The 229736-nt window shown below is 55.8% G+C and carries 207 protein-coding genes and 4 pseudogenes (2 of these 211 running past the window's edge); 122 read left to right on the forward strand and 89 right to left on the reverse strand.

Translation table 11 applies throughout. The features are described 5' to 3' along the window. Positions 1-691: the 5' portion of a LysR family transcriptional regulator gene (locus ACOQH0_RS10325; protein WP_042714671.1), read on the reverse strand. 179 nt of this gene lie to the left of the window's left edge; the window shows 691 of its 870 coding nt (coding positions 1-691); the start codon lies at positions 689-691; the stop codon falls past the left edge of the window. A gap of 128 nt (positions 692-819) precedes the next feature. Between ACOQH0_RS10325 and ACOQH0_RS10330 the strand changes: the two genes are divergently transcribed. The 3 genes from ACOQH0_RS10330 (at position 820) to ACOQH0_RS10340 (ending at position 3498) form a co-directional block, all read left to right on the forward strand. Beyond that, a complete protein-coding gene (locus ACOQH0_RS10330) occupies positions 820-1566 on the forward strand; it encodes a glucose 1-dehydrogenase (RefSeq protein WP_421512172.1) in 747 nt (248 codons plus the stop codon). Positions 1567-1646: 80 nt separating this feature from the next. Continuing rightward, a complete protein-coding gene (locus ACOQH0_RS10335) occupies positions 1647-3101 on the forward strand; it encodes an MFS transporter (protein WP_421512173.1) in 1455 nt (484 codons plus the stop codon). A gap of 13 nt (positions 3102-3114) precedes the next feature. Next, complete coding sequence (locus tag ACOQH0_RS10340) at positions 3115-3498, forward strand: Rid family hydrolase (protein WP_108416940.1); 384 nt, start codon at positions 3115-3117, stop codon at positions 3496-3498. A 58-nt stretch (positions 3499-3556) separates the two neighbouring features. On the opposite strand, the gene dmsD is transcribed toward ACOQH0_RS10340, so the two are convergent. The 3 genes from dmsD to ACOQH0_RS10355 form a co-directional block, all read right to left on the reverse strand. Then, entirely contained in the window at positions 3557-4171 is a 615-nt protein-coding gene (gene dmsD, locus ACOQH0_RS10345) for a Tat proofreading chaperone DmsD (protein ID WP_421512174.1), read from the reverse strand. Between the two features lie 94 nt (positions 4172-4265). Next, positions 4266-6704, reverse strand: coding sequence for a selenate/tellurate reductase subunit YnfE (gene ynfE / locus ACOQH0_RS10350; RefSeq protein WP_421512175.1), 2439 nt, complete (start codon positions 6702-6704; stop codon positions 4266-4268). Positions 6705-6837: 133 nt separating this feature from the next. Beyond that, on the reverse strand, positions 6838-7131 hold the full coding sequence (locus ACOQH0_RS10355; RefSeq protein WP_100166774.1) for a DUF1161 domain-containing protein: 294 nt from the start codon (positions 7129-7131) through the stop codon (positions 6838-6840). A 104-nt stretch (positions 7132-7235) separates the two neighbouring features. Here ACOQH0_RS10355 and ACOQH0_RS10360 point away from each other — a divergent pair, with 104 nt between their 5' ends. Further along, positions 7236-7946, forward strand: coding sequence for a YnfC family lipoprotein (locus tag ACOQH0_RS10360; protein WP_100167084.1), 711 nt, complete (start codon positions 7236-7238; stop codon positions 7944-7946). 167 nt (positions 7947-8113) lie between these two features. Here the strand turns inward: ACOQH0_RS10360 and speG are convergent, their stop codons facing one another. Then, complete coding sequence (gene speG, locus ACOQH0_RS10365; protein WP_411777022.1) at positions 8114-8674, reverse strand: spermidine N1-acetyltransferase; 561 nt, start codon at positions 8672-8674, stop codon at positions 8114-8116. Further along, on the reverse strand, positions 8674-9012 hold the full coding sequence (locus ACOQH0_RS10370; RefSeq protein WP_042714686.1) for a DUF1283 family protein: 339 nt from the start codon (positions 9010-9012) through the stop codon (positions 8674-8676). Before ACOQH0_RS10370 ends, speG begins: the two co-directional genes overlap by 1 nt. Before the next feature lie 130 nt (positions 9013-9142). On the opposite strand from ACOQH0_RS10370, the gene ACOQH0_RS10375 reads away from it, so the two are divergent. From ACOQH0_RS10375 to ACOQH0_RS10395, 5 genes are all read left to right on the forward strand, one after another. After that, a complete protein-coding gene (locus ACOQH0_RS10375) occupies positions 9143-9469 on the forward strand; it encodes a YnfA family protein (RefSeq protein WP_010430670.1) in 327 nt (108 codons plus the stop codon). Positions 9470-9580: 111 nt separating this feature from the next. Beyond that, the gene (gene manD, locus ACOQH0_RS10380; protein WP_421512176.1) at positions 9581-10795 is read left to right on the forward strand and encodes a D-mannonate dehydratase ManD; all 1215 of its coding nucleotides are present in this window, start codon (positions 9581-9583) and stop codon (positions 10793-10795) included. A 14-nt stretch (positions 10796-10809) separates the two neighbouring features. Beyond that, entirely contained in the window at positions 10810-11832 is a 1023-nt protein-coding gene (locus ACOQH0_RS10385) for a Zn-dependent oxidoreductase (RefSeq protein ID WP_421512177.1), read from the forward strand. Between the two features lie 70 nt (positions 11833-11902). Then, positions 11903-13282, forward strand: a complete 1380-nt coding sequence (locus ACOQH0_RS10390; RefSeq protein WP_421512178.1) for an MFS transporter — start codon at positions 11903-11905, stop codon at positions 13280-13282. A 223-nt stretch (positions 13283-13505) separates the two neighbouring features. Next, positions 13506-14969, forward strand: coding sequence for a mannitol dehydrogenase family protein (locus ACOQH0_RS10395; protein WP_421512179.1), 1464 nt, complete (start codon positions 13506-13508; stop codon positions 14967-14969). Positions 14970-15011: 42 nt separating this feature from the next. Here ACOQH0_RS10395 and ydfZ read toward each other — a convergent pair whose 3' ends face one another. Continuing rightward, complete coding sequence (ydfZ, locus tag ACOQH0_RS10400; RefSeq protein ID WP_010430680.1) at positions 15012-15215, reverse strand: putative selenium delivery protein YdfZ; 204 nt, start codon at positions 15213-15215, stop codon at positions 15012-15014. Between the two features lie 288 nt (positions 15216-15503). On the opposite strand from ydfZ, the gene ACOQH0_RS10405 reads away from it, so the two are divergent. Continuing rightward, positions 15504-15935, forward strand: a complete 432-nt coding sequence (locus ACOQH0_RS10405; protein WP_010430681.1) for a universal stress protein — start codon at positions 15504-15506, stop codon at positions 15933-15935. A 34-nt stretch (positions 15936-15969) separates the two neighbouring features. On the opposite strand, the gene ACOQH0_RS10410 is transcribed toward ACOQH0_RS10405, so the two are convergent. Then, positions 15970-16656 carry a GntR family transcriptional regulator gene (locus tag ACOQH0_RS10410; protein ID WP_421512180.1) on the reverse strand — a complete coding sequence of 229 codons (687 nt, stop codon included), beginning with the start codon at positions 16654-16656 and terminating at the stop codon, positions 15970-15972. Between the two features lie 91 nt (positions 16657-16747). Beyond that, on the reverse strand, positions 16748-17494 hold the full coding sequence (gene ydfG / locus ACOQH0_RS10415) for a bifunctional NADP-dependent 3-hydroxy acid dehydrogenase/3-hydroxypropionate dehydrogenase YdfG (RefSeq protein ID WP_421512181.1): 747 nt from the start codon (positions 17492-17494) through the stop codon (positions 16748-16750). 143 nt (positions 17495-17637) lie between these two features. Here ydfG and dcp point away from each other — a divergent pair, with 143 nt between their 5' ends. Beyond that, complete coding sequence (dcp, locus tag ACOQH0_RS10420; RefSeq protein ID WP_421512182.1) at positions 17638-19671, forward strand: peptidyl-dipeptidase Dcp; 2034 nt, start codon at positions 17638-17640, stop codon at positions 19669-19671. A gap of 139 nt (positions 19672-19810) precedes the next feature. Here dcp and ACOQH0_RS10425 read toward each other — a convergent pair whose 3' ends face one another. Then, complete coding sequence (locus tag ACOQH0_RS10425) at positions 19811-19963, reverse strand: hypothetical protein (RefSeq protein ID WP_421512183.1); 153 nt, start codon at positions 19961-19963, stop codon at positions 19811-19813. Between the two features lie 254 nt (positions 19964-20217). Between ACOQH0_RS10425 and ACOQH0_RS10430 the strand changes: the two genes are divergently transcribed. Both ACOQH0_RS10430 and ACOQH0_RS10435 read left to right on the forward strand, forming a co-directional pair. Further along, positions 20218-20439, forward strand: coding sequence for a hypothetical protein (locus tag ACOQH0_RS10430; RefSeq protein ID WP_421512184.1), 222 nt, complete (start codon positions 20218-20220; stop codon positions 20437-20439). Further along, positions 20436-21131: a replication protein P gene (locus tag ACOQH0_RS10435; RefSeq protein WP_421512185.1), complete on the forward strand. Its 696-nt coding sequence runs from the start codon at positions 20436-20438 to the stop codon at positions 21129-21131. Before ACOQH0_RS10430 ends, ACOQH0_RS10435 begins: the two co-directional genes overlap by 4 nt. A 13-nt stretch (positions 21132-21144) precedes the next feature. On the opposite strand, the gene ACOQH0_RS10440 is transcribed toward ACOQH0_RS10435, so the two are convergent. The 7 genes from ACOQH0_RS10440 to ACOQH0_RS10470 form a co-directional block, all read right to left on the reverse strand. Next, the gene (locus ACOQH0_RS10440; protein ID WP_421512186.1) at positions 21145-21996 is read right to left on the reverse strand and encodes a hypothetical protein; all 852 of its coding nucleotides are present in this window, start codon (positions 21994-21996) and stop codon (positions 21145-21147) included. Between the two features lie 72 nt (positions 21997-22068). Next, positions 22069-22605, reverse strand: a complete 537-nt coding sequence (locus ACOQH0_RS10445) for a fimbrial protein (RefSeq protein ID WP_421512187.1) — start codon at positions 22603-22605, stop codon at positions 22069-22071. A gap of 25 nt (positions 22606-22630) precedes the next feature. After that, positions 22631-25231 carry a fimbrial biogenesis usher protein gene (locus tag ACOQH0_RS10450; protein ID WP_421512188.1) on the reverse strand — a complete coding sequence of 867 codons (2601 nt, stop codon included), beginning with the start codon at positions 25229-25231 and terminating at the stop codon, positions 22631-22633. Between the two features lie 49 nt (positions 25232-25280). Beyond that, the gene (locus ACOQH0_RS10455; RefSeq protein WP_421512189.1) at positions 25281-25976 is read right to left on the reverse strand and encodes a fimbria/pilus periplasmic chaperone; all 696 of its coding nucleotides are present in this window, start codon (positions 25974-25976) and stop codon (positions 25281-25283) included. Positions 25977-26045: 69 nt separating this feature from the next. Then, positions 26046-26690, reverse strand: coding sequence for a fimbrial protein (locus tag ACOQH0_RS10460; protein ID WP_421512190.1), 645 nt, complete (start codon positions 26688-26690; stop codon positions 26046-26048). Positions 26691-26714: 24 nt separating this feature from the next. Beyond that, positions 26715-27242, reverse strand: coding sequence for a hypothetical protein (locus ACOQH0_RS10465; protein WP_421512191.1), 528 nt, complete (start codon positions 27240-27242; stop codon positions 26715-26717). Positions 27243-27302: 60 nt separating this feature from the next. Beyond that, positions 27303-28103, reverse strand: a complete 801-nt coding sequence (locus ACOQH0_RS10470; RefSeq protein WP_421512192.1) for an EAL domain-containing protein — start codon at positions 28101-28103, stop codon at positions 27303-27305. A gap of 342 nt (positions 28104-28445) precedes the next feature. On the opposite strand from ACOQH0_RS10470, the gene ACOQH0_RS10475 reads away from it, so the two are divergent. The 4 genes from ACOQH0_RS10475 to asd all read left to right on the forward strand — a co-directional run bounded on the left by ACOQH0_RS10475 (position 28446) and on the right by asd (position 31570). Then, entirely contained in the window at positions 28446-29255 is an 810-nt protein-coding gene (locus ACOQH0_RS10475) for a winged helix-turn-helix domain-containing protein (RefSeq protein ID WP_421512193.1), read from the forward strand. Continuing rightward, positions 29239-29730 carry a hypothetical protein gene (locus ACOQH0_RS10480; protein ID WP_421512194.1) on the forward strand — a complete coding sequence of 164 codons (492 nt, stop codon included), beginning with the start codon at positions 29239-29241 and terminating at the stop codon, positions 29728-29730. The genes ACOQH0_RS10475 and ACOQH0_RS10480 overlap by 17 nt, the downstream gene beginning before the upstream one ends. A gap of 255 nt (positions 29731-29985) precedes the next feature. Continuing rightward, positions 29986-30228, forward strand: a complete 243-nt coding sequence (locus ACOQH0_RS10485; protein WP_421512195.1) for a hypothetical protein — start codon at positions 29986-29988, stop codon at positions 30226-30228. A 223-nt stretch (positions 30229-30451) separates the two neighbouring features. Beyond that, positions 30452-31570 carry an aspartate-semialdehyde dehydrogenase gene (gene asd / locus ACOQH0_RS10490; RefSeq protein WP_421512196.1) on the forward strand — a complete coding sequence of 373 codons (1119 nt, stop codon included), beginning with the start codon at positions 30452-30454 and terminating at the stop codon, positions 31568-31570. 76 nt (positions 31571-31646) lie between these two features. On the opposite strand, the pseudogene ACOQH0_RS10495 reads toward asd, so the two are convergent. Then, positions 31647-32000: pseudogene (locus tag ACOQH0_RS10495) on the reverse strand (SOS response-associated peptidase family protein); the annotation flags it as partial. 211 nt (positions 32001-32211) lie between these two features. Here ACOQH0_RS10495 and ACOQH0_RS10500 point away from each other — a divergent pair. Both ACOQH0_RS10500 and ACOQH0_RS10505 read left to right on the forward strand, forming a co-directional pair. After that, complete coding sequence (locus ACOQH0_RS10500; RefSeq protein WP_421512197.1) at positions 32212-34794, forward strand: bifunctional diguanylate cyclase/phosphodiesterase; 2583 nt, start codon at positions 32212-32214, stop codon at positions 34792-34794. Between the two features lie 159 nt (positions 34795-34953). Continuing rightward, positions 34954-36162 (forward strand): MFS transporter, encoded by a 1209-nt coding sequence (locus ACOQH0_RS10505; RefSeq protein WP_421512198.1) that lies wholly within the window; start codon positions 34954-34956, stop codon positions 36160-36162. 19 nt (positions 36163-36181) lie between these two features. On the opposite strand, the gene ACOQH0_RS10510 is transcribed toward ACOQH0_RS10505, so the two are convergent. Further along, positions 36182-37171 (reverse strand): 2-hydroxyacid dehydrogenase, encoded by a 990-nt coding sequence (locus ACOQH0_RS10510; RefSeq protein ID WP_109080896.1) that lies wholly within the window; start codon positions 37169-37171, stop codon positions 36182-36184. Positions 37172-37381: 210 nt separating this feature from the next. Here ACOQH0_RS10510 and ACOQH0_RS10515 point away from each other — a divergent pair, with 210 nt between their 5' ends. The 3 genes from ACOQH0_RS10515 to ACOQH0_RS10525 are packed head-to-tail and all read left to right on the forward strand — an operon-like array spanning position 37382 to position 40531. After that, the gene (locus tag ACOQH0_RS10515; protein ID WP_421512199.1) at positions 37382-40021 is read left to right on the forward strand and encodes a YdbH family protein; all 2640 of its coding nucleotides are present in this window, start codon (positions 37382-37384) and stop codon (positions 40019-40021) included. After that, entirely contained in the window at positions 40018-40203 is a 186-nt protein-coding gene (locus tag ACOQH0_RS10520; protein ID WP_109080893.1) for a YnbE family lipoprotein, read from the forward strand. The genes ACOQH0_RS10515 and ACOQH0_RS10520 overlap by 4 nt, the downstream gene beginning before the upstream one ends. 7 nt (positions 40204-40210) lie before the next feature. Next, positions 40211-40531, forward strand: a complete 321-nt coding sequence (locus ACOQH0_RS10525; protein WP_010430707.1) for a YdbL family protein — start codon at positions 40211-40213, stop codon at positions 40529-40531. Here ACOQH0_RS10525 and feaR read toward each other — a convergent pair whose 3' ends face one another. Then, complete coding sequence (feaR, locus tag ACOQH0_RS10530; protein WP_089598779.1) at positions 40532-41440, reverse strand: transcriptional regulator FeaR; 909 nt, start codon at positions 41438-41440, stop codon at positions 40532-40534. It abuts the gene before it with no gap. Between the two features lie 241 nt (positions 41441-41681). Here feaR and ACOQH0_RS10535 point away from each other — a divergent pair, with 241 nt between their 5' ends. Continuing rightward, complete coding sequence (locus ACOQH0_RS10535; RefSeq protein WP_330751788.1) at positions 41682-43181, forward strand: aldehyde dehydrogenase family protein; 1500 nt, start codon at positions 41682-41684, stop codon at positions 43179-43181. Between the two features lie 100 nt (positions 43182-43281). Here the strand turns inward: ACOQH0_RS10535 and ACOQH0_RS10540 are convergent, their stop codons facing one another. From ACOQH0_RS10540 to paaZ, 4 genes are all read right to left on the reverse strand, one after another. After that, positions 43282-44388 carry a GGDEF domain-containing protein gene (locus ACOQH0_RS10540; RefSeq protein ID WP_421512200.1) on the reverse strand — a complete coding sequence of 369 codons (1107 nt, stop codon included), beginning with the start codon at positions 44386-44388 and terminating at the stop codon, positions 43282-43284. A gap of 72 nt (positions 44389-44460) precedes the next feature. Then, entirely contained in the window at positions 44461-46434 is a 1974-nt protein-coding gene (locus ACOQH0_RS10545) for an alkyl/aryl-sulfatase (protein WP_421512201.1), read from the reverse strand. 168 nt (positions 46435-46602) lie between these two features. After that, a complete protein-coding gene (tynA, locus tag ACOQH0_RS10550) occupies positions 46603-48879 on the reverse strand; it encodes a primary-amine oxidase (protein WP_421512202.1) in 2277 nt (758 codons plus the stop codon). 293 nt (positions 48880-49172) lie between these two features. Then, complete coding sequence (gene paaZ / locus ACOQH0_RS10555) at positions 49173-51215, reverse strand: phenylacetic acid degradation bifunctional protein PaaZ (RefSeq protein WP_348556209.1); 2043 nt, start codon at positions 51213-51215, stop codon at positions 49173-49175. Positions 51216-51500: 285 nt separating this feature from the next. On the opposite strand from paaZ, the gene paaA reads away from it, so the two are divergent. The 13 genes from paaA (at position 51501) to paaY (ending at position 62686) form a co-directional block, all read left to right on the forward strand. Further along, on the forward strand, positions 51501-52430 hold the full coding sequence (gene paaA / locus ACOQH0_RS10560) for a 1,2-phenylacetyl-CoA epoxidase subunit PaaA (protein WP_421512203.1): 930 nt from the start codon (positions 51501-51503) through the stop codon (positions 52428-52430). A gap of 12 nt (positions 52431-52442) precedes the next feature. Beyond that, positions 52443-52730 carry a 1,2-phenylacetyl-CoA epoxidase subunit PaaB gene (paaB, locus tag ACOQH0_RS10565; RefSeq protein WP_108416960.1) on the forward strand — a complete coding sequence of 96 codons (288 nt, stop codon included), beginning with the start codon at positions 52443-52445 and terminating at the stop codon, positions 52728-52730. A gap of 8 nt (positions 52731-52738) precedes the next feature. After that, entirely contained in the window at positions 52739-53485 is a 747-nt protein-coding gene (paaC, locus tag ACOQH0_RS10570) for a 1,2-phenylacetyl-CoA epoxidase subunit PaaC (protein WP_421512204.1), read from the forward strand. An 11-nt stretch (positions 53486-53496) separates the two neighbouring features. Then, positions 53497-53994: a 1,2-phenylacetyl-CoA epoxidase subunit PaaD gene (gene paaD / locus ACOQH0_RS10575; RefSeq protein ID WP_166711004.1), complete on the forward strand. Its 498-nt coding sequence runs from the start codon at positions 53497-53499 to the stop codon at positions 53992-53994. A gap of 7 nt (positions 53995-54001) precedes the next feature. Further along, positions 54002-55072 (forward strand): 1,2-phenylacetyl-CoA epoxidase subunit PaaE, encoded by a 1071-nt coding sequence (gene paaE, locus ACOQH0_RS10580; RefSeq protein WP_421512205.1) that lies wholly within the window; start codon positions 54002-54004, stop codon positions 55070-55072. After that, positions 55069-55836 (forward strand): 2,3-dehydroadipyl-CoA hydratase PaaF, encoded by a 768-nt coding sequence (gene paaF, locus ACOQH0_RS10585; protein WP_421512206.1) that lies wholly within the window; start codon positions 55069-55071, stop codon positions 55834-55836. The genes paaE and paaF overlap by 4 nt, the downstream gene beginning before the upstream one ends. Continuing rightward, positions 55836-56624 carry a 2-(1,2-epoxy-1,2-dihydrophenyl)acetyl-CoA isomerase PaaG gene (gene paaG, locus ACOQH0_RS10590; protein ID WP_421512343.1) on the forward strand — a complete coding sequence of 263 codons (789 nt, stop codon included), beginning with the start codon at positions 55836-55838 and terminating at the stop codon, positions 56622-56624. The genes paaF and paaG overlap by 1 nt, the downstream gene beginning before the upstream one ends. A 1-nt stretch (position 56625) precedes the next feature. After that, the gene (paaH, locus tag ACOQH0_RS10595) at positions 56626-58050 is read left to right on the forward strand and encodes a 3-hydroxyacyl-CoA dehydrogenase PaaH (protein WP_421512207.1); all 1425 of its coding nucleotides are present in this window, start codon (positions 56626-56628) and stop codon (positions 58048-58050) included. Further along, entirely contained in the window at positions 58040-58468 is a 429-nt protein-coding gene (gene paaI, locus ACOQH0_RS10600) for a hydroxyphenylacetyl-CoA thioesterase PaaI (RefSeq protein ID WP_108416967.1), read from the forward strand. The genes paaH and paaI overlap by 11 nt, the downstream gene beginning before the upstream one ends. After that, positions 58461-59666, forward strand: a complete 1206-nt coding sequence (gene pcaF / locus ACOQH0_RS10605; RefSeq protein WP_421512208.1) for a 3-oxoadipyl-CoA thiolase — start codon at positions 58461-58463, stop codon at positions 59664-59666. The genes paaI and pcaF overlap by 8 nt, the downstream gene beginning before the upstream one ends. 27 nt (positions 59667-59693) lie before the next feature. Continuing rightward, complete coding sequence (paaK, locus tag ACOQH0_RS10610) at positions 59694-61010, forward strand: phenylacetate--CoA ligase PaaK (RefSeq protein WP_421512209.1); 1317 nt, start codon at positions 59694-59696, stop codon at positions 61008-61010. A 134-nt stretch (positions 61011-61144) separates the two neighbouring features. Further along, positions 61145-62080 (forward strand): phenylacetic acid degradation operon negative regulatory protein PaaX, encoded by a 936-nt coding sequence (gene paaX, locus ACOQH0_RS10615; RefSeq protein ID WP_029485064.1) that lies wholly within the window; start codon positions 61145-61147, stop codon positions 62078-62080. Between the two features lie 9 nt (positions 62081-62089). Beyond that, a complete protein-coding gene (gene paaY, locus ACOQH0_RS10620) occupies positions 62090-62686 on the forward strand; it encodes a phenylacetic acid degradation protein PaaY (protein ID WP_421512210.1) in 597 nt (198 codons plus the stop codon). Positions 62687-62727: 41 nt separating this feature from the next. Here paaY and ACOQH0_RS10625 read toward each other — a convergent pair whose 3' ends face one another. After that, positions 62728-63348 carry a LysE family translocator gene (locus tag ACOQH0_RS10625; RefSeq protein WP_421512211.1) on the reverse strand — a complete coding sequence of 207 codons (621 nt, stop codon included), beginning with the start codon at positions 63346-63348 and terminating at the stop codon, positions 62728-62730. A 220-nt stretch (positions 63349-63568) separates the two neighbouring features. Here ACOQH0_RS10625 and ACOQH0_RS10630 point away from each other — a divergent pair, with 220 nt between their 5' ends. The 3 genes from ACOQH0_RS10630 to ACOQH0_RS10640 all read left to right on the forward strand — a co-directional run bounded on the left by ACOQH0_RS10630 (position 63569) and on the right by ACOQH0_RS10640 (position 65051). After that, positions 63569-64057: a DinB family protein gene (locus ACOQH0_RS10630; RefSeq protein WP_421512212.1), complete on the forward strand. Its 489-nt coding sequence runs from the start codon at positions 63569-63571 to the stop codon at positions 64055-64057. Positions 64058-64116: 59 nt separating this feature from the next. Beyond that, complete coding sequence (locus tag ACOQH0_RS10635) at positions 64117-64599, forward strand: glutathione peroxidase (protein ID WP_421512213.1); 483 nt, start codon at positions 64117-64119, stop codon at positions 64597-64599. Positions 64600-64733: 134 nt separating this feature from the next. Further along, positions 64734-65051 carry a cupin domain-containing protein gene (locus ACOQH0_RS10640; RefSeq protein ID WP_010430768.1) on the forward strand — a complete coding sequence of 106 codons (318 nt, stop codon included), beginning with the start codon at positions 64734-64736 and terminating at the stop codon, positions 65049-65051. A gap of 186 nt (positions 65052-65237) precedes the next feature. On the opposite strand, the gene ACOQH0_RS10645 is transcribed toward ACOQH0_RS10640, so the two are convergent. The 3 genes from ACOQH0_RS10645 to ACOQH0_RS10655 form a co-directional block, all read right to left on the reverse strand. Further along, the gene (locus ACOQH0_RS10645) at positions 65238-66176 is read right to left on the reverse strand and encodes an omptin family outer membrane protease (RefSeq protein ID WP_325827182.1); all 939 of its coding nucleotides are present in this window, start codon (positions 66174-66176) and stop codon (positions 65238-65240) included. A gap of 228 nt (positions 66177-66404) precedes the next feature. Beyond that, positions 66405-66842 (reverse strand): VOC family protein, encoded by a 438-nt coding sequence (locus tag ACOQH0_RS10650; protein ID WP_010430775.1) that lies wholly within the window; start codon positions 66840-66842, stop codon positions 66405-66407. A 64-nt stretch (positions 66843-66906) separates the two neighbouring features. Next, positions 66907-68064 carry an MFS transporter gene (locus ACOQH0_RS10655; protein ID WP_421512214.1) on the reverse strand — a complete coding sequence of 386 codons (1158 nt, stop codon included), beginning with the start codon at positions 68062-68064 and terminating at the stop codon, positions 66907-66909. A 133-nt stretch (positions 68065-68197) separates the two neighbouring features. On the opposite strand from ACOQH0_RS10655, the gene ACOQH0_RS10660 reads away from it, so the two are divergent. Together ACOQH0_RS10660 and ACOQH0_RS10665 are read left to right on the forward strand one after the other, a co-directional pair. Beyond that, positions 68198-68734 (forward strand): MarR family winged helix-turn-helix transcriptional regulator, encoded by a 537-nt coding sequence (locus ACOQH0_RS10660; protein ID WP_421512215.1) that lies wholly within the window; start codon positions 68198-68200, stop codon positions 68732-68734. A 24-nt stretch (positions 68735-68758) separates the two neighbouring features. Continuing rightward, the gene (locus tag ACOQH0_RS10665; RefSeq protein ID WP_100166741.1) at positions 68759-69685 is read left to right on the forward strand and encodes a LysR substrate-binding domain-containing protein; all 927 of its coding nucleotides are present in this window, start codon (positions 68759-68761) and stop codon (positions 69683-69685) included. A 46-nt stretch (positions 69686-69731) separates the two neighbouring features. Here ACOQH0_RS10665 and ACOQH0_RS10670 read toward each other — a convergent pair whose 3' ends face one another. Then, positions 69732-70202, reverse strand: a complete 471-nt coding sequence (locus ACOQH0_RS10670) for a hypothetical protein (RefSeq protein ID WP_421512216.1) — start codon at positions 70200-70202, stop codon at positions 69732-69734. Positions 70203-70390: 188 nt separating this feature from the next. Between ACOQH0_RS10670 and ACOQH0_RS10675 the strand changes: the two genes are divergently transcribed. Next, on the forward strand, positions 70391-71176 hold the full coding sequence (locus ACOQH0_RS10675; RefSeq protein ID WP_421512217.1) for a phosphotransferase family protein: 786 nt from the start codon (positions 70391-70393) through the stop codon (positions 71174-71176). Positions 71177-71440: 264 nt separating this feature from the next. On the opposite strand, the gene ACOQH0_RS10680 is transcribed toward ACOQH0_RS10675, so the two are convergent. The 7 genes from ACOQH0_RS10680 to ACOQH0_RS10710 form a co-directional block, all read right to left on the reverse strand. Further along, the gene (locus tag ACOQH0_RS10680; RefSeq protein WP_421512344.1) at positions 71441-71983 is read right to left on the reverse strand and encodes a cysteine hydrolase family protein; all 543 of its coding nucleotides are present in this window, start codon (positions 71981-71983) and stop codon (positions 71441-71443) included. Positions 71984-72309: 326 nt separating this feature from the next. Beyond that, positions 72310-72909, reverse strand: a complete 600-nt coding sequence (locus ACOQH0_RS10685) for an NAD(P)H-dependent oxidoreductase (RefSeq protein ID WP_420984373.1) — start codon at positions 72907-72909, stop codon at positions 72310-72312. 74 nt (positions 72910-72983) lie between these two features. Beyond that, positions 72984-73577 carry a TetR/AcrR family transcriptional regulator gene (locus ACOQH0_RS10690; RefSeq protein WP_042716852.1) on the reverse strand — a complete coding sequence of 198 codons (594 nt, stop codon included), beginning with the start codon at positions 73575-73577 and terminating at the stop codon, positions 72984-72986. 35 nt (positions 73578-73612) lie between these two features. Next, entirely contained in the window at positions 73613-76702 is a 3090-nt protein-coding gene (locus tag ACOQH0_RS10695; protein ID WP_421512218.1) for an efflux RND transporter permease subunit, read from the reverse strand. Next, positions 76699-77796, reverse strand: coding sequence for an efflux RND transporter periplasmic adaptor subunit (locus tag ACOQH0_RS10700; protein WP_421512219.1), 1098 nt, complete (start codon positions 77794-77796; stop codon positions 76699-76701). Before ACOQH0_RS10700 ends, ACOQH0_RS10695 begins: the two co-directional genes overlap by 4 nt. Before the next feature lie 75 nt (positions 77797-77871). Continuing rightward, positions 77872-78486: a TetR/AcrR family transcriptional regulator gene (locus ACOQH0_RS10705; RefSeq protein ID WP_421512220.1), complete on the reverse strand. Its 615-nt coding sequence runs from the start codon at positions 78484-78486 to the stop codon at positions 77872-77874. 210 nt (positions 78487-78696) lie between these two features. Further along, positions 78697-79491, reverse strand: coding sequence for an SDR family NAD(P)-dependent oxidoreductase (locus ACOQH0_RS10710; protein ID WP_421512221.1), 795 nt, complete (start codon positions 79489-79491; stop codon positions 78697-78699). Between the two features lie 96 nt (positions 79492-79587). On the opposite strand from ACOQH0_RS10710, the gene ACOQH0_RS10715 reads away from it, so the two are divergent. Next, positions 79588-79956 carry a MerR family transcriptional regulator gene (locus tag ACOQH0_RS10715; protein ID WP_420984378.1) on the forward strand — a complete coding sequence of 123 codons (369 nt, stop codon included), beginning with the start codon at positions 79588-79590 and terminating at the stop codon, positions 79954-79956. A gap of 42 nt (positions 79957-79998) precedes the next feature. Here the strand turns inward: ACOQH0_RS10715 and ACOQH0_RS10720 are convergent, their stop codons facing one another. Both ACOQH0_RS10720 and ACOQH0_RS10725 read right to left on the reverse strand, forming a co-directional pair. Next, the gene (locus ACOQH0_RS10720) at positions 79999-80313 is read right to left on the reverse strand and encodes a PTS sugar transporter subunit IIB (RefSeq protein ID WP_421512222.1); all 315 of its coding nucleotides are present in this window, start codon (positions 80311-80313) and stop codon (positions 79999-80001) included. A gap of 76 nt (positions 80314-80389) precedes the next feature. Beyond that, complete coding sequence (locus tag ACOQH0_RS10725; RefSeq protein ID WP_421512223.1) at positions 80390-80857, reverse strand: DUF1348 family protein; 468 nt, start codon at positions 80855-80857, stop codon at positions 80390-80392. 104 nt (positions 80858-80961) lie between these two features. Between ACOQH0_RS10725 and ACOQH0_RS10730 the strand changes: the two genes are divergently transcribed. Then, a complete protein-coding gene (locus ACOQH0_RS10730; RefSeq protein WP_421512224.1) occupies positions 80962-81540 on the forward strand; it encodes a TetR/AcrR family transcriptional regulator in 579 nt (192 codons plus the stop codon). A 51-nt stretch (positions 81541-81591) separates the two neighbouring features. On the opposite strand, the gene ACOQH0_RS10735 is transcribed toward ACOQH0_RS10730, so the two are convergent. Beyond that, a complete protein-coding gene (locus ACOQH0_RS10735; RefSeq protein WP_109080867.1) occupies positions 81592-82371 on the reverse strand; it encodes an SDR family oxidoreductase in 780 nt (259 codons plus the stop codon). 90 nt (positions 82372-82461) lie between these two features. Between ACOQH0_RS10735 and ACOQH0_RS10740 the strand changes: the two genes are divergently transcribed. Continuing rightward, positions 82462-82800, forward strand: a complete 339-nt coding sequence (locus ACOQH0_RS10740; protein WP_010430822.1) for a winged helix-turn-helix transcriptional regulator — start codon at positions 82462-82464, stop codon at positions 82798-82800. 62 nt (positions 82801-82862) lie between these two features. Here the strand turns inward: ACOQH0_RS10740 and ACOQH0_RS10745 are convergent, their stop codons facing one another. Both ACOQH0_RS10745 and ACOQH0_RS10750 read right to left on the reverse strand, forming a co-directional pair. After that, positions 82863-83633 (reverse strand): hypothetical protein, encoded by a 771-nt coding sequence (locus ACOQH0_RS10745; RefSeq protein WP_120158083.1) that lies wholly within the window; start codon positions 83631-83633, stop codon positions 82863-82865. A gap of 1 nt (position 83634) precedes the next feature. Next, complete coding sequence (locus ACOQH0_RS10750; protein ID WP_042715285.1) at positions 83635-83832, reverse strand: hypothetical protein; 198 nt, start codon at positions 83830-83832, stop codon at positions 83635-83637. Positions 83833-84089: 257 nt separating this feature from the next. Between ACOQH0_RS10750 and ACOQH0_RS10755 the strand changes: the two genes are divergently transcribed. The 8 genes from ACOQH0_RS10755 to ACOQH0_RS10790 are packed head-to-tail and all read left to right on the forward strand — an operon-like array spanning position 84090 to position 89964. After that, complete coding sequence (locus ACOQH0_RS10755) at positions 84090-84524, forward strand: nuclear transport factor 2 family protein (RefSeq protein WP_420984380.1); 435 nt, start codon at positions 84090-84092, stop codon at positions 84522-84524. Then, positions 84521-85240: an SDR family NAD(P)-dependent oxidoreductase gene (locus tag ACOQH0_RS10760; protein ID WP_421512225.1), complete on the forward strand. Its 720-nt coding sequence runs from the start codon at positions 84521-84523 to the stop codon at positions 85238-85240. The genes ACOQH0_RS10755 and ACOQH0_RS10760 overlap by 4 nt, the downstream gene beginning before the upstream one ends. After that, on the forward strand, positions 85237-86496 hold the full coding sequence (locus ACOQH0_RS10765) for an NAD(P)/FAD-dependent oxidoreductase (protein ID WP_421512226.1): 1260 nt from the start codon (positions 85237-85239) through the stop codon (positions 86494-86496). The genes ACOQH0_RS10760 and ACOQH0_RS10765 overlap by 4 nt, the downstream gene beginning before the upstream one ends. Before the next feature lies 1 nt (position 86497). Beyond that, on the forward strand, positions 86498-87220 hold the full coding sequence (locus ACOQH0_RS10770) for a DUF1365 domain-containing protein (RefSeq protein ID WP_421512227.1): 723 nt from the start codon (positions 86498-86500) through the stop codon (positions 87218-87220). Then, complete coding sequence (locus tag ACOQH0_RS10775; RefSeq protein WP_218308211.1) at positions 87217-88437, forward strand: SAM-dependent methyltransferase; 1221 nt, start codon at positions 87217-87219, stop codon at positions 88435-88437. Before ACOQH0_RS10770 ends, ACOQH0_RS10775 begins: the two co-directional genes overlap by 4 nt. After that, on the forward strand, positions 88434-88919 hold the full coding sequence (locus tag ACOQH0_RS10780; RefSeq protein WP_421512228.1) for a DUF2878 domain-containing protein: 486 nt from the start codon (positions 88434-88436) through the stop codon (positions 88917-88919). Before ACOQH0_RS10775 ends, ACOQH0_RS10780 begins: the two co-directional genes overlap by 4 nt. After that, positions 88916-89440 (forward strand): hypothetical protein, encoded by a 525-nt coding sequence (locus tag ACOQH0_RS10785; protein ID WP_010430847.1) that lies wholly within the window; start codon positions 88916-88918, stop codon positions 89438-89440. The genes ACOQH0_RS10780 and ACOQH0_RS10785 overlap by 4 nt, the downstream gene beginning before the upstream one ends. Further along, positions 89437-89964, forward strand: coding sequence for a DUF3833 domain-containing protein (locus ACOQH0_RS10790; RefSeq protein ID WP_421512229.1), 528 nt, complete (start codon positions 89437-89439; stop codon positions 89962-89964). The genes ACOQH0_RS10785 and ACOQH0_RS10790 overlap by 4 nt, the downstream gene beginning before the upstream one ends. 2 nt (positions 89965-89966) lie before the next feature. Here ACOQH0_RS10790 and ACOQH0_RS10795 read toward each other — a convergent pair whose 3' ends face one another. Together ACOQH0_RS10795 and ACOQH0_RS10800 are read right to left on the reverse strand one after the other, a co-directional pair. Beyond that, entirely contained in the window at positions 89967-90425 is a 459-nt protein-coding gene (locus tag ACOQH0_RS10795) for a DMT family transporter (protein WP_421512230.1), read from the reverse strand. 4 nt (positions 90426-90429) lie between these two features. Then, a complete protein-coding gene (locus tag ACOQH0_RS10800) occupies positions 90430-90864 on the reverse strand; it encodes a DMT family transporter (RefSeq protein WP_010430856.1) in 435 nt (144 codons plus the stop codon). 97 nt (positions 90865-90961) lie between these two features. Here ACOQH0_RS10800 and ACOQH0_RS10805 point away from each other — a divergent pair, with 97 nt between their 5' ends. Then, positions 90962-91894 (forward strand): LysR substrate-binding domain-containing protein, encoded by a 933-nt coding sequence (locus tag ACOQH0_RS10805; protein WP_421512231.1) that lies wholly within the window; start codon positions 90962-90964, stop codon positions 91892-91894. A 68-nt stretch (positions 91895-91962) separates the two neighbouring features. Beyond that, positions 91963-92907 carry a LysR family transcriptional regulator gene (locus ACOQH0_RS10810; protein ID WP_421512232.1) on the forward strand — a complete coding sequence of 315 codons (945 nt, stop codon included), beginning with the start codon at positions 91963-91965 and terminating at the stop codon, positions 92905-92907. On the opposite strand, the gene ACOQH0_RS10815 is transcribed toward ACOQH0_RS10810, so the two are convergent. Next, the gene (locus tag ACOQH0_RS10815; protein ID WP_182946878.1) at positions 92904-93962 is read right to left on the reverse strand and encodes an ABC transporter substrate-binding protein; all 1059 of its coding nucleotides are present in this window, start codon (positions 93960-93962) and stop codon (positions 92904-92906) included. The two genes, ACOQH0_RS10810 and ACOQH0_RS10815, sit on opposite strands and share 4 nt — an antisense overlap. 221 nt (positions 93963-94183) lie before the next feature. Between ACOQH0_RS10815 and ACOQH0_RS10820 the strand changes: the two genes are divergently transcribed. From ACOQH0_RS10820 to ACOQH0_RS10830, 3 genes are read left to right on the forward strand one after another with little or no spacing between them, the layout of a single operon-like run. Further along, positions 94184-95752, forward strand: a complete 1569-nt coding sequence (locus ACOQH0_RS10820; RefSeq protein ID WP_421512233.1) for an ABC transporter permease — start codon at positions 94184-94186, stop codon at positions 95750-95752. Then, a complete protein-coding gene (locus ACOQH0_RS10825) occupies positions 95749-96492 on the forward strand; it encodes an ABC transporter ATP-binding protein (protein ID WP_218308215.1) in 744 nt (247 codons plus the stop codon). The genes ACOQH0_RS10820 and ACOQH0_RS10825 overlap by 4 nt, the downstream gene beginning before the upstream one ends. A 23-nt stretch (positions 96493-96515) precedes the next feature. Continuing rightward, the gene (locus tag ACOQH0_RS10830; RefSeq protein WP_421512234.1) at positions 96516-98303 is read left to right on the forward strand and encodes an aryl-sulfate sulfotransferase; all 1788 of its coding nucleotides are present in this window, start codon (positions 96516-96518) and stop codon (positions 98301-98303) included. Positions 98304-98345: 42 nt separating this feature from the next. Here the strand turns inward: ACOQH0_RS10830 and ACOQH0_RS10835 are convergent, their stop codons facing one another. Together ACOQH0_RS10835 and ACOQH0_RS10840 are read right to left on the reverse strand one after the other, a co-directional pair. Continuing rightward, positions 98346-99377 carry a methionine synthase gene (locus tag ACOQH0_RS10835; protein WP_042718542.1) on the reverse strand — a complete coding sequence of 344 codons (1032 nt, stop codon included), beginning with the start codon at positions 99375-99377 and terminating at the stop codon, positions 98346-98348. A gap of 26 nt (positions 99378-99403) precedes the next feature. Continuing rightward, entirely contained in the window at positions 99404-100378 is a 975-nt protein-coding gene (locus ACOQH0_RS10840; RefSeq protein ID WP_174339505.1) for a DUF1852 domain-containing protein, read from the reverse strand. Between the two features lie 171 nt (positions 100379-100549). Between ACOQH0_RS10840 and ACOQH0_RS10845 the strand changes: the two genes are divergently transcribed. Next, positions 100550-101089 (forward strand): DUF2058 domain-containing protein, encoded by a 540-nt coding sequence (locus ACOQH0_RS10845; protein ID WP_010430875.1) that lies wholly within the window; start codon positions 100550-100552, stop codon positions 101087-101089. Between the two features lie 7 nt (positions 101090-101096). On the opposite strand, the gene ACOQH0_RS10850 is transcribed toward ACOQH0_RS10845, so the two are convergent. Together ACOQH0_RS10850 and azoR are read right to left on the reverse strand one after the other, a co-directional pair. Then, on the reverse strand, positions 101097-101783 hold the full coding sequence (locus tag ACOQH0_RS10850) for an RluA family pseudouridine synthase (protein ID WP_421512235.1): 687 nt from the start codon (positions 101781-101783) through the stop codon (positions 101097-101099). 90 nt (positions 101784-101873) lie between these two features. Continuing rightward, positions 101874-102479, reverse strand: coding sequence for an FMN-dependent NADH-azoreductase (azoR, locus tag ACOQH0_RS10855; RefSeq protein WP_421512236.1), 606 nt, complete (start codon positions 102477-102479; stop codon positions 101874-101876). A gap of 205 nt (positions 102480-102684) precedes the next feature. On the opposite strand from azoR, the gene hrpA reads away from it, so the two are divergent. Then, positions 102685-106587, forward strand: a complete 3903-nt coding sequence (hrpA, locus tag ACOQH0_RS10860) for an ATP-dependent RNA helicase HrpA (protein WP_421512237.1) — start codon at positions 102685-102687, stop codon at positions 106585-106587. 545 nt (positions 106588-107132) lie between these two features. Here the strand turns inward: hrpA and ACOQH0_RS10865 are convergent. From ACOQH0_RS10865 to ACOQH0_RS10885, 5 genes are all read right to left on the reverse strand, one after another. Continuing rightward, positions 107133-107792 carry an O-methyltransferase gene (locus ACOQH0_RS10865; protein WP_421512238.1) on the reverse strand — a complete coding sequence of 220 codons (660 nt, stop codon included), beginning with the start codon at positions 107790-107792 and terminating at the stop codon, positions 107133-107135. Between the two features lie 99 nt (positions 107793-107891). Further along, positions 107892-109271, reverse strand: coding sequence for an efflux transporter outer membrane subunit (locus tag ACOQH0_RS10870; protein ID WP_421512239.1), 1380 nt, complete (start codon positions 109269-109271; stop codon positions 107892-107894). Beyond that, the gene (locus ACOQH0_RS10875; RefSeq protein ID WP_421512240.1) at positions 109268-110350 is read right to left on the reverse strand and encodes an HlyD family secretion protein; all 1083 of its coding nucleotides are present in this window, start codon (positions 110348-110350) and stop codon (positions 109268-109270) included. Before ACOQH0_RS10875 ends, ACOQH0_RS10870 begins: the two co-directional genes overlap by 4 nt. A 22-nt stretch (positions 110351-110372) precedes the next feature. Continuing rightward, positions 110373-112025: an MFS transporter gene (locus ACOQH0_RS10880; RefSeq protein WP_010430896.1), complete on the reverse strand. Its 1653-nt coding sequence runs from the start codon at positions 112023-112025 to the stop codon at positions 110373-110375. A gap of 156 nt (positions 112026-112181) precedes the next feature. Further along, complete coding sequence (locus tag ACOQH0_RS10885) at positions 112182-113501, reverse strand: MFS transporter (protein WP_010430899.1); 1320 nt, start codon at positions 113499-113501, stop codon at positions 112182-112184. Positions 113502-113893: 392 nt separating this feature from the next. Between ACOQH0_RS10885 and ACOQH0_RS10890 the strand changes: the two genes are divergently transcribed. Both ACOQH0_RS10890 and aldA read left to right on the forward strand, forming a co-directional pair. Continuing rightward, positions 113894-114685, forward strand: a complete 792-nt coding sequence (locus ACOQH0_RS10890; RefSeq protein WP_421512241.1) for a YdcF family protein — start codon at positions 113894-113896, stop codon at positions 114683-114685. 197 nt (positions 114686-114882) lie between these two features. Continuing rightward, on the forward strand, positions 114883-116322 hold the full coding sequence (aldA, locus tag ACOQH0_RS10895) for an aldehyde dehydrogenase (protein WP_421512242.1): 1440 nt from the start codon (positions 114883-114885) through the stop codon (positions 116320-116322). Between the two features lie 38 nt (positions 116323-116360). Here aldA and gap read toward each other — a convergent pair whose 3' ends face one another. Continuing rightward, positions 116361-117362 carry a type I glyceraldehyde-3-phosphate dehydrogenase gene (gene gap / locus ACOQH0_RS10900; RefSeq protein WP_420984399.1) on the reverse strand — a complete coding sequence of 334 codons (1002 nt, stop codon included), beginning with the start codon at positions 117360-117362 and terminating at the stop codon, positions 116361-116363. A gap of 189 nt (positions 117363-117551) precedes the next feature. Between gap and cybB the strand changes: the two genes are divergently transcribed. Continuing rightward, a complete protein-coding gene (gene cybB / locus ACOQH0_RS10905; RefSeq protein ID WP_010430913.1) occupies positions 117552-118082 on the forward strand; it encodes a cytochrome b561 in 531 nt (176 codons plus the stop codon). A gap of 92 nt (positions 118083-118174) precedes the next feature. Here the strand turns inward: cybB and ACOQH0_RS10910 are convergent, their stop codons facing one another. Next, positions 118175-119242: an oxidoreductase gene (locus ACOQH0_RS10910; protein WP_421512243.1), complete on the reverse strand. Its 1068-nt coding sequence runs from the start codon at positions 119240-119242 to the stop codon at positions 118175-118177. Between the two features lie 13 nt (positions 119243-119255). Next, positions 119256-119999: a DeoR/GlpR family DNA-binding transcription regulator gene (locus ACOQH0_RS10915; RefSeq protein ID WP_421512244.1), complete on the reverse strand. Its 744-nt coding sequence runs from the start codon at positions 119997-119999 to the stop codon at positions 119256-119258. A 738-nt stretch (positions 120000-120737) separates the two neighbouring features. On the opposite strand from ACOQH0_RS10915, the gene ACOQH0_RS10920 reads away from it, so the two are divergent. From ACOQH0_RS10920 to ACOQH0_RS10935, 4 genes are all read left to right on the forward strand, one after another. Beyond that, the gene (locus ACOQH0_RS10920) at positions 120738-122075 is read left to right on the forward strand and encodes a TolC family outer membrane protein (RefSeq protein WP_421512245.1); all 1338 of its coding nucleotides are present in this window, start codon (positions 120738-120740) and stop codon (positions 122073-122075) included. Positions 122076-122196: 121 nt separating this feature from the next. Then, complete coding sequence (locus ACOQH0_RS10925; RefSeq protein ID WP_421512246.1) at positions 122197-140202, forward strand: Ig-like domain-containing protein; 18006 nt, start codon at positions 122197-122199, stop codon at positions 140200-140202. A 176-nt stretch (positions 140203-140378) separates the two neighbouring features. Continuing rightward, positions 140379-142544 (forward strand): type I secretion system permease/ATPase, encoded by a 2166-nt coding sequence (locus ACOQH0_RS10930; RefSeq protein WP_421512247.1) that lies wholly within the window; start codon positions 140379-140381, stop codon positions 142542-142544. Then, positions 142541-143716 (forward strand): HlyD family type I secretion periplasmic adaptor subunit, encoded by a 1176-nt coding sequence (locus ACOQH0_RS10935; protein WP_421512248.1) that lies wholly within the window; start codon positions 142541-142543, stop codon positions 143714-143716. Before ACOQH0_RS10930 ends, ACOQH0_RS10935 begins: the two co-directional genes overlap by 4 nt. Before the next feature lie 35 nt (positions 143717-143751). Here ACOQH0_RS10935 and ACOQH0_RS10940 read toward each other — a convergent pair whose 3' ends face one another. Next, positions 143752-144636 carry a MarR family transcriptional regulator gene (locus ACOQH0_RS10940; protein WP_421512249.1) on the reverse strand — a complete coding sequence of 295 codons (885 nt, stop codon included), beginning with the start codon at positions 144634-144636 and terminating at the stop codon, positions 143752-143754. A 288-nt stretch (positions 144637-144924) separates the two neighbouring features. Between ACOQH0_RS10940 and ACOQH0_RS10945 the strand changes: the two genes are divergently transcribed. Next, a complete protein-coding gene (locus tag ACOQH0_RS10945; protein ID WP_421512250.1) occupies positions 144925-146388 on the forward strand; it encodes an EAL domain-containing protein in 1464 nt (487 codons plus the stop codon). 25 nt (positions 146389-146413) lie between these two features. Here the strand turns inward: ACOQH0_RS10945 and ACOQH0_RS10950 are convergent, their stop codons facing one another. Both ACOQH0_RS10950 and ACOQH0_RS10955 read right to left on the reverse strand, forming a co-directional pair. Beyond that, positions 146414-146686: a DUF883 family protein gene (locus tag ACOQH0_RS10950; RefSeq protein WP_089601338.1), complete on the reverse strand. Its 273-nt coding sequence runs from the start codon at positions 146684-146686 to the stop codon at positions 146414-146416. A gap of 134 nt (positions 146687-146820) precedes the next feature. Continuing rightward, positions 146821-147297: a GNAT family N-acetyltransferase gene (locus tag ACOQH0_RS10955; RefSeq protein ID WP_089601340.1), complete on the reverse strand. Its 477-nt coding sequence runs from the start codon at positions 147295-147297 to the stop codon at positions 146821-146823. Between the two features lie 91 nt (positions 147298-147388). On the opposite strand from ACOQH0_RS10955, the gene ACOQH0_RS10960 reads away from it, so the two are divergent. Further along, positions 147389-148312 (forward strand): LysR family transcriptional regulator, encoded by a 924-nt coding sequence (locus ACOQH0_RS10960; RefSeq protein WP_421512251.1) that lies wholly within the window; start codon positions 147389-147391, stop codon positions 148310-148312. A 28-nt stretch (positions 148313-148340) separates the two neighbouring features. Here ACOQH0_RS10960 and ACOQH0_RS10965 read toward each other — a convergent pair whose 3' ends face one another. Further along, positions 148341-148844, reverse strand: coding sequence for a YbjP/YqhG family protein (locus tag ACOQH0_RS10965; protein WP_421512252.1), 504 nt, complete (start codon positions 148842-148844; stop codon positions 148341-148343). Then, complete coding sequence (locus ACOQH0_RS10970) at positions 148844-149212, reverse strand: hypothetical protein (protein WP_421512253.1); 369 nt, start codon at positions 149210-149212, stop codon at positions 148844-148846. The genes ACOQH0_RS10965 and ACOQH0_RS10970 overlap by 1 nt, the downstream gene beginning before the upstream one ends. Before the next feature lie 233 nt (positions 149213-149445). Between ACOQH0_RS10970 and ACOQH0_RS10975 the strand changes: the two genes are divergently transcribed. From ACOQH0_RS10975 to ACOQH0_RS10985, 3 genes are all read left to right on the forward strand, one after another. Then, complete coding sequence (locus tag ACOQH0_RS10975; RefSeq protein ID WP_003857256.1) at positions 149446-149721, forward strand: metal/formaldehyde-sensitive transcriptional repressor; 276 nt, start codon at positions 149446-149448, stop codon at positions 149719-149721. 30 nt (positions 149722-149751) lie between these two features. Beyond that, the gene (locus ACOQH0_RS10980; RefSeq protein ID WP_182402205.1) at positions 149752-150870 is read left to right on the forward strand and encodes an S-(hydroxymethyl)glutathione dehydrogenase/class III alcohol dehydrogenase; all 1119 of its coding nucleotides are present in this window, start codon (positions 149752-149754) and stop codon (positions 150868-150870) included. A 352-nt stretch (positions 150871-151222) separates the two neighbouring features. After that, complete coding sequence (locus ACOQH0_RS10985; RefSeq protein WP_029485074.1) at positions 151223-152914, forward strand: methyl-accepting chemotaxis protein; 1692 nt, start codon at positions 151223-151225, stop codon at positions 152912-152914. 88 nt (positions 152915-153002) lie between these two features. On the opposite strand, the gene ACOQH0_RS10990 is transcribed toward ACOQH0_RS10985, so the two are convergent. Beyond that, the gene (locus tag ACOQH0_RS10990; protein WP_421512254.1) at positions 153003-155387 is read right to left on the reverse strand and encodes a glucose/quinate/shikimate family membrane-bound PQQ-dependent dehydrogenase; all 2385 of its coding nucleotides are present in this window, start codon (positions 155385-155387) and stop codon (positions 153003-153005) included. Positions 155388-155648: 261 nt separating this feature from the next. Further along, positions 155649-156572 (reverse strand): LysR substrate-binding domain-containing protein, encoded by a 924-nt coding sequence (locus ACOQH0_RS10995; protein WP_421512255.1) that lies wholly within the window; start codon positions 156570-156572, stop codon positions 155649-155651. Positions 156573-156799: 227 nt separating this feature from the next. Here ACOQH0_RS10995 and hglS point away from each other — a divergent pair, with 227 nt between their 5' ends. Beyond that, positions 156800-158143, forward strand: coding sequence for a 2-oxoadipate dioxygenase/decarboxylase HglS (gene hglS / locus ACOQH0_RS11000; RefSeq protein WP_421512256.1), 1344 nt, complete (start codon positions 156800-156802; stop codon positions 158141-158143). 42 nt (positions 158144-158185) lie between these two features. Further along, positions 158186-159691, forward strand: a complete 1506-nt coding sequence (locus ACOQH0_RS11005; protein ID WP_421512257.1) for a carboxylesterase/lipase family protein — start codon at positions 158186-158188, stop codon at positions 159689-159691. Here ACOQH0_RS11005 and ACOQH0_RS11010 read toward each other — a convergent pair. After that, entirely contained in the window at positions 159678-160520 is an 843-nt protein-coding gene (locus ACOQH0_RS11010) for a LysR family transcriptional regulator (protein ID WP_010431009.1), read from the reverse strand. The two genes, ACOQH0_RS11005 and ACOQH0_RS11010, sit on opposite strands and share 14 nt — an antisense overlap. Before the next feature lie 113 nt (positions 160521-160633). Between ACOQH0_RS11010 and ACOQH0_RS11015 the strand changes: the two genes are divergently transcribed. The 4 genes from ACOQH0_RS11015 to rimL all read left to right on the forward strand — a co-directional run bounded on the left by ACOQH0_RS11015 (position 160634) and on the right by rimL (position 165142). Then, positions 160634-161803, forward strand: coding sequence for a pyridoxal phosphate-dependent aminotransferase (locus ACOQH0_RS11015; protein ID WP_010431010.1), 1170 nt, complete (start codon positions 160634-160636; stop codon positions 161801-161803). Positions 161804-161825: 22 nt separating this feature from the next. After that, positions 161826-162599 (forward strand): transporter substrate-binding domain-containing protein, encoded by a 774-nt coding sequence (locus ACOQH0_RS11020; RefSeq protein ID WP_010431012.1) that lies wholly within the window; start codon positions 161826-161828, stop codon positions 162597-162599. Positions 162600-162841: 242 nt separating this feature from the next. Next, on the forward strand, positions 162842-164497 hold the full coding sequence (locus tag ACOQH0_RS11025) for a glucan biosynthesis protein D (RefSeq protein WP_042715325.1): 1656 nt from the start codon (positions 162842-162844) through the stop codon (positions 164495-164497). Between the two features lie 105 nt (positions 164498-164602). Further along, complete coding sequence (rimL, locus tag ACOQH0_RS11030; protein WP_421512258.1) at positions 164603-165142, forward strand: 50S ribosomal protein L7/L12-serine acetyltransferase; 540 nt, start codon at positions 164603-164605, stop codon at positions 165140-165142. On the opposite strand, the gene ydcK is transcribed toward rimL, so the two are convergent. Continuing rightward, the gene (gene ydcK, locus ACOQH0_RS11035; protein ID WP_421512345.1) at positions 165137-166117 is read right to left on the reverse strand and encodes a YdcK family protein; all 981 of its coding nucleotides are present in this window, start codon (positions 166115-166117) and stop codon (positions 165137-165139) included. The genes rimL and ydcK overlap by 6 nt on opposite strands. Before the next feature lie 122 nt (positions 166118-166239). On the opposite strand from ydcK, the gene tehA reads away from it, so the two are divergent. Together tehA and tehB are read left to right on the forward strand one after the other, a co-directional pair. After that, positions 166240-167241: a dicarboxylate transporter/tellurite-resistance protein TehA gene (tehA, locus tag ACOQH0_RS11040; protein ID WP_120158119.1), complete on the forward strand. Its 1002-nt coding sequence runs from the start codon at positions 166240-166242 to the stop codon at positions 167239-167241. After that, positions 167241-167834, forward strand: a complete 594-nt coding sequence (gene tehB, locus ACOQH0_RS11045; protein WP_256459567.1) for a tellurite resistance methyltransferase TehB — start codon at positions 167241-167243, stop codon at positions 167832-167834. Before tehA ends, tehB begins: the two co-directional genes overlap by 1 nt. Here tehB and pepT read toward each other — a convergent pair. Next, entirely contained in the window at positions 167831-169060 is a 1230-nt protein-coding gene (gene pepT, locus ACOQH0_RS11050) for a peptidase T (protein WP_421512259.1), read from the reverse strand. The genes tehB and pepT overlap by 4 nt on opposite strands. Before the next feature lie 111 nt (positions 169061-169171). On the opposite strand from pepT, the gene ACOQH0_RS11055 reads away from it, so the two are divergent. Together ACOQH0_RS11055 and ACOQH0_RS11060 are read left to right on the forward strand one after the other, a co-directional pair. Beyond that, on the forward strand, positions 169172-170767 hold the full coding sequence (locus ACOQH0_RS11055) for an ABC transporter substrate-binding protein (protein WP_421512346.1): 1596 nt from the start codon (positions 169172-169174) through the stop codon (positions 170765-170767). A gap of 135 nt (positions 170768-170902) precedes the next feature. Continuing rightward, positions 170903-171577: a DUF3313 domain-containing protein gene (locus ACOQH0_RS11060; RefSeq protein WP_421512260.1), complete on the forward strand. Its 675-nt coding sequence runs from the start codon at positions 170903-170905 to the stop codon at positions 171575-171577. A gap of 33 nt (positions 171578-171610) precedes the next feature. Here the strand turns inward: ACOQH0_RS11060 and ACOQH0_RS11065 are convergent, their stop codons facing one another. Next, on the reverse strand, positions 171611-172507 hold the full coding sequence (locus ACOQH0_RS11065; protein ID WP_421512261.1) for a DMT family transporter: 897 nt from the start codon (positions 172505-172507) through the stop codon (positions 171611-171613). Between the two features lie 173 nt (positions 172508-172680). Between ACOQH0_RS11065 and ACOQH0_RS11070 the strand changes: the two genes are divergently transcribed. Then, the gene (locus tag ACOQH0_RS11070; protein ID WP_010431040.1) at positions 172681-173553 is read left to right on the forward strand and encodes an AraC family transcriptional regulator; all 873 of its coding nucleotides are present in this window, start codon (positions 172681-172683) and stop codon (positions 173551-173553) included. Here the strand turns inward: ACOQH0_RS11070 and ACOQH0_RS11075 are convergent. Next, positions 173533-174699: a benzoate/H(+) symporter BenE family transporter gene (locus ACOQH0_RS11075; RefSeq protein ID WP_421512262.1), complete on the reverse strand. Its 1167-nt coding sequence runs from the start codon at positions 174697-174699 to the stop codon at positions 173533-173535. The two genes, ACOQH0_RS11070 and ACOQH0_RS11075, sit on opposite strands and share 21 nt — an antisense overlap. Before the next feature lie 94 nt (positions 174700-174793). On the opposite strand from ACOQH0_RS11075, the gene ACOQH0_RS11080 reads away from it, so the two are divergent. After that, positions 174794-175321 carry a helix-turn-helix domain-containing protein gene (locus ACOQH0_RS11080; protein WP_100166686.1) on the forward strand — a complete coding sequence of 176 codons (528 nt, stop codon included), beginning with the start codon at positions 174794-174796 and terminating at the stop codon, positions 175319-175321. An 80-nt stretch (positions 175322-175401) separates the two neighbouring features. Then, the gene (locus ACOQH0_RS11085) at positions 175402-177366 is read left to right on the forward strand and encodes a peptidase U32 family protein (RefSeq protein ID WP_421512263.1); all 1965 of its coding nucleotides are present in this window, start codon (positions 175402-175404) and stop codon (positions 177364-177366) included. On the opposite strand, the gene ACOQH0_RS11090 is transcribed toward ACOQH0_RS11085, so the two are convergent. Then, positions 177367-177597: a DUF2554 family protein gene (locus ACOQH0_RS11090; RefSeq protein WP_421512264.1), complete on the reverse strand. Its 231-nt coding sequence runs from the start codon at positions 177595-177597 to the stop codon at positions 177367-177369. 274 nt (positions 177598-177871) lie between these two features. On the opposite strand from ACOQH0_RS11090, the gene ACOQH0_RS11095 reads away from it, so the two are divergent. Next, entirely contained in the window at positions 177872-178234 is a 363-nt protein-coding gene (locus ACOQH0_RS11095) for a hypothetical protein (protein ID WP_010431056.1), read from the forward strand. A gap of 151 nt (positions 178235-178385) precedes the next feature. Here ACOQH0_RS11095 and ftrA read toward each other — a convergent pair whose 3' ends face one another. After that, a complete protein-coding gene (ftrA, locus tag ACOQH0_RS11100; protein ID WP_421512265.1) occupies positions 178386-179384 on the reverse strand; it encodes a transcriptional regulator FtrA in 999 nt (332 codons plus the stop codon). Between the two features lie 73 nt (positions 179385-179457). On the opposite strand from ftrA, the gene ACOQH0_RS11105 reads away from it, so the two are divergent. The 8 genes from ACOQH0_RS11105 to zinT all read left to right on the forward strand — a co-directional run bounded on the left by ACOQH0_RS11105 (position 179458) and on the right by zinT (position 187470). Next, a complete protein-coding gene (locus ACOQH0_RS11105; RefSeq protein WP_421512266.1) occupies positions 179458-179871 on the forward strand; it encodes a rhodanese-like domain-containing protein in 414 nt (137 codons plus the stop codon). 156 nt (positions 179872-180027) lie between these two features. Beyond that, positions 180028-181131, forward strand: coding sequence for a cobalamin-independent methionine synthase II family protein (locus tag ACOQH0_RS11110; RefSeq protein ID WP_126544653.1), 1104 nt, complete (start codon positions 180028-180030; stop codon positions 181129-181131). A gap of 199 nt (positions 181132-181330) precedes the next feature. Beyond that, on the forward strand, positions 181331-182602 hold the full coding sequence (gene urtA / locus ACOQH0_RS11115) for an urea ABC transporter substrate-binding protein (protein WP_089598465.1): 1272 nt from the start codon (positions 181331-181333) through the stop codon (positions 182600-182602). Between the two features lie 24 nt (positions 182603-182626). Further along, on the forward strand, positions 182627-184201 hold the full coding sequence (gene urtB / locus ACOQH0_RS11120) for an urea ABC transporter permease subunit UrtB (RefSeq protein ID WP_421512267.1): 1575 nt from the start codon (positions 182627-182629) through the stop codon (positions 184199-184201). Next, complete coding sequence (urtC, locus tag ACOQH0_RS11125; protein WP_421512268.1) at positions 184201-185274, forward strand: urea ABC transporter permease subunit UrtC; 1074 nt, start codon at positions 184201-184203, stop codon at positions 185272-185274. The genes urtB and urtC overlap by 1 nt, the downstream gene beginning before the upstream one ends. Further along, on the forward strand, positions 185274-186071 hold the full coding sequence (gene urtD, locus ACOQH0_RS11130) for an urea ABC transporter ATP-binding protein UrtD (protein ID WP_421512269.1): 798 nt from the start codon (positions 185274-185276) through the stop codon (positions 186069-186071). The genes urtC and urtD overlap by 1 nt, the downstream gene beginning before the upstream one ends. 9 nt (positions 186072-186080) lie before the next feature. Beyond that, a complete protein-coding gene (gene urtE / locus ACOQH0_RS11135; RefSeq protein WP_421512270.1) occupies positions 186081-186779 on the forward strand; it encodes an urea ABC transporter ATP-binding subunit UrtE in 699 nt (232 codons plus the stop codon). Positions 186780-186831: 52 nt separating this feature from the next. Continuing rightward, positions 186832-187470: a metal-binding protein ZinT gene (gene zinT, locus ACOQH0_RS11140; protein WP_010431084.1), complete on the forward strand. Its 639-nt coding sequence runs from the start codon at positions 186832-186834 to the stop codon at positions 187468-187470. Between the two features lie 45 nt (positions 187471-187515). Here zinT and ydeE read toward each other — a convergent pair whose 3' ends face one another. Beyond that, positions 187516-188733: an efflux MFS transporter YdeE gene (gene ydeE, locus ACOQH0_RS11145; RefSeq protein WP_421512271.1), complete on the reverse strand. Its 1218-nt coding sequence runs from the start codon at positions 188731-188733 to the stop codon at positions 187516-187518. A 193-nt stretch (positions 188734-188926) separates the two neighbouring features. Between ydeE and eamA the strand changes: the two genes are divergently transcribed. Then, positions 188927-189826: an O-acetylserine/cysteine exporter gene (gene eamA, locus ACOQH0_RS11150; RefSeq protein WP_421512272.1), complete on the forward strand. Its 900-nt coding sequence runs from the start codon at positions 188927-188929 to the stop codon at positions 189824-189826. A 37-nt stretch (positions 189827-189863) separates the two neighbouring features. Here eamA and marB read toward each other — a convergent pair whose 3' ends face one another. The 3 genes from marB to marR are packed head-to-tail and all read right to left on the reverse strand — an operon-like array spanning position 189864 to position 190949. Further along, complete coding sequence (gene marB, locus ACOQH0_RS11155) at positions 189864-190082, reverse strand: multiple antibiotic resistance protein MarB (RefSeq protein ID WP_010431092.1); 219 nt, start codon at positions 190080-190082, stop codon at positions 189864-189866. A 31-nt stretch (positions 190083-190113) separates the two neighbouring features. Beyond that, a complete protein-coding gene (gene marA / locus ACOQH0_RS11160) occupies positions 190114-190494 on the reverse strand; it encodes an MDR efflux pump AcrAB transcriptional activator MarA (RefSeq protein WP_001303241.1) in 381 nt (126 codons plus the stop codon). A 20-nt stretch (positions 190495-190514) separates the two neighbouring features. Next, positions 190515-190949 carry a multiple antibiotic resistance transcriptional regulator MarR gene (gene marR, locus ACOQH0_RS11165; protein ID WP_010431103.1) on the reverse strand — a complete coding sequence of 145 codons (435 nt, stop codon included), beginning with the start codon at positions 190947-190949 and terminating at the stop codon, positions 190515-190517. Between the two features lie 256 nt (positions 190950-191205). Here marR and ACOQH0_RS11170 point away from each other — a divergent pair, with 256 nt between their 5' ends. Further along, positions 191206-191871, forward strand: a complete 666-nt coding sequence (locus tag ACOQH0_RS11170) for a MarC family NAAT transporter (RefSeq protein WP_100166675.1) — start codon at positions 191206-191208, stop codon at positions 191869-191871. 95 nt (positions 191872-191966) lie between these two features. On the opposite strand, the gene ACOQH0_RS11175 is transcribed toward ACOQH0_RS11170, so the two are convergent. After that, positions 191967-193163, reverse strand: a complete 1197-nt coding sequence (locus ACOQH0_RS11175; RefSeq protein WP_126816494.1) for a sugar transporter — start codon at positions 193161-193163, stop codon at positions 191967-191969. Between the two features lie 171 nt (positions 193164-193334). On the opposite strand from ACOQH0_RS11175, the gene ACOQH0_RS11180 reads away from it, so the two are divergent. Together ACOQH0_RS11180 and ACOQH0_RS11185 are read left to right on the forward strand one after the other, a co-directional pair. Continuing rightward, positions 193335-194123, forward strand: coding sequence for a PhzF family phenazine biosynthesis protein (locus tag ACOQH0_RS11180; protein ID WP_089598471.1), 789 nt, complete (start codon positions 193335-193337; stop codon positions 194121-194123). 19 nt (positions 194124-194142) lie between these two features. Further along, complete coding sequence (locus tag ACOQH0_RS11185) at positions 194143-194934, forward strand: PhzF family phenazine biosynthesis protein (RefSeq protein WP_421512273.1); 792 nt, start codon at positions 194143-194145, stop codon at positions 194932-194934. Here ACOQH0_RS11185 and ACOQH0_RS11190 read toward each other — a convergent pair. The 6 genes from ACOQH0_RS11190 to ACOQH0_RS11215 all read right to left on the reverse strand — a co-directional run bounded on the left by ACOQH0_RS11190 (position 194931) and on the right by ACOQH0_RS11215 (position 200781). Continuing rightward, the gene (locus ACOQH0_RS11190; RefSeq protein WP_421512274.1) at positions 194931-195608 is read right to left on the reverse strand and encodes an SDR family NAD(P)-dependent oxidoreductase; all 678 of its coding nucleotides are present in this window, start codon (positions 195606-195608) and stop codon (positions 194931-194933) included. The two genes, ACOQH0_RS11185 and ACOQH0_RS11190, sit on opposite strands and share 4 nt — an antisense overlap. Before the next feature lies 1 nt (position 195609). Further along, entirely contained in the window at positions 195610-196080 is a 471-nt protein-coding gene (locus ACOQH0_RS11195) for a YhcH/YjgK/YiaL family protein (RefSeq protein ID WP_089598474.1), read from the reverse strand. Further along, on the reverse strand, positions 196077-197243 hold the full coding sequence (locus tag ACOQH0_RS11200) for a sialidase family protein (RefSeq protein ID WP_421512275.1): 1167 nt from the start codon (positions 197241-197243) through the stop codon (positions 196077-196079). Before ACOQH0_RS11200 ends, ACOQH0_RS11195 begins: the two co-directional genes overlap by 4 nt. Before the next feature lies 1 nt (position 197244). Then, complete coding sequence (locus ACOQH0_RS11205) at positions 197245-198657, reverse strand: sodium:solute symporter family protein (protein ID WP_010431119.1); 1413 nt, start codon at positions 198655-198657, stop codon at positions 197245-197247. A 76-nt stretch (positions 198658-198733) separates the two neighbouring features. After that, entirely contained in the window at positions 198734-199618 is an 885-nt protein-coding gene (locus ACOQH0_RS11210) for a dihydrodipicolinate synthase family protein (protein WP_421512276.1), read from the reverse strand. A 17-nt stretch (positions 199619-199635) separates the two neighbouring features. Then, positions 199636-200781, reverse strand: a complete 1146-nt coding sequence (locus tag ACOQH0_RS11215) for an iron-containing alcohol dehydrogenase (protein ID WP_421512277.1) — start codon at positions 200779-200781, stop codon at positions 199636-199638. A gap of 173 nt (positions 200782-200954) precedes the next feature. Between ACOQH0_RS11215 and dtnK the strand changes: the two genes are divergently transcribed. The 4 genes from dtnK to ACOQH0_RS11235 all read left to right on the forward strand — a co-directional run bounded on the left by dtnK (position 200955) and on the right by ACOQH0_RS11235 (position 204468). Continuing rightward, on the forward strand, positions 200955-202172 hold the full coding sequence (dtnK, locus tag ACOQH0_RS11220) for a D-threonate kinase (protein ID WP_421512278.1): 1218 nt from the start codon (positions 200955-200957) through the stop codon (positions 202170-202172). After that, entirely contained in the window at positions 202165-203151 is a 987-nt protein-coding gene (locus ACOQH0_RS11225) for a D-threonate 4-phosphate dehydrogenase (protein ID WP_120158142.1), read from the forward strand. The genes dtnK and ACOQH0_RS11225 overlap by 8 nt, the downstream gene beginning before the upstream one ends. A 1-nt stretch (position 203152) precedes the next feature. Continuing rightward, positions 203153-203914, forward strand: a complete 762-nt coding sequence (locus ACOQH0_RS11230; RefSeq protein ID WP_174339545.1) for a DeoR/GlpR family DNA-binding transcription regulator — start codon at positions 203153-203155, stop codon at positions 203912-203914. Between the two features lie 71 nt (positions 203915-203985). Continuing rightward, positions 203986-204468, forward strand: coding sequence for a GNAT family N-acetyltransferase (locus ACOQH0_RS11235; protein WP_010431126.1), 483 nt, complete (start codon positions 203986-203988; stop codon positions 204466-204468). On the opposite strand, the gene ptrR is transcribed toward ACOQH0_RS11235, so the two are convergent. Continuing rightward, the gene (ptrR, locus tag ACOQH0_RS11240) at positions 204422-205300 is read right to left on the reverse strand and encodes a putrescine utilization regulator PtrR (protein WP_042718116.1); all 879 of its coding nucleotides are present in this window, start codon (positions 205298-205300) and stop codon (positions 204422-204424) included. The genes ACOQH0_RS11235 and ptrR overlap by 47 nt on opposite strands. Positions 205301-205399: 99 nt before the next feature. Here ptrR and sad point away from each other — a divergent pair, with 99 nt between their 5' ends. The 9 genes from sad to ACOQH0_RS11285 all read left to right on the forward strand — a co-directional run bounded on the left by sad (position 205400) and on the right by ACOQH0_RS11285 (position 215330). Further along, a complete protein-coding gene (gene sad, locus ACOQH0_RS11245; RefSeq protein ID WP_421512279.1) occupies positions 205400-206788 on the forward strand; it encodes a succinate-semialdehyde dehydrogenase in 1389 nt (462 codons plus the stop codon). 122 nt (positions 206789-206910) lie between these two features. Next, positions 206911-208500: a methyl-accepting chemotaxis protein gene (locus ACOQH0_RS11250; protein ID WP_421512280.1), complete on the forward strand. Its 1590-nt coding sequence runs from the start codon at positions 206911-206913 to the stop codon at positions 208498-208500. 86 nt (positions 208501-208586) lie between these two features. Continuing rightward, the gene (gene glsB / locus ACOQH0_RS11255) at positions 208587-209489 is read left to right on the forward strand and encodes a glutaminase B (RefSeq protein ID WP_217436349.1); all 903 of its coding nucleotides are present in this window, start codon (positions 208587-208589) and stop codon (positions 209487-209489) included. Then, positions 209489-209845, forward strand: a complete 357-nt coding sequence (locus ACOQH0_RS11260; RefSeq protein WP_256459545.1) for a DUF4186 domain-containing protein — start codon at positions 209489-209491, stop codon at positions 209843-209845. Before glsB ends, ACOQH0_RS11260 begins: the two co-directional genes overlap by 1 nt. Before the next feature lie 185 nt (positions 209846-210030). Further along, complete coding sequence (locus ACOQH0_RS11265; RefSeq protein ID WP_421512281.1) at positions 210031-211023, forward strand: diguanylate cyclase; 993 nt, start codon at positions 210031-210033, stop codon at positions 211021-211023. Between the two features lie 53 nt (positions 211024-211076). Continuing rightward, entirely contained in the window at positions 211077-212042 is a 966-nt protein-coding gene (locus ACOQH0_RS11270; RefSeq protein ID WP_316382915.1) for a sensor domain-containing diguanylate cyclase, read from the forward strand. A 77-nt stretch (positions 212043-212119) separates the two neighbouring features. Then, positions 212120-212647, forward strand: a complete 528-nt coding sequence (locus ACOQH0_RS11275; RefSeq protein ID WP_421512282.1) for a GNAT family N-acetyltransferase — start codon at positions 212120-212122, stop codon at positions 212645-212647. A gap of 116 nt (positions 212648-212763) precedes the next feature. Further along, positions 212764-214215, forward strand: coding sequence for a tagaturonate reductase (locus tag ACOQH0_RS11280; protein WP_421512283.1), 1452 nt, complete (start codon positions 212764-212766; stop codon positions 214213-214215). A gap of 200 nt (positions 214216-214415) precedes the next feature. After that, the gene (locus ACOQH0_RS11285; RefSeq protein ID WP_421512284.1) at positions 214416-215330 is read left to right on the forward strand and encodes a bestrophin family protein; all 915 of its coding nucleotides are present in this window, start codon (positions 214416-214418) and stop codon (positions 215328-215330) included. On the opposite strand, the gene ACOQH0_RS11290 is transcribed toward ACOQH0_RS11285, so the two are convergent. Continuing rightward, positions 215318-215866 (reverse strand): GNAT family N-acetyltransferase, encoded by a 549-nt coding sequence (locus tag ACOQH0_RS11290; RefSeq protein ID WP_108417467.1) that lies wholly within the window; start codon positions 215864-215866, stop codon positions 215318-215320. The two genes, ACOQH0_RS11285 and ACOQH0_RS11290, sit on opposite strands and share 13 nt — an antisense overlap. 100 nt (positions 215867-215966) lie before the next feature. Between ACOQH0_RS11290 and ACOQH0_RS11295 the strand changes: the two are divergent. The 7 genes and pseudogenes from ACOQH0_RS11295 to ACOQH0_RS11325 all read left to right on the forward strand — a co-directional run bounded on the left by ACOQH0_RS11295 (position 215967) and on the right by ACOQH0_RS11325 (position 222032). Next, positions 215967-216554, forward strand: a pseudogene (locus ACOQH0_RS11295) (hypothetical protein). Between the two features lie 8 nt (positions 216555-216562). Next, positions 216563-217033 (forward strand): GNAT family N-acetyltransferase, encoded by a 471-nt coding sequence (locus tag ACOQH0_RS11300; RefSeq protein ID WP_221550053.1) that lies wholly within the window; start codon positions 216563-216565, stop codon positions 217031-217033. Between the two features lie 12 nt (positions 217034-217045). After that, positions 217046-217486: a GNAT family N-acetyltransferase gene (locus ACOQH0_RS11305; RefSeq protein WP_421512285.1), complete on the forward strand. Its 441-nt coding sequence runs from the start codon at positions 217046-217048 to the stop codon at positions 217484-217486. A gap of 145 nt (positions 217487-217631) precedes the next feature. Continuing rightward, entirely contained in the window at positions 217632-218627 is a 996-nt protein-coding gene (locus ACOQH0_RS11310; RefSeq protein WP_042718096.1) for an alpha/beta fold hydrolase, read from the forward strand. A 44-nt stretch (positions 218628-218671) separates the two neighbouring features. Next, positions 218672-219412: a response regulator gene (locus tag ACOQH0_RS11315; RefSeq protein WP_042718094.1), complete on the forward strand. Its 741-nt coding sequence runs from the start codon at positions 218672-218674 to the stop codon at positions 219410-219412. Next, positions 219409-220704, forward strand: a complete 1296-nt coding sequence (locus ACOQH0_RS11320) for a sensor histidine kinase (protein ID WP_421512286.1) — start codon at positions 219409-219411, stop codon at positions 220702-220704. The genes ACOQH0_RS11315 and ACOQH0_RS11320 overlap by 4 nt, the downstream gene beginning before the upstream one ends. Before the next feature lie 137 nt (positions 220705-220841). Beyond that, positions 220842-222032, forward strand: coding sequence for a cytochrome c biogenesis protein/redoxin (locus tag ACOQH0_RS11325; RefSeq protein ID WP_421512287.1), 1191 nt, complete (start codon positions 220842-220844; stop codon positions 222030-222032). 8 nt (positions 222033-222040) lie between these two features. Here ACOQH0_RS11325 and tam read toward each other — a convergent pair whose 3' ends face one another. Next, positions 222041-222799, reverse strand: a complete 759-nt coding sequence (tam, locus tag ACOQH0_RS11330; protein WP_421512288.1) for a trans-aconitate 2-methyltransferase — start codon at positions 222797-222799, stop codon at positions 222041-222043. Between the two features lie 83 nt (positions 222800-222882). Continuing rightward, positions 222883-223467, reverse strand: coding sequence for an NUDIX domain-containing protein (locus tag ACOQH0_RS11335; protein WP_089598498.1), 585 nt, complete (start codon positions 223465-223467; stop codon positions 222883-222885). Between the two features lie 86 nt (positions 223468-223553). Here ACOQH0_RS11335 and ACOQH0_RS11340 point away from each other — a divergent pair, with 86 nt between their 5' ends. Beyond that, positions 223554-224327, forward strand: a complete 774-nt coding sequence (locus ACOQH0_RS11340; protein ID WP_421512289.1) for a DeoR/GlpR family DNA-binding transcription regulator — start codon at positions 223554-223556, stop codon at positions 224325-224327. A 100-nt stretch (positions 224328-224427) separates the two neighbouring features. Next, positions 224428-225720 carry a glycoside hydrolase family 28 protein gene (locus tag ACOQH0_RS11345; protein ID WP_421512290.1) on the forward strand — a complete coding sequence of 431 codons (1293 nt, stop codon included), beginning with the start codon at positions 224428-224430 and terminating at the stop codon, positions 225718-225720. 11 nt (positions 225721-225731) lie between these two features. Here the strand turns inward: ACOQH0_RS11345 and ACOQH0_RS11350 are convergent, their stop codons facing one another. From ACOQH0_RS11350 to ACOQH0_RS11365, 4 genes and pseudogenes are all read right to left on the reverse strand, one after another. Continuing rightward, complete coding sequence (locus ACOQH0_RS11350; protein WP_010431180.1) at positions 225732-226094, reverse strand: DUF4406 domain-containing protein; 363 nt, start codon at positions 226092-226094, stop codon at positions 225732-225734. A gap of 132 nt (positions 226095-226226) precedes the next feature. After that, positions 226227-226607: a VOC family protein gene (locus ACOQH0_RS11355; RefSeq protein ID WP_421512291.1), complete on the reverse strand. Its 381-nt coding sequence runs from the start codon at positions 226605-226607 to the stop codon at positions 226227-226229. 215 nt (positions 226608-226822) lie between these two features. Beyond that, the gene (locus tag ACOQH0_RS11360) at positions 226823-228220 is read right to left on the reverse strand and encodes an ISNCY family transposase (protein WP_421512292.1); all 1398 of its coding nucleotides are present in this window, start codon (positions 228218-228220) and stop codon (positions 226823-226825) included. A 236-nt stretch (positions 228221-228456) separates the two neighbouring features. After that, positions 228457-228666: pseudogene (locus tag ACOQH0_RS11365) on the reverse strand (alpha/beta hydrolase); the annotation flags it as partial. Here ACOQH0_RS11365 and ACOQH0_RS11370 point away from each other — a divergent pair. Together ACOQH0_RS11370 and ACOQH0_RS11375 are read left to right on the forward strand one after the other, a co-directional pair. Continuing rightward, a pseudogene (locus tag ACOQH0_RS11370) lies at positions 228655-229341 on the forward strand (AraC family transcriptional regulator N-terminal domain-containing protein); the annotation flags it as partial. The pseudogenes ACOQH0_RS11365 and ACOQH0_RS11370 overlap by 12 nt on opposite strands. Positions 229342-229474: 133 nt before the next feature. Further along, positions 229475-229736, forward strand: partial view of a hypothetical protein gene (locus ACOQH0_RS11375; RefSeq protein WP_421512293.1) — the 5' portion only. The gene runs 221 nt beyond the window's last position; the window shows 262 of its 483 coding nt (coding positions 1-262); its start codon is at positions 229475-229477; its stop codon lies off the right edge, out of view.

Below are 229736 nucleotides of genomic sequence, written 5' to 3' on the forward strand. Positions count from 1 at the left end.
ATACGGCGATGCCCATCCCCCGACTGCACATCTGCGCCTGCACGGCCCGGCTGGTGCTGGTGAAGACGCGCGGGGAATGTGGGAACCTGTCCAGCAGCCAGGCCACGTCAGAAAAGTGGGATTGGGCCGTATTCATCAGAATCAGCCCCACTGCGGCCGGGTCGTGTCGGGCGATATCGGCGATGTCTGGCGTCCCGTAAAGCGCATAGGGAATGCGCATCAGGCGGCGCTGGACTATATCGGGTTCGGTAAAGGGCACGATTCGAAACGCAATGTCGGCATCACGTCGCGACAGATTGAGTAAGCGGTAGCTCGCGATAAGTTCAGGGACAATCGCCGGATGACGACGCGTCAGTTCGCTCAGGACAGGCGCCAGAACATAGTTCGCAAACCACTCTGCTGACGATATCCGTAAGAGGCCTTCAAGACGGTCGTGATTTCCTGCCAGGCGTCGTTCCATCGCCAGCGCGGAGTTTTCTACCGCTTCTGCCAGCTTCAGAACCCTGTCGCCCGCGTCGGTCAGGACCAGGCCCTCCTTGGTCCGGCGAAAGAGGGCTTGCTGCGCCTCATCCTCAAGCGCCTTTATGCGACGACCCACCGTAGGATGGCTCACGCCAAGGCTTCGGGCCGCTTCGCCGAAAGAGCGCTTACGCATAACTGCAAGAAATACCCGGACATCACCCCATTCCATGTCAGTCTCTCACCGTACAAAAATGAACATTGAATATACAAAAGTGGCAGTTCTAAAACAACTTTGTCGATATCAATATGACCTTCTCAACCACACCGCCACGGGCGGCAAATCAGGAAGCTGAAGACATGAACAAATTAAAAGACAAAGTTGCCATCGTCACCGGTGGCTCCAAAGGTATCGGAGCAGGTATTGCTCGTCAGCTGGCGGCTGACGGCGCGAAGGTCATTGTTAATTACGCCTCAAGCAGAAGCGATGCGGATAAGGTCGTTGCCGATATCGAAGCCGCGGGTGGAAAGGCCATGGCGGTTGCGGCGGACATCACCTGCCAGTCCGAGGCTGAGGCGCTGATCAACGCGGCTGTAAGCCATTACGGGCGGCTGGACATTGTGGTGAACAATGCAGGCGTTTATGCCTTCGCGAGGATTGAAGAGAGCACCGAGGCGTTGTTTCGCAGGCAGTTTGATATCAATGTGCTGGGCCCGTTGCTGGTGGCTGGGGCGGCTGCGCCGCATCTGACAAAAGGCAGCAGCATCATCAATATCAGCTCATTCGTCACCCGCGTCTTTATTCCCGAGAGCGCCATCTACAGCGGCACCAAGGGCGCGATTGACGCCATTACCGGCGTGCTCTCACGCGAACTCGGCCCGCGCGGCATTCGCGTCAACGCGGTCAATCCCGGCCTTATCGAAACGGAAGGGAGTCATAGCTCGGGCGCGATGAACTCGGATTTCCAGACATGGAATGAAAGCCAGACGCCGCTTGGCCGCATCGGCCAGGTGCAGGATGTGGCCCCGATTGTTTCATTTCTCGCCTCAGACGACGCGGCCTGGGTGACCGGTGAGGTGATTCTGGCCTCTGGCGGCATGCGTTGAACTAAGCCACGCTGCGGCAGCCCACAATCCACAATAATGTCTCTTAACGGGGCACGGAACCGTTATCTATGGAGTGTTCTATGTCGACACATACCCTCACGCAAGCCGAGCCCCGTCGCTGGGCAATGTTTATTATCCTGCTGGTTGGCGCATTTTTGCCTCCGCTCGATTTTTTTATTGTCAATGTGGCACTGCCTGCAATTCAGGGCGAGCTGAGCGCCACGTCCTCAGCTGAACAGCTCGTCATTTCGTCCTATGCTGCCGTTTACTCGGTAACATTAATCACCGGCGGACGGTTGGGGGATATTTACGGTCGCGGGAAGATGTTTTTTCTGGGGCTCATCGGTTTTGCTGCGGCATCGCTGTTGTGCGGTTTAGCCTGGTCACCGTGGGTTCTGATAACCGGACGCATATTACAGGGCGCCACGGCCGCGATTATGGCTCCGCAGGCGCTGGCTTCCGTTCAGGCTATTTTTCCGGAGGCGGAAAAACCGCTCGCGCTGAGTATCTATGGCGCGGTGTTTGGTCTGGCTTCCGTTATCGGGCAGGTATTGGGCGGAGCCCTGCTTTCAGCGGATCTGTTTCACCTGGGATGGCGGGTTATTTTTCTGGTTAACCTGCCGGTGGCGATGTTGGTCATTCTTTTTGGACTGCCGCTGCTAAAAGAGACGCGCGCGCAATCTGCACAGCGTCTGGATCCCGTCGGTATGCTGCTGGCAACCGTCACGCTGAGTGCGCTGATTGTACCGTTAATTGAAGGCCGCGAGGCGGGATGGCCCTGGTGGACGTGGCTGTCATTTCTTGCTGTGCCTCTGCTGGCCTGGCTGCTGTGGCGTTATGAGCGGCATCTTAGCCAGAGCGGTGGTTCACCGCTACTCGATCCTTCCATGCTCCGCGCGCCGGGGCTGGGGCGGGGGCTCACAGTCGTTTTGCTGTTTTATTCGATTGGTGCCTTCTTTCTGTTATTTTCTGTTTATCTCCAGGATGCGTTGCATATAAACGCCCTGACGGCGGGACTGATTTTTCTGCCCTTTGGCATCGGCTTTCTGATCGGACCATTGCTGACGCCGTACATGAGGCGTTTTGTCGGAAATTACTTAAGCGCCATCGGGATGGGCTGCGAGACGGTGGGGCTGGCAGGCCTTGCGTGGCTGGTTGCCCACACGCTGACAGGGCGCCCGCCAGCCATGTTGCCGCTCGCGGCACTGCTTTTTGTTACCGGTCTTGGACAGGGGCTGGCGATGCCGACGCTGGTGCGCATGGTGACAGGCCGCGTGGCGCCAGCGTTCTCAGGCATGATCGCCGGCGTGACCAGCTCGACTCTGCAAATCAGCACCGCGCTGAGCGTTGCCATCATCGGCGGCATTTTTTACAGCATGTTAGACGCTGGAAAAAGTGAAGCCACTATCACGCATGCCTTTATCGTCTCCCTTTTGACAATGGCGGTATGCCTTGCCATAGGCGCAGGACTCAGCGTCCGGCTTATCAGGTATGCTTCGTGGGGACATTTTCCTGAGCATAAATCAACGTGTTAAAAGAGACATCATCATGAAAAAATCGATAGTTCCTGACGCATTCCAGCATTACTTCGATGACTGGCACTTTTCCCCCGTCATCGAAGCCGATGGCACTGTCTATCTCTCAGGAGTGACCGCAGCGCGCAGGGACAAACCCATAAGCAAGGAGCCGGAAGAACAGTTTCATGATGCTTTCTATAAGCTGGGTGTGTATCTGAAAGCCGCTGGCTTAGGCTATGAAAACATTCTGGAGATGACCACTTTTCATATTGATCTCAAGAAACATATCGCTGTTTTTTCTAAAGTGAAGGATGAGTATGTCAAGGCGCCATACCCGGCATGGTCTGCCATCGGTGTATCAGAGTTCATTCCGGAAAATGCCCTGGTGGAAATGCGGATCGTGGCAAAAAGATAGTTTCGGTCGTATGGGCTAAAAAGAAGGCTTGCTCGCCACCCGCGAGCAAGCCACTTCCTTAGCGGTACAGCGTCTTTTCCGCAACCGGAATAAGTAACGCAGAACGCCAGTCCGCGAGCGTCAGCTGCGCGAGCTGACCCAGTGCGGTATAAAACGGATGCCCTGCGTTGTCGACAAACACCGACAGGAAGCGGGTGCTCCACGGCAGCAGGTGCCACGCCAGAAGCCGATCGCACTCCGCTTCGCGGCCATTCTCGGCCAGCCACGCCGCCAGCAGCAGCAAGGTGCCGAAATGGTCTTCCGGTTCATTTTGCTGCATCTCAAAAGCGATATTATTCTCACGCATCCACTGGCGCAGCGAGAGCGTCGAGTCGCCAAACAGCACGGATTCGCGGTCAAGCCAGACGGAACCCCACGGCGGTGCGGGCAGGGCATAAGGGCCAATAAACAGCCGTTGCCACGCGTCCGTCAGCGTCTCATCGGAAGAGGAGGCAAAGGTATCGGCAACGGGCTGCAGCAATTCGGGAGGCAGGGGCCAGTCCTGAACCCAGTCGCCCGCGGTGAGGGCCCGCACCAGCGGCGCAGCCTGCTCGCTGTCGGGAGAAAAATAAAACAGTGCGCCCAATACCCGGGCACTAAACGCGAACGATTCACGTGGTGAGACATCTCTCATTACAACCTTCCTTTCTCGCGCGGAAGATGTCCGCGCGATTGTGTTAACCGATAATACTGACCATAGAATAACCCAGGGTCTTGCGTTTCACCCTCTACACCTTCTCGATCTGCACCAGATTGGTGTGCTGCGGGTTGCCTTTTGCCAACGGTGACGGGCGGTGCGTGGTCAGCGTGTTGATGCACGAACCGTGGTCGATACGATCGCCACTCATATCGGCATCGTGCCACGCCCCCTGGCCCATGGCGCTCACGCCGGGCATGATGCGTGGCGTCACTTTCGCTTCAATTCGCACCTCGCCGCGACGATTAAAGACGCGCACCGTATCGCCGTTCTTGATGCCGCGTTTTTCGGCATCGACAGGATTAAGCCAGACCTCCTGGCGGCAGGCCGCTTTCAGCACGTCGACGTTGCCGTAGCTCGAGTGGGTACGGGCTTTGAAGTGGAAGCCAAACAGCTGCAGCGGGAACTGCGCGCGCTCGGGGGCATCCCATCCGTCAAAGGTCGATGCGTAGACGGGAAGGGGGCTGATGGTCTCATCCTTTTCCAGCTCCCAGGTGGCGGCAATGTCTGCCAGCTTGCTGGAGTAGATTTCAATCTTGCCCGATGGCGTTTTCAGCGGATTGGCCTCCGGGTTCTCGCGGAATTTTTTATAGGCCACAAAGTGTCCGTTCGGATCGTTGCGCTTATAAATGCCCATTTTTTTCAGCTCGTCATAGGACGGAAGCTTGGGGTCTTTCTCAAGCATTTTGGCATACAGATACTGCAGCCACTGTTCCTGCGTGCGTCCTTCGGTGAATTTCTGATGGATGTCCGGCCCGAGGCGTTTTGCCACTTCGCTCATGATCCAGTAGATAGGCTTACGCTCAAACTTCGGCGCGGTCACGGGCTGGAGGAAAATCAGGTAGCCCATGTTGCCTGCATAATCGTTAGGAATAATGTCTTCCTGCTCGACGGTCATCAGGTCCGGCAACACGATATCGGCGTACTTCGCTGACGAGGTCATGAAGTTGTCGATGACGACAATCATTTCGCACTTGCTTTCGTCCTGCAGGATCTCGTGAGTTTTATTGATATCAGAGTGCTGGTTAATAATGGTGTTGCCCGCGTAGTTCCAGATGAACTTAATCGGCACGTCCAGCTTATCCTTACCGCGCACGCCGTCGCGCAGGGCGGTCATCTCCGGCCCACGGGCGATGGCGTCCGTCCAGCTGAAGCAGGAGATTTGCGTTTTGACCGGGTTTTCCGGGAGCGGCATACGTTCGATGGTGATGGTGTAGGTCGACTCACGCGCGCCGCTGTTACCGCCGTTAATCCCCACGTTTCCGGTGAGGATTGGCAGCATCGCGATGGCGCGGGACGTCAGCTCGCCGTTCGCCTGGCGCTGTGGTCCCCAGCCCTGACAGATATACGCCGGTTTTGCGGAGCCGATTTCGCGGGCAAGCTTAACGATGCGATCCGCTGGAACGCCGGTAATACGTGAAGCCCACTCAGGGGTTTTCACCGTGTGGTCATCACCCTGACCGAGAATATAGGCTTTGTAGTGACCGTTAGCAGGAGCGCCTTCCGGCAGCGTTTTTTCGTCATAGCCGACGCAGTATTTATCCAGGAACGGCTGGTCCACCAGGTTTTCGTCGATCAATACCCACGCGATGCCCGCAACCAGGGCGGCATCGGTACCCGGACGAATAGGGATCCACTCGTCTTCACGTCCGGCGGCGGTGTCCGTGTAGCGCGGATCGATGACGATCATGCGCGCGTTGGAGCGTTCGCGAGCCTGCTCCAGATACCAGGTAATCCCGCCGCCGCTCATGCGCGTTTCAGCCGGATTATTGCCGAACATCACCACTAGTTTGGTGTTTTCAATGTCAGAGGTGCTGTTCCCGTCGTTGCTGCCGTAGGTGTAAGGCATCGCGCAGGCGATTTGCGCCGTGCTGTAGGTGCCGTAGTGGCTCAGGAAACCGCCGTAGCAGTTCATCAGGCGCGCCACCAGCGAAGCGTAAGGGGAGGAGCGGGTGATGTTGCCGCCGACAATGCCGGAGGAGTAGTTAATGTAAACCGCTTCGTTGCCGTATTTGTCGACCACGTCTTTCAGGCTGGCGGTGATGGCGTTCAGCGCTTCGTCCCATGTGATGCGCTCAAACTTGCCTTCGCCGCGTTTGCCCACGCGTCTCATCGGGTAGTTCAGACGATCGGGGTGATTGATACGACGGCGAATAGAACGTCCGCGCAGGCAGGCACGCACCTGATGGTTACCGTAAATATCCTCGCCGGTGTTGTCCGTTTCGACCCAGTAGACTTCATCGTCGCGAACGTGCAGGCGCAGTGCGCAGCGGCTACCGCAGTTGACCGAACAGGCTCCCCACACCACTTTATCTTCCGCAGGCTGGACGGCGTTTTGCACTGCAGCAGCGGCAGTTTTCAAACCAAACGGTAATGTGAGTCCACCCGCGGCAAGCGCCAGTGAACCCATCGCTGTAGATTTAACAAGTGTTCGGCGGCTAATACCGCCGTGATGATCGACCTCAGACATGGCTCACCCCAACATTGAGATTACGTATTATTTTTACCCGTGATTACAACCGGGCTAATGATGGGGTGAGTGTTACTTATTTTGAGGTACTAAATGTTAATCCTTATCAAACCAATGGACATTGAGCGGGAAGTTACTGAGGTTCACTCGGTGCATTGTCCTGGCTGCCAGAGGCAGCGCCACTTCCTGTGCGGGTGTATAAAATTTTAAAGGTGTCGTTGGCGCAATGCCCAACCACCTGCGCATCCGGCTGATCTGCCTGATCGTTTGGCACGATGTTCAGCGTAAAGCCAGACTCAGGCACGCCGTTGTTGACGATCTTCTGCTGAATGTCGCTTTTCACGCGCTCGCAGGAATCCGGTGCCGCCAGCGCGGCCGTTGAAGCACTCATTAACAGCAGGGCGGTAATCCAGGGTAACCGTTTCATCTGTAGCTCCTTTCTCTGTGTATTGATTAATTTTAGCAGGGTTCGTGTAAACATCTGTATTTGCTAATATGATTGGGAATAATCTCTCTGAAACGGTAATAAATGTGAAGAAATACGCAGCGATAACGCTACTGGCAGCAACACTGGTGGGATGCGACAACAACTCCGCGCCGCTGTCGTATACGCCTGAGATGGCGAGCTTTTCTAATGAATTCGATTTCGACCCGCTGCGCGGTCCGGTGAAAGACTTTACCCAGACACTGTTTAACGACAAGGGCGAAGTGTCAAAGCGCGTGACCGGTACCCTGTCGACAGAAGGGTGCTTTGATACGCTGGAACTGCACGATCTTGAGAACAACACCGGCGTGGCACTGGTGCTGGATGCAAATTACTACCTGGATGCCGAAACCCAACAGCAGAAGGTGAAGCTGCAGGGGAAATGTCAGTTGGCGGAATTACCCTCAGCCGGGGTGACGTGGGAGACCGACGATAATGGATTCGTCGTCGCGGCGCACGGCAAAGAGATGGAAGTGAAGTACCGCTACGATGCGGATGGCTATCCGCTGGGCAAAACCACCGTTTCTGGGGACCAGCACTTATCCGTACAGTCGACACCGTCGAAGGATCTGCGCAAAAGAATGGACTTCTCGGCCGTGAGTTTGTTGAATGACAAGCCGCTCGGGAATGTGAAGCAGAGCTGCGACTACGATAGACATAATAACCCGGTGAGTTGCGATCTGACGATCACCGATGACAGCGTTAAGCCCGCCGTTGAGCGCAAGTACACCATTCAGAACAGCATCGACTACTACTGAGCGGCCAGAGCGCTGACAACATGCATTTTGAGCGTTTCGCCCAGCGGCGCTACGCTTGCACGGGCCGACAATGAAGCGTGCAACATATTGATATTCTTGCACCATGTAGGCCGGGTAAGCGCAGCGCCACCCGGCAAGAAAGAGAGCTCAATGGGGGAGCGTCACTCTCATTGCGCGGTAGGTTTCAGCAGGGTGGCGCCTGACGGCTTGTGTCCGGCCAGGTGCTGGTGCTGGAAGATGCACATGCGGATGGTGTTGCGGTATTCGCCATTGATAAAAAACTCATGAATCAGTTCACCTTCCACCATAAAGCCCAGCTTGCGGTAGATATGGATCGCTTTCTCGTTCTCTTTATCCACGATGAGATAAAGCTTGTAGAGGTTCAGGACGTTGAATCCGTAATCCATCGCCAGCTTTGCCGCCCGTGAGGCAAGACCTTTCCCCTGGTGCTCAGGCGAAATGATGATCTGAAACTCCGCCCGGCGGTGAACGTGGTTGATCTCCACCAGCTCGACCAGACCGGCTTTTTCACCTTCACACTCCACCACAAAACGGCGTTCGCTCTGATCGTGAATGTGCTTATCGTAAAGATCCGACAGCTCGACGAAGGCCTCGTAAGGCTCTTCGAACCAGTAGCGCATCACGCTGGCATTGTTGTCGAGCTGGTGTACGAAACGGAGATCTTCACGCTCCAGCGGACGAAGCTTAATGTCATACAGTGCAGGCATCAGGGTGCAACCGTGCGGCCAGTGCGGCGATCCAGGCAGCGCAAGGTGTTTGGCTCCCAGTAGGCGTTGACGTTGGCGCTTTGCTGGCACTTATCACGCGCGTCGAAAGCGACATCTTCTTTGTCCCACTCTTTCTCGGCACGCGTGTTGACCTTCTGACGAAGGCTGCGAGTGTCATTCCATTGTTCTTTGTCCATCGCCGCGTTCTGACGGCTTTGTGCGCTATCGCCGGATTCAATAATCAGCTTGCTGGTTTCGGCTGTCGCCGTCGCGGTGAAAGCGAGCGTTGACAGCGCCAGCGCGGCGGTCAGACAAAGGCGTTTGCTTAATGTAGTCATAGCGTTTCCTTTTTAATGGGGGCAGATAATCACGTTACCCTGTTCAGATTCTACACCAAAGCGAGATAGCGTCATACCCGCGGTTATCATCGGGTAAGATGGTTAAATCAATCCTCACCAGAAGAGAATTATGTTCAAAACCACGCTGCTTTTTTTTGCCACCGCGCTCTGCGAAATCATCGGCTGCTTTTTGCCCTGGCTTTGGCTGAAGAAGGGGGCATCCGTGTTGCTGCTCATCCCCGCGGCTGTTGCGCTGGCGCTGTTCGTCTGGCTGTTAACACTGCATCCGGCCGCAAGTGGACGTGTCTACGCCGCGTACGGCGGTGTCTATGTCTGTACTGCGCTGCTGTGGCTACGCGTCGTGGATGGGGTCAAACTCAGCGTCTATGACTGGGCCGGTGCCCTGGTTGCGCTCTGCGGGATGCTGATCATCGTGGCGGGATGGGGGCGCACCTGAGCGCTCTGATTTTGTGATCTCTCGCTGATATTATGATCAATATACTTGTATGGTAGTTGCGTAATTGCGTAAATTTCCTGCATCACAACATGCGATGTAAGGAAATGGATTATGAAGATTGTCGGGGCTGAAGTCTTTGTCACCTGCCCAGGGCGTAACTTTGTCACCCTCAAAATCACCACTGATGAGGGGATCCTGGGTCTTGGCGACGCCACCCTGAACGGACGCGAACTCTCTGTAGCGTCCTATTTGAAAGATCACCTGTGTCCCCAGCTGATTGGCCGTGATGCCCACCGCATCGAAGACATCTGGCAGTTTTTCTATAAAGGGGCTTACTGGCGTCGCGGCCCGGTCACCATGTCGGCCATCTCCGCCGTTGATATGGCGCTCTGGGATATCAAAGCGAAAGCGGCCAACATGCCGCTCTATCAGCTGCTGGGCGGCGCATCCCGTGAAGGGGTAATGGTCTACTGCCACACCACCGGGCACACCATTGACGACGTGCTGGAAGATTACGCCCGTCATAAAGAGATGGGCTTTAAGGCGATCCGCGTGCAGTGCGGCGTGCCGGGCATGAAAACCACTTACGGCATGTCCAAAGGGAAAGGCCTTGCCTACGAACCTGCCACCAAAGGCGACTGGCCAGAAGAGCAGCTCTGGTCCACTGAGAAATACCTCGATTTCACACCAAAGCTGTTCGACGCGGTACGCAGTCAATTCGGTTTCAACGAACATCTCCTGCACGACATGCACCATCGCCTGACGCCAATCGAAGCGGCGCGCTTCGGCAAGAGCATTGAAGAGTTCCGCATGTTCTGGATGGAAGACCCAACGCCTGCGGAAAATCAGGAATGCTTCCGCCTGATCCGCCAGCATACCGTCACGCCAATTGCGGTGGGTGAGGTGTTCAACAGCATCTGGGACTGCAAGCAGCTGATTGAAGAGCAGCTTATCGACTATATCCGAACCACCATCACTCACGCGGGCGGGATCACCGGGATGCGCCGCATTGCAGACTTCGCCTCGCTCTACCAGGTGCGCACCGGCTCGCACGGACCGTCCGATCTGTCGCCAATATGTCACGCCGCCGCGCTGCATTTCGACCTGTGGGTGCCGAATTTCGGCGTGCAGGAATACATGGGCTACTCCGAACAGATGCTGGACGTCTTCCCCCACAGCTGGCGCTTTGATAATGGCTACATGCATCCGGGCGACAAACCGGGGCTGGGCATTGAGTTTGATGAAAAACTGGCCGCGAAATACCCCTATGACCCGGCCTATCTGCCGGTGGCCCGTCTTGAAGACGGCACGCTGTGGAACTGGTAACCGAGGAACGAACGATGAAAAGCGTAGTGATTCAACAGCCGAACCAGCTGGTGATTGAAGAGCGTCCACGCCCGGAGCCAGGCGCAGGGGAAGTCCGCGTCAAAATCATGCTGGCAGGGATTTGCGGTTCAGACAGCCATATCTACCGTGGACATAATCCGTTTGCGAAATATCCGCGCGTGATCGGCCACGAGTTCTTCGGCGTGATTGACGCCGTGGGCGAGGGCGTCGACAGCGCGCGACTGGGTCAGCGCGTCTCGGTTGATCCGGTGATCAGCTGCGGACACTGCTACCCGTGTTCCGTCGGGAAACCGAACGTCTGCACCTCACTGGTGGTACTGGGCGTCCACCGCGACGGCGGCTTCAGCGAATATGCGGCTGTGCCCGCTAAAAATGCCTGGCCCATCCCGGATGCGATCCCGGATAAACACGCCGTCATGGTTGAACCCTTTACCATTGCCGCCAACGTGACGGGGCAGGCGAAACCCACCGAACAGGATGTTGCGCTGATTTACGGCGCGGGCCCGATGGGGCTGGTCACCGTGCAGGCGCTGAAGGGCGTTTATAAGGTGAAGCAGGTTATCGTCGTCGACCGCATTGATGAGCGGCTGGCAATGGCTCAGCGCAGCGGCGCGGACTGGGTCTTTAACAACGGCGAGCAGTCGCTGCAGGCCGTACTGGAAGAAAGGGTCATCAAACCGACGTTAATCATTGATGCCGCCTGTCATCCATCGATTTTACAGGAAGCCATTACCCTGGCCTCCCCGGCGGCGCGCATCGTGCTGATGGGCTTCTCCAGCGAGCCGAGCCAGGTTGTGCAGCAGGGCATCACCGGCAAAGAACTGGCGATCTTCTCATCGCGTCTCAACGCCAACAAATTCCCGGTCGTGATTGACTGGCTGGAAAAGGGGCTGATCGACCCGGAAAAACTGATCACCCATACCTTTGACTATCACCACGTAACAGACGCCATCGAACTGTTTGAAAAAGACCAGCGGCAGTGCTGCAAAGTCTTGCTCACGTTCGGTCAATTATAAAACACACGGTTAAGAGCCTGCGCAGACAGGCTCTATGTGGTACGCATCTTACCCTTTAGAGATAGCCATTATGACGCAAGCACAACCTCAAAGAACCACCTCCGATCTGGTGAAAGCCGCGGTTTCCGGCTGGCTGGGCACCGCGCTGGAGTTTATGGATTTCCAGCTTTATTCGCTGGGCGCCGCCCTGGTATTCCACGAAATCTTCTTCCCGGAACAGTCTGCCGCGATGGCGCTGATTCTGGCGATGGGGACCTACGGCGCGGGCTATATCGCGCGTATCGTCGGGGCTTTCATCTTCGGCAGAATGGGTGACAGCATTGGCCGTAAAAAGGTGCTGTTCATTACCATCACCATGATGGGGATCTGCACCACGCTGATTGGCGTGCTGCCGACCTACGCACAGATTGGGATTTTCGCGCCGGTCCTGCTGGTGACGCTGCGCATTATTCAGGGGCTGGGCGCTGGCGCGGAGATATCTGGCGCTGGCACGATGCTCGCGGAATACGCCCCGAAGGGGAAACGCGGCATTATCTCCTCGCTGGTGGCGATGGGGACCAACTGCGGGACGCTGAGCGCAACGGCCATCTGGGCTGTTATGTTCTTTGCCCTCGACCGTGAAGAACTTGTCGCCTGGGGCTGGCGCGTACCCTTCCTCGCCAGCGTCGTGGTGATGATCTTTGCCATCTGGTTGCGAATGAATCTGAAAGAGAGCCCGGTCTTTGAGAAAGTGAACGACGCAGAAACTGTCGCGCCGGTGGCTGCCCAGGAAACCTCCCTGGGTGCGATGTTCAAAAGCAAATCCTTCTGGCTGGCAACCGGGCTGCGCTTCGGGCAGGCGGGTAACTCGGGTCTGATTCAGACGTTCCTGGCAGGCTATCTGGTACAGACGCTGCTGTTCGATAAGGCAATTCCCACCGATGCACTGATGATTAGCTCTGTCCTCGGGTTCATCACCATTCCTCTACTGGGCTGGCTGTCTGACAAGGTAGGGCGTCGGCTGCCGTACATCATCGTTAACACCTCCGCCATTCTTTTGGCTTACCCCATGCTGTCGATTATCGTCGATAAGAGCTACGCGCCGGGGACGATCATGCTCTCCATTATCGTCATTCATAACATTTCGGTACTGGGGCTGTTTGCGCTGGAAAACATCACCATGGCAGAGATGTTTGGCTCACGTAATCGCTTTACCCGCATGGCTATCTCCAAAGAGGCGGGCGGGCTGGTGGCGGTGGGCTTTGGTCCGGTACTGGCAGGGATCTTCTGCAACATGACCGGATCCTGGTGGCCGATTGTCGCCATGCTGATTGCTTACTCGGTGATTGGGCTGGTCTCGGCAATCTTGATGCCGGAAGTGCGTGACCGTGACTTGAGCGCGGCAGAAGATGCGGCGGAAGCGCCCCGGCGCGAATCAGTTGGCTATGGCGCACTCTCGTCACGACGGTAATGGTTTATATCCTGAGTGACTTGTCACATAACTTTTCGATCATGTCACACCACATGGACAAAAGTTAATATAAATCAATATCTGAAATTGAAGTATCAGTATGGTTGATGGCAGTTATTTTTTACCCCAACTGCCATTCTAGTTGGTGTAGTCAGCAGGCGCTGCCGCTTCGCAAGGAGAGCGGCAGCGGATCGCAGCTTTCATTAATTAACGAGTCTCAATCATGGAAAACCGGTTATTACAGGCGAAAGCGACGCTGCCTCAGTACGATCGCGGCAGCCTCAAAGCGCGCATTGTTCATTTAGGGTTTGGCGCATTTCACCGTGCGCATCAGGCAGTTTATACCGATATTCTTGCGGCTGAACACGGCAGCGACTGGGGATACTGCGAAGTGAATCTGATTGGTGGCGAACAGCAAATTGCCGATCTCAATGCGCAGGATAACCTCTACACCGTCGCGGAGATGTCTGCCGATGCATGGACTTCGCGCGTCGTCGGCGTGGTCAAAAAAGCATTGCACGCGCAGGTTGATGGGCTGGAAACCGTGCTGGCGGCGATGTGTGAACCTCAGGTCGCCATTGTCTCCCTGACCATCACCGAGAAAGGCTACTGCCACTCCCCGGCAACCGGACAACTGATGCTCGATCATCCGTTAATCGCCGCCGACCTGGAAAACCCGCTTCAGCCGAAATCTGCCCCTGGCGTCGTGGTTGAAGCGCTGGCGCGTCGTAAAGCGGCGGGTCTGCCTGCTTTCAGCGTAATGTCCTGCGACAACATGCCGGAGAATGGTCACGTCATGCGTAACGTAACTTGCGCCTACGCGCGCGCCGTAGACGGCGAACTGGCGGACTGGATAGAAGCCAACGTCACCTTCCCGTCAACGATGGTGGATCGCATTGTGCCTGCAGTCACCGCCGATACGTTGGATAAAATCGAGCAGTTGACCGGCGTACGCGATCCGGCGGGCGTGGCCTGTGAGCCGTTCCGCCAGTGGGTTATCGAAGACAACTTTGTTGCTGGCCGTCCGCAGTGGGAAAAAGCAGGTGCCGAGCTGGTTGCAGATGTCATCCCGTTCGAAGAGATGAAGCTGCGTATGCTCAACGGCAGCCACTCGTTCCTGGCCTATCTCGGCTATCTGGCGGGGTATCAGCACATCAACGACTGCATGGAAGATGAAAACTACCGTGTAGCCGCGCACGCGCTGATGCTAAAAGAGCAGGCTCCCACGCTGAAAGTGAAAGGCGTTGATTTAGGCCATTATGCTGACCTGCTGATTGCGCGCTACAGCAACCCGGCACTGCGTCACCGCACCTGGCAGATCGCGATGGACGGCAGCCAGAAGCTCCCGCAGCGTATGCTGGACTCCGTGCGCTGGCATCGGGTGCACCAGAAGCCTTTTCCGCTGCTGGCGCTGGGCGTGGCCGGCTGGATGCGTTACGTCGGCGGTGTGGACGAGCAGGGTAATGCCATTGAGGTGAGCGACCCGCAGCTGGCGGTGATTCAGGCGGCAGTAAAGGCAAGCGCAGAGGGGCAAAGTCGCGTTAAGGCGCTGTTGGGCATTGAAGCCATTTTTGGAAACGAACTGCCGCAGGATGCCGTGTTTGTGAATGCGGTGATGGAGGCCTATCAGACGCTGCTGGATAAAGGCGCGAAAGCCACAGTGGCGCAGTACGCGGTACAACCGTAATTTATTTCATGCCGCCGCTGGCGGCGGCATGAATCTGCACGCTTAGTGCATTCCCAGACGAATCAGTTCGATCGGTTCGTACCTACCTTCACTTCCTTCCACTTCAACCGTTTTGCTGCGGCGCACCTGCGCGGCGTCCAGCCCCTCGCTGTGAATCGCTTTAATCACGCCGGTGCGGCCGGTGCCGCTAATCATGACCCGGCTGCCGGTGGTTATGGCGTTACGGTTACGGTCGTATGTCATCATGGTATTTTCTCCTCACTTACTCTTCGCTACGGCGCTATTTTACCTTCTGCCGTTCACGGGCATTATTAATACGCCTCTCGCCGCCTAAATTATTTGTTTTTGATCAAGGTCACACTTTTTTTATCCTCAGTGCAGCCCGCTGACGGTTCCGGACGGTAATTTACAAAGCCGACAATTATTTTCCTTAATGGATAATTTCACCCTGCAAGCGTTGAGGGTTTGTTTATATTGCCAATGGCACTCTTGAGTCAGGAAATAATCCTCTCATCGGAATAAGGAGTCAGGCTTATGTACAAGAAAATATTGATGCCTGTAGACGTGTTTGAAATGGACTTGAGCGATAAAGCGGTACGCCACGCGGCCAATCTGGCAAAAGCCGAAGGCGCGTCGATTACCCTGGTCAACATTCTGCCTAACAGCAGCCGCTCGCTGCTGCGCGGATTCAACGCGGACATAAAGAAGTTTGAAGAGTATATGACCGCGGAGTCTGAGAAAAAAATGACGGCGTTAAAGCGGCTCTTCGATATTTCGCCGAATGATATTCACTGCAAAGTATGCTTTGGCAACGTGCGTGATGAAATTATCAAGCTCAGCAAAGAAGGGGAGTATGACGTTATTGTCATCGGGTCGAAAAACCCGAGCATCACCACCCATCTGCTGGGGTCAAACGCGGAATCTATTCTGCGCTACGCCACGATTCCGGTATTAGTCGTTCGTTAATCACATCGCCGCACCCGAAAGGTGGCGGCGAATATTACTCTTCGCTAAACCACTCGCTATTTTCCTGGCGGATTAGCTGGACTGATTCGCTAATTTCCTGCAGATGCAGCGTCATCGCATTTTCCACGCCGTCCGCGTTGCGTTTTTCCAGCGCGCTGAAAATATCATGGTGTTGGCGGAGCAGCATTTCCGGTGGGGAAACATGGTCAAGGCTCATGTAGCGCACGCGGTCGATGGTGGCTTTGATGTTTTCGATGGTATCCCACGCCAGTTGGCAATCTGCAATTTGCGCCAGTTTCTGGTGGAATTCATCATCAAGCTGGAAGAAGTCGTTGAGCTGCTTACGGTCTATTGCAATACGTTGCTGATGCAGGTTTTGCTCCAGCAGGTAACACTGGTTGTCATCGATAAGCGATGCGGCGCGACGTGCCACTGCGCATTCAATGGCCTGGCGGACGAAACAGCCATTACGGACTTGCGAAAGGGAAATCTTATTTACATAGCTGCCGCGCTGGGGGCGGATCTGAATCAGGCCATTTTCAGCAAGTTTGATAAACGCCTCACGCACCGGCTGACGGGACACGTCAAAACGCACCGAGACCTCTTTTTCAGAGAGCGGCGTTCCCGGCGGGATCAGGCAGTGGACGATATCGCGTCGTAAAATACGATAGATTTGCTGGTTAACGGGCTGGGTAGGATTGAGTTGTGATTCAGCGGCCATGGGTTGCGATTTCTCAGAGAGTTAACCTGAACATACTACCATTCTTTTGCCTGCCATCACATACCCGGCCCGCAGGCCGGGAAGGGCGTAATTAGCCTCTATGGACGCTAAGTCCGGCAAAGCTCTGGCTGACTGGCATCATCTCAACGGTGTTGATGTTGACGTGTTTTGGCAGCGTCGCCACCCACCAGACTGTTTCAGTAATGTCTTCTGGCGTCAGGGCATTGGCGTTTTCGTAGGTTTTGTCCGCTTTCGCGTCATCGCCTTTAAAACGCACGTTCGAGAACTCGGTCCCACCCACCAGGCCTGGCTCGATATCGGTGACGCGAATGGCGGTGCCGTGCAGGTCGGTGCGCAGGTTAAGGCTGAACTGACGCACAAACGCTTTCGTTGCGCCATAGACGTTGCCGCCCGCGTAAGGCCAGCTCCCGGCAGTCGAGCCGATGTTGATGATGTGACCGCGGTTGCGCTCGACCATACCCGGCAGCACGGCGCGGGTCATATACACCAGCCCTTTGTTGTTGGTGTCGATCATGTTTTCCCAGTCTTCAACGCTGGCTTTGTGGGCGGGCTCCATGCCCAGCGCCAGACCGGCATTGTTAACCAGCACGTCGATGGCGCGCCATTCTGCTGGCAGATTAGCAATCATCTCTTCAATAGCCGCGCGGTTACGCACGTCCAGCTGCGCGGTCAGGATGCTGTCACCTAACGCCTCTCTCAGCTCCTGCAGGCGCTCCTGACGGCGACCGGTCGCAATCACCTTGTGTCCGTTGGCGACGAAGCGACGCGTGATGCTTTCACCAAAACCCGCTGTCGCCCCGGTAACTAAAATAATCATCTCACTGTTCCTCAACGCTTTTTGTGTTGTATTAACATAGCACGCTCTCAGGCGCGCCGTTAAGGCAACATTTGTATGACGCCATTGCAGGCCAGGGCTGCCTGTCCTACTCTGGGGAGATATACCGTTCTCAGGAGTGAAAGATGTCGGCCAATAACCCTTTTTTTGACATTAGCCTGTTGCCTTATCAGGCGCCGCGTTTTGATGAGATTAACGATAGCCACTATCGCCCGGCCTTCGATGAAGCGCTTCGCCAGAAGCGGGCGGATATTGCTGCCATTGTCGCTCAGGCCGCTGCGCCAGACTTCACCAACACCGTGCTGGCGCTGGAGAAAAGCGGCGCCATGCTTTCCCGCGTAAACAGCGTATTCTTTGCCATGGCCTCCGCACACACCAATGCGTACCTGCAGGAGCTGGAGGAGCAGTTCTCTACCGAACTTGCCGCGCTGGCGAACGATATCTGGCTGAATGATACCCTTTTCGCCCGCGTGGAGAGCGTCTGGCAGGATCGTGCTGCACTGGACGCTGAATCTCGTCGGCTGGTCGAGGAGACATTCCAGCGGTTTATTCTGGCCGGTGCGCGTCTGAATGAAACGGAAAAGGCCGAGCTGAAGGCGCTGAATACCGAGGCGGCTTCCCTGACCAGTCAATTTAATCAGCGTCTGCTGGCTGCCAATAAGGTGGGTGGGCTGGTAGTGGATTATGCGCATCAGCTTGAGGGGCTTAGCGCAGATGAGATCGCGACTGCCGCGCAGGCTGCTGCGGAGAAGGGGCTAAACGATCGCTGGGTGATCCCGCTTCTGAACACCACCCAGCAGCCCGCGCTATCGGCGCTGCGTAATCGTCAGACGCGCGAAAACCTGTTCAACGCAGGCTGGACGCGTACCCAGAAAGGGAATGAAAACGACACTCGCGAGCTGATCCTCCGTCTGACGGCGCTGCGCGCGCGGCAGGCCCGGCTGCTCGGATTTGACGATTACGCCAGCTGGAGCACTGCCGACCAGATGGCGAAAACGCCCGATGCCGCGCTGGCCTTTATGCGCGGCATAGTGCCAGCCGCCCGTGCGCGTGCGGAACGCGAGCAGGCCGATATTCAGAAGGTCATTAATGACGAGCAGGATGGTTTCACCGTGCAGGCCTGGGACTGGGCTTTTTACGCGGAGCGCGTGCGCCAGGCAAAATATGCCCTCGATGAGTCTCAAATCCGGCCCTATTTCGCGCTCAACACCGTGCTGCAGGATGGCGTATTTTGGGCGGCAAGCCAGCTGTTTGGCATCCGCTTTGTCGAGCGCTTCGATATTCCGGTTTATCACCCGGACGTCCGCGTATGGGAGATTTTCGACCACACGGGTGAAGGTATGGCGCTGTTTTACGGCGACTTCTTTGCGCGCGATTCCAAGCAGGGCGGGGCGTGGATGGGGAATTTCGTCGAGCAATCCTTCGAGTTTGCTGCCCGTCCGGTGATCTACAACGTCTGTAACTACCAAAAGCCGGCTAACGGCGGCGTTGCGCTTCTTTCCTGGGACGACGTGATAACCCTCTTCCACGAGTTTGGTCATACGCTGCACGGACTGTTTGCCAGCCAGCGTTTCGCCACGCTGTCCGGTACCAATACCCCGCGTGACTTCGTTGAATTCCCGTCGCAAATCAACGAGCACTGGGCCAGCCATCCGCAGGTATTTACCCACTACGCCCGCCATTACGAAACCGGCGAACCGATGCCGGACGCGCTGCGGGAAAGCATGCTCAACGCGACGCATTTCAACAAGGGCTATGACATGACGGAACTGCTGGGGGCCGCGCTGCTGGATATGAACTGGCACGGCATCGGTGAAGCCGTTTCGAGCGTAGAAGATTTTGAAGCGGCAGCGTTGAAAAAAGAGGGGCTGGATCTGCCCGCCGTGCCGCCGCGCTATCGCAGCAGTTACTTTGCCCATATCTTCGGCGGCGGCTACGCGGCGGGCTATTACGCCTATCTCTGGACGCAGATGCTGGCCGACGATGGCTATCAGTGGTTTGTCGAGCAGGGTGGTTTGACTCGCGAAAATGGACAGAAATTCCGCGAGGCGATTTTGTCGCGCGGCAATAGTACTGATTTAGCTGAACTTTACAGGAACTGGCGCGGCCACGATCCGAAGATCGAACCGATGCTGGATAACCGCGGGTTGAGTTCGTAAGGGCTTTTTCAGGCTGGAAGCAGAACCGGGCGCGGTGCCCGGTTTTTGCCCGATTTTTTCTTCCCCAAAACTCCTCCTCAAAATCAATGCTTAAATTCTGCGAAATTAACAGGGGGATACGGTCCAATTATTCACGTAGCTACACCTTCACTTTCGCCCATTCGAGACCGCGATCGTTATGATACTGCGCTGTCATCCTGTCTGATGAGTGACCCGGTAGCTGCTGGGTATTGATGCCTTGCCCCTCATACAGACGCTCCGATAGAGAACGCTGCTCGTGAAAAGTCGGCATTGTTTTCCCATCCTCTACGGAATTGCCAGTACTATCGATCGCGAGTTTGAAGGAGACGCTAAGGCTGTTCTCGCCAACCTGTTCGCCTGCTTTCACATTACGGCTTGAGGTCACGTGATGGAGAAGCCAGGGACTTACGCCCCGATCCCTGCATCGCTTGATCACCTGCGCCAGTGTAATATTCAACATCTCGCAGCGTAGCGAGAGCGGTATCCGAACCAAACTGGGCTGAATGGGCAAACACCATCAGGCTGATGCGTGTCCAGGACAAGCGTAATCACTACGAAATCTGTGATCTGTTCCAGTGGGCCAACCGGGACGAATTCTGGAAAGACAACATCCTGAGCCCCTCAAGTCTGCGCAAACAGTGGGATCAGCTCACTACCAAACGGCTGCGTGCAACCGGAACGGCAAAACCTTACCGGGGCGGCATTGACCTGCACAACACCGACTGGATTGATGGGGTGCTGGAATGAAAAACCTTGCCGAGAGCATTCGCAATTTTGACCGGGAACAGGCTCGCCGCGTGGCGCATAACTTGCCAGAGAAGTACACCGAACGCGAACAAACGCAGCAGGTGGTGCAGATTATCAACGGGCTGTTTGTGCAACTGGCCGCCGCGTTCCCTGCAAGCTTGGTTAATCGCAGCCAGGAGGATGTGAACGAGAGCCGCCGGCAGTGGGTGCTGGCGTTCAAAGAAAACGGGATAAACACCATGGATCAGGTTGAGGCCGGTATGCGCATGGTACGTCGCCAAGAGCGCCCGTTACTGCCTTCGCCAGGCCAGTTCATCAATTGGTGCAGGGAAGGGCAATGCGTGCTGGGGATCACCACTGCTGACGTGATGGCTGAATACTGGAAGTGGCGCAAGCTGGTGTTCCGGTACCCGAGCAGTGAACAGTATCCGTGGCCTAAGCCGGTTTACTACCACATGTGCCTTGAACTGCGGCGCCGCGGAACTGAAGGCCAGTTGAGCCACAAAGAACTAGAGCGCGAAGCCAGCGACATTCTGGATGTGTGGGAAAAGCGGGTGCTGGCCGGGAAGCAGATTCCGCCTGTTCGTCGAGCATTGGCGGCACCAGCAGCTCCGAAGGGGCCAACCCCTGCGGAGTTACTAGAAGCAAAGTATGAGCGAATGAGGGCTGAGAGATATGACTTTGAGCGATAATATTTGAATACTATTAGGGGCATGTCCACGACAAGCCAACTGTGGCTGATTTTTCACCTGGCTGTGATGATGGTAATAAGTTTAATCCAAATATGAGCGGTGGTGTGAACAGCGTGGCTGTATTGACTATCTCATCATTTACAGTCAGGTTTGTCGATTCTGTAATAGAACGTCTTTGTATTTGGATAGGTATGTTGCTTGTGTTTTTTGTATAGGTTATCGTTGCATCGATATTGTTATTTTGCCCAAGGGATAATGGCCCTAGATTAATCGTGTTAGGTATAGTGATAGAATCTTCAATCCAGCTTGTTGCTGAAAGTGTTCTTGTGGCAGTCAGTGTCATATCCGATATTTGTATGTTATTTGATGTAATGAGCGCAGATACATTAATTATATTCTGTGCTGAAGGCATTGTAATGCTTGTGTCGATTTTTGCATCCTTGGATGAATAGTATTCTGATGTTAGCACAATATTGGTAGTTGAGTTTTTTATATCACACTTGCCTTTTACGGTTTCATTGCATGGAATGGTAACACTAAAAGTATTAACACCTGCAGGAATAGGCGTGGTGGAGTAAGAATAGGCATCCCCATCTGAAAAAGAATGGTGTATGCGAATATAATTTCCAGCTAACGCCGTGCTTGTTAATGAATTTGGAAAGTCAAGCGTTATGTGATAATTTTTGAATTTTGGAGACCCTAATGCGATCCCGCTAGGGGTTATACCCACCAAAAGGCTTGATGATTGACCATCAGGTAAAATGTAGCCCTCAACCATAGACCAGGCTTTTAGTTGCTCACATTGTAAAACCCCAGCTTCAGTCGCGGTAGTAAAAAGAATCAATGCTAAGAGTATTTTTTTCATTTAATTTTCCTTAACGATCGGTTATGTATGTCTATTGCTTTTTGAAAAAGATAGTAAGGACATTTTGAGTTTTTAGCTATAATCTATCGAAAATGTAACTAACGCCTGAAACGAGCCTCCACTTACACGTCCTGAACCTGTTGCAGCATATCCTGCTGAGAATTTATATGTGCCATTGGTTTGTTCATAGTTAATGGTTACCTTCTTTTGACCATTCGGCATTAGTACATTTCCGTTATTATCCAAAAGCCTAAGGCCCACATTTCTTGCTGAGGCTGTATTCAGGAAAAGTGTATTGTCGCCATTAGTTACGGCCGTACCAGAAGGAATGATGTTGATGGATGTAACACCACCGCTACAATTCATTGATAATGGGAATTCAGTTTTTCCTTGTATAGTATTACTGTTGTTTAAAGAGCGAGTATCCACTTCCGGCAGGTCGACCGTAAGTGCAGTTTCATTAAAAGAACAGGTCTTCGCCTCAAGAAATCCAGTAATAGTTAATTGCGTAGATGTTATGTTGGCTGCATATAAATGTGAATTCAGAACGGGCATTCCAATAGCAGTCAGACCGAAAATAACTCTTTGCAGCGCGTTATTAAGCTTCATATTTATTTCCTTGTTCGCAGTTTTATCAAAGGCAGGCTGCTTTGATTTGGGCAATAGTGGCAACCTGATCTTTTTCACTGATACGGTAGGTAATCACGCATTGTTGATGCTGCTGTTCACCCCATTTTGCTTTTAAGGAGCCTTCATTCTGAAGACCAGACAAATATACTTGTCCACCGTCTCCTACGATTCCACTTACCTTATCGCTGCTTACCATGGCACCAAATGGAAGTGGTTTACCGTTGCGAGTAATGTTCATGATGGCGCGGTGACCACGCTGAACATCAAAACTTGCTCGAACAATTGCGCCTTTAGTCGGCACAACACGAGCTACACCGCTGTCAATTTCTGTTTTGTCATCGAGCGTACTGGTATCCAAAGAAATGCTATTTTCACGATAGGCAGTGGCATAAGGCTTGATGGCATATCCGCGCCAGTCAGTTGTGACACCAGTTGCACCTTTAACGTCTGCACCGCTGGCACCCGGTGCAGCAATTAGCACTGCACTTTCCATCACTTGCTGTCCCTGAGTCAGACCATTTCGGTGCGCTATAAGGGCACCACTCAAGCCGTAGTTCACTCGCTGGTAATCATCGCTGTAGCTGTATCCTAGTGACGAGTTGCCATAACCGCCGCGATGATTTAATCCTGCGTTTCCGGTACCGCCGCGGCTGCCACCATTCCCGCTGTGACTATATCCTTGTGAAACATTCCAGTTAAGGTTATTGCCTTCCAAGGCAGTACCGCTTAGTCCTGCTTGCTGACTCAGATTGCCGTGATTATCCCGGCTGCCATAAAACGTAGCGTGGACAGATCGTGATTCCTTTTTCCATGAAAATAGCTGGTCTAATGGGACCGACAGTGAAAGGTTAAAAACCTTATCCGTCCAGGACGGATTTCCTTCATTCTTCTGCTTATTAAAGCTGTAAGAAAGCGAGTAGTTAACAGGCCCCAAGGTACTGCTATAGCCACTTTGTAACGATGTATTAGAGCTTCTGGAATTCCAGTAGGTCTGCTTAACACCGGTGATGTAAAGAGAACCCGCAGTACCAAGACTCTGCGAGATATTCGCTTCCAATCTAGCTCGTTTGGTGTTGTACAGATTGTAGTAGTCGGAGTAGTAGTCCTTAACACGGTTACCATATTCATCATACTCATCGTGATCGTATAAGCGCCCACTCATGGTTTTCAGCGCTGTTTCATCAAGAGTATGGAATCCCTTCGTCGAATATCGATATCCTGTTAAACGGAGATTCGTACCAGTAGGATTAAATGAATGCGCATAGAGGAATCTGACCGATTGCCCTTTGTGGCTCGAACCATCTGCCAGAGTACTTTCCGCATGCGTTACGTCTGCAGATAATGCTCCGATTGCACCCATGTTGATGCCCAGCCCCAGTTGCTCCGCCAGGTATTTATCTGAATATTGTGCGCCACCATATAGGGTTACATTGTGTGGAAGTCCCCATAAGAGAGTTGCCTCACCAAAAGTAGGATCGTCGTAACGGTCGCTATTACCCGTAAAGCGGCCTGCAGTCATGCTGTATGTCATCCTGCCTTCACGCTGTAGTAACGGAACAGATGAATAGGGCACAGTAAACACGTGTGTATTACCGCTGGCTTCTTTTACACTCACTTCCAGATCGCCACTGCTATACATGGGGTAGAGATCAGTTATCTCGAATGCGCCAGGAGAAACGTTAGTCTGGTAAATGCTATAACCATTCTGGCGAACCAGTACCTGCGCGTTGCTTTCAGCTACGCCGCGGATCACCGGGGCGAATCCCCTCATAGTGTCCGGATACATGTTGTCATTTGTCGACAGACTGATGCCTTTGAAACCCAGTGAGTCAAAAATCTGATTCGATGTCGAACTCTCACCAATCACCAGATTGCTTCGCAGGGGGATGACAGAACGTTCGACATAAGTCTTTAAGCGTTGCCATGAATGCTGGGTTTGGTATTTGTTGCTGTAGTAACTCCAGGTTCGAAAATCACGCAGTCGCCAGGCTCCAAGATTGAGGCCGCTATTCAGATTAAGGAAGTAATTATCACTGTCCGATTTGCCAGCAAAGGTATTGCCGCCACTGAAGTTATAATTTAGTAAAGCGGCATTAATGCCTTCATCCCAGAGTGAAGGGTCAATATATCCGCGCGCTTGGTTATGTAGTGAAGCCTGCGGGATGCTAATAAAAAGCTGCATTGTAGTGAAATCAAAGCGAGTAAATGCATCCGGTATGACTTTCTCCGGCGTTACACATTCTGCCTCTTCAAGAGAATTGAGCTTCGGAAAAAGAGCGACTTTCACCCCCAATGAAGCCAGCATTTCCCGTGTTAGGCATACTGAGAGCCCTGTATTATCTCTACTGCGCTGCTGTTCAGTTTGTTCTTCTCGTTTTTTAAACGTTAAAGTTTGTTGACCCAGGCTTTTGTCATTCAAAAAGACCTCAACCAGATATTCTCCAGGCTGCTGCGAGCCAGAAGCCTGGAAAATACTCAGATCGGCAGCAGCATCAGCATCCGCCCCCAAAAATTCTGGTGGGAAATAGAGCCCTGAGGCACTAGCGGCGAAACCGGCTTGAATAAATAAACCTGTCAGGGCTATCGATAAAGTAGACTTCTTCATAATATTAACCAGAGGCAGACCCATTAGATGAACAAATGCGCTAAGCACCTTACAGATTTTGCTTTTGCTGAGCAGAAACCGCACCGTAGTCATTTATTGTGCTGAAGGTAAGCGTACGAGGACTTCCTGATGCCGACAGGGATTCAGTACTAAATGGTGCCACCATCGTGTCAGCAACCTTGCGACCATCCAGTGCGACCTGAACCATAGTTATGTGATAGGGAGAAGGATTGCTGATTTGCACCTGGTTCCCGCTGCGTTTAAAGGTCAGCATCGATGGTGCCTTTTCAACTGGAACCTCGAGACCAGAGGGACGTACAAACATTTTGATGCGAGTAACAGCTGCGAGCATAAGTGTGTTTTTCCCTTCCATCTTTGATTTGTCAACTGACGGAATTGCCTTAGCGTTGAAGTAGTACAACGTTTCTCTGTCTTGTGGCAGGGAAGGACCATTGAAAATTACACGTAGCATATTCTGATCGCCAGGGTTACTTACATATAGCGGAGGCGTAATAATAAAGTCAGTGGATTTGTTACCATGAGCATTCTCCGCCCAGGACTGAACAAGATAGCTTGTTTCTTTGGACGAATTACGAACAGACAACGTTGTTTGTTTGGCTTCCAAGGAATATACAAGTCGTGTTCCGCCCAGGACAATCCCCTCTGCTAAAGCGAGTTGAGGAATAAGAATTGTTGCGCTTAAGAATAAACCCTGCAGTGCATTGCGAAATAAATTATAAAACATCACTTTCTCCAGGTGGATAGTACTAATAGTTAACCACCCCCGGTTTTAGTATGGCCGGGGGCGATTTGATTACTCGTATTTCACTGTAAAACTAACAGTGCCGTTTGCTTCACCGGCTGTTATGTTATTGCTAAACGCGATGTATCGAGCAGCTAAATAGAATTCATCAAAACCACCTGCGCCGACTGTTTTAAGTGCCGATGGAGATGAACCGTCTATTTTTAACGGAGTGGCATTGTTATCTATATCTAAAATCTGAATCCCTACTCCGTCAGCCACTGTGCCGGTACCCGTGACCCGAAGTACGTCATCCTTTTCAGGAATTCCACTGAAGGTGATTGAGGCGCTAGCTAGATTGCATTGATCTAGTTTGATTGAGAATTTTTTTGCTTGTGATACAGACCCCTGCGTTGACAACACGCTGGACTCAACCTCTCCCAGAGGAACCACTTGTCCGACGGATGAACTATTGAGTACGCAGGTGTTTTCTTTTATTGAACCGGTAAATTCTACTGTGCCACGTTGCCCTTCTGATGCTGCATACGCGGACGCAGAAACCATAACAATGGAAGCAATAGATGCTATAGAGAAAATCTTTTTCATAGAGATATCCTTAGTTTCAAAAAATATTAATTCTGCATTCAGAATTAATAGGGTGGAATGCACTGCGGGCAATGAATGATACATACTGCTCGCAATGACTTTTATTTGCATAGTGAATTCGTGAGTACAAAATCACTATGAGTAATTAATTTCGCTAGCAACAAACGCTCTTACTTCATTCAAATGCCTCAAGTTTAATTTTCTGGCTATGATCGCTATGCGAGTGTAAATTGTTTTGTTATTGACATTGGCTAGTTTCGCAACGCTTGATACATCTGGATGTTGCGCTACTAACCAAGCGATTTCTTTATCTTTTCTGGATAGTACCGATAGTTCCGACATCATAATTAAGTGTTGCTTTAAATCTGACCAGTCAATAGGCTGTCCAGTTTTTAGCAAGTGTATAATGTCAATAAAGTTGTCATCACGCCCGAATGTTGCTAATGGACTTAACACTTTTGAATGAATATTAATTCCTTTTAATATATATATGTACTGGTTGTCTTTAAGTTCGATACCATCTATTTCATCCAGTAGTTCTGAAAGAGATGTATAGGAGTCAATGTCAACAATGCAAGCATCTGTTTTAGGAAAGATTTCCCTTAGCAAGTGAATGAATGCAATTTTGATATAGTTGTTCTTTGTAAAAATTCTGTGTCGCATTTAAAGGCTGAAACCTATTGATGAGAATCTAATTCGAATATTTCATATGCTCATTTTTTGTTAAAGATACTTAATGGCAAAGTGTTCAATGCATATTGGACGAGAGAATAAATATCCCTGACAAGTGAGAACACCTTTCTCTTTAAGCAGTTGATATTGTTCTTCGGTCTCAACTCCTTCAGCAATAAGCTGTATACCGAGACTCTTAGATAACATTAAGATCGCATCAAGCACTGTTGAGTAAACCAGAGAACCATTGCTGATGACGGTAAGACATCTGTCGATTTTTATTGTGGAAAACCCAGCATGCTCAATGTACTTGAGACATGAGCTTCCACTTCCAAAGTCATCAATAGCAAAACGCACACCTGACGCGGTCAATTGTTGCATAGATTCAAGAGCAAAATCATCGAAGTTCATGGTCCCGCGTTCAACAATTTCCAACACTACAGCTATACGGCCTTCAAATGTTTCATTAAATTCTGTGACCGCTTCAATTACTTTTGGTACGTTCAGTTGCTTTGCACAGATATTGAAAGAAAGATAGAAGTCGTTTGGTAAAGCTCCGACATATCCTTCAAAAAAGCTTTTAACCCCCGAAAGCAGAGAACATGTGACATCATTAATGACATCACAGGATTCCATGGCAGAAAGGTATTTTTCTGGGGTGTGAAGAACACCATCTTTTAGAACTCTCAGTAACACCTCTCCACCAACAATCACATCATCCTTGTACACCGGCTGAACATAAGGCACAAATTCAGCACCGGTCAGTTCCGCTGATAAGATTGTTTCTCTAATCAATGTACGAGCTTTGATGAAGAAACTTTCTGCCTTCATGAGCATTTTGGTGCTTATCATAATATCGCTCCTTATCTACTGGATTCGCTACCCGAGCTGTCTCTTCGTTCCCCGGTCTGTGAATGGCGGTAGGGCGGAAGACGGCTCCTGATGATTAAGTACCTGCTCATTCACTTCTGCGAATAATCCTATCAACCAAAAACGCCAAGTAGATAGATGTATTGTGGATTTGTTAAAATACAAATCAATATGCTGATGATGGGTGAGTTTACAAGCAATGAGACTGCGAGAGCTTTTGTCGCGCTTGGCTGTGCTAGGATGAAACGAAGAATCTGATGGGTTTCCGTAAGTTGGAGAAACGAGAGAAACCATTCAATTACCATCATGGATAAGGAGTCAGAGATGGTTTTCGTGATTGATAATAGGGTTTTCTATCGATCGGAAGATGGTGCTATATGGCCATCCGGAGACGAAGGCTCTACTGTCATTCTGACCCTGACAATGAACAGGCTTCTTGCATGTCTTCTGGAAAAGCATGGTCAGGTTCTGACGCGAAATGAACTTCTGGATAGCGTCTGGGATGCTCATGGTCTCCGTTCTTCTAGTCATACGCTAAACAAATACATCTCGGAGCTTAGAAAGCATTTCGTACAGTTTGGGATTGTCGAGGAGTGTATTACTACTGTGCCTCGCGTTGGTTTCATGTTTAATAGTGATGTCGAGGTAAGGGTTCTGACCCAACCCACTATTGAGGATGAGTCTCGGTTAGAAGATGAAAAAAATGATGCGCAAGTAGTAAAAGAACGCCCGCCCGTACGAGTTAAATATAGAAAAATACCTATCGCTCTTGTATTGGCAGTCGTTTTAATAAGCGGGATCTTGATTACGTTAGGGCTTAGGGTTCCATCAAAAGATTTGACTCAGGTAAGAGAATTGAAGACTTATTTTCTCTTTAACTATGGCTCGTGCCCTGTATACACTGTACAAAGAAACTCCGCATCGCTTTCTGAACAAAAAAAAGACTTGTTCATCGCGTTGGCAAAGGCCAATGGAATTGACTGTCTGGACGGAACCTCATTTTTGTATCAGGTTTCTGAGTCATATCTTTACGGCAACAAGGGACGAGCTTTCATCAGCCGATGTACGTCAAGAAACGATAAATACATTTCATGTCTGAATAACTATTGGAATGGTTATGAACGCACTCACTAAAAAAACAGGGTTTATTGCTTTATTTCTACTCGTTGTGTTGGCGTTATCTGTTTGGTTCTATGTACACAAACGGCAGAATCAAAATTTTCTAAAAGTTAACTGCTCAACGATTCTGCGCTATAACCATCAGGATCCTGATTTCGTTGCGGCGTTGGACCTGGTCTTTCGTTTAGACGAAAACCATGATGGCCAAGCCGTCTTGTCTGGAAATATACATTCTGATAAAGGGTCTAAAATTATTTCAAGAACAGTATTGTTCAGCTATGAGATGAACAGGCCAGGCGAGATTACCATCATGGATACACGATACCTTAAAAATCCACGCGATACGGCAGATGAAGAGAGCTTTAAAAGCAGTTTCTTTTATGTCCCCGATGGAACGGTTCGCCAGTTGAGAGTTGAGCCTTCCAATAACGGCTGGTTGCTAGGAAACTTACAGTCGCCGTTCGCTCTGTGCGTGAACAGGGAAGGTTAAAACAATCCATTTCTGCTGTGGGTAGATTGCCCCTCCCGCAGCAGAGCCACAAATCATTCTCATTTTTGCCCCGTTCTCCATTCCTCAAGAATCTTAGGCCTTCATTATGTCCACGGTATGAAGCTGTGTGTAGTTTGTCTGCAGTTTTCATCATCATGGTGTTTTGAATTGCGAGCTCATAAAGCTTTTTAAAATCAGTGAGATATGTTTATGAATAATTGTATATGCATACAGTTATTCATTGCGGAGGGAAAAATGAAAATTGAGTTAATCATTGATCGCATGAAGAAAGTTCCTGATGGAGCTATATCTCTAGCTGCTGGTTCAATTACTATCCCTAACATTGCATCCGCAACAACACCTTCTGGACCTGGTATACGTGGTATATATGCAGGCGCTGACCTGCTCCCCGTTGAGTATTCCCGATGTCCTGGTCCTCTTTGTGCAACAGGTGGACATCTAAAGGAAACGTATCCTCGTCATTGGCGTGAACTCTAAACTTAATTACTTATGCATGAAGCGCCTGCCCTGCATTATTTCTTTACTATCATAGTGATGTGACTTTTTTTTAAGGTTTAGCTATAAAAATCGCTGATGACCAATGAAACATTTTAATAATGAATAAATCTGATGCAGTTCGTAATGACCTTCATTTTGAGATGAGATATAACATGTCTCGAAAATAAATTAACATTCTCATAACGTCATTAAGGTAGAACAAATGAAGCAGGTTGGCATTGTTGGTTGGCGAGGAATGGTAGGTTCTGTTTTGTTACAGCGCATGGTCGAAGAGAACGACTTCGATGATATCTCTGCGCATTTTTACAGCACTTCAAGTGCAGGTGCCGCCGGTCCTGTTATTGGAGGCGTAAGCTACACGCTTAAAGATGCAAATTCCATAAATGCTCTGTCCGAAATGGATATCATCATTACCTGTCAGGGTGGTGATTATACCAAAGCAATATATCCGGCTTTAATTGATCATGGCTGGAAAGGTTACTGGATTGATGCGGCCTCAGCATTACGGATGGATGAGAAAGCATGCATTATTCTCGATCCCGTCAATCGCCCCAATATTGATCGTGCGGTAAATGAAGGGATTAAACTTTTTGTTGGGGGCAATTGTTCCATCACTCTGAGTCTAATGGGGCTTGCTGGACTGATAAAAGCTGATTTGATCGAATGGATGAGCGTGATGACCTATCAATCTGCATCAGGTGCAGGGGCTCAGTATGTTCGGGAATTAATCTCTCAAAGTGCATATATCAGCAAGCATTTGTGCTCAGATGAACTAAAGCCATCAGGATCGGTGCTTCCTTTAGTCAATAAAGTTAGTGAGCTTATTAACAGTGCTGACATGCCCATTCAGAATTTCGGCGCACCTCTAATGGGGAGCATCATTCCATGGATTGATAGCGATTTAGGAGATGGGAATAGCCGCGAAGAGTGGAAAGGTGAGGCAGAAACAAACAAAATTCTGGGGCTTTCTCCTGGTACAATTCCGGTAAACGGTTTGTGTATTCGTGTCGGCGTGATTCGGTGCCATAGTGCTGCCATCACCCTGAAGCTCAAGCGTGAAGTTAGCGAAGAAGAATTTGCAGAGTTAGTGAAGCATTCCCACCCTTGGGTTAGATTTGTGCCAAACAACAAAGTTGAAAGTGTCAGTAGATTGACCCCAGCTTATATTAGCGGTTCGTTGCAGGTTGGAGTTGGCCGTTACAAGAAAATGTCACTAAACAATGATCCTATTTACTCGGTTCTGACGGTTGGCGATCAGCTGTTATGGGGGGCGGCGGAACCATTACGTCGCATGTTGAATATTCTGCTAGGCAAAGTCTAAGACATATTATTTCGACAACAGCATCAGCTGAGTTTAAGCGGATGGCTATGCACATGAACGAGGCAAGGCATATCCGCTAGTAGTTCATTACGGACGTAGAAGGGCAAATTTGTTTTTGTTTTTCAACTCCCACGGCGCGCGTAACGGCGTGCCAGATAAACTTGTCTGCTGGCACTGCTCCATCGACAGCTATCTCTTCCGCTTCTTTCCCTCCTACATCCTGACGCATCCATTCGCGTGCAGCTTCCGGCGACAAAACCAGTGGTCGGCGGTCGTGAATATCGACCAGTCCTTTATCAGTTGCAGACGTCGCGATGAGAAAGCCTTCTGCTTCATCGCCGCGTTCGAATGGTGTGCTACCGATTGCCGCCATAAAAATCGTCTGACCGTCACCCCGGTGAATGAAATAAGGCTGTTTCTTATCACCTTGCTAATACCGGTGAGGTTAAAAGTGACGTCGGTCGGTATATTTAATTAATCGAGTGTAGGCTGTAAAAGAGTTAATGATTAATAATTTGATCTGGATTGGAAAATTCAAATATTCTTTAGTTTCAGAATTTCAGCTGTAAATTTTTATTATTTTGTGCCGATAAATGTGAGTGGCATAAAAATTGGCGTAATAGCAGTTAAGAAGGCAAACGATGACTCTACCTCTGAACAATCCGGGCTTTACGGATGCTGAGCCTTCTAAAGGCCTGATAAATAAAACCTTTACTTATATCGTAACGTTGTTGATAAGTATTTTTATTGCAGCAATAATTTCCCTCCTGGTAATAAAAGATAATGTTAATGAAATCAGCGACAAGCACGATGAATTTTTGTTAAGGAAAGCCCTGGATACCCGCCAGGAAAGCATGCGAAGTCATTTGAAAGACAATGCTGAGTGGGGAGATGCCTATAAACATCTTCATCTTAACACTGACGTTCACTGGGCATGGGATAAGCAAAACCTGGGTAAGTCCCTGTATGACAACTTTGGCTACGAAGGCGTGTTTGTTCTCTCCCCGGAAGGAAGCACGCGATACAGCGTGGTTGACGGGAAACTGAAGCAGCAGGATCTGGAGCGCTGGTTAGATAAATCAACCAAAGACCGTCTACTCCGTGAGATGAGTATAAAAAAAGGATTGCCGGTTTCTATGCTTACGCTTATTGATTCCGTCCCGGCCATTGTTTCTGCAGAATGGATTACGACGGGCGATGATACCAGCGTGCAATCCTTACCGGGGAAATCTTCGACAATGGTGTTCATAGATAAGTTAACGGCTAAAAAACTCCTCACGATTGGGCAGGATACTGGGATCGAAAATGTTCGTACTTCACCCGCTACAGCCACGTCTCAAATAAATAATCAGACAGAATTTACCTTAAGCACCCAGAATGGGGATGTGCAAATCATCTGGGATGGTGAAAATCCAGGCCAGGCGTTGATTGTTTATTTTTTACCCTTGCTCATCCTTTTAGTCATTCTGACGGTATCGATGACGGTTATTCTCATGCGTCATATTATGCTGAAGGCGAGAATGCTTGACGAAAATACCTTTCTGCTGGAACAGGCGCGGTTGAATCTGATTACGAGTGAAAAACGATTCCGGGACGTCAGTGAAACAACCAGCGACTGGTTCTGGGAAACAGATTTATCGTTAAAGATAACATGGCTATCAGGTCGTTTTTCTACCATAACGGGATATGAAAATAGCAAATGGATAGGCCGCCGGTTGGATGAACTCTTTCCGTCGACAAGTGGATTATCACAGAACTGTGCCAGGCTGCGGGACTTAACTGAACGCTTTGAATTTAAAAACTGTCCTTATATTCACGCGCTACAAAGCACGTCATATTGCACGCTTCTGGCCAAGTTTTCTGCTCAGCCTGATGGCACAGTGGTTTTGCGTGGCGCGGCAACCGATGTCTCTCAGGAGGTTGAAGCAACAAAGCGTGTGGAGTTCCTGTCACGCCATGATGAATTAACCGGTCTGCCGAACCGGTATCATATTAAGGAGTTTCTGGCAGGCCAGCTGGCGAAAGAAGACCTTAACCATTATCCCTTTGCCATGATTTGCCTTGATTTAGACAAGTTTAAACCCGTCAATGATATTTTTGGACACTCCACGGGGGATGCCCTGCTCGGTGAGGTCGCTTTACGTCTTAAAAATTGCGTTCGTCGGGAGGATTTTGTCGCACGGCAGGGTGGGGATGAGTTTATGCTGCTGCTCGGCAATACCCGCCAAAAAGACCAGATTGAGGAGGTGTGTCACCGTATCGTACAGGAACTTAACCGTCCTTTCTCCATTGAAGGCAATGATGTGGCAATAGGCGTAAGCATGGGTATTGCACTGGCTCCCCAGGATAGCAGCAGCGCAAACGATCTATTACGCTATGCGGATATTGCGCTTTACCAGGCTAAACAATCCGGCAGAAACAGATGGGACTATTATCGCCCGGATATGTCGGCAAAATTGACCGAACGGAGAAAGCTGGAAGTAGAACTGAAGACCGCGATTCGCGAAGAACAACTCTTCCTGGTTTACCAGCCGCGTTATAACCTCCAAAATTCTAAAATAGATGCCGTCGAAGCGCTGGTACGTTGGCAGCACCCGCTGCGGGGGATGATGATGCCCGATCGGTTCATCCCGCTGGCTGAAGAAACAGGTTTGATTATCAACCTCAGCAACTGGGTCATACGCAAAGCGTGTTCGGAGACAAAAGATAAATTGCCGGGGTTATCGGTATCCGTCAATATTTCTGCTATCGAATTTCAGGCAAGCGATCTCGCCGAGAGGATAAAGGAGATACTTCACGAAACCGGGCTTGAACCTGACCGGCTGGAAATAGAAGTGACTGAAAATGTCACGCTTTCCGATCCTGACAAAACCTTGCAGACCATGAAGTCTCTCAAAAAAATGGGCGTTCGCATTCTGATTGACGACTTCGGTACCGGCTATGCCTCCCTGAGCTATCTCCGGAAGTTTCAGTTTGATGGGCTCAAGCTCGACAAGAGCTTTATTTTTACCCTGGGCGACTCGCCACAGAACCAATCAGTCGTAGAGAAAATTATCGATCTGGGTAAAGCCTATTCGATGGCGGTAACGGCAGAAGGGGTGGAGACCGTCGAACAGCTGTCTTTTCTTAAAAAGAATAAATGTGACGAAGTTCAGGGCTACTTGCTTGGGAAACCGGCCGCCATTGCCGATCTCAATTTAAACGCAGACGTACTGAATGTTTAAACGCGTTTTTCCAGCCCTGACTCTGGGTCAGGTTTGTGGGAAGCGATGGAATAACAGTAAGAAAGTGGACTTTGGCCGTTTTGACATCATCTGCTTTTCAAAAAAGCCCGGTATACTACATCTCCTTTTTTACAGGCGATAACAGACAAGGCAGGAAGTATGTCTCTTCGTTCGCTGCGGGCGTTATGCCTGACAAGTTTTTTTATTGCCGATGTCCGAGATGGCCTCGGTCCTTTTCTCGGCATCTTTCTGACTGAACGCCACTGGACCCCCGATGGTATCGGCATCATGATGACGGCCGGTGGGCTGGCGGGATTACTGGCCACGCTTCCGGCTGGGTTTATCACCGATACCTCCCGGAACAAACGCTCCGTGCTGGCACTGGTCTGCATCCTCATCACCCTGAGCACCTTGCTGCTCTGGTTTAGCCAGCAAACTGGCGTTGTCGCCGCTTCGCAAATGATCACCGGCATCTGCGCGGCGTTTGTGGGGCCGCTGATTGCCGGGATTACGCTGGGCCTGACCGGTCAGGGCGGGTTCAGCGCGCAGATGGGGAAAAATGAGGCGTTTAATCACGCGGGCAATTTCATGACCGCACTGATAGCAGGCGGAATTGCCTGGTACTGGGGCGTCGGGGGGATTTTCCTGCTGATGACCTGTACGACGCTGCTCACGCTCTGCGCGATGCTTGCCATCCGCAACGAAGACATCGACAACGACGCGGCGCGTGGACTCTCCTCTTCAGCGAACCTGCCAGTGCCCGGCTTTGCAGTGCTGATTAAAAACCGCGCGCTATTTGTGACCGGACTAACGCTACTGCTGTTCCACCTTGCGAACGCTGCGCTTCTGCCGATGCTGAGCATGAGGGTTGCTGCGGCACCCGCCTCGATCAACCCCGGTTTGTATGCCGCAGGTACCGTCATCATCTCTCAGGCCGTGATGATCCCCGTCGCACTTTGGGTCGCAGGCCGGGTTGAACGCTACGGCTACTGGCGCTTAATTATGCTGGCGCTGCTGGTCATGCCGGTGCGCGCTGCGCTGGCGGCGTCTACGGACGCGCCTCTGATGATGATCCCGGTACAAATCCTCGACGGTCTGGCTGCCGGGATCCTGGGCGTCGTGGTACCGTCGTTTATTGTGGTGCTTTTGCGCGGGAGCGGGCATGTCAATGCCGGGCAGAGTGTGGTGATGCTGATGCAGGGGGTTGGGGCATCCATGAGCCCGGCGTTAACCGGGACGATCGCCGGTCATTACTCGTTTGCGACGGCATTCTGTGTACTGAGCGCGATTGCCCTTATTGCCGTCCTGCTCTGGTGGTGCTTTGCGCACCGGACCTGGGAAACAGACAGTACGCCGGGTGGGGCATAGCCGCCACCCGGCGAAAGGTTTAAACCAGCTCGTTAGGGCAGGCTTCACCTTTTTCCAGCTGCTTCAGATTCCCCAGCGTGGTTTCTGAAATACTGATCAACGCTTCGGCAGTCAGAAACGCCTGGTGTCCGGTGAACAGCACGTTATGACAGGCAGACAGGCGGCGGAACACGTCGTCCTGAATCACGTCGTTGGACTTGTCTTCAAAGAACAGGTCGCGTTCGTTCTCATACACGTCCATGCCCAGCGCGCCAATTTTCTGGGTCTTCAGCGCTTCGATAGCAGCCTGAGAGTCAACCAGTCCGCCGCGGCTGGTGTTGATGATCATCACGCCATCTTTCATCTGGTCAAACGCCGCCTGGTTAAGCAGGTGGTAGTTTTCCGGCGTCAGCGGGCAGTGCAGGGAGATCACGTCAGACTGGGAGAACAGCGTCGGCAGGTCAACATACTCCACGCCCAGATCCAGCGCGGCTGCGCTTGGGTACGGATCAAACGCCAGCAGGCGCATACCAAAGCCTTTCAGGATCCTCAGGGCAGCGACGCCAATTTTGCCGGTGCCGATAACGCCAGCGGTTTTACCGTACATGGTAAAGCCCGTCAGGCCTTCCAGCGAGAAGTTGGCATCACGGGTGCGCTGATAAGCGCGGTGAATACGTCGGTTCAGGGACATCATCATGCCGATGGCATGTTCCGCGACCGCTTCCGGGGAGTATGCCGGAACGCGTACTACCCTCAGACCCAGCTCCTTCGCCGCGTCGAGGTCCACGTTATTGAAGCCTGCACAGCGCAGGGCGATATACTTCACCCCATGTTTTTTCAGCTCTTCCAGCACCGGACGACTGCCATCATCGTTCACAAAAATGCAGACGCCTTCACAGCCGTGCGCCGTTTTGGCGGTTTTTTCGGACAGCAGAAAGTCGAAAAATTCAAGCTCAAACCCGTAAGCCTCGTTAACATGTTGCAGATACTTTTTGTCGTACTGCTTTGTGCTATATACCGCGAGTTTCATAAGACTTTCTCCAGTGATTTTGCATTCACGTTAGCATGATTAAAATAATCTTACAATTTCTAAAATATTATTGAATTCAATAAGTTCTATCAATTATTCTAGAGCATCTATCCTTAAAAAAGGCATTCACTTCAACTGACTGGCTAAACATGCGACAATGATCGGCAATGTCGGCTTAATTCTTTCGCTAAATCAGGATATTAACTGCCCATGAAGGGTAAATACAAAGCCGCGATTGCGCTTTTACTGCTGTTGATTTTGGTGCCGCTGACGCTGCTGATGACGCTCGCCCAGTGGGTGCCAACGCTCGCCGGGATCTGGCTCCCCGTCGGAACGCGTATCGCTTTCGAGGAAAGCCCAAAACTCACCCGTAACGCGCTGGTGATCCCCGATCTTCGTTATCTGGTGGATGAGTGTGAAATTGCGCGTATCGATAACGTGACGTTGTCACACCCAAGCCGCTGGAAGCTTGATGTAGGCACCCTTGAGCTTAACTCCGTCTGCCTCAGCAAACTCCCTCAATCTGCGCCGTCGACGGTGGCACCCAAAACGTTGGCCCAGTGGCAGGCGGTGTTACCGAATACCTGGCTGACGGTGCATCGTCTTTCTCTTGCCCCCTGGCAGCAGTGGGAGGGCGAACTTCATGCGTCACTCACTCCCGCCAGTCAGGAAATTACCTATAAAGGCGAGCAGGTCAGCATTAAAGGCCAGCTACGGGGACAAACTCTCTCTGTCAGTCAGTTCGATATTCGCCTTCCAGACCAGCCGCAGCCTGTCAAACTGGTCGGGAAATTTACCCTGCCGCTGGTGCCGGACGGTGTGCCGGTGAAAGGGCACGCCGTTGCCACCTTTAACGTGCCACAGTTGACCTCTCTGGTCGATGCCGATCTGGACTGGGAAGACAATCAGGGGCAACTGGTGGTGATGGCGCGGGACAATCCCGATCCGCTGCTCGACCTGCCGTGGCAGATTACAGCCGAACAGCTGAATATCAGCGACGGACGCTGGAACTGGGCGCTGCCCGGCCTGCCGCTGAGCGGGCGGGTTGGCCTGCGTATTGATAACTGGCAGCAGGGGCTGGAAAAAGCCACCGTTTCCGGGCGACTGAATGTGCTCACGCAGGGCGATGCGGGCAAAGGTAATGCGGTGCTGAATATCGGCCCGGGTTCGCTTAGCATGGAAAACAGCGATATGCCGCTGTATTTGAGCGGCGAGGCGAAACAAAACGATCTCATTCTCTACGCCAAACTCCCGGCCAAACTGACCGGAAGCCTCAACGATCCGCAGCTTTCCTTTGAACCTGGCGCGCTGCTGCGTTCGCGCGGTCGCATTATCGATTCGCTGGATATTGATGAAATCCGCTGGCCGCTGGCGGGCGTGAAGCTCACGCAAAAAGGCGTAGATGGCCGACTTCAGGCCATTCTGCGCGCGCATGAAAATGAAATGGGCGATTTTGAACTGCACCTGGACGGTCAGGCTAACGACTTTTTACCTGATAATGGCCTGTGGCAGTGGCGCTACTGGGGAAAAGGGAGCTTTACGCCCATGCGCGCGCGCTGGGATGTTGCCGGTAAAGGCGAGTGGCGCGACGCGCTTATTGAATTAACCGAACTCTCGACCGGATTTGACAAACTCCAGTACGGCACCATGACGGTAGGCGAGCCGCGCCTGGTACTGGATACCCCCGTTCGCTGGAACCGCGATCCGGCCAAACCCTCCTTTAGCGGCGCTCTGGCGCTGAATGCCGGACAAACGACGTTCTCCGGCGGAAGCGTACTGCCGCCTTCGGTACTGAGCTTCCGCGTTGATGGCACCGATCCGACACTCTTTCAGTTTAAGGGCGACCTCCACGCCGACAAAATTGGTCCGGTACAGGTCAATGGACGCTGGGACGGCGAACGCCTTCGTGGTCAGGCCTGGTGGCCGAAACAGTCGCTCACCGTGTTCCAGCCGCTGATCCCACCAGACTGGAAAATGACGCTGCACGATGGCGAACTGTATGCCCAGGTTGCTTTCTCGGCTGCGGCCGGTCAGGGCTTTGAGGCGGGCGGACACGGGGTGCTGAAATCCGGCAGCGTCTGGATGCCGGATAACCAGATTAACGGTATCGACTTTGTCCTGCCGTTCCGTTTCAGCGAAGGCACATGGTCGCTGGGTACGCGAGGGCCGGTCACATTGCGTATTGGCGAGGTGCAAAACCTGGTCACGGCGAGGAATATCACGGCGGATTTGCAGGGGGACTACCCCTGGAGCGAGGAGAACCCGCTGTTGCTCACCAACGTCAAGGTTGAGGTGTTGGGTGGGAAAATCACCATGCAGCAGTTGAGGATGCCGCAGCACGATCCGGCACTGCTGCGCGTGGACAATATCTCGTCCAGCGAGCTGGTAAGCGCTGTCAATCCGAAACAGTTTGCGATGTCCGGACCGGTCAGCGGCGCGCTACCGTTCTGGCTGGACAATGAAAAATGGATCATCAAAGATGGCTGGCTGACCAATCCGGGGCCGATGACGCTGCGTCTCGACAAAGACACGGCTGATGCCATTGTGAAAGACAATATGGTCGCAGGGGCGGCGATTAACTGGTTACGCTATATGGAAATTTCCCAATCGTGGACAAAACTCAATGTAGATAATCTGGGTGTATTAACGCTGCAGGCGACCATTAAAGGCACCAGCCGCGTTGATGGCAAAAGCAGCTCCGTTAACCTGAATTACACCCACGAAGAGAACGTATTTACCCTCTGGCGCAGCCTGCGCTTTGGGGACAACCTGCAAACATGGTTTGAGCAACATGCGGCGATACCGGGTCTCCGCAGTTCGACGGGCAAGGAAAGTGAGGAACAACAATGAAAAAGATGGCTGGTGTGCTCACCGTTGCCGCGCTGATGACAGGCTGTACGCCGCGCATTGAAGTCGCTGCGCCAAAGGAGCCGATTACCATCAACATGAACGTCAAAATCGAACACGAGATCCATATTAAGGTCGATAAAGATGTTGAAACCCTGCTGAAATCGCGCAGCGATCTGTTCTGAGGACGCCATGAAACGAACGTTAGCTCTCATTTTACTGGCGCTGGGAATGCACGTGCAGGCGGCAACGCTTACCCTGAATGACGCCCGTGAGCAGGGGCGTGTGGGGGAGACCCTGAGCGGCTATATCGCGCCGATCGCACACGATGCCGAAACGCTGGCGCTGGTTAGCCGCATTAACGCGGCGCGCACGGAAAGCTATCAGAAGCTGGCCGACAGCAATAACTTACCTGTAGATGAAGTGGCAAAAATGGCGGGGCAAAAGCTGGTTGCCCGCGCGCAGCCAGGGGAATATGTGAAGGGTATAAACGGTAAATGGCTGAAGAAGTGATCAGCGGAAGCGCTTGCGATACTCTCCCGGAGACACGCCAAAACGCTGCTTAAACGCCGTCGAAAAATGGCTGTGATCGGCAAAGCCCCAGCTGTAGCCGATCCCCGCCAGCTTTTCATCGTCGCTGGCGGAGCGCAACACCTGCGCGCAAAGGTCCAGGCGGCGGTTTTTGATGTACTGCGCCACGACCAGCCCTTTATCGGCAAACATGCGGTACAGGCTACGTACCGACATCCCGCTCTCTGTAGCAATCCACTCCGGTCGCAGGGCATCAGACTGAATATGATCGTCAATCAGCGAGAGGACGTGCTGGAACTGGCGTTCCTTTCGCGGCTGGACGACGTCACGTTGCTGAAAGGCCGGGCGGAGCAGGCAGACCATCGCTTCCAGCGCCGCTTCGCTCTCTCTATCGCTCAGCTCCGCATTTCCCATACTCTCCTGCAACAGGCGATGGCTCAGCTGTACGGTCGGCAGGCTACGCGAAAGCGTCAGCGCGCAGCTCACCTCCTGAAAACGACACTGCTGCTCAATGATTTGACGCGGCACGAGGAGTGAAATCTGGCGGGATTTATCTTGCCAGGAGATGGAGCAGGGGCGCGACGCGTCGATGAGCGTTATGTCGCCGGTATTGAGAATGGAACGTCGTTCATCCTGTTCAATCTCTGCACCGCCTTCAAGCTGAAACACGGCGTAGAACCAGGCATCGTTACTGTTTTTTATTTCCCGGCGGGTACGGAACAGGTTGACGTTGCCTGCGGTCACGGTGCTGAGCTTCAGGCTTCTTGCGTAGCTGGTTTCCAGTTCGCCAATGAATGTGCCCTCTAACGGGCGAGCGTCAAACCGTCCGCAAACCTGGTTAATTTGCGCCAGCCACTGCTGATACTTTTCCTGTTCGCTCGCACATGCCATCGTTTATCTCGCCGCACCGTCAATGTTTTTGCATTGTTGCATTTGTGTTGCAATTTGTCAGAGCCATGAGGCTGACTATAGGAAAGAACACTCACTGGTAACAGCGTTATAAGCGGTAATTATCAAGTTTTGCGGAGCCTGTCACAGGTGGCAAAGCGAATGTCACACAGACAAAAGCGGGAATGCGAAACGCCTCGTAGACTGCATTAACACCCTACGAAGAATAACGAAGGAGTACCCTATGTCTGAATCACAGGTAGCCGTCCTGTCCGAGGTCCAGCGTTTTATGGATCGCCACCACGGCTTGTGGATTGAAGGGCGTCAGGTTGCGTCCGATAGCGAAAAGCGCCTGAACGTCTACAACCCGGCGACGGGAGAGGTGATTGCCTCAACCGCCGATGCTAGCGTTGATGATGTAGATCGTGCGGTGATGTCCGGCTGGCGGGCCTTTGTCGCCCGCAGCTGGGCTGGAAAACTTCCGGCAGAGCGTGAACGCATCTTGCTGCGTTTTGCCGATCTGGTCGAACAGCACAGCGAGGAGCTGGCGCAGCTGGAAACGCTGGAGCAGGGGAAGTCGATCAACATTTCCCGCGCCTTCGAGGTGGGCTGTACCCTGAACTGGATGCGATACACCGCCGGGCTGACCACCAAGATTGCAGGGAAAACCCTCGATCTCTCCATTCCATTGCCTCAGGGCGCTCGCTATCAGGCGTGGACGCGCAAAGAGCCGGTTGGCGTCGTGGCCGGGATTGTGCCCTGGAACTTCCCGCTGATGATTGGCATGTGGAAAGTGATGCCTGCGCTGGCGGCGGGCTGTTCCATCGTGATTAAACCTTCAGAGACCACGCCGCTCACCTTGCTGCGCGTTGCGGAGTTAGCGAGTGAGGCGGGTATTCCGGATGGCGTGTTCAACGTGGTGACCGGGAGCGGCGCGGTATGTGGCGCCGCGTTAACCTCGCATCCGCATATTGCGAAAGTGAGTTTCACCGGCTCGACCGCGACGGGAAAACAGATTGCGCGCGCGGCGGCGGATACGTTGACGGGCGTTACCCTGGAGCTGGGCGGCAAAAACCCGGCAATCGTGTTGAAAGATGCGGACCCGGCGTGGGTGATCGAAGGCCTGATGACCGGCAGCTTCCTGAATCAGGGGCAGGTCTGCGCGGCAAGCTCGCGTATCTACATTGAAGCGCCGCTGTTCGACACGCTGGTGAGCGGCTTTGAGCAAGCGGTGAAATCCCTGAGCGTCGGCCCGGGCATGTCGCCTGAGGCATTTATTAACCCGTTGGTGTCGCGTGCGCACTGCGACAAGGTGCAGACCTTCCTGGATGAGGCGACAGCACGCAACGCAGAGCTTATTACCGGCAACCGCGGCCCGGATGACAAAGGGTATTACGTATCGCCGACGCTGGTGGTGAACCCGGATGCCGCGCTGCGGCTAACCCGCGAAGAGGTGTTTGGCCCGGTGGTCAACCTGGTACGCGTATCCGATGCAGAAGAGGCGCTCCAGCTGGCAAACGACACCGAATATGGCCTGACGGCCAGCGTCTGGACGCAGAACATCAGCAAAGCACTGGAATATACTGACAGGCTGCAGGCGGGCACCGTGTGGGTGAACAGCCATACGCTGATCGACGCCAACCTGCCATTCGGCGGCATGAAGCAGTCCGGTACCGGACGTGACTTCGGCCCGGACTGGCTGGACGGCTGGTGTGAAACCAAGTCGGTGTGCGTGCGCTATTAAAAAACAAGCCGGGTGGCGGCTACGCCTTACCCGGCCTACAAAACCAACATATTCCTGAGATCCCGTAGGCCGGGTAAGCGCAGCGCCACCCGGCTTCTATTTAAAGCGACCACCGATCCCGCCCGGCCTCTTTTGCCCGGTACAGCGCGGCATCGGCACGAGCGATGATCTCGGTGCCGGCCAGCCCCTCCGCCATGCTCGCAATCCCCATGCTTACGGTTACATGGTCGCTGACCGTAGAGGCGCCGTGCGGTATGGCTTCCGTACACAGGCCGTCCTGAATACGCAGGGCAACCTTTTCCGCGATGTTTGCCGGGCAGTTAAACAGGATCACCACAAACTCCTCGCCACCATAGCGTGACACCACATCGTCAGGGGTTCGCACCGATTTCTTAAGCATCTCAGCCACGCGTGTGAGGCATTCATCACCCGCCTGATGGCCATAAGTATCGTTGTAGAGCTTGAAGTAATCGATATCCAGCATAATCACCGAAAAGGTTTTTTTCTGCTCTACCGCGTTTTCCAGCACCACTTCCATTTTCCGGCGATTAGCAGTTTTGGTTAATGGATCCTGATGCGCCAGCGCATCCAGTCTGGAGATCAGCAGCTGGTTTTGCTGGTTACGTCGCCAGGCCTCGTCAAACCAGCTCAACAGGATGAAACGCCCGCAGATCAGGATCAGCGTAAAGACGGTCCAGATAATAATGAAGTGAAGGTTGAGGCCATCGTTTCGTACCCAGCTTGCTATCGGCAGAGTGATCCAGAGCGGCAGCACAAAGGCGAGCAACCCTTTAGGGTAAAAATAGAGCGCCGTTAAGCCGGAGAGTAATAAAATGACGCACAGCGGCCAGACGTGCGGGAGCAGCAGATGGGTGATAAACCAGAAACAGGAGACCGACCAGATGGCACTACAAATAAACAACACCACACTGATACCGGCGATGCGCCGCCAGGCCATGAGGATCAGCGCAGCTGAGAGGAGGGTTATGCCCAGCATGGAGGCATCGACTATTTTCGTCAGTTGCGGTGAGTGGGGGTAAAGGGGATCGCCGGCCTTAAGCAGAACGTGTCGCAGCAGAATCATCACCGCGAAGCTGATATTGACGAAGGCCAGCCATGGCAGGTTCATCGCCAGCCCATGCATAACCATGGCATGGCGCGTTGGCCAGGTTGCCCGTTCAAGTGTCGGTTTTTTTCTTTTTTCCATTAACGCTTTTTACCCTTTCTGGCGAACACGTGAAGCAGGAAAGGGCGGACGAGCCGCCCTTTTGCGTGACCGTTACGGTGTCACAATGTTAAACCAGAAATCAAATTTATCCATATATCCAAGCATTGAATCCAGTTTAGCGCCGTCACCGGTGAGTTTCACGTCGCCGCTCTGTTCGGCCTGTTTGAGCGTCACCTCTTTGAGGATAATTTTGTTCAGCGTGTCGCGGTTAAGGGTGATGGTGGCATCAGCGTCTTTAGCCTCCGCGTTTGCCGTGTGGTTCAGCACGCCGTTTTCCAGCTCGAGTTTGTATTTCCCGCCATCGCTGCCAAGATCGATGTTAAACACTGATTTGGCGTCACCTGCTTTTTGTCCGTTGATGTGAACGGCAAGGTAGTCAAAGAACATCTCCGGCGTCATCGCCCGCACCGTATCCGGGCTGGCGGTATTCGGCGTTGGACCTTTCACCACGCCGTTACGCAATTCCTGCGCGCCGGTCAGGTAGAAGTTACGCCACGGGCCGGATTCAGCCTGATAGCCAAGCTGTTCCAGCGCATCCGCTTCCAGGTTGCGCGCCGCCTGGTTGTTCGGATCGGCAAAGACCACTTTGCTCACTACCTGCGCCACCCAGCGGTAGTTACCCTGGTCGAAGTCGGTTTTCGCCTTGCTCAGGATGGCATCCGCGCCGCCCATATACTCCACGAATTTCTTCGCGCCTTCTTCTGGCGGCAGTTCATCCAGCGTCGCGGGGTTGCCGTCAAACCAGCCCAGATACAGCACATAGGTGGCTTTTACGTCATGGCTCACCGAACCGTAATAGCCGCGGTTAGCCCAGGTATGCGCCAGTGAATCCGGGAGCTTGAAGTTAGCGGCGATCTCGTCGCGCGTCAGCCCTTCATTCGCCATACGCAGCGTCTGGTCGTTGATGTAACGATAGAGGTCACGCTGGCTTTTCAGCAGCTTAACCACGTTTTCATTACCCCAGGTCGGCCAGTGGTGTTGTGCCATGATGATTTCGGCTTTGTCACCCCAGCGTACAATCGCCTGGTTGATGTATTTCGACCACGGCAGCGGCTCGCGGATTTTGGCCCCGCGCAGCGAGTAGGTGTTGTGCAGGGTATGGGTCACGTCCTCAGCGGATTCAATCAGTTTCTTCTCTTCGATATACCAGAGCATTTCGGATGGCGCTTCGGAGCCCGGCGCGAGCATAAAATCGTATGTCAGGCCGTCGATGACCTCTTTCTGCCCATCTTTTTCGATGATGTTGGTCGGGGCAATCAGCGTCACCGTTCCGGCGGAGGTGGTCGTGCCCAGGCCCGCGCCCACTTGACCTTTGGCATCTGGCTTCAGCAGGTTGCCATACATATAGCTGGCGCGGCGGCTCATTACGTTACCCGCCATGATGTTCTCGGCAACGGCCGCTTCCATAAACCCGGCAGGCGCGTAGATTTTCACCTTGCCGGACTTCACGTCGGCTTCATCCACCACGCCGCGCACGCCGCCATAGTGGTCAACGTGGCTGTGGGTATAAATAATGGCGACGACCGGTTTTTTGCCGCGATTTTTAAAATAGAGATCCATTCCGACCTTCGCCGTTTCTGCCGACACCAGCGGGTCAACCACGGTAATACCTTCTTTCCCTTCAATGATGGTCATATTCGACAGGTCAAGATTTCGTATCTGATATACGCCATCGGTCACTTCAAACAGGCCGCTAATATTAATCAGATGAGATTGACGCCATAAGCTGGGATTAACGGAGTCCGGTGCTTTATCGCCTTCTTTAATAAACGAATATTGCTGTGGATCCCAGATAACATTGCCTTGTTCCCCTTTGATAACGTCCTGAGGAAGAGGGGCAATAAAGCCTTTATGGGCGTCCGTGAAATCGGTGTTGTCGGAGAAGGGAAGCTGATTAAACAGGGCGTTATTGGCTTGTTGCGTGGCGGCCGTGGCATCCTTCGGCGCTTCTGCGGCATACGCGGAACTGACGGAAATAAAAAGTCCAGCCAGAGCTAGACTCCTGACGATCAAATTGAATTTCATCCTAAAACCTCTCAATGATGTATTACGTCGCTTGTGGAAAGTTCGCGTCCTGGCAGAAAGTGATTCAAAAAATGAAATGAAAAAAAGGAGGTAGAAATAACTATAATCGCGGAGATGTATTCAGCAAGTAAATAGATGAAAAACCGGGCATTGCGCCCGGTACGTTATTTATTTCTGTTCGTCTTTTTTCTTTCCGAGCGTTGGCGTCTCGTCGAAGAAGTTCCACGGTTTAAGTAGGGTATGCACCCATTCCGTCGGCATGATCGGCCACTCTTCCGCGCGGGCGACGTGGGTAGTCCCGGTGGTCATCCAGACCACGTCATCCTGGTCATTGAGCGACTCGTTATCCTTGCTGTACTTCCCCAGCCCCGTATCGTGGATGGAGCGGTTCGGGAATTTGCCTTCCGGGTAAAGTTCATCCGGATGGTAGCGCGTCACCCACAGCTGTTTGTCCATAAAGCTCAGGCGATGGTAGATCCACTCGTCCGGGGCAAATTTCGCACCGCTTGCCACCGGGTGCGTACCGCCCGCGTAAGGGATAATCTGATACGAAACCGGGTTGCCCATGCGATTCTCTTTACTTGTGTTGCTCAGCAGCCGAATGGTGCCGGGGTCGAACTTCTGCGCCGCCTGCTGTTCGGTGTCAATATCGTACTGATTCACCTGCATGGTGCTGGTGCGCGGGCCACCGGCGGTATTCGGCTTCACTTCCGGGTCCATCGCCACCAGTTTGTTATTGATGCCGTCCACATCCATATCCAGGCGGAAGTTGTAGATGTGCTGGTGGGTGGTGCCGACGATGTTATGGTCGATCAGCGTGCCGTATTTTGTGTCGTCTTTGGCGGTGGCATCATGCATGGTTTTCGCCTGAACGCCTTTTACCGCCTCGATACCCGTTGCACCGGCGTCAATGCCGATGGTGCCATTTTCATGGAACACCCAGTCGAAGATGTAATCGTAGTTGCCCACGGTACTTACCCAGCGCACCACCAGTTCACGACGTTCGGTGCTGACGTTCGGTTGGCCCATCTCCTGATGCTTATATTCCGGCCCCGCGTAGCGTTCGAAAATCGCAATCGCGCGCGGGATCTCCATCGGCGCGCCGGTATAATCCGGGATGGTTTCATTGAGCATCACGGCGTTAGACGGCACGTCTTTACCGCGCACCAGCGGTGAGGTCAGGGTGCCCATACCGTAGTCGCCGGAGTCGAGATAGGCTTTAAAGTACCAGCCCACGTCCGGATCGCCGTAAGGGACAATCATGCCGCCGAGCGAACCCTGATACATCACCTGGCGCTTTTTGCCGTTGTCGTTATACGTAACGGTTGAAATCATCGGGCCCACGCGGGAGTCCAGGCTCAGGTGGAAATCCCAGTTTTGCCAGTGCACCATATCGCCGGTAATGGTGTAGTTCTTGCCTTCCGGCTCGACGATCTCCAGGGGTTTTTTCACCGTTTCTACCCGGTCGCGGCCGTCATACGGGCGCGGGGTGAGCGGAACCGGGATGACCGGGCCTTCTTCGATCTTCTGAATTTTCTTCTGTTCAAGATCAACAACCGCGACCAGGTTCTCAATCGGGTGCGCCCAGTAGTTGCCGTCGCCCACGTCCAGATAGCTCACCACCTTCAGCAGGCGATCTTCCTGCTTCAGGCCGTCCTTGCCGTCGAAATAGCCGACGGTCAGCGGGGTGGTAATCACTTTCTTCGTATCGGTGATACCGCGCTTTTTCAGCACTTCGGCAAACTCGGTGCTCTCGTTGATGATCTGCTGTACCGTGGCGAAGTCATCCAGCAGAACCATGCCGTGCGCGTCTTTTACCGGTTCCCAGCGCAGAATTTTTTTATCCTTCAGGCCCACCACGCTTTCGATAACGTGCTTGCCATCGAGCATGACGATCTTCGCCAGGCGAGGGGCATCGACTGCCGTACCGTTGAGCACAAAGTCCCACACTTTGGCTTTCTCCGGCTCTGCAAGGGCGATCTGGGTAAAGCGGGTATTGGGTTTAAAATCCGCCGAGGTTTTCACAATCTCAACGGCTTGCTTAATTTCGTCCGCCGTTAACGCGTTTAACGGGTGAGGGCGTTTTTCAACCTGGAAGGTCTGATCGAGGCCCGACTGGAAAACATCGTTGATGAAGATCTCAGAGATAAAGGCTTTTTTGCCTTTCATCACTACCGGTACCTCAAGCTTGAGGTTTTTACCGTTGACGATGGCGGTTTTTGCGCCCGGTTTGACCTTCACAAAGGCACCGTCTTTCGCAATGGTGAACATCTGTGCGTAATCATCCCATTGAACGTCCGCGCCAAAGTCCTGCAGCGTTTTGTCCATTGGGACCATATGCGCCTCGCTGCCGTGGGCGAAAACAGGGGATTGCCAGGCGCAACACAGCGCAACGGCCATGGCCAGCGCCGTTCTACGGGCAGAAAAAGAAGAATTGCTTCCCATCGTAGACCTCATCTTGTTGTGTTTATTGTGTTGTGACAGCCTTATCCTGACAGGCCCATGAGAAAAGCGTTTGCCTGCATCTGCCAGGTTATTTGTTGGTCTTGCCAGGTTAAAAAAAGAGCGGGGATAAATCACATGCCGGGCCATTTCCTCTCCCCACAAATGATGTCAGCACAGGCGACTCCCTCTCCCTTGAGGGAGAGGGCTGGGGTGAGGGGGTACATACGGCTCTGGTGGTCATTCCGAATACTGGGATTCCTCTCCCTTTGGGGAGAGGGTCAGGGTGAGGGGCGTTAGCTGAAATCGCCCTGCTGGCGCGCCACCAGCGTCAGAATGGAGTAGAGCGCCACGGCCTGCTGGTGCTGGTTGAAGATCTCAACCGCCCATTCCACCACGCCGGTCGGTTTTTCCTCTGCGGTGCGCTGTTTCTTCAACGTTTTACGCTTGCAGGTCAGACGCACCTGAATGGTATCGCCCGGTTTAACCGGCTCGATAAAGCGCAGGTTTTCCATACCGTAGTTGGCAATCACCGGCCCGACGCCCGCGTCGACGAACAGCCCGGCCGCGGCGGAAATCAGGAAGTAACCGTGCACCACGCGCTCGCCAAAGATCGACTCTGCCGCACCGATCTTATCCATATGGGCGTAGAAGTGGTCGCCGCTCAGGCAGGCAAAGTTCACGATGTCCGCTTCGGTCAGGGTGCGGCGCGGCGTCAGCAGACTGTCGCCCGGCTGTAGCTCTTCAAAGTATTTGCGGAACGGATGCACGCGATCTTCCTGCACCGTTGCGCCACGCACCCACTGTTTGCCAATGGCGGCCAGCATCGACGGGCTGCCCTGAATCGCGGTGCGCTGCAGGTAGTGTTTCACCGCACGCAGGCCGCCCAGCTCTTCGCCACCGCCCGCGCGGCCCGGGCCGCCGTGCACCAGCTGTGGCAGCGGGGATCCGTGGCCGGTAGACTCTTTTGATGATTCCTCGTTGAGGATCTGAATACGCCCGTGGGCGCGCGCCGCACCGGCAATAAACTGGCGGGCAATGTCCAGGTCTGCGGTGACCAGCGTACCCGCCAGGCTGCCGCCGCCCGCGCGGGCAAGCTGCATCGCGTGGTGCGCGTTGCGATACGGCATCAGCGTCGCAACCGGGCCGAAGGCTTCCGTCGCATGGACGGCAGGGGTTTCATCCGGCTGCGGGCAGAACAGCAGGGTCGGTGGGAAGAACGCACCCGCGGCCTGCAAATCCGCATTGCCGCCCAGACGGATCTGGCAGCCTGCTGCGATCAGCTGCTCCACTTTCTCCTGCACGTCCGCACGCTGTTCGGCGTTGACCAGCGCGCCCATCTTCACCCCTTCCTGCGCAGGGTCGCCCACCACCACCTTTTCCAGGCGGGCAATCAGCGCCTGGCTCACGGCGTCAATCTGGTTTTGCGGGACGATAATCCGGCGGATAGCGGTACATTTCTGCCCGGCCTTGGCGGTCATCTCGCGCACCACTTCCCGGATGAACAGGGCAAATTCCGGCTGTTCCGGCGTGACGTCTTCCCCCAGCACGCAGCAGTTCAGGGAGTCCGCCTCCATGGTGAACGGAATGGAATTCGCCACAATATTCGGGTGCACGCGCAGGCTTTGCCCGGTGCTGGCGGAGCCGGTAAAGGTCACTACGTCCTGGCTGTCGAGCTGGTCGAGCAGGTCACCCGTGCCGCCGCAGATCAGGCTGATGGCGCCGTCCGGCACCAGTCCGCTCTCCACGATGGATTTCACCATCGCCTGCGTTACCTGTGCGGTAGCGGTAGCGGGTTTGATAATGGCGGGCATCCCGGCAAGCCAGGTCGGCGCCAGCTTTTCCAGCATCCCCCAGCAGGGGAAGTTAAAGGCGTTGATGTGCACCGCCACGCCGGATTTCGAGGTCAGGACGTGGCGCGCCGCAAAGCCGCCTTCTTTCGACAGCGGGATTAACTCATCTTCTGGCCACAGCGTGTCGTCCGGCAGCTCGCGGCTGCCCAGGCTTGCGTAGGTGAAGAGGGTGCCGATCCCCCCTTCAATATCAACCCAGCTGTCCGCCTTCGTCGCCCCCGTCTGGGCTGACAGGGCATAGAACGTCTCTTTCTCACCAAGCAGGTGCTTTGCCACCGCCTTCAGCATGGCGGCCCGTTCGATAAAGGTCATCTCGTGAAGCGCTTCACCGCCGCGCTCAATCGCATAGCGACGGGCGTGCGCCATATCCAACCCTTCGCTGGTCACGCTCCAAAGCGCTTCGCCACTGATGGCGTGATGAATAGTGCGTTCGCGGCCCCGGCCAGACTGCCAGGTACCGGACACGAAGCTGGCTAACTGCTGCATCGCTTATCTCCAAGTGTTTCGTTATTTCACTATTAATAGTTTGATCGTGAATCATAAAAATCAAGCTGTGTTTTTAATGAATTGTTAACGTTGTGATCTGACTGGATGAATCGCATCGCTAAAAGGCGCCTGGCGCAAGGCTGTCAGTAAAAGCCTTGCGAGCGGCATCACAAAACCGGGAAACAATTCTTGGAGTTATATTTAACCTTTGTGTAACTTTTAAAAAACAAAGTGATTCAACATTACGCTTTAATTTGCAAACTAACGAATCATAAAGGTGACGACGTGACGCAAGAACAACGGTTTGAGCAGCGCATAGCGCAGGAGACGGCGATTGAGCCTCAGGACTGGATGCCTGACGCCTACCGTAAGACGTTGATCCGCCAGATTGGTCAGCATGCGCACTCCGAAATTGTCGGCATGCTGCCCGAAGGGAACTGGATCACCCGCGCGCCGACGCTGCGCCGGAAAGCGATCCTGCTGGCGAAAGTGCAGGACGAAGCCGGGCACGGGCTCTACCTCTACAGCGCGGCGGAAACGCTGGGCTGCGCGCGGGAAGACATCTACCAGAAGATGCTCGACGGCAAGATGAAATACTCCTCCATCTTCAACTATCCGACCCTAAGCTGGGCCGACATCGGCGTGATCGGTTGGCTGGTGGACGGTGCCGCCATCGTCAACCAGGTGGCGCTGTGCCGGACCTCCTACGGTCCGTATGCCCGGGCGATGGTGAAAATCTGTAAAGAAGAGAGCTTCCACCAGCGTCAGGGTTTTGAGGCCTGCATGGCGCTGGCGCAGGGGAGCGAGGCCCAGCGCCAGATGCTGCAGGACGCCATCAACCGCTTCTGGTGGCCAGCGCTGATGATGTTCGGGCCGAACGACGACAACTCGCCGAACAGCGCCCGCAGCCTGGCCTGGAAAATCAAACGCTTCGGCAATGACGAACTTCGCCAGCGCTTTGTCGATAACACGGTGCCGCAGGTGGAGATGCTGGGCATGACGGTGCCGGATCCCGACCTGCGTTTGGATGAAGAGAGCGGCCACTACCGCTTCGGCGAGATCGACTGGCAGGAGTTTGAAGAGGTCATTAACGGGCGCGGCATCTGCAACTACGAACGCCTGACCGCGAAACGAAAAGCCTGGGAAGACGGGGCGTGGGTGCGCGAAGCCGCACTGGCGCACGCGGAAAAACAGCGCGCCCGTCAGGCCGCATAAGAGGAAATAACCATGAGCAATGTCTACTGGCCGCTGTACGAAGTATTCGTACGCAGCAAACAAGGGTTGTCCCACCGTCACGTGGGCAGCCTGCATGCCGCCGACGATCGCATGGCGCTGGAAAATGCGCGTGATGCCTACACTCGCCGCAGCGAAGGGTGTTCTATCTGGGTGGTCAGGGCGAGCGAGATTGTCGCCTCCCAGCCGGAAGAGAGCGGTGAGTTCTTCGACCCGGCGGAAAGCAAGGTCTATCGACATCCGACGTTCTACACCATCCCTGACGGCATCGAGCACATGTGAGGCAAAGAATGAATTCAGTGACTGCCTATGCCCTGCGTCTGGGCGACAACGGTTTGGTGCTTTCCCAGCGTCTGGGCGCCTGGTGCGGCCACGCCCCGGAGCTGGAAATTGACCTCGCGCTCGCCAATATCGGTCTCGACCTGCTGGGCCAGGCGCGCAATTTCCTGACCTATGCCGCGGAGCGGGAAGGCCAGGGCGATGAAGACACCCTGGCGTTTGGTCGCGACGAGCGCCAGTTCCGCAACGTGCTGCTGGTGGAGCAGCCGAACGGCAGCTTCGCCGACACCCTTGCCCGCCAGTACCTGATGGATGCCTGGAACGTGGCGCTGTACGAACGGCTAACCCAAAGCAGCGACGGTCAGCTTGCCGCCATTGCCGCTAAAGCCATCAAAGAGGCGCGCTACCACCTGCGCTTCAGCCGCGGCTGGCTGGTGCGTCTGGGCGACGGGACCGAAACCTCCGCGCAAAAAATGCAGCAGGCCATCGACAACCTGTGGCGTTTTACGGCGGAGCTGTTTGAGGCGGATGACGTTGAGCTGGAATTGATTGACTCCGGCGTGGCGGTTGACCCGCGCGGCCTGCGTCAGCCGTGGGAAAGCGAAGTCTTTGCCGGTCTGAATGAAGCCTGCCTGCAGGTGCCCGAAGAGATGGCGTACCGCACCGGGGGCAAGCAGGGGCTGCACACCGAACATCTGGGCCCGATGCTGGCGGAAATGCAGTATCTCCAGCGCGCGTACCCCGGCCAGCAGTGGTAAAGGAGAACGCTATGCAACGCCTCGTCGACATCGCGCCCGCGCAAATTCCGCAGATCTGGTCGCTGTTAAGCCAGATCCCGGACCCGGAAGTGCCGGTATTAACCATCACCGATTTAGGCATGGTGCGCAGCGTGAAGGCGCAGGGGGAAGGCTGGGTTATCGGCTTCACGCCCACCTACTCGGGCTGTCCGGCAACGGAACACCTGCTGGGGGCGATCCGCGACGCGATGACCGCCCACGGCTTTACCCCGGTGCACATTGTGCTCCAGCTTGAACCCGCCTGGACCACCGACTGGATGACCGCCGATGCGCGTGAGCGCCTGCGGGCGTACGGCATCAGTCCGCCCGTGGGGCATAGCTGTCACGCGCACGCACCTCTGGAGGTGAGCTGCCCGCGCTGCGCCAGCACCGACACCTCGCTTATCAGTGAATTTGGTTCGACGGCCTGCAAAGCGCTCTACCGCTGCAACACCTGCCGTGAGCCCTTCGACTATTTCAAATGTATTTGAGGCTGCCATGACAACGTTTCATTCATTAACAGTGGCAAAAGTGGAACCGGAAACCCGCGATGCGGTGACCATCACGTTCGCGGTGCCGCAGGCGCTGCAGGACGCCTACCGTTTCCGCCCCGGCCAGCACCTGACGTTAAAAACGAAGCTTGACGGGGACGAGCTGCGCCGCTGCTACTCCATCTGCCGGAGTACCGCCCCGGGCGAGATCAGCGTGGCGGTCAAAGCCATCGACGGCGGGCGTTTTTCCCGCTATGCCCGGGATGAGATCAAAGCGGGTATGGCGCTGGAGGTGATGGTTCCTCAGGGGCAGTTTGGCTACCAGCCGAGGGCCGAACGCGAAGGCCACTACCTGGCGATTGCAGCAGGCTCCGGGATCACCCCGATGCTGGCGATTATCTCCGCAACGCTGGCGACCGAACCCAACAGCCATTTCACCCTGATCTACGGTAACCGCAGCAGCCAGAGCATGATGTTCCGCCGGGCGCTGGCGGACCTGAAGGACAAATACCCGCAGCGGCTGCAGCTGGTCTCCATCTTTAGTCAGGAGCGGCTGGACAGCGATCTGCTCTACGGTCGCATCGACGGGGAAAAGCTGCAGGCGCTGGCGAAAACCCTGATCAACTTCCGCCAGTACGACGAGGCGTTTATCTGCGGCCCGTCGGCGATGATGGACGACGCCGAAGCCGCGCTGAAGGCGCTGGGGATGCCGGACAACGCGATTCACCTTGAGCGCTTTAACACTCCGGGGTTCTCCGCTAAACGCGCGGTGCACGTGCAGGCGGAAGGCCAGAAAGTGACCGTGCGCCAGGACGGACGCGACCGTGAAATCACCCTGACGGCGGACGATGAAAGCATCCTGGATGCGGCCCTGCGTCAGGGGGCGGATCTCCCGTATGCCTGCAAGGGCGGCGTGTGCGCCACCTGCAAGTGCAAAGTGCTGCGCGGGAAGGTGGACATGGCGACCAACTACAGCCTGGAGCCGGACGAGCTGGCAGCAGGATACGTGCTGAGCTGCCAGTCGCTGCCGTTAACCGCCGACGTGATTGTCGACTTCGACGCGAAGGGGATGGCATGAGCGAACTGATTGTTACCCGTCATGGCCGTGTGCTCCAGCTGACGCTCAACCGTCCGGCGGCGCGCAACGCCCTCAACAATGCGCTGCTTACGCAGATTGCTGAGCAGCTTGAGGCCGCGGCTTCTGACATCGAGATTTCCGTCTGCGTGATTTACGGCGGCGAACGCTGCTTTGCCGCCGGGGCCGATCTCAACGAAATGGCGGAGAAAGACCTGCCTGCCACCCTGAACGATATCCGCCCGCAGCTGTGGGCGCGCATTAACGCGTTCAACAAACCGCTGATTGCCGCCGTGAACGGCTTCGCGCTGGGCGCGGGCTGCGAGCTGGCGCTGCTATGCGACGTGGTTATCGCCGGCGACAACGCCCGCTTTGGCCTGCCGGAAATCACGCTGGGCATTATGCCCGGCGCGGGCGGCACCCAGCGTTTGATTCGCAGCGTCGGTAAATCGCTCGCCAGCAAAATGGTGCTGACCGGAGAGAGTATCTCTGCGCAGCAGGCGCTGAGTGCGGGGCTGGTGAGCGATGTGTTTCCAGCATCCCTAACGCTGGAGTATGCCCTGAAGCAGGCGGCGCTGATGGCGCGCCACTCTCCGCTGGCGCTGCAGGCGGCGAAACAGGCGCTGCGTCAGTCTCAGGAGGTGCCGCTGCAGGCCGGGCTGGCGCAGGAGCGTCAGCTTTTTACGCTGCTTTCTGCCACCGAAGACCGTCGGGAAGGCATCGACGCCTTCTTACAAAAACGCACCCCCGACTTTAAAGGACGCTAATTGTGGAATGTATTCTCAGTCATGTTGAGCAGGGCGTAATGACCATTACGCTGAACCGTCCGGAGCGTCTGAACAGCTTTAACGACGTGATGCACCAGCAGCTTGCCGAGTGCCTGAAACAGGCCGAGCGTGATGACACCATCCGCTGCCTGCTGATCACCGGGGCGGGACGCGGCTTTTGTGCCGGTCAGGATCTGAACGACCGCAACGTCGACCCCAACGGCCCGGCACCGGATCTGGGGATGTCCGTTGAAACCTTCTATAACCCGCTGGTGCGCCGCCTGGCAAAGCTGCCGAAGCCGGTCATTTGTGCCGTTAACGGCGTGGCTGCTGGCGCGGGGGCTACGCTGGCGCTCGGCTGCGACATGGTCATTGCCGCTCGTTCCGCCAACTTTGTGATGGCCTTCAGCAAGCTCGGCCTGGTGCCGGACTGCGGCGGCACCTGGCTGCTGCCGCGCGTGGCCGGACGCGCACGCGCCATGGGGCTGGCGCTGCTCGGCGACAAGCTCAGCGCCGAACAGGCGCAGGCGTGGGGGATGATCTGGCAGGTGGTGGATGACGACCAGCTCTCCGCTACCGCGCAGCAGATGGCGCTGCATTTTGCCTCGCAGCCGACCTTCGGGCTGGGGCTGATCAAGCAGGCGATCAATGCCGCAGAAACCAATACTCTGGACGCGCAGCTCGATCTGGAGCGCGACTATCAGCGCCTGGCCGGGCGCAGCGACGATTACCGCGAGGGCGTCAGCGCCTTCCTGGCGAAGCGCGCGCCGAACTTTACGGGGAAATAAGATGCTGAACATACGGACTGTCGCCGTGATTGGCAGCGGCACGATGGGCGCAGGCATTGCCGAAGTGGCGGCAAGCCACGGTCATCAGGTTCTGATTTACGACATTTCTGCCGACGCCATTTCCCGCGCGATTGACGGCATTCGTCAACGCCTCGCGTCTCGGGTAACGCGCGGAAAGCTTTCTGCGGACGCGAGCGGACAGATCCTGGCCCGACTGGTTCCGGTGACGGATATCGATGCGCTGGCATCGGCAGATTTGGTTATTGAGGCGGCCTCCGAACGCCTTGACGTCAAAAAAACGCTGTTTGCGAAACTGGCGGAAGTCTGCCCGCCGCAGACGCTGTTGACCAGTAACACCTCCTCTATCTCCGTCACGGCGATTGCGGCGGATATCCACCATCCGGAGCGCGTCGCAGGGCTGCATTTCTTTAACCCGGCGCCGGTGATGAAGCTGGTGGAAGTGGTTAGCGGGCTGGCGACCTCTCCGGAAGTGTCCGACGCGCTGTGCGAGCTGGCGCTGAACTGGGGCAAACAGCCCGTTCGCTGCCAGTCAACGCCGGGGTTCATCGTCAACCGCGTCGCGCGTCCGTTCTATTCCGAAGCCTGGCGCGCGCTGGAAGAGCAGGTCGCCCCACCGGAGGTGATTGATGCTGCCCTGCGCGAAGGCGGCGGTTTCCCGATGGGTCCGCTGGAGCTGACTGACATGATTGGTCAGGACGTGAACTTTGCGGTGACCTGCTCGGTATTTAACGCCTTCTGGCAGGAGCGTCGTTTTCTGCCTTCGCTGGTCCAGCAGGAGCTGGTGCTGGCAGGGCGGCTGGGCAAAAAGAGCGGGAAGGGCGTCTACAACTGGCAGGGTGACAAACCCGAGGTGCAATGGATGGCAGCCGTCAACGACAGCTACAGCCCGATGCGCGTTGAAAAAATACGTGACGGTGTCACCGAAATTGATGATGTGTATCTGATTGAAACGCAGGGGGAAACCGCTCAGGCGCTGGCGCTGCGGCTCAACGGCCCGGTGGTGGCGGTCGACCGCATTGAACGTGATGTGGCGGTGATAGCCGCGGCGGCAAGCAACCCGCATACCGCGACGCAAAAAGCCATCCGCTACCTGCAACAGCAGGGTAACCGGGTGGTGCAAATTGCCGATTATCCCGGCCTGCTGGTCTGGCGGACGCTGGCAATGATTGCCAACGAAGCGCTGGATGCCATGCAAAAAGGGGTCGCCAGCGAGAAGGACATCGATACCGCCATGCGCCTGGGCGTGAACTACCCGAGCGGGCCGATCGCCTGGGGCGAGCGTCTGGGCTGGCAGCGCCTGCTGACGCTGCTGGAGAACCTGCAGCGCCATTACGGCGAAGAGCGCTATCGCCCCTGTTCACTGCTGCGCCAGCGCGCGCTTCTGGAGAGTAGCTATGAGTCTTAACGCCTGGCATAACGCCCGAGCGATGTACGAACGGGACGCCTGCGCGCAGGCGATGGGGATGGACATTGTCGAGATGGATGAAGGCTACGCGGTGGTGACCATGACCATCACTCCGCAGATGCTTAACGGCCATAAAACCTGCCACGGTGGACAGCTTTTTTCGCTGGCAGATACCGCCTTTGCCTACGCCTGCAACAGCCAGGGGCTGGCAGCGGTGGCCTCAGGTTGTTCGATTGATTTTCTGCGTCCGGGCTTTGCCGGGGACACGCTCACCGCCACCGCGCGCGTGATGCATCAGGGCAAGCTGACCGGCGTGTATGACATTGAAATCCAGAACCAACAACAGAAAACCGTCGCCCTTTTTCGCGGAAAATCTCACCGCATCGGCGGCAGCGTGACAGGAGAGGCAGATGCGTGACGCATTTATTTGTGATGGTGTTCGAACCCCTGTGGGGCGCTACGGCGGCGCGCTTTCTGCGGTAAGAACCGACGATCTCGGTGCCGTGCCGCTGCGCGCGCTGCTGGCCCGCTATCCCCAGCTCGACCTCGAGCGGATCGATGATGTGATCTTCGGCTGCGCCAACCAGGCGGGGGAAGATAACCGCAACGTAGCGCGTATGTCGTCCCTGCTGGCCGGACTGCCGCAGACGGTGTCTGGAACCACCCTTAACCGCCTGTGCGGGTCGGGGCTGGACGCGATTGGTTTCGCCGCGCGCGCCATTAAGGCAGGCGATGGCGACCTGCTGATCGCGGGCGGCGTGGAGTCGATGTCCCGCGCACCGTTTGTGATGGGCAAAGCCACCGCCGCGTTTCAGCGTCAGGCGGAGATCTTTGATACCACCATCGGCTGGCGATTTGTGAATCCGCTCATGCATCAGCAATTCGGAACTGACAGTATGCCGGAAACGGCAGAGAATGTAGCTGAATTGTTAAATATCAGCCGTGCAGATCAGGACGCTTTCGCGCTGCGCAGCCAGCAGCGTACCGCTAAGGCGCAGCAGAACGGTATTCTGGCGCAGGAGATCGTGCCGGTGCAGGTGCCGGGCAAAAAAGGGGCGATCGCGGAATTTAGCGTGGATGAACACCCGCGCGCGGACACCACGCTCGAGCAGCTCGCCGGGCTAAAAACGCCGTTCCGTAAGAACGGGGTGGTTACGGCGGGAAATGCCTCCGGCGTCAACGACGGCGCGGCGGCACTGATTGTCGCCAGCGAGAAGATGGCGCTGGCGCAGGGGTTAGTCCCGCGCACGCGGATCGTGGCGATGGCGACGGCGGGCGTGGAGCCACGTCTGATGGGGCTCGGCCCGGTACCCGCCACCCGCAAGGTGCTGGAGCGCGCCGGGCTCAGTATTAACGATATGGACGTGATTGAGCTTAACGAAGCGTTCGCCTCGCAGGCGCTGGGCGTGCTGCGTCAGCTAGGCCTGCCGGATGATGCCGCGCACGTCAACCCGAACGGTGGCGCGATTGCGCTGGGCCACCCGCTGGGAATGAGCGGTGCCAGACTGGCGCTGGCCGCGAGCAATGAACTGCACCGACGCGGCGGGCGCTACGCGCTGTGTACGATGTGCATCGGTGTGGGTCAGGGCATTGCCATGATCCTTGAGCGTGTTTGAGCATAAAAACAATGTGAGTACCCTACAATGACAAATACAACAAAGCTTGATCCGATTGAAACGGCCTCCCTTGACGAGCTACAGGCGCTACAGACCGCGCGTCTGAAATGGACGCTGCACCACGCCTACAACAACGTGCCGATGTACAAACGCAAGTTTGACGCCGCGGGCGTTCACCCTGACGATTTCAACGAACTGGCGGATATCCGCAAATTCCCGTGCACCACCAAGCAGGACCTGCGGGATAACTATCCGTTCGATACCTTTGCCGTGCCGATGGAGCAGGTGGTGCGTATTCACGCATCATCCGGCACCACCGGCAAACCGACCGTCGTTGGCTATACGCAAAATGACATCGACAACTGGGCCAACCTGGTGGCCCGCTCCCTGCGCGCCGCGGGTGGCAGCGCGAAGGACAAAATTCACGTGGCGTATGGCTATGGCCTGTTTACCGGTGGGCTGGGGGCGCACTACGGCGCCGAGCGTTTAGGGGCGACGGTGATCCCGATGTCCGGCGGCCAGACGGAGAAACAGGCGCAGCTGATCCGTGATTTCCAGCCGGACATGATCATGGTGACGCCATCCTACTGCCTCAACCTGATTGAAGAGTTGGAGCGCCAGATGGGCGGCGATGCCAGCGGCTGTTCCCTGCGCGTGGGCGTCTTCGGTGCCGAGCCCTGGACGCAGGCCATGCGTCGCGAAATTGAAAAACGCTTAGGCATTACGGCGCTGGATATTTATGGCCTTTCCGAAGTGATGGGACCGGGCGTGGCGATGGAGTGTATCGAAACCGTCGACGGCCCAACCATCTGGGAAGATCACTTCTACCCGGAGATCGTCAACCCGAACGACGGCACGCCGCTGGATGACGGTCAGCAGGGCGAACTGCTGTTCACCACGCTGACCAAAGAGGCGCTGCCGGTGATCCGCTACCGCACCCGCGACCTGACGCGCCTGCTCCCGGCAACCGCGCGCAGCATGCGTCGTATGGACCGGATCAGCGGGCGCAGTGACGATATGCTGATCATCCGCGGCGTCAACGTCTTCCCGTCACAGCTGGAAGAGGAGATCGTGAAGTTCGAACACCTTTCACCGCACTACCAGCTGGAGGTGAACCGTCGCGGGCATCTTGATTCACTTTCGGTGAAGGTCGAGCTAAAAGAGAGCAGCTTAACCCTGACGCACGAGCAGCGCTGCCAGGTGTGCCACCAGCTTCGCCACCGCATTAAGTCGATGGTGGGGATTTCCACCGACGTGACGATCGTCAACTGCGGCAGTATCCCGCGCTCGGAGGGGAAAGCCTGCCGGGTGTTTGATTTGCGTAAAGTTGCGGCCAACGGTTAAGTTTCCCCTCACCCCAGCCCTCTCCCAAAGGGAGAGGGTGTATTACGTTCCCTCTCCCTTTGGGAGAGGGTTAGGGTGAGGGTATACACCAGATTCGTATGCTATGATTCATCCAGGACAAAAATAACAACAGAATGAATCACATGAATAAACTCGACGCCTTTATCCAGCACGCGGTTAGCTCCGTTCCCGTCAGCGGGACGTCGCTTATCTCTTCGTTATATGGTGACGCGCTTTCCCATCGCGGCGGTGAGATATGGCTCGGCAGCCTTGCCGCTCTGCTGGAAGGCATGGGGTTTGGCGAGCGCTTCGTGCGCACCGCGCTGTTTCGCCTCAACAAAGAGGGCTGGCTGGACGTTTCCCGCATCGGGCGTCGCAGCTTTTACCGCCTGAGCGATAAAGGGCTGCGTCTGACGCGTCGCGCGGAGAATAAGATCTACCGCGCGGAACTGCCCGCCTGGGACGGCAAATGGTTATTGCTGCTCTCAGAAGGGCTGGATAAAACCACCCTTGCCGACGTCAAAAAACAGCTGATCTGGCAGGGGTTTGGCACGCTGGCGCCGAGCCTGATGGCCTCGCCGTCACAGCATCTGGCGGATGTGCAGTCCCTGCTACACGATGCCGGGGTGGCGGAAAACGTGATTTTCTTTGAAGCCCACTCGCCGCTGGCGCTTTCGCGTGCGGCGCTGCGTTCGCGAGTGGAAGAGTGCTGGCAGCTCACTGAGCAAAACGCAATGTACGAGACGTTCATCGATTCATTCCGCCCGCTGCTGCCGCTGCTGAAAGAGGCCGCGCCGGAGGAGCTGACGCCAGAACGCTGCTTCCAGATCCAACTGCTGCTGATTCACTTTTATCGTCGTGTGGTGCTGAAAGACCCGCTGTTGCCGGAAGAGTTACTGCCCGCGCACTGGGCGGGACAAAGTGCCCGACAGCTTTGCATCAATATCTACCAGCGCGTCGCGCCGGGGGCGCTGGCGTTTGTCAGCGAAAAAGGCGAAACCTCGGTTGGGGAACTGCCCGTGCCCGGCACGCTTTATTATCAACGTTTTGGTGGTCTGAATACTGCGTAAGGAGAGGGTATGCCTGTTTATCAAATTGATGGTCTGACGCCAGTGGTACCTGACGAGAGCTACGTTCACCCAACAGCAGTGCTGATTGGCGACGTGATTCTGGGCAAAGGCGTTTATGTCGGCCCAAACGCCAGCCTGCGCGGCGATTTTGGCCGCATCGTAGTGAAAGACGGGGCGAACATTCAGGATAACTGCGTGATGCACGGCTTCCCGGAGCAGGACACGGTGGTGGAAGAGGACGGGCATATCGGCCACAGCGCCATTCTGCACGGCTGCATTATCCGCCGCAATGCGCTGGTGGGCATGAACGCGGTGGTAATGGACGGGGCCGTCATCGGTGAAAACAGCATCGTCGGCGCGGCGGCGTTCGTGAAGGCGAAAGCGGAGATGCCCGCCAACCATTTGATTATCGGCACCCCGGCAAAAGCGATTCGTGAACTGAGCGAGCAGGAGCTGGCATGGAAGCAGCAGGGCACGCGGGAGTATCAGGTGCTGGTGGAGCGCTGCAAGTTGACCATGCATCAGGTAGAGCCGCTGCGCGAGGTTGAGCCTGACCGGAAACGACTGTCGTTTGACGAGAATTTACGGCCAAAGTCGGCGGTGTAGGGTGGAAGGTCCGCTTCGCGGGAGAAGCGGACGTAGTGAGCTTATCTCGAACCCAGAGCAAGTTTAGCCGCGAAGCATAAAAACAATCCTCCTGTCACCCTGTCCATAGCGGTGACAACGCGCCTTTTTTTCAACATCGCCGACGCAAAATGCGTGGATAAGATGAGCGTGGCTGACCACATCGTCCCGATTGTTACGTGGATGCCGACGAGGAAAAACGTCCAGAGAAAAGGGGAATGTCCGGCAGGTATAAACTGAGGCAAAAAAGAGACATAGAAAATACCCATTTTGGGATTAAGCACATTCCCAAGCATCCCTCTGATAAACCAGTTTCCCCGGGAAGCGGCATTGCTATCGCTGTGACTGAAGGACGTCCGGGGGCGTATCAGCAGCTGCAAGCCCAGCCAGCTTAAGTAGGCGGCACCACAAACTTTCAGCACCGTGTAAGCCAGTTCTGAAACCGCCAGCAGAGCACCCAGACCCAACGCAACCAGCGCTCCCCATATAAAACAGCCAGCATCAATGCCAAGTGCAGCCTGAAAAGCTTTTTTGCCCCCTTCAGCACAGGCTGTTCGAAGAATGAGAGCCGTGTCCAGGCCAGGGGTGAGGGTGAGCAAGAGTGCAGCGAAGGAGAAAGCGAGAAGTGAATCGGTAACAGACATTTTTCTTTACCCGAAAGAGCGGATATTACTCACTTACTTTGTCTCAGGCAATCCATTGCAGAAATTTAACCGCTGGTTGAAGCGGGGTGGTGATTTCTTAACCGGTCTGACGTCGCAACGCTTTATTATTATCAAGGAGAGTGTCAGGCCCCAACCCGTGAAGTTCTGGAATATCAGGCCTGAACTGATATGATAATTTTGAATTAATCTGGAGGGATAAATGAACGCAGACACGTTTGTCACGTTATTTAAGTTCAAACGCTGGGCAGACGCAGAAACACTACGGGCAATGCAGAAGGTCGATATCCTGGAGAATGCTAAGAAGCACCATCTGATGCTTAGGCTTATGAACCATATATATGTTGTGGATATGATTTTCAGAGCAAATATTACCGGTCAAAAACACCAGTACACAGCGTTAAATACGCCAGAAACTCCATCTTCAGACGAACTTCTTTTAAAGATGTCTGAATGCGCTGACTGGTATATACAACACGCCGGCGCAATGAGTGCCGCTGATTTTCAGGAAACGATAAAATTTCGTTTTGTCGATGGCGGATACGGAGAGATGAAAGCGATGGATATGCTTAATCATGTCTTATTTCATGGCTCATATCATCGTGGTGCAGTGGGCTGGATGCTTTCAGAAACGGGAATTACCCCGCCAAAGGATGTACTCACTGTTTTTCTGAGGGATCATAATCATTAACAGGCCAACGTTAGAAACAATCGTCGAATTAGAACAGGTTCTGTTTTGAGGATGCCAGTATGACTCATTTTTACCAATTTACAGCGACCAGACTGGATGGCCGACCAATCTCTATGGCCGACTACGCGGGTAAAGTGGTTTTGGTCGTGAATACGGCAAGCCAGTGCGGCTTCACGCCTCAGTACGCCGGGCTTGAAGCGCTATACAAGAAATACGCGACTCAAGGGCTGGTGGTGCTTGGCTTCCCCTGCAACCAGTTTGGTAAGCAGGAACCCGGTGGTGCCGATGATATTTCAAAAACCTGTTACATCAACTACGGCGTCAGTTTCCCGATGTTTGAGAAAGTAGCGGTAAATGGAACTGCAGCGCACCCGCTGTTTCGTTATTTGAAAAACGAACTGCCCGGCGTGCTGGGCGGTCGGATCAAATGGAACTTTACTAAGTTTTTGATCGGACGCGACGGTAAACCACTCAAGCGTTTTGCACCGATGACTACGCCCGAGAAAATGGACGCTGCGATCCTTGCGGCGCTGGAAAGCTAAGCGTCTTTGATTGGCGCGGGCCAGAGGGCCTTTCTTTAGTCTGTTTTTCGACTTGTTTTCCCCGATTTGTTGTATAGCGAACGAGAATTTATATGGCATAAATGCTCCATACGAATATCAAAGGGAACGACCGTATGTCGCTTTATGACCTTAAGACTGAAGCAACTGCATTAAATGAGGCCTGGCGCTCTTACGTATTAGGCCGCGTTGGGGAAACAAATCTCAAAATTCTGCGAATGGATGAGCGCTCGGTCACTGAAGAGGTGCATGAGTATGACGAGGGGTTACTGGTTATTGACGGGCGTCTGGAACTGAGTGTTAACGGAAAAAAAATCTCTGTAAGCTCGGGCGAGCTTTATATAGCCAAAGCTGGTGTTCCTCATACTGTGGAAATCGGCAGCTTTGGCACACTGGTTATCATCGATCTACCCGAAACCGAAAAAGCCCTATAAGGGAACTCAGACCGCTGACAACGTGCGTTTCGCCCGGCGGCGCTACGCTTGCACGGGCCTACGTTGCGAAATGTAGGCCGGGTAAGCGCAGCGCCACCCGGCAAAAAAGACGGTTAAAATGTTGATGGCGGTGTTTGTCATCAATCCCAGGCCCCGTGAGGGGCCTGGTCTGTTTTAACGTCTGGATTAGAAGCGATATTGCAGACCCGCTGTAATGGTATAGTTGTGGTTAGAAATACCTGCTGCATCCCCGCCAATAGACCCGGATTCGCCAGTATTGGTATCAATAATCTGCGTACCGCCTTTACCTTCTTCGTAACTGCTATAAGTAAATTCAGCAAAAACTTTGGCATGCGGCGTCACGTAATATCCGGCATCAACGGATGCGCCATAATAACGGGAATCAGAAGTCTTCTCGCGGAAGGTCAGATCGCGCATATAGTGCTCGTCGTTATCATGCGCGCGAACCCAGTCACTGAATTTAAACAGGGCATTAAATTCAAAGTCATTAAAACGGTACTGTCCTGCTAGGCCAATATACGGCATAGAGAAGCGCTGGCTATAACCAATACCGCGTTCGCCTGCCGGGAAATTACCCTGATAAGCACCATTGTCGTAATTGTAAGAACCCCCGGTCGCCGTCCAGCTGAAGCGGGTTTCCTGATAACCTGCGGTGACGCCTGCTTTATAGTTATCGCCCTGGAAGATCCAGCCTTTTACGTTGAGATCGTATTCATTGGCATAGTTAACATTCGTCGAAGGATGGCTTGAATGATCTGTCCAGGAGGATTGTTTTGCATTCATCCAGTCATAGTCATCCATATGACCTGAGCCTGAAGCCATGGACGTCCAGCCGCGGGCGTTCAGTGTCAAAAATGAGTATGCATCCCAGGAGATATCGCCTTTCAGAATGGCAACATTTTTTATTTTCCAGTCCAGTTGGCTAATTTTTCTTCCGGTGACTTCGTCATAAACCATTTCGTGAGATTTTCCGCTCAGCATCCCGGCAGAGGCTGAAACCGTTAAACTTTCCGGTGAAAAATCCGGTGTGACTTGTGAGGTGCCTGCATATACTGCCCCTGAAAACGCCGCCATCATCATTCCCGCAACAATATTTCTTGTCATTTTTATTTCCCTAAAACAAATTAATCGATGAGTTGCAGGGGAATATTAAAAGTCATACAAATAAGAATCAACTGCCAGTTTTGGTAATTTTTTATAATTTGACGTAAGGCGCGATATTTAACTTTGGGCCGCCTGAAGGAGGCGGCCGCTAATATTTAAATCATTACTGGCTCGGTGCAAAATAGCAGTAACTTGATTCACTGTAACCGGCGCCACAATAAATTCCGTTTACCCACGCAGCCACGGCGTGATCGTGAGTCCTGTCAGCAGGCCCTCCGGGCTGAGCAGGCGAGTAACGGTCTGTCCCCACGGTTCGACGCGGTTGGCCACCAGCAGGCGATAGCCTTTTTCACTCAGAATGCGGGTAGCCGAATCCAGGTCCTGCACCTCGTATTCAATCCATCCCTGCGGTATGGGGTATTCAGAGGGCCACTGCGCTTCGCCAAAACAGGAGGTTGCCGCCTGTGAGAGCGGCCAGACGGCAAAATGCTTCGCGCCTGGCAACTGGCTCTCTTCAGTGAGCAGATAGTCGGCATTTCCTTCCATCAGCTTCAGCGGCAAACCGAGCGTCTGCACATAAAACGCGGTGCTGGCGTCGCTGCTCTGCGAAACAGGCCCGAAGCCGGCGATAAATAAGACATCAATTCCCGGTAACGTCTGCGGCATATCCACTCCTTAATCGGTTGAAACTCCAGAATTTATAGTATGGCTCTCAAAACGGGTACCGCATTCACTGCACCTGCGCTTTCACGACGGGTTTAAACTTCAGCGCGATGACGATCAGCAGAATAACACCCGCACTCATCACCAGCCATGCGCTGCTCAGCGAGACCGAACTGTCGCGAACGATCCCCGCAATTAACGGCATCAGCGCGGCAATCATATATCCACCTCCCTGAACGTAAGACAGTAACTTCCCGGCCTGCGCGGGCGTTCGGGCGTGATCGAAGGTGACGATGAGCGACAGCGGGAAGAGGGCGCCGATCCCTGTACCAAGCAGCAGTGTTGATAATACCGGCGTTGTACCCGGCGCAAAGACCAGACACAGTAATCCCGCCAGTAGCAGCAACAACACCGTAATCAGCGGAACGCGGCGGTCGGGGAATTTACCGATCAGCGCGGAGACGGCAAACCCAGCGATAACCTCGGTTAACGTCAGCCAGGCCAGCATATAGCCGCTGCTGCGTGCGGACCATCCCGCCTGAATATAGAGCGGAGGCAGCCAGGCCAATACCAGCGTATAGGCTCCTGTTCCCACGCCGAAAAAGAGCAACAGTAGCCCTGTGCGAGAGGACGAGAGCGTAACGGTTTCGTGTGCTGTTTTTTCCCCTTGAGGATGCTTAACCAGAGTCAACCACAGTATCAGCGCCAGCAGCGCTAACAGCCCGGCCATGGCCAGTGTGGGCTTCAGCGTGAGCCATGAAAACAGCGGCTCGGCGCTGGCGGCGGCGACTGCCGCACCGGCCATTATGCCCGTGCTGAATAGCGACATCACTGTGCTGGCCGTTTGCGTATATTCCTTTTTAATTAGAGCAGGCATTAACGCCTGGATCGTGCCTATGCTGGCCCCGCCCAGTAACGCGGTGCCCATAAGACTCGCTGGTGAGGCGCTAAAACCGCGCAATAAACAGGCCACAAGCAGGATGAGGAGCCCGAACATAATTCCCCGAACGGCGCCGATCATTGCTAAAAGCCAGGGCCCACATAAGGCGGCCAGTCCCATCATCGCGACAGGCAGGGTAGTCAGCAGGCTGAATTGCGTAGCCGTTAGCCCCGCTTCGCGCTGAAGTACGGAAAACAACGGTCCGACAGAAGCCAGAATAGGGCGCAGGTTCAGCCCGACGATAAAAGCGATAACGGCGAAGAGTAATGGCGACGTGCGTTTCAACAGGGAATCCTTTTCAGTTGTGAATGGCTCTGGCAAATTGCCGCGAGCATTTATCTTAACGTTAAGATAAAATATGTTTTTGCGTAAGATGTACCGCACAACAGGATAAATACCCACGCCATCAGGGGTGAAAATGAAAGATCATGTAGACTTCGTCGTCGACCAGTGGAGCCGTGCCATGCCGGAGCTGGACGCCTCGTCGATGAAAATTTTTGGCCGAATGCTCAGGCTAATGAAGCATCTGGGTAAAGAACGGGCGCAGGCCATGTCCCAGTTTGGTTTTCGCGAGGGCGAGTTTGATGTGCTCGCCACGCTGCGTCGCGCTGGAGAGCCGTACTGCCTTTCGCCTACGCAGCTGTATAAATCGCTGTTGATCACGTCAGGGGCGATGACGAACCGGCTCAGCCATCTCGAACAGCAAGGGCTTATCAGGCGTATTGCCGATCCGGACGATAAGCGCAGCACCCTCGTAAGCCTGACACCGCACGGGCAAGAGCTTATCGAGGAGGCGCTGATCGTGCATACACAAACGCAAAATGCGCTGCTGAGCAGCTTATCTGACGCGCAGCACGCGCAGCTTGAGTCCCTGCTCAGGGAGCTGCTGCTGACGTTTCCGCCCGAGGGTCTGGGTGACAAGTCTCAGAGTGCCGATAATATAAAAACTGCATAGCCAAACCTCACAGAAAGGGAACGTATGTCTTTACCACCACTGTATGCCTTGCGCGCCTTTGAAGTTGCCGCGCGGCTGAACTCCTTCAGCAAAGCGGCTGAGGCACTGAATATCACGCCGGGCGCGGTCAGCAGGCATGTCCGGACACTTGAAATGTGGTTCGACTGTGAGCTGTTTAAACGGCAAGGGCCGAGAGTTGAAGTCAGTGAGGCCGGGCGTATTCTGGCCGGACAGCTTAGCGAAAGCTTCTCTAACATCGAGTGGGCCTGCCGCGCGTTCAGAAGTGAAAATCACCTTCTGCGCCTCAAGGCTCCCAGCACCCTGACAATGAGATGGCTTCTTAACGTCCTGAAATCGTTTCGTGAAAACCATGCGAAACCGAAAGTAGAAATTGCCAGCGTCTGGATGGACTTCGACACCGTTGACTTCAGCCGTGAGCCCTACGATTGCGCGATCCTCCTCGGTAATGGCTATTTCGGCGAGTCAACAGAAAGCAGGCTGCTCTTCAGCGAATGGCTCATTCCGGTTTGTACCCCGTCTTTGCTTGAATCTGCCCGGCAACAGCTACCGCAGTGCGACCTTATTCACCCCTCTCCGGACAGACGGGACTGGCGACGCTGGCTGAAAAGAACGGGGCTATTTCCCGGTCTCGACATGAGCGGCGGGATTGTGTTTGACACCCTGGAGCAGGGAAGTCTCGCCGCCATGCACGGACACGGCGTGGCAATGGCCGATCTCCGTCTGACGCTGGAAGCGCTGAAAAGCGGCCTGCTCGCGCTGCCCTTCAGGGAGGCGATTGCAACAGGGGATGGCTACTACCTCGTCTGGCCGAAAAATTCGCTCAGAAGACAGAGTATTGAACGTTTGCTGGCCTGGCTAAACCTGAACTCGCCGGTAGTGCCTTCTCTGGATATCGTCTGTCTTGAGTACGATGAAAAACGGCTTTCTTAAAATAAGCAGGATATTCCTGACGGGATATCCCACATAGTTAATGCGTTTATGCGTAGGGGATATTTGCCATCTTCTTATATCTTTCCGGCAGGGCGCTATTCAGGTTGAGTAATTTATCCAGAATATAAAGCGCAGGTGTACCCTTTGCGCGCTCTGCATCGATCAGCGCAGCGCGTAATACATTGGCAGCCGCGGTCATTTTATAAAAGTACGCTTCTGATTCAGGCGTCTGCGCTTCGCCTGACGTGGCGTACCGCACCTGGGGCCACTCGGCGAAGTCAAGCAGGGGAAGCGTTCCATCTTCTTTTGGCAAATGGGCAGTGAGCAGCTCCTCGGCGTTACCCGGATTGCTTTGGGCGAAAGACAGGAGATGCAGTCTATGGATAAAAGGGGAAAGCGCATCGGTTCGATGGTTTTCTGACGAAAGTAACGTTATTAGCGCAGGTATGTTTTCATCCGCGGTGTTTTTTTCTGGTGAAAGAATTTCCATTAAATGAAATAAAACATCGAGTGTCATAGGTGCTCCATACATACTTGGTATTATTTATTTTTTTCTATCCCAGGGATGAGAGGATGGTATTTCAGGGCCGTCACTTTTGAAAAACGATAAATAGTGGCAATCAATGTGAGTTTTACTCATCATCGAATGTTGGTACATTACACTATACTTACTGCCTGAGACCAAACGAGTGGCATGAGGATGGTATGCCTGGTGAAAACTTATCCAGAATGGGCGCAGCAAAAGTCTGCTTGATCGCGGATCGCCATGGCAATCAGGTAATAGAAAAATGCCCTGTTAGCGATGTTGAATATGGCTTTTATATCCGTTCGGCGGAACCACTAAGTGGCGTTGTTGAATCCCCACGGCTGTTGCACGCCGACTCACACCGACGCAGCCTGATGCTCGAATACGTTCCTCATAAAATTTCCCAGGATGAGATTGCAGGGGACGAGATATTGAGACGACTTTCACGCCTGCATGATTATCCTGCCGACCCCGCATGGATTTATCACACCCACACCTGGACTGTGTCAGCGCTAGAAAAATCTTTGTCTCTTCTGGAATTACCCATCCGCGCTGAGCGGCAGATACGATGTTTTCAGCAAGCGGGCAGCGTTTTGTTTAGTCAGGAATGTTTAATTTCAGGTGATACCAATGCGGGTAACTGGGGCAGAAGAGAAAACGGTGATGCGATACTTTTCGACTGGGAAAGGTTCGGTACAGGTAGTCCGGCTATTGACCTTGCTCCGCTGGTAAAGGGGATGGGCTCAAGACAAGGTATTTTCCAGCTTGCCGAGCGCTACTGTTTTTTTGCCACACATTCGGTCGCAGGTAGGTTAGCCAGAGAAATTGCTCTCGCTAAAGCATGGATTGTCACTGAAGTCGTGTTACTTCTGCACGAAAGGAAAAACAGTGATTTTAATCTCTACCTGAGCTGGTACAGAGAACATCTCCCCGACTGGCTGGATGAGTCCATCTCACTTCTTTGAGCACGTTGTAACACAGCATACGAAACCCATGCAGCGTTTTGTTTCTCAAACGCCATAGCTCATCGGCCTTTCGGGATACTACAACGTCTTGCGGCAATTGGGTTGCCGTCCGCAGGCCCCATTAACATAGATGTACATGCAACAAATCGATCAGGATGCCAATTCTTTTCGCTTACGTGCGCATCGCAATTGACATCCTGAGCGGAGTGACCGGGTGCAGAGCCTGGCCATCGCGCCGGACAAGATAGACAAGATCCCGCCAACTCAACCGAGCGTATTAAAATGCCAGTCGCTGGCAGTGGACAGTGTCACGAACGGACCGGTCAGCGTGCTGTTATGATGACGAATAATGTCACTGGCGGGTAAATGTTCATTGTCCATTGTGGTATGTGCATCTGAAATCAATGCCGTCCTGAAGCCAAGATCCGGCGCAGCCCGGCAGGTGGTATCGACACAAAATTCTGTTTTCATCCCGGCAATGACCAGCTGTTTGATGCCCCTCAGATTAAGTTCACGCTGCAATTCGGTATCCCGAAAACAGCTGGGATAGCGCTTTGTGAAAACAACATCCTGCTTCTTCACGTCCAGCTCGGGTATCAGCTGTGTTAATGGGCCTTTCTCTGAGAAGGGAGAGTCGTCTGGCCCGATATGTCGGGCAAAAAAGACGGGCACCTCTGCTTGCCGCGCGTTGGCGATTAACAAACGGATATTTGCCAGCACGGCGTCCGCGGACCATGGGGAAACCGGGCCCCGGAAGAGGCCTTGCTGCATGTCGATAATTAAGAGAGCATTGTCAGATGACATCATTTCTTTCTCCATTCAGAGGGCGGTGAACGGAGAGCGATTTCCCCGTCCAGGCCGGCGGGGATTGAGGTTCTGTTAGTCAGTAGTTCGCTACAGATACGCTCACGCCGCCGAAGGTCTCGGTGGTGGTGAGGGTGGTTGTTGGCTTAACTGACTGATACATGGAATGACCTTTTTTTATTCAGCCCGCTCTATGCGGAACGATCACGTTAGTTATAGTGTTGCTTAACGCATTTCTTCAATCCACCAACTTGGGTAGGGCTCTGATGCAGCGGCAGGAAGCTTTCAGCAAAGGCTCGTACACGCCTTTGCTGACGGGATAGCCAGAATTATCTGAGGCTCTCGAGCTCCTGCAGGAAATCCTCCACCTGGGCAGGTGTTGCCGTGTCTGCCTGGTAAAGGATATCGAGCTTCACGTTCTTCAACCCGCAGAAGCCAAATACACCTTCGATTATCTGCGTCTGAATCGCCGTCGAATAGCCATGTTTGTCGAATCCGGTGAGATCGCTGCCGCCGGTGGCAATCAGGCGGACGGGAACATCGCGTAAATTGCCCACAATCCGGCCATCGTCGGCCACTTTATACGCCCAGTTCAGGGTCAACACCCGATCGAACCAGCCTTTTAACAGTGCGGGGACTGACCACCAGTACACCGGGAAGACAAATACCAGCATATCTGCGCGCTCAACGCGCTGCTGCTCGCGCAAAATATCCTCGGGAAGCGCAGTGGGATCGCCGTGATACAAATCAAGGTCGGGGCGTGACATCGTCGGATTAAAGCCTTCAGCATGAAGATCGGCAATTTCTACCTGCGTCCCTTGCTCGCGTAACGTCGCGGCAATGCGATCCGCCAGCGAATGGGATAATGAATGTTCGACAGGGTGAGCCGTCACGATCAGTGCATTATTGATGACATGTGTAACAGACATAGCAACCTCAGCAGGGGAGTGAATTGACACCTATATTACTATTGGTAACTTAGGTGTCAATCCGCCAACAACGATCATTTTGTGCTGTTGGCGTAGGTATCCAGAACGCCAGACATGGCGCCGCTGAGCATATCTTCTGCGACGTTGCGAGCGAGTATCCCGTTACCCGCGGCAGTACTGAGCGCGTCCGCGGCACCGATGATGGCTGTCAGTACCGCTTCACCCTGAACGCCTTTTAGCACGATAAACGGAGAAAGCGCCGTGCGAAGACAGTCGGCACATTCGGCAACGCACGCCTCGCGGAACGTCTGCAGCGCGCGGGAGCCGGACAGCGCTGCGGCTATCGGACCCGTTTCCGGGCCGGCGGTAATGGCGCAGTCGATATAGGCAGCGCTGAAAAAGCGGATCGTCTTCTCCAGCGTTTTGCTGTCGACTGCCAGCGTCTCGCGGAATTTTGCCAGCTGACTATCGCTATAATCCTGGTACAGTGCCATCAGCAAGCCTTCACGATCGCCAAAGTGGTCGTAGGGAATAGGCTTTGTCACGTTAGCCCGCTCGGCAAGATAGCCCAGGGTGAGCGCCTCGGTGCCTTGCTGGCGAACAATGCCGCGAGCAACCTCCAGCAACTGCACCCGGCGATCCTCTTTTCTTAAGCGCTTAACAACCATGATGTCCCTCGTATCGTTTATCTACTGATAGTAGTTTACACGCTTTCTGCCAGAGGCTGAACGCTTTGTGTCGCAGGACGGATCCTGAACCAGATCGCATACATCGCGGGCAGGAAGACCAGCGTAATGATGGTTCCCCCTAACGTTCCGCCGATCAGCGTCCAGGCGAGCGTTCCCCAGAATACGGAATGCGTCAGGGGAATAAAGGCCAGAACGGCGGCCAATGCCGTCAGTAAGACCGGTCTGGCACGCTGTACTGTCGCTTCGACAACCGCATGGAACGGATCGAGCCCCTCTTTCTGGTTATGATCGATTTGACCAATAAGAATCAGCGTATTGCGCATCAGAATGCCCGAAAGGGCGATCAATCCGACGAGGGCGTTGATGCCAAACGGCTGATTGAACAGCAGCAAGGTTGGCACCACGCCGATAAGCCCCAGCGGCGCGGTAAGAAAGACCATGACCATGGCCGACATGGAACGCACCTGCAGAATGATGATCAGTAGCGTCAGGGCAATCATAATGGGGAACAATGGCAACATTGCCCGGGTGGCTTTGCCTGATTCCTCAATCGATCCGGCCATTTCAATACGGTATCCTGGCGGCAGCGAATCCACGATCGGCTGGAGCTGTTTCATGATGGCTGTAGACACTTCCGGTGGCTGAAGCGTTTCGTCGATATCGCCCCGCACGGTGATGGTCGGCGTTCGATCGCGACGACGCAGCAGCGGATCTTCCATTCTCACCTCAACATCGCCAATTTGTGACAGAGGGATGCGCTGACCCGCATTGCCGACCAGGGTAAAGCCCGCTATTTTTGCCGGATCCAGGCGAATGTCACCTGCGGCGCGGCCAATCACCTGAACGGCGCGAATGTCCTCTCGCACAGACGTGATAGGAACACCGGACAGCAGGAACTGCAGCTGCTGAGCAACGGCATTCGAGGTTAAACCAGTGGCCTGCAGGCGGTCCTGATCGAGCGTGAAATGCAGTGTGGGTACGCGCGTTCCCCAGTCCGTGTTGACGGTCCGCATCATCGGGCTTGCCTCGAGCACGCCTTTCACTTTGTCAGCGATGCCGCGTAGCGTATCGACATCGGGTCCCGTGACTCGCCAGGCGACCGGGAAGGGAGAGTAGGGACCAAACACCAACTGCGTGACGCGCACGCGCGCTTCGGACGCAAGGCCATCGGCAACCGCTTTACGTAGTCGGAGCTTGAGTGCCTCACGTGATACCGGGCTATCCGTCAACACCACTATCTTCGCAAACGACGGATCGGGTAACTCAGGTGCCATGGCCAGATAAAAGCGCGGTGAACCCTGACCAATGTACGATGTGACGATGTTGGCTTCTGGCTGTTTCTTCAACCAGTCTTCTATTTTCGCTGCGGCGGCACTGGTCTGCTCGATTGACGTGCCGTAGGGCATCTGCACTTCAACCAGCACTTCGGGGCGATCCGACGTCGGGAAAAATTGTTTTTTCACCAGCCCCATGCCCAGGATCGCCAGGATAAAAATGGCGACAACCGACCCCGCCACAATCCATTTTCTGGCGATGACGCGGGTTAAGAGATGGCGAAAACGGTTATAGCGAGGCGTACCGTAGATGGCGGCATGGCCTCCTTCCACTTTGGGCATATCCGGCAGCATTTTCACGCCGAGATAGGGGGTGAAAACCACGGCGACGACCCACGACGCAATCAGCGCCAGGCCGACAATCCAGAACATATTGCTGGTGTATTCTCCCGCCGTTGACTGGGCGAAACCATTCGGCATAAAGCCAATGGCCGTTACCAGCGTACCGGCGAGCATCGGGGCCGCGGTATGGCTCCAGGCATAGGCGGAGGCTTTGATTCTGTCGTAGCCTTCCTCCATTTTTACCACCATCATTTCGATGGCGATGATGGCATCATCAACCAGCAAGCCCAGGGCAAGAATGAGAGAGCCGAGTGTGATGCGGTCAAAGTTAATGCCGCTGGCTTCCATTACCACAAAGACCACGGCCAACGTCAGAGGAACCGCCGCCGCGACGACGACGCCCACGCGCCAGCCCATACTGACAAAACAGACCACCATAACAACCAGCAGGGCGACGAAGAATTTGATCATGAACTCATCTACCGACGAGCTGATGTTCACGGACTGATCGGTGACTTTCGTCAGGGTCATCCCCAGAGGGAGATTGTCATTGATTCTCGTCGTTTCGGTATCCAGCGCTTTCCCCAGCGCCAGGCCGTTCCAGCCTTCGCGCATCACAATACCCAGCAGCAGGGCCGGTTCATGCTGGTTACGAATTTGCAGAACAGGCGGGTCTTCATAACCTCGTTCCACCGTGGCGACGTCGGAGAGTTTGAGCGTTTTGCCCTGCGCAATAAACGGCGTATCGCGAATTTTCCGCAGGGTATCGAAGGCCCCGTCGAGGCGGATAAAGATCTGCGCGCCGCGCGTCTCAATTGAACCCGCAGCCGTCAATACGTTCTGATTGTTCAGCGCATTGAAAATATCCTGAGGGGACAGGCCCAGCGTCGCGAGACGCTCGTGAGAGAAGGAGATATAAATCCGCTCTGCCTGCTCCCCGATAATATTGACTTTCTTCACGCCGGGGACGTGCAAGAGCTGCTGGCGCATGGTTTCGGCATCGCGCACGAGCAAACGCTGCGGCTCTCCTTTTGCTTTGAGCGCAAAGAGAGCAAACGTCACATCGGCGAACTCGTCATTGATCATCGGTCCCGTTACGCCTGCGGGAAGATTTCGGCTCTCATCCCCAAGCTTTTTTCTTGCCTGATAGAACTCTTCCTGCACCTCAGAAGGTGGGGTATTGTCCTGTAATGACAGCGTGATAAAGGCCATGCCGGGGCGGGTATAGGTTTCCGTACGGTCATACCATTTGAGCTCCTGCAGGCGTTTTTCCAGCGGTTCGGCCACCTGATCCTGGATCTCCTGCGCGGTCGCGCCGGGCCACACGGCGATTGCGGTCATCTGCTTCACCGTGAAAGGCGGATCTTCTGCACGCCCGAGCCCAAAAAACGAGAGAATACCGGCAATCGTCACCAGAATAATCAGAAACAGCGTGACCGAGCACTCGCGTACGGCAAGTGCTGACAGGTTAAAGCGTCCTTCGCTCATGGCTGACTCTCCGTGCGCTGTTGAGCGAGGCGGACCACTTCGCCTTCATGCAGAAGATGCACCCCTAACGCGACAATCTTTTCACCGGGCGTCACGCCCCCCGTTACCTGGGCGGCATCATCGCTCACGCTAAGCACCTTGACGGGTTGCCAGGTCACTTTGGCGGGTTGAGTCGAGATCCGCCAGACGCCAGGCCCTTTGCCCGCATCGTAGAGCGACGCAAGGGGAACCTGCATGACCTGGTTTTTCTCATTATGACTCCCTATGTTCAGCGTGACGGTCGCACCCAGCGGCGCGTCTGCCAGCGCGCCTGCCAGAACATACCGCGCCTCATAGGTGCGGGTGGTGGCATCGGCGGAATCGGAGAGCAGACGAAGCGTTGCGGTTACGGGCTGTTGTTCGTTGCCATAGCGAGTCGCCTGTGCTTCGCTCCCGACGACGGGACGCAGGGTCTCAGGAAGTTGCACCAGCGCCTCACGTTGTCCCGCGCGGGCAAGACGGATCACTGCCTGTCCGGCGCTCACGACCTGACCTGGCTCAGCGAAGGTCTCCATCACCACGCCGTCTGAATCGGCCAACAGTACGGCATAGCCCGTCGCGTTTTGCGCTACGCTGGCCTGCGCCCTGGCGGCACTAAGCTCCGCTCTGGCGGTATCAGCCGCCGCTTTAATTTGGTCGTACTCGGAGGCAGACACAGCGCCCGTAGCCACAAGGCCCCGATAGCGCGCTTCGTCAGCGATCGCTTTTCTTGCACGCGCCTGGGCGGCATCCACCGTCCGTTGCTGAGCCTGCGCCTGTAACGTCAGGTCAACGGGATCGAGGCGCATTAACGGCTGGCCTTTTTTTACGCTCTGGCCTGTATCAACGAGGCGCTCAAGGATTTTGCCCTGAACCCTGAAACCGAGATCGCTTTGCGTTCTGGCAACCACCACGCCGGTAAACGCGCGAGACGTCGCGTTCGCGCGTTCAACGGACGCGGATCTGACGAGCGGTGGGTGCGTGCGCGGATCGTCACTCGCCGCGTTATCGCCGCAGGCCACGAGGGCCAGCGGCAGGAGAGAAACGAGACAACGGGCTGAAGTAAGCCTGAGCATGGGTAACCCTTATTAAAATAACAGGACAGTTTCCGCATTCTCTGACTAGTGACCAATAATGTCAATGGTCACAAATCAGGGAGCCAGACTTCTTAAAATCAGTGAGGGGAGAAGGATCGCTGCGGTGGGGGCGGTTTCGAGATTGTATTGCAGTTGAATGGGGTTAATGAAAGGGCACATCACCAGATATATCGCGAGCGTAGCCTCATCGAGCGGGGTTTTCCTTTCGAACTCCCCGGCCTGCCTGCCTTCGACAATAATGCCTTCAATCAGTTTTAACAGGTGTTCTGAATACCTTTCTGCTGAAGGCCATTTCTCCCGCGCGGCAACGGCAGCGATGTCGTAGAGCTTACGATCGTGGAAAAACAGTTCGCTTCCTGCCTCGGTGAGCGCCCTGAAGAGACGACGTATTTTCTCGCTGGCAGATGGCGCATCGGCGAGTGCTGAATGCACTGCGGTCATGATCAGTTCCAGGCGGTTAGCACAGATCACCTCGCCGATAGCCTGTTTGGAGTCAAAAAATTTATAAATGTAGGCCTTTGAAAAACCGATGGATTTAGCAAGCTCTGCCACGGTGGTTTTTTCATAGCCGTAGTGACCGAAGTGCTCAAACGCCGCTTCGACGATCTGCTCTCGGACGGAGTGGTCAAGTGGACCACGTGTAACTGGGACGTTCAAATTTTTAGTCATTTTTTAAGCTTAGCGTGACGGGCTTCGAATGACAACGAGTGACCATTTCGTAATTTGGTTACATGCGTTTTCGTCATGAACCCTTCAGACGGGACGATAAATCAGATGGGGTAAGTGTATCACTGTTTTTCGCGCGCAATGGCATCTCTATGACAGTGATATGCGAGGGTTTCAGCGCAGTTCCTTTGCGCTGAAGTGCGAGGTGTTTGCTTAAGCCGAGCGTGGACGGAGTATTTGTTCTACGATAAGCACCAGACGTTGACGGGTCACGAACCGGTGTAGCTGCCCCAGTAGCCAGTTACCGCATCCGGTGATCAGGGTGTTGCGGTTAGTATCGACAGCCCGTAACGCCTGGGCGACCACTTTATCAGCAGGCATTCTTTTCCCCACCGAGGCTTCATCGGCATTCACCACATCAAAAAAGGCCGTATCCGTTGCGCCGGGGCAAAGCGCCAGGACGCGGATGCCCTTCGAGCGGTATTCACCCCACAGCGCATTTGAAAACGAGAGCAGGAAGGCCTTGGTTGCGCCATAAATCGCCATATAGGGATCCGGCTGCATCGCGGCGGTTGAGGCAACATTAATAATCACCCCGGCACCTTTCTGCAGCATTCCCGGCAGCATGGCGTGCGTCAGTTCCACGGGGGCCAGACAGTTCAGGTTAATTTCATCACGCTGCCGATCGATGGACAGCTTTTCGAAGGGTCCATAGGTGGCGAACCCGGCGCAATTGATCAAAACGTCGGGATAATGTCTTAAGGTTTCCAGCCGCGCCACAATATGGGGAATGGCTTCAGATTTCGCCAGGTCCTGCACGATGACGGTGACGGATACGCCATGCTTTCTGACTAACTCTGCTGCAAGCGCCTGCAGTTTTGCCTCGGAGCGGGCGATCAGGATCAATGCCGCGCCGCGGGCAGCGAGTTGCCTGGCGAACTCGCGCCCCATTCCGGAGGACGCCCCGGTAACGAGCGCTGTTTTTCCTGTATAATCAAAAGAATTCATATCTTTAATCCCGTTTTCCTCATGTATGCTGCACAGGATAAACCGTGCACTTAGGTACAGGGTCAAGCGTGATTTTTACAAGGTGAGGGCGACGCGATGCGAATTGGTGAGCTGTGTGCGAAAACAGGATTGTCGAAAGAGACGGTCCGATACTATGAGCGGCAGGGGCTGTTAGAGAATATCCCGCAACCCAATCGCAGCAATAACTACAAAGTCTATTCCGCCGTCGATTTACAGCGTTTAAACATGATCAAGCATGCCAAAATGCTGGGCTTTACCTTAGCCGAAATTTCAGAGGTTTTAGCTGTATGGGTTGACGATGAATTTACCGCTGAGCAAAAACAAGCTTCCCTGCGCCGCAAGTTGCAGCAGCTTGAAGAGAAAGAAGCGGCGTTAATTGAACTTAGAGCCAGGCTAAAAAATGCCATTAACAAGGTCGGCCAGCCTTGTGTCGATGCGTTTTAATCGGCGGGTGAGAGGAGGCCGCAAAAAATGCGGCCTTATATATCAGGCAGCCAGTTCAGGCATCTGTTCCTTCACGAAATTTAACACCTTACTCGCGTCCAGAGACGCATAGGGTAGACTCTCAATAATGGCGATCGAACGCGTATTACCCACCGTTTCTTTTATCTCATCGAGTTTGTACTGAATGTGCGGCGCGATGAGGAAAGCATCGAATGCGGGAGCAACGCTGGCGAAGTTATCCAGTCCTACAGCGCTAATCATCAGCGGATAGCCTTCGCGTTCTGCCAGAGACTGCATCTTTTTGGCGAGCGAGTTTGCGGTATTACCAAACAAACAACAGATCAGAAGCTTTTTCATATTTTCTACCTCCTGAAAACCGCTCACAGGGTAGTCCTGAGGCCACGCCTGAAATGTGCGCTATCTCTTAATAAAGCTATAAACCCAGATCGCTCAGCGAGGGGTGATCGTCCGGACGTCTTCCCAGCGGCCAGTGGAACAGTCGCTCTGATTCTTTTATCGGCATATCGTTTACGCAGGCAAAACGGCGCTTCATTAACCCGTCCGGCTCAAACTCCCAGTTTTCATTACCGTATGAACGGAACCAGTTGCCGGAATCATCATGCCATTCATAGGCATAGCGCACCGCGATTCGGTTATCCGTAAATGCCCAGAGCTCTTTAATCAGACGATACTCCAGCTCTTTTTTCCATTTCCGCGCCAGAAACGCCTCGGCTTCTTCACGGTTGGTCGCGAATTCTGCGCGGTTGCGCCATTGGGTATCGAGCGTATAGGCAAGCGCGACTTTCGCCGGGTCGCGACTGTTCCAGCCATCTTCTGCCAGTCTGACTTTTTCGATAGCGCTTTCACGGGTGAAGGGTGGTAAAGGAGGACGTGTGTTCATTGCGATTACCTCTGGGTTATATGATGTAGACAGATCTGTCTACTTGCGGTAATCTATGCCTGTAAAATAACGCTGTCAACCTCCGTTTTGAGGCTACTAAAAAAATGAAAACAGAACCCGCAGGCAACGATACTAAAATTAGCGTCAGAGATAAGATATTACTCACGGCGCACGATCTATTTTATTCCACAGGCTTCAGGGCGACGGGGGTGGATACGCTAATTAAAGCGTCAAAAGTGACCAAGGTGACTTTTTATCGTCATTTTCCGAGTAAAAGTTTACTTATTCTCGCCTATTTACACTATCGGCATGAAATATGGATTAGCTGGTTTGAGACTACGCTGCGTCGACATCTTGACGAAGGCGAAATACCTTCTGATGCGATATCTGCAACGCTTTACGAATGGTTTATTTCGCCCGAGTTCCACGGCTGCGCGTTTATTAATGCCAGCGCAGAGGCTAAATCGGAAGATATTGAAAGTGAAATAAAAGAGATATGCCGGGACCATAAATCAGAGACAAAGAAAGTAATCGTCACGCTCACCGGTATAAATGATGAAGAGACCGTCAATGACATGATGATGCTCATTGACGGCGCTATTATTCATGCGCAAATGGGTATGGATCCAGAAAGGGTGGTGAAAGCGTTAAAAACGGGCTTAGAGAAACTGACCGGTCAGTGATATTCCCCTGCGCTTAATCAGCTTTCGTACCGAGCCGATCACGCACCCGCGTTATACTGTCGGAATGGTGCCGCCATCAATCACGTATTCTGTCCCTGTGATACTTGAAGCATGAGATGACGCGAGGAAGACGATGAGGTTAGCCACCTCAATCGGTTTGGCAGGGCGTCCGAGCGGTATTCCACCTAACGCCTTCATAATGATCTGTTTGCCACCTTCGTAGTCTGTTCCTGCCTGCTCTGCCAGCCTCTCCGCCAGTGCAACCGCGGCTTCGGTTTCGATCCAGCCGGGTGCAACGCGCACGACCCGAACACCCTTCGGTGAGACTTCCTTTGACAGGCTCTTGCTGTAGGTCGAGAGGGCTGCTTTAGCCGCCGCGTAGCCCGTGGTTGATTCCGGTAACGGCAGTTCGCGCTGAATAGACGTCACGTGAATAATCACCCCGTTTCCCTGCGCAAGCATTCCGGGGAGCAGGGCGCGATCTAAGCGTACGGCGGGCAACAGGTTAAGATTTAGCTCCTGCTGCCACTCGTCTTCGCCAAGCGCAGCGAAACCGCCACCGGGTGCGGTTGAACCACCAGCGACATGGACAATCACGTCGACACCGCCCATCTGTTCCTGCACCGCCGATGCGACGGAGGCACATCCTGCAACTGTCGTCAGGTCAGCGGCTACGAATGTATCGGCGATATTTACCTCAGGCGCGTGGCGCGCCGTGGTTAATACCGTTGCACCGAGCTGTTTTAAAAGTCCGACTACTGCTTTTCCAAGCCCTTTTGTTCCAGCGGTAACAAGCACGCGCTTACCTGTGAAATGAATATCTAATGACATGACCTTTAACTCCCGTTATTTACAGTACAGGTATATTCAACATAGACTGATAAATTGACAAGTACGCACGAAAAAGTGAGTGACTGAATTATGAGTAAGTTATATAGCCCGGAATCTGCCGCAAGCGGCGTGGAGCAGGTATTACGGCTGCTGGAAGGCCGCTGGAAATTAATTATTCTTTTTCATCTGTTCGACGGAAAAGTGCAGCGCTACTCTGATTTCGAAAAACTGATCCCCGGTATTTCCCAGAAGATGCTGGCGCAGCAGCTTCGGCAACTGGAATCCGACGGAATTGTTTCGCGGATGGTCTACCCTCAGGTGCCACCGAAAGTAGAATATCGACTCACCGAATGGGGGCAGGCATTATGCCCGGCGCTCGATGCCATGCTGAAATGGGCAGAAAAACGCGAGGCTTACGCCGAGCTGTAAATCCTGTGCCCGGTAAGCCTCGGCTGGCTAATCGTGTCGATCTCTGCCAGAACGGAACGCGTTCACTCCGGTTTCTCTTCTGCCTGCGCCATCTCAAGCGCGCTGGCGCTGGCGGGATCGAACAGCGAGATGCTCTCAATCTGATTGAGTAAAATTACCTTCCGGAATGACATGGCGCTGCGGGGTTCAGAGTCGAGCGTAATGTCATGCTCCGCATACCACCTGCTGTAGTTATTCTCGATGCGCAGATTCATCGTCTTTGCATCTCTGTACCCGCTCAGCATCGGGATCAGCACGATATTGGCCGTTTTTTCGTACTCCAGCGTGGCGGTGTGGATCATGCCGACGTAGATCCGCCCCGACCGAAGCGACACCTGCGCCAGCTCTCCTTCCTCCATGCACTGATACAGCACCTGTTCAATACCGCTCGACTGCGCCAGACGTTTGTAGAGCTTTTTCCGGCTTTCACCGTCCAGCCTGGCGCTGCCTGCCCAGTTAGAGCGGTAGAGGCAAAACAGGATGGCAAACGCCAGCATCACGACCACCGGCGCCTGAATGCCTAAAAAACTCCAGTTCATAAAGTCGATTTGCCAGTCGGTATATTTCGGTGAGGCAAAGTGAAAAGCGTTGTTGGCCGCGGAAAGGGAGAGCAGGAGTAGCCAGAGCAAACCGGTGGCAATCACGCCCTGAAGAACAAAAATACAGCCGTAAAGCGCCACGAGAAAATAGACGTCCCAGCCAAAGGAACGCTTGATTTTAAAGCGGGTGGACAGGTCGCGGCTGGTATACCAATACCCGCACACCATCAGCACCATAAAGATTGCCGTTCCCATATCAGGCCCTCTTCAGCGCGTCGACGTGACGCAGAAAATCCTGCCGTACCTCATTGCTTTTGTAGTTCACCGAGGCGTTCCCGTCCTGGTCGATAATGATGCGATCGCCATCTTCTACGGCTTCAATGATTTCCTGCTGGCTCATTACCTGGAGCAATGACTCAGGGCTGGAGAAAAGGGAGAGAAAGAAGCGTTTCATGTCAGGCATCCTTATGAATAAAAAGGATAAGCCTGGAAGAAGGGCGGCGAGTTTGCCTTAAGGATATCCTGAAAGTTAAAGCCGGGTGGCGGCTACGCCTTACTCGGCCTACAAAACCCATTCTTCCTTATGGTTTTAAGTTATTGATATATAATAAAAATAAAAAATAGATCAATACAAACTTGGACAAATAACGATGATTGTGTAAGTTTTAATTATGCGATTACGCCACGTTATTTACAGCCAGGATGTGACCCATGAGCACGTTGCCGCCCGTTGTCAGTCGGTTTGTTGATTACTACGCCACGCTGGACGCTCAGCCGCCGTCGGCGCTGGTGGGGCTTTATCACCCGGATGCCACGCTTGTCGATCCGTTTGGCGAACACAACGGGCTTTTTGCGCTCCAGCGCTATTTCACCCATTTGCTGGCGAATGTCGAAAACTGCCGTTTTACCATTGATGCCCCACTTCTGAGCGAACGCCGCTTTGTCGTCACCTGGACAATGCACTGGTCGCACCCGCGGATTGCCGGGGGGGAGCCACTCGGCCTGCCGGGGTGCTCAGTGGTGGACACGGAAAACGATCTCATCACCCGTCAGCGCGACTACTACGACGCGGGGGAGATGATCTACGAACACCTTCCTCTGCTGGGCTGGGCGGTACGCGGCGTGAAGCGGAGGGTCAAATCATGAAAACGGTGCTCATTACCGGCGCCAGCTCGGGCATTGGGGCCGGGCTGGCGAAATCCTTTGCCGCTGACGGCTACCAGGTTATTGCCTGCGGGCGCGATGCGTCGCGTCTGGACGCCCTCCAGCTGCACAGTCCGAACATCACGGTGCGCCGCTTCGATATGACAGACAGGGACGCCTGTTGCCAGGCATTGAAGGACTGTAATGCTGAACTGGCGATCCTCTGCGCCGGGACGTGTGAATACCTCGATCGTGGCGTGGTGGATGCCGCGCTGGTGGAGCGGGTGATGAGGACCAATTTCCTCGGTCCGGTGAACTGCCTCGCCGCGCTTCAGCCGCAGCTGGCTGCAGGTCATCGCGTGGTATTGGTCAGTTCGATGGCGCACTGGCTTCATTTTCCGCGAGCCGAAGCCTACGGAGCGTCCAAAGCCGCGCTCACCTGGTTCGCCGACACGCTGCGTCTGGACTGGGAGCCGAAAGGGATTGGTGTAACCGTGGTTTCTCCGGGGTTTGTGGATACGCCGCTGACCCAAAAAAATGATTTTGCCATGCCGGGCAGAGTGACCGTTGACGAGGCCGTGAATGCAATACGCGCCGGGCTGGCGAAGAATAAAAACCATATCGTGTTTCCTTCCGGATTCGGCCTGATCCTGCGGCTGCTCTCATGGCTTCCGACCCTGATCCAGAACGCGCTGCTGCGCAGGATGGTGCGCTCATGAAGATCGCGATTATCGGCAGCGGTATTGCCGGGCTAACCTGCGCCTGGCGTCTGGCGGGCCATCATCAGGTCACCCTGTTTGAAGCGGGCGCAACGCCGGGCGGACACACCGCGACGGTAGACGTCTCCACGTCGCAGGGGAGCTGGGCCATCGACACCGGGTTTATCGTCTATAACGACCGTACTTATCCGCGCTTCATGGGCCTGCTTAGCGAGCTGGGCATCAGCGGCCAAAAAACGCAGATGAGCTTTTCTGTGCACAACCCGCAGTCCGGCCTGGAGTATAACGGGCACACGCTGACGTCGCTGTTTGCCCAGCGCCGAAACCTGGTGAATCCGGCATTCTGGCGGCTGCTTGGGGAGATCGTCCGCTTCAATCGTCTGGCAAAACAGGCGCTGGACGGGGAGGTGGACCCGAACGCCACGCTGGAGATGTTTCTTGAACAGCACGGTTTCACGCCGTTTTTTGCACGCCACTACATTCTGCCGATGGGGGCCGCGATCTGGTCCTCATCGCTGCAGGAGATGAGGCGCTTTCCGCTGCCGCTGTTCCTGCGCTTCTTTGAGCATCACGGCCTGCTGGATATTACCCATCGCCCGCAGTGGTACGTTGTCCCCGGCGGCTCGCGGGAGTACATCCGCGCCATGCTCGACAAGCTGGGCGACCGTCTGAACTTGCATCTCAATTCGCCGGTGCAGCGGGTGAGCCGCCACGAGCACGGGGTCACGCTTCAGCTTGAAAACGGCAGTTATACCTTCGATCAGGTGATTTTTGCCTGCCATTCCGGGCAGGCGCTGGCGATGCTGGACGAGCCGACGCCTGCCGAACGTGACGTGCTGGGCGATATCGGCTGGCAGCGCAACGAGGTGGTGTTACACAGCGACAGACGCTGGCTGCCGGTGCGCGAGCGCGCGTGGGCGAGCTGGAACTATCGCCTGAGTGAACGTGACCAGGCCAGCGCCTGCGTCACTTACAACATGAACATTTTGCAGGGGCTGCCCGATGGGAGTCCGCTGTTCTGCGTCACGCTGAATCCTGAAACGGCGGTTGATGAGCGTTTCGTTCTGAAGCGCTTTATTTATGAACACCCGCTGTTCAACCCTAAAAGCTGGCGCGCGCAGGCGCGTCGCGGGGAGATTAACGGTCATCACCGGAGCTGGTTCTGCGGGGCGTACTGGTATAACGGTTTTCATGAGGACGGGGTGCGCAGCGCGCTGGACGTGGTCAATGCGCTAGCCGCCGGGGAGGGGAACTGAGATGAACAGCTGCCTCTACCACGGCGTATTGCGCCACCGACGCCTCCAGCCGAAAACCCACACATTCAGCTACAGCGTTTTTATGGCCTGGCTGGATCTCGATGAGCTGGAAACATTGCCCTCGGTGGGCGTACGCCGTAACCGCGTGGCCGCCGCCTCGTTCCACGACGCGGACTATCCGCTGGGCACGCCGCTCAAAGAGAACGTGCTGAGCAGGCTGGAGAGCCTGACCGGGGAACGTCCTCAGGGGCGAGTCATGCTTCTGACGCAGCTGCGCTATTTCGGGTTCCATTTTAATCCGGTCAATTTTTACTACTGCTATGACCAGCACAATACGCTTCGCTGGGTGCTCGCCGAAGTGCGCAACACGCCGTGGAACGAGCGGCACTACTACGCGGTAGACGGGCAGAATGCCCGGCCCACGGAGAAAGCGTTTCACGTTTCGCCCTTCAACCCGATGGACATGGTCTACCACTGGCGCTTCAACAACCCGGACAATACGCTGCATATGCACATTGAAAATCATCAGGAAGCGAAGGTCTTTGACGCTACGCTGGCGCTGCGTCGGGAGCCGCTGACCCGCCCGGCGCTGCGTTCGCTGCTGCTGCGTATCCCGCTGATGACCCTGAAAACCGTTTTCGCCATTTACTGGCAGGCGCTGCGGCTGTGGCTCAAGCGCGTGCCGCTGTATAACCATCCCGTCAGCAGGAGTGAACGCTCATGACCGATCCCGTCTTTGCGCTTGAACCCGATATCCCGCGCAACGTCCGCATCGCGCGCTGGCTGCTTTTTCGGCTGTTAAGCGGCATTCGCGGCGGCTCGCTGACGCTACGTGAAGGGGCGCAGACCTTTCATTTTGGTGAGACATCAGCCGCGCTGCATGCCGACGTGCAGATCCTCACGCCAGGGCTTTACTGGCGCATCTTAACGGGCGGCAGCCTCGCGGCGGCAGAGGCCTGGATGGACGGCGAATGGGAGACCACGCACCTGACGCCGCTTCTGGAGCTGCTGGCGCTCAACGGCAAGGTGCTTGGCCGTCTGGAGAATGGTTTCCGCCTGCTCGGCAGGCCGCTGGAGCGGCTGCGCCACTGGACGCGGCGTAACTCCCGCGCGCAGGCGCGCGAAAATATTGCCGCCCATTACGATCTGGGCAACACCTTTTATGCCCACTTTCTGGATAAGGAGCTGCTCTATTCCAGCGCGCTGTTTACCGCTGACGAGCAGGATCTTACTGCAGCTCAGCAGGCTAAAATGGCGCGTCTGTGCGACCAGCTGGCGCTAAACCCGGGTGACCACCTGCTGGAAATTGGCACCGGCTGGGGAGCGATGGCGGAATACGCGGCCCGTCACTACGGCTGTCGGGTCACCACCACCACGCTGTCGCAGGAGCAATATATTTGGGCGACCGAGCGCATCGCCCGCGCCGGGTTGCAGGATCGCGTTGAGGTGCTGCTCTGCGACTATCGCGACCTTACCGGGCAGTACGACAAGCTGGTGTCGATAGAGATGATTGAAGCCGTCGGGCAACGCTATCTGCCCACGTTCTTCCGTACCTGCCAGGCGCGGCTGCGCCCGGGGGGACGGATGGCGATTCAGGCCATCACCATTCAGGACCAGCGCTACCGCGACTACAGCAAAAGCGTCGACTTTATTCAGCGCTACATTTTCCCCGGCGGCTTTTTGCCGAGCGTCACCGCCATGAACGAATTGATGACGCGCCACACCGATTTTGTGGTGCGCAACCTCTTCGACATGGGGCCGGACTACGCCCGCACGCTGGCTCACTGGCGGCAGCGCTTTGTCCACGCCTGGCAGGAGATTGAAACGCTCGGCTTTGACGAACGTTTCCGCCGGATGTGGCTCTACTACTTCGGCTACTGCGAAGCCGGGTTTAACGCCCGCACCATCAGCGTGGTGCAGCTGACAGCGGAACGGGTATGAGACGTTACGTGCAGGTGTTCCTGATGGCGATTGCGTTCGATCTCTACTGGACGCTGGTGGTGCTGTTTCGCGAGCGGGGGCTGGTTGTCTGGCTCGCGCTGGCGATCCTTGCCTGCCTGATGCTGTCGCCTGCACACCGTATTTACGCCATTTTGCTGGCGGCCGCAGGCAGCGTGCTGGACGCCCTCTGGGCGGTGACGGGGCTTATTGCCTTCACGGGCGACTCGCTGATGCCTCTGTGGATGGTGGCGCTGTGGCTGATGTTCGCCACCGTCTGGACCCGACTGACGTGCACAACTATCTTGCCGGGCTGGATCTTAACGCTGCTGGCGACCGTCGGCGGGCCCGTGGCCTACCTTATCGGCGAGCGGCTGGGGGCAATTACGTTCCTGGAACCTGGTTTTATCGTCGTCAGCTGGATGGTGCCGGGCTGGCTGGTATTAATGCTGTTTTTCCACCTGCTGATGGGGAGACAACAATGAAAACCCTGCTGATGTTAATCTGTCTGACCCTTACCGTACCGGTCGCGAACGCCGCTGACTGGCTAAGCTGGCGCAAAGTAGGCAGCGCCACGCTCACCTGGGGGCCCTTCACCGTCTACACCTCGCAACTGCTGACGCCCGATGGACGCTACACCGGCGAAAACAGGGATCAGGCGCTGGTCATTACCTATGCGCGCGACATCGACCGTAAGGATCTGGTTGAAGCGACGCGCGATCAGTGGCAGGCGCAGGGTATTTTGCAGCAGGAGCCGCTGAGCGAAGCATGGCTTCGCAGGCTGGAATCGCTCTGGCCGGACGTCAAGGCAGGCGCGCAGCTGGCGTTTGTGCTTAAAAATCAGCAGGGACAGTTCTGGTACCGCGCGCCTGACGCGCAGACAGGTTTCACTCCACTGGGGCCAGCGCAGCCAGCGGCGTTCAGTACGCGCTTTCTGGCCATCTGGCTCGATCCCCGCACGCAATACCCTGAACTGCGTCAGCAGTTAATCGGAGGCCAAAAATGAAACGTTTCCTGACCCTGGCGCTGGCGCTCACGATGCTGCTGGCAGGCTGCAGCACCGAGGTGACCGAGTATCGCCAGCAGCAGCCACAGCTTGATATCTTCCATTACTTCCAGGGCAAAGCCGAAGCGTGGGGCATGGTGCAGGATCGCAGCGGCAAGCAGATCCGTCGTTTCCACGTTGAGATCGCCGGGGATGTGATTGGCGATACGCTGACGCTCAACGAACACTTTGTTTACGACGATGGTGAAAAACAGCAGCGCGTCTGGCACATCCGCCGCGTGGGGAACGATCGCTACGAGGGAACGGCGGGGGATATTGAAGGGGTTGCCTCGGGGCAGGCCGCAGGCAACGCCTTTAACTGGCATTACAGCATGAACGTGAAGGCCAACGGCAAAACCTGGCTGCTGCATTTCGACGACTGGATGTACCTGCAGGATGAGACCCATCTGTTCAATAAAACCGAGATGACGAAATTTGGCGTCACCGTCGCCACGGTGACGCTGTTCTTTACCCGTAAGACCTAAGCCTAGTTGCGGACGCTGCCGGTTTTGCTGCTGGAGTAGATGAAGTACAGGGCAATCCCCAGGCAAACTACCGCACCCAGGCGACTCAGTGAAAACGGAATGGCGGGATTGCCCAGCCAGCCAAAGTTATCAATCAGCATGCTCATGGTGAGCTGGCCGAAGATCACTGCTACCGTGGCGACGGCGGTGCCGATCCGCTGTACGGCGAGCACCATTATCACGATATAGGGCACGCCAAACATCGCGCCGAGGAGCTGCCATTTTGGCACGTCCAGCAGCGTGATCGTCTGCTTAGGCTCAAAGAAGAAAATGAGCAGGGCGGTCACCAGTGCGCCGACGGAAAAGGTCAGAAACGCGCTTTTAAATACGCCCACGCTGCTGCCGAGCTGTCCGTTGATCGCGGCCTGAATGCTCAGCGTCGCGCCGCCGCAGACGGCCAGTAGAATCATCATCAGTGTCATACGTTTACCCCTGAGCCACCAGAACCAGTGCGGCAATAATAAAAACCAGCGCCACGATGCGTTTCGCGTTTATCTTCCTGTGTGGCGTACCCAGCAGACCAAAGTGATCGATGATCAGGCTCTTAAACACCTGACCGGCCAGAATGCCAATCATGGTCATCGCGATGCCGATAGCGGGTGTCGCAACGGTCAGAATGACCACGTACACGGGGCCGAGCACTCCGCCGAGCAGTTGCCAGGACGGCTGTGTAAAAAATGACGGGCTGTTGCGCGGGCTGAAAAACAGCATCAGCAGAAACGTCAGCGCGGCACCCACGCCGAAGATGCTGAACGTGGCCCATAAATCACCCACTTCGCCGCCCAGCGGTCCCAGCAGTCCCGCCTCTACGGACAGCCCCATCCCGCCAGCAATCACCAGGAAAATTAAAATAAGTTGCATAGCTCACTCTCTCGTTGTTCAGGCGACGAAGAATACGGGGTATCAGCAGTGAGAAAAATGCCATAATGCAGGAAACACCATTGCAGGAAATGCACTAATGATCGATGCCGGAAATATCAGCATTCGCGCGCTGCTGATCTTTATCGCGGTTTATGAATCGCAGAATTTCTCCGTGGTTGCGCGGCGGGAAGGGATCTCCGCCTCGCAGGTTTCACGCGTGATCCACCAGCTTGAGGACGCGCTCGGCCAGCAGCTTTTTTATCGCAATACGCGGGCCGTGATCCCGACTGAAAGCGGGCATCTCTTTATCCGCTACGCCCGGGCGATGGCAGGAAGTCTTGACGAGGCGCGCCGGGAGCTGGATGAGCGATCCATCGAGCCAACTGGGCTAATTCGCATTAACTGCCCGGTATTTTTTGGACAGCGGCACGTAGCCCCTGGCCTGGCGGGGCTGTCGGCGCGCTACCCCCGGCTCAATCTTGATTTGACCCTCACCGACGACTTTATCGACCCTCACCGGGACGCCGCCGACGTGTTGTTCCGCATTGGCACGCTGACGGACTCCTCTTTTCACGCGCGGGTGCTCGGGCAGCAGCTGTATCATCTGGCGGCATCGCCGTCCTATCTGCAGCGGCACGGTTCGCCGGATGCGCCGGAGGATCTGACGCATCACAGCTGCCTTGTCTATCGCGGATCGTCCGGGCCTAACCGCTGGCTCATTCGCCGTCCGAATGCGGCGTGGGTTCACTATCCCGTTGCGCCGCTGATGACCTCCAACAACGCCGAAACGCTGCTGATTGCCGCGCTGGGCGGAATGGGGATCGTGCTGTTCCCCGACTGGCTGGTGAGCGAAAGGCTAAACAGCGGCGAGCTGGTGTCGCTTCTGCCGGATCATGAATGTTCGATCAACACCGAGCCGCAAACCATTGCGGCGATCTACCCGAACGCGCGTCATCCGCCCCTTAACGTCAGGGCGGTGATTGATTATTACGTAGAGCGGTTCGGCACGCCGCCGTACTGGCAAAGATGAACCCGAGATTGCGCGACCTGGCCGCTATCCCGTACTGTAGCGAAAACGTAAAAGGATAATCCGGGCCTATGCATCTTGATTTTCGCCAACTGCGCAACTTCGTCGCGCTGGTTGAATACGGCAGTTTTAATCGCGCGGCAGAGGCGGTGTGCCTCTCGCAGTCGGCTTTTAGCCGCAGCATTCAGGCGCTGGAGCAGAGCGTCGGGCATCCCTTATTTGACCGGCAAAGCAAGCTGGCCACCCTGACGCTGCACGGCCAAACGCTGCTGCCCTACGCCCGACGGTTTCAGGAGCTGAACGTTGAGCTCAGCAGCCAGATGCGCGAAACGGAGGAGGCGCAGACCGGCGAAGTGACGTTCGGCTGCGGTCCGGCCCCGGCTGCCCGCCTGATCCCCGCCGCGGTGGGAGCGTTTCATCGCAGCATGCCGCAGGCGAAGGTACGCTTTCAGATCGATAACTGGTTTACGCTGCATCAGGCGCTGACCACGCAGCATTATCCATTTGTCGTGGCCGATAGCTGGCAGGCGGAGCTGGATCCCCAGCTGCGGGTGCAGCCGCTCAGCCCGCAACGCTGTTTTTTTATCTGCCATGCCGACCACCCGCTGGCGCAGCAGGGCACTGTATCCGTGCAGGCGCTGTTGCGTTACCCCTTTGCGGCCCCCTATTTACCGCCGGGCGTGCGCAAGGTGCTGGCTACCCTCAGCCAGCAGCAGGATTTTACCCCCGCGATCCAGTGCGATCACGTCTATGCGCTGCTCTCAACGCTCGCCTATACCCCCGCGATAAGCTTCGCCAGCGAGGATGGCTTTGCGCTGTGCCAGCACAGCCATCGGCTGGTAAAGCTGGAGATAAGCGACCTGCCGGAAGAGTGGCGGCTGATGCAGACCCGGTTTGCCATTATTTCTCCGGTCCATGCTACCCAGCCGCCGCTGGTGGAAAAGATGATTGAGACGATCCTCCATGCCGACCGCCAGCATCAGAATCAGCTGCTGGCGCAGGAGGAGGGGAGTTAAAGCGGCTGGCCCTGAGGCGAGTACTGCGGCCAGTGGTTTTCCAGCTTTTGCGCCTTGAGGGCCTGCTCGACGAAGGAGCCGTCAACCCACTCCTTGGCACTAAAGGCGCTGCGGATCAGGCGGCCCGAATGCGCCTGTTCAACGCTGTTGGTAAAGCTGTCGGTCAGGAAGGGATCGATGCGCGGTGAGGTGGTGAAGTTAAGATCCTGCGGCTGCAGTTCCTCCAGGAACAGCGCCCTGGGGATTTGGCTTTGCTGTGCCATTTCTGCCGACCAGGCTTCACGGTTGTTCGGATCGCTGATTTCTGCCGCGTTCTTCACCAGCACGTCGATAATCTGCTGCGTCGCCTGCGGCCAGGCGTCAATAAAGGTTTGTGTCCCCAGGAACCCCGCCTGCGTGGTGTTCTGGCGACCGGAATCGCCGCTCTTCACCACCACGTCGATCTTATCGCCCCGCAACGCCAGAAGAGACACGCCGCCCCAGACGGCATCCACGCGGCCCGCCGCCAGCGCCGCTTTTCCGGCATTCCAGTCGAGATTAATGACCTGCAGGTTTCTTTCCGTGAGCCCCGCGGTTTGCAGGGCGCGGTCGAACGCCAGCTGGTCCGCCGTACCGCGATAGACCGCGACCCGTTTACCCTTTAAATCCGCCAGGGTTTTAATGCCCGAGGCGCGGGTGACCGCCAGGTAAGACTCCGACCCGCGGCTGCCCAGCAGCAGGCGCGTGGGAAGGCCGTTCGCTTTGCCGATGATGGCCGCCAGATCGCCAAGGTAGACAAAATCAAGCTGTTGGTTTGCCAGCGCTTCATTCACCGCCGGACCCGCGCCCTTAAAGAACTGCCACTGGATTTCTACGCCCTGAGGTTTGAACACCGCCTCAAGCTGGTGGCGGATGTACGCCATGCCGACCGGGCCTTCAATAAAGGGCTTACTGCCCGCACTTTGATCCGGCACGCCGATGCGAATGGCGTGCAGCGCTTCGGCGCTGGCGTTCCCCATCAGGGCGAAGGCGGCCACCAGTGGCAGCAGAGCGCGACTAAAAAATGCTTTCATCATAACAAGTTACTCCGAGGTTTTTTTCTCACCCTAATGAGCCGCCCGGCCCGTTGTTAAATGCTTTTATTAGCAAAGAACAGGTGAAAATGAGCTAAATCAGCGCCAGCGAGTCCGGCAGGTTGAAATGCATTTGTTGCATCGGGATTATTCGCGTAACGCAATGACGGAGGGGAACGGGGCGGGGTTTTATAGCGGCATGACGGGTTTAAACGTGAAGCACTATGTCGCAGATAATTTTAAAAACGGGCTCATCCGGAAGGCAGAAAGTACGACTTAACGGCTGGCCGTGGATATTGCCCGCGCTACTGCTGCTGCTGTGGTCCATCGCCGTAGAGCGCCACTGGATGCCGGAACAAATTTTACCCGCGCCTTCGGTGGTCGCCGACACGGCGCTCTCGCTCCTGGCCGGAGACCTTCTCTCCCAGTGGGCGTTTAGCCTGCAGCATTTGCTGCTGGGCCTGCTGGCAGGCGCGTTCGCCGGCACGCTGTTAGGCGCGCTGTTCGGCCTGGTTCCCGGTGCGGCGCGTCGCGTGGAGCCGCTGTTTTACGCGCTGGCGCAAATCCCGACCCTGGGGTGGATCCCGCTGTTTATGGTGCTGTTCGGGATCGATAACGGCCTGAAGCTGGCGGTAATCATCAAAACCACCATCGTGCCGATGACGATCAACACGCAGCAGGCGGTAACCAGCGTGCCCCATACCCTGAGCGAGGCCGCCAGGGTGATGAATTTTTCCCGCTGGCAGCGTCTTCGCTGGCTGGTGATCCCCGCGAGCCTGCCGGGCTGGTTCACCGGCCTGCGGCTGGCGCTCTCTCAGGCCTGGGTGTCGCTGATCGTTGTTGAACTGCTCGCCTCGTCGGAGGGCATTGGCTACCTGATGGTCTGGGGACGTCAGCTTTTTCAGCTGGATATCGTTTTCGTCACCATTGCGGTGGTGGGCTTCAGCGGCATGCTGATGGAGTGGGCGGCGAATCGGGCCTTTTCCCGACTGGTGTTCTGGCCCCAGCCCGCCGTCGGGCGTCTTGCCTGGAAACCGCAGGCCAGCTGGCAGGCGCTGCAGCTGCCGGTTCTGCTGCTGGTGCTGTGGCAGCTGACTAGCCGATGGGGATGGATTGACGGGGCGCTGTTCTCTTCGCCGCTGGCGGTCGCCGGGCGCTTTATGCAGGGCGCGGCAAGCGGGGAGCTGGCGACGGCGATGCTGGCAAGCCTCGGGCGCGCCTTTACGGGCGGGGCGGCGGGTATTGCCGGTGGCCTGCTCTGCGGATTACTGCTGGCGCTGCGGCCGCGCGCCGGGCAGATCGTGACGCCATCGCTCAACGTGCTGCGCCATATTGCCCTTTTTGCGTGGCTACCGCTGCTGACCGCGTGGGTGGGCAACGATAACGTCGGTAAAATCGTCTTTATCGCCCTGGCCTCGTTCTTTCCGATGTTCTTTAGCACCCTTCAGGCCGTGCTGCAGCGTAACCCGCAGCTGGACGAAGTGGCGCGCGTGCTGCGTTTAGGCGGCCTGACGCGCCTGCGGATGCTGATCCTTCCCGGCGCGGCGCCCGGTATTTTCGCCGGGCTGCGGCTGGCGATGATCTACGCCTGGCTTGGCAACATTGGCGCGGAATACTTCATGTCCTCGGGCGCCGGGATCGGCAGCCTGATGATTAACGCCCAGCAGCTGCTGGATATGCCCACCATTCTCTGCGGCATGGTGCTGGTCGGTCTCACCGGCGCAGCGCTGGATAAAGCCGGACGTTTACTGGAACTTCGCGCCACCCGCTGGCGCCAACAGGAGCCATCATGACCGCTCAAACTCTGGTCTCATTTCAACATGTGCGTAAAACCTGGCAGCAGGTCACGGCGCTGCAAAATTTTAGTCTCGACATCGCTGCCGGTGAACTGGTGGTGCTGGTGGGCAGCAGCGGCTGCGGTAAGTCGACGCTTCTGCGCATGCTGGTCGGCCTTGAAGAGGCGACGCAGGGAGAAATTCGCATCAGCGGCGAGCGGGTCACCGGCGTGGGCAAAGAGCGCGGCATCGTGTTCCAGGAACCCCGGCTGTTCCCCTGGCTGAGTGTGATCGACAACGTCATGCTGGGGCTGGCGGATGAAAAACTGAGCCGTGCCGCCAAATGCCAGCGCGCGCGGGAGATGCTGGCGCGGGTGCAGCTCACCGAGTTCGAGGGCGCGCTACCCGCGCAGCTTTCCGGCGGGATGGCCCAGCGCGTCGCTATTGCTCGTGGCCTGGTTGCCCGCCCACAAATTCTGATGCTGGACGAGCCGTTCGGCGCGCTCGACGCCCTGACGCGGCACACCCTGCAGCAGGCGCTTTTGCAGATTCACAGAAGCGAGGGAACCACCACACTGCTGGTGACCCATGACGTCGAAGAGGCGGTCGCCCTGGCCGACCGGGTCGTGGTGCTTTCCCCACGTCCCGGCCGCATACGCGAAGTGGTGAGCCTTACGCTGCCGCACCCGCGACAGCGTGACGACGCCGCGTTCGCCGACGCCTGCCGCCATATTCGCACTCTTATTACCTCTGCCTGATAACCTTCACTAAGGAGCAATACATGGGACATCCTTCCGTTTTCCCCACCGGCGCGACGCTTTACGATCCTGCGCGCGCGTGGAGCGGCTATACCCTTTTCCAGGCCACCGAGCATGGCGCGGTGCTGGTCGACATGAACGGCACCGTGGTGCGCGAATGGCCTGAGCTTCACGGCTTCCCTAACAAAATTCTGCCCGGCGGGGCGATCCTCGGACACAGCGGCGAGCGCGACCCGCGCTACGGCATGCAGGATATGCTCGATTTGATCCAGGTGGACTGGGAAGGCAATGTGACATGGTCCTTCGATCGCTATGAGAACGTGAGCGACCCCGGCAATGAAACCCGCTGGATGGCGCGGGCGCACCACGACTATCAGCGCGCGGGCAACCCGGTTGGCTACTACGCGCCGGGGCTGGAGCCGCAGGTCGAAGGGGGGAATACCCTGATCCTCGCCCACACCAACCTGGTCAACGAGGCGATATCGGACAAGGTTCTGCTGGACGACACCATTATTGAGGTCGACTGGCAGGGAAACGTGGTGTGGGAATGGCGCTGCAGCGATCATTTTGAGGAGCTGGGCTTCGACGATGCGGCGCGCACCGCGCTTTACAATAACCCCAACATGCGCGCCAGCGGCGGCGGAATGGGCGACTGGATGCATATCAACTCGATGTCCACGCTGGGACCGAATAAATGGTATGACGCCGGAGACAGCCGCTTCCACCCTGACAACATCATCTGGGACGCCCGCGAGTCCAACATCATCGCCATCATCGATAAGCAGAGCGGCAACATCGTCTGGCAGCTTGGTCCGGATTACAGCACGCCAGCGCTAAAACACATCGGCTGGATCATCGGCCAGCACCACGCGCACATGATCCCGCAGGGACTGCCCGGCGCAGGCAATATCCTTATTTTCGATAACGGGGGCTGGGCCGGATACGGTGCGCCAAACCCGGCCTCGGCGGACGGGGTGAAAAACGCCTGGCGCGACTATTCGCGGATCCTCGAAATTAACCCTGTGACGCTGGATATCGAGTGGCGTTACTCGCCGTATGAAGCGGATCTGCCCCAGCCAACCGATTCATACCGTTTTTATAGCCCGTACATCAGTAATATGCAGCGCCTCGAAAATGGCAATACCCTGATTAATGAAGGCTCCAACGGGCGCATTTTTGAAGTGACCCGCAATCATGAAATCGTCTGGGAGTACGTGTCGCCGTTCTGGGGCAAGACGCTCAACAACAACATGGTTTACCGCGCGTACCGCATTCCTTATGCCTGGATCCCACAGCTTTCTCAGCCGCTGGAAACGCCAATAGTCCCGGTGGATGTTCGAACCTTACGCCTGCCGGGCGCGGCGCCGGCTGGCCCGGCGCAAAGCGTGGTGCGGGTCGCAGGCGTGAAGCCCTACAGTAAAAGCGCCGATGCGCTGTGCGTCGCGACGGATAACGACACCCTTCGCCGCAGTCCAAAACTGTTCCGCGTGGCAGAAAGCGCGTTTAAAACGGTGAGCGCGTCGGGCGAGCTGGAAAGCGATGGCCCAATACTGCTGTTTGTCGGGGCGGAGCGCTGCGTGCACTGCCGCAGGCTCTGGCAACTGCTGGCGAACGAGAAGTTGATTCCGCTGACGGCGCGGTTTGATACCCGCTATCTGGACGCCGATCTGAACACGGAACTGGCAAGCCAGCTTGGCGTGCGCGGTCTGCCCACGTTGCTGGTGCTCAGGCAGGGTCAGCCGGTCTCGCGTGCGCCTGCGCAGCAATCGGTAGAAAGCGTCGGTGAGTGGTTGCAAGGCGTGAGTGAATAATGCGATACCCGGGAGAGTGAGCCTCTCCCGGGAAGGACGAGATTATTTTGCCAAAATCTCACGGCGAACGATCTCTGCGCCCGCGCTCAGCGCCCTCAGCTTGCCGTTAGCAACCTGACGGGAAAGGGGCGCCATTCCGCAGTTGGTGGACGGGTAAAGCTTGTCTGCATCGACAAACTGCAGCGCTTTACGCAGCGTATCGGCGACTTCCTCCGGCGTTTCGATATGGTTCGTCGCCACGTCAATCGCGCCTACCATCACTTTTTTGCCGCGGATCAGCTCCAGCAGATCCATCGGCACGCGCGAGTTGTGGCACTCCAGCGAAATGATGTCGATGTTTGAGGTCTGCAGCTTAGGGAAAGCCTCTTCGTACTGGCGCCACTCAGAGCCGAGCGTCTTTTTCCAGTCGGTATTGGCCTTGATGCCGTATCCGTAGCAGATGTGTACCGCGGTTTCGCACTTCAGCCCTTCAACGGCGCGTTCCAGCGCAGCGATACCCCAGTCGTTGACCTCGTCGAAAAAGACGTTAAAGGCAGGTTCATCAAACTGGATGATATCGACGCCTGCGGCTTCCAGCTCGCGCGCTTCCTGATTGAGAATTTTGGCAAATTCCCAGGCCAGCTTTTCGCGGCTTTTGTAGTGGGCGTCGTAAAGCGTGTCGATCATGGTCATCGGGCCCGGCAGCGCCCATTTGATCGGCTTGTCCGTCAGCTGGCGCAGGTATTTCGCATCGTCCACGAATACCGGCTTTTGACGCGCAACGGCTGAAACCACGGTCGGCACGCTCGCGTCATAGCGGTTGCGAATGCGCACCGTCTGGCGGTTCTCAAAATCGACGCCGCTCAGGTGCTCAATAAAGGTGGTAACAAAGTGCTGACGGGTCTGCTCGCCGTCGCTGACGATATCAATGCCCGCGCGTAGCTGCTCGTCAAGGGATAAACGCAGCGCATCCTGCTTACCCGCCAGTAATTCATCATCCTGAAGTTTCCACGGGGACCACAGCGTTTCAGGTTGTGCTAGCCAGGTTGGTTTAGGTAAGCTGCCAGCCGTTGATGTCGGGAGCAATGTTTTCATAATAGAAGACCTTTATTATCGGTTAATTAAAGCGTGAAGTTATGAGACCACTGCTCAAGACGTTGTTTGTAAGGCTTAATAAACTGTTCTTCCGTAAATTTGCCCTGTTGAATCGCTAACTGGCTGCGCTCTTCACGGTCATAAACAATTTTCGTTAATGAATGATCCTGCTGATTCAGATCCGGCTGATAGCACTGTCCGGCGGTCGAGTTCGCATTATAAATTTCAGGACGGTAAATTTTCTGGAATGTTTCCATGGTGCTGATCGTTCCAATCAGTTCAAGATTCGTATAATCCGCCAGCAAATCACCGGAATAATAAAAGGCAAAAGGCGCAGCGCTGTTCTCAGGCATGAAATAACGCACCTTCAGGCCCATCTTGCCAAAGTATTGTTCAGTCAGGGATGTACCGTCCGGCTGGTACTCAATCCCCAATACAGGGTGCGTGTTGCCCGTACGATGGTAAGTATCTTTGCTGGAGACACTCAGGCAGATCACCGGCGGTTTTTTGAAGTTTTCTCTGTATTCAGCAGAGTGGGTGAAGTGCTTGAAGATGTTGCCGTGCAATTCACCAAAGTTCTCCGGGATGCTGAACGTTGAGCGATCTTTATTATGTTCGAGCAGCAATACGCTGAAGTCATAGTCACGCACGTAAGAAGAGAAGTTATTCCCGACAATGCCTTCGATGCGCTCATGGGTTTGCTTGTCGACAATGAACGTCTGCAATATTTCTATGGCCGGGAAGCTATTTTCTCCATCGATGTTCATATCAACGGAAATAATTTCAAGCTCAACCGCATAACGATCGGCTTTAGGGTTATCCCAGCGCGCTAAGGCGTTGAAGCGGTTGTTGATCATCACCAGCGTATTGCGCAGGTTTTCCTGACGCTTTTCGCCGCGCGCCAGGTTAGCAAAGTTGGTCGTGGTACGCGTATTTTCTGACGGGTTGTAATTTTCATCAAAGCAACTGCGCTTAAGGCTAAATGTAAAAGCTTTACTCATTGTGGTTATGCATCCTAAGTTCATGTTGCCAGGAAGTTATCAATGCATAATTTATGCCTGAGCCAGTGGCAGAGGGGAAGTGACTTAATTTCAATGCAACATGAGCGAACTTCATGAACGGCGCACTTCACGTTATACTGCCCAAAATATCCAACCGGTTTAGAAACAATCATGACAAAACTCACCTTACAAGAGCAGATGCTGAAAGCGGGCTTAGTCAGCAGCAAGAAAGTGGCGAAAGTGCAGCGCACGGCAAAGAAATCACGCGTTCAGGCGCGTGAGGCCCGTGAAGCGGTCGAAGAGAACAAGAAAGCGCAGCTTGAGCGCGACAAGCTGCTGAGCGAGCAGCAAAAGCAGGCCGTGCTGGCGAAAGAGTTTAAAGCCCAGGTGAAGCAGCTGATTGAGATGAACCGCATCACCGTTTCAAGGGGCAACATCACCTTCAACTTCACCGACGGCAATCTGATCAAAAAAATCGAGGTCGACAAGCAAACCCAGGCTCAGCTGATCAACGGCCGTCTGGCGATTGCCCGCCTGGTCATTAACGCAAGCGGCGACTGTGAATACGCGATTATCCCGGCGGTGGTGGCCGACAAAATAGCCCAGCGCGATGCCGACAGCATTGTGTTGAACAGCGCGCTGAGCCAGGAAGAGCAGGATGAAGACGATCCGTACGCGGACTTCAAAATCCCTGACGATTTGATGTGGTAAACCCTGTCTAAAACGGAGCAGCGTGTCGGGCGTTAATCGTCTCGCCGCTCACCGGATGCACAAAATCCAGCCCGCTGGCGTGCAGCATCAGCCGCGGCGTCGTTTCGGCGCCCGGCCATTCAAGGCCGCCATATAAATCGCAGCCCAAAATAGGGTGACCCAGCTGCTGGCAGTGAATGCGCAGCTGATGGGTTCGTCCCGTCTCTGGCGTGAGCGCAACCCGCGTCAACGGTAACCCCGTCGTCTGATAAAAACGTTCGATGACCCGGTAGCGGGAGCGCGCCGGTTTGCCCGTGACGGCGCAAATCGACATCAGCGGAAACAGCGCCGGGTCTTTGGCAATCGGCGCGTCAATCACCCCTTCGTCATTTTCAACATGCCCGCACAGCAGGGCGCTATACACCTTCTTCACGGCGCGCTGGCTGAACTGATGACAAAGCGCGGCGTTAATCGCTTTATTACGCGCAACCACCATTATCCCGGACGTCCCAAAATCAAGGCGATGCACCAGCGTGCAGCCCGGGAAGTTTTGCACCAGACGGTAATGAACGGAATCGAGGTTTTGCGGATTTTTGCCCGAGAGGCTGAGCAGGCCGGAAGGCTTATTGATGAGCAGCAGATGTTCATCCTGCCAGAGGATCTCAATGTCGTCGCGACACGGTGGGGCAATAAAAGAATCAATAATCGCAGACATCAGGCCGCCCGGCTGGAGAGTGGGAGCGGATGATAACGAAAAGCGGGGGAAAAGAAAAACCCTCCCACCTGGCGGTGAGAGGGGGAATTCTTAGGCTGCGACGAAGCCGTCGATGGCTGCTTTCGCATCGTTCTGCGCTTTGGTCGCCACTTCAGGACCGTAAGCGATACCTTCAGCGAACACGAAATTCACGTCGGTGATGCCGATGAAGCCCAGGAAGAGGGTCAGGTACGGCGCAACCAGATCGGTTGGGGTATCTTTGTGAATACCGCCACGGCTGGTCAGTACAACCGCACGCTTGCCTTTCACCAGACCTTCAGGGCCGTTTTCAGTGTAACGGAAGGTCACACCAGCACGCGCTACCAGGTCGAAGTAGTTCTTCAGCTGGGTAGGGATGTTGAAGTTGTACATTGGGGCGTTGATGACGATAACGTCATGCGCCTGCAGTTCTGCAATCAGTTCATCAGACAGCGCCAGGGCTTCCTGCTGACGCGGAGTCAGTGGTGCATCGCTTGGACGCAGCGCGCCAACCAGCTCGCCGTCCAGCACAGGAATCGGGTTTGCAGCCAGGTCACGCACGGTGATTTCGTCAGCAGAATGCTGTTCACGCCACTGTTCAACGAAGTAATCAGACAGCTGACCAGACTGAGAGTACCCTGCCAGAATACTGGATTTCAAAACTAATACTTTGCTCATGGGTGATTCCTGTTGTTGCATTTGATTGAAGGGGGTTGCCCCGTTGCTTGTTGACACTCTATTCACAATCCTGCCACAGAGATAGCGCAATATATCGAAGTCTATGTTCGAATTTTTTGAATAAGGCGCGAAAGGCGTCAATGTGGTACTCTATAGCAATCATTAAAAAGAGAGTTTATCAGGGCGTGTACAGCCCTTTAACGCTATGACAGAACAACAAAAATTAACCTTCCCGATGCTCCTGCAACAGCTTGATTCCCTGATGCTGCGCGATAAACAGCGCTTTGCCCGCCGTCTGCACGGGGTGAAGAAGGTTAAAAATCCTGATGCACAACAGGCCATTTACCAGGAGATGGCGAAAGAGATTGAACAGGCGGCAGGGAAAGTTGCGCTGCGTGAAGCCGCACGCCCGGCGATCACCTACCCGGAAAACCTGCCCGTCAGTCAGAAAAAACAGGACATCCTTGAGGCCGTCCGCGACCACCAGGTGGTCATTGTCGCGGGGGAAACCGGTTCGGGGAAAACCACCCAGCTGCCGAAAATCTGTATGGAGCTTGGGCGAGGGCTAAAAGGGCTGATTGGCCACACCCAGCCGCGTCGTCTGGCGGCGCGTACCGTGGCAAACCGTATTGCCGAAGAGCTGCAAACGGAGCCGGGCGGCTGCATCGGTTACAAGGTGCGATTCAGCGACCACGTTAGTGATAACACCATGGTCAAGCTGATGACCGACGGTATTCTGCTGGCGGAAATCCAGCAGGATCGCCTGCTGATGCAGTACGACACCATCATCATCGATGAGGCGCACGAACGCAGCCTGAACATTGACTTCCTGCTCGGCTATCTGAAGGAGCTGCTGCCGCGTCGCCCGGATCTGAAAATCATCATCACCTCCGCGACCATCGACCCGGAGCGCTTCTCGAAGCATTTCAACAACGCGCCGATTATTGAAGTCTCGGGCCGCACCTATCCGGTAGAGGTGCGCTATCGCCCAATTGTGGAAGAGGCGGATGATACCGAACGCGACCAGCTGCAGGCCATTTTTGATGCGGTTGACGAGCTGGGTAACGAAAGCGCTGGCGACATCCTGATCTTCATGAGCGGCGAGCGCGAAATCCGCGATACCGCCGATGCGCTTAGCAAGCGCGACCTGCGCCATACGGAGATCCTGCCGCTTTACGCGCGCCTGTCAAACAGCGAGCAGAACCGCGTGTTCCAGCCGCACGGCGGACGCCGCATCGTTCTGGCGACCAACGTGGCGGAAACCTCGCTGACCGTGCCGGGTATCAAATACGTGATTGATCCGGGCACGGCGCGCATCAGCCGCTACAGCTACCGCACCAAGGTCCAGCGTCTGCCGATTGAGCCGGTCTCTCAGGCATCCGCCAACCAGCGTAAAGGCCGCTGCGGCCGCGTGTCGGAAGGGATCTGTATTCGTCTCTATTCCGAAGACGATTTCCTGTCGCGCCCGGAATTTACCGACCCGGAAATTCTGCGTACCAACCTGGCGTCCGTTATCCTGCAGATGACCGCGCTGGGGCTGGGCGACATCGCGGCGTTCCCGTTCGTCGAAGCGCCGGACAAACGCAACATTCAGGACGGCGTACGTCTGCTGGAAGAGCTGGGCGTGATTACCACCGACGAACAGGTGACGGCCTATAAGCTGACGCCGCTGGGCCGCCAGCTCAGCCAGCTGCCGGTCGATCCGCGTCTGGCCCGTATGGTGCTGGAAGCGCAAAAGCACGGCTGCGTGCGCGAGGCGATGATCATCACCTCGGCGCTCTCCATTCAGGACCCGCGCGAGCGTCCGATGGACAAGCAGCAGGCGTCTGACGAAAAGCACCGTCGCTTCCACGACAAAGAGTCCGATTTCCTCGCTTTCGTAAACCTGTGGAACTATCTCGGCGAGCAGCAGAAAGCGCTCTCCTCGAACCAGTTCCGCCGCCAGTGCCGCGTGGATTTCCTTAACTACCTGCGCGTGCGCGAGTGGCAGGACATCTACACCCAGCTGCGCCAGGTGGTGAAAGAGCTGGGGATTCCGGTCAACAGCGAGCCTGCGGAGTACCGCGAGATTCATATCGCGTTGCTGACCGGCCTGTTGTCGCATATCGGGATGAAAGATGCGGACAAGCAGGAATTTACCGGCGCACGCAACGCGCGCTTCTCCATCTTCCCTGGCTCCGGCTTGTTCAAGAAACCGCCGAAGTGGACCATGGTTGCCGAGCTGGTAGAAACCAGCCGCCTGTGGGGGCGCATTGCCGCGCGTATCGATCCGGAATGGGTCGAGCCGGTGGCGCAGCACCTGCTGAAACGCTCGTACAGTGAACCTCACTGGGAGCGCGCGCAGGGCGCGGTAATGGCGACCGAGAAAGTGACCGTTTACGGCCTGCCGGTGGTTGCCGCGCGTAAGGTGAACTACAGCCAGATTGACCCGGCGCTCAGCCGCGAGCTGTTTATCCGCCACGCGCTGGTGGAGGGAGACTGGCAGACCCGCCACGCGTTCTTCCGCGAAAACCTGAAGCTGCGCGCCGAAGTGGAAGAGCTTGAGCATAAATCCCGCCGTCGCGATATTCTGGTGGACGACGAGGCGCTGTTTGAGTTTTACGACCAGCGCATCAGTCATGATGTTATCTCTGCCCGCCACTTCGACAGCTGGTGGAAAAAGGCCAGTAAAGAGACGCCGGACCTGCTCAACTTCGAAAAGAGCATGCTGATTAAAGAGGGGGCGGAATCGGTCAGCAAACTCGACTACCCGAACTTCTGGCATCAGGGCAACCTCAAGCTGCGGCTGACCTATCAGTTTGAACCGGGCACGGACGCGGACGGCGTGACCGTCCACATTCCGCTGCCGCTGCTGAACCAGGTGGATGAGAGCGGGTTTGAGTGGCAAATTCCAGGCCTACGTCGTGAGCTGGTGATTGCGCTGATCAAATCCTTGCCTAAGCCGGTGCGCCGTAACTTTGTGCCCGCGCCCAACTACGCGGAAGCGTTTTTAGGCCGCGTCACGCCGCTGGAAACGCCGCTGCTGGACGCGCTCGAGCGCGAGTTCCGCCGCATGACCGGCACCACCATCGACCGCGATGACTGGAACTGGGATCAGGTGCCCGATCACCTGAAAATCAGCTTCCGCGTGGTGGACGACAAAAACAGAAAGCTGCAGGAAGGGCGTTCCCTGAGCGAGCTGAAAGAAGCCCTGAAAGGCAAAGTCCAGGAGACGCTCTCTGCGGTGGCGGACGACGGCATCGAGCAGAGCGGGCTGCACATCTGGAGCTTTGGTCAGCTTCCGGAAAGCTACGAGCAGAAGCGCGGCAACTATAAAGTCAAAGCCTGGCCGGCGCTGGTGGACGAGCGCGACAGCGTGGCGATCAAGCTCTTTGATAACCCGCTGGAACAGCAGCAGATGATGTGGCGTGGGCTGCGTCGCCTGCTGCTGCTCAACATCCCGTCGCCGATCAAGTATCTGCACGAGAAGCTGCCGAACAAAGCCAAGCTGGGGCTGTACTTTAACCCGTACGGCAAGGTGCTGGATCTGATTGACGACTGTATCTCCTGCGGCGTGGACAAACTCATCCACGAGGCGGGCGGTCCGGTCTGGACGGAAGAAGCCTTTGCCACGCTGCATGAAAAGGTGCGCGCCGAGCTGAACGACACCGTGGTAGAGATTGCCAAACAGGTTGAGCAGATCCTCACCGCCGTGTTCAACATCAACAAACGCCTGAAAGGGCGCGTGGATATGACCATGGCGCTGGGGCTGTCGGACGTGAAGGCGCAGATGGCGGGGCTGGTATATCGCGGCTTTGTTACCGGCAACGGCTTTAAGCGTCTCGGCGATACCCTGCGCTATCTGCAGGCGATTGAAAAACGTCTGGAAAAAATGGCCATCGATCCACACCGCGACCGCGTTCAGATGCTGAAAGTGGAAAGCGTGCAGCAGGCATGGCAGCAGTGGCTCAACAAGCTACCGCCCGCGCGCCGCGATGATGAAGACGTGCAGGAGATCCGCTGGATGATCGAGGAGCTGCGCGTCAGCTTCTTTGCCCAGCAGCTCGGTACGCCGTATCCGATTTCGGATAAGCGTATTCTGCAGGCGATGGAGCTGATTTCCGCTTAAAACCCTTGCCCGGTTTTCTCCCTCTCCCTGTGGGTTGAGGGAGCCCCAGTCATTTTTTCCTGAAGCGATGAACGTTGCTTCAGCAAAATTAATGACTTATAGCGACGTCCTGGTCCGGCTGTAAATCGCCGAAGCGTTTCCGTAAGGCCGGGGCGAGGCGCAGGGAGCGCCGAGAGGGCGTGGCCTGCAGGGATGCAGGCTCATGCCCGACCCGATAGCCTGAAGGAATAAGCTGAGGACAAAATTGCCGGGAGCAATTTTGGACAGCGCCTGCGCTGGCCCTGAAAGGGTGAGCCCCAAGGATGGGGCGAGCAATCCGCGAAGCGGCGATTTACCGCCGGGAGCCCGGGTCGCCAGGGTGGTGGCGATTGAGCCACCTTGGCACGTTCACCGGTCATGTCGTTACAGAGTAGTAAGGAACATAAAGTGAACGGAATGACCACCACAGCCGTATGTTCCCCCTCACCCCAGCCCTCTCCCTCAAGGGAGAGGGGGTCGTCCGTGCAGGCATTATTATGTGGGGAGCCCTCAGCCCGCACATTTTTTCACCCGTTCACAATTGCCAGCGTAAACCCATCCCATCCCTTACCCCCCACCGTTTGCAGCGCGGTGGCGGTTAAACGCGGATTATCCCCAATCATCTCGATGAAACGGCGCACACCCAGCACGCGCGCGTCGTCGCTTTGCCCGTTAATGACCTCGCCGTCGCGCACCACGTTATCGCCAATGATTACCGTGCCGGGGCGGGAATAGTGCAGCGCCCACTCCAGATAGCCGGGATTGTTGGGCTTATCGGCATCAATAAAGATCAGGTCGAACGGTGTAACGTCACCTAAATTTTCGAGTGAGTTCAGCGCCGGGCCTTCAATTAATTGAATACGATCGGTTAGCCCCGCGAGGTGAATATTCTGGCGGGCAACCTCGGCATGCGTCGGGTCAGCCTCGAGCGTAATCAGCTTCCCATCTGGCGGCAGGGCGCGCGCCATCCAGATTGAGCTATAGGCACCCAGCGTACCGATCTCAAGAATGCGTCTTGCCTGCGTCATGCGTACGAACAGCGCCAGCAATTGCCCCTGATTGGCCGCTACGTCGTGTTCGGGTAGCCCGGCGCGCTTGTTGTTTTCCAGTACCTGACTCAGTACATCATCTTCAGGAATAAGCGAGGAAATCATGAAATTATCTACTGCAGACCACTGTTGTTGCATAGATTGACTCCTTGAGAGGGATTGCCGGGTGGCGCTTCGCTTACCCGGCCTACGGGGCGAAATGTAGGCCCGGTAAGCGCAGCGCCACCGGGCAGGTTTTCAGGCACTGACCCAGCCGCCACCCAGCGCTTTATACAAATCAATTTGCGCCAGCAGCAGGTTATTTTTCACCTGTACCACACTGGTCTGCACCGAGAACAATGTACGCTGCGCGTCCAGCACGTCCAGATAAGATGAATAACCGTTGCGATAGCGATTCTGTGCAATGCGCAGCGTCTCCTGCGCCACATCCTGCTGGGCAAGCAGCTCCGTCAGCTGTTCCTGATAGCGCGTAATGGCATCAAGGCTGTCATTCACCTCAGCAAACGCGTTACGCACGGTTTTTTCGTAGCTGTATAGCGCCTGATTACGCTGAGACTGGGAAATATCCACCTGCGCATTCAGCGCCTGACGGTTCAGCAGCGGCGCAAGAATACTGCCGCCAACGCTCCACAGCTGGAGTGGGTTATCCAGTAAACCTGACAGGGTGCGATCCTGTACCGATCCGGTTGCAGTCAGGTTGATCGACGGCAGCAGGCTGGCGCGTGACGCGGCAAGCGTCGCGTCTGCCGCCACCAGCTGACGTTCAGCCTGAACGATGTCCGGGCGGCGGTTTAACAGCGTGGATGGTAGCTGTGACGGCAGCTTCAGCGGCGTCAGTAGGTCGAAGTTTTCACTGCGGGCCACATCGCCTGGATTGCTCCCGAGCAGCAGGCTTAGCGCGTTTTCCTGTTGCGTAATTTGATGCTGCAAGAGTGGAACCTGCGCCCGTGTAGAACGCAGTTCTGAGTCAGACTGCATCAGCTCCAGACGCGAGCTGTAGCCCGTCTCAAACTGGCGTTTAGCGAGATTGAACGCCTCTTCGCGTGACTTGAGGGTGGACTCGGTGACGCGCAGCTGTTCATCCAGCGAGAGAAGGGTGACATACCCGGCAGCTACCGACGACGCAACGGTTAAATCCGCGGCGACGGCAGCGGCTTTTTGCGCCTCCAGCGAGGCCTCGGCGGCATTGGCGGTGCTGCGGTTGACGCCCCAGATATCAACGTCGTAGCTGGCGGTCAGACTCCCTTTGTACAACGTCCCGTAGATCGGCAGCCCGGTCGCGGCAGACTGTGAGCGGGCGCGCGCGCCCGTTACGCCCGCATCAAGGGACGGGAACAGGCTGCCGTCCGCAGCATAAACTCGCGCCTGATACTCATTAATCCGCTCGCGGGCAATGAGGACGTCGCTGTTGTTTTTCAGCGCCTGGTCCACGTAGCGGTTCAGGTTGCTGTCGTGGAAATTTCGCCACCAGAGCTGTTCCGCCGGGCTGTTCGGCCCCGACGCGGCGCGCCACTGGGCGGGGATCTGTAGTGACGATGTAGCAGGTTCAACGTCAACCGACTGGCATCCGGCAAGCATCGCCGCCAGCACCAGACCCGCTAATGGGCGAAGGGTCATTGCTTCGCCTCCCGCGTATCAATCGTCACCTGCACCGACATGCCGGGGCGCAGCAGCTTGTACTCTTCCGGTTTCCCGAGCACTTCAATGCGCACCGGAATACGCTGCGCGATTTTAACAAAGTTACCCGTGGCGTTATCCGGCGTGATGGCGCTGAACTCCACACCCGTCGCCGGTGAGATACTCTCCACGCGGCCCTGATACGCTTTGTCGTTCAGGGCATCGACGGTGAATTTTACCGGCTGTCCGACGCGTAGCTCCGCCAGCTGCGTCTCTTTGATATTAGCGATCACCCAGTGCTGCGGCGGAACCAGCGTGGTGAGGTGCGTCCCGGCGGTGACATAAGCGCCCAGACGTACGGCAATCTGGCCGAGCTGACCGTCGCGCGGGGCGATGATGCGGGTGTTTTGCAGGTCAATCTGCGCCAGCTCCAGCGCTGCTTTCGCGTTTTCAACATCCGCCTCCAGCGCACCGCGGTTGACGATGACCGTCTGCAGATCCTGACGCGACATCTCAAGCGTCGCTTTGGCCTGGTCGATATCCGCGCTGCCCTGAGCCGCGCTGGCGAGCGCCGCGTCGCGCTCGCGAATGGAAAGGGAACCGTCTGCCGTCAGATCTTTCACGCGCTTTAAATCTGCCTGCGTTTTCAGGCTCTGGGCGCGGGCATTTTTCAGCGCCGCGTCGTTTTTGGCGATCGTCGCTTCGGCGCTTTTACGCTGCTGCAGGTTGTTGTTCAGGGAGGCGATTTTCATCGCCAACTGCGCCTCGGCCTGATGGACGCGCTGTCGATAAATACGATCGTCGATCTGAAACAGCACCTCGCCTTTTTTAACCTGCACAAAGTCCTGAACGTTCACCTCGGTGATATAGCCATTCACCTGGGGGCTGATAAACGTCGTCTGGCCGCGCACGTAGGCGTTGTCGGTAAACTGTGCGTGGCGGGTGAACGGCGGCAACTGCCACGCGTACAGGATCACCAGCACGCCGACAATACCGATGGCGGCGGCGGTGAATACGGAAACAATGCGCACATTTTTGCGGGTGTTGGCCTGCTCTTTGGCGGCATCCTGCTGACTCATAAACTCTCCAGAAATAGTTCAATTATTTGTTGCCGGTGGCGTTCTTCAGCGCCATACGGGCAGTGATGCGCAGGCGCAACAGGCGCCATAAAATCCAGACCAGCGTGGCGGCAGCGATGCTGGCCGTCAGCAGGTAAGTATCGTTGTAAGCCAGAATATTCGCCTCCAGCGCGGTGACCGTTTGCAGCTGCGTTATCGCCTGCGTCCCCAAAAGCGCGCTGTCGCCGATCAGGCTCTGGTACATCTGGGTGTAAGCCTGAATGCGTTCATTCACCAGCGGGTTCAGCGTGGTGAGCTGGTCGGCCAGCAGGCTGGAGTGATACTTCTCGCGCCAGGTCTGAAAGGTGCCGAGAATAGCGGAACCCAGCAGGCCGCCAATGTTCTGGCTCATGCCAAACATCACCGAGAAGCTGACCAGATTGCGCGGGTCGGCGATGACCCCACCGATGGCCGCCAGCATCGCGGGCGCCAGGAAGAAGGCGCTGCCGAAGCCGAGCAGGAACTGGCTTAACATCAGCTGATCCGGCCGGGTCAGGCTGTTGGACTGGCTATCCAGCAGCGAGGCGATAATCATCAGCGCCAGAGAGGTGATGATTGGCCACGCCAGTTTTGTCGGCTTGATGGTAAGACAGCTGGTGACGATCCCGCAGACAATCCCGGCGAAAATGGACCACGCCAGGTGGGTCATCTGCTCGTTCTGTAACCCCACGTACTGCAGCCAGCCGATGACCCCGGTGTTTTGCTCGGCCAGCACGATGCGGATCAACAGCATGATCAGCCCTAAACGGACGATGCTGCCGCTCGAAAGCCAGCGGGTGTTCAGCAGCGGGTTGCTGCGGTTATGTTCGAACACAATGGCGGAGACAATCAGCACCAGCGAGAGCGCCAGCGACCAGCCGATCCAGGGGGCTTCGAACCACCAGTCCAGACGGCCCAGGGACAGAACTGCGCACAGCAGCGCCACGCCGGGCGCCAGCAAAAAGAAGGTGATGAAATCTTTTTTCTCGAACACTTTTCGCCTGTCACCCGGCGGCAGCTTCAGCGCCATCACGCAGGCAAGCGAGATCAGGGCCAGACCCAGTTCGAAGAAGTAAAGCCCGCGCCACTCGTCAAGCTGCAACAGTTCGGTAGAAAACAGGCGCGCCAGCGGGATTGCCAGTGACGAGCCGGTGATGCCAATCGTCAGCGCTTTCAGGCGATGCTTCGCGGGCCACGCCTGGATCTGGTAGTAAATACCCAGTGAGCTCAGCGCGGCAGCGACCATGCCGTGGGCGGCGCGCACCATCAGCGCGGAGCTGAGATCGTTCACGAACAGGTGGAAAAAGGTGACCAGCACATACAGCACCAGAAAACCTTCCGTAAAGGCGCGCAAACCGTACTGCTGACGGAATTTCACCAGCAGCAGATTGATGGAAACGTTGGTCATCACATAGACCGCAGGCAGCCAGGCGATTTCCGTCGACCAGGCCCCGAAGGTGCCCTGAAGATTTTGCAAATTGGCGGTGACGACCGCGTTGCCCAGCGCGCCCGTCAGGCAGACCAGCAGGCCGACAACGCCGTAAGCGATCCGCTTTGGCGTAGGGTGTTCCGGGGTGGAGGGGGAACCCAGCAGGGCGGGCTTCTCATGTGGCTGCCACTCGCGAGGAGCATAAGGATCGCGTTCGGGCAGGCGCATAACGTTGTTTACCTTAGAAAAAATGTAATGATTAGAGGGCTAATGATTCTACGTCTGACGCAAATCATAATTCAAGTGAATATGATTATCGCATGTTAATCAAATGTTGAGGGGACGCTTGAACAAAAAGAGCGGCCCGGGAGGGCCGCTAGACATTCAGATGTGGTCAGGTTGCGCCTGGACGGCGGGGGTTGGTTTGACCCGGCTGGCGCAGAAAATGGCGATCAGCGAGATAACGACCGTCACCGCCAGATACCAGGCTACCGGCACCCAGTCGCCGTCATATTTCGCCAGCAGACCGGTGGCGATCAGCGGGGCGGTTCCGCCTGCCAGCGCGGCACCTAACTGATACCCGAGGGTGATGCCGGTGTAGCGCACGTTGGCACTGAAAATTTCAGAGCACAGAGTGCCGAGCACCGCTGTTACCGGTGCCCAGAGCACGCCAAACGCGATGACGGTGGCGAGGACAATGCCCCAGGTCGTGCCGGTATTGAGCAGCATAAACCACGGCACGATAAACAAGCCGAGCACGAAGACGCTGACCGCATACATGCGCTGACGACCTATTTTATCGGAGAGCAGCCCCATCAACGGGATCATAATGGTGGCAACCAGCGCCCCCAGGGTCACGGCTTCCAGCGCCTGAGATTTTTGGTATGTCAGCGTGGTGGTGGCATAGCTCACCACAAACGTCGAGAAGATGTAGAACGGCGCGGTTTCTACCACCTTCAGACCGGCGGCAATTAACACTTCACGCCAGTGGTGTTTCAGGGTATCGCGCAGGGGCGCTTTCGCCACCTGGCCCGATTGTTTTACTTTCTGGAAATCAGGCGTCTCGTCGATGTCCTTACGGATCCACAGCCCGATCAAGACCAGGATTGAACTCAACAGGAACGGGATGCGCCATCCCCAGGAGAGGAAATCCTCCTCACTGAACAGCGTCATCAGCGAGACAATAAAGGTCGCCATCAGCATGCCGATGGTGACGCCCGCCTGCGGAATGCTGCCGAAAAAGCCTTTGCGTTTTTCGGGCGCGTATTCATACGCCAGCAGCAGTGCGCCGCCCCATTCACCGCCAATGCCCATGCCCTGAATGATGCGCATCAGGATCAGCAGGGCGGGTGCCCACATGCCAATCATGTCGTAGGTGGGGAGCAGGCCGATCGTGACGGTTGCACCTCCCATTAATGACAGCGTTAGCACCAGCGTTTTTTTGCGCCCGATACGATCCCCGATGTGGGCGAAGAGAACACCGCCAATGGGGCGGATAAAAAAGGTCAGCGAGAACGAAAGATAAGAGAGGATCAGCCCGATTACCGGGTCGACCATCGGAAAGAAAATCTTGTTAAACACCAGCGCGGCGGCGGTGCCATAGAGAAAATAGTCAAACCATTCAATGGAGCTGCCGGTAAGGCTGGCAATTAAAACCTTTTTGTTTTTGCGTAAAACCGTCGTTGTACTTTCATGTTGTGTCATTTTCTGAAGCTCCGCCACAGAGAGGATGAATGCGGTGTCACCTGGCGCGTTTCAGGTGCAACCCGCAGTAATAAAAAGGTTATGAAATTGTTAAGCAACTTAGGGTTGGATAGGGCGTTTGGCAAGCAAGGGGCGGGCTATACTGGTCAGATCACGGTGAAATTAGCAGCGACTGGTGCTTTAACATGCGGTTTGACTGGCATGATGTTTTGTATGCCGGATAATCAAAAGCATAACATGCAGGTGCAACCCAATTGTTTTTGGATGTTTCTGGTTATTTCAAAAAAATGCCAGAAAATGCAGAGTGACAGGCGTTTTGGCTTTAGGAGTGATCCCCTGTTCAGCCGTGACGCGTGCAGTACTCTGAACGTAAACGCTGTAAGGAGGTAACGATGACACTGGCACTTTTTCCTTCTCTACCCGGCTCGACGCTTAATGCCGTCAACACCGTCGGCTCATGGCTTGCGCAGGACGATCGCCGCAGTCAGCCTGTTGATGCCGTGATCCTTGCAGGGAATGCGGTCATCCCTACAATCGATGCCGCCTGTAAGATAGCGGCCGAACAGGCCATCCCCCTGCTGATCAGCGGTGGTATCGGGCACTCAACCACCTTCCTGTATGCTGCGGTGGCGAAACATCCGCGTTATAACACCCTTCCCACCACCGGACGGGCCGAGGCGGCAATCCTCGCCGATATCGCACGTGAATTCTGGAATATTCCGGCAGACAAAATCCTGATAGACGATCAGTCAACGAACTGCGGCGAGAACGCCCGGTTTAGCTGGCATATGATGAAGCAAAAGGGTCTGAACGCCGGGCGCGTCCTCGTGGTACAGGACCCGACTATGCAGCGCCGCACGATGGCGACCTTTGCTCGCGTTTGCCGGGACGAGGCCGTTTCGCCGGAGTGGATTAGCCATCCCGGCGTGACGCCGGTGCTGCAAAACAGTGAAGACGGCCTGGCGTTTAGCGGCGCTAGCGAAGGGCTCTGGCCGGTGGAACGCTATCTGTCGCTGGTGCTGGGGGAACTGCCGCGCCTGCGGGACGACATTAACGGCTACGGCCCTGCGGGGCGTGACTTCATTGCGCACGTGGACATTCCTGACGAGGTGGAGAACGCGTGGACCCTTCTGCGTACTGACGCCATCCTCACCGACGCGCTGGTCAGCCGTTCTCTGCTGTAGCCTCTGCCCGTTTGCGCCAGGTTTTACGCAAACGGGCATTTAATGTTGCCGGTTTGTGATTGTATTGATTCGCTGACCCGTTTCTTTTATGAGATATCTCACAAAAACAGCCTCATAGAGTAGGCAATCGCCCCTGAAATTATAGTTTTTAACAATGCGTTTACTTGTTAAAAACAGTGTAATTACAGGAGCAGGTCATGACGGTACCCGTACAACATCCTATGTATATTGATGGACAGTTTGTTGCCTGGCAGGGTGATGCCTGGATTGATGTGATCAACCCGGCCACAGAAGAGGTCATTTCCCGTATTCCCGATGGTCGTGCTGAAGATGCGCGCAAAGCCATCGACGCCGCCGAGCGTGCCCAGCCTGACTGGGAAGCTTTACCCGCCATCGAACGCGCCGGCTGGCTGCGCAAAATCTCTGCCGGGATCCGCGAACGCGTCAGTGAAATCAGCGCGCTGATTGTCGCCGAGGGCGGCAAAATCCAGCAACTGGCAGAAGTTGAAGTGAACTTTACCGCAGACTACATCGACTATATGGCCGAATGGGCGCGCCGCTACGAAGGCGAAATCGTCCAGAGCGACCGTCCGGGAGAGAATATCCTGGTCTTTAAACGCGCCCTGGGCGTGACCACCGGGATTTTGCCGTGGAACTTTCCGTTCTTCCTGATTGCCCGCAAGCTCGCTCCGGCACTGATTACCGGCAATACCATTGTGATAAAACCGAGCGAGTTCACGCCGAATAACGCCATCGCGTTCGCCAAAATCGTCGATGCGATCGGCCTGCCTAAAGGGGTCTTCAACCTGGTTCTGGGGCGCGGGGAAACCGTGGGCCAGGAGCTGGCGGGCAACCCGAAGGTGGCGATGGTCAGCATGACCGGCAGCGTCGGGGCGGGTGAAAAGATCATGGCCGCCGCGGCGAAAAACATCACCAAAGTGGCGCTGGAGCTGGGGGGGAAAGCGCCTGCTATCGTGATGGACGATGCGGATTTGGAACTGGCGGTGAAAGCGATAGTGGATTCCCGCGTGATCAACACCGGGCAGGTCTGCAACTGCGCCGAACGCGTCTACGTGCAAAAAGGCATTTACGACCGTTTCGTCAACCGTCTGGGCGAGGCGATGAAGGCCGTGCAGTTTGGTAACCCGGGCGAGCGCACTGATATTGCGATGGGGCCGTTGATTAATGCCGCCGCGTTTGAGCGCGTGGAGCAGAAGGTGGCACGGGCCGTGCAGGAGGGGGCGAGAGTGGTGCTCGGCGGTAAAGCGGTTGAAGGCAAAGGGTATTACTATCCACCAACCCTGTTGCTGGACGTGCGTCAGGAGATGACAATCATGCACGAAGAGACCTTTGGCCCGGTGTTGCCCGTCGTGGCGTTTGACACGCTGGAAGAGGCGCTGAAGATGGCCAACGACAGCGACTACGGGTTGACCTCTTCTCTTTATACGCAGGATTTGAATGTCGCCATGAAGGCCATCAAGGGGCTCAAATTTGGTGAAACCTACATCAACCGTGAGAACTTTGAAGCGATGCAGGGCTTCCATGCTGGCTGGCGCAAGTCAGGGATCGGTGGGGCAGACGGTAAGCATGGTCTGAATGAATATCTGCAAACGCAGGTGGTCTACCTGCAGTCTTAATCTGAACATCCCCTCTCCGGCGAGAGGGGATAGTAACGTTACAGCGAGGCGTATTTATCCAGCGTACGCACCAGCTGCGTCACGAAGCCATACTCGTTGTCGTACCAGGCAACGGCTTTCACCAGCTGCAGATTGCCAGCCTCGCTGACCTCCGTTTGCGTGGCGTCAAACACCGAACCATAGTGCGAGCCGATGACATCCGACGACACAATCTCTTCGTCGGTATAGCCGAAGGATTTATTGCCCTGGGTCGCTTTTTTCAACGCGGCATTGATCTCCTCAACGGTCACTTTCTTGCCCAGAATCGCCACCAGCTCGGTCACCGAACCCGTTTTCACCGGCACGCGCTGGGCGTGGCCCTTCAGCTTGCCGCTGAGTGCCGGGATCACCAGACCAATGGCTTTTGCGGCACCCGTAGTGTGGGGAATGATGTTCTCTGCCGCCGCGCGCGAGGCACGAAGATCTTTCCCGCGTGGGCCATCCACCAGCGCTTGCGTACCGGTATAGGCGTGAATGGTGGTCATGGTACCGACTTTTATTTCAAAGGCGTCGTGCAGGGCTTTTGCCAGCGGGGCGAGGCAGTTGGTGGTGCAGGAGGCGACGGAGATGATGGTATCACTGGCGTCAATGGTGTCGTCGTTCACGTTAAACACAATGGTTTTCATCTCTCCCGCAGGCGCGGAGATCAGCACTTTTTTGGCACCCGCGTCCAGATGCGCTCTGGATTTCTCTTCAGAGGTATAAAAACCGGTGCATTCCACGACGATATCCACGCCTGCCGTTTTCCACGGAATATGTTTGGCCTCTTTTTCGGCGTATACCGCGATTGTTTTGCCATCCACAATCAGCGCGTCTTCGGTGAAATCCACGCTCCACGGGAAGCCACCGTAGTTTGAGTCATGTCTGAGCAGATAGGCCAGCACTTTGGGCGAGGTGAGGTCGTTGATGGCGACGACGGTGTTGCTGTCCTGGGTTTCAAGAAGGCGACGAAGTACAAGGCGTCCGATGCGTCCAAATCCGTTAATGCCAATTTTACTCATGGTGTTCTCCTGTAAACGTGTCGATGCGACAGTTTGAACTCATCCAGGCTTAGACCATGACGGGCAGGGCGGCAATTGAAGATGCTTCATGCGCGGGGAAGTATTTGAAAATCCATACAGAAAACTTAATGAATTTTTAAGGAAAGCGGATTATGTTGGCGCTGTATTTGTCATTCATCAGGAAATCACATGCGCACTAAATATACAGGCCTGCAAATCGGTATTCACTGGCTGGTGTTTCTGTTAGTTATCGTGGCTTACTGCGCCATGGAATTCAGGGGCTTTTTTCCGCGTACCGATCGCCCACTGATTAACATGATTCACGTCTCCTGTGGGATCTCCATTCTCGTGCTGATGGTGGCGCGCCTGCTTATTCGTCTTAAATACCCGGCGCCGCCCATTCAGCCTAAGCCGAAACCGATGATCACCGGCATGTCGCATCTGGGGCATCTGATCGTTTACCTGCTGTTCATTGCGTTGCCGCTGATCGGTATCGTGATGATGTACAACCGCGGGAATGACTGGTTCGCCTTTGGCATGACGATGCCGCATGCGGCGGAAGGGAATTTTGACCTGGTAGACGCGCTGAAGGCGTGGCACGTCACGCTGGCCAACCTGGGGTATTTCGTGATTGGCCTGCACGCGGCGGCGGCGCTGATGCATCACTATTTCTGGAAAGATAATACGCTGCTGCGCATGATGCCTAAAAAACGCCTGTAGCCAGCTTATTGCCCGGCGGCGCTACGCTTGCACGGGCCTACAAACAGCGCTGTATCGTAGGCCGGGTAAGCGGAGCGCCACCCGGCTTGTTTTTAACGCAGCAGAGACCGCTCTTCAGCTGTCAATTCCAGCGTCTGGGTTGACCCTGTTTCAGATGACCTCACCGCCGCTTCCAGCACCGCCATCACCGCCAGCGCTTCAACCGGATGAACAGGGTTCCCGATTGTGCCCGTCAGCGCATCACGCACGTTAATGTAATACTGACGCTGATCGCCTTTCGGCGTTTCCAGGCGCGTCGCGTCTCCGGCGGCATCAAACAGCACCATATCGTCGCTGTCTTCGCCCCAGCTTTCGCTGCCCGGAATAACACCCGCCAGCAGCTGTGCTTCCTGCTGATCGATACGTGCCTTCACCACGCTGGCTTTATCGCCGTGAACGGTAAAGCGTGACGTACCGCCAGCCACCAGCATGCTGGCGTGCAGAATCACCTTATGTTCAGGGTAATTCAGGACCACCTGCGCCCAGTCGTTAATTTCAGCGCCGTCGCGCAGGGTGGCGATATTGCCCTGAACCGACTGTGGCAGCCCGAAAAGCTGCAGCGTCTGGTCGATCAGATGCGGTCCAAGGTCAAACCACAGGCCGCTGCCCGGAACGTTTTGCTCTCTCCAGCGCACGCGCACTTCTGGGCGGAAGCGGTCAATGTGTGACTCAAACAGTTTCACCTTGCCGAGGCGGCCTTCCTCAATCACCTGCTTGATGCCGATGAAATCGCTGTCCCAGCGGCGGTTGTGGAAGACGGAGAGCAGACGCCGTTTCTTATCCGCCAGGGCAATGAGCTCGCGGGCTTCCTGCATGTCGAGAGTGAATGGCTTATCCACCACTACGTGCTTGCCAGCGTTGAGGGCAAGCGCTGCCAGCGGCGCGTGGGTGGCATTAGGGGAGGCAATCACCACCAGATCGACATCCGGGTGTTGAATGGCTTCTTCCGGGGTAGCGACCACCAGTACGTTCGGCAGATCGCGTTTCACTTTCTCTTCATCACGGGAAGAGACGACCGCAAGCGTTAACCCTTCGATGGACTGGATCAGCGGGGCGTGGAACGTCTTACCCACAAATCCATACCCGATCAGCGCAATATTAATTGTCTTAGCTTTATTCATGACCTTCTCCACGTTATTCCGCGCAAACCGTGACCTGCAATGCGCCGGTATCCCCAAGCTCAGCCCAGGGCCTGTCTATAAACAGTTGATGAATTTCGCTTACCCCGGCGACCAGCCAGGGTTCACAGTGGTTTAATTTCATATGGTCCGCGACGATCCAGTGCTCATGGCTTGCCGTGAGCATCGCCCGCTTAACGTCCGCATCCGCTTCTTTGCTCGCGCTTAAGCCAAGCTGCGCGTGGATAGCACACGCCCCGAGAATGGCGATATCCGCGCGATAGCGGGACAGCAGGGACAGGGTGGCGCTTCCGGCGAACAGGCGCTGCTTTTGGTCCCACTGTCCGCCGAGCAGGATCAGCTCGATATCGTCCCGGTCACTGAAATGTTGGGCGATATCCAGTGAGGTGGTGATCACTTTCAGTGGGCCCTGAAGGAAAGTGGCGACGGCCATCACCGTGCTTCCGGCATCGAGAAACAGCGTGGAACCGGTCGGCACGCGCTGCGCCACCGCTTTACCGAGCCGCTGTTTTGTTTCAGGCAGTAAGGTATTTCTGCCCTGGCGATTCATGCCGGAGAGATCGAGCGCAATCGCACCGCCGTGGTTCTTTTGTGCCAGACCCTGTTTTTCCAGGTCGGTCAGGTCCCGACGGATGGTATCTGCGGAAACCTGCAGTTTCTCAGCAAGCTCGGTAATGCTGGCCTGGCCTTGCTCGATGATGAGATCGAGCACGTATTTCTGTCGGGCGGTTTTATGCATGGCGGGGTAATCCTGCAAAATGTCGCAATAAATCGCATAATACAGCATTTCTGAGCGGAGGGAAGAGAACGTGTAGCCGAAAACAGGAAGAAAACCTGATAGTTTATATGCGTAACTATTGAAATTTTATTAAGCAAATATCATCAAGGCGTTTGGAATAGTGACCACGATGTTATCGTTATGTTCTATTTAACTGTTTGGGCGATATAACCAATACATAACCATTAATTGGCATTAAATTCCGTTTATATGAAATTAATCAGATTTTTACTTTGATAATGGCTTTGCGTGTGGATTTAAATAGTGAATGAGCTCGGCTGATTACCTAAATTGACACTTCTTTGAAAATCTTTGTGTCTGAGTCGTAAGGAAATTAACGCAAAAATGTACATAAACGAAATTAGGAATTTTCTTTAAATAACAGTGGGTTTTTATGTTTCATTTGAAAGGCTACTTTTCGCATTTTGTCCAGAACCTGCATGTTTTTTCTTATTTGTAACACCACATTAACATTGTGGGTGTAGTTGCCTATAACGCATTTTGTTATGCTCCAGACCAGTAAAAAAATAAGTAAATTCTTATACGAAATAAGAAGAAACAATCTCATCTCCAATGGAAATGGATGCGGGGGAGTTTTGCCTGAAATTCAGAGAGGAAGTTAAAGAAGATATTTGTCTAATTATCTATACCTCCTTTTGGGTAATTGCTTAAGTATCACTCAGAGTCAGGGAGATAAAAATGACGGTATTGCCAAAGAACGTTTCACTCAAATTTACACCGACAATCGTATTAATTACGCTCGCAATGAATATGGCGTACGCCAATAGTGGCCAAACGCAGATGGCCCCGGTGGCGGCGATAACCTTAAAAGAAAGCATTTTATTTGCTATCGATCGCGATCCGTCTATTAGCCAGCAGGCCGCACAATTAGGTATTGGTCAGGCACAAATAGATGAGGCACGCAGCGGCTGGATGCCGCAAATATCGCTAAACGGCAGTACGGGGCATAGCCAGACCACCGACTCAAGCGGATCACTGAAGAATTCTGCGGCCTGGGGAGTGAGCCTGACGCAGCTGTTGTACGATTTTGGCAAGACGAATAACAGCATCAGCCAGTCCTCAGCCCAGCGCGATAGCTACCGCTACCAGCTGATGAGCACGCTCTCTGACGTGGCGGAGAAGACGGCGCTCGGCTACGTGGAGGTTAAACGCTATTCCGATCTCTTACAGGCTGCCAAAGACAACGTACAGGCGCTCAAAAACGTTGAGCAGTTGGCGAAACTGCGTGCGGATGCAGGCGTGAGTTCCACCTCCGATGAACTCCAGACCCGCACGCGCATTGCCGGTATGCAGGCGACCGTGGCGCAGTATAACGCCGCCTTAAACAGCGCCCGCGCAAGGCTCGCGGTGCTCACAGGTCTGCAGGCTGAGACCTATTCGCCTGTCCCTGCGAACCTTGCCGTTGAGCCGGATTCCCTCAACCGCATTGATTATTCGTTGATACCGACGGTGTTGGCCGCGCAGAACATGGAGCGCTCGGCCCAGTATGGCGTTGAAACAGCAAAATCGCAGCACTGGCCAACCCTGAGCCTGAAGGGAGGACGTACGCGCTATGAGTCTGACAACCGTTCTTACTGGGACGACCAAATCCAGCTCAATATAGACGCACCGCTTTATCAGGGCGGCGCGGTTTCCGCACGCGTGCGTCAGGCTGAAGGGGCGCGTGCTATGTCCTCCTCTCAGGTCGACCAGGCACGCTTTGATGTCCTGCAAAAAGCCTCCGTCGCGCAGGCTGACTGGACCGGCGCCCGGGGAAGAATGGAGGCCGGGAAACAGCAGCTGGAAAATGCCCTGCGCGCCCGCGATGTCTATAAAAATGAATATACCCTGAGCAAGCGGAGCATTAACGATTTGCTCAGCGTTGAACAGGATGTCTGGGCCGCCACCTCCGCAAAAATAATGGCTGAATATGACGGCTGGAGTTCGGCGATTAACTACGCTTCTGCGGTTGATAATTTGATGCCGCTTATCGGAATAGAGAAAAACGCTGCCGCAAAATTACCCGATTTGAGTTAAAAAAAGACGCGCCTTTCTGCGCGAAATAAGTCTGACAATAATGGGTGTTTTTTCCCAGGGATAGCTACATCCGTCTGGTGGACATATCCACAGGAATCCGTACACCTGCAAGGAGAAGAATATGAGTAACGTAAAAGTTGTTGATGTCATCATTCGCAAAACGGCGGAGAAAACGAAATTAACCGGCGAAGGAAATCTGTCGGTATCCATTTCATCGCCGAGCGTGATTGAAATCCAGGGTTCTGCTCAGGATGTGGTGCGTTATGTCCGCCAGGGGAAAGACCTCCTGATTTATATGAAAGATGGCAGCGTGATCCGCTGCAATAACTATTTTGTCGAAGATCCAGAAACGCATAATCAGTCAGAGCTGGTATTCAACGATAATCAGGAACTGACGCATATTTCTTTTGCCGATGCCGGGGAAGCGTCAGGCATGGCCGCGACGGAATTAACCGCGCAGGCCGCACCCATTAGCAGCATTGAGCCTTTCCTGGAGCAGGAAAGCGTATTAAGCGATGCGCCGTGGGGCTGGATTGCGGGCGCGGCGTTAGGCGGCGGTGCCATTGGGGCGCTGCTGGCTCACGGCGGTGACGGCGAAACAAAAACGAAAGTTATTGATAATACCAAAGAGGTTGAGAGCGCCACGCCGACCTTTTTGCTGACGGATAACGCGGGTGACAAGCAGGGCGTGCTGAGTGCAAAAGAGATCACGGACGACAACACCCCAACCTTCAGCGGTACCGGGCAGCCGGGCGCGACCATTCAGATTAAAGACAGCGGCGGCAGCACCATCGCCAGCGCCATGGTCGCGAAGGACGGCACCTGGACGGTAAAACTCCCGACACAGACCGACGGGGAGCACACCTGGTCGGTCGTACAGATCGACGGCAGCAAAACCACCTCTGCGGGCAGCATCACCGTAACCGTCTCAACGGCCGAGGCCGCCGTGACGCTCGCCACCACGGCGGGCGATAACGTGATCAACGCCAGCGAACAGTCCGCGGGCTTCACGCTTTCCGGGGCCAGCAAAAACCTGGCGCAGGGAACATCGCTGACCGTCACGCTGAACGGAAAAACCTATACCGCAGAAGTCGGGGCAAACGGCGCGTGGAGTGTGAAGGTGCCTGCCGCAGACGCGCAGGCGCTGGGCGACGGCACCTGGACGGTCAATGTGAGCGGCAAAGACGCAGCGGGTAATATCGTGAGCGGCAGTCAGACGATTGGCGTCGATACCGTTGCGCCTGCGCTCTCCGTGAATGCAATTGCGCAGGACAATATCATTAACGCCGCTGAACATAATCAGCCGCTGACGATTAGCGGTAAAACCGATGCGGAAGCGGGCCAGATTGTGACGGTCACGCTGAACGGTAAAAATCACACGGCGACCGTGGGCAGCGACGGCACCTGGTCCGTCACGCTTCCTGCAAGTGAAGTGCAGGCGATGGCTAACGGCGGGCACACCCTGACGGTCAACGTCAGCGACAAAGCGGGTAACGGTTCTTCCACCACCGCCGATTTCACGGTTGATACCGCCGCTCCGGTTGTGACAATCAACACCGTCGCGGGTGACGACATTCTGAACACCAGCGAGCAGGGCCAGGCGCAGATCGTTTCCGGGAAGGCGAGCGGCGCGGCGGCAGGCGACGTGGTGACCGTGACCGTTGGCGGACAGACCTTCACCGGTGTGGTGCTTGCCGACGGCAGCTGGAGCGTCGGCGTGCCTGCCTCCGTCATCGGCGCGCTCGGTGAGGGCAGCCACACGATTTCTGTCTCCGTCACTGATGCTGCGGGCAACACCGGCAGCGCGACGCACGGCGTGACGCTGAGCGGCAACCCGCCAGAATTCACGATTGACGCCATCAGCCAGAATAACGTTCTGAACGCGCAGGAGGCCATGCAGCCCCTGAGCCTGAGCGGCACCAGCAACCTGCCGAACGGCAGCGCCATCACCGTCACGTTAAACAACGTTAACTATCAGGCCACGGTTGAAAACGGTATCTGGACGGTTCAGGTGCCGGTTTCTGACGTGCTGAATCTGGCGAACACCCTTTATACCGTGAGCGTCAGCGGCACCGACAGCGCGGGTAACAGCGGCTCTGCCGAGGCGAATCTGCTGGTGGACACCGTGCTGCCGCAGGTCATTATCAATACGTTTGCGGGCGACAACCTGGTCAATCACGCCGAAGCGGGCGTCGATCAAACCCTCAGCGGACGCGTTACCGGCGCGGCGGCAGGCGATACCGTCTCTGTCACCGTCGGCGGCAAGAGCTACACCGCAACGGTTGGCAGCGATCTGACCTGGAGCGTGAAAATCCCGTCAGCGGATCTTCAGGCGTTCGGCGACGGCGATTTGACCTTCAGCGCCTCCGTCACCAACGCGCACGGCAATACCGGCACCGGCGAGCGTGATATCAATATCAACGCGGAGCTGCCGGGCCTGCGCGTGAACACCATTTCCGGCGATGACGTGATCAACGCCATTGAACAGCAGCAGGATCTGAGCGTCACCGGCTCCAGCACCCATCTGGCCGCGGGGACGCAGATTGTCGTCACCATTAACAGCGTTGAGTACGTCACCGCGGTTAACGCCAGCGGCAACTGGCAGATCGGCGTTCCGGCGGCGGACCTGCAGGCCTGGACGGCGGGCGGCATGACGGTTAGCGTCAGCGCGGTAGATGCCTGGGGCAATACCGTTGCGGCTGAACACCCGATTGAACTCGATCTGAACGCCGTGGCGGTCACCATTGATACCGTCTCCGGCGACGACCTGCTGAACGCGGCGGAAAAAGGCGCGGACTTAACTCTTTCCGGCCAGACGCAGGGTGTGGAAGCAGGGCAGACCGTGGTGGTGAAATTCGCCGACCAGACCTTTACCGCGCAGGTGCAGCAGGACGGTTCCTGGAGCCTGAGCGTTCCGGCCAGCGCCATGGAAACCCTGATCGACGGACGCGCGCAGGTGAGCGTCAGCGTCACTAACGTTAGCGGCAACAGCGCGGACGCCGCGCGCGTGGTCACGGTGGATACGCAGCCACCGGCCATTACGCTCGATAACCTGACCGACGACAACATCATCAATGCGGCTGAAGCGCAGCAGGATTTAGCCTTAAGCGGTACCAGCACTGCGGAAGCGGGCCAAACGGTCACCGTGACGCTGAACGGCAAAACGTATCAGACCACGGTTCAGGCGGACGGTACGTGGCAGCTGAGCGTGCCTGCGGCTGACGTGGGTGCCCTGACGGATGGCATCGTTACCGTGACCGCAACCGTGAGCGACGTGGCGGGCAACAGCAGCAGCGCCGATCGCGTGGGACTGGTGGACGCCACCGTACCGCAGGTGACCATTAACGACTTTGTCACCGACACCAATACCGTTAACCAGCTCGCCCATTCACAGGCGCAGATCCTGAGCGGCTCCGTCACCGGTGCGGCAGCGGGCGATCGGGTGACCGTCACCATTAACAGCATCGATTACACCACGGTGGTGGATGCGGCGGGGAACTGGAGCCTTGGCCTGCCCGCGTCTGTCGTGCAGGGGCTGACGGACGGCAACTGGACCATCGACGTCTCCGTGACCGACCGATCCGGCAATACCGGAAGCAGTTCACTGGATGTGGTGGTGAATACCGTGACGCCTGTTATCACCATCAGCACGCTGGCGGCGGACGACGTGATTAACGCGACCGAGAAGGGCGAAGATCTGCTGCTCTCCGGCACCAGCAATCAGCCGGAAGGAACACGCGTCACCGTTAACCTGAACGGCATCAATTACACCGCCACTACTGACGCCAGCGGTAACTGGAGCGTGACCGTACCGGTCTCGGCCGTTAGCGCGCTGGGAGAAGCCCATTACACCGTGACGGCGAGCGTAACGGATAACGTAGGCAACAGCGCCTCAACCTCACACGATGTGCTGGTGGACACCTCGCTGCCGGTGGTGACGATCGACACGCTGGCGGGCGACAATATCGTTAACGCAGCGGAAGTGGCGGCAGGGCAAACCCTGACCGGTAAGGTGACGAACGCGGCACCAGGTGACACTGTCACTATTATCCTTGGCGGCCAGACGTACACCGCTACCGTGCAGGACGATCTCACCTGGAGCCTGCCGTTAACCGAAAGCCAGTTAACCGCGCTCGGCAACGGCGATCTCACCGTATCCGCCAGCGTGACCAACGCGCACGGCAATACCGGCTCCTCTTCTCTCGACTTCAACATCGACGCCCAGCTCCCGGGACTGCGGATTGATACCGTCGCAGGTGACGACGTGATAAACGTGATTGAACACGCGCAGAACCTGATTGTGTCTGGTACCAGCAGCGATCTGGCGGCGGGCAGCACCGTGACCGTGACCATCAACGGCAAAGCCTATTCGGCAACGGTACTGGCGGACGGCACCTGGCAGGCGGCGGTACCGGCGGCCGATGTGTCCCAGTGGTCGGACGGTTCGCTGGATATCAAGGCAAGCGCGCAGGATGCCTCCGGCAACCCGGTGGCTATCGGGACCGTCGTGGACGTCGATCTCGCGCCTGTCGCCATCACCATCAGCAGTGTGACCGACGATAACGTGCTCAACGCGGCGGAAAAAGGCCAGGACCTGGTGCTTTCCGGCACCACGTCCAACGTTGAAGCGGGTCAGACCGTGACCATCACCTTCGCGGGTAAAACCTATACCACGACGGTGGATACCAACGGCGACTGGACCTGGACCGTACCGTCAGCTGATTTGAGCGGCCTGAAAGACGGCGACGCCAGCGTGCAGGTCAGCGTCACCAACGTGAACGGCAACGCGGCGTCTTCGGCGCAGGAATTCAGCGTCGATACCACCGCGCCGACGGTGACCATCAACACCATCAGCCATGACAATATGCTGAACGCGGCAGAGGCGGCGCAGGATCTGACCCTGAGCGGCACCTCTACTGCCGAAGCAGGCCAGACGGTCACCGTGACCTTCAACGGCAATCAGTACACCGCACAGGTGCAGGCGGACGGCAGCTGGACGCTCGACGTTCCGGCGGCGGATATGGCAGGCATCACCGACGGCAGCGCAGCGGTAACGGTGACCGTGTCCGATAAGGCAGGCAACCCGGCCAACGCGGGCTCCTCGGTGCTGGTCGACACCACCGTACCGCAGATTTCGTTCAACATCGTTGCGGGCGACGACGTCGTGAATATTGCCGAGCACGGCCAGGCGCTGATCGTCTCCGGCAAGGTGACGGGTGCGCAGGCGGGCGACGTGATTACCCTGAGCCTGAACGGTAAAGACTACACCGCCATGCTGGATGCGTCCGGCAGCTGGAGCGTGGGCGTTCCGGCGACCGACGTGGGCGCGCTGGCAAACGGCGAGCAGACGATCTCTGCGACCCTCACCGATAAAGCCGGTAACAGCACTACCGCGACGCACGAGTTTGGCGTCTCCCTGACCGCGCCGACGATCGCCATCAATACCCTGGCGGTTGACGACGTGATCAACGCGACCGAGAAAGGCCAGGATCTGCTGGTGTCCGGCACCAGCAACCAGCCGGACGGAACCACCATTACGGTGACCCTGAACGGTATCAGCTATACGGCCACCACCGACGCCAGCGGCGGCTGGAGCGTCACCGTTCCGGCGGCAAACGTCTCTGCGCTGGGTGAAGCGAGCTATGTGGTGACGGCGAGCGTAACCGACGCCGCAGGCAACAGCGCGAGCGCCGACCACAGCGTGCTGGTCGACAGCGCGCTGCCGCAGGTCTCCATCAATCCTGTCGCCACGGACGATGTCATTAACGCCGCGGAAGTGGCTGCCGGGCAGACCCTGAGCGGCAAAGTGAGCGGCGCGGCGAGCGGTGACACTGTCACTGTTTCAGTCGGCGGCAATACCTATACCGCGACGGTTCAGGACGATCTGAGCTGGTCGGTCAACGTGCCGTCCACGGTGTTAACCGCCATCGGTAACGGCGAACTGACGGTGTCAGCCAGCGTCACCAACGGCCACGGCAACACCGGAACCGGCGAGCGCGAAATCGTTATTGACGCCAACCTGCCGGGCCTGCGCGTCGATACCGTGGCGGGCGACGATGTGATCAACAGCATTGAGCACGCGCAAAACCTGATTATTACCGGCTCCAGCGACGGGCTGGCGAGCGGCTCTGCGCTGACGGTCACCGTTAACGGCAAAACCTACGCCGCAACCGTGCTGGCGGACGGCACCTGGACGGCGGCCATTCCGGCGGCAGACGTCAGCGCGCTGAATGCGGGCACGGTCACCGTGACCGTGGAAGGCCAGAGCGCGGCGGGCAATCCGGTTTCCATCAGCCACGATGTGAAGGTGGATCTGGCGACCGTTGCTATCAGTATTAACCCGGTTGCCTCGGACGACGTAATCAACGCGGCAGAGAAAGGCGCGGACCTGGTGCTGTCCGGCTCGACCACCAATGTGGAAGAAAACCAGACCGTTACCATCACTTTCGGCGGCAAGTCGTACACCGCGACGGTCGATGCCAGCGGCAACTGGACGGCGACCGTACCGTCTGCCGATTTGGGCAGCCTGAAGGACGGCGATGCCAGCGTGCAGGTGAGCGTCACCAACGTGAACGGCAACAGCGCGTCGGCAGGCCGCGAGTACAGCGTGGACGCCACCGCGCCGACGGTATCTATTGAAATTGTCAGCGACAACAACATCATCAATGCGGCCGAAGCGCAGCAGGATCTGGTCGTTAACGGCGTGACCAACGCCGAAGCGGGCCAGACCGTCACCGTAACGCTGAACGGCGTGGACTACACCACCACCGTACAGGCGAACGGCAGCTGGAGCGTGACCGTGCCGTCCGCGGATCTGAGCGGTATTACCGACGGCAACTACACCATCAGCGCCGCCGTGTCTGATAAGGCGGGCAACCCGGCCTCTGCGGATCGCGACGTGCTGGTCGATACCACCGTCCCGCAGCTGACCATTAACACCGTTTCCGACGACGACGTGATCAACAGCGCCGAGCATGTTCAGGCCCTGATTGTTACGGGCGCCGTAACCGGCGCGGCGGCGGGCGACGTGGTCACCGTAACCCTCAACGGCAAATCCTACACCGCCACCCTGGATGCCTCCGGCAACTGGAGCGTGGGCGTGCCTGCGGCGGACGTCACCGCGCTGGCCGCCGGGGATTACACTATTACCGCGGCGCTGACCGATAAAGCGGGCAACAGCAACAGCGCCACGCACGGCGTGGAGGTGAACCTGACCGCGCCGGTGCTGACCATTGACACTGTTTCCGGTGACGATGTGATCAACAACACCGAGAAAACCCAGGATCTGACGATCTCCGGTACGGCTTCCGGCCTGGCGACAGGCGCAGTGGTGACCGTGATGCTGAACGGCAAAGCGTACAGCGCGATGGTCGACAGCAACGGGAAATGGACGACTACCGTTCCTGCAGATCAGGTCGGCGCGTTGGGTGAAGCGTTGTACACCGTTACCGCATCGGCAACGGACAGCGTCGGCAACAGCACCAGCACGTCGCACACCGTGAACGTGGAATCCGTTCTGCCGGGCGTGATTATCAACACCATTGCAGGTGACGACGTCATTAACGCAGCGGAAGTGGCCTCAGGCCAGACCATCAGCGGTAAGGTGGTGAATGCCGAAGCGGGCAACACCGTGACCGTGACCATTGGCGGTAACAGCTACACCGCAACGGTGCAGAGCGATCTCACCTGGTCCGTGAACGTGCCGGAGTCGGTGCTGAGCGCGCTGGGCAACGGCGATTTGACCGTGTCAGCCAGCGTCACCAACGGCGTGGGCAATAGCGGAACGGGCGAGCGCGAAATCGTGATAGACGCTAACCTGCCGGGCCTGCGCGTGGATACCGTGGCGGGTGACGACGTGATCAACAGCATCGAACGTACTCAAAACCTGATTATCACCGGCTCCAGCGACGGGCTGGCGGCGGGCGCGGCGCTGACCGTGACCGTCAACGGCAAAACCTATCCGGCGACCGTGCTGGCGGACGGCACCTGGAGCGCGGCGATCCCGGCGGCAGACGTGGGTGCGCTGGCCGCAGGCACGGTTACCGTGACCGTTGCGGGCCAGAGCAGCGCCGGTAACCCGGTTTCCATCAGCCACGATGTGACGGTGGATCTGGCGAGCGTTGCCATCAGCATCGACGCCGTTGCCACCGATGACGTGATTAACGCCGCCGAGAAGGGTGCGGATCTGGTGCTCTCCGGCACCACTTCGAACGTGGAAGAAAATCAAACCGTCACCATCACCTTCGGCGGCAAGAATTACACCGCCACGGTCGATGCCGACGGTAAATGGACCGCCACGGTGCCAGCGGCCGATCTGGCGGGCCTGAAGGACGGCGACGCCAGCGTGCAGGTGAGCGTCACCAACGTGAACGGCAACAGCGCCTCGGCGGGCCGCGAGTACAGCGTGGATGCGACCGCACCGTCCGTGACCATCAATACCCTGGCGAACGACGATATTCTGAATGCTGCAGAAGCCCAGTCCGATCTGACCGTGTCCGGCACCACCACCGCCGAAGCGGGCCAGACGGTGACCGTATCGCTGAACGGTAAAGACTACACCACGACCGTTGGCGCAGACGGCAGCTGGACGCTGAACGTTCCGGCGGCGGATCTGGCTGGATTAACCGACGGCAGCGTGACCGTCACCGCGTCGGTTAGCGATAAAGCGGGTAACCCGGCGTCCGTGGATCACAACCTGGCGGTAGATATCACCGCGCCTGCGGTGACCATCAACACCGTGGCGGGCGATGATGTCATTAACATCGCAGAACACGGCCAGGCGCACATCATCAGCGGTACCGCCACCGGCGCGGCAGCGGGCGATAAGGTCACCGTCACCCTCGGCGGTCAGACTTACACCACCGTGCTGGACGCGGCGGGCAACTGGAGCGTGGGGGTACCGGCGAGCGTGATTTCCGGTCTCAGCGACGGCACCGTGACCGTCACGGCGTCAGTCACCGACGCGGCGGGCAATACCGGCACCGGCAGCCATGACGTGACCGTCGACACCGGCTTGCCATCTGTCAACTTCAACGCCATCAGCGATGACAATGTCCTGAACGCGGTTGAAAAGGGTCAGGATCTGAGCGTCAGCGGCACCAGCGCCAACCTCGCGGAAGGCACCGTGGTGACCGTGACCCTGAACGGTAAAAACTACACGGCCACCACGGCGGCAGACGGCACCTGGAGCCTGACGGTTCCGGCAGCGGATCTGGCCGGTCTCGGTCAGGCCAATTACACCCTGAATGCGACCGCCACCAACGGCGTGGGCAACACCGTGAGCAACGCCGCGAACCTGCTGGTGGACACCGCGCTGCCGACCGTGACCATTAATACCGTGGCGGGCGACAACGTCATTAACGCGGCGGAAGTGGCGGCAGGCCAGACCCTGAGCGGCACCGTGGCGAATGTCGAAGCGGGCAATACCGTTACCGTCACCATTGGCGGCAACAGCTACACCGCAACGGTGCAGAGCGATCTGACCTGGTCCGTGAACGTGCCGTCTGACGTGCTGACCGCGCTGGGTAACGGCAGCCTGAGCGTGACGGCGACCGTCACCAACGGCCACGGGAATACCGGTACCGGAGAGCGCGATATTACTATCGACGCTAACCTGCCGGGACTGCGCGTGGATACCGTAGCGGGCGACAATGTCGTCAACAGCATCGAGCACAATCAGAATCTGATCGTCACCGGCTCCAGCGACGGGCTGGCATCGGGCACGACGCTGACCGTCACCGTCAACGGTAAAGACTATGCGGCGACGGTGCTGGCAGACGGCACCTGGAGCGCGGCGGTCCCGTCCACCGACGTGAGCGCGTGGCCGGAAGGCACCGTCAAAATCAACGTTACCGGCGACAGTTCTGCGGGTAACCCGATTACCATCAGCCACGATGTGACCGTCGATCTGTCTGCCGTTGCCGTCAGCATTGATGCAATTGCCACCGACGACGTGATTAACGCGGCGGAGAAGGGCGCGGATCTGGTGCTGTCCGGTGCGACCACCAACGTAGAAGCCGGGCAAGCTGTGACCATCAGCCTGAACGGCAAAATCTATACCGCGACAGTAGACGACAGCGGCAACTGGACCTATACCGTGCCGTCAGCGGATCTGGCTGGCCTGAAGGACGGCGACGCCAGCGTGCAGGTGAGCGTCACCAACGTGAACGGCAACAGCGCCTCGGCGGGCCGCGAGTACAGCGTGGATGCGACCGCGCCGTCCGTAACCATCAACACCCTGGCGGCCGACGACATTCTGAACGCCGCTGAAGCGCAGTCCGATCTGACCGTGTCCGGCACCACCACCGCCGAAGCGGGGCAGACGGTGACCGTGACGCTGAACGGCAAAGATTACACCACAACCGCAGGCGCGGACGGCAGCTGGACGCTGAGCGTTCCGGCGGCGGATCTGGCGGCACTCGGCGACGGCAGCGTGACCGTGACGGCGGGCGTCAGCGACAAGGCGGGCAACCCGGCATCGGCCGATCACAACCTGACGGTGGACGTGACCGTTCCTGCGGTAACCATCAACACCGTAGCGGGCGATGACGTGATTAACATCACTGAGCACGCTCAGGCGCACATCATCAGCGGCAGCGCTACCGGCGCGGCAGCGGGCGATAAGGTCACCGTCACCATTGGCGGCCAGACTTACACCACCCTGCTGGACGCGGCGGGCAACTGGAGCGTGGGCGTACCGGCCAGCGTGATTTCTGCTCTGCAGGACGGCACCGTGACCGTCACTGCGTCAGTCACCGACGCGGCGGGCAACACCGGCACCGGCACGCATAACGTGACCGTCGATACCGGTCTGCCGTCCGTGGCGTTCAACGCCATCAGCGGCGATAACGTGCTGAACGCGGTAGAGAAAGGTCAGGATCTGAGCGTCAGCGGCACCAGCGCCAACCTGGCGGAAGGCACCGTGGTGACCGTGACCCTTAACGGTAAAAACTACGCGGCCACGACGGCGGCGGACGGCACCTGGAGCCTGACCGTTCCGGCAGCGGATCTGGCGGGTCTGGGCGAAGCCAACTACACCCTGAACGCCGCCGCGACCAACGGCGTGGGCAACAGCGTCAGCAATACGGCGACCCTGCTGGTCGACACCGCGCTGCCGACTGTCACCATCAATACCGTGGCGGGCGATAACGTCATCAACGCGGCGGAAGTGGCCGCGGGCCAGACCATCAGCGGCAAAGTGGCGAACGCGGAAGCGGGGAATACCGTCACCGTCACCATTGGTGGTAACACGTACACCGCAACGGTGCAGAGCGATCTCACCTGGTCCGTTAGCGTGCCGGAAACGGTCCTCACCGCGCTGGGCAACGGTGAGTTGACCGTGTCGGCGACCGTCACCAACGGCCACGGCAACACCGGCGCGGGCGAGCGCGAAATCGTTATAGACGCCAGCCTGCCGGGTCTGCGCATTGATACCGTGGCGGGCGACGATGTGATTAACAGCATCGAGCATGGGCAGAACCTGATTGTCACCGGCTCCAGCGACGGGCTGGCGGCAGGCACCACGCTCACCGTGACCGTCAATGGCAAAACCTATGCGGCCTCCGTGCTGGCAGACGGCACCTGGAGCGCGGCGATCCCGGCGGCAGACGTCGGGGCCCTGGCTGCGGGCACGCTCACCGTGACCGTTGCAGGCCAGAGCGCGGCGGGCAACCCGGTGACCATCAGCCACGATGTCACCGTCGATCTGTCTGCCGTTGCCGTCAGCATCGATGCGATTGCCACCGACGACGTGATTAACGCGGCGGAGAAAGGCACGGATCTGGTGCTGTCCGGCAGCACCTCGAACGTGGAGGAAAACCAGACCGTTACCATCACCTTTGGCGGCAAGACGTACACCGCGAAAGTGGACGCCGACGGTAACTGGACGGCTACCGTACCGTCTGCAGACCTTGCGGGTCTGAAGGACGGCGATGCCAGCGTGCAGGTGAACGTCACCAACGTCAACGGCAACAGCGCCTCGGCGGGCCGCGAGTACAGCGTAGATACGACCGCGCCAGGCGTAAGCATTGATACGGTCGCTGGCGATAACGTGATTAACGGCAGCGAAGCCGCTGCGGGCGTGGCCATTTCCGGCACCACCACGGCGGAAGTCGGGCAGACCGTCACCGTGACGCTGGGCGGTAAGAGCTATACCGCGCAGGTACAGCAGGGTGGCCTCTGGAGCGTGAACGTACCGGGCACCGACCTGTCCGCACTGGCGGATAACGGCTACACCGTACAGGTTAGCGTGAGCGACGCCGCGGGTAACCCGGCCAGCGCGGGCAAAGCGATTACGCTTGATACCACGCCGCCGACCGTCAGCTTTAACGTCGTGGCGGGCGATAACGTCATCAACAGCGTGGAGCACGGTCAGGCGCAGATCGTCAGCGGCACCGCAACCGGCGCGAGCGTCGGCGATAAGCTGGTTATCACCATCGGTTCGAACCAGTACACCACCACCGTTGACGCCAGCGGCAGCTGGAGCGTGGGCGTACCGGCCAGCGTGATTTCCGCACTGACCGACGGCACCGTGACCCTCAGCGCGACCATTACCGACAGCGCGGGCAACAGCAGCACCCAGACCCACGATGTGGTGGTGAACACCGCCTCCGTGGCGCTGACGGTGAACACCGTAAGCGGTGACGACGTCATCAACGCGGCGGAAGCCGGTTCGTCACTGGTAATTAACGGCTCCAGCGCCCAGTTCGCCAGCGGCACGCAGGTTACCGTGACGCTGAACGGCAAGAGCTATACGGCCACCATCCAGAGCGACGGCAGCTGGACGACCACCGTTCCGGCCGCAGACGTGGGCGCCCTGGCCGATGGCGCGAGCTATCAGGTGTCCGTGTCGGCGCAGGACAGCGCGGGCAACAGCGCGTCGGCGACGCACGGCATCAGCGTGGATACCACCTCGCCGGTGGTAAGCATTGCCACGCTGTCCGGCGACGACGTTCTGAACGCGGCGGAAGCGCAGCAGCCGCTTACCGTACACGGCTCTTCCAGCGCGGAAGCGGGCCAGACGGTGACCGTGACGCTGGGCGGCAAAACCTACACGGCCACCGTGGCAAACGACGGTACCTGGACGCTGGACGTTCCGGCCGCCGATCTTGCCAGCCTGAGCGAAGGCGCGCTGACGGTCACCGCGTCGGTGAACGACAAGGCGGGTAATAACGGTCAAACCACGCATACCTTAACGGTAGACACCGTCGCGCCAACCGTGACCATCAGCACCGTGGCCGATGACGATATCGTCAACAACGCGGAACAGCTGGCGGGCCAGACCATTAGCGGCACCACTACGGCGGAACAGGGCCAGACGGTGACCGTCTCCTTCAACGGGCACAGCTATCAGGCGACCGTCGCGGCAGACGGTTCGTGGTCGGTCTTCGTGCCGGGCCGTGATTTCCTCGGCCTGAGCGACGGGGATTACACCATTACGGCTGCGGTGAGCGATAAGGCGGGCAACCCGGGCAGCGCAACGCACGACGTGACGCTGAACGGCGATGTCCCAACCATCACCATTAACACCTTTGCGCAGGACGATATCGTCAACGCCGCCGAGCACGGCACGCCGCTGACTGTCAGCGGCACCACCGACGCCCCGGCGGGCCAGACGGTGACCATTACGCTGAACGGTAAAACCTATACGGCTACCGTCCAGAATGACGGCACCTGGAGCTACACCTTGGGCAGCGCAGACGTGACCGCGCTGGCGGACGGCGGTTCGTACGTGATTAACGCGCAGGTCAGCAATACCATCGGCAACAGTGCCAGCGATAACCACACCGTGACCGTCGATCTGACCGCGCCGTCGATGGGGATCAGCATTGACTCACTGCAAAACGATACCGGCCTGAGCGCGAGCGATTTCATCACCAACGACAGCCACGTTGTGGTCAACGGCTCCCTGACCGCGCAGCTCGGCAATAACGAGAAGGCGCAGATCAGCCTCGACGGCGGCACCACCTGGATTGACCTGACCGTGACCGGCACCACCTGGCGCTACACCGATGGCCGCACCCTGACGGACGGTACCTACCAGTACCAGGTGCGCGTGATCGATAACGCCGGGAACGTGGGGGCAACGGACAGTCAGGACGTGGTGATTGACCTGACGAAGCCTGCGGCGACGACGATTACGGTCGATTCCATCACCCAGGATACCGGCCTGTCCGGCAGTGACTTTATCACCAGCGACAACCAGATCAGCCTGAAAGGGACGCTCGGCGCGGCGCTGGGCAGCGGCGACCACGCGCAGATCAGCCTCGACGGTGGCGTGACCTGGATCGACGTCAGCGTCAGCGGCCTGAGCTGGACGTATGTTGATGGCCGCACGCTGGCCGATGGGGATTACAACTACCAGCTACGCGTGATTGACGACGCGGGCAATATCAGCGCCACCGCCAGCCAGGTGGTGACCATTGATACGGTTGCACCTGACGCCAGCAAAACGATCGTCATCGACAGCATCAGTGACGATACCGGCCTGAGCAGCAGCGACTTTATCACTAACGATACGTCCCTGACGCTGCACGGCTCGCTCGGCGCAACGCTGGCCGACGGGGAATACGCGCAGATCAGCATCGACGGCGGCGTGACCTGGCAGAACGTCATCGTCACTGGCAACAGCTGGTACTACGTGGACGGTCGCACGCTGGGTAACCAGACCTATGACTACTACGTTCGCGTGGTGGATGCCGCCGGTAACGTAGGCGCCAGCGCCCATCAGCAGGTGACCGTCGATACGGTCGCCCCGGATGCGGCGATTACGGTGACCGTGGATAACATCACCGTGGATACCGGCTTCGACAATAACGACTTCCTGACCAGTTCGACCTCGTACACGCTGCACGGAACGCTCGGCGCAGAACTCGGCGCGGGTGAATTCGTACAGGTGAGCATGGACGGCGGCAGCACCTGGGTTTACGCCACCGTAAGCGGTACGCAGTGGAGCTACAGCGACACCCGTACCCTGACCGATGGCAGCCATAACTATCAGGTGCGGGTCGTTGACCAGGCGGGGAACGTCGGGGCCACCACCGCGCAGGCGGTGACGGTGGATACCCAGTCGCCGCAGTACGGTGTCACCATCGACAGCATCAGCGACGATACCGGCCAGTCCGGCAGTGATTTCATCACCATGGACACCACGTTGACCATCAACGGTTCGCTGGGCAGCGCGCTGGCAAGCGACGAGCGCGTACAGATCAGCCTGGACGGCGGCAATACCTGGCTCGATACCACGGTTACCAACCAGCGCTGGAGCTACACCGATACCCGCGATCTGCCTGACGGAGACTACACCTACCAGGTGCGGATTATCGACCAGGCGGGCAACGTCGGCTCCACCGCCTCTCAGGTGGTGACGGTGGACACCACGCCGCCAGCCACGGTGGGCACGGTAGTGAGCTACACCGACGGCGAAGGCGAGCGTCAGGGTACCTTTGGCAGTGCGGTAGCAACGGACGATAACTCGCCGCTGATCAACGGCACGCTTAACCGCGCACCGGACGACGGGGAAATTGTGCAGCTCTATCGTGACGGCGTCCTGCTCGGACAGGTGACAATGAACGGCAGCGCGAGCTGGTCCTTCCAGGACAACGGCCTGAGCGACGGCAACCACACCTACATCCTGCGCGTCACCGACAGGGCCGGTAACTACACGGAATCTGACGGCTTTGTGCTGAACGTTGATACCAGCATCCCGACCACCACGGCGGCGATTACCGCGCAGACCACGTCGGACACCACGCCGATTGTCAGCGGTACCGTCTCCGCTGACCTGGTGAACGGTGAATACCTGGTGGTGACGGTGAACGGAAAAACCTACACCTCCCAGACCGGCGGCGCGGTGGTGGTCGACCCGGATCACAACACCTGGTATCTGCAGATCCCGGACGGCGATGCGCTGAGCGTGTCGAGCTACAGCGTGACGGCGCAGGTGAAGAGCAGTGCGGGTAACGGCAATACCACCGGTACGGCGACAGGCAGCCTGGTGATAGATACCACCTCGGTGAATACCGACTGGGCAACCACGGCAGGGAACAGCAACAACTCCACCATGACCCTCGGCATGAACAGCAGCGGTCTGTGGAATATCATTGCTAACGGTCAGTCTTACTCCAGCAGCGATAGCTCGACCTATGCCGGAAATACGCTGACCAACACCCGCGGCTACTACGTGGTGAGCCAGACCGCCGCTGACTTCGACCGTAACGGCACGCAGGATATCTTCGCGACGGAAAATACCTACGCTGGCTCTACGCAGGTGATGTGGACCTATGATGGCAGCACCTATAACGCCAGCCAGCTGGCGATGGGGACCACCATCTGGTACGGCGGCGTCATTGCCTACGATAAAACCGGCGATGGTTATCTGGATCTGGCGTATGGCGATGCCGGCATGGACTCACTGACCTATCTGGTGAACAACAACGGCGTTCTGTCGCCGGACGGCACCGGTGGCGAAGGCGGTTTCTACGGTCAGTTCGATTCCGGGCGCGAAATCTCCGGCGTCGATCTGAACAACGACGGCACGGTAGACATTGTCCAGCACACCAACCGCAGCGGCGCGTACTCGTTAACCGTGATCAACAACAACGGCAACGGCACGCTCTCTATCGGTCAGAACCTGACGAACGTGTTTGTGGCAAACGCCTCGAATACCACCACGGCGGCCTCCATGACGTGGGCGGACTTCAACGGCGACGGCTACATGGATCTGTACCTGGGCAGCAGCTACAACAACAACGGCGGGGTGATCTACTACAACGACGGTACCGGAAAGCTCTCTGCCACCAAGAGCGCGGTGGAAGCCTCTAACGCCACGGCGGGGTACCTGTCGGTGGCGGTGGACTGGAACGGTGACGGGCAGATGGACATCGTCAAGCTCAGTACCTACGGCGGTTCGCAGACGGCGACCTTGTTCACCAACAACGGTTACGGCTCTACCTGGACCTCAAGCCAGCTTGCGTCAGGTATTGCCTACGCGACCGGCGTGGCGGCGGTGGACTACAACTGGGACGGCGCGCAGGATCTGCTGGTATCGCAGCAGAACGGCAAGGTGGTGCTGGTACAAAACAGCAAAACCATTGCTGATGGCACCGCGATGCACCTGCACATTGTCGACAGCGAGGGCATCAACGCCTACTACGGCAACACGGTCAATCTGTACAACGCCGCGGGTGTACTGGTGGCGTCGCAGATCATCAACGCCCAGTCCGGTATTGGCTCGAACGATACCTCTGCGCTGGTGAGCTTCTACGGGCTGGATCCGAATGAAACCTATTCGGCCGAGATCCTGAAGATTACCAACGGCGTGTCGGATAACGTCACCTGGGGCGGTCTGGAAGCGGGTAACGGCAAAGAGGGCTACGTTCTGACGGCCGAAGCAGCCACCGGCGGCCACAGCGGGACTATCACCGGGACCGGGTATAACGACACCTTTATCGCAGAGGACGGCACCTATACCTATAACGGCTCCGGCGGCTGGAATACCCATTCCGACTACGACACCTGGAGCAACACCGGTGGGATGGACGTGGTGGATTACCGCAATGCGACCTCCGGCGTGACCGTTGACCTGCGCCTCTCTACCGCGCAGGACACCGGGTTCGGGACGTCACGACTGCTCAACATTGAGGGAATTAACGGTTCGAACTTCGACGACGTCATTACCGGCAACAGCGGTGATAACCAGTTCGAAGGCCGCGGCGGGAACGACACCTTCAACATCGGCAGCGGCGGTCACGATACGTTGCTCTACAAGCTGATCAACGCAACGGATGCGACGGGCGGTAACGGTCACGACGTGGTGAACGGCTTTACGGTCGGCACCTGGGAAGGGACGGCGGACACGGATCGTATTGACCTGCGCGACCTGCTCTCCGGCAGCGGCTATACCGGCACCGGCTCGGCGAGCTACGTGAACGGCGTGGCCACGCTGGACAGCAGCGCGGGCAATATCAGCGATTACATCCGCGTGGTGCAGAACGGCAGCAACACCGAGATCCAGGTGGACCTCGATGGGACGGGCGGCCAGTTCTCGCCAACCGCCCTGGTGACGCTGAACGGCGTGCAGACGGATCTGGCGACGCTGCTGGCGAACCATCAGCTGTTAATTGCGTAAAACAACGCCGCGGGGAGCGATCCTCGCGGCTTTTTGCGTTTCTTTACATGAATAGCCATAACCCTATATTTCACAAGATTATTTTGCGGGCTCGTTTAGAAGGTGTTCGATTCTTAACCATCCCGTGAAGGTATCATTTCAGTGCGAAATTATCGCCCTGAACAGGACGTAGCATTATGAAGACACATCCACAGTACGAACCCTGGCTGCAGGGCATGCTCACCATCGCGAAGCACTATCGGCTGGACTTTTCGACGGAGCACGTTCGGGTCACGATTAACCATGAAAGTCAGTCTCCGCGCCAGCTGGTGCTGGAGGAGATGGCGCGCCAGCTTGGGCTGGGGATGCGTGTGGTGGCGGCTGAAGCGGTATCCCTCGACCCGTGGCGCCTGCCGCTGCTGGCGGAGTTCACCGGTGGACAAATCGCGGTCATTAACCGCATGGACAGCGAAGGCAACGTCAGCCTGCAGTTCAGCGGTGACGCGGGGCTGGAGACGACGCTGACGCGTGACGAACTCGGGACGCGGTTAAAGGGGCTGATGGTGTTGCGCCCGCTCGAATCCACGCCGGATGCTCGCGTGGACGACTACATCAAACCCTATGAGAAAAACTGGTTCTGGCAGCTGGCGCTGAAAGACTGGCGACGTTACAGCGACATCATGCTGGTGGCGCTGGTCGCCAACGTGCTGGCGCTTTCCGGCATGGTCTTCTCCATGCAGGTGTACGACAGGGTGGTTCCGTCGCAGTCGGAAGCCACGCTGTGGGTGCTGTTTGGCGGCGTGATGATTGCCATTCTGTTCGAATTCATCATGCGCATGCTGCGCGTGCATATTTCTGACGTGGTGGGGAAACGCGCCGACCTGCGTATCTCAGAACGCGTGTTTGCCCACGCGCTGCGGATTAAAAACGGTGCACGCTCGAAATCGACCGGATCGTTTATCGCGCAGATCCGCGAGCTGGAGTCGGTGCGCGAGCTCATCACCTCGACCACCATTGCGGCCATTTCCGATCTGCCGTTCTTCCTGCTATTCGTCTTCATTCTGTGGATGATTGGCGGACCGCTGGTGCTGGTGGTCCTGCTCGCCGTGCCGCTGCTGCTTATTCCCGGCCTGCTGGTGCAGCGCCCGCTGGGGAAACTCTCCAGCGAAGGGATGCGCGAATCCGCCATTCGTAACGCCACGCTGGTGGAAGCGGTGCAGGGCCTTGAAGATATTAAGCTGATGCGCGCCGAACAGCGTTTCCAGAACCAGTGGAATAACACCAATGACGTTGCCGCCAGCGTCGGTATGAAGCAGCGCTGGCTGACGGGCCTGCTGCTCACGTGGACGCAGGAGGTACAGTCAATCGTCTATGCGGTGGTACTGCTGGTTGGCTGTTACCTGGTCATCAGCGGCGACATGACCACCGGTGCGCTGGTAGGGACCTCGATTCTGGCATCGCGCACTATCGCGCCGCTGTCGCAGATCTCAGGCGTGCTCTCGCGCTGGCAGTCGGCAAAGGTGGCGCGCAAGGGGCTGGACGACCTGATGCAGCGCCCGATTGACGATCCGCAGCACGGCAAGAAGGTGCACAAAGCCCACCTGCGCGGCGACTATAGCCTTGAGGACGTCGGGTTTTATTACGACGAGGAAGAGAAACTCACCGTGCTCAACATCAGCAAGCTGCAGATCCGCGCCGGGGAGCGCGTGGCGGTGCTTGGGCGTAATGGCTCCGGTAAAAGCACGCTGTTACAGCTTCTGGCGGGCATGCAGGAGCCGCAGCAGGGCAGTATCCTGCTCGACGATATTGCCCTCAATCATCTGGACCCGGCCGACGTGCGTCGCGACATGCAGCTGCTTAGCCAGCAGGCCCGGCTGTTCTTTGGCTCCGTGCGGGACAACATTCTGATGGGCAACCCGCTGGCCACCGACGACGAGATTCATCAGGCGCTGGTCAACAGCGGCGCGCTGGAGTTTGTGCGTAAGCAGAAAATGGGGCTGAACACCATCATCAACGAGGGCGGAACGGGCCTCTCCGGCGGACAGCGTCAGGCGCTATTGCTGGCGCGCGCGCTGATCGTCTCACCCAATATCCTGCTGCTGGACGAACCGACCGCCTGGCTGGACGAAATGAGCGAGAAGCAGTTCATACAGCATCTCCACAAATGGCTGGGTAAACGCCGGACGCTGGTGGTAGCGACGCATCGGCTGCCGATTCTGGATTTGGTGGACCGCATCATCGTGTTGGAAAACGGCAAGGTGGTGATGGACGGCCCGCGCGATGCGATCCTGCACCAGCACGGTATGGCACCGCAGAAAGCCGCACAGCGTACCGTCACCATGAAAACGGAGGGCGTGGCATGAATGATTTCTCTCGCTTTAACAGCCGTCTGAAAGAGCCGCGCCTGCCGCGCTCGTCACTGGTGGCATGGTCGCTGTTCGCCCTGCTGGCGGTCTTTATCGTCTGGGCGAGCCTGTTCAAGCTGGATGAGGTGACGACCGGCAGCGGTAAGGTGATCCCGTCCTCCCACGAGCAGGTGATCCAGTCCCTTGAAGGGGGGATTATCCACAGCCTGATGGTGCGCGAGGGCGATATTGTTGAACGCGGCCAGCAGCTCGCGCAGCTTGACCGGACAAAAACCGAATCCAGCGTGCTGGAGAGCGAGTCTCGCCTGAATGCGGCGCTGGCAACGGCGGCGCGCCTGAAGGCCGAGGTGAACGATACGGAACTTGCGTTCCCGGAAGAGCTGGATGACGACGTTGAGCTGGTTAAACAGGAAACGGCGCTCTACCAGTCCCGTCGTGAGAGCCTCGAAAAAGGGCTGGCCGGTTTACGTCAGGGCGCCGAGCTGGTGCAGCGCGAGCTGTCGTTGACCCGTCCGCTGGTGACCCAGGGGGCGGCCAGCAAGGTTGAGGTATTACGTCTTGAGCGTCAAAAAAATGAGCTTGAGAATAAAATCACCGAGATGAAAAACCAGTATTACGTTCGCGCCCGTGAAGAGCTGGCGAAAGCCAATGCGGAGATTGAAGCCCAGCGTTCGGTGATGAAGGGACGTGAGGACTCCCTGACCCGGCTGACCTTCAATGCGCCGGTTCGCGGGATCGTGAAGGATATTGACGTCACAACCGTGGGAGGCGTTATCCCGCCGAACGGCAAGCTGATGAGCCTGGTCCCGCTGGACGATCAGATGGTGGTCGAAGCGAAAATTTCGCCGCGCGACGTCGCCTTTATTCATCCCGGCCAGAAAGCGCTGGTGAAAATTACGGCCTATGACTATTCCATTTACGGCGGACTGGAAGGGGAAGTGACCATGATTTCCCCGGACACCTTGCAGGATGAGGTGAAAAGGGATGTCTACTACTACCGCGTCTATATTCGTACCGACAGTAACCATCTGACCAATAAGCAAGGTCAGGAATTTCCGGTCTTTCCGGGCATGATTGCTACCGTTGATATTAAAACCGGCAGCAAAACCATTCTGGATTATCTGTTGAAGCCGCTGAACAAGGCGAAAGAGGCACTGCGGGAAAGATAAGATAGTGGCGTTCGGGATCCCGAACGCCATGTGAATTAAACCGTTGACGTCACGTTGTTGAGGTGGCGTCGTTCTTTCGGAACCACGTTGATGTAATGCGTGACATACGCGAAATACAAACCGGCATAATTTTCCACCAGTTCGAGAAAGGCCGGGTAAATCGACATCCTTCCATCACCCCGATCTTTAAGGTAGCCCGCCTCTTGCGCGGTTTTGATAATTCGGTTGACGTGAATGCGTGAAACAAAAAATTCCTTAGCGAGCGTGCTGGCAGAATAATCAATAATTGCGCCATGTGCTGATTTATTTTTTACCGCCTGTAGATAAAGATATAGCATAATCATTCGGCCTCCGTCTTTATCGATAAATAACCCCACTTCCGGTAAAACCTTCCTGAACGTTAATCCCCGAAAAAGGTATTCCGCCGCGCGGCGGAAAAAGTTATTTCTTAAAATGTCATTGTCCAACAAATTGACATCAATATTAAACGCAGGATACAGAATGCTGACGGGTATAAATGCGCCGGACATATAGCGTTTAAGTTCATTTAATCCTTTTTCGGTTGGGGCGATTCTTGTTTTTCGCCTGTCTTCCGTACAGCGCCAGGTCCTGATGCGCCCGGTGGTTCGAAGTATCGTAATGATCGCAATGACGCTGTTGGGGCTGGCTATTTTATAGCGTGAACATAACTCTTTAATCTCTGAAACTGACTCGGCTTGATTTCCAAAAATAAAACAACACATGGAGAGAATAATGTTAAACCGTGATTCCTGCAGCATTGTTTTGTAGAACAAAGGTTGTTTTTTATAGATGGTGTCATTAATTGCGTAGTGCTCTAATATTGCCTCACCGAATCGCGGGTTGTTCTTTATAACATCCCTTCGATGTAGCAAGGCCCTGGATGAGATGTGATTATCCATAGCGTTTTTCTCGTGTTTAATGAACCGATAGATGAAGTGTTAAGCCTTCTTTTTCGGAATATTCATTATACCTGAGAAACTGTCGTTTGCGGTCGTTATTTGAAAAGAAAGATATATTTTCAGTCATGATAATGGGCAGGTGATTAACGCAAAGATGTTCCGATCAATGGCGTCGATAACGATATCTTAACCACTCAGTGTGCTGTAAAATCATTATTCAAGCCAGGTGAATTAAGTTTTTTGCATTTATAAAAATGAGATTGGCGCTTTCGTGCCCAGGAGCAGGTTATGACTCAAAAAACGTCTCTCAGAAATACTGCTTGCGATGAGCAAAAATTTGTCATCTCAACCTGCTGTTTCACATTTCAGGGATATTGTCTGCTGCTCAAACAGTATGGGATAAACGCCTCACTTATACACTTTGAAGAAGATGAGGTGCACCAACGAGATCTTGAAGATGTCGTTAAAAATCAGCACGCTAGCGTTTCAGTGTTTCTTGGGAAGGGCGTTGTGGAACTTCTTGCCAGCCTGAAGCGGCTGGCATCAGTGCTGAACGCGCTGCCCGTTATTCGACGCGTAACCCTGTATGGTGATATCCCCGATGGTTGGCTCTATTGTACGCTGAGAAGCCTTTTAAATAATAGCCAGCAATTGTCAGTGATTCGTATATCCAGCGTTGCTGATTTGGCATCCAGCCTTAATATTCGCGGCGAAAAGCTTAAGGAACGTTCGCGCTTATTACGCAGCCAATATATGGCATCCGCCAACCAGGTAAAAATAAAAGGCTTAACAAAAAGAGAGATTGATGTTTTATTACGCTTCTACCGAGGGATGTCCGTAAAAGAGCAGTGTGAAAGCACGGGGTTGTCTAATAAAACTATTTATACTCACCGTAAGGAAGGGATGAATAAATTACATGTGATTAGACAATGGCTAAACGATCCGCGCAATTTCAGAGCGGAAAGCCGTGACGTCCTGCCCAATAGAAATGAAGGATTCACCGATAAAGAAGTCGATATTTATAACGCACTGTTGAAAAGGGAAATATTTCCAGCGTATCAGATCATTACCGATCGTGATAAAAAAGGGGTAGGCTTTGAGATACTCATTCGCTGGAATAAAAACGGTAAAATTGTTAAGCCCGCCAGCTTCCTTAATGATATCTCACATCATGAAATATGGTTAAAGATTACGGCGTTGGTCATCCACGCCGCCGTTTGCGGAATTAATAAATATAATGGAAAGTTTTATTTTTCCGTGAATATTCCACCACGTCTGGCCTCCGGGAATGCGCTACCGGATATGGCCAGGAAGGCCACCGGCATGCTGCTCAAACCGCAGTGGGCGGAAAAGCTGGTGTTTGAGTTCGCGGAAAGCATTGATGTGATGAAGGACAGCAGGATCCCTGAAACCATGCGTCTCCTGCGGAACACGGGGTGTAGATTATTTTTGGACGACTGCTTCTCCAACCATCACACCCTGTTCCCCGTCAGGCAGGTGCATTTTGACGGACTGAAGCTTGACCGGGATATCGTCGAACATTTTGTGGCAAATGATAATGACTACCATCTTATTAAAGCGATACAAATTTATAGCGACATGACCGGAACGGATTGCATCGCAGAGGGCGTTGACAGTGAAGAGAAGTTTGAAAAATTAGTTGAGCTGGGGGTGAAAAGCTTCCAGGGCTATTATCTGTCACGGGCTGTGAAAGAGGAAGAATTAGACAGGATGGTAAGGATGTTTAGCTAGAAAATAAAGCCCCGGAGGGCCTTTGTTATTTTCGTCCCAGCAGCAGGCCGAGAACAATACCCACTGCACCGGCGGCAATGAGCCCGGTCAGGGGATTATTCTTAACCGCTTCCGTTACGTCAGAAACGGCATCGCTGGCCTGGGCGGCATATTTTCTCGCCGCACCTTTGACCTGGTGCTTTGGTGAATCTACGAATTCACCAAACTGCTGCTGCGCTGAACCTGCCAGTTCATCAAGCTTATTTTTGGCTTTGTCTTCTGCAAATTGGGTGTTTTTATCAGTACCGAGATCGGACATTTTTACCTCCTTTTGTTGATAATTAAAGGATAGCCGCTCTTTAAGGATGTGAGAGACGAAAGGTTAATTTCGGCACCTGGCAGGGCTGTTTTCGGATATATCTCTGTGCGGAGGACTCGCACAGAGAGACGCTGTTATTCGGCAAAACTCAGCAGCGCTTCGCCATCAAGACGATAGCGAACCCATTCGGACTGCGGCAGCGCGCCTATGCTCAGGTAAAAATCGATGGCGGGCTGGTTCCAGTCCAGCACGCTCCATTCAAGGCGGCCGCACTGCCGTTTTACCGCGAGCTGCGCGATATGTTTCAGCAGCGCTCTTCCCGCGCCTTTTCCACGATAATCCGGGGAAACGTACAGGTCTTCCATGTAAATACCGTTGCGTCCTAGCCAGGTAGAATAGCTGGTGAAGAACACGGCATAGCCGGCGATCTTACCTTCATATTCCGCGATCAACGCTTCGGTTTGACTGCCGGTGCCAAAGAGCGTTTCCCGGATCTCCTCTGGCGTGGTCACGACTTCTTCCGGCGCTTTTTCATACACCGCGAGCTCGTAGATCATGGCGTAAATTGCCGCCGCATCTTCGGGACGGGCCTGACGAATGGTTATGCTCATTGTTTTTCCTGTTTTTGTAGCCTGTATTTCGATTGATGGCGTTAAGCATACGGAGTATTGTCCGAAGAATTAAGTGCAATGAAATCAACAAATGATGAATATTATGCATCCGGCACTGAGACGCCTTGATTTAAACCTGCTGCCCGTTTTCGACGCAATTTACCGCCACCGTTCCGTCCGGCTGGCCGCTGATGAGCTGGCGATGAGCACATCGGCACTGAGCCATGCGCTGTCGCGTTTGCGCATTACCCTTAATGACCCGCTTTTTTTTCGGGAAGGGCATCGCATGTCCCCCAGCGTGTATGCCACTCAGCTTGCGCCTTCTATTGCTTCCGCATTGTCGTTCCTGAATCATGAGCTGACCCCGCAGCCGGAGTTTGACCCGGCCAACAGTACCGAAAGCTTACAAATTGGGATTACGGACTTTACCGCGCTGTGCATTTTCCCCGTGCTGATGCACAAACTGCAGCTTGCTGCCCCGGGTTTGCGTTTCGAATTACGCTATCTGCCGCACAGCCCGGCGCTGACGGAACTGCTGGCAGGTGAAGTGGATCTCGCGCTGGGGTTCAGCACTCAGGATGATACCCGGCACCCTGAACTGGAAGAGATCGACTGGTTTGAAGATGAGTATGTGGTCATCAGCAACGCCCGGCGGACGCGTCTGACGCTGGAGGATTATCTCGCAGCACGACACCTGGTGGTGACGCCATGGAATGAGAAGCAGGGCGTTCTGGACGTGCGGCTCGAACAACTGGGCTATACCCGACAAATTGCGATCAAAACGCCGTCGATGCTCAGCGCGCCCTTTATCGTTGCGGAAAGTGACCTGCTGATGGCGATCCCCCGTTTTGCCGCTGAGAAGCTGGCTGCGGCAGCGGAGCTGAGGATTTTTCCTTTACCGTTTTCGATACGCACGTTTGAAGTGAAAATTTATTCGCATAAACGCAGCGGCCAGCGAGGCGCGACCCGATGGCTTAAGGAAGAGTTGCAAATGCTGGCGCAGGCTGGCCGCTAAACGCCAGAATCCTGACCGAACTTGCTAATTATGGAGAGGTAATACCGGCCGCATATCGTTGTGCGGCAGCAATCGCCCTGTCGTCAAAAATATACTGTTCGAAATGATGGCTTACGTCAGTTACGCGATAAATTTTCCATTTACCATCTTCTGTGCGCAGATACACTTTTAGCTGCAATTTCCGCTCATTACCCACACCCAGCTGAACGTTAACAACTTTTCCGGACGCATAGTTAATCGCATTGCTTACGCTTAGGTCAGGGATCCACTCTGCCGCATAGTCCTGCGTATAGGTAAAATAGTCGGAACCGATAATTTCCTGCTCATAGAGAGAGGATATTTTCTGCAGTCGGGAGAGCGTGTCTTGCGCAATATAGTCACGCATTTTTAGTGAATCGAGATCATCTTCTTTGCTGTCTGTGACGAAAGCCATGAGGTAGAACGTATAAAAATCATGTGTACGTTTTTCAGGCGTAACCATCTGAGTTGCACACCCCGTCAGCAACAGGCACATCAAAAGAACGTTACGCATTAGTTTTTCCTGTAAATCTTGTAAGTAGGTTGTGCGGAGCGATATCCCGGACCACCCCACATATCTCTTTGTCTGAAATCAGAGTACCAGGTTGTGCCGTCATAAATTGCCATATGGCCCGCAGGATTACCGCCATCATAAGGTTGAATAACAACCACGTCGCCTTCCTGTAATATTTCACCTTGCCCTAAAACTCGGAAACCTGCTCGTTCAAGGTTACTGCCATAGTCTTTTGCGTTAGGTGCATTGCCAATATCCACGCCACCTGCACGTATTGCCTTACGCGTAAATTCTCCACAACGACTTTGCGATGAAGTGCCGGCATTCTGGCGTGCGTGTAGAGCTGCTGCGTGTTTGTTCCATGCCATTTGTTAACTCCTGTTGTATAGGAAAAAGTCACTAAACAACGTGAGGTTGAATCCGGTTAGGCAATTAATGTTATTGAAAAATCATATATTTCAGTTGGTTATATCTTTTGGGTTTTCATTTGTTTGGTTGATGATATGCAGTAGATACGTTGTTTTTGCAGCGGAAATAGAAGGTTTACATCACCAGAAAAGTAAAATACCATACCCCCCTATAGTATCTTAACGGAGGGCGTATGCCGCATTCACCCGAAGATAAAAAACGCATTCTCACGCGCGTCCGTCGCATTCGGGGCCAGGTTGATGCCCTTGAACGTGCGCTGGAATCGGGCGATCCCTGCCTTGCCATTTTGCAGCAAATCGCCGCCGTGCGCGGCGCTGCCAATGGCCTGATGGGCGAAATGGTCGAAATTCACCTCAAAGATGAGCTGGTGACGGGGGAGACAACCCCGGATCAGCGGGCAGTTCGGATGGCGGAAGTCGGCCATTTGCTGCGCTCTTATCTAAAATAAACCCACAGACATCACATAAGGGAAGTCATTATGAAATCACGCGCAGCCGTCGCATTTGGTCCAGGCCAGCCGTTAAAAATCGTTGAAATCGACGTTGCACCGCCAAAGAAAGGCGAAGTGCTGATCAAAATTACCCATACCGGCGTGTGCCATACCGATGCGTTTACGCTGTCCGGTGACGATCCTGAAGGCGTTTTCCCGGCGGTGCTTGGCCACGAAGGCGGCGGTATCGTGGTTGAAGTAGGTGAGGGCGTGACCAGCCTGAAGCCGGGCGATCATGTTATTCCTCTCTACACCGCAGAATGCGGCGAGTGTAAGTTCTGTAAATCCGGCAAAACCAACCTCTGTCAGGCCGTTCGCGCTACCCAGGGCAAAGGCCTGATGCCGGACGGTACTACGCGTTTCTCCTACAACGGCGAGCCGATTTATCACTACATGGGCACCAGCACGTTTAGCGAGTACACCGTCTGTGCGGAAATTTCACTGGCGAAGGTCAACCCGCAGGCGCCGCTGGATAAAGTCTGCCTGCTGGGCTGCGGCGTGACCACCGGTATCGGTGCGGTACACAACACGGCGAAAGTGAAAGAAGGCGATACCGTTGCGGTGTTCGGTCTCGGTGGGATTGGTCTGGCGGTGATCCAGGGCGCGGTGCAGGCGAAAGCAGGCCGTATCATTGCTGTCGACACCAATCCGGAGAAATTCAAACTGGCGGGTGAAATGGGCGCGACCGATTTCGTGAACCCGAAAGATTACGAAAAGCCGGTGCAGGACGTGATTGTTGAGCTCACCGACGGCGGCGTTGATTTTAGCTTCGAGTGTATCGGCAACGTGAACGTCATGCGTTCCGCGCTGGAGTGCTGCCACAAAGGCTGGGGCGAAAGCATCATCATCGGCGTGGCGGGTGCGGGTCAGGAGATCAAAACGCGTCCATTCCAGCTGGTGACCGGTCGCGTATGGCGCGGTTCGGCATTTGGCGGCGTGAAAGGGCGTACCCAGCTGCCGGGAATGGTTGAAGATGCGATGGTAGGCAAAATTCAGCTGGATCCGTTCATTACGCACCGTTTGCCGCTGGAGCAGATCAATGAAGCTTTCGATCTGATGCATGAAGGTAAATCCATTCGTACCGTCATTCATTTCGGCGACAAGTAACTCTTCTGCCAGCGGTTTTTCGCCGCTGGCGTTTCTTTAATAATCTTCTCTAAAGTGTGACCAGTGCGGCGTTTTTAGCCGTAATCTAAATCCCTGCCGTGCCGATGACTATCTATACCCGTCATACTTCAAGTTGCCTGTGCGTTGGCCGCACTCGTTCACCCCAGTCACTTACTTATGTAAGTTCCCGGGGATTCACTCCCTTGCCGCGTGACTCGGCCTGTGGCCTCGCCCCTTCGGGGCCAGCGCAAGCGCTGTTCAAAACGGCTAGCCGTTTTGTCATGCAACTCGAATTATTTAGGGTATAACACGCATATTTTTACGCATCTTACCTATAAGAGAGTCGACGGTCATGGACAACACAACTTCGATGCAGGCGCAGCGCAAGCTGGGCTTCTTGCATCACATCAGGCTGGTTCCGCTGTTTTCCTCCATTCTCGGTGGCATTATTCTTCTGTTTGCCTTGAGCGCAGGTCTGGCGGGGTATTTCCTGTTGCAGGCTGATACCGATCAGCAGGATGTCACAGCAGAAATTCAGGTGCGTATGGGGCTTTCGAACAGCTCCAACCATTTACGTACCGCGCGAATCAATATGATCCATGCCGGTGCGGCCAGCCGTATCGCGGAAATGGAGGCGATGAAGCAAAACATTAGCGAGGCGGAAACGCGCATCAAGCAATCGCAGTCAAGCTTTACCGCCTATATGAATCGCGCCGTGCGCACCTCTGCGGACGAAGCGCTGGATGCTGAGCTGAAAGCACGCTATGACGCCTATATAGCGGGGCTGCAGCCAATGGTGAAATTTGCCAAAAACGGCATGTTTGAGGCGATCATCAATCATGAAAACGAAACCGCGCGTCCGCTGGATGACGCCTACAACGCCGTCCTGCTGAAGGCCATCAAAATCCGTACCGATCGTGCCAGCGCGCTAACCGCTCAGGCCCACACCCGTACACAGCTAGGGCTGATGTTTATGGTCGGCGCGTTTGCGCTGGCGCTGGTGTTAACGGCCATGACCTTTGTGGTGCTGCGCCGGACGGTGATTAACCCGCTTCAGCGTGCTGCCACCCGCATTGAGAATATTGCGAAAGGTGATTTAACCATGCCGGACGATCCGACAAGCCGGAGCGAGATCGGTCGCCTGACGCGGGATCTGCAAACCATGCAGCATTCGCTGGTGACCACCGTAGGCACCGTGCGCCAGGGGGCTGAAGAGATTTATCGCGGCACCAGCGAGATCTCTGCGGGAAATACCGACCTCTCTTCTCGTACCGAACAGCAGGCAGCCGCGATTGAGCAGACCGCCGCCAGCATGGAGCAGTTGACCGCAACGGTGAAACAGAACGCCGATAATGCCCATCATGCCAGCAAACTGGCGGAAGATGCTTCCGGCAAAGCCAGCCGCGGCGGCCAGATGGTGTCCGGCGTGGTGAAAACGATGGGCAATATCTCGACCAGTTCGAAGAAAATTTCAGAAATTACCGCCGTGATTAACAGCATTGCCTTCCAGACCAATATTCTGGCGCTGAACGCCGCCGTTGAAGCGGCGCGTGCAGGCGAGCAGGGACGAGGCTTTGCGGTGGTGGCGAGTGAAGTGCGCACGCTGGCAAGCCGCAGCGCCAACGCCGCGAAAGAGATTGAAAGCCTGATCAACGAGTCGGTGACCCTGATTGACCAGGGGTCGGGTGAAGTGGTCGCGGCGGGGAACACCATGAATGAAATCGTCGAGGCGGTGAAGCGCGTCACCGATATCATGCTGGAAATTGCTGCCGCGTCCGACGAGCAGAGCCGTGGCATTGTCCAGGTGAGCCAGGCCATTTCTGAGATGGATAAAGTCACCCAGCAAAACGCCTCGCTGGTGGAAGAAGCCTCAGCGGCCGCGGCATCGCTGGAAGAACAGGGTGCGCGTCTGACGGAAGCAGTAGGGGCATTTCGGCTGAACGGGGCAACGGCGGGGCGTGTGGTAGCGTCTGCGCCAGTGGCGAAGGGTGTGCCATTGCGCCCAGCGGCTACGGTTTCCGGGGATAACTGGGAGACGTTCTGAGTTGCGGGTTTGTCGGGTGGCGCTGCGCTTACCCGACCTACAAAACCAGTCCTCCAAAAAAGGGACCTTTCGGTCCCTTTTTCATCTGTTACTTCTTATCGGGTAACGCATACGCGATAACGTAATCACCGCGATCCGGCGACTGACGTGCTCCGCCTGCATTAATGATGATGTACTGCTTACCGGTTTTCGGTGAAACGTAGGTCATCGGCCCGGACTGGCTGCCTACCGGCAGACGGTCTTTCCAGATCTCTTTCCCGGTGGCGGTATCAAACGCGCGCAGGTAGAAATCCTGAGTACCGGCGAAGAACAGCAGACCAGACTGCGTGGAGAGCGATGCGCCAAGGGTTGGCATGCCGATCGGGATTGGCATATGCATACGAATACCCAGCGGACCGGTATCTTCCACGGTGCCGACAGGAACCTGCCACACCAGCTTGCCGGATTTCAGATCGACCGCTGACATGGTGCCAAACGGCGGTTTCTGGCACGGAATGCCCAGCGGTGACAGGAAGCGCTCACGCATCGCGCCGAACGGCGTGCCGTCCATGGGGACAATCCCCATCTCAATGCCGCTGGCATTTTTCGAAACATTCGCGCGAGGAACCATATAGTTCGCCAGACCCAGACGCATATCGTTGACGAACATCAGGCCGTTGTTCGGGTCAACCGACACGCTGCCCCAGTTCATCCCGCCGAGAGAGCCAGGGAACTGCAGGGAACGGTCGAGGCCCGGTGGGGTGAAGACGCCCTGATGACGCATCTCTTTAAACTGAATACGGCACAGCAGCAGGTCAACAGGCGTCGCCCCCCACATGTCGGATTCAGTCAGCGTCTGGTTGCCAATCATCGGCATGCCCACGGAATACGGCTGGGTTGGGGAGTAGCGTTCACCTTCAACGTTACCCGCCGGAACGGGACGTTCTTCAACCTTCGCCACCGGCTTACCGGTTTCGCGGTTAAGCATGAAGATCATGCCCTGCTTGCTGGTCTGCACCAGCACCGGCGTGGTGCCCCCTTTACCGTCAGGAAGATCGTACAGCAGCGGCTGGGAAGGCAGGTCAAAGTCCCACAGATCGTGGTGGGTGGTCTGGAAATGCCAGCGCACCTGACCGGTCGTTGCGTCGACGGCCACGATGGAGGAGCTGTATTTGTCGTCCAGCGCGGTACGTTCACCCGCCCAGAAGTCCGGGGTGGCGTTGCCGGTTGGCAGATAAATCAGATTGAGTTTTGCATCGTAAGACATGGCTGACCAGACGTTCGGCGTGCCGCGCGTATAGGTCTGGCCTTCCGGCGGCAGGCCGGTGAGGTTCGGATTACCCGGATCCCACGCCCAGGCCAGCTTGCCGGTGTGAACATCGTATGCGCGCACTACGCCCGGCGGTTCGCCGGTGGAGAAGTTATCCGCGACGCGACCGCCGACGACAACGACATTCCCGGCCACCAGCGGCGTGGAGGTCTGCTGATAATACCCAGGCTTAATTTCGCCCATACCGACGCTCAGATCCACGGTGCCGTGGTCGCCGAAGTCTTCGCAGACCTTGCCGTTATCCGCATTGATGGCAATCAGGCGGGCATCGGTAGTCGGCAGGAACAGACGGCGAGGGCATGCCGCAGGCTGTGTCTCCGTCTGTGAGGCTGTCACGCTTGAGCTATCTTCAAAATAGCCCAGACCGCGGCAGCGCTGCCAGTTAGGGGCCGTAGCTTTAGAATCGTAACGCCATTTTTCTTTACCGGAATCTACGTCCAGCGCCAGCACTTTGCTGTACGGCGTACAGACATACAGCGTGTCGCCAATCTGTAACGGGGTATTCTGATCTTCCGCACCCGAGCCGTTGCTCTGCGGGATATCCCCGGTGTGTGCAACCCAGGCGACTTTCAGATCGCTGACGTTTTGCTTGTTAATCTGGTCCAGCGCGGCAAAGCGATCGCCGTGGGTCGTGTTCCCCCAGTGCGCCCAGTTTTTCTGCTGCTCGCCTTCGGCGACAGGTTTTACCGGCACTGATTCATTCGCGGCAACCAGCGTCTGCGGCTTAAACATCCAGCCCAGGCTGACCAGCATGACCACGGCCAGCACGGCGGCAATGCCAAAAGCGGGCGCTTTGTTAACCGGCTCACGGGTATTTGCGGCGCGCAGGAAGGGCCACACAATCGCGCACAGGAACGCCAGCACGGCGAAGGTGAAGAGGCGGGAAAAGAGCGGCCAAAAATCCCAGCCTGCATCGCTTACCGCCCAGAATAACGAGGCGATAAACGCGATACCATACAGCACCATGCCGCTGGTGCGGTTGGTGAATATCAGGATGGCAGCAATTACCATCACCGCACCCATGATCAGGAAGTACAGACTTCCACCTACTGTAGCGAGCTTCAAGCCCAGCCCGCCGACTGCCAGACCGATGAGCATCATCAGTCCGACAAGGAGCCACTGCAGGATACGAGGTAACCCGCGTGGCGCGCTGCCAAATGCCATGTCTATCTCCTTAAACACGCCCGCCCGTCTGGTGTGCTGTGCGCATCTGTACCAATTGGGTCATGCAGGACGGGCGTTATGATGTTTTTACCGTTTGAATAGCGTGAAATTCACTCGTATAAATTCGTGTGCGAACCATTTGGTGAAATCGCGGCTATGATAAAACTGTTAAATTGTTTTACGCAATTGTTAATGAATGATTTCGCATTATTTGCCCAGGAGAAGGTAAACCCGCCTTGACGGCGGGTCAGGGCAGGGACATCAGGCTGGCATGGACTTGCGGATCGCGCTTAACAGCGCTTGTGCACCTGGGGAGAGCGGGGCATCAACACGGGTCAGGATCCCAATAGGTTCCCCGGCTCCCGGCGAGGTCACCGGGAGTGCGGTCAGGGTGCCACGGCGTAAATCGTCTTTGACAGCACCTGAGGGGACGAACCAGACGTAGTCATAGTCCACGGTAAGCTGGCGCGAAAGAGAGGCTGACAGGGTTTCAATGCAGCCCGACGGGAGCGTGCACCCCTGCATTTCGAGTAGCGTTTCGGCATTCTGACGCGGAACCGTACCTTTTGGTGACACAACAACCGGCCACTCCATGACGCGGCTCAGGGTCACGGTGTCCTGCAACAGCGGGTGATCGGGACGGACAACCAGCTTGAGTGATTCCAGGAACAAGAGTTCGTAATTGAGGCCGCTCATCAATTCCGGATCGGACATTCTGCCAATACCCAGATCCAGTTCGCCCGCTTTCAGACCGGCAAGCAGCATCGTGTTATTCATGGTGGCGACCTGAATCGTGGCGTGCTTTTGCTGCTTGTGAAACTGACCAATCACCGCGGGCAAAATGCCCAGCGCCGCGGTAGGAAGCGCGCCCACGCGCACGATATCGCTGGCAGGTTCCTCTTTCCGGTTCAACGCCTGGCCTGCGGTGTTGAGGGCATCCAGCACTTTTACCGCGTGCGTCAGAAATTGCTCACCCACGATCGTGAGCTGTGCGCCCAGACGACCGCGATCGAAGAGCCGCGTTCCGGTAAGCTGTTCCAGCTCGTTCAGGGTTTTTGAAAGTGCAGGTTGACTGAGGTTAAGGGTTTCAGCCGCTCGCCCCAGCGTTCCCTGTTGAGCGACGGCCACAAATGTATGCAAATGGCGCAAGCGTATGCGCTGACTGAACAGACCATTTTTTTCCATAGGCGATGTTAAAAACAGAGCGATGCGGGTGACAAGTTAAGTTGTTTGATTTTGATAACTTGATAGCAAAATATTTTTAACATTTGATCTGTTTGAGTTACAACCTGTTTTGGGTAATGGACAGGCTTTGACCACTCATCTGCCTGGATCACAATTCGTAAATTCTTCCCGCCGGAAGGAACGGGCTTCTCTACACTCCAGGTAATATTCACTGGAGGCATGACATCATGGCGAACACCATCACGGCTGATGATATTCGGGAACACTTTTCGCAGGCTATGTCGGCGATGTACCAGCAGGAAGTTCCGCAGTACGGCACCTTGCTGGAACTGGTGGCGGACGTTAACCTGGCGGTTCTTGAAAATAATCCACTCTTACATGAACAGCTGGCGAACGCGGATGAACTCGCGCGCCTGAATGTCGAACGTCACGGCGCAATTCGCGTCGGCACCGCACAGGAACTGTCCACCTTGCGCCGCATGTTCGCCATTATGGGAATGTATCCGGTCAGTTATTACGATCTCTCACAGGCGGCGGTGCCTGTCCATTCCACGGCGTTCCGCCCGGTGGACGATGCGGCGCTGTGTCGTAATCCGTTTCGTATTTTTACCTCGCTGCTGCGCCTGGAGCTGATTGAAAATGTTGAGCTGCGCGAACGTGCCGCCGGGATCCTCGCCCAGCGGAACATTTTCACGCCGCGTTGTCTGGAACTGATCGCGCTGCATGAGTCAGAAGGCGCATTCACTGAAACGCAGGCGCGCGAGTTTGTTCAGGAAGCGCTGGAAACATTCCGCTGGCATAGCCACGCAACGGTCGACCAGGAAACCTATCTGGCGCTGAGCAAAGAACATAAGCTGATTGCCGACGTGGTGTGCTTCCCCGGTTGCCACATTAACCATCTGACCCCACGCACGCTGGATATCGACCGGGTGCAGGAGCTGATGCCGAAGTACGGCATTGAGCCAAAAATCCTGATTGAAGGGCCGCCGCGCCGTGAGGTGCCGATCCTGCTGCGTCAGACCAGCTTTAAGGCGCTGGAAGAACCGGTTCTTTTCGCCGGGGAACATAAGGGAACGCATACCGCACGCTTCGGTGAAATTGAACAGCGTGGCGTTGCGCTGACGCCGAAAGGTCGGGAGATGTACGACAGTCTGTTAAGCCAGGCCGGTACCGGTAAAGATAACCTTATGCACCAGCTGCATCTGCGCGAGGTGTTCAGTGCATTTCCGGACAGTGAAATGTTCCTGCGCCGTCAGGAGCTGGCCTATTTCCGCTATCGCCTGACGCCAGCGGGTGAAGCGCATCGCCACGCGTTTCGACCGGGAGACGATCCGCAGCCGCTGATCGAACGCGGCTGGGTGGTTGCTCAACCCATAACGTATGAAGATTTTCTGCCGGTTAGCGCGGCGGGTATTTTCCAGTCCAACCTCGGAAATGAAACGCAGGCGCGCAGTCAGGGAAATGCCAGCCGCGAGGCCTTTGAAGCGGCGCTGGGCTGTACGGTATATGACGAATTCACGCTCTATCAGGAGGCGGAAGCGCGCAGCAAACAGCGTTGCGGTTTGCTCTGAAATCGTTACTCTGCAGGGGTGTGATGGAAAAAGAAGGTGGTTATGCAAAATCCCTCCGCCCCTGTGGTTGAAACGCGCCAGGGCGCACTGACTGGTTTTACAGACAACAATATTCATGTGTGGTGTGGGATCCCCTACGCTGCACCGCCCGTGGGCGACTGGCGCTGGCGCTCTCCGCGTCCACCGGAAAGCTGGGAGGGCGAACGGCAGGCAACGACGTTTTCGCCCTCAAGCTGGCAAAGCATTGAGTACTGCAAAGAGCTGGGCGGCGGCGATCCCGGCCAGTTCTCGGAAGATTGTCTCTATCTTAACGTCTGGTCTCCCGTCGATCGCGCCGGGCTGCTTCCGGTCATGGTCTGGCTGCACGGCGGCGGGTTCACGATTGGCGCGGGTAGCCTGCCGCCCTACAACGGTAAAGCGCTGGCATCGCGCGGCGTGGTGGTTGTGACGGTCAACTACCGTCTGGGTCATCTCGGCTTTTTCGCGCATCCGGCGCTGGAAGGTGAAGAAAGCCGCGTGGTGCATAACTTTGCGTTACTTGACCAGATCGCCGCGCTGGAGTGGGTGCGGGATAACATTGCCGCATTTGGCGGGGATCCGAACTGCGTGACGCTGTTTGGTGAATCTGCGGGCGCGCGCAGCGTGTTGTCGCTGATGGCATCGCCGCTGGCGGAAGGATTGTTCCATAAAGCGATCGTGCAAAGCGGGTACACCTTACCGGATACGCCGCGCGAGAAAGCCCTGCAAAAAGGGGAAGCGATAGCAACTCATTTTGGGCTGGAGAACGCCACCGCCGGGCAGCTGCGCGCTCTGCCGCCTGAGGCCTTCTGGCCGCTCACGTCGCCGCTGAACGTTGCGCCTGCGCCCGTCGTTGGGGATTGCGTCCTGCCGGAAGCGATGCTGGATGTGTTCTTTGCCGCGCGACAGTATCCCGTTCCGCTAATGATTGGTTCGAACAGCGATGAAGCCAGCGTGATGGCGGTGTTTGGCGTGGATCTTGCCGGGCAAATTCAGAAGCTTCGCCAGGAACGACGCTTTGGCCTGGGGCTGATTAAGCTGCTCTATCCGGGCGTGAAGGGGGATGAAGAGCTGGGCAGACAGGTGTGCCGTGATATGGCCTTTACCACGATGGGCTATGTGGCGATGCAGGCTCAGCAGCGTGTGGGCGGACTGTGCTGGCGCTACTGGTTTGATTATGTCGCGGAAGCGGAACATGGCACCTATATCAACGGTGCCTGGCACGGCAATGAAGTGCCTTACGTGTTCGATACCCTGGGTCAGGTAGAACCTTCTCGTCAGTACGTGAACGAACGCGATCTGCAGTTTGCTGCCCAGGTCGCGGATTACTGGGTGAGCTTCGCGCGTGAGGCCGGGGCGCAGGACAGCTTATCCGGACCGGTGCACTGGCCCGCCTGTCGCAAAGGGCGCGACGTATTGTTGCGTATTGGAGTGAATAAACATGCAGGTTTCAGGCTTGAAAACCGCTTTATGCGCGCCCGCATGAGTCTCTTCAAACGGGTAATGAAGCACCACGTCAGCCTCGATTAAGCAAACAGGCGCGAAACGCCGCCAGACCATTTTCCTCGCCTGGCGTTTCGCGCAGCACCAGCCGGTAGCTCGCGCCGGTTTTTATGCTTGTCTCATAAGGCCGCAACAGCCTTCCAGCGCGAACATCTTCCGCCACCAGCGTTTCGTCAGCAATGGCGACGCCGAGGCCCTGAATGGCAGCAGTAATGGCGAGATCCATGGTGTCGAAGTGTTGATTTTTGTGCATAACAAACGCCGGGCTTTCCTGTTTCGCCAGCCACAATGACCAGTCGGTTTTATCTCTTGTCGGATGAAGAAAAGTCAAGGCGCCCAGCGTTGCGCCTGCCCGGAGTGGGCTAAGCACCGGCGTCAGCGCTTCTTCAAACAGCAAATCGCCCGCGCTCATGTGGGTGCCGAAAACAATGGCGGCATCGTAAGATTCGGTTTTGAAATTGACGTTGTGATCGGTCGTGGTGGTCAACGCAATTTGCAGATCCGGCTGTTCGCGCTCCACGTCCAGCAGCCGGGGAATTAGCCAGCGCATGGCGCAGGTCGGCGCTTTCAGGCGAATGACGGTCTGGTGCGCCCGCGCCCGATCCGCAACGTTCAATAACTGCGTAAAGGCCGATTGCATTTCAGGAAGCAGGGCGCTGCCCTGGGGAGAGAGCCGCAGCCCGCGCGCATGGCGTTCGAACAGGGGAAAGCCAAACCACGCTTCGAGTGAGGCAATTTTGCGGCTCACGGCACCTTGCGTCAGGCAAAGCTCCTGCGCCGCATGGGTAAGGTTCAGATGACGCGCGGTGATCAAAAAGGCGTCGATGGCATTAAGCGGGAATGAACGGCGCGACATACTACACCTCAGCTATGCGTTTTTCTCATGGCTATTATGACAACAATTCGATTGTCCCGATAGCCGAGTTATTGTTTGAATAGTTATGCAACAACAATGAGAAGGGACAGAGGATGACTTTACAGACACCGGTGCAAACCCGTTCAAAATTGCCTGACGTGGGGACCACGATTTTTACCGTTATCGGGCAGCTTTCTGCACAGCATAACGCCATCAACCTTTCTCAGGGCGCGCCCAATTTTTCCTGCGACCCAAAGCTTATCGCCGGTGTCACCCGCGCCATGGAGGCGGGGCATAACCAGTACGCGGCAATGACGGGTCTGACCTCCCTGAAAGAACGCATTGCGGAAAAGATTGCCACGCTTTACGGCACCCGGTATGACCCCGGCAGTGAAGTGCTCGTAACTGCCAGCGCCAGTGAAGGGCTCTACTCGGCCATCAGCGGGCTGGTCCATCCTGGCGATGAGGTGATTTACTTCGAACCGTCATTTGACAGCTACGCGCCGATAGTCCGGTTGCAGGGGGCGACACCCGTTGCCATTAAGCTGACCGTTCCGGATTTTGCCGTTAACTGGGACGAAGTTCGCGCCGCGATTACGCCGCGCACGCGTATGATCATCATCAACACGCCGCATAATCCGAGTGGTCAGGTCTTCTCAGCGAACGATCTGCAACAGCTGGTGGCGGTGACCCGTAATACCGACATCATTATTTTGTCTGACGAAGTGTACGAGCACGTCGTTTTTGACGGCGAGCCGCACCACGGCATGGCGACGCATCCGCAGCTGGCGGAGCGCAGCGTGATTATCTCATCGTTCGGAAAAACCTATCACGTCACCGGCTGGCGAGTGGGTTACTGTGTTGCCCCGGCGGTGCTGATGGACGAGATTTGTAAAGTCCATCAATTTTTAATGTTTTCTGCCGATACGCCAATGCAGCACGCGTTTGCTGAACACATGGTCGATCCGCAAACCTGGCTGTCGCTCTCTGCGTTCTATCAACGCAAGCGCGACCTGCTGCAAAGTTTGCTGGCGGAATCACCGTTCCGACTGCTGCCAAGTGCCGGATCGTTCTTCCTGCTGGCGGATTACAGCCATTTCAGCGACGAGCGCGACAGCGAGATGGTCAAACGGCTGATCGTCGAGTGTGGCGTGGCCACCATTCCGCTGTCGGCGTTTTACGCGGACGGCACGGATAATAAATTGATTCGACTCTCTTTTGCGAAAGATGAGGCGACGTTACGGGCAGGTGCCCAAGCCCTGTGTCGGGTTAAACCACGCTGAGATAGGCTCTGAGGAGTTGTAGATGAAATTACGCGCGTTAATAGTCGGCATGGGATTGCTGTGTACGTTTTCTTCCTTCGCTGCCACCGAGTTACGTTACGGCCTTGAGGCAGAATATCCGCCGTTTGAAAGCCGCAATGCGTCTGGTGAACTGGAAGGGTTCGACGTTGAGCTGGGCAACGCTATCTGCAAAGCGGCAGCGCTTAAGTGCAGCTGGGTTGAAACCTCATTTGATGCGTTGATCCCGGGCCTGGTGGCGAAAAAATTCGATGCCATTAACTCGGCGATGAACATCACCGAGCAGCGCCGCAAAAGCATTGATTTTACCCAGCCGATTTACCGCATTCCGTCGCAGCTGGTCGGCAAAGCCGGTACGGCGGTAGACACGACGGCTGAAGGGCTGAAGGGGAAAACCATTGGCGTGCTGCAGGGGTCCATTCAGGAAACCTATGCCAAAGAGCACTGGGAAAAACACGGTGTCACCGTGGTGTCTTATAAAGATCAGAATATGGCGTGGGGCGATCTGCTGAATGGCCGTATCGACGCCTCGCTGGTGATGTCCGCGGCCGGGCAGGCAGGTTTCCTCAGCAAGCCACAGGGTAAAGGGTTTGGCTTTATCGGCAAACCGGTGTCGGACGACACCATCCTCGGCAGTGGGATCGGTTTTGGGTTGCGTAAGGGTGACGAGGCCACCAAAAAGCAGCTTGATGCCGCGATTGATAAAGTACGTGCCGACGGCACGATCGCTAAACTCGCTGATAAGTACTTCCCGGGTATCGATGTCAGCGTAAAATAACCGCCTCGTTGGCCCCGGTGAGTGATGTCACACCGGGGCATTTTTATACACATTTTCCAGGCTTTCTTTACACCACTTTCGGGCCGTTCTGGTCGACAGAAAATATTTCTCACTTTGTTCATATAATCACCGGCCAACAATTGGATTCTTAACCATTTTTGTTTAGGCTGTGCGTTCTTTCTTGCCGTCATTTCGCCGCGTGCGAAACACATTCACACGACCATAAGGACGTTTTTCCAGGCATGAATCGCAGACGTTTTCTAAAAGGCTCGCTTGCAATGGCTGCCCTGAGCGGCACATCTGGCCTTGCTTCCCTGTTTTCCAAAGCGGCCTACGCGGCTGACTCTGACATTGCAGACGGCCAGAGCCGTCGTTTTGACTTCTCCGTACTGCAATCCATGGCGCATGATCTGGCGAAAACCCCGTGGGGTGGCGCGCCGCGTCCGCTGCCGGAGACGCTGGCAACCATGACGCCGCAGGCGTATAACGCCATCCGCTACGACGAAAAACAGTCTCTGTGGAATAACATCGAAGGCCGTCAGCTGGACGTGCAGTTCTTCCATATGGGGATGGGTTTCCGCCGCCGCGTGCGTATGTTCTCGCTGGATCAGACAACCTCTCAGGCGCGTGAGATCCACTTCCGCCCTGAACTGTTCAGCTACGGCGACACGGGTGTCGATACCAAACAGCTTGAAGGCCAGAGCGATCTCGGTTTTGCGGGCTTCCGCGCCTTTAAAGCCCCCGAGCTTGCGCGTCGCGATATCGTCTCGTTCCTCGGTGCGAGCTACTTCCGCGCGGTGGATGACACCTATCAGTACGGCCTTTCCGCACGCGGTCTGGCGGTGGATACCTTCACCGACACGCCGGAAGAGTTCCCGGATTTCACCTCCTTCTGGTTTGAAACCGTTAAGCCGGGCGATACCACTTTTACCGTCTACACGCTGCTGGATAGCCCAAGCATCACCGGTGCCTATAAGTTCGTGATCCACTGCGAGAAGAGCCAGGTGATTATGGAGGTGGAAAACCATCTCTATGCGCGTAAAGACATCAAGCAGTTGGGCATCGCGCCGATGACCAGCATGTTCAGCTGCGGTAATAACGAGCGCCGCATGTGCGACACCATTCACCCGCAAATCCACGACTCCGACCGCCTGGCGATGTGGCGCGGCAACGGGGAGTGGATCTGTCGTCCGCTGAATAACCCGCAGAAGCTGCAGTTCAATGCCTACATGGATAAGAACCCTAAGGGCTTTGGCCTGCTGCAGCTTGACCGCGATTTCTCTCACTATCAGGATGTGATGGGCTGGTATAACAAACGTCCAAGCCTGTGGGTTGAACCGCGTAACGACTGGGGTAAAGGCGCGGTAGGGCTGATGGAGATCCCAACGACGGGCGAAACGCTGGATAACGTGGTCTGCTTCTGGCAGCCGGAGAAGCCGGTGGAAGCGGGGGACGAGCTGGACTTCAAGTACCGCCTTTACTGGAGCGCGCAGCCGCCGGTGCGTTCTCCGCTGGCGAACGTTTTCGCCACCCGTACCGGTATGGGGGGCTTCCCGGAAGGCTGGGCACCGGGCGAAAATTACCCGAAAGTCTGGGCGCGTCGCTTTGCCATTGATTTCGTCGGTGGCGACCTGAAGGCCGCTGCGCCAAAAGGTATCGAGCCGGTGATCACGCTCTCCAGCGGTGAAGCGAAGCAGGTTGAGATCCTCTACGTTGAGCCGTTTGACGGGTATCGTATTCTGTTTGACTGGTATCCAACCTCGGATTCAACCGAGCCGGTGGATATGCGCCTGTTCCTGCGCTGTCAGGGCGATGCCATCAGTGAAACCTGGCTGTATCAGTATTTCCCGCCAGCGCCGGATAAGCGTAACTACGTTGACGACCGGATAATGCGTTAACGTTTGTGGGGTTGTGCCGGGTGGCGGCTTCGCCTTATCCGGCCTACTCTGGACGCATTTGTAGGCCGGGTAAGCGTTAGCGCCACCCGGCAATTGAGAGGCACCATGTCTTCAGAAATCATCCCCGTTTCACAGCAAATCGAACTGCGATCCGTCGAAGAGCATTACACCGCCGACCTGCACAACCTCGTCATCAAAAACAAAATCTTCCTGCAAACCGCCTTTGACTGGGCGCAGCACGTGGGCAGCGAAGAGGATACCCGCCGCAACGTGCAGAGTAACCAAATGCTGCACCAGCGCGGCTACGCCAAAATGTTTTTAATTTTTCATGACGATGCGCTGGCGGGCGTGCTGTCGTTCAACGCCATTGAACCCGCGAACAAAACGGGCTATATCGGCTACTGGCTGGATGAAGCGCATCAGGGAAAGGGCATTCTCTCCCGATCGCTGCAGGCGTTTATGCGCCATTATGTTGAACTCGGGACCGTTCGTCGCTTTGTGATTAAGTGTCGGGTGGATAACCACAGCAGCAATGCTGTTGCGCTGCGCAACGGTTTTATGCTCGAAGGGTGCCTGCGGGAGGCCGAATACCTGAACGGCCGTTATGATGATGTAAATACCTACGCGAGACTGTTCCCGCTATAGCGCGCCAAGCAGCGGCGTGCGGGTAATGCGCGTATCGCCGTTGATCGCCTTTTCCCCACGCAGGTGAATGTTCTCGCCCATAAAGGCTTCAATCACCGCATCGTCGGTAATCTCCACCCGATGTTCGATAAACACGTCGCCACTGATGCGCGCGCGTCCCTGGATAACGACTTTATCGTCAATCAGAATCGGCCCACCGCGCAGCCACGCCTCTCCACCGATCAGCACGTGATGCTTAATGACGCAGTTACCTTCGATAACGGCGTTTTCTGCAACCTGCGAACTGTAGCGCACGGTGGGGATAGCGTCGTCATCAAAGCCCGCAATAAGACGCGCATTGCCGTACACTTTGGCGCAGTCACAGACCCAGACGTTGTTGAGATCGTTACCCTCCAGGATGGCCCTGTCGAAGACTTCGGCTCGATGCTCGATAAAGGCATAGCTGACCAGCGCGTCGCCGTAGATTTGCGCCTGATGCACAATGCGCGACTCGCTCACCGTGGCCCGGTCATAAATTTTGAGGATCTGTTCCTGGTCGGTCGTTAAGCCTTTCGCGGCAATCACCATGCTGTTGTGGATCACGCGGGCATCACCGTAAATATGGCATTCGCCGCGTACGGTAGATTGCTGAATGGTGACGTTGTCACTTATTTTTGCCTCATGGCTCACCTGTGCATTGTCCAGCCAGCTGTTACCGCCGACGCAGGCACGGTGGCTCACGACGCAAGGCTGGGTAAGACGGGCGTTATCCGATATTGTCGCGCCCGCAAATACCACGCTGTTCTCGTTGTAGATCCAGCAGTCACCGTCCTGCGCGAGGGCACTCTCGTCGTCAATCCAGCCGCCTTTTGTACCGGCCGTCACGTCGCTAAAATCCGCCGTGGCGATAATCTGCCGCAGCGTGGCTGAGTGGCTTGTCTCGCCGTTTTTCCACTGCCAGAGGCGGGTCTCGTCGCTAAGGCGGTATTTGTTCATCATGTTATCCCAGGTGAGCGTCTCCACTAAACGTAGCAAACTTTCGGCTTTCCGTTGTGCTGGCATCCGCAGCGGAAACCTCTTAAAATGGCATTTAAAATACATTTTAAAAAATCAAATTAATGAATAACTTTAACAAATCCCAACAGGTGCTTAACCTTCCCGCGGGGTATTTTGGCATGGTGCTGGGCATCATCGGCATGGGCTTCGCCTGGCGATACGCCAGCACTCTGTGGCCGGTGACGCGCTGGCCGGGTGAGATTCTGGTCGCTCTCGCGGTTACATGCTGGTTTTTACTGACAGCGGCGTTTATCACTCGTGCGATCCGTTTCCCGTGCAGCGTGCTGGCAGAGATGCGCCACCCGGTGATGAGCAGCTTCGTCAGCCTTTTTCCGGCCACCACCATGCTGGTTGCCATTGGCTTTGTACCCTGGTTCCGCCCGGTATCGCTGGTGCTGTTCGGTGTGGGCGTGGTGGTGCAGCTTGCCTATGCTGCCTGGCAAAGCGCCGGGCTATGGCGGGGGACGCACCCGCAGGAGGCCACCACTCCGGGATTATATCTGCCAACGGTGGCGAATAATTTTATCAGCGCAATGGCGTGCGGAGCTCTGGGATTCAACGACGCAGGGCTTGTCTTCCTCGGCGCAGGCGTCTTTTCCTGGCTCAGCCTGGAGCCGGTGATCCTCCAGCGTCTTCGCAGCGCCGGAGAGCTTCCCTCCGCGCAGCGTACCTCTTTAGGCATTCAACTGGCGCCCGCGTTGGTGGCGTGTAGCGCCTGGTTTAGCGTCAACGGTGGGGAAGCCGATACCTTCGCCAAAATGCTGTTCGGCTACGGCCTGTTGCAGTTGCTGTTTATGCTGCGCCTGCTGCCGTGGTATTTGTCTCAGCCGTTTAACGCCTCCTTCTGGAGTTTTTCGTTTGGCGTGTCGGCTCTGGCTACTACGGGGCTGCATCTGGGACACGGCAGTTCGTCTGGATTCTTCCATGCCATTGCCGTGCCGCTGTTTATCTTTACCAATCTCATCATTGGGATGCTATTGGTTCGTACATTTATCCTGCTGATACAGGGCAAACTTCTGGTGCGCACTGATAAAGCACTGCTTATGCAATCTGAGGAAAAATAATGGCTGTCGATGAAAATTACTTCACAGAGAAATATGGTTTAACCCGTACCCACTCTGAGGTGCTGTACAGCGCGGAGATCGTTAAACCGGGTAAAACGCTGGATTTGGGCTGCGGCAATGGCCGCAATAGCCTTTACCTGGCCGCCAACGGCTTTGAGGTGACCGCCTGGGATAAAAACCCGATGAGTATTGATAACATCGAGCGCATCAAAGCGGCAGAAGGGATGACGACGCTGCAGACTGCGATCAAAGATCTTAACAACCTGAGCTTCGACGGTGAGTATGATTTTATCCTCTCCACCGTAGTGCTGATGTTCCTGGAAGCGAACACCATCCCTGGTCTTATCGCCAATATGCAGCGCTGCACGAAGCCCGGCGGCTACAACCTGATCGTTGCCGCCATGGATACGGCAGACTACCCGTGCACCGTTGGCTTCCCGTTTGCGTTTAAAGCCGGTGAGCTGAGCAACTACTATGAAGGCTGGGAGTTGCTCAAATACAACGAAGAGGTGGGCGAACTGCACCGCACCGATGAAAACGGCAACCGCATCAAGCTGCGCTTTGCCACTATGCTGGCACGCAAGCCCGCTTAACGGGCAGCCAGCAGGCAGATCTGCAGGGCAGTGTTGTACGACGCCTCGAACGACGACAGCGGTAAAAACTCGAACGTCGAGTGGAAGTTATGCGCGCCGGTGAAGAAGTTCGGGGTGAGCAGCCCTTTAGCAGAGAGCGCTGCGCCGTCGGTACCGCCGCGCATCGGCGTGGGTTTTGGCGTGATGCCCAGCGATTCCATCGCTTTAAACATCAGGTCGATGGCGCGCCTGTCTTCGCCAATCGCATTGCTGATATTGCTGTAGGTGTCTTCAATGCGATAGTCCACCCTGGCCGTTGGATGTTGGGCGGCAATCAGTGCGGCTATGTCGGCAATCTGCTGCTTGCGGGCGGCAAAGTTGTCCTTATCGAAGTCCCGGATATTGGCTTTAAGAACGGCCTCGTTCTGACCGGCCTGAATGCCGTTAAACCAGATATAGCCTTCACGCCCTTCGGTGCACTCCGGCGTTTGCTGGCGGTCAAAATGGTTGATGTAGTCAGTCGCCATCAGCAGTGGGTTCACCAGCACGCCTTTGGCGGACATCGGGTGCGCCGTCACGCCGGTAAAGCGGATCTCTGCGGCTGCCGCATTAAAGTTTTCGTAGACAATTTCACCCAGCTCGCAGCAGTCGATGGTCCAGGCGAAATCGACGTCGAAGCGTTTCAGATCCAGCGCCTTGGCACCGTTCAGGCCGATCTCTTCATCAGGCACAAATGCCACGACGATATCCCCGTGCTGATGTTCCGCCGTCAGGTTTTCCAGCACCGTCATCACCACCGTCACCGCCGATTTATTATCTGCGCCTAATACGCTGGTTCCGTCGCTGAAAATAATCTCTTCGCCAGGATACGCCAGAATTTCTGGGTGCTCTTTTACACGTAACCAGATGTCTTTCTCTTTATTCAGACAGAGATCTTCACCATGAAAGGTCAATATTTGCGGATGAATATCCGGTGATAAGCCCACGTCTACGGTATCAATATGCGTAATAAAGCCGATGCGCGGTGCACCGGGCACGTTGCCTTTTTTTACCGCCGTTACCGTGGCGAATTCATCAATCACAATATCGTCTAACCCCAGCTGTGCCAGCTCCTGCGCCAGCTCCCGCGCCATGTCATGCTGGCCCGGCGTTGAGGGCAGGGTTTTCACTTTGGGATCGCTCTGGCTGGTGATAACGAGATAGCGGAAAAAACGATGCGTTAATTGTCTGGAAAGCGGCGAGCCCATAGTGATTTATTCCTTATTTATTTTTCAGGTGTTTGCCACATCACTTTAATGTTATTTATGGAATGGCAAAAGAATTAATTAGCCGTCGAATTAAAAAGACAGGAATAAATGATGAAAAGCAAACTCACAATGTTAACGCTCGCGTTTGCTGCGCTGACGGTCAGTTCCACCGTGGTGGCGAAAACGCTGGTGTATTGTTCCGAAGGATCGCCAGAAAACTTTAATCCTCAGCTATATACCTCGGGAACTAGCGTGGATGCCAGCGCCGTGCCGGTCTATAACCGACTGGTCGATTTTAAGCCGGGCACAACGGAGCTGGTGCCGAGCCTGGCGGAGCGCTGGGAGGTGAGCGAGGACGGCAAGGTCTACACCTTCCATCTGCGAAAAGGGGTGAAATTCCAGAGCAATAAAGCGTTCAAGCCGACGCGGGATTTTAACGCCGACGACGTCATTTTCTCGTTTATGCGTCAGAAGGATGTCAATCATCCGTACCATAACGTCTCCAACGGCAGCTATTCCAACTTCGAAAGCCTGGAGTTTGGCAGCCTGATTACCGCGATAGACAAGGTGGATGACCATACCGTGCGCTTTACGCTGGCTCACCCGGAAGCGCCGTTTGTGGCCGATCTGGCGTGGTATTTTGCCTCGATTCTTTCGGCGGAATATGCCGATGCGATGCTCAAAGCCGGTACGCCGGAGAAGGTCGACATGGATCCTGTCGGGACCGGGCCGTTCAGGCTGGCGCAGTATCAGAAAGACTCCCGCATTTTATTCACGGCGTTCCCGGAATACTGGCAGGGTAAATCGAAGCTGGATCGACTGGTCTTCACCATCACGCCGGATGCGTCCGTGCGTTTTGCGAAAATCGAAAAAAATGAGTGTCAGGTGATGCCGTTCCCGAACCCGGCCGATCTGCCGCGCATGAAGGCGAACAAAGACATCACGTTGATGAGCAAGGCGGGGCTGAATACCGGTTTTCTGGCATTCAATACGCAAAAGCCGCCGCTGGATAATGTGAAAGTCCGTCAGGCTCTGGCGATGGCGATCAATAAACCCGCCATTATTGACGCGGTATTCCACGGTACGGGCACTGCGGCGAAAAACCTGCTGCCGCCGGGCGTCTGGAGCGCAGACAGCGAGCTTAAGGATTACGATTACGATCCCGAAAAGGCGAAAGCGCTGCTGAAAGAGGCCGGTTATGCTAACGGTGTCAGCATCGACTTGTGGGCGATGCCGGTGCAGCGTCCCTACAATCCGAATGCGAAACGCATGGCGGAGATGATTCAGGCCGACTGGGCGAAGGTTGGTGTGCAGGCCAAAATTGTCACCTATGAGTGGGGGGAATACCTCAAGCGTGTGAAAGGGGGCGAACATCAGGCTGCGCTGATGGGCTGGACAACAGCCACGGGCGACCCGGATAACTTCTTTGGCCCGCTCTTTACCTGTACGTCCGCCAACGGCGGTTCGAATTCGGCCAAATGGTGCTACAAACCCTTTGATAAGATTATTGCCGAGGCAAAATCGATAACCGATCAGAATAAACGCATTGCCTTGTACAAAGAGGCGCAGCAGATGATGCATGACCAGATGCCAGCCGTCATGATTGCACACTCCACTATATTTGAACCGGTGCGTAAGGAAGTGACAGGCTACGAAATAGACCCGTTTGGTAAGCATCTGTTCTGGCAGGTGGATATTAAGCCGTAATGTTGTCCTGCCCGGACCGCGTTCGGGCAGTCTTTTCGCAATTTGTGCTACCTGCATCATTTTTTGCCACAACAAATCCCCCCATCTTTTGCTATAACTTCAAGTGCATACTTGCAGATAACATGGAATACCATCATGCGTACTCACACTTTTTTTAAAGTTGCAGTGCTTTCTGGTCTGTTGGCGTTGGCGGGCTGTGCATCGAAAGTTGCCGCACCTGACCAATTTTCAGGCTTTTTAAAAGATTATTCAGGCTTGCAGCAAACGACGTCCGCGACGGGGAAACCAACGCTGCGTTGGGTTGATCCTTCATATAACGAAGCCAATTACGACAGTATTCTCTGGACGCCGATAACCTATTATCCGGCGCCAAAACCGACGACTCAGATTGGTCAAAAAACGCTTGATGAGCTTCTGTCCTATACCAATACCAAAATGAAAACGGCAATTGGTCAGCGTAAACCCGTTGTGTCGACGCCGGGCAAACACAGCCTGATCTTCCGCGGGGCCATCACCGGCGTGAGTTCGCAGAAGGAAGGACTGCAGTTCTATGAAGTGGTGCCTGTCGCGCTGGTCGTAGCGGGTACGCAGATGGCAACCGGTCACCGCACCATGGATACGCACCTGTTCTTCGAAGGTGAATTGATTGATGCGGCAACGAACAAAACCGTCATGAAAGTGGTGCGTAAAGGCGAAGGGAAAGAGTTGGCAAACGAAAATACGCCAATGGGCTTCGCAACGCTGAAGCAAGTCGTGGATGACATGGCGACAGATGCCACCATGTTTGATGTGCATAAAACAGCGAAATAATGAATCAGGGCCTGCAGCGATGCAGGCCTTTTTTTATGCCGTTCTCAGTCGTCTGTACCAGGTTTCTGGCTTCGTAAACATCACCATATTCCCGCCCAAAATCAGCAATAGCCCAACAATCCCATTCACGTGCCACACGTATCCTTCATAAATCGTCGAAATAGAGAGCGCAACCAGCGGAAACAGCAGGGTGCTGTAGGCGGCTTTACCCGGACCGATGCGTCCGACCAACGTAAAGTAGGCGCCAAAGGCAATCACCGAGCCAAACAGGGCCAGATAGAGCAGTGCACCGATGTAGCTTACCGTCCATTCCGGCATAAAATTGTCCCCTCTGACGAGCGCAATACCGCCCATCACCAGCGTACCGTAGAGCATCGCCCAGGCGTTGGTTGTCATGGTCTCCAGACCGTTACGCTGGTGGCGCATGCTGATCATATTACCCAGTGAGAATCCGTAGGTACCCAGCGCCGACAGGCCAATGCCCGTCAGTAAAGAGGCACTCCAGCCGCTCGCCAGCAGATCGTCCCAGAAGAGGGTGATGATCCCGACCAGGCCCAGCGCTGCGGCCGTCCAGAAGCGAGCGGGCGGGCGCTGTCCGAAGAAAAGAAAGCTGTTAATGGCGTTATACAGCACCGCCATGGAGAAAATCACCGACTCCAGGCCGGTATTGATGTGCGCGGCGGCGGCGTAAAAACACCAGAAATTGAAGCAGAAAACGCAGCATCCCTGCAGCAGGCAAAAGAGGTGATCCCGCAGGGCCATCTTGCGCAAACGGCGAAGGGCAAGTAAGACGATCATTATCGTGGCGGTGGCCACGGCAAAGCGCCAGAAAATCGACACCGGGGCCGAGACCGGTCCCTGCTGCAGAAAAATGGAAATCCAGGTCGTTCCCCATATCACGACCACCAGTCCATAGAGCAATGCGTTCATTATTTCTCTCTTCTCATACAGCGAAAAGCACAGTCTGACCCGTCTGGCGCTGGGCTGCTTTCATCCTCTTGCGCTGGACTTGCAAATTCTTGCGCTTTTTTGTTGCGCGAAGGCTGGCATCGCGCGACAACACTTCTTAGACTGAGGGTCTGATCAACCATCCGTTCACGGCTATGTCTCACGCTTACGATACCTTTGAAACGCTACGCCAACAGAATGCAGTGCTCCGGGAAACGGTCGCGCTCAATTCCGGTATTCAACTGGCGGCGTGGTACAACAAGCACGATACGATCACCGTAAAAAGCAATCACCATACCCTCAGCCTGTACGTGGCCGATGGTTACGAAAGCTACCAAAAAACGCCGGGCGGCTGGAAGAATGGCGGCGGTCCGGACCGTTTCTGCCTGATGCCGAAAGAGAGCGAATCGACGTGGGATATCCGCGATGACCTGTCGTTTGTTCATCTGTACTGTACCGATGAACATCTGCGCGATGTTGGCGAAAAAATCTGGGATAAACGCCCGCTGTCGCTGACGCTGGATGAGAAAATCTTCGGCAGCGATCCGAAAATCACCGCGCTTTATCGCCAGTTTTTGCTTGGCTGCGACTGGCAGCAAAAAGCGAATCAGCTCGCCCTCAGCACCGCCTCTACGCTTTTACTGACGCATCTGCTCCAGAATTACGCCAGCGTGCAGTGGAAGCTGCCGGTCGTCACCGGCGGGCTGTCGCCGTTTGTGCTGCGAAACGTGCTGGCCTTTATCGAAGAGCATCTCTCCCAGCCGCTGACGCTGGCCGATCTGGCCGATCAGGCTGCACTGAGCGAGTATCACTTTGCGAGAATGTTTCGTCAGTCGATGGGGCTGGCTCCGCATCAGTACGTTATGCAGCGTCGTATGGAGAGAGCCAAAGCGCTGGTGCAGCATACCAACACGCCGCTTACGGATATCGCACTCGCCTGCGGGTTTAACTCCGCCAGCCACTTCAGCAACCGTTTTCGCAGCATCATGGGGATAACCCCGTCGCAGCTACGCGCGGCGACGGCGTGAAAACACGGCGTAACAGAGGCCACCCAGCACCAGCCCCCAGAAAGCAGAGCCAATCCCCAGGATTGTTGCCCCGCTGGCGGTCATCAGAAAGGTGACAATCGCCGCGTCGCGTTCCGCCTCGTGATTCAATGCCTGATACAAACTCCCGCTGATGGTGCCGAGCAGCGCCAGACCGGCAAGCGTCTGGATCCAGCTGAGCGGTAATGCGGCCATTAATCCCGCGATCGATCCGCCAAAAATGCCCGCCAGGAGATAAAACACGCCCGCAGCCGCGGCGGCAAGCCAGCGTTTACCCGCATCCGGATGGGCATCAGGGCTCTGGCAAATGGCGGCGGTAATGGCGGCAATACAGATGGAGAACACGCCGAAGGGAGATAACAGCAGCGCCAGCCCGCCTGTCACGATAATCAGCGGTGAGACCGCCAGCGGATAGCCCGACGCTTTCATCGTGGCGAACCCCGGCGCGTTTTGCGAGGCCATGGTGACCAGGAAGAAGGGCACGCCGATGCTCAGCAGGCTGGTGAAGGTAAACGCCGGTGCGATAAATTGCGGCATAACGACTGAAAGGGCGATATCGCTTGTGACAACGTCACCTCCTGCCCATGCTACTGCGCTACCCACCAGCAGTGTGGCAACAATGGCGTACCGGGGCGCAAAGGCTTTGGCCATCAGCCAGGCCGCAAGCATGCTCCCGCACAACAGAAAATGCCCGTCGAGATTGCTGAACGCCTGCAGGCCAAACCGCAGCAGCACGCCTGCCAGCATAGCGGCAGCAAGGGAATGCGGGATGAGCTTCATCAGGCGGGCAAATAGGCCGGTCACGCCGCACAGCAAAATGAGCGCGTTGGCAAAGATAAAAATGCCGATGGTTTCGGCAAGCGTCACGCCGTTGAGGCTGGTGGCTAACAGCGCCGCGCCGGGCGTTGACCAGGCGGTGAGTACCGGGGCTTTGTACCAGCACGATAACGCAAGGGTGCTGAGGCCCATCCCAATGCCCAGCGCGGTCATCCAGCCCGCAATCTGGTGTGCATTTGCGCCCGCCGCCGCTGCGGCCTGCCAGATGATGGCTGCCGAGCTGGCATACCCCACCAGTACGGCAACAAACCCGGCAAGGGCGGCAGGAAAGAGATGAGTTGAAGGGCGCATAAAAAACTCCGTTGTGCGTTATAACGTCCGGCATAAAGTAACACTGTGCGTTATAGCGTACAAGTGGTATGCTATGTGGGTATCTGGAGGGACCATGGAAATTACACAACATCTTGCTCATACCCTGAAAACCGAGCGCCAGGCGCGCGGCTGGAGCCTGTCGAAGCTGGCAGAAGAGACGGGCGTGTCAAAGGCCATGTTGGGCCAAATTGAGCGCAATGAATCCAGCCCGACGGTGTCGACGCTGTGGAAAATCGCCACCGGGCTGAACGTACCCTTTTCTGCCTTCATCGCACCAGAGGCGGACGGGCAGGCCGTGTTTGATCCCCAGCAGCAGGCGATGGTTGTGAAACCGTTATTTCCCTGGGATGAGACGCTGAGGTTTGACCATTTTTCGATAACCCTCGCGCCCGGTGCGCTGAGCGAATCCACGCCGCACGAAGCGGGCGTCATTGAACATGTGGTGGTGATCAGCGGCGAACTGGAGATGAACATCGACGGCGAGTGGCGCACGATCCACGCTGACGCCGGGGTGCGTTTTGCGGGGGATAAACCGCACGCCTACCGCAACAGCAGCGCCCGGACGGTGCATTTTCACTCCCTTATTCATTATCCCCGCTGAGGCTACGCAAAACTGTTTCGCTGACGCATACTTCTGACTACAATAGCCGCCATTTTGACCATAACGGATAACGACGAAGTATGCGCCTGCAATCCCATCATCTTGAACTTTTAAGCCCGGCCCGTGACGCCGCCATTGCCCGTGAAGCGATCCTTCACGGTGCCGATGCCGTCTACATTGGTGGCCCTGGCTTCGGTGCCCGCCATAACGCCAGCAACAGCCTGAGCGATATTGCCGAGCTGGTGCCGTTCGCCCACCGTTTTGGGGCGAAAGTGTTCGTGACCCTGAACACGATCCTTCATGATGATGAACTGGAGCCTGCGCAGCGTCTGATTACCGATCTCTACCAGACCGGCGTGGATGCCCTGATTGTTCAGGACATGGGCGTTCTTGAACTGGATATTCCACCCATTGAACTCCATGCGAGCACCCAGTGCGACATCCGCACGGTAGAAAAAGCCAAATTCCTCTCTGACGTGGGTTTCTCGCAGATCGTGCTGGCGCGCGAGCTGAACCTGAACCAAATCCGCGATATTCACCAGGCCACGGACGCGACCATCGAGTTCTTTATTCACGGTGCGCTGTGCGTCGCGTATTCCGGCCAGTGCAATATTTCACACGCGCAGACCGGCCGCAGCGCCAACCGCGGCGATTGCTCGCAGGCCTGCCGTTTGCCGTACACCCTGAAAGACGATCAGGGGCGCGTGGTGGCCTTCGAAAAACACCTGCTGTCCATGAAGGATAACGATCAGACCGCTAACCTTGGCGCGCTGATTGACGCGGGCGTACGCTCCTTCAAGATTGAAGGGCGCTATAAAGACATGAGCTACGTAAAGAATATCACCGCGCACTATCGCCAGATGCTGGACGCCATCATCGACGATCGCGGCGACCTGGCGCGGGCTTCCGCCGGGCGTACAGAGCATTTCTTTATTCCGTCGACGGATAAAACCTTCCATCGCGGTAGCACCGACTACTTTGTTAATGCCCGTAAAGGGGATATCGGCGCGTTCGACTCACCGAAGTTTATCGGTTTACCGGTTGGCGAAGTGCTGAAAGTGGCGAAAGATCACCTGGACGTAGAAGTGACGGAGCCGCTGGCGAACGGTGACGGCCTGAACGTGATGATCAAGCGTGACGTCGTGGGCTTCCGCGCCAATACCGTGGAAAAAACCGGCGAAAATCGCTATCGCGTCTGGCCAAACGAGATGCCAGCGGATCTCTACAAAGCGCGCCCGAACGCGGCGCTGAACCGTAACCTTGACCATAACTGGCAGCAGGCGCTGCTGAAAACCTCCAGCGAGCGTCGCATTGCGGTAGATATTGAGCTTGGCGGCTGGGAAGAACAGCTGATCCTGACCATGACCTGCGAAGACGGCATCAGCGTGACGCATACGCTCGATGGCCTGTTCGAGGTGGCAAACAACGCGGAAAAAGCGCTGAACAGCCTGAAGGACGGCGTGGCGAAACTGGGGCAGACGATGTATTACGCCCGTAATATCGACGTTAATCTCCCGGATGCGCTGTTTGTCCCCAACAGCCTGCTCAACCAGTTCCGCCGTGAAACGGCCGACATGCTGGATGAAGCGCGTCTGGCGAACTACCCGCGCGGTAGCCGTAAAGCCGAAGCGGTGCCCGCGCCGGTCTATCCGGATACGCACTTGTCCTTCCTGGCGAACGTCTACAACCACAAAGCGCGTGAATTTTATCACCGCCACGGCGTGCAGCTGATCGACGCGGCCTATGAAGCGCATGAAGAGAAGGGCGACGTGCCGGTGATGATCACCAAACATTGCCTGCGCTTTGCGTTTAACCTGTGCCCGAAACAGGCGAAGGGGAATATCAAGAGCTGGAAAGCAACGCCAATGCAACTGGTGAACGGCGACGAGGTATTGACCCTTAAGTTCGACTGCCGCCCGTGTGAAATGCACGTCATCGGTAAAATGAAAAATCACATCTTTAAGATGCCGCAGCCCGGCAGCGTCGTGGCCTCAGTCAGCCCCGATGAACTGATGAAGACCCTGCCTAAGCGTAAAGGCAGCTAACTAGCGAAAATGGGTGTCCGGTTTGCGCGATTTCTGCCACTGGTGGTGCTCGCGCAAACCTTCCGCTGACTCCTCCGCCGCGGCGCGCAGTTCATCGCTGTCGGCTTCATGCCGAAGCTGATGCTCCACACTCTTCACATACAGAAATTCATGTCCTTTGTGCCCGGCCATCAGTTGACCGGAGAATAATGCGCACGTCAGTAATATTATCGATAAGCCTTTTCTTAACATTATTTCACCGCAGCAGAGTCTGTCGCAGCTATCATGACGATAATTTCGTGGTGTTATTATTCACAACGTCAAAGTAGCGAAAAGGGTTTGTCAATAACTGTAATCAGGCGGCGATCTGGTAATATCCCGTAACCAATAACGCTGAATTTATGCCTTTTTTAGGAATATGCTGAATTACATAACTACTGCCAAATTTGATATGTAATCGGACAACCAAAAAGTAGATTAATCTTATATAATGGTATTCCTCTGGCTAAGGAATGAGTCTGATTAAATGAAAAAAATATTACCTATTGCGCTCGTGGTGGTTTCTGTTGGTGCAGTTGCAGGGATAGGCTATACCCGTACTGGCGCCCCGGAATATATCCAGTCGGCAGAATCCCGTGTGGGCTCCTATTTAACCAGCGATTACGGCCGTGTGGCGTGTATTAGCAGCCAAAAGAGCGAGCAGCGCTGGGAATTAGATTGCACCAATCAGGCAAAAGGGAAGTCATTCCAGTTTGCCGTATATCCTTCCGAAAAGGCGCCCTATGGCGTATCACGCTCTTTTTATCTTGAAGCGATTAATGATGACGCTAAACAGAGCGCGGAACAGGGACTGATGCGTTACCTGCAAATAAATACCCAGGCAGGTTAAGCGGTCTGTTTACCTTTCGTTGAGTCTGATGGTGTTAGGTTGTACGGGATCCGCACCCCGGCATGGAATGTCGGGAACGTAGATACCAAAATACAAATCTATCCATGCAAGCATTTACCGCCAGCTAATGGCGGTTTTTTTTTGCCCGTATTCAGCCCGCGCGGGCGAACTGTTTACGGTACCGTGCAGGGGAAAGGGCGTAATGCTGCCGGAAATGGTGCCGCAGGGTTGCGGCCTGGCCAAATCCGGTCTGTTCAGCGATGCTGTCGATGCTTAATTTACTGTTTTCAAGGTAATCTTTGGCGCGCAGCAGGCGTTCATTCAACAGCCAGCGCGTGGGCGTGGTCCCGGTGGCGTCCTGAAAGCGCCGCAGAAAGGTGCGCTGACTCATGCCAACCCGACGCGCCAGGGAGTCCACGGTGTGCGTCAGAGCCAGATGCTGGTGCAGGAAATCAAACAGCTGGCCCAGACGCTGGCTTTCCCGCAGCTGGGCAACTGGACGGCTCAACTGTTGGGTTTGCGAACCGTCCCGATGCGGCGGAATGACCAGACGCCGCGCCACGCGGTTTGCCGCTTCCATTCCGTAATCCCGACGCACCACGTGCAGGCACAAATCGATTCCCGCAGCGCTGCCCGCAGAGGTCAGAATATCGCCTTCGTCCTGATACAGGACATCTTCAACCACGTCGATGGCCGGATAACGGGTTTTAAGCGCCTCAATGTAGCGCCAGTGCGTGGTGGCTTTGCGCCCATTGAGCAGCCCGGTTGCGGCAAGTACAAAGACCCCTGAACAGATGGACAACAGTTGGCACCCGCGCGCGCTGGCCCGGCGTAAGGCATCACAAAGCGCGTCCGGTACGGCGGCGTCAATACCGCGCCAGCCCGGCACGAGGATTAAATCCGCATGTTCAAGCAGGCTCAGATCGCCATCGGCCAGAATACGGATGCCCCCCGTTGCCCGTAACTCGCCTTCATCCACGCCCGCAACCGCAAACCGATACCAGCTCTCGCCCATTTCCGGGCGCGGCAGACCGAAGATTTCCACGGCCACACCAAACTCAAAGGTACACAAACCGTCATAGGCCAGAACGACCACTCTGGCGGGAGAAACCTGTCTTAAGTTTGTCATCTTTTTGCTGTTTTCTGGCATACGCGGACGCATTCACTGGCTGAATTTATGGATAGAGTAGTGTTAACACAAACACCCAAGATGAGGAAGGATCATGAGCTATGTTACTGAAATCCCGGCAGCAGAACCGCAGGAAGCCGTTGCCCATTTTCTGCGTCGGTTGAGCGTCGAGACCGATTGTGCTGACGTGCATCATGCCATTGCAAACAATGAACAGGACTTTGTTTTGCTGCACGTGGTGGGTAAAGCAGAGCAGTTTGCCCGTCGCCACGTCCCCGGCGCGCTGCATTTGCCCTGGAGTCAGATCTCCGCAGAGCGCATGGCGCAATGGCCTGCAGGCACGCTGTTTGTCGTGTACTGCGCCGGGCCTCACTGTAACGGCGCAGACAGGGCTGCGCTTAAGCTCGCACGACTTGGGCTGCCGGTAAAAATCATGCTCGGAGGGATTACCGGGTGGCAAGACGAAGGGTTCACGTTTGCTCATGAGGGATCGCCCGTTTCGCTGTGAAGATGAATTTTTTTCAACACAGGTGAAATTTTCTCGTTTGCCGGAATGCGGCAGATATGACATCTTTTTTGGACATTTAGACATCCAGAAGTCTAAAAATTCAAATGATGAATTATCACTGTTGGCAACCATTGCCGACAGAAAGAGGAGATTTCCATGCAGCGACAACACGCCCCGTACCGCGCCGATGTAGTTGGCAGTTTTTTACGCCCGGATGCCATCAAGCAGGCTCGCCAGAAATTTGCCAACGGTGAGATTGATGCCGGGCAGCTTCGTGCGGTAGAAGATGAGGCCATCCGCCATGTTGTCGAGCAGCAGTGCGCCTGCGGGCTACACGTCGTCACAGACGGTGAGTTTCGCCGCGCCTGGTGGCATTTTGATTTCTTCGACGGCCTGCAGGGCGTGGAGCGTTACGATTCACAGCAGGGCATTCAGTTCAACGGCGTGCAGACGAAAGCTCACGGCGTTCGCGTGACGGGCAAGCTGGGCTTTGGCGAGCACCCGATGCTTGATGATTTCCGCTACCTGAAAAGCATCAGCGGGAACGCGCAGCCGAAGATGACCATTCCAAGCCCGAGCGTGCTGCATTTCCGCGGGGGACGTAAAGATATCGACGCCACGGTTTACCCCGATCTGGCTGATTATTTTGACGATCTGGCGACCACCTGGCGCGATGCCATCCGCGCGTTTTACGATGCGGGCTGCCGCTATCTGCAGCTGGACGATACCGTCTGGGCCTATCTCTGCTCGGACGACCAGCGACGCCAGATCCGCGAGCGCGGCGATGATGCCGATGAACTGGCACGGATCTATGCCCGCGTGCTGAACAAAGCGCTCGAAGGCAAGCCTGACGATCTGACCATCGGGCTGCATGTCTGTCGCGGTAACTTCCGTTCGACCTGGATTTCCGAAGGCGGCTATGAGCCAGTGGCCGAGGTGCTTTTCGGGACGGTCAACGTTGACGCGTTCTTCCTCGAATACGACAACGACCGAAGCGGCGACTTTGCGCCATTACGTTTCGTGCGTCCGGGCAAGCAGCAGGTGGTACTGGGCCTTATCACCACCAAGAACGGCGAGCTGGAAAACCCGGAAGGGGTGAAGGCGCGTCTGGAAGAAGCGGCGAAATACGTAGCGAAGGAGCAAATCTGCCTTAGCCCGCAGTGCGGCTTTGCCTCGACAGAAGAGGGCAACAGCCTGAGCGAATCCCAGCAGTGGGACAAAGTGCGTCTGGTGACGCAGATCGCCAGCGAAGTCTGGTAAGCCTCCTCCAGCGCTGCATTATAAAAGTGCAGCGCTGATTCATTCTGAGTCGTTCTCTTTACAACCCGCGCCTCATCTCCCGCCATTCCGCTTTCTCCATTCTGGCATCCTTTTTGCTCTCCTGAAGCTGACACCTTGTTTATCTGCGTCCCTGCGGTATCGGACGTTTTCGTACAGCTTTCTTTTCAGGAGTGAAAATATGCACCGTCGTACCTTGTTAAAAGCTTTTGCACTGTCGGCCTCCGTGGTCGCGATGGGAATGAGTTTTGGCGTGCAGGCTGCCGATACCATCAAAGTGGGAATTATGCACTCGCTGTCCGGCACGATGGCGATCTCCGAGACGCCTCTGAAAGACGTTGCCTTGATGACGATTGATGAGATCAACGCCAAAGGCGGCGTGCTGGGCAAGAAACTGGAGCCGGTGGTGGTTGACCCGGCGTCGAACTGGCCGCTGTTTGCCGAGAAAGCCCGTCAGCTCATCAGCCAGGATAAGGTGGCGGTGGTCTTCGGCTGCTGGACGTCGGTATCGCGCAAATCCGTGCTGCCGGTGTTTGAGGAGCTGAACGGCCTGCTGTTCTACCCGGTTCAGTACGAAGGTGAAGAGATGTCGCCAAACGTCTTCTATACCGGCGCCGCGCCGAACCAGCAGGCGATCCCGGCGGTGGAGTACCTGATGAGCGAAGACGGCGGCGCGGCGAAGCGCTTCTTCCTGCTGGGCACGGACTACGTGTATCCGCGCACCACCAACAAGATCCTGCGTGCCTTCCTGCACTCAAAAGGCGTTGAGGATAAAGACATTGAAGAGGTTTACACCCCGTTTGGTCACAGCGATTACCAGACCATTGTAGCTAACATTAAGAAATTCTCCGCAGGCGGTAAAACGGCGGTGGTGTCGACCATCAACGGCGATTCCAACGTTCCATTCTATAAAGAGCTGGCTAACCAGGGGCTGAAGGCTACCGATGTTCCAGTGGTGGCGTTCTCTGTCGGTGAAGAGGAGCTGCGTGGGATCGACACCAAACCGCTGGTGGGGAACCTGGCGGCGTGGAACTACTTCGAATCCGTGGATAACCCAACCAACCAGACCTTCGTGGCGGATTACAAAGCCTACGCCAAAGCGCACAAGCTGCCGAATGCCGATACCGTCGTAACCAACGATCCGATGGAAGCCACCTATGTGGGCATTCACATGTGGGCGCAGGCCGTCGAAAAAGCAGGCACCACCGACGTGGATAAAGTGCGTGCCGCGATGGCGGGCCAGTCCTTTAAAGCGCCGTCTGGGTTTACGCTCACCATGGATGCCACCAACCACCACCTGCATAAGCCGGTCATGATTGGGGAAATCGAGGGTAACGGCCAGTTTAACGTGGTCTGGCAAACCGACGCGCCCGTGCGTGCCCAGCCGTGGAGCCCGTTCATCGCCGGAAATGACAAAAAGCCTGACCAGCCGATGAAAACCGCCAGTAACTAAGCCATTACCGCAGGGAGAAACGTCATGAACGCCATGCGCATGTTCATCGCTCTTGTATGGCTTACCGGACTGCTGCCAGGGATGGCGCAGGCATCGGATGCCGATAACTTTGTTGCTGCTAACCGCACGCAGCAAGCAGCAATGCTGACCGCGTGGGCGGCTTCACCGGATGCGGCAAGGATGCCGCTGCTTCAGGCGCTGCAAGCTGAAAGCCTGTTTATCGACGGCCAGAAGCATGCCTTTGCCAGGCACGGCGGCGAGATGGTGCCGCTCGGGGCGGCAACGGCGGCAGAAGGTGCTACCAAAGCCGTGCGCCTGACCAACCGACTCCGTGTGCTGGCGGCGACTGCCCTGGCGACACATCAACTCATAAGTGACAGTGTCACCGAAAGGCGAGGCGCAGCCCGGCAGCTCCAGCGGGATATCCAGCCAGATATGCTCGGTTTTCTGCAAAAACGGGTCAGTCTCGAAACGGATGATGTGACGCGGCAGTCCCTGCTGCTGGCGCTGGCGAACCTCCAGCTTGCCAGTCCTCAGGCGGAGACCCGTCTTCAGGCTGTTGAGCTGCTGGGGCAATCCGACGACCCGGACGTGCAGGCAAAAATCACGCCGTTTACCCAACCGCAGACGGAGCCGGATGCGAAGGTGCGTGCGGCCGCCGCCGAGAGCCTGAGCCACATTCAGCACCGTCTGATGTGGGGCGACCTGCTTGGGCAAGCATTTATGGGGCTTTCTCTGGGCTCTGTCCTGCTGCTGGCTGCGCTGGGGCTGGCGATCACCTACGGACTGCTTGGCGTCATCAACATGGCGCATGGTGAAATGTTGATGTTAGGGGCGTATGCCACCTGGATGGTGCAGCAGGTGATGTCGCAATTTATGCCCCAGTGGCTGGCGCTTTATCCGGTTATTGCGCTGCCCGTGGCCTTTTGCCTGACGGCGGGCATCGGAATGATTCTCGAGCGCACGGTGATCCGCCATCTTTACGGACGTCCACTGGAAACGCTTCTGGCGACATGGGGGATCAGCCTGATGCTTATCCAGCTGGTACGCATGACGTTCGGGGCACAAAACCTGGAGGTGGCAAACCCGTTCTGGCTTTCCGGAGGCGTGCAGGTGTTCGCCAACCTGACGCTGCCGTGGAACCGCATTGTGGTGCTGGGCTTTGTGCTGCTGGTGCTGTTCTTCACCTGGCTGATTCTGAACAAAACCCGTCTTGGCCTGAACGTCCGCGCGGTGACCCAAAACCGCAGCATGGCTGCCTGCTGCGGGGTGCCTACCGGGCGCGTCGACATGCTGGCATTTGGGCTGGGGTCCGGCATTGCCGGTCTGGGCGGCGTGGCGCTTTCCCAGTTGGGGAACGTGGGGCCGGAGCTGGGCCAGGGCTACATCATCGACTCGTTCCTGGTGGTGGTGCTGGGCGGCGTGGGCCAACTGGCCGGTAGCGTGGCGGCGGCGTTTGGCCTGGGGATTTTCAACAAAATTCTCGAACCGCAGATGGGTGCGGTACTCGGCAAGATCCTGATTCTGGTGGCGATCGTTCTGTTTATTCAGAAACGCCCTCAGGGACTCTTTGCCTTAAAAGGGAGGGTTACTGACTGATGAGCCAGCCACTTACCTTAACGATGGCGCGTAAAGCGCCGCGCACGACTCAGATTGCGGGCAGCCTGCTGGTGGCGTGTCTGCTGATCTTACCGTTTTTCGCGCTGCTGCCCGCTACGCATCCCCTGGCGCTTTCGACCTGGATGCTGACGTTGATTGGCAAGATCCTCTGCTATGCCATCGTGGCCGTTGCGCTCGATCTGGTGTGGGGGTACGCAGGCATGCTCTCGCTGGGGCACGGCATTTTCTTTGCGCTTGGCGGCTATGCGATGGGGATGTACCTGATGCGCCAGGCGGCGGGTGACGGTCTGCCTGCGTTCATGTCCTTTCTCTCCTTGAGCGAGCTGCCGTGGTTCTGGTGGGGCACCCAGCACTTTGCCTGGGCGCTGGTCCTGATTGTGATGGTTCCGGGATTGCTGGCGCTGGTGTTTGGCTGGTTTGCCTTCCGCTCAAAAATCAAGGGGGTCTATTTTTCCATCATGACCCAGGCGCTGACCTACGCGGGCATGCTGCTGTTCTTTCGTAACGAGACCGGTTTTGGTGGTAATAACGGCTTTACCGGTTTTACGACCCTGCTCGGATTTCCGGTGACGGAGACCGCCACGCGCATCGCGCTGTTTCTGGCGACCGTGTTGCTGCTGATTCTGGCATTAGGCACAGGATTTGCGCTGGCGAAAAGCAAGTTTGGCCGCATCCTGACGGCGGTGCGTGACGCGGAAAACCGCCTGACGTTCTGCGGTTACGATCCGCGCGGGTTCAAGCTGCTGGTGTGGACGCTGTCCGCGGTGCTGTGCGGTCTGGCGGGGGCGCTGTACGTCCCGCAGGTGGGTATTATCAACCCTGGCGAAATGTCGCCGACCAACTCGATTGAAGCCGCTATCTGGGTGGCGCTGGGCGGACGCGGCACGCTGGTCGGTCCGGTGATTGGCGCGGCGCTGGTGAACGGCGCCAAGAGCTTCTTCACCGTCGCGATGCCGGAATACTGGCAGCTGTTTTTGGGGCTGATTTTTATCGCCGTCACGCTGTTCTTGCCGCGCGGCGTCTACGGCCTGTTGCGTAAGGGGGAGAAATAATGCAGCCATCTGACGGATTATTCACCCGACAGCTGCCCGGTGACCGCTACAGGGAACAGACCGATCCCGTGTTGCAGCTTGAGGCCATCAACGTCAATTTTGACGGGTTTCAGGCGTTAACGGATCTCTCGCTCAATATTGGCGTGGGCGAACTGCGCTGCGTAATTGGGCCTAACGGCGCGGGCAAAACGACGTTAATGGACGTTATCACGGGCAAAACGCGGCCCCAAAGCGGCAAAGCGCGCTATGACCAGTCTGTCGATCTGACCCTGCTCGATCCCGCCGCTATTGCCCGACAGGGGATCGGGCGTAAATTCCAGAAGCCCACGGTCTTTGAAGCGCTGACGGTGTGGGAAAACCTCGAAATCGCGATGAAAACCGACAAATCCGTCTGGGCGAGTCTGCGGGCAAAGCTCAACGGCGAACAGGTCGATCGCATTGATGAAATGCTGGTGCTTCTGCGGCTCAGCAGCGAGCGCGACCGCCGCGCCGGGCTGCTTTCTCACGGGCAAAAACAGTTTCTGGAGATCGGTATGCTGCTGGTGCAGGATCCGCATCTGCTGCTGCTGGACGAGCCCGCCGCCGGAATGACGGACGCGGAAACCGAATACACCGCAGAACTGTTCAGAACGCTGGCGGGCAAGCACTCTCTGATGGTGGTGGAACATGACATGGGGTTTGTGGAAACCATCGCCGATCGGGTGACGGTGCTGCATCAGGGGCGCGTGCTGGCGGAAGGCCCGCTTCGTGAGGTACAGGCTAATGAGCAGGTGATTGAAGTCTATCTGGGACGCTAAGGAGCCGTAATGCTACAGGTTAACGAACTGAATCAATACTACGGCGGCAGCCATATTCTGCGCGGCGTGAGCTTTCAGGCTCTTAGCGGCGAGGTCACCTGTCTCTTGGGGCGCAACGGCGTCGGTAAAACCACACTGCTGAAGTGTCTGATGGGGCTGATCCCGGCAAAAAGCGGTGACATCGTCTGGCAGGGCAAGAAAATCACCCACAGCAAGCCGCACCAGCGGGTGCGCGCTGGCGTGGCGTATGTCCCGCAGGGGCGTGAGATTTTCCCGCGATTAACCGTTGAAGAGAATCTGCTGCTGGGGCTGTCACGCTTTTCCGCCCGCGACGCGAAGCAGGTGCCGGATGAGATCTGGCAGCTGTTTCCGGTGTTAAAAGAGATGAAACACCGCCGCGGGGGCGATCTCTCCGGGGGACAACAGCAGCAGCTGGCAATAGGACGCGCGCTGGCAAGTCGGCCCCAGCTTCTGATCCTCGATGAACCGACGGAGGGCATTCAGCCATCGGTTATCAAAGAGATTGGGCAGGTGATCCGCTCGCTGGCGGATCGCGGCGATATGGCGATTCTGCTGGTTGAGCAGTTTTACGACTTTGCCGCCGAGCTGGCCGACAGCTATCTGCTGATGTCGCGCGGCACCATTATTCAGCAGGGACGTGGTGAAAATATGGAGCAGGAGGGCGTTCGCGGTCTGGTTGCGATCTGAAATGTTATAATATAACATACTCATTCTTATAAAACGGAATGAGGGTTTTGTTTTGGCTGCACATATTGGAAAAATTGCCATGACTCTGGGGGCGCTGCTGGTCAGCGGCCAGCTGTTTGCCCATTCGCACGGTCACCAGATGACCGAGGCGGAACAGAAGGCGGCGAACGGCGTGTTTGAGGATAAAGACGTGAAGGACAGAAAGCTGTCTGACTGGGACGGCACCTGGCAATCCGTCTATCCGTTCCTGTTGGACGGTTCGCTCGATCCGGTATTTAAGAAGAAAGCGGAGAAGGACCACAAATCCGTTGAGGCGGTGAAAGCCTATTACCGTACCGGCTACGCAACGGACGTGGGATCTATCGGCATCGAAAATAACGTGATGGAATTCCACCAGGGGGAAACGGTAAGCCGCTGTCACTACGACTACAGCGGCTACAAAATCCTGACCTACGCCTCGGGGAAAAAAGGCGTTCGCTATCTGTTTGAGTGTAAGGATGCCAGCAGCAAGGCACCGAAGTTTGTTCAGTTCAGCGACCATATCATTGGACCGAAAGCCTCTTCACACTTCCATCTTTTCATGGGCAACACCTCCCATGAGGCGCTGCTGAAAGAGATGGATAACTGGCCGACGTACTACCCGAACGAGATGTACAAAGAACAGGTGGTTGAAGAGATGTTGCACCACTAGCTTTTGCTTGAGCCGGGTGGCGGCTACGCCTTACCCGGCCTACGATTAGGGTTTTGTAGGTCGGGTAAGCGTAGCGCCACCCGACACGGTATCTTCATTTTTCACGCTCATCCCACGCAAAATCATCAGCCAGGCAATGACGATGGCGGCCATCATAATCACAAACAATGACCAGTGCGGCAGATGGGTCAGGATGAGCCCGGTGATCATCGGGTTCGCCGCCGCGCCCAGCCAGCCCAGCGCCTGGGCGGAGAAATAGCTCGCCTTCATTCCCGGCGGGGCGATGTTGTCGATCAGCATATATTCCCCCGGAGCATAGATAATCTCCCCGAGGGTAAAGATCGCGGCAGCGATGCCCCAGTAAACCAGGTTTTCACCGGAGAGCATAAACCCGCCCAGACCCACAATGAAAAACAGGGTGGCAACGGTCATCAGCGGGCGAATGTTGCTGGCTGAAATTTTACGCCCGAGGGCGTATTGCAGCGTCACCACCACGGCGGCGTTGACGGGGAGCACCACGGCCACCACCTTTTCGGCGAAATCACCGTCCGCGTGCGCGGCAAGCACATACTGCGAAATGCAGGTCGCAAACGATCCCCCGACGTAAGAGGCGAGCAGACCAGACAGCGTATACCAGAACAGGGCGCGGTCCTTCAGCAATACCGACGGCTGCCATGGCGCCTTTTCTTCAGCGGCATCTAACGCCACGCTTTTCTGTACAAAGAAATGGATAAAGCCGAGCGGCAGTGCGGCGCAAAAGGCCGCCAGCCAGAACGGGAGCTGCAGGCTGTACATCACCAGCAGGGTCCCAAGCGGTGGGCCGATCGTCCAGCCGATGTTCAGGAAGCTGTAGTTCAGCGAGAAGACGCGGGCTTTTTCGCTTGAGGTCAGCACATCGGCAAACCAGGCTTTGAGTACCGTTGAAAAAACCGAGTAGGCGCAATTGATCAGCGCAAAAAACAGCACCACCAGCGTGACGTTATTAACCAGCGGAATGGCCACAAAGCCCGCAATAAACGCCACAATGGCGATCAGCATATAGCGCTTTTTATCAAACTTATCGGCCAGAATGCCAAACCCTAAGCTGAACACGACGCCAATAGTCAGCGCAATGGTCAGCGCATAACCGATATTCTCGACGCTCATGCTATACGCGCGCGTGAGATAAATGGTCATAAACGGCAGCGTTGCCCCTCGACCAATTGTTAATAACAATGACGATGCCAGCAGCGCTGCGGTAGAGCGCCTGAGAGATGGTTTCATATTCCTGCCCGACAAATGCTTATGCTTTTTTTGTTGTGTTATAAAAGGAGTATCACGACATAAGGGGCTTGTATAGCGCCTAATTTATCCCTAAGTGCTTCGCCTGACTGCCAGAATTAATGATCTTCTCGTGGTGCTATTTTTTCTGTTACCTTGAAGTGTTAACAAATTATTAATAATTCAGGGGCAGGGTATGACGCGTAAAGACGGGCTGCTGGCGTTGCTGGTGGTCGTAGTGTGGGGGCTTAATTTTGTGGTCATCAAGCTGGGGTTACACAATATGCCCCCGCTGATGCTGGCCGGTTTACGTTTTATGCTGGTGGCGTTCCCGGCGCTATTTTTCGTGGCGTGTCCAAAAATCCCCCTGAAACTGCTGCTGGGCTACGGCCTGACCATCAGTTTTGGTCAATTTGCGTTTCTCTTCTGCGCCATTAAGTTCGGCATGCCCGCCGGCCTGGCCTCGCTGGTTCTGCAGGCGCAGGCGTTCTTTACCATCATTCTCGGCGCGTTTGTGTTTGGTGAGCGTTTACAGGGTAAACAGCTGGCGGGGATCACGCTGGCGGTGTTTGGCGTGCTGGTGCTGATTGAAGCCAGCCTGAACGGTCAGCATGTGGCCCTGCTGGGCTTTATGCTCACGCTGGCGGCGGGGCTTAGCTGGGCCTGCGGAAACATCTTCAACAAGCTGATTATGCAGCATGAGGCGCGCCCGGCGGTGATGTCTCTGGTGGTGTGGAGTGCGCTGATCCCTGTTATCCCGTTTCTGGCGGCATCGTTTATTCTGGACGGCCCGGATCTGATGCTGAAAAGCCTGGTCGAGATCGATCTCACGACTATCCTGTCGCTGATTTATCTGGCGTTCGTCGCCACGATTATCGGCTATGGCATTTGGGGTTCGCTGCTGGGTCGCTACGAAACCTGGCGGGTGGCGCCACTGTCTCTGCTGGTACCCGTGGTGGGGCTGGCCAGCGCGGCGTTGCTGCTGGATGAAAAACTCAGCGCGCTGCAGCTCTTTGGCGCGGTGCTGATCATGGGTGGACTCTACATCAATGTGTTTGGTTTGCGCGTGCGTCGGGCGACGCGAGTACGGAATTAGGGCACAAAAAAGCCCCGCAGAGGCGGGGCAAAACGAATCAGAAGCCGTGCTGATTGTAATACGGCACGCCTAATTCGTCGGATTTGTCGCTACCAGCCCCCATATGGTTGAAATCAAAAGGTGACTGGTCATGTGCTGACGGCAAAATCATCGTGTCACGATTATTTTGCTGCGTTGCACTGGGCGTTTGCTCCGCGAAGGTCTGGCTGGAAAACAGCACCAGCAAGGCGAGGGCGGCGGAGACGGTAACTTTCATGATTTCCTCGGTACGTCTTTACAGGCGTTGTTTAACTACAGTGTTTTAACGGATAGAGATATCGGGATTCACCCGGCATGCTGGTGATACGATACTTATGAGGCGGCACATCAAAGTAGTTCTTAAACGTGCGCGTCAGGGTTTGTTGCGATTCAAATCCGTAACGCTCCGCCAGATAAAGGATCGGCTCATTGCTTTCTTTCAGTTTTTGGGCAATCTCCGTCAGCTTGCGGCTGCGAATATATTGACCTAATGAATGACCGGTCTCTTTTTTGAACATCCGTTGCAGGTGCCATTTTGAGTAACCTGAACGCTCTGACACTTTTTCAAGGGAGAGCGGCGATTCCAGGTTGTCCTCGATCCAGTCCAAAATGCTATGAATGGTGATAGCGTCAGTATTGCGTCTGGACATCGTCATACCTCTTTTTCTGTTTACGGCAGTATTTTCTTAAGCAAAAGCTCAAGCGTTGCCACTTCATCTGCCGTTAAGTTTTTTGTTAGTTCCTGATGCAGTGTTTGTCCTACGAGTTGATGACATTGCTCACACATGGCCGCGCCGTCGCTGGTCAGTTTGATCAGCACGCCGCGTTTGTCATTCGGGTTAGGGCTTCGTTCTATCCATCCTTTGCAGACGAGACGATCCAGCATGCGGGTTAATGCACCCAGATCGACAGAGAGCACCTTTTTCAGCTCAACCGGCGTGATACACACTTCGCAGCGAATGGAACACAGCACTTTGAACTGTGTTGCGGTGATATCCAGCGGTGACAGATAGTCATTGAGCAGGCGATCTTTTTTCTGGTTAACCATGTGAATAAGACGGCCCAGTGGAATGATGTCGTTAAAGAGATCGCTGGTACTTTTCACAATGGTTGCCCTGGCAAGTAGTTTAGTCACGGCAGATATTATTGCTCAGGCAAGTATAAGTCAACTGAATGAATCGACGGATGCCACGAATTGCTAAAACGTTTCATGAACTTTTTTTGAGTGCTTTCAAATCATATACATAACGCAGGGTTATCATTGCAGTGAGAAAATAATGGTTACGTTGTGGTCATGGCTGAATGTCACACTTTCACCCTATAATTGCGGGGATGAATATGGATAAGGACAACGACGCACTATGTTGGATTTGATTAAAGCAATTGGCCTCGGGCTGGTGGTGTTGCTGCCGCTGGCGAACCCGTTAACGACGGTGGCGCTGTTTCTGGGGCTGGCAGGGAACATGAACAGCGCAGAGCGCAATCATCAGTCGATGATGGCCTCTGTCTATGTGTTTGCCATCATGATGGTGGCTTATTATGCCGGACAGCTTGTGATGAACACCTTTGGGATTTCGATTCCCGGCCTGCGTATCGCCGGGGGGCTGATTGTGGCCTTTATCGGGTTCCGTATGCTGTTCCCCGCGCAAAAAGCGCATGAATCACCGGAAGCGACCAGCAAATCCGAAGAGCTGGAAACAGAGCCCAGCGCGAATATTGCTTTTGTCCCGTTAGCGATGCCGAGTACGGCGGGGCCGGGAACGATTGCGATGATCATCAGCTCCGCCTCAACGGTGCGTGATAGCTCCACCTTCCCGGACTGGGTGCTGACGGTTGCGCCACCGCTGATTTTCGCGCTTATCGGTATTATCGTGTGGGCATCCCTGCGCAGTTCCGGCGCGATTATGCGCTGGGTAGGAAAGGGCGGGATTGAAGCGATTTCCCGTCTGATGGGTTTCCTGCTGGTGTGTATGGGCGTGCAGTTTATTATTAACGGCGTGCTGGAAATTATTAAGACCTACCACTGAGGTCATTGCCGGGTGGCGGCTTCGCCTTACCCGGCCTACAAAAAGACGGATTTCGTAGGCCGGGTAAGCGCAGCGCCACCCGGCACAAACAAACCTCACCCGTGCTGGCCCTGTTCCTCGAGCGCCACCGGCCATTTACGGAAAATCAGCAGCGACCAGATAAGCGCCACCAGCGCAGGGATCGCCCCCAGATAGCCAATCGCCGACATCGACACATGCAGGCTAATCTGATTTCCCAGCAGCGCGCCCGCCCCAATCCCCAGATTGAAAATTCCCGAGAAGAGCGACATAGCGACGTCCGTGGCATCCGGTGCCAGCGCCAGCACTTTCACCTGCATGCCCAGACCGATGATCATGATTGCTACGCCCCAAAACAGGCTGAGGATCGCCAGATGACTTTCGCTGCCCGCGGCAGGCATCAGCAACAGCAGGCACGCCAGCAGCAGGCCAATGGCACTGCTCACCAGCGTAGACGCATGCTGGTTGCCGAGCTTACCAAACAGAATACTGCCGATAATGCCCGCGCCGCCCAGAATCAGCAGCAGAACCGTGGCGAAATTGGCGCTAAAGCCCGCCACAACCTGCACAAACGGCTCAATGTAGCTGTAGGCCGTGTAATGGGCGGTTACCACAATCACCGTAAGCAAATAAATGCTCATCAGCGCCGGGCGACGCATCAACAGCGGCAGGCTTTTCAGCGAGCCGGAATGTTCGCTCGGCAATGTTGGCAGCAGCTTGATGAGGCAGACCAGTGTGATCAGCGCCCCCATGCCGATGGCAAAGAAGGTGGTACGCCAGCCGAAGTATTGCCCGACAATACGACCAATAGGCAGGCCGAGCACCATCGCCAGCGCGGTACCGGTGGCAATCAGGCTCAGCGCCTGCGCGCGTTTCCCCGCCGGTGCCAGGCGAATAGCGAGCGACGCGGTAATCGACCAAAACACCGCATGGGCAAAGGCAATACCGATGCGGCTAACGACCAGCACCGTAAAATTCCACGCCATAAATGACAGCACATGGCTGGCGATGAAGACCACAAACAGGCCAATCAGCAGCTTTCGCCGCTCCATCTGGCTGGTCAGCAGCATAAACGGCAGCGACATCAGCGCCACCACCCAGGCGTAGATGGTCAACATAATGCCCACCTGCGCCGTCTCCATCTGGAAGCTGTCGGCTATGTCAGACAGCAGCCCAACCGGAACAAATTCAGTGGTATTGAAAATAAACGCAGCGATGGCGAGCGTGACCACACGTAGCCACGCGACCCTGCGGGAAACCGTGTTTGTTGTCATAAAGATGTCTGGGATTGATTAACGATGAGGAGACGATCTTAAAGCTTTAAACGGCGAAAACTCAACCATAATGTGACCTTAATCACAAAATTTACCGTACCACAGCGGTAGCGGCGGGCGAGGTTTTCCGTGAAGATAAAGAACAACATAACGATAACAGGCGGTAAGTCGATGCAGGAGATTGATTTTTACCTGGTAGATGCGTTTAGTGATACCTCATTTGGTGGCAATCCGGCGGCGGTTTGCCCGCTAAAGGCATGGCTACCGGATGAGACGTTACTCAGCATGGCGCAGCAGCATAACCAGTCCGAAACCGCGTTCTTCGTGTGCAGTAAAGGCGGGATTGAGCTGCGCTGGTTTACCACCTTAACCGAGGTCAATCTCTGCGGGCACGCGACGCTTGCCGCTGCGTATGTGCTGTTTAACGAGCTGGACTACCCGGACTCGCGCATTCACTTTGAGACCGCCTCGGGCCGCCTGACGGTCAGCCGGGAAGGTGACTGGATGACGCTCGATTTCCCGGCCTGTCCGACGCAGGAATTGACCCCGCCGCCAGAGATGCTCGCCGCGCTGGGGATCAACCGCTACGTTGAGGCCCGAAAGGGGCGCGCCTGGGTGGTGGTGCTGGAAAATCGTGAGCAGGTGGAAGCCGTGACGCCAAACTATTCCGCGATGACGCCAGGTGAACACAAGGTTGCCGTCACCGCGCGTGGGGAGGGTGAGTACGATTTCGTCAGCCGCTTCTTCTCACCAGGGGTTGCCGTACCTGAAGATCCTGTCACCGGCTCTGCGCATACGATGCTCATTCCTTACTGGAGTGAAACGCTGGGAAAAACGACGCTGTTTGCGCGTCAGGTTTCGGCCCGTGGCGGTGATGTGCGCTGCGAACTGAAAGGCTCGCGCGTGATGATGAGCGGCCAGGCATCATTATATTTGAAAGGCACAGTATTTCTGCGCTAGAAAAAAAGAGGAAGAGACCATGCAGGAAATTGATTTTTATCTGGTAGATGCCTTCAGCGACAGGGCGTTCGGTGGTAATGCGGCGGCGGTTTGCCCGCTGGAAGAGTGGCTTCCGGATGAGACGCTGCTCAACATGGCGAAGCAGCATAACCAGTCGGAAACGGCCTTCTTCGTGCGTACGGATAACGGCTTCGAGCTGCGCTGGTTTACCACGCTTGATGAAATTAACCTCTGCGGACATGCGACGCTGGCGGCATCCCACGTCATTTTTGAATATCTCGACTACCCGCATACCGAAATCACCTTCTCGACGCGTTTTGTTGGCGACCTGACGGTGAAGCGCAACGGAGACTGGCTGACGCTCAATTTCCCGGCATGGTCGACGGAGGTTGTCGACAATCCGCCCGCGTTACTCTTCAGCGCGCTGGGCATCCGCGGTGCACAAGAGATCCGCGCAGGGCGCGATTACATGGTGGTGCTGGAAAGCCAGCAGCAGGTAGAAGCCTTAACGCCGGAAATCGCGGCAATGATCCCGCTGGATAAAATGGTCTGCGTCACGGCACCGGGGGACTCGTATGACTTTGTCAGCCGCTTCTTCTGTCCGGGTGACGGCGTGCCGGAAGATCCGGTGACGGGATCGGCGCACAGCATGTTGATTCCGTACTGGAGCGAAAAACTGGGTAAAACGTCACTGAATGCCCGCCAGGTGTCAGCCCGTGGCGGGGATCTGCGCTGCGAGTTAAAGGGTGACCGCGTGCTGATTGGCGGGCAGGCGACGCTGTATCTGAAAGGGCGGATCTTTTTGCGCTAGCTGAGCGATGCGCCGCCGCAGATCGCAATCTCTTGCCCGGTAATGGCGGCGGCCTCTTCGCTCAACAGGAAGTTGACCAACCCGGCGACCTCTTCTGGCCTGATAAGCCTCCCTAACGGCGGACATTTCGGCGGGGAGGTTTCCCGCCCCGGCGAACTGAGCATTGGCGTTTGGGTAGCACCGGGAGCGACCACGTTCGCAGTAATCCCTCGTGGGGCCAGTTCGGCAGCCCAGCTTCTGATCATCCCAACCATTGCCGCTTTGGTGGCGACATACTGGGAACGTCCGGCTGCGCCGCGTGACGTTCTGCTGCCTATCGCCACCAACCGTCCTCCGGACGCCATGCTGGGTGCAAAGTGGTTAAACAGTACTTCACACGCCTGCACGTGCAACCGCCAGAGCGTGTCACCCGTAGCAGACTCCAGCAGCCCCAGCGGCGCGGCAGCCATCATTCCGGCAGCATGGATCACCGCGTGAGGCTGAGGGAGGGGCTGCAATACGGCCATCAGCGCATCAGGCATGCTGATATCAACGCTCAGACTCGTGAAGTTGGGCGTTTCCAGCGTGACGGGGCGTCGGCTTAGTCCGGTCACCAGCCAGCCTTCAGCCAGCAGACGTTTAACGATCGCCTCACCAATGCCCGAGCTGGCTCCGGTAACGACAGCATGGCGCATCTCAAACCTCCAGCATCGTGCGGGGAATTTTGAAGACCGCTTTACGCACGGTCATGGGCGACACGGCAGCACACAGCGCCTGATGGGGCTCACCAGGGTAAAAGACGGCAAAATCACCCGCGCCGAGACGGATAGCGACGCTGTGTTCAGCGGTGGAGGCAATAAACAGATCTGGCTTGCGCTCTTCATCACCCGGCCGCCCGATGGGAAGTGCTCCGGCGTGAATATATTCTTCGCCTGCTAACACAACCTGAATATCTGCCCACTGGTGATGGTACTCCGTGTGCCGCTCGATACGCGGCTGCGTCCTGGCAGGCCCGATATGGCAAAACCATTCGCTATTCTCCGGTTGCCAGCGACCATCCGCGCGCGCCATAAGAGCCGGAAGCGTGCACTCCGGGCGGGAAAGCAGGGCGTATAACGCCGACGGTAGCCCTGCCAGTGGCAGGGCGTTGAGATGCCCAATAATCATATTAGCCCCTTGACCCATTCTGGCGTCACCCGCACGTATTTGATGGCCTGACGGAAGTAGGTGTAAGCGATATGAATATTGCCTTCCGATCCCTGTTTGATGCTGGGATAGGAAAATTCGCGATTGAGTTTTTCCATGGAGTTGTTGGTCATACAGTAACCATCCCCCTCGTCCAGGTTACGCTGCCACGGCCAGCTTTTCCCGCCGTCCGGCGAAATGGCGACGGTCATCGGCGCACGCGGCGCTCCCCAGAAGGCTGCCCGACCGTGGGTGACGACCGGCTCTTTACGGCCATCACCATCATCAATTTCATCGTAGAGAGACGCCCGGCGCTCAAGCGCACCGGCGGCGCTCATGTGATTGAACACCAGCGCCAGTTCACCGCTCGAAAGCGTCGTTACCTGAATGGAGGAGTTGTTATTGGGTAGCGTCGTCGGCTCCGGTACGGACCAGCTTTCGCCGCCGTCCGTCGACTGGCTGTAATAAATATTGTCCGCCCAGCGGCTGCGGAACAGCGCCACCAGGGTGCCGTTGTGAAGCGGGGTAATATTCATATGCACGCAGCCCAGGCTTTCGGGCACCACAACATCACGCCAGGTTTTTCCGCGATCCTCCGAGATTTTCACCGCGCTGATATCGTCGTTACCTACCCATTTCTCCCCCGGCCGTGTACGGCAGTAAAACACCGGTAGCAGCCAGTTGCCGTTTTCCAGCACCACTATCGGCTGGCGGATAAAGGTGCCCGGTTTATCGAGAAGAGTATCAATCTCGCCCCAGGTTTGGCCCAAATCCAGTGACTGTCGATAGCGCACAATCGCCGTGTCCTGATTGCCGGAAATCTGGGCGGTCCACAGCAGCCACAGCACGTTGTCCGGGGCAAGGAAGAGGACCGGGTTTTGCTCAGAGCGCGTCGCGTCGTCCGAGAGTTTAACCGCGTCGCTCCACTGCTGGCTGCCCTGTGTCAGGCGTGAACCCCATACGGAGATATCCGCAATCCCTTCCTGCGTCCCCCCGAACCAGACGCACATCAGCGCGCCATCCGGCAGCGGCAGCAGGTTTGCGGCATGGTTTTGTGGGCAAGAGGAAGGCAGCATGGCTGTCTCCATGTGAATGTCCTGCGGGTGCGGACGAACAATCCCGTCGCGGGTTACGGTTACAGACATATCAAACTCCATTATTTTCTGCAGGGGTGGGCGCTTTTGCGTTCGCTTTTCCCGGAATAAGCCGCTCTATCACCATGATGACGGCTGGGGTCAGCAGAGCGATATACATATTGTTGATACCAAACGGATCGCCAAGCAGATACCAGACCGACGTGACGACGCAGGCACCAATTAGGCCAGCGTTAGCCCCACGGGTGCTGCGGAAGAACGGGGCGTAAAAGGCGATAACGGCCACCACGGAAATCGACAGGCGAATGGCGCGGGTAAAGAACGAGAGCTTCAGAACTTCAGGCACCAGCAGAACAAAAATCAGCGGCAGGAAGCCAATCAGCAGTGAGATCCAGCGGGTGGCCTTAAATTCCTGCTCAGGCGTCGGGTTGCGCATCGGCACGTAAAAGTCTTTTACCACCAGGGAGGCGATAGCCAGCGCAACAGTACTGACGCTGACGAAAATAGACGCCACCAGAGAGGTGGTGACCAGACCGGCCAGCCACGGGTTCATGTCCTGCAGGAAAATCGGCATCGCATACAGGCTGTTAATCTCCGGGTGCAGGTATTTAGCCGCCACGCCGATTACCGCGATGGCCAGCGCAATCGGCAGACAGAAGAAGAACGCGACCCAGGTTGAACGTTTGGCCGATTTCACGTCTTTGGTGGAGGAGATGGCCTGAATCACAAACTGGGTACAGAAGATGGAACCAATGGTGCCGATGAGCCATGCGAAAATGGTCGACGCGCCGATATTGCCATCCCAGGTCCAGTAGAAGTCCGGCATGTTTTCAACCATTGGCGCGAAGCCGCCCGTCTTAGACAGCGCAAAGCCCATGATGACCAGAATGCCGAAGTATTTCAGCGCACTGTGCAGCACCGTCACCCACGCCACACCCTTCATGCCGCCAAAGGCGAAATAGAAGGTGCTGACGATAGCGGTAATAAACGCCGCAACGGGCAAATTGACCTTCAATACGGTGGAGATGGCCGCCGCACCGCTGACGTAGTTCCCTACGTTAACCAGCAGAAGGGCGTAGATCATGATGATGGAGATAATATTTTTGGTGCTGTTACCGTACTTTTCGGCAATGGCCCCGGAGATGGTGATTTTCCCGGTGTTATAGATGCGCTTGACGAGCAACAGACCAAACAGCGGAAAGCCAATCGCCGCACCGATGACGGACCAGGAGGCCGCAAACCCGTCTTCAAACGCGGCCTGCGCCGTGCCGATAGTGGATTTTGCGCCGATATATTCAGACATGAGCAGGATCCCGACAATAAATGCTGGCATTGCGCGGGAGCCTTCCATGAAATCACCGGAGTTTTTACTGCGGATCCGGAAGGTTAGCCAGGTCGTGAACAGAATGTAGACAATCACTATGCCGACAATGATTAGGGTATCTTCAGCGGTAAAATTATTCATCTTTGCCTCTCTTCAGGGCGAGTGAATCCTGGGCACCTCAGGCACCCGGTATTCTTATTGACGAAACTGACGCCGGTTAATTCAGTGACGCTGTCACTATCTGGCGTATCTGTTGCATCTGTTGCGCGTTAAACGCCACGGCGTATCGGCTTTCTCCAACGTCTTCTCCCATGATCTGCAGCGCTTTTTTGACTGCGGCGGGGGAAAACGCGACGCTGTATAACTCCGTGCGAAGCTGGGTGACGCTTTCCTGAGCCCGGCGGGAACCGTCGATATCACCAGCATTAAAGCGTGACCAGATGGCGTTAATGGCCGCCGGTGCCACGTTCGCCAGTCCGGAAATACAGGCGGAGCAGCCATCGACAAAGCCCTGATGGATCAGCGAATCGGGGCCGTTCAGCACGTCGAATCCGTCAATGTCTTTCACCGCATTGAGGAATCCGCTCAGGCTCTCGTAACTACCGGCACTGTCTTTAATACCGATAATATTGGGATGCTCCGCCAGCGAGCGAGCGGTGTCGGGCTCAATGGTGTTACCGGTTCTCGCTGGAATGTTGTAGAGATAAATCGGCACGCTCAGCGCATCGGCAATAGCCGTATAGTGCGTGATTAGCTCGTCTTGCTTTAGGGGAACAAAGTAAGGGGTAATGACCGATACGGCATCCACACCCAGTGAGGCGATCTGTTTGCCAAGACGGATGGTCTGACGGGTAGATATTTCTCCTGCATGGGCCACAACGGGCGCGCGTCCCGCCACTGTTTCAACGCAGTGCCGGGTGACGGCGATTTTTTCTTCTTCGCTTAGCACGAAAAACTCGCCGTTGGTCCCACCGCAAAAGATGCCATTACCGGCATCCAGCTGACGCGCGATCTGCCGTGTGAGTCCCGGTAAGTTCAGGTCGCCGTCCGCGTCAAAGGGGGTGACGATAGCCGTCAGTACGCCCTTTATGGTGTTACGCATTTCTCACTCCTTCGATATTAATGTTGGGGAAACAGTGTCCGATAGATTGCCTGCACCTCGTCACGGTCTGGCTGACAGGGGGCATTATTCATTAAGCGTTTAACGTTAAGCGCGGCCTCACTGAGGGAAGCAATGTCTTCTCGCGGTACGCCCAGCGTCTCAAGGTTATCCGGCAGGTTGAGGCGGCGAACCAGCGCCGCAAAGTACGTCACCAGCGCGTGGGATTTGTCCTCGTCCGACAGGGTGGTATCCGCGCCGGGCACGAGATCCCAGACCTGAGCAAACTTTGTCACCGCATGGGGGCGCACTACGCGCATGCACGGTGCCAGCAGAATGGCGTTAGCCACGCCGTGCGGCAGGTGATATTTCCCCCCGAGAGGATAGGAAAGGGCGTGAACCAGGTGCGTGCCTGCATGCGCAATGGCAACCCCGCCGTAGTAAGACGCCCACAGCATCTCCAGTTTCGCCAGCAGATTACCCGGTTCGGCGCAGGCTGTTTCAATGTTGTTCAGCAGCTTAGACAGTCCCGTCAGCGCGGCGTTATCGCTGACCGGGTTGGCAACCGTTGACGTGAAACACTCAATCAGGTGGCACAACGCATCAATACCCGTCGACGAGGCGATGTGCGCGGGCATGCTGGTAGTGAGTTCAGGCAGGAGCGCAACGTAATCCGGCAGCAGCACGGGGGAGATGATCCCCACTTTCGTATTCTGTTCCGGTATCGCCAGAATTGCGTTTGGCGTGGCTTCGGAGCCAGTACCGGCCGTAGCGGGGATCAGCAAGGAGGAAATCCGCGCTGCGGGTTTTGTCCCGGCCAGCAGAGTATCCAGCCCCGGGGACTGAGGATGACACAGTACGGAGAGTAACTTTGCGACGTCCAGCACGCTGCCGCCCCCAATCCCCACGATCAAATCGAACTTGCAAGACGTTAACCCGCCGAGCACCTGGCTGACATCGTGGTGCGAAGGTTCCTGAGGCACGTTATCAATAATTGTGATGCTGCGATTGTCCTCTTCAAGAAGGAGCCGGATCTGCTTTGCTGCCTCCAGACGTGAAATATTGCCGTCTGTGACCAGCAAAATGTGTGCTTTACCGTTAAGCAGCGGTCTGATGGCGGGAATAGCGCCAGCGCCGCTGATAATTGTGCTGTTGATGGTTACCACATTCTTCTCCTGTCCAGGTGGTCATGATTGATTTCGCTCAAATGAGATCAGTCATGGTCATCGTGTGGCTAAATTTATAATTTATTCGCAAACTGATTAACTTGATCTTGCTCACATATAATCAATCATGATTGAATATAATCATTAACAGGATGAGCGGACCCGGAGTGGGGATGAAAAAAAACAATCTATACAGAGAGGTGGTGGTCGTCGCAGATGACTTTACCGGCGCAAACGATGCGGGCGTGAGCCTGGCGCTTCGCGGGAAAAAGGTCTGCGTGGCGTTCCAGACAGTTTCTACTGAACCCACTGATGCGCTGGTTATCAATACCGAATCACGGGCGCTTGGGGCATCAGAGGCGGCTGAAAAAATTGCGCGCCTCGGGGCGGATGTCGTGAACGCGCGGTGGCTGATTAAGAAGGTTGATTCCACGCTGCGCGGGAACGTGGGCGCTGAAACCGCAGCCCTTCAGGCTCTAAGCGGTAAACGGCAGATCGTCATTGCGCCAGCGTATCCCGCAGCCGGGCGCATTACGCGGCACGGCCAGTGTCTGGTGGACGGTATCCCGGTAAATGAAACCGAATTTGCCAGCGACCCGAAAACGCCGGTGCCTTCTGCTGACATTGTTGATCTCTTCTTCGGACTGGCGGGCAAATCCGTGACCGTACACGACCTGGAAACTGCGCTGGCGCAAGGGGATGGCGTGCTGATTGTGGATGCAGAGACGGAGGGTGAGCTGGATGCCGTTATTGCCGCCGCGCTGACCTGCGAGCAGACGCCGCTGCTGGTGGGATCGGCCGGGTTGTGCGATGCGCTGGCGCGTCATTTTGCACCGGTCCGGCGCAAACAGCTGCTGGCCGTCGTTGGCTCGATGAGTGAAATCGCGCAGCGTCAGATTGCGTTTGCGCTTAACGCACCTGGCGTGTCGCGGGTGTTCATTGATGTTAACGACATGCTTAACGGCACAACGGCAGACGCATTCATCCGAATAATTCAGGCGCTTCAGGCGGGTCATCACTGCATTGTGCAGACCTGTTCGGATCGGGAGTCCCGACATCGCGTTGAGGATATTTGCAGCCAACATCGAATGACCCGCGCGGCGCTGGGTGAAAAGATTTGTACTTATCTGGGAACGCTGACCCGCGAAGTGCTGGAAAAGCAGGCACCGGATGCGCTGTACGTTTCAGGTGGCGATGTGGCGATGGCCGTTGCCAGCGCGCTTGAGGCACAAGGTTTTGAGATTACGGGACGCATTGCACAGTGCGTACCTTACGGCAGATTTTTGGGTTGTGCCTGGCATCGGCCGGTGATGACCAAAGCAGGGGGCTTCGGAAAGGAAGAGACGCTGCGTGAGGTTTTGCATTTTATCGAGGAGAGAATGAGTGACTAATATTATTGCTGTAACCATGGGTGACCCGGCGGGTATTGGCCCGGAAATTATTATCAAATCCCTTACTGACGGCGAGTTATCGGGTTCACCTGTTGTCGTGGTGGGCTGCGCCCGTACGCTACAGCGGGTGCTTAAGCAAGGGATTACCGCGCAAGCCGATATGCGTGTGATTGAGAAAGTCAGCGATGCGCAGTTCGCGCCCGGTGTGATTAACGTGCTGGACGAACCGCTGGCGGATCCTGATGGGTTAAAGCCGGGGGTTGTTCAGGCTCAGGCCGGGGATCTGGCTTATCGCTGTGTGAAGCGAGCCACCGAACTGGCGATGGCGGGTGAGGTAAAGGCAATTGCAACAGCGCCACTCAATAAAGAGGCTCTGCATCTGGCCGGACATCACTATCCGGGTCACACGGAACTGCTGGCACATCTGACCGACAGCAGAGATTACGCCATGGTGTTGTACACCGATCAACTCAAGGTGATTCACATCACCACCCACATCGCGCTGCGTAAATTCCTTGATACGCTCAGTCAGGATCGGGTAAAAACCGTGATCGGTATTGCCGATACCTTCCTGAAGCGTGTGGGAATCGATCATCCGCGCATTGCAGTTGCAGGTGTGAACCCGCATGCGGGTGAGAACGGCCTGTTTGGTGATGAAGAGATCAAGATTGTCGGCCCCGCCGTCGAGGCGATGAAAGCGCAGGGGCTAAACGTCACAGGACCCTGTCCGCCGGATACGGTATTTATGCAATGCCACGAAGGAATGTATGACATGGTCGTTGCGATGTATCACGATCAGGGGCATATTCCGTTAAAATTACTCGGCTTCTATGACGGGGTGAATATCACCGCCGGGTTGCCGTTTATCCGTACCTCTGCAGATCACGGCACCGCGTTCGATATTGCGTGGACCGGCAAAGCGAAGTCTGAGAGCATGACGGTGTCTATCCAGTTGGCTATGCAAATTACACGGGAATGATATGAAGGGATATAACCGGTTAGAGCAGATAATGGATTACCTGAAAGGGCATAATCTGGTGACGGTGGATCAACTGGTGGCAATCACGGATGCCTCACCGGCGACCATCCGCCGCGATCTGATTAAGCTCGACCAGGAGGGCGTCATTAGCCGTACCCACGGCGGCGTTACCCTTAACCGATTTATTCCTTCCCAGCCCACGACGCACGAAAAAATGCAGAGGAGTCTGGCGGAGAAACATGCTATCGCCAGTGTGGCGGCCAGCTTTGTTAAGGCGGGAGATGCCGTCGTGCTGGATGCGGGCACCACGATGATTGAACTCGCGCGTCAACTGACGCACCTGCCGCTGCGCGTCATTACCAGCGACCTGCATATTGCGCTGTTTCTCTCAGAATTCAGGCAAATCGAAGTGACGATTATTGGTGGCCGTATCGACGATTCGAGCCAGTCGTGCATCGGTGAACACGGGCGTCGCTTGCTGCAAAACGTATGGCCGGACGTGGCTTTCGTCAGCTGTAACGGCTGGGATATAACCCGAGGGATCACCTCGCCAACGGAAGAGAAGGCGGCTTTAAAACGCGATTTGATCGCCAACGCTAAGCGCCGCGTACTGCTGGCAGACAGTTCAAAGTACGGCGCCTGGTCACTGTTTAACGTGGCACATCTGCATACTCTGACGGATATCGTCACGGACAGCAGGCTGGATGAGACGACACAGGCCGAGCTGAGGGCGCTTGATGTCCAACTGACGCTGGCCTCATGACATAAGTTAATACTATGTAGCCCCCTGGCAGGTCTGCGCTATGTTAAAAGAAAAATAGCAAGGAGCCTGCCATGTATTCCATCACCTCTGAGTCTGCCCGTCATCCCGACATCCTTAATCTGATCGCGGCCCTTGACCGCTATCAGAGCGAACTTTACCCCGCCGAAAGCAACCACCTGCTCGATTTGGCTAATCTGCCGGACGCGTCGCTCATTTTAATGATTATTCGCGACCAACAGCTCAATGCCGTAGGGTGTGGCGCAGTGGTGCTGAACGGTGACGGGACGGGAGAGATGAAGCGGGTGTATATCGACCCGACGCATCGGGGACAACATCTTGGGGAAAAGCTGCTGGCCGCCCTTGAGGATGAAGCCCTGAGCCGGGAATGCCATACCGTCCGGCTCGAGACGGGGATCAAACAGCATGCCGCTATCCGTCTGTATCAGCAGTGCGGATACGAACTGCGTCCGGCGTTTGCCCCGTACGTCGAAGATCCGCTGAGCCTGTTTATGGAGAAGGCGCTGGTGGTTGACGTTCGTTTAGCAGCGCTATAAAGGCTTCAAGCTGACGGGTCATTGCCCCGCGTCTCCACACCAGCCAGGTGGTGAGCCAGCGCCAGTTTTCCGCCAGCGGCCACGCTGCAACCTGATGGTGCCCCGGCATGCTCTCCAGCATGGATCGGGGCATTAATGCGATGCCGGCCCCGGCAATCACGCAGGCCAGCATGCCGTGATACGACTCCATCTCATGAATACGCCCCGGCGTAGCTCTGTCGGCGTGAAACCAGCTTTCCAGATGTCGGCGATAGGAGCAGTTCGCGCGAAAAGCGTAAACATCGCTGCCGCTGACCTGGGTGGCTTTTGAGACTTCAGCATGCCCGGCGGGCGTCACCAGCATCATCTCTTCCCGATAAACCGGCATCCCTTCTAGCTCCGGATGGGATAGCGGCCCGTCGACAAATGCGGCGCTCAGGGTACCTTCCAGTACCCCATCAATCATCGTCCCGGATGGCCCGGTTGACAGTGCAAACTGAATGCGCGGATAGCGCTGGTTAAACTGCGCCAGACTCTCCGGGATGCGCACGGCGGCGGTGCTCTCCAGCGCGCCGAGGGCAAACAGCCCCTGCGGTTCGTCACCGGCCACGACCATCCGCGCCTCGTCTACCAGCGCCAGGATCTGCCTGCTGTAGCGCAGAAAATTATGCCCGGCTGGCGATAAGCGCAAACGCTGGTTCTCGCGGATAAACAGCTCCACGCCGAGATCCGCTTCAAGCTGGCGGATGCGGGTGGTCAGGTTCGACGGCACGCGATGCACCTTCTGCGCCGCCTGGGTGATGCTGCCGGTTAGCGCGACGGCGTTAAACATTTCAAGCTGAGTTAAGTCCATAGCGTTCTCGATTCGTGAATAAGGTGGTCAGTATTATTCATTTTTAAGAAATAGCAGAGTGGGCCACAATGAATCAACTGTTATTGCGAGGAGAACATCATGACCCTTTCATCTGCTACTTATGCACGCTCTGTTAACCCGGCGACGGGCGAAACCCTGGCCACGTATCCCTGGGCGACAGCCGACGATTTAGAGCGCGCCATTTCTCAGGCCGATACGGGCTTTCGCCAGTGGCGTCGCGAAAGCGTTTCCCATCGCGCGCAAAAGCTGCGCGATCTGGGCGCGGCTTTGCGTAACCGGGGTGAAGAGATGGCGCGGATGATGTCCCGCGAAATGGGTAAACCCATTCTGCAGGCGCGCGGCGAGGTGGCTAAATCTGCCAGCCTGTGCGACTGGTATGCCGAACATGGCCCGGCAATGTTGAATGCTGAACCCACGCTGGTCGAGGATCACAACGCGGTCATCGAGTACCGTCCGCTGGGGCCGATTCTGGCGGTAATGCCGTGGAACTTTCCGCTCTGGCAGGTGCTGCGCGGCGCGGTTCCCATTCTGCTGGCGGGGAACAGCTACCTGCTGAAGCACGCCCCGAACGTGCTCGGCTCTGCGGATCTGATTGCGCAGATTTTTGCCGATGCCGGTTTTCCTCAGGGCGTGTTTGGCTGGGTAAACGCCACCAACGACGGCGTCAGCCAGGCCATTAACGACCGCCGTATCGCTGCGATTACCGTCACCGGCAGCGTGCGTGCCGGGGCGGCAATTGGCGCTCAGGCGGGTGCGGCGCTCAAAAAATGCGTGCTGGAGCTGGGCGGTTCCGACCCCTTTATCGTCCTGAACGATGCCGATCTGGATCTGGCGGTGAAAGCCGCAGTGGCGGGGCGTTATCAAAATACCGGACAGGTTTGCGCGGCGGCGAAGCGTTTTATCGTGGAAGAGGGAGTGGCTGATGCCTTTACCCAACGCTTTGTCGACGCGGTTGCGGCGCTGAAGATGGGCTCGCCGGAGACGGAAGAGAACTATCTTGGCCCGATGGCGCGCTTCGATCTGCGTGATGAACTGGATCAGCAGGTACAGGCCACCCTGGCAGAAGGGGCGACCCTGCTGTTGGGCGGAGAGAAACTGGCTGGTGAGGGTAACTACTACGCGCCAACCGTGCTCGGCAACGTCAACCCGAACATGACCGCGTTCCGCCAGGAGCTGTTTGGCCCGGTGGCGGCGATTACGATCGCCAGGGATGCGGAGCATGCTTTAGCGCTGGCTAACGACAGTGACTTTGGTCTGTCTGCCACGGTCTTTACCGCAAACGACGCGCTGGCGGAGACATTCTCTCGCGAGCTGGAGTGCGGCGGGGTGTTTATCAATGGCTACAGCGCCAGCGATGCCCGCGTGGCTTTTGGCGGCGTGAAGAAGAGCGGCTTCGGTCGTGAGCTTTCACATTTCGGTTTGCATGAGTTCTGTAACGTGCAGACGGTCTGGAAGGATCGCGTGTAATTTATCGCCCGTCTGTGATTTCGGCCCTCATAACGAGGGCCGTTGTCATCTATCTGCAATGGTTCTGTCATTTTCGTTTCGTAGACTCGCTCGCGTCTAACGTATTGTTACAGAAGAAAATTATGAACCTAACGCAAATTTTTCGCCGTATTGCGCAGCGCGTCATCCCCCGTCAATTTGGTCTGCTGGCCGGCATTTTTTGTATTATTGGGCTTTTCTCCACACTCCAACTCTCCTCCACGCTTCTGCTCACCGCCTCTCTGAAAGAGGCCCAGCGCAACGAACAGCATAACCAGCTGGCGTATCAGCAGCAGGGCAAGCTGGATCAGGCGCGCGTTTCCCTGCTGGCCGCAAGCGATTTGCTTAACCGCTCCGGCGTCTGGTTTATGCAGGATAAGGAGACCGGCTCGGAAGGGAGCTGGCACAGTCTGATGGACGAGGCGCAAAAGGCGCTGGACGACTCTCATCAGGCATGGACGGCGTGGCTGGCACTCCATCCGGCGAAAGACGAGGCACTGGTGAACAGCTACCAGCTTTTCTACGGTGCCATTAAAGAGCAGGCGGAAGGGCTGATTAAAACGAACGCCATTGATGCCTTTTTTGCTGTTCCCGCCCAGGCGTTTCAGACCGACTTTAATGATAACTATGCGCGTTACCAGCAGCTGAGCGAGAAACAGGCCCTGCAAGGGCGGCAGACGCTGGTGTCGCAGCTTTCAGGCCTGCAAACGCTATTCCTGTTTGCGCCCGTCGTTCTGCTGGTGATTGCCATTCTGGTGTGGTTCGGGATGGCAAAGTGGGTCATTACGCCGTTGCGTCGGTTGATTGCACATATCAACCAGCTATCTGCGGGGGATCTGTCCGGTACACCGCCAGGTGTAGCCTGCTTCAACCGGGAGATGGGTCAGCTCAGCGGCAGTGTTAATACCCTACAGCATGGGCTACTGCAGCTGGTATCGCAGGTCAGCCACGCCACGACCTCGATGGTCGAGAACATTGGCTCCCTGGCGCAGGGGAATCAGAAGCTGTATCAGCAGTCTGTACGTCAGGCGAAAGAGCTTGAGGATGTCACGGCGAATATCGCCGCGCTGGAAACGCATGTTGAAGGCAACACCGGCTATGCGAAACTGGCCAGCGCCCGCGCAGATGAGGCGCGTCAGGCTGCGGCAGGTGGCGACCAGATGATGTCTACGGTGAATGCCTCCATGCAGGCGATCGTTGACCGATCCTCTGAGATGCGCGGGATCGTAGCGATGATCGACAGCGTGGCGTTCCAGACCAATATTCTTGCCCTGAACGCGGCCATTGAAGCGGCACATGCGGGCAATCAGGGACGCGGCTTCGCCGTGGTCGCCCGCGAGGTGGGGCTGCTGGCCCGCAAAAGCAGTCATTCTACGCAGACCATTCAGGCGCTGATCAATCACTCTTTGCAGGGGATTCATGATGGCTCAAAAGCGGTTAACCGGCTGGAAAATAACCTGCAGCAGGTTACCGGGCTGGTGGCGAATTTAAGCAGCCTGCTGAATGACATCTCAGATGCCACGCTGAGCCAGGGGGAGAGTATTCATCAGATGACTCGCCAGCTTCACGCCCTGAATCAGGTATCGCGGCAGACGGATGCGCTGGTGTCTGACGCGTCGGATGCCTCTGCGCGTTTGCATCAGGAGTCCGATAATTTGCTGGAAGCCGTCTCGCGTTTTCGTCTTCCTGCCTGACGCAATATATCAGCCTCTGTTATACTCGCAGCCCGTTTTAGCCTGAGGGCAAGGAGCAAAGTGTGGCTGCGGTTATCCATAATGAGATGCTGGACGAAATTCTGGCGCAGGTCCGACCGTTAATCGGAAAGGGGAAGGTTGCCGACTATATTCCGGCGCTGGCCTCGGTCAGCGGTAATAAGCTGGGTATCGCCATATGCACGGTAGACGGACAGCGTTTCCAGGCCGGTGATGCGACCGAGCGATTCTCGATTCAGTCCATCTCAAAGGTGCTGAGCCTGGTGGCGGCAATGCGTCAGTATGAAGAAGACGAGCTCTGGCAACGTGTGGGTAAAGATCCCTCCGGCCAGCCGTTTAACTCGCTGCTGCAGCTTGAAATGGAACAGGGTAAACCGCGTAATCCTTTTATCAATGCCGGGGCGCTGGTGGTGTGCGATATGCTGCAAAGCCGCCTCAGCGCGCCTCGCCAGCGAATGCTCGAAATCGTGCGCCAGCTTTCTGGCGTGCAGAGCATTGCCTACGATCCGGTGGTCGCGCGCTCGGAGTTTGAGCACTCGGCGCGCAATGCGGCGATAGCCTGGCTGATGAAATCCTTTGGCAATTTCCACAACGATGTGGCGACGGTTCTGCAAAACTACTTCCATTACTGTGCGCTTGAAATGAACTGCGTTGAACTCGCGCAAACGTTCCTGTTCCTCGCGCATCAGGGGCATGCACCGCATCTCGATCAGGAGGTGGTATCGCCGATGCAGGCCCGTCAGGTGAACGCCCTGATGGCAACCAGCGGGATGTACCAGAATGCCGGTGAGTTCGCCTGGCGTGTCGGCTTACCGGCAAAATCCGGCGTGGGCGGCGGGGTCGTGGCCATCGTTCCCCACGAGATGGCGATTGCCGTCTGGAGTCCGGAACTCGATGAAACGGGAAATTCACTGGCAGGTGTGGCGGTACTGGAACGACTGACCCAACGGTTGGGGCGCTCGGTTTACTGATGTCGAACCTGGATCCGTTATTTGCGCGCCTGTCGCGTTCGACGTTTCGGTCGCGCTTTCGACTGGGGCCGAAAGAGCGGCAATACTGTTGGGAAAAAGGGGCTGAGACCATCGATCGCCATGCGGCGGATTTTGTTGTTCAGCGCCTTGCCCCGGCTCATCCCGCGAATGACGGTAAGCAAACGCCAATGCGTGGACATCCGGTGTTTATTGCTCAGCACGCCACTGCCACGTGCTGTCGTGGCTGCCTGGCAAAATGGCACAGCATTCCGCCGGATGTCGAGCTTACGGCGCAGCAGCAGCACTATATCGTCACCGTGATCCATCACTGGCTGGTCATACAAATGAATGCATGACGTTGTGCATACCAATAGAGAGAGAAAGCGGCCTTGATATATATGATTAAAAGATAAATTGCTTGCTAGGTATTTTTAAGCTCAATAAGATACCGCAAGAAACATATCGGAAAAATCTTAGTATGAATGCCACTGACAAACTTAGTCCCAAGCCTCGCTTACCTGGTCGTCGGTTTGTCAAACGTATGTATCTCATGCGTTTACTCGGCACATTTCTCTGTTTTATTCCTGTCCTGTCCGTATTGATTGAACACCATCGCTCGGTCTGGCTGATGATCCTGCTAGGGGCGAATGCCTTTATTTGGCCAACGGTGGCCTGGCTGCGGGCGCGTCGTTCACCGACGCCACTGGCGACCGAGCACCAGCACCTGGTGCTGGATGCAGGTGCAGGGGGCTTTTGGATCGCGATGATGGCGGTTAATCCGCTTACGTCAGTCGTGATTGCGACCATTTTGCTTTCAGACAGGCTTTCTGCAGGCGGTATTACGCTGCTGAAAAAGGCCGCCGCTCTGATGCTGGGCGTATTCCTGGTGACCTGGCTGACGCAGGGGATGGAGGTAGACGGGTTTGTTTCCCAGCGGACAATGTTTGCCACCTTGCCGCTGATCGCTATCTACATGCTGGCCATGAGCATGCTGACTGACAGTATTGCGCAGCGCTTACGGATAAAAAGCCGCGAGCTGGAGCGGATCGCCATGATGGATCCGCTGCTGGATATCGCCAACCGTCGTCTGCTGGAAAAACGTATCGATCATGAACTGAATAAACTTCGTCAGACGTGCCGTGAATCTACTTTGATGTTTATTGATATCGACAATTTTAAAGAGGTAAATGACCGCTTTGGCCACAAAGTGGGCGACGCGATGCTGGCGACGGTATCGAAGATCCTGCATCTGGCCACGCGCCCTTCAGATACCCCAGCGCGTCTGGGGGGCGACGAATTTGTCATTTTGCTCCCGGATACCAGCGTGGATGAGGCCCAGATTGTGGCTACCCGCATTATGGACGCGGCGGCAGTAATGAAGGATGTGGCGCAAGAGGCCGTGCATTGCACCCTCAGTATCGGTATCGCCTGCGCAACGCGAGACACAAGCAGCGTGGCCGACTGGCTGCAGGCCGCCGATAGTGCCCTTTACCATGCCAAGCGTGAAGGCAAGAACAGAATATTCGCACACTGACAATGTCTCTGTTTAAGCTACGCTTTTAATAACGCAAAGCGTCAGGAGACGTTATGAAAGCACCTGTAACCCCCGCTAATGAAACAGAACGCCTGAACTCGCTGCGCGAGTCTGGCCTTCTTGAAATCGACAATTCCGTGGCATTTGACCGGCTGACGCGTCTGGCTAAACGTTTTTTCCAGGTGCCGCTGGCGATGGTCAATCTCATTGATGAACATTCACTTATTGTGAAATCCGCCGACGGACAGGCACCTGACACCGTTCCGCGCAATATCTCATTTTGTGGTCACACGATCCTCAGCGAAGCGCCGCTGGTGGTGAGTGATATGCTTCAGGACGACCGTTTTGCCGATAATCCGCTGGTGGCAGGGGACCCAAGGGTTCGCTTCTACGCGGGTTTTCCGCTGCGCTTACGTGACGGGGCGAGCGTTGGCTCTCTGTGTCTTATCGATTTCGCGCCACGTGAATTTTCTGCGGCGGACCTTGCCGTCCTCGGGGACCTGGGCGCGCTGGCGGAAGATGAATTTGCCGCAGTCAGCGCGGCAACCACCGACGAACTCACCGGTTTATACAATCGCCGCGGCTTTAACCAGTTTGTTCGTTTCACCCTCTCTGTCGCCAGACGTCGGGCGGAGCCGCTAACCCTGGGATGGCTGGATCTCGATCGTTTTAAAGAGATCAACGATCGTTATGGCCATGAGGAGGGCGACAAGGCATTGAAAGCGATGGCTTCCCTCATGAAGGCCTCTTTCCGCGAGGCCGATCTGCTGGTTCGCTTTGGTGGTGACGAATTCGCGGTGCTGTTTGCCGATACGGATGAGCAGGGCGCCTGGATCGCCATGCAGTATTTGATCGAACAGGTAGAGAGCTATAACGCGCGTCAACTGCACCCCTGGTCGCTGCATTTCTCCTGGGGCTTGAGTGAGTTCGACCATAACAGCAACGATATTCAGCAGTGGCTTAAAAATGCCGATCGGAAAATGTATTCCATGAAACAGCAGAGACATACTGAGAGATAACGAAATCCTATGTATTAGGTTATTGCGTTACGGAAATGTTAATAGCAATCTGGAGAGATTCATTAAAAGGACAAAACATGAACTCTCCACTGCATATTAAAACCCTCTCCCGGGACGACATTCTGTCCCACATCGATGCGCTGACCGATATCCTCGAAAACTGTGTTAACGGCGGCGCATCCGTCAGCTTTATGCTGCCTTTTAGTCACGACAAAGCGCGCACGTTCTGGCGCGGGATTGCTGAAAGCGTTGGCCGTCATGAGCGTACCGTACTGGCGTGCGTTGATGAGCAGGACGGCATTATTGGAACGGTACAGCTCATCACCGATCAGCCGGAAAATCAGCCGCACCGCGCGGATGTCGCAAAACTGCTGGTTCACGAAAAGGCCCGCCGTAAAGGGGCGGCAATGGCGCTGATGGAGACCCTTGAGGTGATGGCGCGCGAAAAAGGGCTATCGGTTCTGGTACTGGATACCTCCACCGGTAGCGGCGCGGAGAGCTTTTACCAGCGGGCGGGCTGGCAAAAAGTGGGAGAGATCCCGCGCTATGCCTTGATGCCTGATGGCGTGATGACCGCAACATCCATTTTCTATAAATTCTTATGATTATTTTTCACAATTGCCTGATGAGTTGATCCAAACAGGGGTTCTGGTCTGAAAGGTTTGATAAGTTATTACACCAATCTCATCAGGCTGTATGACTAATCGAAAAGGATCCCAATGTGAACACACTCAACCGACGTGATTTCCCCGGTGCTCTCTACCCTGAACGTATCATTCAGTTTGGCGAAGGTAACTTCTTACGTGCGTTCGTTGACTGGCAAATCGACCTGTTAAACGAGCATACCGATCTTAATGCCGGTGTGGTGATTGTTCGCCCGATCCAGAGCGATTTCCCGCCATCGCTCAGCACCCAGGATGGTTTGTACACCACCATCATTCGGGGTCTGAATGAGAAGGGCGAGGCGGTAAGCGATGCGCGTCTTATCCGCTCCGTTAACCGTGAAATCAGCGTCTACGATCAATATGATGAGTTTTTGACGCTGGCCCACAATCCCGATATGCGTTTTGTCTTTTCGAACACCACGGAAGCCGGTATCAGCTATCACGCCGCTGACAAATTCGACGATGCCCCGGCAGCAAGCTATCCGGCGAAACTGACGCGACTGCTGTTTGAGCGCTTTAGCCACTTTAACGGCGCAGCGGACAAAGGCTGGATTATCATTCCGTGCGAGCTTATCGACTACAACGGTGAAGCACTTAGCGAACTGGTGCTGCGCTATGCGCAGGAGTGGGCGTTGCCGCAGGCGTTTATCCAGTGGCTGAATGACGCCAATAGCTTCTGCTCTACGCTGGTTGACCGTATCGTTACCGGTTATCCGCGTGATGAAGTGGCATCGCTGGAAGCTCAGCTTGGCTATCACGATGGATTTATCGATACCGCTGAACATTTCTATCTGTTCGTGATTCAGGGGCCAAAATCACTTGCCGCCGAGCTGCGTCTGGATAAATTCCCGCTGAACGTGCTCATCGTTGATGACATTAAGCCGTACAAAGAGCGCAAAGTGGCTATCCTGAACGGGGCGCACACCGCGCTGGTACCGGTAGCCTTCCAGGCCGGTCTGGATACGGTTGGTGAAGCGATGAACGATGCTGAGATTTGTGCGTTCGTCGAAAAAGCGATTTACGAGGAAATTATTCCTGTGTTGGATTTGCCGCGCGAAGAGCTGGAGTCGTTCGCCAGTGCGGTGACGGGCCGTTTCCGTAATCCTTACATCAAGCATCAGCTGCTGTCGATTGCCCTGAACGGGATGACCAAATACCGCACGCGTATCCTGCCGCAGCTGCTGGCGGGGCAGCAGGCGACGGGTCAATTACCCGCGCGTCTGACGTTTGCGCTGGCCGCGTTGATTGCGTTTTACCGGGGTGAACGTCATGGCGAACGCTATCCGGTACAGGATGATGCGCACTGGTTGACCCGCTATCAGCAACTCTGGGCACTGCACCACGATAAGCAGATCGATACCCGTTCACTGGTGGAAGCGGTGCTGAGTGAAAGCAATCACTGGGAGCAGGATTTGACGCAGGTGAAGGGATTGGTAGAACAGGTTACGTTGGGTCTTGATGCCATCCTTCATCAGGGGATGCGTGAAGCGGTAAAACCACTTTGCTAAACGGTTACCCGGCTTCGGTCGGGTATTTTTACGAACCTCTTTAGTTACAACATACTATTTATTATGTTTTTAAAAAATGACTTCAACTCCGTGCGGTTTAGGCTTTTCAGTGGCGAAAATGCAATGTTCCATTAACATGCTTGCAACCGTGAGGGGGATCACGTTTAATAGCCTCGCTCTTTTCCTTTCTGACACTGACTATGATTGTTCGTCCTAAACAGCACTGGCTACAACTAATATTTGTCTGGCACGGTTCGGTTCTGCCGAAAATCTACACCCGCTTGTTGCTCAACTTCCTGCTTTCCATCGCCGTCATCCTGATGCTGCCGTGGTATACCTCGCTTGGCATCAAATTTACCGTCGCACCGTTTAGCATTCTTGGCGTGGCGATCGCAATCTTTCTCGGTTTCAGAAACAACGCTTGTTATTCGCGCTACGTTGAGGCTCGCCAGCTCTGGGGGCAACTGATGATAGCGGCGCGCTCGCTGTTTCGCGAGGTAAAAAACACCTTACCCGAAGATAAACATCTGGGTGAGTTTGTGCGCCTGCAAATTGCCTTTGCCAACTGTTTACGCATGACGCTGCGCCGGGAAACAAACGCAGAACAGCTTTCACCTTATCTGGCGGCAGAGGATTTGCGTAAAGTGATGGACGCCAACTCTCCGGCGAACCGTATTTTACTGATTATGGGGGAGTGGCTTGCCGTACGGCGTCGTAACGGGCAGCTGTCAGATATTCTGTTCCACAGTCTGAATAACCGTCTGAACGATATGTCGATTGTTCTGTCCGGCTGCGAGCGCATTGCGACAACACCGGTGCCGTTTGCGTACACCCTGATTTTGCATCGCACGGTGTATCTGTTCTGCATCATGCTACCGTTTGCACTGGTTGTGGATCTGCACTACATGACGCCGTTCGTCTCCGCGTTGATTTCCTATACCTTTATCTCGCTGGATACGCTGGCGGAAGAGCTCGAAGATCCGTTTGGCACCGAAGATAACGATCTCCCGCTGGACGCCATCTGCAACATGATGGAACGCGATCTGCTGCAGATGAACGATGAAGAGAACATTCCGGAAAGGTTGTTCCCGGATAAACACTATCAGCTGACCTGACGGGCATTCCACTCGTCACGGGTGATCTCCCATAACTCGGAATCCAGCATTCCGCTAACGTAGGCTTTCTTTTCCGTTCTGATTAACCGCATGCCGCTGCTGTCTGAAATACGTCGGGAGCGGCTATTGGCGGCAGCCTTCGGGGCGCGTAGAACGGGTTTGTTGAGCGTGTTAAACCAATAATCCGTCGCGGCAATGCTGGCTTCGCGCATAAACCCTTTCCCCTGAAATTCCGGCGCCAGCCAGAACCCGCGGTTGTTATCCTCAACATCGTAGAGGCAGATAATTCCCATGAGCCGATCCGGCGCTTCACGACGGCGGATACTCCAGAACCAGGCAATCCCTTTTTCCATATCCGGCAGCGCCACGTTGTTGACATAGCTTTCCGCACCGTTTTCCGGGTAGGGCCAGGGCACCGAAGAAACCATATAGCGTACGATTTCCCAGCGCGGGTACAGCTGTTGAATCTGGACGGCATCTTCAGCAACCAGCGGTTTCAGCAGCAGGCGTTCTGTCGTAAGCGTCGGTATCGTCATCTGGGATCTCCATATTTAAGCGTTATGCTTTTGTTTGCGTTCTGGTATTTTCATCATTATCACATTCTGATGAGTTGTGCTTTTCGCTGGCGGTATTCTGATGAGATTTCTGAGTTTTTTAACCGGACGTGTATTCCAGGATCTCCTGCAGCATGGCAAAGAGATTGAGGATTCTATTGCTCGTCGTGATACCCGTCTTTTGAATCATTCCACTCCCGAGCTGGAACGGTATTTTTCTCGTCCTCTCGACGAGCTTCCGCGTCAAAATCCTTACCCGATAGCGGCGCTGTTACCTCTGTTTTTAGTGGCATTTGCGTTAAATCTTCTGCCTTTTCTCCACACGTTGCAGGGGTTGTCGCCTTTACATCATGCACTGAGTTTTTTCGTACCGTCATTGATAATCCTTGTCACGCTCATTGTTAGTAGCGTGCTTCTTGCCCGAGGCGTGACGTCAGGTTTGCTGGGCGTTATGGCATTGTTCATCATCCTACTGGTCATGACCCTCGTTCAGGCGCTACATCTCCTGTTTTCTCATGGCGGAAGCCTTTGACCAATTGTCATCGCATGCTTCACCCTGTTACTTTGCCGGGTGGTGATGAATAGCAGAGGTTTTGTGCTGTTTACCCTCTATTGTCGCACTCAGCGTCTTGCCAGACTGGCACGTGAAATCCGGTTAAAAAGCCGTTAAGGGGAGGTATGACGTTACGAAAAGCTAAACCGCAGGAAGCCGAAATACTCTGGGATATTCGCAATCAGGCGATTCGTCACGGCTGTAAAACCAGTTACGACGCGGATGTGATTGCGCGCTGGACGCCCGACCTTATGCCCGAACACTATCGAAAAATGGTCATAGATTACCCCTTTTATGTGGTGGAGGATGAAAAGGGCGACATCGCGGCGACGGGTTATCTCGATCTTGATACGCATAGCCTGGAGGCGATATTCACCTTACCTTCAGCATCCAGTAAAGGAATGGCGACACGGATCGTCGAGGCACTGATCAACGAAGCCCGCAGCCGTGGAATTACGCGTTTGCTGCTCGATTCCACGCCAAACGCCCGGTCGTTTTATCATAAGCTCGGTTTTGTCACGCTGGGCGAAAAGCATCATCACTCGCGTATGGCGGGTGCTGATTTACGCTGTTTTGAAATGGCAATCACGTTGTAATGTGAGGAACTCATGGCTGTCACGGTAAGATCGTTGCGCGCAGATGACTATTCCCAGTGGCGACCGCTGTGGGATGGCTATACCCATTTTTATGATTGCTACCTCGATGAGTCTGTTACCGCATCGACGTGGGAAAGGGCGCTCTCAGATAACTCCCCCCTATTTTGCCGGGTCGTAGAGAAGGATGAACAGGTTATCGGTTTCGCGATGTGTATTCTGCATGAAGGCACCTGGTCGACAGCACCCATCTGCTACCTGGAAGATCTGTTTGTGAATGCTGCAGAGCGCGGGGCGGGAGCAGGAAAGGCGCTGATAGATGCTTTGATTGCGGAAGGCCAGCGCGGAGGGTGGTCAAAACTGTATTGGGTCACCCGGGAGAGCAACCCGGCGCGTAAACTCTATGATAAATATGGTGAGGCTGACGATTACGTCCGATACCGCATAACCCTTTAACGTCATATCGCCTGTGTTTGTATCACACTGTATCAGCGTCCCGGATACATACACAGGCTTGCAATAAACCCGCTTTCGCACATATCCGCTATACAGTGACATGTTGTTATATCCCCGTGAAATGTACACAACCGGAGATATCAACATGTTTAGCAAACTCGCTTACTCGACTCTTGCATTGACCGTTTCTCTTGGCACCGTCATGTCCTGCCAGGCAGAAGCCACGGGCAACGACTTCGCCTCGGCATTTGATCACCCCCAGCAGATTAACGCAGGCGATCTCAACGTCGGCTATGTCGACATCGGACCGAAAACCGGCCAGCCGGTGATTTTGTTACACGGCTGGCCCTACGATATTCATAGCTATGCGGAAGTGGCGCCCGCACTCGCGGCAAAAGGCTATCGCGTTATCGTGCCTTCACTGCGCGGATACGGTACCACGCGGTTTATCTCGGATAAAACACCGCGTAACGGTCAGCCTTCCGCAATGGCGAAAGACGTTGTTAACTTGATGGACGCGCTGAACATTAAGCAGGCCGTTTTCGCGGGTTACGACTGGGGGGCCCGCACGGCGGATATCGTCGCCGCGTTATGGCCAGAGCGCGTTAAATCGCTGGTCTCGGTGAGCGGTTATCTGATCGGTAGCCAGGCCTTAGGCAAACAGCCCTTGCCGCCGAAAGCTGAGGTTCAGTGGTGGTATCAGTTCTACTTCGCAACCGAACGCGGCGCGGAAGGCTATGCTAAAAATACCCATGATTTCGCGCGTCTGATCTGGACCCAGGCATCACCGGACTGGAAATTCAGCGAGGCCACCTTTAACGCCAGCGCCAAATCGCTTGATAACCCAGACCACGTTGCCGTAACGCTCAGCAATTACCGCTGGCGTTTAGGCCTGGAGAAAGGGGAGCATAAATACGACCGCTACGAGCAGAAGCTGGCAACGCTGCCGAACATCACCGTGCCTACGATCACCATTGAGGGCGGTAATAACGGCGCGCCGCATCCTGCACCCGCGGCCTATGCCAGCAAATTTACCGGAAAATATGAGCACCGAACCTTTGGTGCCACCGTCGGGCACAATCCTCCCCAGGAAGATCCGCAGGATTTCGTTAAAGCGGTCGTCGACGCTGACGCGCTTTAAAATGTGCTATTTTCAATCCGTTACCCTTCATTCTGGAGCTTGCGGTGGAGCATATTGATCATATCCTTGTCGTCGATGACGACAGGGATATTCGTGAACTGATTGTCGCTTATCTCATTAAATCCGGCTATCACGCCTCCGGCGCGGCGAACGGGAAAGAGATGCATGCGGCGCTTAATAAACAACACGTCGACCTGGTTGTGCTGGATGTGATGATGCCGGGCGAAGACGGTCTGACGCTGTGTCGACAGCTGCGCAGCAGCAAGCATAAAGATTTGCCGATACTGATGCTGACGGCCCGCAACGAGGAGACGGACCGGATCCTGGGGCTGGAAATGGGCGCCGACGATTACGTGGTTAAACCCTTTGTTGCCCGCGAGCTTCTGGCACGCATCAAAGCCATTATGCGTCGTTTTCGCACGATGCCGCCCAATCTGCAGGTTACCGAAGCAGGGCGGTTGGTTGAGTTTGGCGACTGGCAGCTCGACACCGTTGCTCGTCATCTTATCGACCCGGAAGGCACGATCGTGGCGCTTAGCGGTGCGGAATATCGCCTGCTACGCGTTTTCCTTGACCATCCCCAACGCGTTTTGACGCGCGACCAGCTGCTGAACCTGACTCAGGGGCGAGATGCCGAACTGTTTGAACGTTCGATCGATCTGTTGGTGAGCCGCGTCCGCCAGCGTCTGAATGAAGATGCGCGAACGCCGGCCTACATTAAAACCGTTCGTAGTGAAGGCTACGTTTTCACCATGCCGGTGACCATTAAAGAGGTTAACGAATGACTCTCTGGCCGCGCTCGCTGCTGACCCGGCTGCTGATTATTGTGCTGGTTGGGCTGCTACTGGCTAATGCGCTCAGCCTGACGCTGGTTATGGTGGAGCGCATGCGCAGCGCCCGCACGGTGATGTTGGGTAACCTGGAATATGATGTTGCTACCAGCGTCGCCATTCTTGACCGCCTTCCGGCGAATGAACGTCCGGCCTGGCTGGCACGGCTTGACCGGGGAAATTACCGCTATATTCTTGGGCCGGGCGAACCGGGTGCGGCCCCGCAGGACAAGCGGTCGCAAGATGCTGTACGCACCCTCAAAGAGACGCTTTCTGCAGACTACCCCCTTTATTTTACGGCCGTTGCCGGGCCGGTGTCGCACATTCAGGCGCATATCACCTTAAGCGATGGTGCGCCGCTTACGATTGATCTCATCCCCCGCATGCCGCCGGTCGCCAGCTGGCTACCCGTGGTGCTGATCTTACAACTGATGCTTTTGGCCACCTGTTCGTGGGTTGCCGTGCGTCAGGTGGTGCGGCCATTCTCGCAGTTTACTCGCGCGGTCGACTCCCTTGACCCGTCATCACATGCCGCCATGTCCGAGCAGGGGCCGATCGAGGTGCAGCGCGCCGCTCATGCCTTTAACGCCATGCAGTCCCGCATTCAGGCTTACCTCCGCGAGCGCGGGCAGATCCTGGCGTCCATTTCACACGATTTGCAGACCCCGATAACCCGTATGAAGCTGCGCGTTGAAATGGCCGAACAACCTGAACTGCGTGACAAGCTGCTTAACGACCTCGACAACATGTCGCGTTTGGTTCGGGAGGGTATTGCCTATGCCCGGTCATCAGAAATTCTTGAAGAAGCCACGGTGAAGATGGAGTTAAACGCCTGGATAAACACCCTTGCCAGTGATTATCAGGATGTCGGTAAGAACGTGCAGTTTCAGGCAAGCGACGAAAGGCTGCCCATCGTCACTCGCCCCCAGGCGCTGCGGCGGGTAATGACCAATTTGTTGGACAATGCGCTTAAATTCGGTGATTACGCCGAGATTGAAATTGAGCCTCAGGCAGAACAGGTTGTTATTCATATCAAAGACGGCGGGCCGGGAATTCCTGATGCCGAACTTGATGCGGTATTACAGCCTTTTTATCGTATTGAAACATCCCGTAATCGCGATACGGGAGGAACCGGGCTTGGCCTTGCCATCGCGGCGCAGCTCACCGCGCAGCTGGACGGGAAACTTCACCTGGCGAATCGCACCGAAGGGGGACTGGAGGTTTCCGTCGCGCTGCCGCGCCGTTGATTGTACGGTTTTGTATCTGCGTTCCGTACGGATACGGTGGCAGACAAATCGCGCAGATTTGCACATCATCTGAACACATCAGTACGTTGAAATAACCTCACTGCAGCTACGCAGCCAATCTGTTATGTGAGGTCGTTATGTTTCTGATTATCGCTTTTTTAGGCGGGATGATTAGCCTGCTGAGCCCCTGTACGCTCCCCGTTATTCCGCTGCTGTTTGCTGGCTTTCAGGGGCAGCGGCGACACGTCGCGGCGCTTCTCGCGGGCATGGTTGTGATGTTCACCCTGGTGGCCCTGGCCGTCACGGCTGCCAGCGAGTGGATCGTACAAGCCACCCTGGTAGGGCGCTGGATCGCACTCACGATTTTGGCCACCGCAGCCCTTGCGCTGATTTTCCCGCAGTTTGCTCAGCGTATTGCCACACCCGCGGTCCATGTCGGCAATGCGCTGAATACCCGAAGCGGACAAACGCGTGGAGTGTCTGCCGCATTTCTGGCCGGGCTCGCGGTCGGGCTGCTTTGGTCTCCCTGCGCGGGCCCCATTCTTGGCGCGATCTTCAGCATCAATATCGCGGGTCACTCGCCCCTTACCACCGGAACGCTGCTCATCGCCTACGGAAGCGGATGCGCGCTGATGCTGGGATTGCTTGTTGCCGGAGGCCGTAAGTTGATTCAGCCGTTAAGGGCGAAATCGGCGCTCATGGGACGACTGCGTCAGGCGGCAGGTGCAGTGATGTTGGCCGCGGTGGCATTTAACGTCACCGGGATGACGTCGGCCTTAAAAGGGGCAAATGGCATCGCCGATCGGCTCGAAAACTCACTGTTAAACCTGGCAAAACCGTCGACCTCAACCGTGAAATTGCAGCCGGTGGTGGACAGTGCGCCGAGCAGTGAATTACCGTCATTGAGCGGCGGCACCGGATGGCTAAATGGTGACCCTGTCACCTCTGAGTCACTACGAGGGAAGGTGGTTCTGATCGATTTCTGGACCTGGGACTGCATTAACTGCCAGCATACGCTTCCCCACGTCCGGGACTGGGCCAACAAATACCAGTCTCAGGGACTCGTGGTGATTGGCGTTCACACGCCAGAATATCCATGGGAAAAACCGCTGTCGTCCGTAAAAAATGCGGTCAATAAATGGCAGCTCCCGTACCGGGTGGTGGCGGATAATCAGTATCAAATCTGGAACAGATTTGGAAACCAGTACTGGCCCGCGCATTACTTCTTTGATGCCAAAGGACAGCTACGCTATACCTCATTCGGCGAGGGTAACTACGACAAACAGGAGCAGGTCATTCAACAGCTTCTGAAAGAAGCCCGCTCCTGAACGCCACCTCAGGGTTGACGCTGAGCGACGATGAAAAGCCGTGGAAACGCCAGCAGTATCTGCCCATTCTCCTGGAGCTGATACTGCTCTTCCAGCAACGCCTGATAGCGCTTCAGGTAGGCTTTTCGCTCGCTTTCGTTGAGATCCTGCAGCCACGGACGCAATCCCGTGGCGCTGACCCAGTCAATAATGGCCTGGTGCGAGCTCATCTTGTGGAAATAGGTTGTCCGCCAGATATCCACCTCGCATCCAGCCTCCGTCAAAATATCATAGTAGGCATGCACGCCGGGCAGCGGCTCACGGCCACGGTCGGGATAGCCTTGTTCGTAAGCCACTTCGCGCATTGAAACATGCGTAGGTTCAAGCCAGTTGTCGGGCATTTGAATCGCCAGCACGCCATTCAGACGAAGCAGCGAAACCAGGTGCGGCAGCAGATCGTAATGGTCCGGGGTCCACTGCAAAGAGGCGTTGGCGTAAATCACATCCAGCGGCTGGTGAGGTGTGAACTGGCGAATGTCTGCTTCTACAAAGTGGCATTCAGGCAGCGCGCTGCGCGCTTCTTCCAGCATGGCGGGAGAGTTATCCACCCCTGTTATGTGTGCCGACGGCCAGCGCTGCTTCAGCAATGCGGTACTGTTGCCCGGACCACACCCCAAATCAACGACGGTGGATACCGCATCCAAAGGAACACGCGCCAGAAGCTCGGCGGCAGGGCGTGTGCGTTCCGCGCTGTATTGCAGGTAGAGAGAAGGATTCCAGTCGGCCATGTTCGCAGCTCCATTTCACGGGATTAAGGAAGAATAGCACAGACAAATACCCGCACAGCGGCAGGTATCTGACAACGCGATGTTTATAGGATCCCTTTCAGGGCGACGTGGTAAATCAGCATGATGGTTTTGCCGTCAACAATTTGGCCGGTCTCGATGCCGCGGAGCGCCTCGTCCAGCGTCACTTCAAGCACGTCGATATCTTCCCCCTCTGATTTGATTCCGCCACCTTTGCCGGTTTGATCCTGAGGGTGATATTCCGCCAGGTAGAAATAGAGTTTTTCCGTTACCGAGCCAGGGCTCATATAGGCTTCGAAAATTTTCTCTACGCGCGACACCGTAAACCCGGTCTCTTCCTCGGCTTCCGCTTTGATACGGCTTTCAGGATCCATATTGTCGAGCAGCCCGGCAGCGGCCTCTATCAGATCGCCTTCATGACCGTTGATAAAGACCGGAAAGCGGAACTGGCGGGTGAGGATGATCGTTTTTTTGTCTCGATTGTAGAGCAGTATGGTGGCTCCGTTGCCCCGGTCGTACACTTCTCGGCTTTGGCGCTGCCACTCGCCGTCGCGGCGTCGTTTATCAAAGGTAAATTTTTTCAGTATGTACCAGTTATCAGATAGGGTTTCGCTCTCGATAATGCGGATATCTGCGCGTTTTGATTGCACGTTTGGCTCTCCTTACGTAGAGTTAAGATCATAAACAGCACTATCGTGCACTCTCAAGATAAAGCATGCAACATCAGGAAAGTCCGATGCTCACCAGTCAGCGAAAACAATTGATTCTGGAAAAACTCGAAGCGGAAGGTCAGGTACAGTCGACAGCACTCAGTGTCCATTTTTCAGTATCTGAAGACACCATCCGGCGCGATCTCCGCGAGCTGGCGGCAGAAGGGCGTTTGCAGCGCGTGCACGGCGGTGCGCTGCCGGCATCGTCGGCGGTAGTACCCTTTGCCGAGCGTAAAACCGTGAAAATGGATGCGAAGAAAAACGTTGCCCGAAAGGGCGCTCAACTCATTTCGGCAGGACAAGTGGTGATTATCGACGGTGGCACGACCACCGCTGAGTTAATCACGTTTTTGCCCTCAGACCTGCAGATTACCGTCGTCACGCATAGCCCGAGTATTGCGCTAGGTCTGGTCGAGCACCCTTTGATTGACGTTATCCTGATCGGCGGACGTCTGTACAAGCACTCGATTGTCACCGTAGGTGCGGCAGCTATCGAAGGCATTGGTAACATACATACGGATCTGTTCTTTATGGGGGTAACGGGCATTCACCCGGAGGCAGGGCTGACGACCGGCGATTTCGAGGAGGCATGCATCAAACGTGCATTTTCCGGCAGAGCCGCGGAGACCATTGTGCTGGCTTCGCCTGAAAAGATTAATACCGCCTCGTCATTTGCGATCGGCGATGTGTCGCTGGCGAATACGATGGTTGTGGAAGATGGCACGGATCAGGCCTGGATAAATGCGATAACAGAGAAAGGCGTGACGATCGTTAAAACCTCTGATCGGACACATGAATAACCGTTTTTCTGCCAGCTTTTTGGTCAGGCTGTCCTTGCGGTAAAGGTTATTGATTAAGCGAGTTCTTATACTGCTGATTTTCAACAGTATAAGGGATTCCATGGCAGACATTTCAATTTTAACGTTCGGGGCAGATCCGAGTGCTGAATGTATTTCAACGACGGCTATCCAGCAGGCTATTGCGAAAGCAAAGCCTGGCGACAGCGTTGTGATCCCTGCAGGCCGTTATCTTACCGGCGCCATTTTTCTTAAAAGTGATATCACGCTGCATCTGGCGCAAGGTTCGGTGCTTTTAGGCAGCCAGCACCTGGAAGATTACCCCATAATCGACACTCGGGTTGCCGGCATTGATATGCGGTGGCCAGCAGGAATAATCAACGTGATTAACGCGCAGAACGTAAGCCTCACCGGAACGGGTACCCTCGACGGGCAAGGGCGGATCTGGTGGCAGCGATTCTGGGGAGATGATGAACACGGCGGCATGGTCGGAGACTACAGCGCCAACGGTTTACGCTGGGTGGTGGACTATGATTGCCAGCGGCCACGCAATGTTCTGGTGTATGAAAGTAAGAATATCCTGCTCAAGGATTTCACCAGCTGCGAGTCCGGTTTCTGGAATGTTCACCTTTGTTATTCCCGCGATGTGGCAATCGAGAACCTGAGTATCATAAATTCAGTGGGGCCAAGCACCGATGGAATTGACATTGATTCTTGCGAACAGGTTCGAATTGAGCGCTGTACGGTTTCCTGCAATGACGACAATATCTGCATTAAGGCGGGCCGCGGGCGCGAGGCTGCGCAAAAAGCCCGTACGGCCAGGGAAATTGTTATTCGGGAATGCGTGTTGAACAAGGGCTCAGGCATCACCCTGGGCAGTGAAACCTCCGGTGGGATCGAGCACGTACTGATCGAAAACAACCATTTCAACGGCACGGGGGTTGGGTTTCGCATTAAGTCAGCCCGCAATCGCGGCGGGTTTATCCGCCATATCACGGTGCGGAATTTGCTGCTTCAGAATGTGCGTTTCCCCGTACTTATCCAACTGAACTGGTTCCCGCAATACAGCTACGGTGATAGCGGCAACCTGCAGGATAAGCCTGAGCACTGGCGCAAACTGGCTGACGGGGTAGAAGGAGAGGCGGGTTTGACGGAAGTGAGCCACCTGACGCTTAGCAATATCACTGCGCGCCGTTCAGACGGCAACTTATTCTCTCGTGCGTTTTTTATCGAAGGCTATCCGGACCGTCCTGTATGCGGGTTAACGCTCGACAATATTTCCGTCGTTGCCACCGAGTTTGGGAAAATATCGGGTGTTGAGGGGTTGCGCTTCAATAATGTCCTGGTCACCGCGAATGAACTCACGCAGGACATAAATGATAGCTACGAACGCTGATGGGGATTCCGTCAGGCCTGAGGAATGCTCTCTAAGCTGGTGTAGACCTGAAGACCACGCTTGCGCGCGACCTCAATATCCATATCTGCGCCTTTTGATGCACCTTCGATGCGATAAATCGCGTCGCATTTACCAATGAGGCGATGGGCAACGGGATACAGCATCGCTTCACTGATTTCATCATGCAACGAGGTTGACCCTGCGGCCTTCGCCAGCGGCAGGGCGAGCCATTCACCAATGACCGGGATGTGCCCACGTTCGTACACCGCAAGCGCTGCGTTTTCTAATCTTGCCAGATTGGCATCGATACGTTCCTGAATACCATCCGTGCCGCTACGATAGGGTCCGGCGATTAAAATCAGCTGTTGAGTCATATCTACCTCTATGAGTGATTATGCATGTTATTGCACGATGATTGCTGTTTTGCAGTGCGATTAAACATAGCAGGCATTATCATGCATGATCAAGTGGAATCATGCATGCAGATCACCGAAGTAGCGGTAGTGTCAGTCCAATAAGCCGCTTTCAGGGGCATGACAAACCGCCTCGATATTATGACCATCGGGCGCAATGACAAACGCGGCATAATAATTTTTGCCGTAGGGGCGTAATCCCGGCGCGCCGTTATCCCGCGCGCCAGTGCGTAATGCGGCATTGTAAAAGTCATCAACTTGCTGACGCGTTGTGGCTACAAAGGCGATATGCAATGGTGCTGGCTTATCATGTGTCTGATACAGGCAAAGTGAAACATCGCCGGAACTCATTTCGACGCCGTAGTCTGGTGTGCCTTCATCGATAATGTTTACGCCAAGCGGCCGCAGAGCTTCGAGGAAGAAGGTTTTACTTTTTTCATAATCACTTACGCCGAATTTAACATGGTCAAACATTTGAGCCCCCAGTAAGTAGCGGTGAAATATGGAGTATAGAAGCGGAGCGTGATTATGGTGGATTGGATGCCTGGTAATGTGGGATTGAGCACGTTCGTTGACGAGGACAAGGATGACCATGAAATGCTGGATTTTGCCTTAATCTATATTTGTCTGGGCTGTTTTTAAAGGTCCGCTTTGTGGCTAAATTAAAATGTCCGCATGTGGGTTATGTTTCAGCTTTTGCCGAAGATTTCCTGGCTCCTTGCCTGGAGTTGCTGCAGGGCTTCCAGCATGTCGTTCTGATTCAGGCTTCTTTGTGATTTCTTTCCGGGCTGTTTCTTTCTGCGTGAGGTCTGGCCGTCCAGTGATGGCAGGGCCTGTGAGCGGGTGTTGTCCCGTTTGTCCTGAACCAGTTTTATCATCTCCAGAGCACGTCCCAGGCGCTTGTTGTCAACGATGGCGCCCTGGTCCAGTTCTCCCAGCCGGTCGTAGGTAATGAAGGGCAGGGAAGTACCGTTAGCCCGGAGCTCGATGGTACCGTCCGGATACTGCCAGACATCAATGTACTTCCCCTGAAAACGCCGGTTTTCTTCATTATCTTCAAGCAGATAAAGCTTCTTATCGTACTGTAATGTCAGGTTTTTTGAGACCTTACGTTGTTCACGCCAGGTGAATGTTGCTGCCAGATTTTCATTATTCTCGAGCGGACGGTGAACGTCGAAATCGTGGCGTGGCGGCTTCGCAAATCGGCGGTTGTAGTCAACCATGAACTCTTCGGCAAAGGCGTTTGCAGCCTCGGGTGTACTGATACCGCGGAGCCGCAGCTCCTTGACGAGGCGATCCTGCAACGTAAGGTGAGCCCGCTCAACACGACCCTTGGCAGAACTGGTATTGGCACAGATACCGGTGATGTTCAGCTCGTTCATGGCACGACCAAACTGAGTCTGGCCATCTCCGCCGATGGCCTGCTTGTTGTTGATCCTGAAGACACTGGCCTTGTCACTGTAGAATGCCAGAGGCTTACCGTAACGCTCCAGGTAGCCCCGGGTGGCTTCAAAATAGGTGAAAGTGGACTCAGAACTGACGAACAGAAGCTGCATCAACCTACTGGTCGCATCATCAACGTAAACAAGCAGCGTGCAGGCCGGACCACGATCCTCGAACCAGCGATGCTCACAGCCATCAATCTGGATGAGTTCTCCGGTGCAGGCCCGACGCGGTCGTGGCTGATGCACACGAGGCGGCCGTAACTTGCGGGGGATCCATAAGCCAGCCTGTGTCATCAGCTTGCGTACTGTCTCTTTGGCCAGATACAGCCCATGAACCTCGGCGAGCTTCTCACAGGCTAAAGTTGGGCCAAAATCAGCGTAGCGTTCGCGGATAATACGTAGTGCTCGTTCAGCGAGGCCCGGCATGAGTTGCCGGTTGCCAGGCTGGCCACGACGACGGTTAACAAGTGAAAGCGGCCCATGTTCACGATAGCGCTCCAGCAACCGTCGGCAGTGTCTGTCAGATATCTCAAGCCGGGTTGCTGCAAGACGTGTGGTAAGACGGCGGTCGATAACGTCCTGAAGGATCCTGAGTCGGTTTACATCGTTCATTGAGAAAAACTCCGTTCCGTATGCCGTCATGAGTCTCATCCTTTGAAAGCAGTGATCGCTGTGGTGAGACTGTAGCGCGGACATGTCTATTTGGTCTGAGACGGACATCTCAATTTAGCCACTACAATATTGGTGCGCATAATGTATATTATGTTAAATGCAATATAGAAGCCAGAACCACCGCCCAATTAACCCCCTTCACCGTTACCTTCCCTCACACCTCAGTGCAGTGGCCATTTGGCCACTGCACCTGTCAACTGATGGAGTTATCGTTTATTGAGATATTTGTTGAAGAATGCCGTGATGTTATCGAACGGAATCTTATCCATACGATCGTACAAATCGACATGCGTGGCATCCTTAACAATCAAAAGCTCTTTCGGCTGATTTGCCGCTTCATATGCCGTTCTGGAGAAGTAAAGCGAATGCGCTTTTTCGCCATGGACAAACAGGATTGGACGCGGAGAAAATTCCTGATCACCTCTCTCGACTTACCCGCCAGTTCGGAAGTGTTAAGCGCATCAGCATCTCGGCCGTGCGTCGGCATAGCCTATAAACTTGACCAACGCGTGCTGATGGAATTAATTACGCAGGGGGGCCTGCCGCCAGTGAAAAAACGCGATGCGGGAACAGGTGTCGGTATAGGAACCATGACAGATGTTTTGCTGGAGCCTTTCTGCCGCCTGCTTTCATTGCTTGACGAGCCTGAAGCCATTCCTGTTCTCAGCCCGCTGATTCAACGGGAGATACATTACCGGCTTTTAATGAGCGATCGGTCCGATCATCTCAGACAGATTGCAGCAGTAGACGGCCATGGCCACCGTATCGGTAAAGCTATCGACTGGTTAAAGACCCATATTGCTTCGCCTTTACGCATCGAGGAGCTGGCGAGTCGGGTTCAGATGAGCACGCCCTCTTTCCACCGACATTTCAGGCAGCTTGCGGGAATGAGTCCCCTCCAGTATCAGAAATGGCTGCGCCTCAATGAAGCCAGACGACTCATGCTGAATGAGCATTACGATGTCACCACAGCGGCCTATGCTGTCGGTTACGAAAGCTTATCCCATTTCAGCCGGGAATATACGCGTATGTTTGGTGAGTCGCCTAAGAGGGATATTACCGTGCTGAGAAAGTCTGCCGGTGAAATTTAATCATTTGTTGCTTCCAGGGAAATAGGCTGAAACGTTGATTATTCATACGATTAAAAGAATATACCGTCGGCTGCAACGCTGTAACGAGGCTGCCGCCAGCATAAACCATGCCGCCCCGACACAGCTGCACCAGTTGAAGACGCAGCTGGCCGACGAAATGGGTAAGCCTGTGGGACTGCATACCATGGGTATTCCCGCGGCGGTCAGTACGCTCGGGGTGATTGTCAGTTGCGCCATTCCGCAGCTGTGGCTGGGGTATGGCGTACTCGCCGCACTCGGCCAGCCGGCCGAACGCGTATTCGTGTGGGTTGTGCTGGTCGCCCTGCTGTTCGCCGGCATTAACGGCGTGACGATGTTTATGATTGGCAAAGGCAGCATGCGCGCCGTGCGGTTAC

Source organism: Enterobacter sp. JS8-1, assembly GCF_049187015.1.
Taxonomy (GTDB): Bacteria; Pseudomonadota; Gammaproteobacteria; order Enterobacterales; family Enterobacteriaceae; genus Enterobacter; species Enterobacter mori.

What these genes read in the sequence shown, in the direction of transcription:
- ACOQH0_RS11095 (WP_010431056.1), top strand. Translation starts at nt 177,872, where the DNA reads ATGAAAAAAATATTACCTATTGCGCTCGTGGTGGTTTCTGTTGGTGCA.
- marA (WP_001303241.1), bottom strand. Translation starts at nt 190,494, where the DNA reads ATGTCCAGACGCAATACTGACGCTATCACCATTCATAGCATTTTGGAC.
- ACOQH0_RS10945 (WP_421512250.1), top strand. Translation starts at nt 144,925, where the DNA reads ATGACTCAAAAAACGTCTCTCAGAAATACTGCTTGCGATGAGCAAAAA.
- ACOQH0_RS10330 (WP_421512172.1), top strand. Translation starts at nt 820, where the DNA reads ATGAACAAATTAAAAGACAAAGTTGCCATCGTCACCGGTGGCTCCAAA.
- ACOQH0_RS11105 (WP_421512266.1), top strand. Translation starts at nt 179,458, where the DNA reads ATGAGCTATGTTACTGAAATCCCGGCAGCAGAACCGCAGGAAGCCGTT.
- ACOQH0_RS11270 (WP_316382915.1), top strand. Translation starts at nt 211,077, where the DNA reads ATGAAAGCACCTGTAACCCCCGCTAATGAAACAGAACGCCTGAACTCG.
- ACOQH0_RS11205 (WP_010431119.1), bottom strand. Translation starts at nt 198,657, where the DNA reads ATGAATAATTTTACCGCTGAAGATACCCTAATCATTGTCGGCATAGTG.
- tehB (WP_256459567.1), top strand. Translation starts at nt 167,241, where the DNA reads ATGGCTGTCGATGAAAATTACTTCACAGAGAAATATGGTTTAACCCGT.
- ACOQH0_RS10930 (WP_421512247.1), top strand. Translation starts at nt 140,379, where the DNA reads ATGAAGACACATCCACAGTACGAACCCTGGCTGCAGGGCATGCTCACC.
- ACOQH0_RS10445 (WP_421512187.1), bottom strand. Translation starts at nt 22,605, where the DNA reads ATGAAGCTTAATAACGCGCTGCAAAGAGTTATTTTCGGTCTGACTGCT.
- ACOQH0_RS10770 (WP_421512227.1), top strand. Translation starts at nt 86,498, where the DNA reads ATGAACAGCTGCCTCTACCACGGCGTATTGCGCCACCGACGCCTCCAG.
- ACOQH0_RS10925 (WP_421512246.1), top strand. Translation starts at nt 122,197, where the DNA reads ATGAGTAACGTAAAAGTTGTTGATGTCATCATTCGCAAAACGGCGGAG.
- ACOQH0_RS10375 (WP_010430670.1), top strand. Translation starts at nt 9,143, where the DNA reads ATGTTCAAAACCACGCTGCTTTTTTTTGCCACCGCGCTCTGCGAAATC.
- ACOQH0_RS10765 (WP_421512226.1), top strand. Translation starts at nt 85,237, where the DNA reads ATGAAGATCGCGATTATCGGCAGCGGTATTGCCGGGCTAACCTGCGCC.
- ACOQH0_RS11345 (WP_421512290.1), top strand. Translation starts at nt 224,428, where the DNA reads ATGGCAGACATTTCAATTTTAACGTTCGGGGCAGATCCGAGTGCTGAA.
- ACOQH0_RS10460 (WP_421512190.1), bottom strand. Translation starts at nt 26,690, where the DNA reads ATGCAAATAAAAGTCATTGCGAGCAGTATGTATCATTCATTGCCCGCA.
- ACOQH0_RS10810 (WP_421512232.1), top strand. Translation starts at nt 91,963, where the DNA reads ATGCATCTTGATTTTCGCCAACTGCGCAACTTCGTCGCGCTGGTTGAA.
- ACOQH0_RS11020 (WP_010431012.1), top strand. Translation starts at nt 161,826, where the DNA reads ATGAAATTACGCGCGTTAATAGTCGGCATGGGATTGCTGTGTACGTTT.
- ACOQH0_RS10990 (WP_421512254.1), bottom strand. Translation starts at nt 155,387, where the DNA reads ATGGCATTTGGCAGCGCGCCACGCGGGTTACCTCGTATCCTGCAGTGG.
- ACOQH0_RS10960 (WP_421512251.1), top strand. Translation starts at nt 147,389, where the DNA reads ATGATGAATATTATGCATCCGGCACTGAGACGCCTTGATTTAAACCTG.
- ACOQH0_RS10335 (WP_421512173.1), top strand. Translation starts at nt 1,647, where the DNA reads ATGTCGACACATACCCTCACGCAAGCCGAGCCCCGTCGCTGGGCAATG.
- ydfZ (WP_010430680.1), bottom strand. Translation starts at nt 15,215, where the DNA reads ATGATGACATACGACCGTAACCGTAACGCCATAACCACCGGCAGCCGG.
- ACOQH0_RS10940 (WP_421512249.1), bottom strand. Translation starts at nt 144,636, where the DNA reads ATGGATAATCACATCTCATCCAGGGCCTTGCTACATCGAAGGGATGTT.
- ACOQH0_RS11090 (WP_421512264.1), bottom strand. Translation starts at nt 177,597, where the DNA reads ATGTTAAGAAAAGGCTTATCGATAATATTACTGACGTGCGCATTATTC.
- ACOQH0_RS11310 (WP_042718096.1), top strand. Translation starts at nt 217,632, where the DNA reads ATGTTTAGCAAACTCGCTTACTCGACTCTTGCATTGACCGTTTCTCTT.
- ACOQH0_RS10845 (WP_010430875.1), top strand. Translation starts at nt 100,550, where the DNA reads ATGACAAAACTCACCTTACAAGAGCAGATGCTGAAAGCGGGCTTAGTC.
- ACOQH0_RS10875 (WP_421512240.1), bottom strand. Translation starts at nt 110,350, where the DNA reads ATGAGTCAGCAGGATGCCGCCAAAGAGCAGGCCAACACCCGCAAAAAT.
- ACOQH0_RS10470 (WP_421512192.1), bottom strand. Translation starts at nt 28,103, where the DNA reads ATGATAAGCACCAAAATGCTCATGAAGGCAGAAAGTTTCTTCATCAAA.
- ACOQH0_RS10805 (WP_421512231.1), top strand. Translation starts at nt 90,962, where the DNA reads ATGATCGATGCCGGAAATATCAGCATTCGCGCGCTGCTGATCTTTATC.
- ACOQH0_RS10985 (WP_029485074.1), top strand. Translation starts at nt 151,223, where the DNA reads ATGGACAACACAACTTCGATGCAGGCGCAGCGCAAGCTGGGCTTCTTG.
- ACOQH0_RS10680 (WP_421512344.1), bottom strand. Translation starts at nt 71,983, where the DNA reads ATGATGTCATCTGACAATGCTCTCTTAATTATCGACATGCAGCAAGGC.
- ACOQH0_RS10920 (WP_421512245.1), top strand. Translation starts at nt 120,738, where the DNA reads ATGACGGTATTGCCAAAGAACGTTTCACTCAAATTTACACCGACAATC.
- rimL (WP_421512258.1), top strand. Translation starts at nt 164,603, where the DNA reads ATGTCTTCAGAAATCATCCCCGTTTCACAGCAAATCGAACTGCGATCC.
- ACOQH0_RS11110 (WP_126544653.1), top strand. Translation starts at nt 180,028, where the DNA reads ATGCAGCGACAACACGCCCCGTACCGCGCCGATGTAGTTGGCAGTTTT.
- ACOQH0_RS10435 (WP_421512185.1), top strand. Translation starts at nt 20,436, where the DNA reads ATGAAAAACCTTGCCGAGAGCATTCGCAATTTTGACCGGGAACAGGCT.
- paaD (WP_166711004.1), top strand. Translation starts at nt 53,497, where the DNA reads ATGCAACGCCTCGTCGACATCGCGCCCGCGCAAATTCCGCAGATCTGG.
- ACOQH0_RS11010 (WP_010431009.1), bottom strand. Translation starts at nt 160,520, where the DNA reads ATGTCGCGCCGTTCATTCCCGCTTAATGCCATCGACGCCTTTTTGATC.
- ACOQH0_RS10455 (WP_421512189.1), bottom strand. Translation starts at nt 25,976, where the DNA reads ATGTTTTATAATTTATTTCGCAATGCACTGCAGGGTTTATTCTTAAGC.
- ACOQH0_RS10720 (WP_421512222.1), bottom strand. Translation starts at nt 80,313, where the DNA reads ATGAAAAAGCTTCTGATCTGTTGTTTGTTTGGTAATACCGCAAACTCG.
- urtE (WP_421512270.1), top strand. Translation starts at nt 186,081, where the DNA reads ATGCTACAGGTTAACGAACTGAATCAATACTACGGCGGCAGCCATATT.
- ACOQH0_RS11015 (WP_010431010.1), top strand. Translation starts at nt 160,634, where the DNA reads ATGACTTTACAGACACCGGTGCAAACCCGTTCAAAATTGCCTGACGTG.
- azoR (WP_421512236.1), bottom strand. Translation starts at nt 102,479, where the DNA reads ATGAGCAAAGTATTAGTTTTGAAATCCAGTATTCTGGCAGGGTACTCT.
- ACOQH0_RS11230 (WP_174339545.1), top strand. Translation starts at nt 203,153, where the DNA reads ATGAAGGGATATAACCGGTTAGAGCAGATAATGGATTACCTGAAAGGG.
- ACOQH0_RS10525 (WP_010430707.1), top strand. Translation starts at nt 40,211, where the DNA reads ATGAAACGAACGTTAGCTCTCATTTTACTGGCGCTGGGAATGCACGTG.
- ACOQH0_RS10785 (WP_010430847.1), top strand. Translation starts at nt 88,916, where the DNA reads ATGAAAACCCTGCTGATGTTAATCTGTCTGACCCTTACCGTACCGGTC.
- paaC (WP_421512204.1), top strand. Translation starts at nt 52,739, where the DNA reads ATGAATTCAGTGACTGCCTATGCCCTGCGTCTGGGCGACAACGGTTTG.
- ACOQH0_RS11355 (WP_421512291.1), bottom strand. Translation starts at nt 226,607, where the DNA reads ATGTTTGACCATGTTAAATTCGGCGTAAGTGATTATGAAAAAAGTAAA.
- ACOQH0_RS10745 (WP_120158083.1), bottom strand. Translation starts at nt 83,633, where the DNA reads ATGGGAACGGCAATCTTTATGGTGCTGATGGTGTGCGGGTATTGGTAT.
- urtC (WP_421512268.1), top strand. Translation starts at nt 184,201, where the DNA reads ATGAGCCAGCCACTTACCTTAACGATGGCGCGTAAAGCGCCGCGCACG.
- eamA (WP_421512272.1), top strand. Translation starts at nt 188,927, where the DNA reads ATGACGCGTAAAGACGGGCTGCTGGCGTTGCTGGTGGTCGTAGTGTGG.
- ACOQH0_RS10735 (WP_109080867.1), bottom strand. Translation starts at nt 82,371, where the DNA reads ATGTCATTAGATATTCATTTCACAGGTAAGCGCGTGCTTGTTACCGCT.
- ACOQH0_RS10480 (WP_421512194.1), top strand. Translation starts at nt 29,239, where the DNA reads ATGAACGCACTCACTAAAAAAACAGGGTTTATTGCTTTATTTCTACTC.
- ACOQH0_RS11305 (WP_421512285.1), top strand. Translation starts at nt 217,046, where the DNA reads ATGGCTGTCACGGTAAGATCGTTGCGCGCAGATGACTATTCCCAGTGG.
- ynfE (WP_421512175.1), bottom strand. Translation starts at nt 6,704, where the DNA reads ATGTCTGAGGTCGATCATCACGGCGGTATTAGCCGCCGAACACTTGTT.
- ACOQH0_RS10715 (WP_420984378.1), top strand. Translation starts at nt 79,588, where the DNA reads ATGCGAATTGGTGAGCTGTGTGCGAAAACAGGATTGTCGAAAGAGACG.
- ACOQH0_RS10485 (WP_421512195.1), top strand. Translation starts at nt 29,986, where the DNA reads ATGAAAATTGAGTTAATCATTGATCGCATGAAGAAAGTTCCTGATGGA.
- dcp (WP_421512182.1), top strand. Translation starts at nt 17,638, where the DNA reads ATGTCGGCCAATAACCCTTTTTTTGACATTAGCCTGTTGCCTTATCAG.
- ACOQH0_RS11340 (WP_421512289.1), top strand. Translation starts at nt 223,554, where the DNA reads ATGCTCACCAGTCAGCGAAAACAATTGATTCTGGAAAAACTCGAAGCG.
- ACOQH0_RS10475 (WP_421512193.1), top strand. Translation starts at nt 28,446, where the DNA reads ATGGTTTTCGTGATTGATAATAGGGTTTTCTATCGATCGGAAGATGGT.
- ACOQH0_RS10510 (WP_109080896.1), bottom strand. Translation starts at nt 37,171, where the DNA reads ATGAAACTCGCGGTATATAGCACAAAGCAGTACGACAAAAAGTATCTG.
- gap (WP_420984399.1), bottom strand. Translation starts at nt 117,362, where the DNA reads ATGAGTAAAATTGGCATTAACGGATTTGGACGCATCGGACGCCTTGTA.
- sad (WP_421512279.1), top strand. Translation starts at nt 205,400, where the DNA reads ATGACCCTTTCATCTGCTACTTATGCACGCTCTGTTAACCCGGCGACG.
- ACOQH0_RS10790 (WP_421512229.1), top strand. Translation starts at nt 89,437, where the DNA reads ATGAAACGTTTCCTGACCCTGGCGCTGGCGCTCACGATGCTGCTGGCA.
- ACOQH0_RS11080 (WP_100166686.1), top strand. Translation starts at nt 174,794, where the DNA reads ATGGAAATTACACAACATCTTGCTCATACCCTGAAAACCGAGCGCCAG.
- ACOQH0_RS10935 (WP_421512248.1), top strand. Translation starts at nt 142,541, where the DNA reads ATGAATGATTTCTCTCGCTTTAACAGCCGTCTGAAAGAGCCGCGCCTG.
- ACOQH0_RS10370 (WP_042714686.1), bottom strand. Translation starts at nt 9,012, where the DNA reads ATGACTACATTAAGCAAACGCCTTTGTCTGACCGCCGCGCTGGCGCTG.
- ACOQH0_RS10975 (WP_003857256.1), top strand. Translation starts at nt 149,446, where the DNA reads ATGCCGCATTCACCCGAAGATAAAAAACGCATTCTCACGCGCGTCCGT.
- ACOQH0_RS10890 (WP_421512241.1), top strand. Translation starts at nt 113,894, where the DNA reads ATGACACTGGCACTTTTTCCTTCTCTACCCGGCTCGACGCTTAATGCC.
- ACOQH0_RS10795 (WP_421512230.1), bottom strand. Translation starts at nt 90,425, where the DNA reads ATGACACTGATGATGATTCTACTGGCCGTCTGCGGCGGCGCGACGCTG.
- ACOQH0_RS11185 (WP_421512273.1), top strand. Translation starts at nt 194,143, where the DNA reads ATGCAGGAAATTGATTTTTATCTGGTAGATGCCTTCAGCGACAGGGCG.
- speG (WP_411777022.1), bottom strand. Translation starts at nt 8,674, where the DNA reads ATGCCTGCACTGTATGACATTAAGCTTCGTCCGCTGGAGCGTGAAGAT.
- ACOQH0_RS10995 (WP_421512255.1), bottom strand. Translation starts at nt 156,572, where the DNA reads ATGGAAAAAAATGGTCTGTTCAGTCAGCGCATACGCTTGCGCCATTTG.
- ACOQH0_RS11350 (WP_010431180.1), bottom strand. Translation starts at nt 226,094, where the DNA reads ATGACTCAACAGCTGATTTTAATCGCCGGACCCTATCGTAGCGGCACG.
- cybB (WP_010430913.1), top strand. Translation starts at nt 117,552, where the DNA reads ATGCGCACTAAATATACAGGCCTGCAAATCGGTATTCACTGGCTGGTG.
- ACOQH0_RS10545 (WP_421512201.1), bottom strand. Translation starts at nt 46,434, where the DNA reads ATGAAATTCAATTTGATCGTCAGGAGTCTAGCTCTGGCTGGACTTTTT.
- ACOQH0_RS11075 (WP_421512262.1), bottom strand. Translation starts at nt 174,699, where the DNA reads ATGCGCCCTTCAACTCATCTCTTTCCTGCCGCCCTTGCCGGGTTTGTT.
- paaY (WP_421512210.1), top strand. Translation starts at nt 62,090, where the DNA reads ATGCCTGTTTATCAAATTGATGGTCTGACGCCAGTGGTACCTGACGAG.
- dtnK (WP_421512278.1), top strand. Translation starts at nt 200,955, where the DNA reads ATGAAAAAAAACAATCTATACAGAGAGGTGGTGGTCGTCGCAGATGAC.
- ACOQH0_RS11175 (WP_126816494.1), bottom strand. Translation starts at nt 193,163, where the DNA reads ATGACAACAAACACGGTTTCCCGCAGGGTCGCGTGGCTACGTGTGGTC.
- ACOQH0_RS10880 (WP_010430896.1), bottom strand. Translation starts at nt 112,025, where the DNA reads ATGCGCCTGCCCGAACGCGATCCTTATGCTCCTCGCGAGTGGCAGCCA.
- ACOQH0_RS11325 (WP_421512287.1), top strand. Translation starts at nt 220,842, where the DNA reads ATGTTTCTGATTATCGCTTTTTTAGGCGGGATGATTAGCCTGCTGAGC.
- ACOQH0_RS11200 (WP_421512275.1), bottom strand. Translation starts at nt 197,243, where the DNA reads ATGTCTGTAACCGTAACCCGCGACGGGATTGTTCGTCCGCACCCGCAG.
- ACOQH0_RS10385 (WP_421512177.1), top strand. Translation starts at nt 10,810, where the DNA reads ATGAAAAGCGTAGTGATTCAACAGCCGAACCAGCTGGTGATTGAAGAG.
- urtB (WP_421512267.1), top strand. Translation starts at nt 182,627, where the DNA reads ATGAACGCCATGCGCATGTTCATCGCTCTTGTATGGCTTACCGGACTG.
- ACOQH0_RS11195 (WP_089598474.1), bottom strand. Translation starts at nt 196,080, where the DNA reads ATGATTATTGGGCATCTCAACGCCCTGCCACTGGCAGGGCTACCGTCG.
- ACOQH0_RS10505 (WP_421512198.1), top strand. Translation starts at nt 34,954, where the DNA reads ATGTCTCTTCGTTCGCTGCGGGCGTTATGCCTGACAAGTTTTTTTATT.
- ACOQH0_RS10955 (WP_089601340.1), bottom strand. Translation starts at nt 147,297, where the DNA reads ATGAGCATAACCATTCGTCAGGCCCGTCCCGAAGATGCGGCGGCAATT.
- ACOQH0_RS10840 (WP_174339505.1), bottom strand. Translation starts at nt 100,378, where the DNA reads ATGAGTAAAGCTTTTACATTTAGCCTTAAGCGCAGTTGCTTTGATGAA.
- ACOQH0_RS10740 (WP_010430822.1), top strand. Translation starts at nt 82,462, where the DNA reads ATGAGTAAGTTATATAGCCCGGAATCTGCCGCAAGCGGCGTGGAGCAG.
- ACOQH0_RS10645 (WP_325827182.1), bottom strand. Translation starts at nt 66,176, where the DNA reads ATGACAAGAAATATTGTTGCGGGAATGATGATGGCGGCGTTTTCAGGG.
- ACOQH0_RS10725 (WP_421512223.1), bottom strand. Translation starts at nt 80,857, where the DNA reads ATGAACACACGTCCTCCTTTACCACCCTTCACCCGTGAAAGCGCTATC.
- ACOQH0_RS10395 (WP_421512179.1), top strand. Translation starts at nt 13,506, where the DNA reads ATGGAAAACCGGTTATTACAGGCGAAAGCGACGCTGCCTCAGTACGAT.
- ACOQH0_RS10425 (WP_421512183.1), bottom strand. Translation starts at nt 19,963, where the DNA reads ATGCCGACTTTTCACGAGCAGCGTTCTCTATCGGAGCGTCTGTATGAG.
- ACOQH0_RS10675 (WP_421512217.1), top strand. Translation starts at nt 70,391, where the DNA reads ATGCCTGGTGAAAACTTATCCAGAATGGGCGCAGCAAAAGTCTGCTTG.
- ptrR (WP_042718116.1), bottom strand. Translation starts at nt 205,300, where the DNA reads ATGGACTTAACTCAGCTTGAAATGTTTAACGCCGTCGCGCTAACCGGC.
- paaH (WP_421512207.1), top strand. Translation starts at nt 56,626, where the DNA reads ATGCTGAACATACGGACTGTCGCCGTGATTGGCAGCGGCACGATGGGC.
- tehA (WP_120158119.1), top strand. Translation starts at nt 166,240, where the DNA reads ATGAATAACTTTAACAAATCCCAACAGGTGCTTAACCTTCCCGCGGGG.
- manD (WP_421512176.1), top strand. Translation starts at nt 9,581, where the DNA reads ATGAAGATTGTCGGGGCTGAAGTCTTTGTCACCTGCCCAGGGCGTAAC.
- ACOQH0_RS10910 (WP_421512243.1), bottom strand. Translation starts at nt 119,242, where the DNA reads ATGAATAAAGCTAAGACAATTAATATTGCGCTGATCGGGTATGGATTT.
- ACOQH0_RS11275 (WP_421512282.1), top strand. Translation starts at nt 212,120, where the DNA reads ATGAACTCTCCACTGCATATTAAAACCCTCTCCCGGGACGACATTCTG.
- ACOQH0_RS10700 (WP_421512219.1), bottom strand. Translation starts at nt 77,796, where the DNA reads ATGCTCAGGCTTACTTCAGCCCGTTGTCTCGTTTCTCTCCTGCCGCTG.
- ACOQH0_RS10665 (WP_100166741.1), top strand. Translation starts at nt 68,759, where the DNA reads ATGTCTTTACCACCACTGTATGCCTTGCGCGCCTTTGAAGTTGCCGCG.
- dmsD (WP_421512174.1), bottom strand. Translation starts at nt 4,171, where the DNA reads ATGAGAGATGTCTCACCACGTGAATCGTTCGCGTTTAGTGCCCGGGTA.
- ACOQH0_RS11300 (WP_221550053.1), top strand. Translation starts at nt 216,563, where the DNA reads ATGACGTTACGAAAAGCTAAACCGCAGGAAGCCGAAATACTCTGGGAT.
- ACOQH0_RS11235 (WP_010431126.1), top strand. Translation starts at nt 203,986, where the DNA reads ATGTATTCCATCACCTCTGAGTCTGCCCGTCATCCCGACATCCTTAAT.
- ACOQH0_RS10625 (WP_421512211.1), bottom strand. Translation starts at nt 63,348, where the DNA reads ATGTCTGTTACCGATTCACTTCTCGCTTTCTCCTTCGCTGCACTCTTG.
- ACOQH0_RS10885 (WP_010430899.1), bottom strand. Translation starts at nt 113,501, where the DNA reads ATGACACAACATGAAAGTACAACGACGGTTTTACGCAAAAACAAAAAG.
- ftrA (WP_421512265.1), bottom strand. Translation starts at nt 179,384, where the DNA reads ATGCCAGAAAACAGCAAAAAGATGACAAACTTAAGACAGGTTTCTCCC.
- pcaF (WP_421512208.1), top strand. Translation starts at nt 58,461, where the DNA reads ATGCGTGACGCATTTATTTGTGATGGTGTTCGAACCCCTGTGGGGCGC.
- ACOQH0_RS11285 (WP_421512284.1), top strand. Translation starts at nt 214,416, where the DNA reads ATGATTGTTCGTCCTAAACAGCACTGGCTACAACTAATATTTGTCTGG.
- ACOQH0_RS11065 (WP_421512261.1), bottom strand. Translation starts at nt 172,507, where the DNA reads ATGAACGCATTGCTCTATGGACTGGTGGTCGTGATATGGGGAACGACC.
- ACOQH0_RS10535 (WP_330751788.1), top strand. Translation starts at nt 41,682, where the DNA reads ATGTCTGAATCACAGGTAGCCGTCCTGTCCGAGGTCCAGCGTTTTATG.
- paaE (WP_421512205.1), top strand. Translation starts at nt 54,002, where the DNA reads ATGACAACGTTTCATTCATTAACAGTGGCAAAAGTGGAACCGGAAACC.
- ACOQH0_RS11210 (WP_421512276.1), bottom strand. Translation starts at nt 199,618, where the DNA reads ATGCGTAACACCATAAAGGGCGTACTGACGGCTATCGTCACCCCCTTT.
- ACOQH0_RS10820 (WP_421512233.1), top strand. Translation starts at nt 94,184, where the DNA reads ATGTCGCAGATAATTTTAAAAACGGGCTCATCCGGAAGGCAGAAAGTA.
- ACOQH0_RS10780 (WP_421512228.1), top strand. Translation starts at nt 88,434, where the DNA reads ATGAGACGTTACGTGCAGGTGTTCCTGATGGCGATTGCGTTCGATCTC.
- ACOQH0_RS11025 (WP_042715325.1), top strand. Translation starts at nt 162,842, where the DNA reads ATGAATCGCAGACGTTTTCTAAAAGGCTCGCTTGCAATGGCTGCCCTG.
- ACOQH0_RS10825 (WP_218308215.1), top strand. Translation starts at nt 95,749, where the DNA reads ATGACCGCTCAAACTCTGGTCTCATTTCAACATGTGCGTAAAACCTGG.
- ACOQH0_RS11055 (WP_421512346.1), top strand. Translation starts at nt 169,172, where the DNA reads ATGAAAAGCAAACTCACAATGTTAACGCTCGCGTTTGCTGCGCTGACG.
- ACOQH0_RS10755 (WP_420984380.1), top strand. Translation starts at nt 84,090, where the DNA reads ATGAGCACGTTGCCGCCCGTTGTCAGTCGGTTTGTTGATTACTACGCC.
- ACOQH0_RS10915 (WP_421512244.1), bottom strand. Translation starts at nt 119,999, where the DNA reads ATGCATAAAACCGCCCGACAGAAATACGTGCTCGATCTCATCATCGAG.
- ACOQH0_RS10730 (WP_421512224.1), top strand. Translation starts at nt 80,962, where the DNA reads ATGAAAACAGAACCCGCAGGCAACGATACTAAAATTAGCGTCAGAGAT.
- ACOQH0_RS10965 (WP_421512252.1), bottom strand. Translation starts at nt 148,844, where the DNA reads ATGCGTAACGTTCTTTTGATGTGCCTGTTGCTGACGGGGTGTGCAACT.
- ydfG (WP_421512181.1), bottom strand. Translation starts at nt 17,494, where the DNA reads ATGATTATTTTAGTTACCGGGGCGACAGCGGGTTTTGGTGAAAGCATC.
- ACOQH0_RS11190 (WP_421512274.1), bottom strand. Translation starts at nt 195,608, where the DNA reads ATGCGCCATGCTGTCGTTACCGGAGCCAGCTCGGGCATTGGTGAGGCG.
- feaR (WP_089598779.1), bottom strand. Translation starts at nt 41,440, where the DNA reads ATGGCATGTGCGAGCGAACAGGAAAAGTATCAGCAGTGGCTGGCGCAA.
- ACOQH0_RS10950 (WP_089601338.1), bottom strand. Translation starts at nt 146,686, where the DNA reads ATGTCCGATCTCGGTACTGATAAAAACACCCAATTTGCAGAAGACAAA.
- ACOQH0_RS11070 (WP_010431040.1), top strand. Translation starts at nt 172,681, where the DNA reads ATGTCTCACGCTTACGATACCTTTGAAACGCTACGCCAACAGAATGCA.
- ACOQH0_RS11085 (WP_421512263.1), top strand. Translation starts at nt 175,402, where the DNA reads ATGCGCCTGCAATCCCATCATCTTGAACTTTTAAGCCCGGCCCGTGAC.
- ACOQH0_RS10660 (WP_421512215.1), top strand. Translation starts at nt 68,198, where the DNA reads ATGAAAGATCATGTAGACTTCGTCGTCGACCAGTGGAGCCGTGCCATG.
- ACOQH0_RS10390 (WP_421512178.1), top strand. Translation starts at nt 11,903, where the DNA reads ATGACGCAAGCACAACCTCAAAGAACCACCTCCGATCTGGTGAAAGCC.
- ACOQH0_RS10635 (WP_421512213.1), top strand. Translation starts at nt 64,117, where the DNA reads ATGACTCATTTTTACCAATTTACAGCGACCAGACTGGATGGCCGACCA.
- ACOQH0_RS10355 (WP_100166774.1), bottom strand. Translation starts at nt 7,131, where the DNA reads ATGAAACGGTTACCCTGGATTACCGCCCTGCTGTTAATGAGTGCTTCA.
- ACOQH0_RS10830 (WP_421512234.1), top strand. Translation starts at nt 96,516, where the DNA reads ATGGGACATCCTTCCGTTTTCCCCACCGGCGCGACGCTTTACGATCCT.
- ACOQH0_RS10515 (WP_421512199.1), top strand. Translation starts at nt 37,382, where the DNA reads ATGAAGGGTAAATACAAAGCCGCGATTGCGCTTTTACTGCTGTTGATT.
- ydcK (WP_421512345.1), bottom strand. Translation starts at nt 166,117, where the DNA reads ATGAACAAATACCGCCTTAGCGACGAGACCCGCCTCTGGCAGTGGAAA.
- ACOQH0_RS10465 (WP_421512191.1), bottom strand. Translation starts at nt 27,242, where the DNA reads ATGCGACACAGAATTTTTACAAAGAACAACTATATCAAAATTGCATTC.
- ACOQH0_RS10760 (WP_421512225.1), top strand. Translation starts at nt 84,521, where the DNA reads ATGAAAACGGTGCTCATTACCGGCGCCAGCTCGGGCATTGGGGCCGGG.
- ydeE (WP_421512271.1), bottom strand. Translation starts at nt 188,733, where the DNA reads ATGAAACCATCTCTCAGGCGCTCTACCGCAGCGCTGCTGGCATCGTCA.
- paaF (WP_421512206.1), top strand. Translation starts at nt 55,069, where the DNA reads ATGAGCGAACTGATTGTTACCCGTCATGGCCGTGTGCTCCAGCTGACG.
- tam (WP_421512288.1), bottom strand. Translation starts at nt 222,799, where the DNA reads ATGGCCGACTGGAATCCTTCTCTCTACCTGCAATACAGCGCGGAACGC.
- ACOQH0_RS10775 (WP_218308211.1), top strand. Translation starts at nt 87,217, where the DNA reads ATGACCGATCCCGTCTTTGCGCTTGAACCCGATATCCCGCGCAACGTC.
- ACOQH0_RS10410 (WP_421512180.1), bottom strand. Translation starts at nt 16,656, where the DNA reads ATGGCCGCTGAATCACAACTCAATCCTACCCAGCCCGTTAACCAGCAA.
- ACOQH0_RS11320 (WP_421512286.1), top strand. Translation starts at nt 219,409, where the DNA reads ATGACTCTCTGGCCGCGCTCGCTGCTGACCCGGCTGCTGATTATTGTG.
- ACOQH0_RS11060 (WP_421512260.1), top strand. Translation starts at nt 170,903, where the DNA reads ATGCGTACTCACACTTTTTTTAAAGTTGCAGTGCTTTCTGGTCTGTTG.
- ACOQH0_RS10340 (WP_108416940.1), top strand. Translation starts at nt 3,115, where the DNA reads ATGAAAAAATCGATAGTTCCTGACGCATTCCAGCATTACTTCGATGAC.
- asd (WP_421512196.1), top strand. Translation starts at nt 30,452, where the DNA reads ATGAAGCAGGTTGGCATTGTTGGTTGGCGAGGAATGGTAGGTTCTGTT.
- paaZ (WP_348556209.1), bottom strand. Translation starts at nt 51,215, where the DNA reads ATGCAGCAGTTAGCCAGCTTCGTGTCCGGTACCTGGCAGTCTGGCCGG.
- ACOQH0_RS11250 (WP_421512280.1), top strand. Translation starts at nt 206,911, where the DNA reads ATGAACCTAACGCAAATTTTTCGCCGTATTGCGCAGCGCGTCATCCCC.
- ACOQH0_RS10540 (WP_421512200.1), bottom strand. Translation starts at nt 44,388, where the DNA reads ATGGAAAAAAGAAAAAAACCGACACTTGAACGGGCAACCTGGCCAACG.
- ACOQH0_RS10865 (WP_421512238.1), bottom strand. Translation starts at nt 107,792, where the DNA reads ATGCAACAACAGTGGTCTGCAGTAGATAATTTCATGATTTCCTCGCTT.
- ACOQH0_RS10430 (WP_421512184.1), top strand. Translation starts at nt 20,218, where the DNA reads ATGCGTGTCCAGGACAAGCGTAATCACTACGAAATCTGTGATCTGTTC.
- hglS (WP_421512256.1), top strand. Translation starts at nt 156,800, where the DNA reads ATGGCGAACACCATCACGGCTGATGATATTCGGGAACACTTTTCGCAG.
- ACOQH0_RS11170 (WP_100166675.1), top strand. Translation starts at nt 191,206, where the DNA reads ATGTTGGATTTGATTAAAGCAATTGGCCTCGGGCTGGTGGTGTTGCTG.
- ACOQH0_RS10835 (WP_042718542.1), bottom strand. Translation starts at nt 99,377, where the DNA reads ATGAAAACATTGCTCCCGACATCAACGGCTGGCAGCTTACCTAAACCA.
- urtA (WP_089598465.1), top strand. Translation starts at nt 181,331, where the DNA reads ATGCACCGTCGTACCTTGTTAAAAGCTTTTGCACTGTCGGCCTCCGTG.
- glsB (WP_217436349.1), top strand. Translation starts at nt 208,587, where the DNA reads ATGCTGGACGAAATTCTGGCGCAGGTCCGACCGTTAATCGGAAAGGGG.
- ACOQH0_RS10695 (WP_421512218.1), bottom strand. Translation starts at nt 76,702, where the DNA reads ATGAGCGAAGGACGCTTTAACCTGTCAGCACTTGCCGTACGCGAGTGC.
- paaX (WP_029485064.1), top strand. Translation starts at nt 61,145, where the DNA reads ATGAATCACATGAATAAACTCGACGCCTTTATCCAGCACGCGGTTAGC.
- ACOQH0_RS10970 (WP_421512253.1), bottom strand. Translation starts at nt 149,212, where the DNA reads ATGGCATGGAACAAACACGCAGCAGCTCTACACGCACGCCAGAATGCC.
- ACOQH0_RS11290 (WP_108417467.1), bottom strand. Translation starts at nt 215,866, where the DNA reads ATGACGATACCGACGCTTACGACAGAACGCCTGCTGCTGAAACCGCTG.
- hrpA (WP_421512237.1), top strand. Translation starts at nt 102,685, where the DNA reads ATGACAGAACAACAAAAATTAACCTTCCCGATGCTCCTGCAACAGCTT.
- ACOQH0_RS10500 (WP_421512197.1), top strand. Translation starts at nt 32,212, where the DNA reads ATGACTCTACCTCTGAACAATCCGGGCTTTACGGATGCTGAGCCTTCT.
- ACOQH0_RS10650 (WP_010430775.1), bottom strand. Translation starts at nt 66,842, where the DNA reads ATGCCGCAGACGTTACCGGGAATTGATGTCTTATTTATCGCCGGCTTC.
- ACOQH0_RS10630 (WP_421512212.1), top strand. Translation starts at nt 63,569, where the DNA reads ATGAACGCAGACACGTTTGTCACGTTATTTAAGTTCAAACGCTGGGCA.
- pepT (WP_421512259.1), bottom strand. Translation starts at nt 169,060, where the DNA reads ATGGGCTCGCCGCTTTCCAGACAATTAACGCATCGTTTTTTCCGCTAT.
- ACOQH0_RS10815 (WP_182946878.1), bottom strand. Translation starts at nt 93,962, where the DNA reads ATGATGAAAGCATTTTTTAGTCGCGCTCTGCTGCCACTGGTGGCCGCC.
- urtD (WP_421512269.1), top strand. Translation starts at nt 185,274, where the DNA reads ATGCAGCCATCTGACGGATTATTCACCCGACAGCTGCCCGGTGACCGC.
- ACOQH0_RS10705 (WP_421512220.1), bottom strand. Translation starts at nt 78,486, where the DNA reads ATGACTAAAAATTTGAACGTCCCAGTTACACGTGGTCCACTTGACCAC.
- ACOQH0_RS10750 (WP_042715285.1), bottom strand. Translation starts at nt 83,832, where the DNA reads ATGAAACGCTTCTTTCTCTCCCTTTTCTCCAGCCCTGAGTCATTGCTC.
- ACOQH0_RS10800 (WP_010430856.1), bottom strand. Translation starts at nt 90,864, where the DNA reads ATGCAACTTATTTTAATTTTCCTGGTGATTGCTGGCGGGATGGGGCTG.
- ACOQH0_RS10450 (WP_421512188.1), bottom strand. Translation starts at nt 25,231, where the DNA reads ATGAAGAAGTCTACTTTATCGATAGCCCTGACAGGTTTATTTATTCAA.
- ACOQH0_RS10405 (WP_010430681.1), top strand. Translation starts at nt 15,504, where the DNA reads ATGTACAAGAAAATATTGATGCCTGTAGACGTGTTTGAAATGGACTTG.
- ACOQH0_RS11180 (WP_089598471.1), top strand. Translation starts at nt 193,335, where the DNA reads ATGCAGGAGATTGATTTTTACCTGGTAGATGCGTTTAGTGATACCTCA.
- ACOQH0_RS11360 (WP_421512292.1), bottom strand. Translation starts at nt 228,220, where the DNA reads ATGACGGCATACGGAACGGAGTTTTTCTCAATGAACGATGTAAACCGA.
- ACOQH0_RS11005 (WP_421512257.1), top strand. Translation starts at nt 158,186, where the DNA reads ATGCAAAATCCCTCCGCCCCTGTGGTTGAAACGCGCCAGGGCGCACTG.
- ACOQH0_RS10670 (WP_421512216.1), bottom strand. Translation starts at nt 70,202, where the DNA reads ATGACACTCGATGTTTTATTTCATTTAATGGAAATTCTTTCACCAGAA.
- ACOQH0_RS10870 (WP_421512239.1), bottom strand. Translation starts at nt 109,271, where the DNA reads ATGACCCTTCGCCCATTAGCGGGTCTGGTGCTGGCGGCGATGCTTGCC.
- ACOQH0_RS10640 (WP_010430768.1), top strand. Translation starts at nt 64,734, where the DNA reads ATGTCGCTTTATGACCTTAAGACTGAAGCAACTGCATTAAATGAGGCC.
- paaI (WP_108416967.1), top strand. Translation starts at nt 58,040, where the DNA reads ATGAGTCTTAACGCCTGGCATAACGCCCGAGCGATGTACGAACGGGAC.
- aldA (WP_421512242.1), top strand. Translation starts at nt 114,883, where the DNA reads ATGACGGTACCCGTACAACATCCTATGTATATTGATGGACAGTTTGTT.
- tynA (WP_421512202.1), bottom strand. Translation starts at nt 48,879, where the DNA reads ATGGGAAGCAATTCTTCTTTTTCTGCCCGTAGAACGGCGCTGGCCATG.
- paaB (WP_108416960.1), top strand. Translation starts at nt 52,443, where the DNA reads ATGAGCAATGTCTACTGGCCGCTGTACGAAGTATTCGTACGCAGCAAA.
- marB (WP_010431092.1), bottom strand. Translation starts at nt 190,082, where the DNA reads ATGAAAGTTACCGTCTCCGCCGCCCTCGCCTTGCTGGTGCTGTTTTCC.
- ACOQH0_RS10520 (WP_109080893.1), top strand. Translation starts at nt 40,018, where the DNA reads ATGAAAAAGATGGCTGGTGTGCTCACCGTTGCCGCGCTGATGACAGGC.
- ACOQH0_RS10690 (WP_042716852.1), bottom strand. Translation starts at nt 73,577, where the DNA reads ATGGTTGTTAAGCGCTTAAGAAAAGAGGATCGCCGGGTGCAGTTGCTG.
- ACOQH0_RS10710 (WP_421512221.1), bottom strand. Translation starts at nt 79,491, where the DNA reads ATGAATTCTTTTGATTATACAGGAAAAACAGCGCTCGTTACCGGGGCG.
- ACOQH0_RS10440 (WP_421512186.1), bottom strand. Translation starts at nt 21,996, where the DNA reads ATGAAAAAAATACTCTTAGCATTGATTCTTTTTACTACCGCGACTGAA.
- paaK (WP_421512209.1), top strand. Translation starts at nt 59,694, where the DNA reads ATGACAAATACAACAAAGCTTGATCCGATTGAAACGGCCTCCCTTGAC.
- ACOQH0_RS10980 (WP_182402205.1), top strand. Translation starts at nt 149,752, where the DNA reads ATGAAATCACGCGCAGCCGTCGCATTTGGTCCAGGCCAGCCGTTAAAA.
- ACOQH0_RS10850 (WP_421512235.1), bottom strand. Translation starts at nt 101,783, where the DNA reads ATGTCTGCGATTATTGATTCTTTTATTGCCCCACCGTGTCGCGACGAC.
- ACOQH0_RS10685 (WP_420984373.1), bottom strand. Translation starts at nt 72,909, where the DNA reads ATGTCTGTTACACATGTCATCAATAATGCACTGATCGTGACGGCTCAC.
- ACOQH0_RS11260 (WP_256459545.1), top strand. Translation starts at nt 209,489, where the DNA reads ATGTCGAACCTGGATCCGTTATTTGCGCGCCTGTCGCGTTCGACGTTT.
- ACOQH0_RS11265 (WP_421512281.1), top strand. Translation starts at nt 210,031, where the DNA reads ATGTATCTCATGCGTTTACTCGGCACATTTCTCTGTTTTATTCCTGTC.